This is a genomic window from Enterobacter sp. PTB (genome assembly GCF_051130085.1).
Lineage (GTDB): Bacteria > Pseudomonadota > Gammaproteobacteria > Enterobacterales > Enterobacteriaceae > Enterobacter > Enterobacter ludwigii.
Genome location: NZ_JBDKEE010000005.1, coordinates 171708 through 339359, shown reverse-complemented (window position 1 = coordinate 339359; position 167652 = coordinate 171708). Strand labels below are relative to the sequence as shown.

Annotated in this window: 142 protein-coding genes, 2 tRNA genes, 5 pseudogenes and 1 riboswitch (1 of these 150 cut by a window edge); of the genes and pseudogenes, 53 read left to right on the top strand and 96 right to left on the bottom strand. The window is 54.5% G+C overall.

Going from position 1 to position 167652, the window contains the following annotated elements:
• Positions 1 to 110: 110 nt before the first annotated feature.
• The 4 genes from phoH to efeU all read right to left on the bottom strand — a co-directional run bounded on the left by phoH (position 111) and on the right by efeU (position 4691).
• Positions 111 to 899, bottom strand: coding sequence for a phosphate starvation-inducible protein PhoH (phoH, locus tag AAIR21_RS09275; RefSeq protein ID WP_024908976.1), 789 nt, complete (start codon positions 897 to 899; stop codon positions 111 to 113).
• Between the two features lie 499 nt (positions 900 to 1398).
• Positions 1399 to 2682 carry an iron uptake transporter deferrochelatase/peroxidase subunit gene (efeB, locus tag AAIR21_RS09270; protein ID WP_020884708.1) on the bottom strand — a complete coding sequence of 428 codons (1284 nt, stop codon included), beginning with the start codon at positions 2680 to 2682 and terminating at the stop codon, positions 1399 to 1401.
• 5 nt (positions 2683 to 2687) lie between these two features.
• A complete protein-coding gene (gene efeO, locus AAIR21_RS09265; RefSeq protein ID WP_183516464.1) occupies positions 2688 to 3815 on the bottom strand; it encodes an iron uptake system protein EfeO in 1128 nt (375 codons plus the stop codon).
• Positions 3816 to 3857: 42 nt separating this feature from the next.
• Entirely contained in the window at positions 3858 to 4691 is an 834-nt protein-coding gene (gene efeU / locus AAIR21_RS09260) for an iron uptake transporter permease EfeU (protein WP_020884710.1), read from the bottom strand.
• Between the two features lie 251 nt (positions 4692 to 4942).
• Here efeU and AAIR21_RS09255 point away from each other — a divergent pair, with 251 nt between their 5' ends.
• Positions 4943 to 6127 (top strand): NupC/NupG family nucleoside CNT transporter, encoded by a 1185-nt coding sequence (locus AAIR21_RS09255; protein ID WP_183516465.1) that lies wholly within the window; start codon positions 4943 to 4945, stop codon positions 6125 to 6127.
• A gap of 32 nt (positions 6128 to 6159) precedes the next feature.
• On the opposite strand, the gene AAIR21_RS09250 is transcribed toward AAIR21_RS09255, so the two are convergent.
• Together AAIR21_RS09250 and putP are read right to left on the bottom strand one after the other, a co-directional pair.
• Positions 6160 to 6579, bottom strand: coding sequence for a DUF3574 domain-containing protein (locus AAIR21_RS09250; protein ID WP_014169506.1), 420 nt, complete (start codon positions 6577 to 6579; stop codon positions 6160 to 6162).
• 115 nt (positions 6580 to 6694) lie between these two features.
• The gene (putP, locus tag AAIR21_RS09245) at positions 6695 to 8203 is read right to left on the bottom strand and encodes a sodium/proline symporter PutP (RefSeq protein ID WP_020884712.1); all 1509 of its coding nucleotides are present in this window, start codon (positions 8201 to 8203) and stop codon (positions 6695 to 6697) included.
• 423 nt (positions 8204 to 8626) lie between these two features.
• On the opposite strand from putP, the gene putA reads away from it, so the two are divergent.
• Together putA and AAIR21_RS09235 are read left to right on the top strand one after the other, a co-directional pair.
• Positions 8627 to 12589, top strand: coding sequence for a trifunctional transcriptional regulator/proline dehydrogenase/L-glutamate gamma-semialdehyde dehydrogenase (gene putA, locus AAIR21_RS09240; protein WP_050736621.1), 3963 nt, complete (start codon positions 8627 to 8629; stop codon positions 12587 to 12589).
• Positions 12590 to 12689: 100 nt separating this feature from the next.
• Complete coding sequence (locus tag AAIR21_RS09235; protein WP_020884714.1) at positions 12690 to 13085, top strand: lysozyme inhibitor LprI family protein; 396 nt, start codon at positions 12690 to 12692, stop codon at positions 13083 to 13085.
• Here the strand turns inward: AAIR21_RS09235 and rutR are convergent.
• Positions 13082 to 13720, bottom strand: a complete 639-nt coding sequence (gene rutR, locus AAIR21_RS09230) for an HTH-type transcriptional regulator RutR (protein ID WP_014169502.1) — start codon at positions 13718 to 13720, stop codon at positions 13082 to 13084. The genes AAIR21_RS09235 and rutR overlap by 4 nt on opposite strands.
• A gap of 243 nt (positions 13721 to 13963) precedes the next feature.
• Between rutR and rutA the strand changes: the two genes are divergently transcribed.
• Genes rutA through rutG form a run of 7 tightly spaced genes read left to right on the top strand, consistent with a single transcriptional unit; the run spans position 13964 to position 19404 of the window.
• Positions 13964 to 15055, top strand: a complete 1092-nt coding sequence (gene rutA / locus AAIR21_RS09225) for a pyrimidine utilization protein A (RefSeq protein WP_025204484.1) — start codon at positions 13964 to 13966, stop codon at positions 15053 to 15055.
• Positions 15055 to 15744, top strand: a complete 690-nt coding sequence (rutB, locus tag AAIR21_RS09220; protein ID WP_020884717.1) for a pyrimidine utilization protein B — start codon at positions 15055 to 15057, stop codon at positions 15742 to 15744. Before rutA ends, rutB begins: the two co-directional genes overlap by 1 nt.
• A gap of 11 nt (positions 15745 to 15755) precedes the next feature.
• Complete coding sequence (gene rutC / locus AAIR21_RS09215; protein WP_050736619.1) at positions 15756 to 16142, top strand: pyrimidine utilization protein C; 387 nt, start codon at positions 15756 to 15758, stop codon at positions 16140 to 16142.
• A gap of 7 nt (positions 16143 to 16149) precedes the next feature.
• A complete protein-coding gene (rutD, locus tag AAIR21_RS09210; RefSeq protein ID WP_020884719.1) occupies positions 16150 to 16950 on the top strand; it encodes a pyrimidine utilization protein D in 801 nt (266 codons plus the stop codon).
• A gap of 9 nt (positions 16951 to 16959) precedes the next feature.
• A complete protein-coding gene (locus AAIR21_RS09205; protein ID WP_025204485.1) occupies positions 16960 to 17550 on the top strand; it encodes a malonic semialdehyde reductase in 591 nt (196 codons plus the stop codon).
• Between the two features lie 9 nt (positions 17551 to 17559).
• The gene (gene rutF, locus AAIR21_RS09200; protein ID WP_014169496.1) at positions 17560 to 18054 is read left to right on the top strand and encodes an NADH-dependent FMN reductase RutF; all 495 of its coding nucleotides are present in this window, start codon (positions 17560 to 17562) and stop codon (positions 18052 to 18054) included.
• A 21-nt stretch (positions 18055 to 18075) separates the two neighbouring features.
• On the top strand, positions 18076 to 19404 hold the full coding sequence (rutG, locus tag AAIR21_RS09195; RefSeq protein WP_183516467.1) for a pyrimidine utilization transport protein G: 1329 nt from the start codon (positions 18076 to 18078) through the stop codon (positions 19402 to 19404).
• On the opposite strand, the gene AAIR21_RS09190 is transcribed toward rutG, so the two are convergent.
• Complete coding sequence (locus tag AAIR21_RS09190) at positions 19392 to 20315, bottom strand: DMT family transporter (RefSeq protein WP_183516468.1); 924 nt, start codon at positions 20313 to 20315, stop codon at positions 19392 to 19394. The two genes, rutG and AAIR21_RS09190, sit on opposite strands and share 13 nt — an antisense overlap.
• Before the next feature lie 117 nt (positions 20316 to 20432).
• Positions 20433 to 20603, bottom strand: a complete 171-nt coding sequence (locus tag AAIR21_RS09185; RefSeq protein WP_001273664.1) for a general stress protein — start codon at positions 20601 to 20603, stop codon at positions 20433 to 20435.
• Between the two features lie 391 nt (positions 20604 to 20994).
• On the opposite strand from AAIR21_RS09185, the gene wrbA reads away from it, so the two are divergent.
• Both wrbA and AAIR21_RS09175 read left to right on the top strand, forming a co-directional pair.
• Positions 20995 to 21591 carry an NAD(P)H:quinone oxidoreductase gene (gene wrbA, locus AAIR21_RS09180; protein ID WP_014169491.1) on the top strand — a complete coding sequence of 199 codons (597 nt, stop codon included), beginning with the start codon at positions 20995 to 20997 and terminating at the stop codon, positions 21589 to 21591.
• 18 nt (positions 21592 to 21609) lie between these two features.
• Complete coding sequence (locus AAIR21_RS09175; RefSeq protein ID WP_014169490.1) at positions 21610 to 21837, top strand: YccJ family protein; 228 nt, start codon at positions 21610 to 21612, stop codon at positions 21835 to 21837.
• 32 nt (positions 21838 to 21869) lie between these two features.
• On the opposite strand, the gene agp is transcribed toward AAIR21_RS09175, so the two are convergent.
• Together agp and AAIR21_RS09165 are read right to left on the bottom strand one after the other, a co-directional pair.
• Entirely contained in the window at positions 21870 to 23111 is a 1242-nt protein-coding gene (gene agp, locus AAIR21_RS09170) for a bifunctional glucose-1-phosphatase/inositol phosphatase (RefSeq protein WP_183516469.1), read from the bottom strand.
• Positions 23112 to 23197: 86 nt separating this feature from the next.
• Positions 23198 to 23557 (bottom strand): winged helix-turn-helix transcriptional regulator, encoded by a 360-nt coding sequence (locus AAIR21_RS09165; protein ID WP_014169488.1) that lies wholly within the window; start codon positions 23555 to 23557, stop codon positions 23198 to 23200.
• Positions 23558 to 23657: 100 nt separating this feature from the next.
• Between AAIR21_RS09165 and AAIR21_RS09160 the strand changes: the two genes are divergently transcribed.
• Positions 23658 to 24407, top strand: coding sequence for an SDR family oxidoreductase (locus AAIR21_RS09160; RefSeq protein WP_183516470.1), 750 nt, complete (start codon positions 23658 to 23660; stop codon positions 24405 to 24407).
• Position 24408: 1 nt separating this feature from the next.
• On the opposite strand, the gene AAIR21_RS09155 is transcribed toward AAIR21_RS09160, so the two are convergent.
• Positions 24409 to 24912: a DedA family protein gene (locus AAIR21_RS09155; RefSeq protein ID WP_025204489.1), complete on the bottom strand. Its 504-nt coding sequence runs from the start codon at positions 24910 to 24912 to the stop codon at positions 24409 to 24411.
• A gap of 290 nt (positions 24913 to 25202) precedes the next feature.
• A riboswitch (M-box (ykoK) riboswitch) is annotated at positions 25203 to 25372 on the top strand.
• A gap of 60 nt (positions 25373 to 25432) precedes the next feature.
• Here AAIR21_RS09155 and AAIR21_RS09150 point away from each other — a divergent pair.
• Complete coding sequence (locus AAIR21_RS09150; protein ID WP_020884727.1) at positions 25433 to 26434, top strand: magnesium transporter; 1002 nt, start codon at positions 25433 to 25435, stop codon at positions 26432 to 26434.
• 41 nt (positions 26435 to 26475) lie between these two features.
• Here AAIR21_RS09150 and AAIR21_RS09145 read toward each other — a convergent pair whose 3' ends face one another.
• Entirely contained in the window at positions 26476 to 27552 is a 1077-nt protein-coding gene (locus AAIR21_RS09145) for a LacI family DNA-binding transcriptional regulator (protein ID WP_183516471.1), read from the bottom strand.
• A 269-nt stretch (positions 27553 to 27821) separates the two neighbouring features.
• Between AAIR21_RS09145 and AAIR21_RS09140 the strand changes: the two genes are divergently transcribed.
• Positions 27822 to 29087, top strand: a complete 1266-nt coding sequence (locus AAIR21_RS09140; protein ID WP_025204490.1) for a maltoporin — start codon at positions 27822 to 27824, stop codon at positions 29085 to 29087.
• Positions 29088 to 29191: 104 nt separating this feature from the next.
• On the opposite strand, the gene AAIR21_RS09135 is transcribed toward AAIR21_RS09140, so the two are convergent.
• The 6 genes from AAIR21_RS09135 to AAIR21_RS09110 form a co-directional block, all read right to left on the bottom strand.
• The gene (locus AAIR21_RS09135; protein WP_074164888.1) at positions 29192 to 29434 is read right to left on the bottom strand and encodes a glucose PTS transporter subunit EIIB; all 243 of its coding nucleotides are present in this window, start codon (positions 29432 to 29434) and stop codon (positions 29192 to 29194) included.
• 99 nt (positions 29435 to 29533) lie between these two features.
• Positions 29534 to 31591, bottom strand: a complete 2058-nt coding sequence (locus tag AAIR21_RS09130; protein ID WP_183516472.1) for a beta-galactosidase — start codon at positions 31589 to 31591, stop codon at positions 29534 to 29536.
• 30 nt (positions 31592 to 31621) lie between these two features.
• Entirely contained in the window at positions 31622 to 32824 is a 1203-nt protein-coding gene (locus AAIR21_RS09125; protein WP_434680735.1) for a glycoside hydrolase family 53 protein, read from the bottom strand.
• A gap of 2 nt (positions 32825 to 32826) precedes the next feature.
• Positions 32827 to 33678, bottom strand: a complete 852-nt coding sequence (locus AAIR21_RS09120; protein WP_014169479.1) for a sugar ABC transporter permease — start codon at positions 33676 to 33678, stop codon at positions 32827 to 32829.
• 11 nt (positions 33679 to 33689) lie between these two features.
• Positions 33690 to 34994 carry a carbohydrate ABC transporter permease gene (locus AAIR21_RS09115; RefSeq protein WP_020884733.1) on the bottom strand — a complete coding sequence of 435 codons (1305 nt, stop codon included), beginning with the start codon at positions 34992 to 34994 and terminating at the stop codon, positions 33690 to 33692.
• Between the two features lie 57 nt (positions 34995 to 35051).
• Entirely contained in the window at positions 35052 to 36266 is a 1215-nt protein-coding gene (locus AAIR21_RS09110; RefSeq protein WP_032681287.1) for an extracellular solute-binding protein, read from the bottom strand.
• A gap of 321 nt (positions 36267 to 36587) precedes the next feature.
• Between AAIR21_RS09110 and AAIR21_RS09105 the strand changes: the two genes are divergently transcribed.
• The gene (locus tag AAIR21_RS09105; protein ID WP_106503917.1) at positions 36588 to 37703 is read left to right on the top strand and encodes an ABC transporter ATP-binding protein; all 1116 of its coding nucleotides are present in this window, start codon (positions 36588 to 36590) and stop codon (positions 37701 to 37703) included.
• Here the strand turns inward: AAIR21_RS09105 and hpxK are convergent.
• The 7 genes from hpxK to hpxU all read right to left on the bottom strand — a co-directional run bounded on the left by hpxK (position 37700) and on the right by hpxU (position 44052).
• Entirely contained in the window at positions 37700 to 38941 is a 1242-nt protein-coding gene (hpxK, locus tag AAIR21_RS09100) for an allantoate amidohydrolase (protein ID WP_183516474.1), read from the bottom strand. The genes AAIR21_RS09105 and hpxK overlap by 4 nt on opposite strands.
• Positions 38938 to 40179, bottom strand: a complete 1242-nt coding sequence (locus AAIR21_RS09095; protein ID WP_121340436.1) for a pyridoxal-phosphate-dependent aminotransferase family protein — start codon at positions 40177 to 40179, stop codon at positions 38938 to 38940. Before AAIR21_RS09095 ends, hpxK begins: the two co-directional genes overlap by 4 nt.
• Before the next feature lie 14 nt (positions 40180 to 40193).
• The gene (locus tag AAIR21_RS09090) at positions 40194 to 40931 is read right to left on the bottom strand and encodes an amino acid ABC transporter ATP-binding protein (RefSeq protein ID WP_020884737.1); all 738 of its coding nucleotides are present in this window, start codon (positions 40929 to 40931) and stop codon (positions 40194 to 40196) included.
• A complete protein-coding gene (locus tag AAIR21_RS09085; RefSeq protein WP_025204495.1) occupies positions 40912 to 41568 on the bottom strand; it encodes an amino acid ABC transporter permease in 657 nt (218 codons plus the stop codon). Before AAIR21_RS09085 ends, AAIR21_RS09090 begins: the two co-directional genes overlap by 20 nt.
• Positions 41568 to 42233, bottom strand: a complete 666-nt coding sequence (locus tag AAIR21_RS09080; RefSeq protein ID WP_014169471.1) for an amino acid ABC transporter permease — start codon at positions 42231 to 42233, stop codon at positions 41568 to 41570. The genes AAIR21_RS09085 and AAIR21_RS09080 overlap by 1 nt, the downstream gene beginning before the upstream one ends.
• Before the next feature lie 4 nt (positions 42234 to 42237).
• Positions 42238 to 43020 (bottom strand): transporter substrate-binding domain-containing protein, encoded by a 783-nt coding sequence (locus AAIR21_RS09075; RefSeq protein WP_020884739.1) that lies wholly within the window; start codon positions 43018 to 43020, stop codon positions 42238 to 42240.
• A 192-nt stretch (positions 43021 to 43212) separates the two neighbouring features.
• Entirely contained in the window at positions 43213 to 44052 is an 840-nt protein-coding gene (hpxU, locus tag AAIR21_RS09070; RefSeq protein WP_183516475.1) for a MurR/RpiR family transcriptional regulator HpxU, read from the bottom strand.
• Between the two features lie 153 nt (positions 44053 to 44205).
• Here hpxU and hpxW point away from each other — a divergent pair, with 153 nt between their 5' ends.
• From hpxW to hpxZ, 4 genes are read left to right on the top strand one after another with little or no spacing between them, the layout of a single operon-like run.
• Complete coding sequence (gene hpxW, locus AAIR21_RS09065) at positions 44206 to 45789, top strand: oxamate amidohydrolase (RefSeq protein ID WP_183516476.1); 1584 nt, start codon at positions 44206 to 44208, stop codon at positions 45787 to 45789.
• Positions 45790 to 45799: 10 nt separating this feature from the next.
• On the top strand, positions 45800 to 45988 hold the full coding sequence (hpxX, locus tag AAIR21_RS09060; RefSeq protein WP_104440246.1) for an oxalurate catabolism protein HpxX: 189 nt from the start codon (positions 45800 to 45802) through the stop codon (positions 45986 to 45988).
• Positions 45985 to 47382, top strand: coding sequence for an AtzE family amidohydrolase (locus AAIR21_RS09055; RefSeq protein WP_059305462.1), 1398 nt, complete (start codon positions 45985 to 45987; stop codon positions 47380 to 47382). The genes hpxX and AAIR21_RS09055 overlap by 4 nt, the downstream gene beginning before the upstream one ends.
• Positions 47379 to 47765, top strand: coding sequence for an oxalurate catabolism protein HpxZ (gene hpxZ / locus AAIR21_RS09050; protein ID WP_044859131.1), 387 nt, complete (start codon positions 47379 to 47381; stop codon positions 47763 to 47765). The genes AAIR21_RS09055 and hpxZ overlap by 4 nt, the downstream gene beginning before the upstream one ends.
• 92 nt (positions 47766 to 47857) lie before the next feature.
• On the opposite strand, the pseudogene puuE reads toward hpxZ, so the two are convergent.
• From puuE to AAIR21_RS09035, 3 genes and pseudogenes are all read right to left on the bottom strand, one after another.
• Positions 47858 to 48775: pseudogene (gene puuE, locus AAIR21_RS09045) on the bottom strand (allantoinase PuuE); the annotation flags it as partial.
• Positions 48678 to 49548 (bottom strand): annotated as a pseudogene (locus tag AAIR21_RS09040) (aspartate/glutamate racemase family protein); the annotation flags it as partial. The pseudogenes puuE and AAIR21_RS09040, both read right to left, overlap by 98 nt.
• Complete coding sequence (locus AAIR21_RS09035; RefSeq protein WP_020884746.1) at positions 49548 to 50264, bottom strand: GntR family transcriptional regulator; 717 nt, start codon at positions 50262 to 50264, stop codon at positions 49548 to 49550. The pseudogene AAIR21_RS09040 and the gene AAIR21_RS09035, both read right to left, overlap by 1 nt.
• Before the next feature lie 144 nt (positions 50265 to 50408).
• Here AAIR21_RS09035 and AAIR21_RS09030 point away from each other — a divergent pair, with 144 nt between their 5' ends.
• Both AAIR21_RS09030 and guaD read left to right on the top strand, forming a co-directional pair.
• Entirely contained in the window at positions 50409 to 51905 is a 1497-nt protein-coding gene (locus AAIR21_RS09030) for an NCS1 family nucleobase:cation symporter-1 (protein ID WP_047744277.1), read from the top strand.
• A gap of 99 nt (positions 51906 to 52004) precedes the next feature.
• On the top strand, positions 52005 to 53324 hold the full coding sequence (gene guaD, locus AAIR21_RS09025; protein ID WP_032670561.1) for a guanine deaminase: 1320 nt from the start codon (positions 52005 to 52007) through the stop codon (positions 53322 to 53324).
• On the opposite strand, the gene uraH is transcribed toward guaD, so the two are convergent.
• Together uraH and uraD are read right to left on the bottom strand one after the other, a co-directional pair.
• Positions 53304 to 53627 (bottom strand): hydroxyisourate hydrolase, encoded by a 324-nt coding sequence (uraH, locus tag AAIR21_RS09020; protein ID WP_014169459.1) that lies wholly within the window; start codon positions 53625 to 53627, stop codon positions 53304 to 53306. The genes guaD and uraH overlap by 21 nt on opposite strands.
• Positions 53624 to 54124 (bottom strand): 2-oxo-4-hydroxy-4-carboxy-5-ureidoimidazoline decarboxylase, encoded by a 501-nt coding sequence (gene uraD, locus AAIR21_RS09015; protein ID WP_183516480.1) that lies wholly within the window; start codon positions 54122 to 54124, stop codon positions 53624 to 53626. Before uraD ends, uraH begins: the two co-directional genes overlap by 4 nt.
• Before the next feature lie 242 nt (positions 54125 to 54366).
• On the opposite strand from uraD, the gene hpxO reads away from it, so the two are divergent.
• From hpxO to AAIR21_RS09000, 3 genes are read left to right on the top strand one after another with little or no spacing between them, the layout of a single operon-like run.
• On the top strand, positions 54367 to 55521 hold the full coding sequence (hpxO, locus tag AAIR21_RS09010) for an FAD-dependent urate hydroxylase HpxO (RefSeq protein WP_183516481.1): 1155 nt from the start codon (positions 54367 to 54369) through the stop codon (positions 55519 to 55521).
• 17 nt (positions 55522 to 55538) lie between these two features.
• Positions 55539 to 56573, top strand: coding sequence for a molybdenum cofactor-independent xanthine hydroxylase subunit HpxD (gene hpxD, locus AAIR21_RS09005; protein ID WP_032677828.1), 1035 nt, complete (start codon positions 55539 to 55541; stop codon positions 56571 to 56573).
• Between the two features lie 12 nt (positions 56574 to 56585).
• Positions 56586 to 57536, top strand: a complete 951-nt coding sequence (locus AAIR21_RS09000; protein WP_183516482.1) for a PDR/VanB family oxidoreductase — start codon at positions 56586 to 56588, stop codon at positions 57534 to 57536.
• Positions 57537 to 57798: 262 nt separating this feature from the next.
• Here the strand turns inward: AAIR21_RS09000 and AAIR21_RS08995 are convergent, their stop codons facing one another.
• The 16 genes and pseudogenes from AAIR21_RS08995 to tssB all read right to left on the bottom strand — a co-directional run bounded on the left by AAIR21_RS08995 (position 57799) and on the right by tssB (position 76218).
• Positions 57799 to 59190, bottom strand: coding sequence for a VasL domain-containing protein (locus tag AAIR21_RS08995; RefSeq protein WP_020884754.1), 1392 nt, complete (start codon positions 59188 to 59190; stop codon positions 57799 to 57801).
• 87 nt (positions 59191 to 59277) lie between these two features.
• On the bottom strand, positions 59278 to 59622 hold the full coding sequence (locus AAIR21_RS08990) for a hypothetical protein (RefSeq protein WP_020884755.1): 345 nt from the start codon (positions 59620 to 59622) through the stop codon (positions 59278 to 59280).
• An 89-nt stretch (positions 59623 to 59711) separates the two neighbouring features.
• On the bottom strand, positions 59712 to 60161 hold the full coding sequence (gene tssE / locus AAIR21_RS08985) for a type VI secretion system baseplate subunit TssE (protein ID WP_183516483.1): 450 nt from the start codon (positions 60159 to 60161) through the stop codon (positions 59712 to 59714).
• A gap of 870 nt (positions 60162 to 61031) precedes the next feature.
• The gene (locus AAIR21_RS08980; protein ID WP_047366241.1) at positions 61032 to 61415 is read right to left on the bottom strand and encodes a hypothetical protein; all 384 of its coding nucleotides are present in this window, start codon (positions 61413 to 61415) and stop codon (positions 61032 to 61034) included.
• Complete coding sequence (locus AAIR21_RS08975) at positions 61408 to 62391, bottom strand: DUF6402 family protein (RefSeq protein ID WP_020884757.1); 984 nt, start codon at positions 62389 to 62391, stop codon at positions 61408 to 61410. Before AAIR21_RS08975 ends, AAIR21_RS08980 begins: the two co-directional genes overlap by 8 nt.
• Before the next feature lie 4 nt (positions 62392 to 62395).
• A complete protein-coding gene (locus tag AAIR21_RS08970; protein ID WP_434680759.1) occupies positions 62396 to 64609 on the bottom strand; it encodes a type VI secretion system Vgr family protein in 2214 nt (737 codons plus the stop codon).
• A gap of 374 nt (positions 64610 to 64983) precedes the next feature.
• The gene (locus AAIR21_RS08965; RefSeq protein WP_020884766.1) at positions 64984 to 65247 is read right to left on the bottom strand and encodes a PAAR domain-containing protein; all 264 of its coding nucleotides are present in this window, start codon (positions 65245 to 65247) and stop codon (positions 64984 to 64986) included.
• Positions 65248 to 65249: 2 nt separating this feature from the next.
• Positions 65250 to 65738, bottom strand: coding sequence for a hypothetical protein (locus AAIR21_RS08960; protein WP_183516491.1), 489 nt, complete (start codon positions 65736 to 65738; stop codon positions 65250 to 65252).
• Between the two features lie 136 nt (positions 65739 to 65874).
• Positions 65875 to 66453 carry a hypothetical protein gene (locus AAIR21_RS08955; RefSeq protein WP_020884768.1) on the bottom strand — a complete coding sequence of 193 codons (579 nt, stop codon included), beginning with the start codon at positions 66451 to 66453 and terminating at the stop codon, positions 65875 to 65877.
• The gene (locus AAIR21_RS08950) at positions 66440 to 69253 is read right to left on the bottom strand and encodes a hypothetical protein (protein WP_020884769.1); all 2814 of its coding nucleotides are present in this window, start codon (positions 69251 to 69253) and stop codon (positions 66440 to 66442) included. The genes AAIR21_RS08955 and AAIR21_RS08950 overlap by 14 nt, the downstream gene beginning before the upstream one ends.
• Entirely contained in the window at positions 69254 to 69724 is a 471-nt protein-coding gene (locus tag AAIR21_RS08945) for a DUF3828 domain-containing protein (protein ID WP_020884770.1), read from the bottom strand.
• 82 nt (positions 69725 to 69806) lie between these two features.
• Positions 69807 to 70346, bottom strand: coding sequence for a DUF3828 domain-containing protein (locus AAIR21_RS08940; protein ID WP_020884771.1), 540 nt, complete (start codon positions 70344 to 70346; stop codon positions 69807 to 69809).
• Between the two features lie 9 nt (positions 70347 to 70355).
• Positions 70356 to 72713 (bottom strand): type VI secretion system Vgr family protein, encoded by a 2358-nt coding sequence (locus AAIR21_RS08935; RefSeq protein WP_020884772.1) that lies wholly within the window; start codon positions 72711 to 72713, stop codon positions 70356 to 70358.
• Positions 72710 to 75382, bottom strand: coding sequence for a type VI secretion system ATPase TssH (tssH, locus tag AAIR21_RS08930; RefSeq protein WP_183516492.1), 2673 nt, complete (start codon positions 75380 to 75382; stop codon positions 72710 to 72712). The genes AAIR21_RS08935 and tssH overlap by 4 nt, the downstream gene beginning before the upstream one ends.
• Positions 75383 to 75408: 26 nt before the next feature.
• Positions 75409 to 75684, bottom strand: a pseudogene (locus tag AAIR21_RS08925) (type VI secretion system contractile sheath large subunit); the annotation flags it as partial.
• 33 nt (positions 75685 to 75717) lie between these two features.
• A complete protein-coding gene (tssB, locus tag AAIR21_RS08920; RefSeq protein ID WP_047742515.1) occupies positions 75718 to 76218 on the bottom strand; it encodes a type VI secretion system contractile sheath small subunit in 501 nt (166 codons plus the stop codon).
• A 728-nt stretch (positions 76219 to 76946) separates the two neighbouring features.
• Between tssB and AAIR21_RS08915 the strand changes: the two genes are divergently transcribed.
• Positions 76947 to 77198, top strand: coding sequence for a DUF4942 domain-containing protein (locus tag AAIR21_RS08915; protein WP_305963117.1), 252 nt, complete (start codon positions 76947 to 76949; stop codon positions 77196 to 77198).
• Positions 77199 to 77307: 109 nt separating this feature from the next.
• On the opposite strand, the gene AAIR21_RS08910 is transcribed toward AAIR21_RS08915, so the two are convergent.
• The 3 genes from AAIR21_RS08910 to AAIR21_RS08900 form a co-directional block, all read right to left on the bottom strand.
• Positions 77308 to 77395 (bottom strand) — tRNA-Ser (locus AAIR21_RS08910).
• Positions 77396 to 77528: 133 nt separating this feature from the next.
• Positions 77529 to 77616 (bottom strand) — tRNA-Ser (locus AAIR21_RS08905).
• 144 nt (positions 77617 to 77760) lie between these two features.
• On the bottom strand, positions 77761 to 79389 hold the full coding sequence (locus AAIR21_RS08900) for an ABC transporter substrate-binding protein (RefSeq protein WP_113656740.1): 1629 nt from the start codon (positions 79387 to 79389) through the stop codon (positions 77761 to 77763).
• Between the two features lie 269 nt (positions 79390 to 79658).
• Between AAIR21_RS08900 and yccA the strand changes: the two genes are divergently transcribed.
• A complete protein-coding gene (gene yccA / locus AAIR21_RS08895) occupies positions 79659 to 80318 on the top strand; it encodes an FtsH protease modulator YccA (protein WP_014169445.1) in 660 nt (219 codons plus the stop codon).
• 88 nt (positions 80319 to 80406) lie between these two features.
• Positions 80407 to 80736 (top strand): sulfurtransferase TusE, encoded by a 330-nt coding sequence (gene tusE, locus AAIR21_RS08890; protein ID WP_020884782.1) that lies wholly within the window; start codon positions 80407 to 80409, stop codon positions 80734 to 80736.
• Here the strand turns inward: tusE and yccX are convergent.
• The 3 genes and pseudogenes from yccX to AAIR21_RS08875 form a co-directional block, all read right to left on the bottom strand.
• A complete protein-coding gene (gene yccX / locus AAIR21_RS08885; protein ID WP_020884783.1) occupies positions 80733 to 81014 on the bottom strand; it encodes an acylphosphatase in 282 nt (93 codons plus the stop codon). The two genes, tusE and yccX, sit on opposite strands and share 4 nt — an antisense overlap.
• Before the next feature lie 11 nt (positions 81015 to 81025).
• A pseudogene (locus tag AAIR21_RS08880) lies at positions 81026 to 81806 on the bottom strand (helix-turn-helix transcriptional regulator).
• A 7-nt stretch (positions 81807 to 81813) separates the two neighbouring features.
• Positions 81814 to 82371, bottom strand: a complete 558-nt coding sequence (locus AAIR21_RS08875; RefSeq protein ID WP_032677820.1) for a kinase inhibitor — start codon at positions 82369 to 82371, stop codon at positions 81814 to 81816.
• Positions 82372 to 82546: 175 nt separating this feature from the next.
• Here AAIR21_RS08875 and rlmI point away from each other — a divergent pair, with 175 nt between their 5' ends.
• A complete protein-coding gene (rlmI, locus tag AAIR21_RS08870; protein ID WP_113656739.1) occupies positions 82547 to 83737 on the top strand; it encodes a 23S rRNA (cytosine(1962)-C(5))-methyltransferase RlmI in 1191 nt (396 codons plus the stop codon).
• Positions 83738 to 83797: 60 nt separating this feature from the next.
• Positions 83798 to 84115 (top strand): heat shock protein HspQ, encoded by a 318-nt coding sequence (gene hspQ / locus AAIR21_RS08865; protein ID WP_013097248.1) that lies wholly within the window; start codon positions 83798 to 83800, stop codon positions 84113 to 84115.
• Between the two features lie 35 nt (positions 84116 to 84150).
• On the opposite strand, the gene AAIR21_RS08860 is transcribed toward hspQ, so the two are convergent.
• Positions 84151 to 84567 (bottom strand): CoA-binding protein, encoded by a 417-nt coding sequence (locus AAIR21_RS08860; RefSeq protein ID WP_020884786.1) that lies wholly within the window; start codon positions 84565 to 84567, stop codon positions 84151 to 84153.
• 172 nt (positions 84568 to 84739) lie between these two features.
• On the opposite strand from AAIR21_RS08860, the gene csgI reads away from it, so the two are divergent.
• Both csgI and mgsA read left to right on the top strand, forming a co-directional pair.
• Entirely contained in the window at positions 84740 to 85402 is a 663-nt protein-coding gene (csgI, locus tag AAIR21_RS08855) for a curli synthesis inhibitor (protein ID WP_032670572.1), read from the top strand.
• A gap of 80 nt (positions 85403 to 85482) precedes the next feature.
• Positions 85483 to 85941, top strand: coding sequence for a methylglyoxal synthase (gene mgsA / locus AAIR21_RS08850; protein ID WP_020884788.1), 459 nt, complete (start codon positions 85483 to 85485; stop codon positions 85939 to 85941).
• Between the two features lie 59 nt (positions 85942 to 86000).
• On the opposite strand, the gene helD is transcribed toward mgsA, so the two are convergent.
• On the bottom strand, positions 86001 to 88055 hold the full coding sequence (gene helD, locus AAIR21_RS08845) for a DNA helicase IV (protein WP_020884789.1): 2055 nt from the start codon (positions 88053 to 88055) through the stop codon (positions 86001 to 86003).
• 123 nt (positions 88056 to 88178) lie between these two features.
• On the opposite strand from helD, the gene AAIR21_RS08840 reads away from it, so the two are divergent.
• Positions 88179 to 88625: a YccF domain-containing protein gene (locus AAIR21_RS08840; protein ID WP_020884790.1), complete on the top strand. Its 447-nt coding sequence runs from the start codon at positions 88179 to 88181 to the stop codon at positions 88623 to 88625.
• Between the two features lie 19 nt (positions 88626 to 88644).
• Positions 88645 to 90807, top strand: a complete 2163-nt coding sequence (gene yccS / locus AAIR21_RS08835) for a YccS family putative transporter (RefSeq protein ID WP_020884791.1) — start codon at positions 88645 to 88647, stop codon at positions 90805 to 90807.
• Here the strand turns inward: yccS and AAIR21_RS08830 are convergent.
• Positions 90764 to 91390, bottom strand: a complete 627-nt coding sequence (locus AAIR21_RS08830; RefSeq protein WP_020884792.1) for a TfoX/Sxy family DNA transformation protein — start codon at positions 91388 to 91390, stop codon at positions 90764 to 90766. The two genes, yccS and AAIR21_RS08830, sit on opposite strands and share 44 nt — an antisense overlap.
• A gap of 217 nt (positions 91391 to 91607) precedes the next feature.
• On the opposite strand from AAIR21_RS08830, the gene sulA reads away from it, so the two are divergent.
• Together sulA and ompA are read left to right on the top strand one after the other, a co-directional pair.
• Complete coding sequence (gene sulA / locus AAIR21_RS08825; RefSeq protein WP_025204536.1) at positions 91608 to 92117, top strand: SOS-induced cell division inhibitor SulA; 510 nt, start codon at positions 91608 to 91610, stop codon at positions 92115 to 92117.
• 354 nt (positions 92118 to 92471) lie between these two features.
• The gene (gene ompA / locus AAIR21_RS08820; protein WP_020884794.1) at positions 92472 to 93527 is read left to right on the top strand and encodes a porin OmpA; all 1056 of its coding nucleotides are present in this window, start codon (positions 92472 to 92474) and stop codon (positions 93525 to 93527) included.
• Between the two features lie 69 nt (positions 93528 to 93596).
• On the opposite strand, the gene matP is transcribed toward ompA, so the two are convergent.
• Positions 93597 to 94049 carry a macrodomain Ter protein MatP gene (matP, locus tag AAIR21_RS08815; RefSeq protein WP_014169429.1) on the bottom strand — a complete coding sequence of 151 codons (453 nt, stop codon included), beginning with the start codon at positions 94047 to 94049 and terminating at the stop codon, positions 93597 to 93599.
• Between the two features lie 186 nt (positions 94050 to 94235).
• Here matP and AAIR21_RS08810 point away from each other — a divergent pair, with 186 nt between their 5' ends.
• Both AAIR21_RS08810 and fabA read left to right on the top strand, forming a co-directional pair.
• Positions 94236 to 95996 carry an AAA family ATPase gene (locus AAIR21_RS08810; protein ID WP_020884795.1) on the top strand — a complete coding sequence of 587 codons (1761 nt, stop codon included), beginning with the start codon at positions 94236 to 94238 and terminating at the stop codon, positions 95994 to 95996.
• A gap of 68 nt (positions 95997 to 96064) precedes the next feature.
• Positions 96065 to 96583, top strand: coding sequence for a bifunctional 3-hydroxydecanoyl-ACP dehydratase/trans-2-decenoyl-ACP isomerase (fabA, locus tag AAIR21_RS08805; protein ID WP_014169427.1), 519 nt, complete (start codon positions 96065 to 96067; stop codon positions 96581 to 96583).
• Between the two features lie 72 nt (positions 96584 to 96655).
• On the opposite strand, the gene rmf is transcribed toward fabA, so the two are convergent.
• From rmf to rlmKL, 6 genes are all read right to left on the bottom strand, one after another.
• A complete protein-coding gene (gene rmf, locus AAIR21_RS08800; RefSeq protein WP_013097261.1) occupies positions 96656 to 96823 on the bottom strand; it encodes a ribosome modulation factor in 168 nt (55 codons plus the stop codon).
• 257 nt (positions 96824 to 97080) lie between these two features.
• Complete coding sequence (gene pqiC, locus AAIR21_RS08795; protein WP_014169426.1) at positions 97081 to 97647, bottom strand: membrane integrity-associated transporter subunit PqiC; 567 nt, start codon at positions 97645 to 97647, stop codon at positions 97081 to 97083.
• The gene (gene pqiB, locus AAIR21_RS08790; RefSeq protein WP_020884796.1) at positions 97644 to 99284 is read right to left on the bottom strand and encodes an intermembrane transport protein PqiB; all 1641 of its coding nucleotides are present in this window, start codon (positions 99282 to 99284) and stop codon (positions 97644 to 97646) included. The genes pqiC and pqiB overlap by 4 nt, the downstream gene beginning before the upstream one ends.
• Positions 99285 to 99288: 4 nt before the next feature.
• Positions 99289 to 100542: a membrane integrity-associated transporter subunit PqiA gene (pqiA, locus tag AAIR21_RS08785; RefSeq protein WP_183516495.1), complete on the bottom strand. Its 1254-nt coding sequence runs from the start codon at positions 100540 to 100542 to the stop codon at positions 99289 to 99291.
• Between the two features lie 13 nt (positions 100543 to 100555).
• Positions 100556 to 102463: an ABC transporter ATP-binding protein gene (locus AAIR21_RS08780; RefSeq protein WP_014169423.1), complete on the bottom strand. Its 1908-nt coding sequence runs from the start codon at positions 102461 to 102463 to the stop codon at positions 100556 to 100558.
• A 12-nt stretch (positions 102464 to 102475) separates the two neighbouring features.
• Positions 102476 to 104584 carry a bifunctional 23S rRNA (guanine(2069)-N(7))-methyltransferase RlmK/23S rRNA (guanine(2445)-N(2))-methyltransferase RlmL gene (gene rlmKL, locus AAIR21_RS08775; protein WP_183516496.1) on the bottom strand — a complete coding sequence of 703 codons (2109 nt, stop codon included), beginning with the start codon at positions 104582 to 104584 and terminating at the stop codon, positions 102476 to 102478.
• Between the two features lie 98 nt (positions 104585 to 104682).
• Between rlmKL and AAIR21_RS08770 the strand changes: the two genes are divergently transcribed.
• Positions 104683 to 105792, top strand: coding sequence for a YcbX family protein (locus AAIR21_RS08770; RefSeq protein ID WP_183516497.1), 1110 nt, complete (start codon positions 104683 to 104685; stop codon positions 105790 to 105792).
• Here the strand turns inward: AAIR21_RS08770 and zapC are convergent.
• Both zapC and pyrD read right to left on the bottom strand, forming a co-directional pair.
• On the bottom strand, positions 105789 to 106331 hold the full coding sequence (gene zapC, locus AAIR21_RS08765; RefSeq protein ID WP_014169420.1) for a cell division protein ZapC: 543 nt from the start codon (positions 106329 to 106331) through the stop codon (positions 105789 to 105791). The genes AAIR21_RS08770 and zapC overlap by 4 nt on opposite strands.
• Positions 106332 to 106496: 165 nt before the next feature.
• Complete coding sequence (pyrD, locus tag AAIR21_RS08760) at positions 106497 to 107507, bottom strand: quinone-dependent dihydroorotate dehydrogenase (RefSeq protein WP_020884800.1); 1011 nt, start codon at positions 107505 to 107507, stop codon at positions 106497 to 106499.
• 249 nt (positions 107508 to 107756) lie between these two features.
• Here pyrD and ssuE point away from each other — a divergent pair, with 249 nt between their 5' ends.
• The 5 genes from ssuE to ssuB are packed head-to-tail and all read left to right on the top strand — an operon-like array spanning position 107757 to position 111997.
• On the top strand, positions 107757 to 108332 hold the full coding sequence (gene ssuE / locus AAIR21_RS08755; protein WP_032681324.1) for an NADPH-dependent FMN reductase: 576 nt from the start codon (positions 107757 to 107759) through the stop codon (positions 108330 to 108332).
• On the top strand, positions 108325 to 109287 hold the full coding sequence (locus tag AAIR21_RS08750) for a sulfonate ABC transporter substrate-binding protein (protein WP_020884802.1): 963 nt from the start codon (positions 108325 to 108327) through the stop codon (positions 109285 to 109287). The genes ssuE and AAIR21_RS08750 overlap by 8 nt, the downstream gene beginning before the upstream one ends.
• Positions 109284 to 110429, top strand: coding sequence for an FMNH2-dependent alkanesulfonate monooxygenase (ssuD, locus tag AAIR21_RS08745; protein WP_014169416.1), 1146 nt, complete (start codon positions 109284 to 109286; stop codon positions 110427 to 110429). The genes AAIR21_RS08750 and ssuD overlap by 4 nt, the downstream gene beginning before the upstream one ends.
• Before the next feature lie 9 nt (positions 110430 to 110438).
• Entirely contained in the window at positions 110439 to 111230 is a 792-nt protein-coding gene (gene ssuC, locus AAIR21_RS08740; RefSeq protein ID WP_063156193.1) for an aliphatic sulfonate ABC transporter permease SsuC, read from the top strand.
• Positions 111227 to 111997, top strand: a complete 771-nt coding sequence (ssuB, locus tag AAIR21_RS08735) for an aliphatic sulfonates ABC transporter ATP-binding protein (protein ID WP_032681326.1) — start codon at positions 111227 to 111229, stop codon at positions 111995 to 111997. Before ssuC ends, ssuB begins: the two co-directional genes overlap by 4 nt.
• A 43-nt stretch (positions 111998 to 112040) precedes the next feature.
• On the opposite strand, the gene pepN is transcribed toward ssuB, so the two are convergent.
• Entirely contained in the window at positions 112041 to 114653 is a 2613-nt protein-coding gene (pepN, locus tag AAIR21_RS08730; protein WP_183516498.1) for an aminopeptidase N, read from the bottom strand.
• Between the two features lie 255 nt (positions 114654 to 114908).
• Between pepN and pncB the strand changes: the two genes are divergently transcribed.
• The 4 genes from pncB to aspC all read left to right on the top strand — a co-directional run bounded on the left by pncB (position 114909) and on the right by aspC (position 120751).
• Complete coding sequence (gene pncB, locus AAIR21_RS08725) at positions 114909 to 116111, top strand: nicotinate phosphoribosyltransferase (RefSeq protein ID WP_025204545.1); 1203 nt, start codon at positions 114909 to 114911, stop codon at positions 116109 to 116111.
• Positions 116112 to 116280: 169 nt separating this feature from the next.
• The gene (asnS, locus tag AAIR21_RS08720) at positions 116281 to 117681 is read left to right on the top strand and encodes an asparagine--tRNA ligase (RefSeq protein WP_020884807.1); all 1401 of its coding nucleotides are present in this window, start codon (positions 116281 to 116283) and stop codon (positions 117679 to 117681) included.
• 605 nt (positions 117682 to 118286) lie between these two features.
• Positions 118287 to 119375: a porin gene (locus tag AAIR21_RS08715; RefSeq protein WP_020884808.1), complete on the top strand. Its 1089-nt coding sequence runs from the start codon at positions 118287 to 118289 to the stop codon at positions 119373 to 119375.
• 185 nt (positions 119376 to 119560) lie between these two features.
• Positions 119561 to 120751, top strand: coding sequence for an aspartate transaminase (gene aspC, locus AAIR21_RS08710; protein WP_020884809.1), 1191 nt, complete (start codon positions 119561 to 119563; stop codon positions 120749 to 120751).
• 50 nt (positions 120752 to 120801) lie between these two features.
• On the opposite strand, the gene AAIR21_RS08705 is transcribed toward aspC, so the two are convergent.
• From AAIR21_RS08705 to cmoM, 7 genes are all read right to left on the bottom strand, one after another.
• Entirely contained in the window at positions 120802 to 121449 is a 648-nt protein-coding gene (locus AAIR21_RS08705; RefSeq protein ID WP_020884810.1) for an MBL fold metallo-hydrolase, read from the bottom strand.
• Positions 121450 to 121469: 20 nt separating this feature from the next.
• Positions 121470 to 122021 (bottom strand): YcbK family protein, encoded by a 552-nt coding sequence (locus tag AAIR21_RS08700; protein WP_014169403.1) that lies wholly within the window; start codon positions 122019 to 122021, stop codon positions 121470 to 121472.
• Positions 122022 to 122197: 176 nt separating this feature from the next.
• A complete protein-coding gene (gene ldtD / locus AAIR21_RS08695; protein WP_183516499.1) occupies positions 122198 to 124021 on the bottom strand; it encodes a L,D-transpeptidase in 1824 nt (607 codons plus the stop codon).
• A gap of 177 nt (positions 124022 to 124198) precedes the next feature.
• Positions 124199 to 128650 (bottom strand): chromosome partition protein MukB, encoded by a 4452-nt coding sequence (mukB, locus tag AAIR21_RS08690; protein WP_020884811.1) that lies wholly within the window; start codon positions 128648 to 128650, stop codon positions 124199 to 124201.
• Positions 128650 to 129354: a chromosome partition protein MukE gene (mukE, locus tag AAIR21_RS08685; protein ID WP_014169400.1), complete on the bottom strand. Its 705-nt coding sequence runs from the start codon at positions 129352 to 129354 to the stop codon at positions 128650 to 128652. The genes mukB and mukE overlap by 1 nt, the downstream gene beginning before the upstream one ends.
• Complete coding sequence (gene mukF / locus AAIR21_RS08680) at positions 129335 to 130657, bottom strand: chromosome partition protein MukF (protein WP_014169399.1); 1323 nt, start codon at positions 130655 to 130657, stop codon at positions 129335 to 129337. The genes mukE and mukF overlap by 20 nt, the downstream gene beginning before the upstream one ends.
• A 3-nt stretch (positions 130658 to 130660) precedes the next feature.
• Positions 130661 to 131440 (bottom strand): tRNA uridine 5-oxyacetic acid(34) methyltransferase CmoM, encoded by a 780-nt coding sequence (gene cmoM, locus AAIR21_RS08675; protein ID WP_020884812.1) that lies wholly within the window; start codon positions 131438 to 131440, stop codon positions 130661 to 130663.
• A 124-nt stretch (positions 131441 to 131564) separates the two neighbouring features.
• On the opposite strand from cmoM, the gene elyC reads away from it, so the two are divergent.
• Complete coding sequence (gene elyC, locus AAIR21_RS08670) at positions 131565 to 132344, top strand: envelope biogenesis factor ElyC (RefSeq protein ID WP_020884813.1); 780 nt, start codon at positions 131565 to 131567, stop codon at positions 132342 to 132344.
• Here elyC and AAIR21_RS08665 read toward each other — a convergent pair.
• From AAIR21_RS08665 to AAIR21_RS08605, 13 genes and pseudogenes are all read right to left on the bottom strand, one after another.
• Positions 132321 to 133214, bottom strand: a complete 894-nt coding sequence (locus AAIR21_RS08665; RefSeq protein ID WP_014169395.1) for a YcbJ family phosphotransferase — start codon at positions 133212 to 133214, stop codon at positions 132321 to 132323. The two genes, elyC and AAIR21_RS08665, sit on opposite strands and share 24 nt — an antisense overlap.
• Positions 133215 to 133355: 141 nt before the next feature.
• Positions 133356 to 134102, bottom strand: a complete 747-nt coding sequence (kdsB, locus tag AAIR21_RS08660) for a 3-deoxy-manno-octulosonate cytidylyltransferase (RefSeq protein ID WP_014169394.1) — start codon at positions 134100 to 134102, stop codon at positions 133356 to 133358.
• On the bottom strand, positions 134099 to 134281 hold the full coding sequence (gene ycaR, locus AAIR21_RS08655; RefSeq protein WP_183516500.1) for a protein YcaR: 183 nt from the start codon (positions 134279 to 134281) through the stop codon (positions 134099 to 134101). The genes kdsB and ycaR overlap by 4 nt, the downstream gene beginning before the upstream one ends.
• 45 nt (positions 134282 to 134326) lie before the next feature.
• Entirely contained in the window at positions 134327 to 135556 is a 1230-nt protein-coding gene (locus tag AAIR21_RS08650; RefSeq protein WP_020884814.1) for a winged helix-turn-helix domain-containing protein, read from the bottom strand.
• A 44-nt stretch (positions 135557 to 135600) separates the two neighbouring features.
• The gene (lpxK, locus tag AAIR21_RS08645; protein ID WP_020884815.1) at positions 135601 to 136578 is read right to left on the bottom strand and encodes a tetraacyldisaccharide 4'-kinase; all 978 of its coding nucleotides are present in this window, start codon (positions 136576 to 136578) and stop codon (positions 135601 to 135603) included.
• Complete coding sequence (gene msbA, locus AAIR21_RS08640; protein ID WP_020884816.1) at positions 136575 to 138323, bottom strand: lipid A ABC transporter ATP-binding protein/permease MsbA; 1749 nt, start codon at positions 138321 to 138323, stop codon at positions 136575 to 136577. Before msbA ends, lpxK begins: the two co-directional genes overlap by 4 nt.
• A gap of 36 nt (positions 138324 to 138359) precedes the next feature.
• Positions 138360 to 140613 (bottom strand): annotated as a pseudogene (locus AAIR21_RS08635) (ComEC family protein).
• Between the two features lie 215 nt (positions 140614 to 140828).
• Entirely contained in the window at positions 140829 to 141116 is a 288-nt protein-coding gene (gene ihfB, locus AAIR21_RS08630) for an integration host factor subunit beta (RefSeq protein WP_008499965.1), read from the bottom strand.
• A gap of 171 nt (positions 141117 to 141287) precedes the next feature.
• Positions 141288 to 142961: a 30S ribosomal protein S1 gene (rpsA, locus tag AAIR21_RS08625; RefSeq protein WP_014169387.1), complete on the bottom strand. Its 1674-nt coding sequence runs from the start codon at positions 142959 to 142961 to the stop codon at positions 141288 to 141290.
• Between the two features lie 110 nt (positions 142962 to 143071).
• Complete coding sequence (cmk, locus tag AAIR21_RS08620; protein ID WP_014169386.1) at positions 143072 to 143755, bottom strand: (d)CMP kinase; 684 nt, start codon at positions 143753 to 143755, stop codon at positions 143072 to 143074.
• A 253-nt stretch (positions 143756 to 144008) separates the two neighbouring features.
• The gene (gene aroA, locus AAIR21_RS08615) at positions 144009 to 145292 is read right to left on the bottom strand and encodes a 3-phosphoshikimate 1-carboxyvinyltransferase (protein ID WP_113656730.1); all 1284 of its coding nucleotides are present in this window, start codon (positions 145290 to 145292) and stop codon (positions 144009 to 144011) included.
• A 69-nt stretch (positions 145293 to 145361) separates the two neighbouring features.
• Positions 145362 to 146450, bottom strand: coding sequence for a 3-phosphoserine/phosphohydroxythreonine transaminase (serC, locus tag AAIR21_RS08610; protein WP_434680683.1), 1089 nt, complete (start codon positions 146448 to 146450; stop codon positions 145362 to 145364).
• Positions 146451 to 146612: 162 nt separating this feature from the next.
• Positions 146613 to 147305, bottom strand: coding sequence for a DUF421 domain-containing protein (locus tag AAIR21_RS08605; RefSeq protein ID WP_020884820.1), 693 nt, complete (start codon positions 147303 to 147305; stop codon positions 146613 to 146615).
• 127 nt (positions 147306 to 147432) lie between these two features.
• Here AAIR21_RS08605 and ycaO point away from each other — a divergent pair, with 127 nt between their 5' ends.
• From ycaO to pflA, 4 genes are all read left to right on the top strand, one after another.
• A complete protein-coding gene (gene ycaO, locus AAIR21_RS08600) occupies positions 147433 to 149193 on the top strand; it encodes a 30S ribosomal protein S12 methylthiotransferase accessory factor YcaO (RefSeq protein WP_032677795.1) in 1761 nt (586 codons plus the stop codon).
• Between the two features lie 406 nt (positions 149194 to 149599).
• Positions 149600 to 150457 carry a formate transporter FocA gene (gene focA / locus AAIR21_RS08595; RefSeq protein WP_025204555.1) on the top strand — a complete coding sequence of 286 codons (858 nt, stop codon included), beginning with the start codon at positions 149600 to 149602 and terminating at the stop codon, positions 150455 to 150457.
• A gap of 51 nt (positions 150458 to 150508) precedes the next feature.
• Complete coding sequence (gene pflB, locus AAIR21_RS08590) at positions 150509 to 152791, top strand: formate C-acetyltransferase (protein ID WP_014169380.1); 2283 nt, start codon at positions 150509 to 150511, stop codon at positions 152789 to 152791.
• 204 nt (positions 152792 to 152995) lie between these two features.
• Entirely contained in the window at positions 152996 to 153736 is a 741-nt protein-coding gene (gene pflA / locus AAIR21_RS08585) for a pyruvate formate lyase 1-activating protein (RefSeq protein WP_020884823.1), read from the top strand.
• A 34-nt stretch (positions 153737 to 153770) separates the two neighbouring features.
• Here the strand turns inward: pflA and AAIR21_RS08580 are convergent, their stop codons facing one another.
• From AAIR21_RS08580 to lrp, 10 genes are all read right to left on the bottom strand, one after another.
• Positions 153771 to 154292: an anti-virulence regulator CigR family protein gene (locus AAIR21_RS08580; RefSeq protein ID WP_020884824.1), complete on the bottom strand. Its 522-nt coding sequence runs from the start codon at positions 154290 to 154292 to the stop codon at positions 153771 to 153773.
• A gap of 123 nt (positions 154293 to 154415) precedes the next feature.
• On the bottom strand, positions 154416 to 155564 hold the full coding sequence (locus tag AAIR21_RS08575) for an MFS transporter (RefSeq protein WP_014169376.1): 1149 nt from the start codon (positions 155562 to 155564) through the stop codon (positions 154416 to 154418).
• Positions 155565 to 155838: 274 nt separating this feature from the next.
• On the bottom strand, positions 155839 to 156702 hold the full coding sequence (locus AAIR21_RS08570; RefSeq protein WP_183516501.1) for a dimethyl sulfoxide reductase anchor subunit family protein: 864 nt from the start codon (positions 156700 to 156702) through the stop codon (positions 155839 to 155841).
• Between the two features lies 1 nt (position 156703).
• On the bottom strand, positions 156704 to 157321 hold the full coding sequence (locus AAIR21_RS08565; protein WP_183516502.1) for a DMSO/selenate family reductase complex B subunit: 618 nt from the start codon (positions 157319 to 157321) through the stop codon (positions 156704 to 156706).
• Positions 157322 to 157331: 10 nt separating this feature from the next.
• The gene (dmsA, locus tag AAIR21_RS08560) at positions 157332 to 159773 is read right to left on the bottom strand and encodes a dimethylsulfoxide reductase subunit A (protein ID WP_182268399.1); all 2442 of its coding nucleotides are present in this window, start codon (positions 159771 to 159773) and stop codon (positions 157332 to 157334) included.
• A gap of 211 nt (positions 159774 to 159984) precedes the next feature.
• Positions 159985 to 161277, bottom strand: a complete 1293-nt coding sequence (serS, locus tag AAIR21_RS08555; RefSeq protein WP_008499983.1) for a serine--tRNA ligase — start codon at positions 161275 to 161277, stop codon at positions 159985 to 159987.
• Positions 161278 to 161369: 92 nt separating this feature from the next.
• Positions 161370 to 162713, bottom strand: coding sequence for a replication-associated recombination protein RarA (gene rarA, locus AAIR21_RS08550; RefSeq protein ID WP_183516503.1), 1344 nt, complete (start codon positions 162711 to 162713; stop codon positions 161370 to 161372).
• Between the two features lie 9 nt (positions 162714 to 162722).
• Complete coding sequence (gene lolA / locus AAIR21_RS08545) at positions 162723 to 163337, bottom strand: outer membrane lipoprotein chaperone LolA (protein WP_014169368.1); 615 nt, start codon at positions 163335 to 163337, stop codon at positions 162723 to 162725.
• Between the two features lie 127 nt (positions 163338 to 163464).
• The gene (ftsK, locus tag AAIR21_RS08540) at positions 163465 to 167229 is read right to left on the bottom strand and encodes a DNA translocase FtsK (RefSeq protein WP_422701220.1); all 3765 of its coding nucleotides are present in this window, start codon (positions 167227 to 167229) and stop codon (positions 163465 to 163467) included.
• Between the two features lie 135 nt (positions 167230 to 167364).
• A protein-coding gene (gene lrp, locus AAIR21_RS08535) for a leucine-responsive transcriptional regulator Lrp (protein ID WP_000228469.1) crosses the window boundary here: on the bottom strand, positions 167365 to 167652 show its 3' portion. 207 nt of this gene lie beyond the right edge of the window; 288 of the gene's 495 nt are visible here — the last part of the coding sequence; the start codon falls outside the window, past its right edge — the gene reads right to left on this strand; the stop codon is at positions 167365 to 167367.

Sequence of the window (167652 nt, the reverse complement as noted above, 5' to 3'; positions counted from 1 at the left end):
AGATAAGAGCTCGTACGAAAGTACGGGCTTTTTTCTTTTATATTCCCCGGACAGGACGCCCGCACAAAAAACAAAGCCCGGTTTCCCGGGCCTTGAACACAACGGCTAACTCAATAGTACGCTTGCAACGTACGCTGGCAGAGCGCTGAACGCACGCAGTCTTCTTTCGTGAAGCGTACCACCCCAATCATCTCATCTTCCTCAAAACGTGACATGGCGTCGCTCAGTCCGGACTTCACGCCCGACGGCAGATCGCACTGGGTAATATCACCATTGACGATGACCGTCACGTTTTCCCCGAGGCGCGTTAAAAACATCTTCATTTGCGCTGCGGTCACGTTCTGAGCCTCGTCAAGAATGACGACCGCATTTTCAAATGTACGTCCGCGCATATAAGCGAACGGCGCGATTTCCACCTTGCCAATCTCTGGTCGCAGACAGTACTGCATAAAGGATGCTCCCAGACGTTTCACCAGCACGTCATAGACGGGCCTGAAGTAAGGGGCAAACTTCTCTGAAATATCTCCGGGCAAGAAGCCAAGATCTTCATCAGCCTGCAGTACCGGACGGGTGACAATAATTCTCTCCACGTCTTTATGGATCAGCGCCTCTGCCGCTTTGGCTGCACTGATCCACGTTTTCCCGCATCCGGCTTCGCCGGTTGCAAAGATGAGCTGTTTACTCTCGATAGCATTCAGGTAGTGCGCCTGAGCCTCATTGCGCGCCACAATTGGAGAATTATCACGGCTGTCTCGGGCCATGCCAATTGCTTCTACGCCACTCATCTGCACAAGCGAGGTGACCGATTCTTCTTCACGCTGTTTATGGCTACGTGAATCCCGTCTCAGCACACGTTTTGCTTCGCGACGAGCTTTGATCACTGCTTTTTGTCTTCCCATGGATAGCACCTTGAGTTGTTGGTATTCATCACACGTGCCAGTTTCAGCACGATTATGCGCACGAACATCAGAGGGTTGGCTTCCTTGTAAGCCATTGCTTGCTTTACCGGATGACGCAACAGAACGGCTACGCGCACCATTCTGCACGTCGGTCGAAAGAGATTCTTGAGTCGAGGGGGATAATTTTGTGGTGAGGAAATCGCTGCCGGAGTCTGAGCCTCCGCGCCGGGTGCTGCGGGTGTTGTGTTTACCATGTCCAGTACAGGACGCAACCATTCGCGATCTCCATAGTGATTCAGCATCACTGCCGGGAACTACCGCTGTCTTATCTTAAGTACATCAGGAGTTATCATAAATGCAACATTTATTTTACCTGAACGTAACTTTAAGACTGTCCCTACAGTGGAAATCAGTCTCATACAGGAATATTACAGAAATATAACAGCAGGACAGGCATATGAAAAAATAATGTCCCCGCGAATTATCGCAGGGACAATTATCAGGCTTCAATCAACCCTTGAGCGAGATAGGCGTTGCGATCGCGTGCGCCAGGCAGGGCAAAGAAATAACCGCCGCCGATGGGTTTAATGTACTCTTCCAGCGCTTCCCCGTTTAAGCGTTTCTGTACGGTCAGGAAGCCCTTCTCCAGGTCGTGCTGATAGCAGACAAACAGCAGCCCCATATCGAGCTGGCCGGCGTTGGTTACGCCAAGTGAATAGCTATATCCCCGACGCATCATCAGGCTGGATTGTGTCTCTTTGGTACGCGGATTGGCCAGGCGGATATGGCTGTCCAGCGCGATGACATCGCCATTCGGATCGCTGGCGTAGTCAGGCACATCATGCTCGTTCTTCATCCCGAGCGGAGCGCCACTCTGTTTATCGCGGCCAAAAATCGTCTGCTGCTCTTTGAGCGGCGTACGGTCCCAGAACTCCACGTGGAACTGAATAATCCGCACCGCCTGATAGCTTCCCCCCACAGCCCATGCCGGCTCGCCCTGATCGGCCGTCACCCAGACCACCTCTTTCATGAGCGGGTCATTACGGCTGTCCGGGTTGGCCGTGCCGTCTTTAAAGCCCAGCAGGTTAACCGGCGTCTCTTTCCCTTTGCTGCGGGCGGCATGGTCAGAGATAAACCCTTCCCGCTTCCAGCGAACGCTCAGCAGGTCCGGCGTGTGCTTGATGATGTCGCGCAGCGCGTGGATCACCGTATCCTGGGTGTTGGCGCAAATCTGCAGGAGCAGATCGCCGTGGCAGAGAGCAGCATCCAGAGAATCATTCGGGAAACGCGTCATTTTCTGCAGTGCTTTTGGCTTCTGTTTTGCCAGCCCGTAGCGCGCATCAAACAGCGACTCACCGAGCGAAACGGTTATCGTCAGGTTATCCGGAGCGATGAATGCCCCGAGGATACCGGAGTCCATCGGCGGCAGACGCGGGTTAGGCGTGTCCGGCGCCGGACCACCGGCGGTGAGAAACGCGATGCGCGTCGTCAGCAGGCGGAACAAACGCTCAAGATCGGCTTTATCGCTTGCCAGCGAATCAAAAGCCACCAGCATCATGGAGGCCTGCTGTGGCGTCAGAATGCCCGACTGATGCTCGCCATAAAAAGGCTGCGTCTCCATGCGTGCATTGGGTGACAGCGTGCCGGGAGCACTTTGCGGTTTCGCCGCATGCGCCACCGGGCACCCTCCGGCCAGAGCAAGGGCGCCCCCCAGCGCCCCTACCCCTTTTAACAATCGACGACGTGAAGGTTCCACCACGTCGTGTTCATTCTGCTTGTTCATCGTGCTTAATCCAGACCCAGTACGCCACGCAGCAGGGAGAGATCTTCCGCCAGTGTGGTAATCGGGCCTTTCAGCGCGTTACGGTCGGCATCGGTCAGCTTATCGTAGGTTTCAAACCCGTCTTTGGTACGGTACTTCGCCAGAATGGTGTCGACTTTTTTGAAGTTGGCATCCACTTTCGCCAGCAGTTCGCTGTTATCTTTCTGCAGCTGAGGACGCAGCAGATCGACAATTTTCTGCGCGCCATCGACGTTCGCCTGGAAGTCCCACAGGTCGGTGTGGCTGTAACGGTCTTCTTCACCGCTGATTTTACTTGCCGCCACTTCTTCAATCAGACCCGCGGCACCGCCCACCACTTTTGATGGCGGGAAGGCCAGCTCACTGATGCGTTTTTGCAGCTCAAGCACGTCACTGTTCAGCTGATTGGCATATTTATCCATCCCTTTGAGAGTGTTATCGCCAAACAGGGCTTTCTCCAGACGGTGGAAGCCGGTAAATTTCGGGTCGGCGGCTTTCTGCTCAAAATCATCTTCTCGGGCATCAATGCTGCCATCCAGGTCAGAGAACAACTCGGCAATCGGCTCAATACGCTCGTAATGCTGACGGGTTGGCGCATACAGGGATTTCGCTTTCGCGATATCGCCCGCTTTTACTGCATCGGTGAAGGCTTTGGTACCGGTAGCCAGGTCCGCCGTCTCTTTGATGACATACGCTTTATATGCAGTAATCGCATCACCCAGGCTCAACAGGGCCGTGCCTTTTCCGGCGTCCGCCGTGGCGTTGCCCTTCACGATAAGCTTGCCTTTAGGGTTCGTCAGCAGCCCGCAGGTCATCTCATATTCACCCGGCTGCAGGTTGGCGGTCATCTTCTGACTAAAGCCTGGCGCGATATTTTCACGCTCTTCCACCACCATGACGCCTTTCAGGATTTCCCACTCCAGCGCCTTCTGGCTGTGGTTCTGAATAATAAACTGGGTTTTGCCGCTGTTGACCGTGATGGTCATTGGCTCGCACTGCTTATCATTGACCGAAACCTTGACCTGCGGAACATCCGCGCCCCAGGCGGAAAATGCTGAAGCGAACAGCGCGGCAATGCCTGCGCATAACGCACTACGACGGAACTGAATTGCCATGACTCTTCCCTTTAAAAGTATGTTGTAACTAATGCAGACAGATTACGGCGCAACGCGCGACGTCTGAGTGCCGGTGCGCGGCGGCATGGCAAACAGCACCAGCGCCGGAACCAAATAGATAAAGTACATCGCCACTTCGCTGACGCTCGGCGTTTCCTGGTAACCAAATATACCTTCGAGCAAGGTACCGGTCAGGGAGTGCGTTGAGAGCACGTTACTGAGGTCGAACGCCACTTCCTGGAAGTGATTCCACAGGCCCGCTTCGTGGAAAGCGCGGATCGCCCCCGCCGCCAGCCCAGCGGCCACCAGCAGAATAAACAGGCTGGTCCATTTAAAGAATGCACCCAGGTTAAGGCGAATGCCGCCCCAGTAGAGCAGGAATCCCAGCACCACCGCAGTGGCCAGACCCAGCATCGCACCCAGCGGTGGCCAGATCCCCACATCCTGCTGAAATGCCGCCAGCAGGAAGAAAACCGACTCCAGCCCTTCCCGCGCCACGGCGAAAAAGACCATCATGATCAGCGCCCAGCCGTGGTTATTGCCCTTTTGCAGGGCGTTATCCACCGCCTGCTCCAGCTGCACCTTCACGTTGCGGGACACTTTACGCATCCAGAACACCATCCAGGTAAGGATTACCACGGCAATAACGGCCACGATCCCTTCAAACAACTCTTGCTCTTTCTGGGGAAACTCACCGGTGGTTTCATTGATAAGAATGCCAAGGCCCAGACAGAGTGCTGCGGCGAGGAATACCCCAATCCACATGACACCAATCCAGCGTCCACGCTGGGTTCGCTTCAGATAACTGGCGATGAGGCTGACGATGAGGGCCGCTTCGAGACCTTCACGTAACATAATGAGAAATGGAACAAACATGCCGACACCTTAAATGTTTATCGCGGTCAACTGATGCAAAGAAAGGTAAATTCTTGTGATAGTGATTATCATTACGCCAGCAAGAAAAACAAGCGAAATGTGTGTTGTTTTGATGACGAGTTGTAAACACCCAGCCTGGTAATAATTGCTGGCGTTATCGTTAAGTTTATAAGTTATAGCGAAAATGCCCATTTACGGTTAATCAGGGCTGTGGCTAAATATCTGCCTCAAAAACCAACTGAAAATTAACCATGTTTAACATTATCCATTTCCTGCTGGCGCTGGTGATTATTCTTGCGCTTGCCTGGCTGGTGAGTTTCGACCGCCGAAAAATTCGCATTCGTTTTGTTTTACAGCTGATTATCATTGAAATAGCCCTGGCGTTCTTTTTCCTGCATGCCGAAAGCGGGCTGTTCATTATTAAATATGTCTCGGGATTCTTTGAGTCACTGCTGAAATTCGCGGCTGAAGGCACCAATTTCGTCTTTGGCGGGATGGGTGAAAAAGGACTGGCGTTCATTTTCCTCGGCGTACTTTGCCCGATTATTTTTATCTCCGCACTGATTGGTATTCTTCAGCACTGGCGAATTCTGCCGATTTTTATTCGGGTGATCGGGACACTGCTGTCAAAACTGAATGGCATGGGTAAGCTGGAATCGTTCAACGCGGTGAGCTCGCTGATCCTCGGACAGTCTGAAAACTTTATTGCCTACAAGGGTGTACTGGGCGACCTCTCCTCTCGTCGTCTCTTCACCATGGCGGCCACGGCCATGTCGACAGTATCTCTGTCGATTGTCGGTGCCTATATGACCATGCTCGACGCCAAATTTGTCGTTGCCGCGCTCATCCTGAACATGTTCAGCACCTTTATTATTCTCTCCATTATCAACCCGGCGCGCCCGGAAGCAGAGCCGGACATCAAGCTTGAAAAGCTGCACGAGTCCCAGAGCTTCTTCGAAATGCTTGGCGAGTATATTCTGGCCGGTTTTAAAGTGGCGATGATTATTCTGGCGATGCTGATTGGCTTTATTGCCCTTATTAGCGCCGTTAACGCCCTCTTCTCCAGCGTATTTGGTATGAGCTTCCAGCAGATCCTGGGCTATGTATTTTATCCGCTGGCGTGGCTGGTTGGTATCCCACTGAGCGACGCGTTGAATGCCGGCAGTATTATGGCAACCAAGCTGGTCGCAAATGAATTTGTGGCAATGATTGAGCTGCAAAAAATTGCGCATCAGATGTCACCCCGCGGACTGGGCATTTTGTCCGTTTTCCTGGTGTCGTTCGCTAACTTTGCCTCTATCGGCATTGTGGCCGGGGCGATCAAAGGCCTGAACGAGCAACAGGGGAACGTGGTATCGCGTTTTGGCTTACGTCTGGTGTATGGCGCGACGCTGGTCAGTTTGCTGTCCGCCAGCTTTGCAGGACTGGTGCTGTAAGCGATAACGGCGGGTTCTCCCGCCGTTTTTCATTAAAACTGCACGCACACCGGTTGATCGACCCGCATCACCGACTCCTGCGCGAAGCGTGATTTATAAATACCGCGCAACGCTTCAATATTCTTCTCGCTCTGCGCATCTTTACCGTGGATCAGCATAAGCGCCTTGCTCGGTTCACGCGCCACTTTCCCGTCGTTACCCAGCCACTGCCCGCGCGCATCAAAGACCGTCAGGCCATCGCGAAAACGCGGCGTCACGTCCTGGTCAACGAACTGCTGCCACTCGCCGGTGGTAATTTGCGCCCCTGCAGGACGGTTTAGCCCGAAATAGAGCGTGGTTTGCTGCATCTGGTTATCCGCTTTGCAGGTCTCCATCGCCGCGTGTTGCGACGGCACACTGCAGCCCGCCAGCATCAATAATGCCGCTGCCATTACCCCTGTTTTGATTGTCATGCTTCGCTATCCTCATTGTTATAAGCACAGCGATATCATCGTAAATTGCGGATTTTGGCAAGAAAAAAGCCGGGTAGCGCGCGTGCTTACCCGGCCTGACTATCAGCGAAAAAGATTACTCAGCCTGCAGCTTAGACGGCGGTGCAGTATGATAGTGTGCGTCTGCTTCAGCAAAACGTTTCTGCATTGAGGCAGAAGGCGCTTTACCCAGCAGGCTGAACACCACAATGCCGATACTGCCGAAGATGAAGCCCGGGATAATTTCGTACAGACCGAGCCAGGCGAACTGCTTCCAGACGATAACGGTAAGCGCACCGATAATCATCCCCGCCAGCGCGCCGTTGCGGGTCATGCGCGACCACAGCACCGAGAAGAGCACCACCGGACCAAACGCCGCACCAAAGCCCGCCCACGCGTAGCTTACCAGGCCCAGCACGCGGTTCTCAGGGTTTGCCGCCAGCGCAATGGCAATTAAGGCCACCACCAGCACCATGAAACGCCCCACCCATACCAGCTCTTTCTGGCTCGCATCTTTACGCAGGAACGCTTTGTAGAGGTCTTCGGTGATTGCACTTGAGCAGACCAGCAGCTGGCAGCTCAGGGTGGACATCACGGCCGCCAGGATCGCGGAGAGCAGAATACCGGCAATCCACGGGTTGAACAGAATGCCCGCCAGTTCGATGAACACACGCTCGGCGTTCTGGTTTACTGCACCTGCCTGCGCCGGGTTATTGTTGAAGTAAGCGATGCCGAAGAAACCAACCGCACAGGCACCCGCCAGACAGAGGATCATCCACGTCATACTGATACGACGGGCATGAACAATCGTGTGGTGAGAGTCAGCGGCCATGAAGCGCGCCAGAATGTGCGGCTGACCGAAGTAGCCCAGACCCCAGCCCATCAGAGAAACGATGGCGACAAAGTTCAGCCCTTTCAGCATGTCGACGTTTTCAATGCTCTTCTGCTTAATCACTTCCAGCGAATCAGCAAAGCCGCCGACGGTGAAGATGACAATGACTGGCGTCAGGATTAGAGCGAAGATCATCAGGCTCGCCTGCACGGTGTCAGTCCAGCTTACGGCCAGGAAACCGCCCACGAAGGTATAGAGAATGGTTGCCGCAGCACCGGCCCACAGCGCCGTTTCATAGCTCATGCCGAAGGTGCTTTCGAACAGGCGCGCACCGGCCACAATGCCAGAGGCACAATAGATGGTGAAGAACACGAGGATAACCAGCGCAGAGATAATACGCAGCACGCGGCTGTTATCTTCAAAGCGTCCGGTGAAGTAATCCGGCAGGGTCAACGCATTGTTGTTGGCTTCGGTATGCACGCGCAGACGGCCTGCAACCAGCTTCCAGTTGATCCATGCCCCGACGGTCAGGCCAATGGCGATCCAGCTTTCAGAAATACCGGAGATGAAAATCGCCCCCGGCAGCCCCATCAGCAGCCAGCCGCTCATGTCGGACGCGCCCGCAGAGAGTGCGGTAACCATCGGCCCTAAGCTACGCCCGCCCAGAATGTAGTCGTCAAAGTTCTTTGTTGAACGCCATGCCAAAAACCCTATCAGGATCATGCCAAATATATAAACGAGAAATGTCACCAGCATCGGTGTGCTAATTGCCATTCAAATTCTCCAAAATGTCGAGCGACAACCGTCCGGGTTGCCTTGTTATGTCATCACCGGAACGTAGTGATGTGTGTATGTGTTTCTGTTGGCCGCGCGTATCCTGCCGTAAGCAGTGCTCGCACACAAACGATTTAACACTGCATTTACATCAAATTCATCCCTGGTTTTATACGTCTTTCGTATAGGTTGCACTCGCTCACGCTTTTACGGGTTGCACCTTTTAAAAGTGTTAAGTCCCGCATAAAAACAGGCCTCTCATCCAGAAGCCAACACTTTTTTCCAGCTAACCATCTCTTAACAATCCATTCATTTCCTGGGTTGCAAACCAGGTCACATTTAACACGGTTGCACAAAGTTGCAACATGGTGGATATTTCACGCTATCGATAGCACACGACGACAGAACAACAGGAGCTTTGGCATGGGTATGACCACCATGGGGGTTAAGCTGGATGACGCAACCCGCGAACGGATTAAGACCGCAGCAACCCGCATTGACCGCACGCCGCACTGGCTAATCAAGCAGGCGATTTTTAACTACCTCGAAAGACTCGAAAGCGATGAGGGGCTGCCAGAGCTGCCCGCGCTGCTGGCGGGTGCAGCCAATGAAAGTGATGAGGTTTCCGCCGCTGCTGACGAAAACCATCAGCCGTTCCTTGAATTCGCCGAGCAGATCCTGCCTCAGTCGGTCAGCCGCGCCGCCATTACCGGTGCTTACCGTCGTGCCGAAACCGACGCCGTACCGATGCTGCTGGAGCAGGCCCGTCTGCCAGAAGCCATTGCCTCTCAGGCGCACAGCCTGGCGTATCAGCTTGCCGACAAACTGCGTAACCAGAAAAATGCCACCGGCCGCGCCGGAATGGTACAGGGTCTGCTGCAGGAGTTTTCCCTCTCCTCTCAGGAGGGCGTAGCGCTGATGTGTCTGGCGGAAGCGCTGTTGCGTATTCCTGACAAAGCCACCCGTGACGCACTGATCCGCGACAAAATCAGCAACGGTAACTGGCAGTCACACATTGGCCGCAGCCCGTCGCTGTTCGTCAACGCGGCGACCTGGGGCCTGCTGTTTACCGGCCGACTGGTCTCGACTCATAACGAAGCCAACCTCTCTCGCTCCCTGAACCGCATCATCGGCAAGAGCGGTGAACCGCTGATCCGCAAAGGCGTGGATATGGCGATGCGCCTGATGGGCGAGCAGTTTGTTACCGGCGAAACCATCGCGGAAGCGCTGGCCAACGCCCGTAAGCTCGAAGATAAAGGTTTCCGCTACTCTTACGACATGCTGGGTGAAGCGGCGCTGACCGCCGCCGACGCGCAGGCTTATATGGTCTCTTACCAGCAGGCGATTCACGCCATTGGTAAAGCGTCAAACGGTCGCGGTATTTATGAAGGCCCGGGGATCTCCATCAAGCTCTCGGCCCTGCATCCGCGCTACAGCCGTGCGCAGTACGACCGGGTGATGGAAGAGCTCTATCCGCGCCTGAAATCCCTGACCCTGCTGGCGCGCCAGTACGACATCGGTATCAACATCGATGCCGAAGAGGCCGACCGCCTGGAGATCTCCCTCGATCTGCTGGAAAAACTGTGCTTCGAGCCGGAGCTGGCAGGCTGGAACGGAATTGGTTTCGTTATCCAGGCGTATCAGAAACGTTGTCCGTTCGTGATTGATTACCTGATTGACCTGGCAAGCCGCAGCCGCCGTCGCCTGATGATCCGCCTGGTAAAAGGCGCCTACTGGGACAGCGAAATTAAACGCGCCCAGATGGAAGGTCTGGAAGGCTATCCGGTCTATACCCGCAAGGTTTACACCGATGTCTCATACCTTGCCTGCGCGAAAAAACTGCTCGGCGTGCCGAACCTGATTTACCCGCAGTTTGCCACCCATAACGCCCACACTCTGGCGGCCATCTACAGCCTGGCCGGTCAGAACTACTATCCGGGTCAGTATGAGTTCCAGTGCCTGCACGGCATGGGTGAACCGCTGTACGAGCAGGTCACCGGTAAAGTGGCGGATGGCAAACTGAACCGTCCGTGCCGTATTTATGCCCCGGTGGGCACCCATGAAACCCTGCTGGCGTACCTGGTGCGTCGTCTGCTGGAGAACGGGGCGAACACCTCCTTCGTTAACCGTATCGCCGATACCACCCTGCCGCTTGACGAGCTGGTTGCCGATCCGGTGCAGGCGGTTGAGAAGATGGCGGCCCAGGAAGGTCAGATTGGCCTGCCGCATCCGAAGATCCCGCTGCCGCGTGAACTGTACGGCAAAGGTCGCGTGAACTCCGCGGGCCTGGACCTGGCGAACGAACACCGTCTGGCCTCCCTCTCCTCCGCCCTGCTCAACAGCGCGCTGCAGAAATGGCAGGCCAAACCGATTCTGGAGCAGCCCGTCGCTGATGGCGAAATGCAGCCCGTGATTAACCCGGCGGAGCCAAAAGATATCGTCGGCTACGTGCGTGAAGCAACCGAAGCAGAAGTGGATCAGGCGCTGGACAGTGCGGTGAATAACGCGCCAATCTGGTTCGCGACGCCGCCGCAAGAGCGTGGCGCCATTCTGGAACGTGCTGCGGTGCTGATGGAAGACCAGATGCAGTCGCTCATCGGGATCCTGGTGCGCGAAGCAGGTAAAACCTTCAGCAACGCCATTGCCGAAGTTCGTGAAGCGGTCGACTTCCTGCACTACTACGCAGGCCAGGTTCGTGATGATTTCGATAACGAAACCCACCGTCCTCTCGGTCCGGTGGTGTGTATCAGTCCGTGGAACTTCCCGCTGGCGATCTTCACCGGCCAGATTGCCGCCGCACTTGCCGCAGGCAACAGCGTGCTGGCAAAACCGGCGGAGCAGACCCCGCTGATTGCCGCTCAGGGTATTAACATTCTGCTGGAAGCGGGCGTGCCTGCGGGTGTCATACAGCTGTTGCCGGGCCGCGGTGAAACGGTCGGGGCGAAACTGACCGCCGATAACCGTGTGCGCGGCGTGATGTTTACCGGCTCGACTGAAGTGGCCTCCCTGCTGCAGCGCAACATCGCCACCCGTCTTGATGCGCAGGGGCGTCCAACGCCGCTCATCGCTGAAACCGGCGGCATGAACGCCATGATCGTCGACTCCTCCGCGCTCACCGAGCAGGTGGTGGTCGATGTTCTCGCCTCCGCCTTCGACAGCGCGGGCCAGCGCTGTTCCGCCCTGCGCGTGCTGTGTCTGCAGGATGACGTGGCAGACCACACGCTGAAGATGCTGCGCGGCGCGATGGCCGAATGCCGCATGGGTAACCCGGGCCGTCTCACGACCGATATCGGGCCGGTTATCGACGCGGAAGCCAAAGCAAATATCGAAAACCACATTCAGACCATGCGCGCCAAAGGCCGTCCGGTCTTCCAGGCCGTGCGTGAAAACAGCGAGGATGCCCGCGAGTGGCAGACCGGCACCTTTGTGCCGCCAACGCTGATTGAACTGGCCAGCTTCGACGAGCTGAAAAAAGAGGTCTTTGGCCCGGTATTGCACGTGGTGCGCTACAACCGTAACAACCTCAACGAGCTGATTGAACAGATTAACGCCTCCGGCTATGGCCTGACCCTCGGCGTGCATACCCGCATCGATGAGACCATCGCTCAGGTGACCGGCAGCGCTAAAGTAGGCAACCTGTACGTGAACCGTAACATGGTCGGCGCGGTGGTGGGCGTACAGCCATTCGGCGGTGAAGGTCTGTCAGGTACCGGTCCAAAAGCCGGTGGTCCACTCTACCTGTACCGTCTGCTGGCAAACCGTCCGGACAATGCGCTCGGCGTGACGCTGGCACGTCAGGATGCCGAACGTCCGGTGGACGCGCAGCTGAAGGCCGTGCTGACACAGCCGCTGGAGGCGCTCATCACGTGGGCAGAAACACGCCCGGAACTGCGCGCTGTCGCACAGCAGTATGGCGAACTGGCGCAGGCGGGAACGCAGCGCCTGCTGCCGGGGCCAACCGGTGAGCGCAACACCTGGACGCTGATGCCGCGCGAGCGTGTGCTGTGCGTGGCGGACAACGAGCAGGATGCGCTGGTTCAGCTGGCCGCCGCTGCTGCAACCGGTTGTGAAGTGCTGTGGCCGGAAGATGCACTGCATCGTGACCTCGCGAAACAGCTGCCGAAAACGGTCTCTGCCCGCATTCATTTTGCGAAGCCCGATGCTCTGCTGACTCAGTCGTTTGATGCCGTTATCTATCACGGTGATTCCGACCAGCTGCGCGAACTGTGCGAGCAGGTAGCGGCCCGCAGCGGTGCGATTGTTTCGGTACAGGGCTTTGCCCGCGGCGAAACCAACCTGTTGCTGGAACGTCTGTACGTTGAGCGCTCGCTCAGCGTGAACACCGCGGCGGCGGGCGGTAACGCGAGCCTGATGACAATCGGTTAATCGTGTAAAATATCCCCGGTGGCACTACGCTTATCGGGGTGACAAAATAACCAGGGCCGGATAAGCACAGCGCATCCGGCTTTTTTACATGGAGGGGATGATGAAAAGATATCTGATCGCGGGGGCTGCATTGCTGCTGAGCGCGAACGCGCTGGCAGAAGAGTGCGCAAATGCGACCACCCAGCTTGAAATGAACACCTGTACGGCGCAGCAGTACCAGGCCGCCGATAAAAAACTGAATCAGACGTATCAGGCTGCCATCAAACGCGCAGAAGCCCCACAGCGTGAGCTTCTGAAAAAGGCACAGCAGGCGTGGATTGCCCTGCGCGATGCCGACTGCAACTTTATAGGGTCGGGTACTGAGGGAGGCAGCGTCCAGCCGATGATCATCAGCCAGTGCCTGAACGAAAAAACCGTTGAGCGTGAAGCGTTTCTTGCCTCACTGATGCAGTGTGAAGAGGGCGATTTAAGCTGCCCTCTTCCGCCGGGAAACTAACGCACGCGGATCCCTTCAATGATCATCTGCTGAACGTTTTCCAGCGTGCTGTGGAAAAACGCCTCATCCTGAAGCGTCTTACCGGTTACCGCTTCAACCTGGGCCGCAAAGTCAGCGTAATGCTGAGTGGAGGCCCAAATCATAAAGATCAGATGATGTGGGTCAACTGGAGCCAGCTTCCCGCCCGCCACCCATCCGGCAATAATGGCCGATTTCTCGTCAACCAGCTGTTTTAGATCCCCGGTCAGTTCCGCCTGCAACAGCGGTGCGCCCTGCAGCATCTCCAGGCAGAACAGCCGTGACGCCTGCGGATAATCACGCGACACCTCCAGCTTCAGGCGAATGTACTCCCTGATCGCCACCAGCGGGGCAAGCTCTTCGCGAAACGCCTTAAGCGGCGCCAGCCAGATATCGAGGATCTGCTGCATCACCGCAATATAAAGCGCCTCTTTCGACGGGTAGTAGTAGAGCAGATTCGTTTTCGACACCCCGGCCTGTTCCGCCACCTGCTCCAGGCGCGTGCCATGAATACCAAACTGCGAAAAGGTCTCCAGCGCCGCACTCAGGATGGCCTGCTTCTTCGCACTGACCGCCTGCGAACGTTTACCGGGTGTTTTCACTGCACCTTGTGTCATTCCCGCTCTCCATATTTTGCGTTGCCATCAGCATAGCAAAACCCCTCACCGACCACGACACTCTGCACTCCGATCGCGCATGAATGCCTGTTTTCTGTGCAATGTTTTTGACCATTTAGTCCACATTTGCGTATCTCAATTAACCAACCATTGATTAACACATTAATAACAAAGCCATTTTCAAAACTGGCATTGCCTTTGCAAAACCCTCTTTACCTGCAACGTCGTAAAGAGAGGTTCGTGATGAAAATTGGCGTATTTGTACCTATCGGCAACAACGGCTGGCTAATCTCGACCACCGCCCCGCAATACATGCCTACTTTTGAGCTGAATAAAGCTATCGTGCAGAAGGCGGAGCACTACCATTTCGATTTTGCGCTTTCGATGATCAAACTGCGGGGTTTCGGCGGCAAGACCGAATTCTGGGATCACAACCTGGAGTCCTTCACCCTGATGGCCGGGCTGGCAGCCGTCACCTCGCGCATTCAGATCTACGCGACGGCCGCCACCCTCACCCTGCCGCCGGCGATCGTTGCCAGAATGGCCTCCACCATCGACTCCATCTCCGGTGGTCGCTTTGGCGTTAACCTGGTTACGGGCTGGCAAAAACCTGAATATGAGCAGATGGGGATCTGGCCGGGCGACGAGTATTTCTCCCGCCGCTACGACTACCTGACCGAGTATGTGCAGGTGCTGCGCGATCTCTGGGGCACCGGCAAAAGCGACTTCAAAGGTGATTACTTCACCATGAACGACTGCCGCGTCAGCCCGCAGCCTTCCGCCCCGATGAAAGTGATCTGCGCCGGGCAGAGCGACGCAGGAATGGAATTCTCCGCTAAATACGCCGACTTCAACTTCTGCTTTGGCAAAGGCGTGAATACCCCAGCCGCCTTCGCCCCGACCGCGGCACGCATGAAAGAGGCCGCGGACAAAACCGGTCGCGATGTGGGTTCCTATGTCCTGTTTATGGTCATTGCCGACGAAACCGACGACGCCGCCCGCGCGAAATGGGAACGGTATAAGGCGGGCGCGGACGATGAAGCGCTGAGCTGGCTCACCGAACAGAGCCAGAAAGATACCCGTTCCGGCTCGGACACCAACGTCCGTCAGATGGCCGACCCGACCTCAGCGGTCAACATCAACATGGGCACGCTGGTCGGTTCCTATGCCAGCGTCGCCAGAATGCTCGATGAAGTGGCCGCCGTGCCCGGTGCGGAAGGCGTGCTGCTGACCTTCGATGAGTTCCTGACCGGTGTGGAAACATTCGGCGAGCGCATTCAGCCGCTGATGCAGTGCCGCGCCCACATTCCTGCTATCACAAAGGAGGTCGCGTAATGACCACGCTTGCAGCACGTCCGGAAGCCATCACCTTTGCGCCGCACCAAAGTGCCCTGATTGTGGTGGATATGCAAAACGCCTATGCCAGCCAGGGCGGCTATCTGGATCTGGCGGGATTTGACGTCTCCGCCACCCGACCGGTGATTGAGAACATTAAAACCGCAGTCAACGCAGCCCGCGCGGCTGGCATGCTGATCGTCTGGTTCCAGAACGGCTGGGACGATCAATATGTGGAGGCCGGTGGCCCGGGCTCTCCCAATTTCCATAAATCGAACGCCCTGAAAACCATGCGCAAACGGCCCGAACTGCAGGGCACACTGCTGGCGAAAGGCAGCTGGGATTACCAGCTGGTGGATGAGCTGGTGCCAGAGGCAGGCGATATCGTGCTGCCCAAACCGCGCTACAGCGGCTTTTTCAACACCCCGCTCGACAGCCTGCTGCGCAGCCGGGGGATCCGTCATCTGGTCTTTACCGGCATCGCTACCAACGTCTGCGTGGAATCCACCCTGCGCGACGGCTTCTTCCTGGAATATTTTGGCGTGGTGCTGGAAGACGCCACCCATCAGGCCGGGCCGGCGTTTGCGCAGCAAGCGGCCCTGTTCAACATCGAAACCTTTTTTGGCTGGGTCAGCAACGTCGCGGATTTTTGCGACGCCCTGAATCCACCGCTAGCCCGTATTGCCTGAGGAACAAGACCATGCCGAAATCCGTGATTATTCCGCCAGGAACCAGTACTCCGATTGCCCCGTTCGTGCCCGGCACGCTGGCCGATGGTGTGGTGTATGTATCCGGCACGCTGCCGTTTGATCAGCACAATAACGTGGTCTACCCCAACGACCCAAAGGCGCAAACCCGCCACGTGCTGGAGACGATCAAAAAAGTGATCGAAACAGCGGGTGGCACAATGGAGGATGTGACGTTCAACAGTATCTTTATCACCGACTGGAAAAACTACGCCGCGATTAACGACATTTACGCCGAGTTCTTTCCCGGTGATAAACCGGCCCGGTTCTGCATTCAGTGTGGGCTGGTGAGGCCAGATGCGCTGGTTGAAATCGCGACCGTTGCACACATCGCAAAGTGAGGCGGCCATGAAGCTCTCTGTCTCACCTCCCCCTTACGACGGCGCGCCCACGGTTGTCCTGATTGCCGGGCTTGGCGGGGGCGGCAGCTACTGGCTACCGCAGCTTGCCGTCCTGGAGCAAGAGTACCAGGTGGTGTGCTACGACCAGCGCGGGACGGGCAATAATCCCGACGTGCTGCCGGAAGCCTACAGCCTGGCGATGATGGCCGACGAGCTGGCCCGGGCGCTGAATGCCGCCGGGATCGTTCGTTACTGCGTCGTGGGTCATGCGCTGGGGGCGCTGATCGGCCTGCAGCTGGCGCTCGACCACCCCGATGCCCTCAGCGCGCTGGTGTGCGTGAACGGCTGGCTCACTCTGAATGCTCATACCCGACGCTGTTTCCAGATCCGTGAACGCCTGCTTCATGCAGGCGGCGCACAGGCGTGGGTAGAGGCGCAGCCGCTGTTTCTTTACCCGGCCGACTGGATGGCCGCCCGCGCGCCGCGCCTGGAGGCCGAAGAGGCCCTGGCACTGGCCCACTTCCAGGGCAAAAACAACCTGCTGCACAGGCTGAATGCCCTGAAGAAAGCGGACTTCAGTCGCCATGCCTCACGCATTCACTGCCCGGTACACCTTATCTGCTCCGCCGACGATCTGCTCATCCCTGCGGTCTGTTCCACTGAGCTGCAGGCGGCCATCCCCGGCAGCCACAAGGTGGTAATGCGCCAGGGCGGGCACGCCTGCAACGTCACCGAGCCAGAAACTTTTAATACGCTGCTGCTGAACGGGCTTGCCAGCCTGCTGCACAGCCCTGAACCCGCTTTATAAGGAGCCCTGATGAGCGAAGCGATTACCCCTGGCGCGCTGGCATCACTGTTTACCGGCGCACGCACCCATAACGGCTGGCAGGCGATCCCCGTCAGCGACGAGACGCTGCGCGAGATCTACGACCTGATGAAATGGGGTCCCACGTCCGCCAACTGCTCGCCAGCGCGGATTGTGTTTGTACGAAGCGCAGAGGGAAAAGAAAAACTGCGCCCGGCGCTTTCCAGCGGCAACCTGGAGAAAACCCTCACCGCCCCGGTTACGGCGATTGTCGCCTGGGATAGTGAATTTTATGAACGCCTTCCCGCCCTGTTCCCCCACGGGGATGCGCGGAGCTGGTTTACCTCAAGCCCGGCGCTTGCCGAAGAGACAGCCTTTCGCAACAGCGCGATGCAGGCGGCTTACCTGATTTTCGCCTGTCGGGCGCTGGGGCTCGATACGGGCCCGATGTCAGGCTTTGATCGCCAAAAAGTCGACGACGCGTTTTTCACCGGCACGTCGCTGAAAAGTAATCTGCTTATCAATATTGGCTATGGCGATACCAGCAAACTCTACGGCCGTTTGCCGCGTCTGGCCTTTGAAGACGCATGCGCACTGGCATAAGGAGCCACCATGATGACACCCGATAAACAAACCTTCCGTGATGCCATGGCCTGCGTCGGTGCGGCGGTCAATATCATCACCACCGACGGTCCTGCCGGGATGGCGGGTTTCACCGCCAGCGCGGTGTGCAGCGTAACGGATTCACCGCCCACGCTGCTGGTATGCCTGAACCGTGGCGCATCCGTCTGGCCGACCTTCAGTGAAAACCGCACCCTGTGCGTCAATACCCTGAGCGCCGGACAAGAGCCGCTATCAAACCTGTTTGGGGGGAAAACCCCGATGGACGAGCGCTTCGCCGCCGCGCGCTGGGAGACCGGCGAAACGGGGTGCCCGCGTCTGGAGGAGGCGCTGGCCTCGTTTGACTGCCGTATCAGCCAGGTGGTGAGCGTGGGCACGCACGACATCCTGTTTTGCGACATCGTTTCGATTATTCGCCACCCCGCGCCGCAAGGGCTGGTGTGGTTTGACCGCGGCTATCACGCGCTTATGCGACCCGCCTGTTAACCCTCCTTAAGGAGTCAGCTCATGGCAATGTTCGGTTTTCCCCACTGGCAGTTGAAATCGACCTCTACAGAACCTGGCGTGGTCGCGCCGGATGAAAGGCTCCCGCTCGGGCCAACCTTAGTGATGGGGGTTCAGCACGCGGTCGCGATGTTCGGCGCAACGGTGCTGATGCCCATGCTGATGGGGCTTGATCCCAATCTGTCCATTCTGATGTCGGGTATCGGTACCCTGCTGTTCTTTTTCATCACCGGCGGGCGCGTGCCCAGCTATCTTGGTTCCAGCGCTGCGTTTGTCGGCGTGGTCATCGCCACCACCGACTTTAACGGTCAGGGTATCAACCCGAATCTGAGCGTCGCGCTCGGCGGCATTATCGCCTGCGGGCTGGTCTACACGCTGATTGGCCTGGTGGTCATGAAGGTCGGGACGCGCTGGATAGAGCGGATGATGCCTCCCGTCGTCACCGGGGCTGTGGTAATGGCAATTGGTCTGAACCTTGCGCCAATAGCCGTCAGAAGCGTCTCCGGTTCGCCCTTTGAAAGCTGGATGGCGGTGATCACGGTACTCTGCATTGGCCTGGTGGCGGTGTTTACGCGGGGGATGATCCAGCGACTGTTGATCCTGGTGGGGTTAATCGTTGCCTGTCTGGTGTACGCCCTGCTGGCAAACGTCTTCGGTCTGGGCAAGCCGGTTGATTTTACACTGTTGCATAACGCCGCCTGGTTCGGCCTGCCGCAGGTGACGTCTCCGGTCTTTAACACGCAGGCGATGATGTTAATCGCGCCGGTTGCGGTGATCCTGGTGGCAGAAAACTTAGGCCATCTGAAAGCCGTTGCGGGTATGACCGGGCGCAGCATGGACCCTTACATGGGCCGCGCCTTTGTCGGCGACGGTCTGGCTACCATGCTCTCCGGCTCGGTCGGCGGCAGCGGCGTAACGACCTACGCTGAAAATATTGGTGTGATGGCAGTGACCAAAGTTTACTCCACCCTGGTCTTCGTGGCGGCAGCGGTGATGGCGATGCTCCTCGGCTTCTCACCGAAATTCGGCGCGCTGATCCACACCATTCCCGCGCCGGTGATTGGTGGGGCATCGATTGTGGTATTTGGTCTGATTGCCGTTGCCGGGGCACGCATCTGGGTGCAACATCGTGTCGATCTGAGCCAGAACAGCAACCTGATTATGGTGGCGGTCACGCTGGTGCTGGGGGCGGGAGATTTTGCCCTGACGCTGGGCGGCTTCACCCTTGGTGGGATTGGCACCGCAACCTTTGGCGCAATCCTGCTTAACGCCCTGCTGAGCCGCCGGGAAGCGGCCGCACCGCAGGGCGACGTGGTACATCAGGACTCTTGATTTATCGCAGCGCTGTCACGCTCTGGCAGCGCTTTTTTCTTCCGTTTCAGCTTCAGCTCACTCACCAGCACGCCGGCGACAATAAACGCCGCACCCACCAGCGCCAGCAGCGGTAAACGCTCTCCGGCGATACGCCCGAAAATGCCCGCCCATACCGGTTCACCGGTATAGATAACCGTCGCACGCGTCGGGGAAACGCTGCGCTGCGCCCAGTTCATGGTGACCTGGATAATGGCGCTAAAGATGCCCAGCCCCAGCGCCACTACAACCAGCCCGGTGGACATCGGCGGAACAGACTCCCCTGCCGGCACCATGGTGGCAAAAGCCACCAGCGACGCGGTCGCCAGCTGAACCACGGTGACGCGCTTGACGTCCACTTTGCCAGCCCAGGCGCTGATCAGAATAATTTCCGCGGCAATCGCGATAGCACCCACCAGCGTAATGATTTCGCCCGGCCCCAGCGCCAGCAGGTTATTTTCCGGCCCGGCAAGCAAGATAAGGCCAACAAACGCCAGCACGATCCCCGTGCAGGACATCAGACCCGGTATTCTCCCCAGACAGAGCCATTGCAGTAACGGCACCAGTGGCACATACATGGCGGTGATAAACGCCGATTTGCTGCTGGTGATGGTCTGCAATCCCCACGTCTGCAGGCTGTAGCCCATGGCAATCGCAATCCCAATGGCCACCCCGGCCTTCAGTTCTTTAAGCGTCAGCCCACGCAAGGTTTTAAGCGAGAGTAACCCCACGGCAATCGCCGCCGTCGCAAAGCGCAGGCCGACAAAAAAGAACGGACCGCTCAGCGTGACCGCGTACTGGACGGCGAGAAAGGTTCCGCCCCAGAACATGGTGATCAGAATGAGAAGGGCTTCCTGAGGTTTGACGGAGAATGTGAAACGGGAGAGAGACATGCGGCACCAGCAAATAAGCATCAATCCTCTAGTGTGCGATGCCTTTGGTGACAGTTCAATGTTGCAGAAATAAAAAACCGCCGGGAGATCCCGGCGGCAGGGTATCAGCCCGGCGTATTACTTATTGCTGCCATGACTGTTTTTGCCCCCTTTTTTGCCAGCTTCTGATGCCCGCTGAGGGTCATTTTTGAAATTCCCCCCGCTAGACTGGCCACCTTTACGACCTGCTTCTGATGCTCTTTCACGGTCTTCAGCGAAATTACCTGAACCACCACGATGGTTTGCCATCTCTAACCTCCAGAGTGTGAAACATTAGACATCATATTGCATTCAGTAAAAGAGGATTCTTTCACCGCGCGGCTGAAGGACAGTGCCTTTATCTGTGCCACGTGAAATTAAGCTTAGTGGAATGCGGCTATCCGGCAAGTCAGAGGTAATATTCTGCAACATGATCTCAGCCATTCGGGTGAGATTACGCGACGGCCATTTATAAGCCTTTCTTATCATTTTAAAAATCCGCAGCGGGAAAGTTGTTTCATTTTGCTACAAAGCGCTTTTGTATCCATATTGTTATAAATCAAAGAAATGCCGTTCATTTTTGCAGTCTGGCTGTGATGACTTATCTTTAAATGAACGCAGCGATCCGCTGTCAGAAAACACAAACGAGGAGTGATGCAAAATGGCAAAAGTTCTGGTGCTCTATTATTCCATGTATGGACACATTGAAACCATGGCTCACGCGGTAGCAGAAGGTGCAAACAGAGTGGACGGCGTAGAAGTTGTGGTGAAACGCGTACCGGAAACGATGCAGGCTGAGGCGTTCGCCAAAGCCGGGGGGAAAACACAAAATGCCCCGGTTGCCACCCCGCAGGAACTGGCTGATTACGATGCCATTATTTTCGGCACCCCTACCCGATTTGGCAATATGTCAGGCCAGATGCGGACCTTCCTCGATCAAACCGGAGGACTTTGGGCATCCGGAGCGTTATATGGCAAACTCGCCAGCGTCTTCAGCTCCACCGGGACCGGCGGCGGTCAGGAGCAGACGATTACGTCAACCTGGACTACCCTTGCTCACCATGGGATGGTGATTGTGCCGATTGGCTACGGCGCGCAGGAACTGTTTGATATTTCCCAGGTTCGTGGCGGGACACCGTACGGCGCCACCACCATTGCCGGTGGCGATGGCTCCCGACAGCCGAGCAACGAAGAGCTCACTATCGCCCGCTATCAGGGTGAGTATGTCGCAGGCCTCGCCAAAAAACTGAACGGCTAACTCAACAGGAGGACAAGTATGCCAACTCAAGAATCCAAAGCCCACCGCGTGGGTGAATGGGCAAGTTTACGCAACACCTCTCCGGAGATCGCCGAAGCCATTTTTGAAGTCGCGAACTATGACGAGAAGCTGGCAGAGCAGATTTGGGAAGAAGGCAGCGATGAAGTGCTGGAACGTGCCTTCGGGAAAACGGACAAAGACGCGCTCTTCTGGGGTGAGCAAACCATCGAACGTAAAAACGTCTGAACGTTTCCCCCCGCCTGAGCGGGGGGTTTTACCTATTTCGCCGCGTTATTCATCACCGCATTGAATTTATCGATTGGGCAAAAACCGTTCGCATCAACCGGACACCCCTTCAGCTCCAGCGTCACACGCTGTGCCGGCGCATCCAGTGACAGTACGCTGGCGTTACGCAGTTGGTCGGCGCTCTGATAGACATACTCAATCTTCATGAGCTCCTGGTTGGCGCTTTTATCATGCCAGCGCTGGAAAACAATTTTCCCGCCAATTGGCGTCCGCTCATGCTGGTCATGCAGCTGGTACGGTTTGAAATCCAGCGCCGTAAGCAGCGACGCGATATTGGAATCATGCCCTACCAGCAGGGTGATTTTCGGCGCTTTCGCCTGCCCGGTGACGAGGGCCTGGTCGATATACTTCACCAGCGGTTTGGCCACGTTTTGCGCCACCTCGGTGGAGGTAAACAGCGAGTCCTGATAGCCATTTTTCAGCTGCGACAACACGCGCCACTGTTGATCGGTTTTAATTTCACCCCAGGCAACCTGGTCTGCCGGGAAGCCTTCGTAATACTGCAGCATGAAGGCATCCACCAGCGAGTTACCGACTTTTAACGGCCCCGATACGCCAGGTTCTTTTTCATAGTCGGCACTGAAGGTATCTTTCGCCTCCGCCAGCGAGCACACGTTCTTCTCTTTACAGGACGGTGAATCGGCGTAATTCGTCATCTGCTCCAGCAGCTTGTAGCTCTCGCCTAGCTGCATTTTCTGCCGCTCAGTCTCCATCGCCTTCAGCGCTTTTTCACGGAATTCAGGTGAGTTATCCGTAATCACCGGGTTAAAGGTCGGATCCATGGTGCCCATTTTTTCCTGATGATGCACAGGCACATCGCACCCCGGGAAGGCACCGGTGATAAAGAACTGCGCGGTGGCGACAGTGCGCTGCAGGCTGTTGGCATAGGCATATACGCTATCCGCGGCCGGGCACTCGCCGGTTTTCACCATCCCCTGCTGTGCCAGCCACTCGCGCATATAGTGGCCCATGTAGACTTCAAGCACGCCACCTTTGGTGGTGAGCTGGCCGCCTGGCACCTCCCATTCTGGCCACTGCTTCGGTGTGGATTGCTCGAGCACGCTGCCATTATTGGCGAGCGGCGCGCGCAAATTATGGCGACTCATGATTAAAACTTGTTCCAGCTGATACCCTTCCGGCGTCTCTTGCGCCTGCACGCCAGATGTCACTGCAATGGAACCGGCGATTGCCAGCGCGAGTAGTGCTTTTCTCATCCCTAATTCCTCACTCGTTTTAAAATGTCGCAGTGAGTGTGACAGATTCGTGACAATTTTCCGGGAAGCGTTTCGCAAACTGAGGATTACTTTTCAAGGCGATCGCCGTATTCGCTCATCCAGTCGGCCAGCGGGGAGAGCGCGCTCTGGAGGGTTAACCCCAGCGCGGTTATCTGATACTCCACCCGCGGTGGGATCTCCGGGTAGATAGTGCGCGACACCAGCCCGCGCTGCTCAAACAGGCGCAACTGCTTCGTGAGCTCTTTTTGCGTGATGGGGGCGGCGGCGCGCAGCAGATCGCCAAACCGGACCGGTGCATTGAGCATAATCAGGCGATAGAGCACCGGGATGGCCCACTTACCGGAAATCAGGTTTACAAACTGCGTCATCGGGCAGAGATAAACCTCAGATTTTTTTTCACAGGGTATATTGAGCGATTCCGCCATAGCACACCTCTTGCCTCATTAGTATCCAAATGGTACCTGGTTTCCTTTCGATACTAACGTTTCTATAGTGCTTTCTCCAGAGTCATTTCAGGAGAAGCACATGGGTCGTTTAGCAGGTAAATATACGCTGATTACCGGCGGCACTTCCGGTATTGGTCTCGCTACCGCGCAGGAATTTATTGCCGAAGGGGCGCACATTGCTGTCACCGGACGTAACCCGGATACCCTTGCCGAAGCACAACGCATTCTGGGCGATAATGCCTGGGTTATTCCGACCGATGCGGGTGACATCGCCGCGCAAAAAGCGCTGGCGGACACGCTCGCCTCTCGCTGGTCGCGTCTTGATGCCGTGTTTATTAACGCCGGCGATGTGACGCACGGGCTGCTTGAAGAGTGGCAGGAAGACGCCTGGGATCGCCTGATGGGCATCAACCTTAAAGGACCGTTCTTTTTGATTCAGGCCCTGCTGCCGCTGCTCAATAATCCCTCCTCTGTGATCCTGTGCGGGTCCGTGAGCGCCCGCATCGGGCTGCCTGCCAGCAGCGTTTATGCCGCCAGCAAGGCGGGATTACTGTCGCTGGCACGCACGCTGTCAGGGGAGTTGTTGCCGCGCGGTATTCGCGTCAACGGCCTGAGCCCGGGTCCGGTAGAAACACCGGCATTTAATAAAACGGGGTTAAGCGAGGAAGCGCTCAAGGCGATGCTGGGGGATATCACCAAACTTGTGCCGCTGGGCAGAATGGGCACGCCGACGGAGCTGGCGAAAGCCGCGCTCTATCTTGCCTCTGACGAATCGCGCTATATGGTGGGAACGGAACTGCTGGTCGACGGCGGAATGGGAAACCTGTAGGTCAAAAGGCGCTGATGCCGGTGACGATGCCGACATACAGCGCCGCCCATACGACGGCTGAAATCAGGCTTACCGCGTACACCTTCGCCGCGTTCAGTCTGAGCATGCCCGCTGCCAGCGGGACGATATAACGCAGCACCGCCAGGAAACGCGCGGTAAAGAGCACCAGCACGCCGTTTTTCTGCAGCTGATGTTGTACCCGCAAAAATTTCTCGGCGTGCCGGGAGGTAAAGCGCGTGACCAGCCGCGTGTGGCCCATCAACTGGCCGATATGATAATTCAATACCGACCCTGTTGCGGCACCCGCCGCGACAGCCAGCCACGTCAGTCCCGGATGCAGGCTGGTCTGGCTGACGGTGATCCCTGCCAGCAGCATCACCGAGGCAGGCGGAAGCACGGAGGAAACCAGTACCGTAGACTTGCTCAGCGCGATGACGAAAAGCAGCGCGAACAGATGCGTCGGATAGAGCGCAAAATGATTCAGCAGATTGTCAAACCACGTCATATTCCACCCCGCAGCGTTCGTGATGCTGACCATTAGAAACGAACAACCTTAAATGGGGTATCAACCGCTCAGACCTCCAGCAGGAAGGCATTAACGACACGCGAAAATGTCAGCGCCATTTAGAAACACAGAGGTGTGGAATTATACTCTCTTGAGCAATAACCACCGTCATTGATGAATAATCGATGTCATTAATACGCGGGATTAAATTATTGTTCTAAACGTTTCTTAAACGTCTTTTAAATTCCACAGCGCGATTTTTAAAGTGGCGTATTATCCCTCTCGTTTTACAACGATCTCGTTATGGCGAGGCTCCTGTACAAATACACGTTATCGCTCTGGTGGGTTCGAGAGAACCGGCACAGGGTAAAACAGGCACTGTCGAATCAAGGCTTTGTCAGTATAACTTCCCTTACGGGATACGGTGTACAGTGCTGAACCCAGGACGTGGGGATCTCCTCTTCGACATGCCCTGTCTTGCTCGCCCCTGAGAGATTTTATTATTCAAAGGGAATTCACTATGTCTTACGCTATTCACAATCAAAACCTGGCATTCAATGACAGCGCAATCGCGCAATATATGAATACCGATTTTATCGTCCTCGATATTTCATTATGCGTGGCGCTGGCACGCGAGCAATTTTTCGAAAAATTAAAAGACGATGATATTCCATCGCATATTTTCCTCGAAGATAACGGTCGGCTGGCAGGCATGGTTGCGGTGCGCAAACTGCTGCAGACCGCCGATACGGTACAGCCGGTGAAAACGCTGATGATTTCTCAGTTTCTGCAGGTCAAACCGGAAGACGAGCGTGCCGATGTCGCCGGGCTGCTGGCCCACGGCGAGGCGGATGTCGTGCCGGTGGTCACGCACGGTAAAGTGGTCGGCTGCCTGACCGAACGCGAAATCGCCCATCTGCTGGAAGATGATGTCACCGAAGATGCCCAGCTCCAGGGAGCAACGCTGCCGCTGGAAAAGCCGTATCTGGAAACCAGCCCCTTCAGCCTGTGGAAAAAACGCTCCGTCTGGCTGCTGCTGTTGTTTGTCGCTGAAGCCTATACCAGCTCGGTTATTCAGCACTTCGAAGAGGCGCTGGAATCCGCCATTGCCCTGGCCTTTTTTATTCCGCTGCTGATAGGGACCGGTGGGAACAGCGGGACGCAGATCACCTCCACGCTGGTGCGTGCAATGGCGCTGGGTGAAGTGCGTCTGCGCGACGTTGGCCGCGTGTTACGAAAGGAGATGACCACCTCGCTGATGATTGCCGCCACGCTTGGTCTTGCCGGGTGTGTTCGCGCCTGGATGATGGGTATCGGGCTGGAAATTACCCTTATCGTCAGCCTGACGCTGGTCTGCATTACGCTGTGGAGTGCGATTGTCTCGTCAGTTATTCCGATGGTACTGAAGCGCTGCGGCATTGACCCGGCCGTCGTTTCCGCGCCCTTTATCGCGACGCTTATCGACGGAACCGGTCTGATTATCTACTTCAAGATTGCGCAGTACACGCTGGGGCTGGAATAAGAGTGCAGCACCTCACCCACCGGGTTGAGGTGCTCACCGTTTTACATATCGCCAAGCTGATGTGCGATATCACGAAGCTGTTGCGCCAGCGCCTGCAGGTTTTTGCCCGTCTCACCTTTCGGCCCGGTCGACTGCCGCACCACCAGCCGGGCAGGCAAAATGGATGACATGCGCACGGCATTGTCTTCGCCACTGTCAAGAATGCGGCGCACCGCCTCCTTCCCCTGCAGATCCAGGTCCAGCGATACCGTGGTCAATGCCGGATAGAAGAATGAGCTTTCGTAGGTGTCATCGTAGCCAATCACCGATTTTTCACCCGGAATGGAAATCTGATGCTGATGGAAAGCACTTAATACCCCCAGCGCCATCTGGTCGTTGGCCACCAGCACGGCAGAAAATTGCGGCGTCTCGCGCAGCATCTGCAGCGCACCCGCGTAACCGCTCTGCGCATCCCAGTTCCCGCGGATCACCGAGGCCGGCTCCAGACCGTAACCTTTCAGGGTTTCAATCCAGCTTTTCAGCCTGAGCTGCGCCGAGACAGAAGAGGCTGGCCCCGCCAGCAACGCGATTTCCCGGTGCCCCAGTTCGTAGAGATATTTGACGCTGGCACGGGTGCCATCTGCCGGGTTAAACGAAACGTTAAACACGGAACTGTAAGGGTCAACGTCGAGGAACAGACAGACGATATCGTCGTTGTCCGTCGCGATTTTCTGCGCCTGCTCTGCTTCCAGCGGGACGTTGATGATCACCTTACTGACGAGCTGAGATTTCAGTTCATTGATCGAATCCTGGATGCTGTGGTTGACGTTCTCATCAATCATGGAGATCAACACCTGATACCCTTCCACATTTGCATAGCGTTTTACTGCCGCGGCGACCTGTGACGGCGCATGCAAAGCCAGCGAAATCGTCACCAGTCCGACGGTCTGGGTCTGCTTTCCGACCAGCTGCTGTGCCAGGCGGTTCGGGACATACCGCAATAACTCTATGGATTTCTCCACCTTGTGACGCGTGGCTTCGGATACATTGGCAGATTTATTCAGTACCCTGGACACGGTCTGATAGGAGACGCCCGCATGGCGTGCGACGTCCTCTAACGTTGCGCTTTTCGACTTCATGGTCCGGTTCCTTATGTTGTTATGCGCTGATTGTATCAGGGGCGATATAAAAAAACGCCCACTGGGCACTTTTGGCTGCCATAACACCATCAAAAAGTATTACGTTCACAATACTACATTTCTTGTCACACCTCATGAATCGTAACAAAATTGGCTATTTTATTTGCACTTAATCACAGATTAACGATCACGCAATTGCCAGAAAAAAGGTTTAGGCATTTTATGACAGCGGATTTGTGAACGTATTACAAAACAATAAGAGGGTAACAATGAACACGACGATCCGCTCTGTATCTGTTGCGTTGGCTGCCGCGTTAGCGTCTCCTTCGCTGTTTGCAGCGTCTTCAGTACCAATTGATTTTCATGGATATCTTCGCTCCGGTGTGGGCGTCTCACGGGATGGTGGGATGGAGGAGTGGCAAAAAAATAAAATTGGCCGTCTGGGTAACGAGGCCGATACCTACGGCGAGCTGGAGCTGGGCTCAGAGGTGTACAAAAAGAATGATGTCAGCTTCTACCTCGACAGCATGGTGAGCATGGTCTCTGACGGCTCTAACGACAATGAAACCACCTTCGGCGACGATGCGCAGTTCGGGTTGCGTCAGCTGAATCTGCAGATCAAGGGGCTGATCCCCGGCGATCCGAACGCGGTGATCTGGGGCGGTAAGCGCTACTACCAGCGCCATGACCTGCACATCATTGACACCAAATACTGGAACATCTCAGGCGCGGGTGCCGGTATCGAAAACTACACGCTCGGACCGGGTGCGGTGTCCGTGGCCTGGATCCGTGGCGATGCCAACGACGTGGACTACCGCGTGGACGGCGATAGCGACGTCAATATCAACTACATCGACCTTCGCTATGCGGGCTGGAAGCCGTGGGCGGGCGCATGGACTGAAGTGGGCATTGATTACGCCATGCCAAACCCCACCAATAAGCAGAAAGAGTACGGTGGGCTGTATGAGGCCGACAACGGCGTCATGGTCACCGGTGAGATCAGCCAGGACATGTTAGGCGGCTACAACAAGCTGGTGCTGCAGTATGCGAACAAAGGCCTGGCGCAAAACATGGTGTCCCAGGGCGGCGGCTGGTATGACATGTGGAACTACGTGAACGACGCCAGCGGCTACCGTGTGATTAACACCGGCTTAATTCCGATTACGGACAAGCTCTCCTTCAACCACGTGCTGACCTGGGGCTCGGCGGATGACACCACGCAATTCACCGATAAATCGCGCCTTGTCTCGCTGGTGGGTCGCGCGCAGTACCAGTTCACCGAATACGTGCGTCTGATTGGTGAAGTGGGCGGTTTCTACCAGAAAGATACCTACACCGACGGCTCCAGCTACAAGCAGAGCGGAGAGAAGTACACCCTCGCACTCGGACTGGCGGATGGGCCTGATTTTATGTCGCGTCCGGAACTGCGCGTCTTCGCCTCTTACCTGAATGACTCCGAGAAAGGACAATCCTTCGAAGACGGCACCGCAAATAATACCTGGAACGTTGGCGTGCAGGTGGAAGCCTGGTGGTAATGTTTATTTCCTGATATGCGTTAATCGTTATTGTATCTCCAACAACTGGCAGTCTATTCTCCTCGTTTGGGATAGCCATTATTTTGGCTATCCCTTTTTTATTATTAATGACTAAAATGCGCATCTAATAATTGCCGCAAGGTATCAGACTGCCGGCCAAATATCGCATGCACCTGCTGACCGATAATAATCACGCCCAGCGCCCCCTCCTGTTGTAACGCCTGCGTATCCACCTTATTTAAATCTTTTACCGTGACGCGCAGACGGGTAATGCAGGCTTCAACATGTTCGATATTATCGTCGCCGCCGAATGCAGGAATTAAACGCTGAGTTATTTCACTGTCCATAATACGCCTCTCTGTTATGCAGATAAAAAAATGCCTGCTCATAGAGCAGGCGCCTTCAGATTGATTAGCCAGGGTTGTACGACGCGACGCCCTCAGCGACTACGCTTTACGCCTGAGTACCCGACAATCCCACGGCAGCAGAGCGGTATCACCCGCGGCGGCGGCATCGGTCATGCAGTCGGTATACCCCTGCGGCAGCGTAATGAGCTGCTGCTGGGCGGTGTAGTTCTGCACAAACACCCACGTGGTTTCGCCGTCCGTGCGGGCCGTTGCCACCACACCCGGTGGGAAATCGCATTCCATGGCCCGCGGCAGCGCCAGTTCGTCAATAATCCCGGCGAAGAAATCACGCTGGAACGGCAGATCGTTGCGCGACGCCACATGCCACGCTTTCCCCTTACCGAAACGGTTCACCGTCACGGCAGGCCGACCGGCGTAGAAATCATCCCGGTAGGTCGCCAGCGGCTGAGCGTTTTCGACATGAATCAGCTCGCACAGATGACGAACCTGATACGGCCCCTGCAGGCCAGCCGCATTACCCGCCAGCCCCTGTACCAGATTACGTTCTCCCTCACCGAGACAGTCGATCTCTTCTGCCCAGATGCCGAGCAGTTTACGCAGCGGCCCCGGGAACCCGCCGAGATGACAAAGATCGCTTTCATCCACGATGCCGCTCCAGTAGGTGGTCACCAGATGGCCGCCCCCGGCGACAAACGCTTCTGCGCGTTCGGCGAAGCCTTCCCGCACCATATAAAGCATCGGCGCAATCACCAGCGCGTACTGGCTGAGATCGCCATCGGCATCAATCACATCCACCGCGATGCCTTTTTCCCAGAATGGACGGTAGTGTTCGTTAACGGTTTTTTCGTACTCCATCCCCATGTTGCGCGGCCCTTCGGCATCGTCCAGCGCCCAGCGATTTTGCTGGTCGAAGATAATCGCCACCCGTGCCTGCGTGCGACACCCGACCACTCCCGGCAGGCGCTCAAGCATTTCGCCCAGACGCGTCACTTCACGCCCGACACGCGTATCAAGATGCCCCACGTGGTCGATAACCGCTCCGTGGAATTTCTCCACCGAACCGCGGCTTTTACGCCACTGGAAGTACTGCACCGCATCGGCCCCGTGTGCCACCGCCTGCATTGAGGAGAGAATATGCATCCCCGGCTTTTTCAGCTTGCTGGTCGGCTGCCAGTTGGTGGTGCTCGGCGTGGACTCCATCAGCACAAAAGGTTTGCCGCCTTTCAGGCTGCGCATCATGTCGTGGTACATGGCGGTATAGCAGGCGAGCTGGGTTTCGTCTTTCTCCTTGTGCCACATCGGGTAGCTGTCCCAGGAGATAAAGTCGATCGCTTTCGCAAGCTGCCAGTAGTCGTAATCGTAGAAATACTCCATGAAATTGGTCGTCACCGGCAACGCTGCGTTGACGGCTTTTAGCGGCGCAACCTCATGGCGGCAGAAATCTGTTACCTGCGCCGTATTAAAGCGGCGCCAGTCGAGGTTCAGACCGTGAATGGACACCTCGCCCTGCGGCGCAGGGGACTCAATCTGCGACCAGTCGCTATAGGTGTGGCTCCAGAAGGTGCTCCACCATGCGTGGTTCAGCGCATCCAGGGTTTTGTAGCGCGCTTTCAGCCAGTCACGAAAGCGCTCCTGGCACAGATCGCAGTGGCACTCACCGCCGTACTCATTGGAGATATGCCAGCCCAGCACCGCCGGGTGCTGTGAATAACGCTCAGCCAGTAAGGTATTCATTTTGAATGTCTTCTCACGGTACACCGGGGAAGACATACAATGGTTATGACGCCCACCGTGCAGCGCAGGCACGCGGTTACGCCCTACGCGCAGCACCTGCGGGTATTTTTGCGACATCCATGCCGGGCGCGCACCGCTCGGCGTGGCGAGGAAAATATGGATCCCCGCTGAATATAATTTATCAATGACGTTATCCAGCCAGACAAAATCATATTCCCCTTCACGCGGTTCGAGCTTCGCCCAGCTAAATATGCCCACCGACATGACATTACATTTCGCCTGCTGCATCATGGCAATATCTTTTTCAATAATACCGGGGTAATTCTCCCATTGCTCCGGGTTATAGTCGGCGCCATGCAATAACGCAGCGACCTTCGAACTTAAAGGCGCAAATTTATTCATATTAAAAACGTCCTGAAGTGAAACAGAATACTATTTAAATACCGTTATCGACGGCAGCACTTTGCCATGACAATCAAATAACGCCTGGTTTTCGCGGGTATTTCCCTCTTTCCAGTCATCATGGATATATTTCATGCCGGTTTTGGTGGCCCATGTGGTGCCCGGTACGGCAATCCAGGTCGGCTCCCAGTAGAACAGGCCCTTACCGCGACGATCGGGAACGTTAATCACGGCCTGCATTAAATCGTGGATATAATCGTACTGACCCTGCACGGTGCCGGGATAGCCACCGTCCTTCTCTTCTTTGGCCTGGAAACTGTTTTCTGCGTTATCGCAGTTCTCCAGCGTATAGCCATAGGCCGCTTCCACCACAATGACGTCTTTGTTATAGCGTTTGCTGATGTCATCCATATTGGCTTTCAGCGCGCCGATCGGGCCATTCCAGTAGGTGTACATCGACAGGCCGATAATATCGAACGGCACATCGCGCTTCGTTATCTCATCAAACCACCAGCGGAAGGTGTCATTTTTAGTGCCTTCGGCCAGGTGCAGCATAATTTTCACCTGCTCGCCGTCGGTCAGGTTCTCTTTCATCCCGCTGATTGCGGCGTTGAGTAACCCGGCTACGCGGTCAAACTCGCCGCCACCCTGCCCCCAGCTTTTGCCTTCCGGCCAGAGCAGCCCGCCATTGATTTCATTACCAATCTGGACCATGTCCGGCAGCACGCCCTCTTTTTTAAAGCGGGCAATGGTGTCGCGCGTATAGTCATGGATTGCCGTTTTAAGCTGCGGGTAATCCATCTTCTCCCAGGCTTTTGGTTTGAACTGTTTGCCCGGGTCGGTCCAGAAATCGCTGTAGTGGAAATCGAGCAGGAGTTTTATGCCCTGGGCCTTCACGCGCTTCGCCAGCGCCAGCGTGTTTTCCAGATTGTTACTGCCGCCCCCGTAGGTTTTTCCGTTGGCATCCTGCGGATCCACCCACAAACGCAGGCGCACATAGTTCACGCCGTTGGCTTTCAGAATGGCAATCGCGTCCTGCTGCTGGCCGTTCTGGTTATAAAATGTTGCGCCATGCTGTTCCGCCTCGAGCAGCGTCGAGATGTCCGCCCCCTTAATAAAGTCTGCCGGCATGGCGTTAAAAGGACGCGTTTTTACCCCGTCCGCGGCGAACGCACTCGCGGCAAGACCGCAAGAAAGACAAACAGCAAGCAAAGCGGGTTTGAGTCTTTTCATGGTTATCCCTTAGTACTCCCGGAGGTCAGACCGGAGACGAAGTATTTTTGTAAGGCCAGATAAAGGATCGCGACCGGCACCGCAATCAGCACCGCGCCTGCCGCGTAGGTGGTGTAACTGGCACCCATTTTTTGCGCCACCAGGTTATAAAGCCCGATGGGTAAGGTGTATTTGTCCGGGGTGCGCAAAATGGTGCTGGAGAGAATGAAATCCCCCAGCGGCCCGGTGAAGGAGAACAGCGCCACCACCGCCACAATGGGTTTGGAAAGCGGCATGATGATCTCGATGAAGATGCGGAAGTTACTGGCTCCGTCCATGCGCGCGGACTCGTCCAGATCCTTAGGAATGGCGTCCAGGTAGCCCTTCATCAGATAGGTATTCATTGGGATCATGCCGCCAACGTAAATCAGCACCAGCGCCAGATGGCTGTTGATTAAGCCCAACAGCTGCGAGAGCACGAAGATGGCAATCAGCGCCGAGAACTGCGGGATCATCTGCAGCAGCAGGAAGAGCATCAGTCCGTTCTGCCGCCCCTTAAAGCGAAAACGCGAGAAGGCATAGGCGGTAAAGCTAACGCTGATTAAGGTCAACACCATGGTCAGGAAGCTGATTTTCATCGAGTTCCAGTACCACGTCATATAGTTCACCTGACCATTAAACAGGTCGGCGTAATGCTGGAACGACAGGTTCTGCGGAATAACAGAGGAGCTTAACAGGCTGTTGCCCGCGTTGAGTGAGGCGCCCACCGTCCACACCAGCGGGTAAATGATGATGACCGACACCAGCACAATAACCAGCCAGGAGAGTGAAAGGCGGACCCATTTCTCACGTTTAATACTTTGTGATTTAGCCATTGTTACGTCCCTTACGCCATGTCGTCATTTTTGAAAGATTTGGTGGCGCGGAACTGCCATAGCGCCAGGCCGACGACAAAAACAGACAGCAGGATGGTGATGGTCGCCGCAATGGCATATTGCGAAGATGACATCGTCAGTTTGTAGATCCACGACACCAGAATGTCGGTGCCGCCCGCATTCGACCCCACCACCGCCGGTCCGCCGTTATTGAACAGATAGATGATGTTGAAATTATTGAAATTGAAGGTGTATTGCGTAATCAGGATCGGCGCTATGGCGTAGAGCACCAGCGGCAGCGTAATGGTTCGCAACCGGGTCCAGCTGCTGGCGCCGTCCATGGTAGCCGCTTCATACAGGTCATCAGGAATGGCCTGCAGCACGCCGGTGGTCATGGCGAAAACAAACGGGAAACCAAGCCAGGTTTGCATCATGATCAGCGCCGTTTTGGTCCAGAACGGATCGGTCATCCAGGCTTTAGGCGCAATCCCAAAGAAGGCCAGAATGGCGTTGTTAATCACCCCGAACGAGTCATTAAACATCCCGGCGAAAACCAGGATGGTGACAAAGCCCGGCACCGCCCACGGCAAAATAAAGATGGTGCGGATCAGCGGCTTAAAGCGTAAATCTTTCTGGTTCACCAGAATCGCCAGCAGTACGCCCACCGTACACTGCAGCGTAGTGGCGAGCAGCGTCCAGACCACCGTCCACTGCAGCACGTCGAAGAAGGTGGAACGCCAGATAGAGAGCGTAAAGATATTGATGAAGTTCTTAAACCCGACCCAGTCAACCAGCTTAGCCGGCGGCGTGTGGTAGAGGTTGTAATTGGTAAAGGCGATGGCAAACCCGAACAAAATGGGAAACACCACCACAAACACCAGCAGGATAAAGCCCGGGGTGATCATCAGATACGGGAAGCCGTCGCTCAATAGCATCTGATACTGTTTACGCACGCTGTTAAGCTGCAACCCTTCGTCACGTTTCAGGCCATTGACCCACGCATCACGCATCGACAGGTAATACACCATCACGCCGAACGCAGCGATTAACACGCTGATGATCCCCTCCGCCAGCAGGAAGATGGAGTTGTCGCGCGGCACCTCCTCACCCAGCGTCACCAGTCCCCACAGCCCTTCGCGCAGAAAATCAGCAAATACGCCGATAAAACTGGCAAGCAGCACCAGGAAGATGACCCCTTTCAGCCACTGACGGTGGTAAAACTGACCGAAGCCGGGAATGACCGCCAGCAGCAGGCTGGTCCAGGCGTGACGCCCGGCCACGCGCGGTTTGGCAAAATGTTCCGGGATGATACTCACAAACAACTCCTTTCAAAAAACGGGAGAGACGCCCTCCCGTTCTGCGACGTCAGAAAACTACTGGTTGCTGGCCTGCATGGCTTCGATTTGCATCTGAACCTGTTTTTCTGCGCTGTCGAGCGCGGCTTTCGGATCCTGTTTACCGGTCAGGCTCAGCTCGAGGGCCGCGTTCGCCGGAGCCCAGACTTCACCCATTTCCGGAATGCCCGGCATCGCTGTCGCCCGTGCGGCCTGCACGGCAACCGCGCTGGCTTTCTCGTCGTTCTTAATGAGCGGATCGTCAATCATCGCGGTCAGCGGCGGAATTTCACGCGTCGCGATATAGCGCGTTTTGACGTACTGCGGCTGGTTGATAAATTCGATAAATTTCTGCGCCATGGCTTTGTCTTTGCTCCAGGTAGAGACGACATAGCCCTTCACGCCCAGGAATGAACTCATTGGCTTACCGTCCGGCAGCGTCGGCAGCGGCGCAACGCCGTAGTTAATGCCCGCCGCTTCATACGGCTGGAACGCCCACGGACCGTTGATGACGGCTGCCGCTTTTTTCTCGGTAAACAGAGAATCGATCGCGTTCAGACCGTTATCGCCGATGATCCCCGCCGGGAACACGTCATCGGTATAGAATTTTTTCAGGTAGGTGACCGCGTCTACCGCGCCCGGCTTGTTCAGGCCCACGTCGCTGGCGTTATAACCGCCTTTATCGTTTTTACCGAAGATGTACCCGCCCATCGGGGAGATAGCCCCCCAGCTGTAGTAAATCTGGTCGAACTTGGCGAGCAGGCCGTACTGGTTTTTGGCGCGCTGCTGTTTAGAAAAGTCATACCAGTCCTGAAGTGAGTTGAGCGGCTTCGCGATCAGGTCTTTGTTGTAAATCAGCACCAGCGTCTCAACCGCTTTCGGCACACCGTAAAGGGTGTTATCCATTTTGAAGGCATTTATCGACGCCGGCGTGTACTGTTCGGTCTGCTTCGCCTCCAGATTCAGGGGGGTCAGCAGCCCTTGCACAACCGCGCCGCCCAGTTGATCATTGGGAATGACCAGCACGTCCGGGCCAATTCCTGCCGGGCCGTCGAGGCGCAGTTTTTCCAGCTGCTGCGCGTAAGGCATCTCCTGCAGGTTAACCTTAACGTCGTACTGCTTTTCGAAATCGGCGACCGCGTCTTTAATGCCGGACGACTTTTTGATGTCTTCCCAGACGTTAAGCTGCGTGGTGGCGTGAGCCTGCACCGCGAGCGTAGAGAGGATCAGAGCAGCGAGTATGTTCTTTTTCATTATCAACCTCATGTGAAGGTATAACAATTTTATGGTTGTTATTGCATTTCACCGCCATACACCTTCGCCAGAAAACCGACTAACACTGGCGTACAACGTATAACATCAAATGCCTTTGGTTTGGTATACGCTACCCTTCACATCATGATAACTCTACAAAAAACTGTAAGTTGTGTGATCGTCATAACATTAATGGAATATCAGTATAGGGTGCGTGAATACTGGAAGTTATAGTCAGAGCAGACAAATTGCACCGTCCAGCCATGTAGCAAATAATTGTTATACGTAATACATACGCGGCGGTTTACTCGGGGAATACAGATGTCGAACATACAATTGAGGAATGTCACCAAACGCTTTGGCGACACCGTCACCTTGCACAACGTGAATCTTGAGATTGAAGACGGTGAGTTTGCCGTCTTTGTCGGTCCTTCCGGCTGCGGTAAATCGACAATGCTGCGCATGATTGCCGGACTGGAGGACATTAGCGAAGGGGAAGTGTTAATTGGTGACGAGGTGATGAACGACGTTGCCCCCTCCCACCGCGGCGTGGCGATGGTGTTTCAGTCCTATGCGCTCTACCCACATATGACGGTGGCCGAAAACATGGGCTACGGCCTGAAGGTCAATAAGGTGCCGAAAGATCAGATCCGCCATCAGGTCGAGATGGTGGCCAAAACGCTGCAGCTTTCCCACCTTCTGGATCGCAAACCTAAGCAGCTTTCCGGCGGCCAGCGCCAGCGTGTGGCCATTGGCCGCGCCATCGTACGTAATCCGCGGGTCTTTATGTTCGACGAACCGCTCTCCAACCTGGATGCCGAGCTGCGCGTGGAGATGCGTCTGCATCTTGCCCGTCTGCACCAGGAGCTGAAAACCACCATGGTGTATGTCACCCACGACCAGATAGAAGCGATGACCCTGGCTGATAAAATTGTGGTGATGAACTACGGAAAGGTTGAGCAGATGGGGGCGCCGATGGAACTCTACTACAAACCGGCGAACAAGTTCGTGGCCGGGTTTATCGGCTCGCCGAAGATGAATTTCCTGCCGGCAACGGTAGAGGCCTGGCAACCGGGTGAGCTGACGGTGAGATTATCCCAGCAGAAGACACTCACACTGGCCCTGACCACCACACCGTTGAACGCAGGCAGCCCGGTGACGCTGGGCATCCGTCCGGAACATTTAACCACCGATCTCCGCCACGGCACGCGGCTGACGTTTAACTGTGAAGTGGTTGAGCGTCTGGGCAATAACACCTACCTCTTTGGTCAGTGCTACGGCCACGACAATATGAAGATTTTGCTGCCGGGCGATGTGAAATTCGCACCGTGGCAGCAAATTGATGTGGCTTTTGACGATCGCCACTGCATGGTGTTTGACGAGCAGGATGTGCGGGTGAGTGCCGACATCGATGAAGCGGTACGCTCGGTCGCTTAACCCGCCAGACGCGTTACCGCACGCGTAAAGGCATCAATCGCCAGCGCGACATCCTCAGCCATCACCGATTCCGCCGGATGGTGGCTGACGCCTCCCTTACACCGCACAAACAACATCCCTACCGGCCAGCGCTCCGCCAGGGCGATGGTGTCATGACCGGCACCGCTCGGCAGCGATAATGTCTTCCCCTGCACCGATTCTACAGCCTCCGCCAGCAGTGCCTGCAGACGTGTATCGCATGGCGTGGCGGCGATTCGGTAAAATTCGTCGGCAGCAAAATGTATTCCGCGACGGGCCGCTATCGCCTGCGCCTGCGTCAGCAGTGCAGTAAGCAGAAGGTCAAGCGGCGCATCCTGCGGGCCGCGAATATCTAACGAGAGCGCGACCTCGCCGGGGATGACGTTTACCGCACCAGGCAGACAGCGCAACTCACCCACCGTGGCCACCAGGTTGCCGCCGTGCTGACGGGTGGTGTTTTCAATCAACACCATCCATTCGGCGGCGGCGGCCAGCGCGTCCTTACGATGCGCCATCGGCACGGTCCCGGCGTGGCCGGCCTCACCGGTGAAGCGGCAGTTCAGACGACGCGCACCGTTAATGGCTTCAACCACGCCCAGCGCCAGACCGGCCTGTTCCAGACACGGTCCTTGTTCAATATGCAGTTCCAGACAGGCGCTGAAATCATCCGGGCGTCGGGCGGCCATCGCGACACGGCTGGGATCTAACCCTGCCTGTACCATCGCCTGCGCCACGCTGATACCTCTGGCATCGCACGTGTCGAGCCAGCCCACAGGCCAGGTGCCCGTCAGGGCGCGGCTGCCCAACAGCGTGATACCAAAGCGGGTTCCCTCTTCATCGCAAAAGCCGACAATCTCAACGGCCTGCGCCAGCCGTTTTCCCTGCTGGTGCAGGCTGTCAACGACTTCAATGGCCGTCAGCACTCCCAGCATCCCGTCGTAGCGCCCGGCATTGCGCACGGTATCCAGATGCGAGCCAAGCAACACCGCCGGTGCGCCCTCCTGCTCGCCTTCATAACGTCCGCAGATATTCCCCACGCTGTCCTGCCAGACGGTCATGCCCGCCTGGTTCATCCACTGCCCGACCAGCTGGTTAGCCTGCAGATGCTGGGCAGAGAGATACACGCGGGTAAGGAAATCCTGGTTTTCGCTGATGGCGGCCAGCGCATCGGCGCGAGCCATCACACGTTCTGCCGCCTGCTGGCGTGTCGCGTGATTCATAGCGCCGTCTCAGTGCGGTAATGATCCCACGCAGCCTGCATCGCAGCACCCTGCGTAGTGGAAAACTTCAGGTAGTTCAGTACCGACTCCAGCGCACTCAGGGTGGTCATCACGCAGTCTTTACGCGCGTTATAGCCCATGGTGCCAATACGCCACACTTTGCCGTGCAGCGGACCAAACGAAGTACCGATTTCAATGCCGAAATCCTCCAGCATCAGTTTACGCACCTGGTCACCGTTTACGCCCTGAGGGATAAGCACGCCCAGCACGTTGTTCATCTTGTGCCTGAGGTCGCCGAAGGTCTCGAGCCCCATCGCCTGAATACCTTTCAGCAGCGCATCCCCGTGCAGCTTGTGGCGGGCGATACCGTTATCCAGCCCTTCCTGCAGAATGAGGCGGGCACATTCGCGGGCGCCGAACAGCGCGGTGGTCGCTTCGGTGTGGTGGTTCAGACGCTCGGGTCCCCAGTAATCCATCACCATGCCGAGGTCGAAATAGTTGGAGTAAATCATCTCTTCGTCGCCGTCGCGATGGGCATCGGTACGGATCCCCTCTTCGATGCATTTGCGGCGACGGATTGCCTCTTCCATCCGCGGGCTCAGGGTAACAGGCGAGGTGCCGGACGGACCGCCAAGACATTTCTGCATCCCCGCCGAGACCGCATCCAGCCCCCAGGCATCGGTCTCCAGGGCGTTGCCGCCGAGCGACGCGGTAGCATCGGTATAAAACAGGACATCGTAACGACGGCAGATTGCCCCGAGTTCTGCAAGCGGCTGCAGCATGGTGGTGGACGTATCCCCCTGCACGGTTAACAGCAGGCGCGGACGCACGCGTTTAATGGCATCTTCCACCCGATCCGGTGTGAACACCTCGCCCCATGGTACCTCGATGGTGTGGACCTCTGCGCGGCAGCGGCGGGCAATTTCGCACAGCAGATGGCCGAAGCGACCAAAAACGGGCACCAGCACTTTGTCCCCCGGACGAATGGCCGATACCAGAATCGCTTCAATCCCCGCGCGGGAGGTGCCGTCCACCAGCATCGTCCAGCGGTTTTCCGTGCGGAACACGCCGCGGTAGAGAGCCATGACGTCGTTCATGTAGTGGGTCATCGCCGGATCGTACTGGCCGATAAGCTGGCTCGACATGGCACGCAGCACGCGCGGATCGGCGTTGATCGGCCCCGGCCCCATCAGCAGACGTTGTGGCGGATTGATTTGCGAAAATTGAGCGATATCCATTTTTAAGTCCTTAGTTAATTGAGGCCGCGCACGGAGGAGATAAACTGTTTAAGCTCAGTGGTCTGTGGGTTAGCGAACAGCGTTTTGCTGTCGCCCTGCTCCCAGACGCGCCCCTGATGCATAAACACCACGCGGTCGCCCACTTCGCGGGCAAAATTCATTTCATGGGTCACCAGGATCAGCGTCATCCCCTCAGCGGCCAGTTGTTCCAGCACCTTGAGCACTTCGCCTACCAGTTCCGGATCGAGCGCGGAAGTTATCTCGTCACAGAGTAAAACTTTAGGCGACATCGCCAGAGCACGGGCAATCGCCACGCGCTGCTGCTGGCCCCCGGAGAGGCTTGACGGGTAGTAATCCAGACGGTCACCCAGCCCGACTTTCTCCAGCATGCGCTGCGCCAGCACCTGACATTCTGCTGCGCTTTTCTTCAGCACCCGACGTGGCGCGAGCATCACGTTTTCCATCGCCGTCATGTGCGGGAAAAGGTTGAAGTTCTGAAATACCATGCCGACCGAGCGGCTGATTTCACGCGCCTGGGAATCCCGGTCGGTAATGGTCATGCCGCCGAGCTTGATGCTGCCGTCCTGATACCCTTCGAGGCCGTTAATGCAGCGCAACAGCGTGCTTTTACCCGAACCGCTGCGCCCGATAATTGAAATGACCTGGCCCATGTCGATGTCCAGATCCACGCCCTTGAGCACGTGGTTATCGCCGTAGTACTTCTGCACCTGATTAATGGTGATGAGAGGCATTGAATTTAGTCTCCAGATAACGGCTGTAGCGCGACAGCGGATAACACAGAATGAAGTAGCCGAGCGCCACCAGCGCAAAGACTTTAAACGGCTGATAGGTCACGTTGGTCAGCATCGTCCCGGCCTTGGTCAGCTCGATAAAACCGATAATGGATGCCAGCGCGGTCCCCTTAATCACCTGCACGGCGAACCCCACCGTTGGGGCGATGGCGATGCGTAACGCCTGGGGAGCCACCACGCGAAACAGCGTCTGGCCGAAGGTCAGCCCCAGACAGCGCGACGCCTCCCACTGCCCTTTCGGCAGCGCACGAATACTGCCAAACCAGATATCAAGCAAAAAGGCGCTGGTGTAGAACGTCAGGGCCAGCGACGCGGCGGTCCACGGCGAAACATCGATACCCAACAGCGCCACGCCGAAGAAGGCCAGGAACAGTTGCATCAGCAGCGGCGTGCCCTGAAACAGTTCGATATAGCCGCGGATAAGACGTTTTACCGTACGCCCGCCCGTGAGGCGCAACAGCAACAGCGGCAGCGTTACCGCCGCCCCGCCGACAAACGCCACCAGCGACAGCAGCACCGTCCAGCGTCCGGCGAGCAGCAGATTGCGAATAATGTCCCAGTCGGTAAAGGTGGTCATCATGCCTGTACCCCCAGCCACTTCCGTCCTGCCGCCATCATTAGCTGGCGCAGGGTAATTGACAGCACCAGGTAAATTCCGGTGGTCACCAGATAGACCTCAAAGCTCAGGAACGTTCTTGACTGAATCAGGTTGGCGGCAAAAGTCAGCTCTTCATAGGAGACCTGCGACACCACCGACGAACCGAGCATAACGATAATGCACTGGCTGACCAGCGCCGGATAAATACGCTGCAGGGCCGGTGGCAGCACCACACGTATAAACGTTTGCAGGCGGGTAAGCCCCAGCACGCGGCCGGCCTCCCACTGTCCTTTGGGCGTAACCTGAATACCGGCACGGACAATCTCCGTGCTGTACGCGCCCAGGTTGACGACCATTGCCAGCAGCGCCGCTTCGCCCGCCGTCATCTTCAGCCCCAGATTCGGTAGACCGAACACAATGAAAAACAGCTGCACGACAAAGGGCGTGTTGCGGATAATCTCCACGTAGCCGCCCCAGATCCGGCTGAACCACGTCGTCCGGCCGCTGCGAATCGCCGCCCCGAAAATACCGATCGCCAGCCCGCCGAGGGTTGCCATCACCGTCAGTTGAATGGTGACCCACAGCCCTGCCAGCAGCGCCGGCCAGTACGGCCAGAGCGCAGAGAAATGGAGTTGCTCTGTCATCGCCTTACACGCCCAGGCTTGCCGGCAACGGCGCTTTCAGCCACTGCTCAGAGAGGCTATTCAGGGTGCCGTCTTTAATTCCCTGCTCGATCACCGCATCAACTTTCGCTTTCAGCGCCGGTTCGTTTTTCTTCAGCCCGATAAAGCACGGCGAGTCCTTCAGCATAAAGCTCGGAACCGGGGCTTTGGCGGCGTTCTGGCGGGAAATCGCCGCCACGACCAGATTACCTGTCGCCACGTACTGGACCTGACCGGACAGGTAAGCCGACAGCGTGGTGTTATTGTCTTCGTAGCGTTTGACGTCTGCATCTTTCGGCGCAAGGCTGGTCAGCACCATGTCCTCCACCGCGCCGCGCGTCACGCCAATGGTTTTTCCACTCAGTTGAGCAGCATCTTTCAGCTCAGCCCCTTTCGGGCCGAACACGCCGAGGAAGAACGGCGCATAGGCCCGGCTAAAATCGATCACCTTTTCACGCTCGGCGTTTTTACCGAGGCTTGAGATCACCAGATCCACCTTATCGGTTTGCAGATACGGCACGCGGTTGGCACTGGTCACCGGCACCAGCTGCAGCTTGAGCTTCATCTGTTTTGCCAGATAGCGCGCCATGTCAATGTCGTAGCCCTGCGGCTGGAGATCGGTCCCGACCGAACCAAACGGAGGAAAATCCTGCGGGACGGCGATACGAAGAGTGCCGCGTTTCTCAATATCCTGAAGCTGGTCAGCTTTTGCTGGCAGGTTTGCAAACAGACAGACGGCCCCGGTCAGTGCAATCAATAACTTTTTCATGGTGCTTCCCCGTAACGTTAACATGAAACAAAAGATTCTTTGAATTGGATTTTGCAACTAATGTGCCAGATGAAGCGAAACGGGAAATTTTCTCTGAAGGCCTGATAAAACGAGAGCGGGGCGGAAAAGGCCTCCCTTTTCCGCCCCGCTTTTCTGCACTATTTTAATGCAAAGCACCAGCCTGATGCCCCATTATCGCTGTTCCAGTTCGTCCAGCTGCTGATACAGGGAGGCGATATCGTGGATCCGGGGACGGCCTTTATCGAGGATTTCATGCAGGAAGGCATTAGCCAGCAGGTTGATCAGACTGTTGACCGACGAGTAGCTGTCGTACGCCGAGACGCTGTCCAGCGGGGCGCAGAGCTGCCAGCTGGTCAGCGGAAACAGGCTGTGCGCCTGCGGCTCACACATCAGCAGAACCGGAATACCGCTGTGCTGAAGCTGCTGCAACAGCGGCCGAACGATCCGCGGGCGACGGCGAAATGCCATCATAATCACCAGATCGTCGGGCGTGAGATCGACCAGTTCCTCGCTCAGGCTCTGCCCCGGCTGCGGCAGCAGCAGCACCTGTCCGCGCGCCTGCAACAGCTGCTGGCGCAGGTGCAGCGCCGCCGGATAGGCGTTGCGCATCCCGATAATCACAATCCGCCGTGCCTTCACCATTGAGGCCATGGCCTCGGCAAACTGCTGAGCATCCAGAGCGTTGACCCACTGGGTGAGGTTTGCCATCTCCTGCTTATAATGCCGCGCCAGCAGAGTGTTGCCCTGCACCGCATCGCGGTTATCGGTCAGCGGCATGCCGCTCTGGCGCAGCGTGCGCAGTTCGTCGCGCATCTCTTTATACTTCTCATAGCCCAGACGCTTAAACAGACGGCTCACCGTGGCTTTCGACACCCCGCTCAGCTGCGCCAGCTCGGCGCTGTTATAACTAATGAGGTCGTCGAAATGATCAAAAATAAAATCAGCCACCCGTTGCTCCTGCGGTGACAACGACGCGAATTGCGCTTTCAGACGTTCATCAAGCTGTTCCATAAAGCCTCTGTAACTTTTGTTTCACCTCACTATACCTTTCATTAAGCATGCCAGCTTCTTAAAACGTTATGTTACGACTGACGTGAAACTTTTCATTCATAACTGGAACAGCTTTTGCAGCACCTTGTGACTTTTGGGTTATAAGGACTCTCCATGCAAAGTAATGTCTCCGTACACGGAATGGCCGTGGCGCCCCACCATCTTGCCAGCCAGAGCGCTCTGGCCATTCTGCGCGAAGGCGGTAGCGCGATTGAGGCAATGGTCGCCGCCGCCGCAACCATTGCCGTGGTTTACCCGCACATGAACGGTCTCGGTGGGGACGGTTTCTGGCTTATCGTGCCGCCCGATGGCGAACCGGTCGCCATTGACGCCAGCGGCGCAGCAGGCTCACTGGCGACGCTTGCCGCCTATGACGATGTCTCTCAGATCCCCCATCGCGGGCCTCGCGCGGCGCTGACCGTGGCGGGAACGGTGAGCGGCTGGGACGAAGCGCTGAAGATTTCGCGCACGCTGACGGGCACCGCTCTTCCCCTGAATCGCCTGCTGGCAGACGCCATTGACTATGCCCGAAACGGCACGCCGGTGACCGCGTCTCAGGCCGCCGCCACGGCCAGTAAGCTGGATGAACTGAAGGACCTGCCCGGCTTCGCAGAGACCTGGCTGGCTGACGGCAAACCGCCGCAGGTCGGCAGCCGGTTTTATCAACCGGCGCTGGCTTCCACGCTCTCGCACCTCGCAGAAGACGGTCTGGACAGTTTTTATCGCGGCCCGCTGGCGGAGCGTCTGGCCCGGGGCATGGCAACGCTCGGGCTGCCCATCACCCTGGCTGACCTAAACGCGCATGTCGCCCGGCGCACCACGCCGCTGAAATTACAGCATCAGCAGGGCGAAGTGTGGAACCTCGCGCCGCCAACGCAGGGGCTGGTGTCGCTGGCGATCCTCGGGATAACCGACCGCCTGTCCATGGCCGATGCTGACGAAGCGACCACCGTTCACCGCATAGTAGAGGCCACCAAACTGGCGTTTGGTCTGCGCGATGCCCATATCACCGACCCGCGCGAGCTGAAAACCGATATCCAGGGTCTGCTGGATCCTGCCGCACTGGCCGCCCTCGCCGACCAGGTCGATGATAACCAGGCCGCACCGTGGGGCTGCGGCAAAGGCCCTGGTGATACGGTCTGGATGGGGGTGATGGATAACAGCGGTCTTGCCGTGTCGTTTATTCAGAGCATTTATCACGAGTTCGGCAGCGGCGTGGTCCTGCCTGATACTGGCATCGTCTGGCAAAACCGGGGAGCCTCATTCAGCCTCAATCCCCGTCACCTGCTGGCGCTTGCGCCAGGAAAACAACCGTTCCACACCCTGAACCCGGCAGCCGCGCGTCTGCATGACGGACGCGTCATGGTCTACGGCTCGATGGGCGGTGACGGCCAGCCGCAAACCCAGGCCACCCTGTTTACCCGCTATGTGGTGCAGGGGGTACCGTTGCAGGAGAGCATCGCCCGCCCGCGCTGGTTACTGGGGCGCACCTGGGGACAGACATCCGACACCCTGAAGGTGGAAGGCCGCTTTACGCCGCAGACCGTCGCGCGCCTGCGGGCGCTGGGCCACGACGTGGAGTGCCTCCCGGAATTCAGCGAAGCCATGGGCCACGCGGGTGCGATTGTTCGCCATCCTAACGGGCTGTTTGAAGGGGCATTTGACCCGCGCAGCAACGGCGCCGCCGCCGGATTTTAAGGAGAGACTGATGAATACCACACAACCTGACTGGCATGCCTATCTGGCGCAAATGGAGTCCGTGCTGGGCGTTGAGCTGGATGACGCCCGCCGGGCAGAACTCCATGTGCAGTTCTGCCGTATCGCGGCGATGGCCGGCCCGCTGATGGCACTGCCGCTTGATGACCATCTGGAGATCGCAGGAGTATACAAAGCATGACGCTACACGAGATGAGTATCAGTGAGATCCAGCAGGCGTTGAGTGCAGGCGACCTGAGCGCCCATGACATCGCCCGCCAGACCCTGGAAGCCATTACGCGCATCAATCCCCATATCAACGCCTGGACCACCGTCACGGAAGAACGCATGCTGGCCGAAGCCGAGAATATCGACACCCTGCGTCGGGAGAAACGCCCTCTGCCGCCGCTGGCAGGCATTCCCTACGCGGTGAAAAACCTGTTCGACGTTGCCGGGCATACGACCCTTGCCGGTGCAGAGCTGTTCAGTCAGCGCCCCCCCGCCACCGCTGACAGCTTTGCGGTACGCCAGTTGCGCAGCGCCGGTGGCTTATTGTCGGGAATGGTCAACATGGATGCCTACGCCTACGGCTTTACGACGGAAAACAGTTACTACGGCGCAACTCGTAACCCGCACGATGTGACGCGCATTGCCGGAGGATCGTCCGGCGGCTCTGCCGCGGCGGTCGCTGCCGGACTGGTTCATTTTTCGCTCGGTACCGACACCAACGGGTCTATTCGCGTACCGGCCTCCCTGTGCGGAATATACGGTCTTAAGCCCACTTTTGGTCGTCTGTCACGCGCCGGCAGCCATCCGTTTGTCGCCAGTCTGGATCACATCGGGCCGTTTGCCCGTCGTGTGAGCGATCTGGCGTCGGTGTACGATGCACTGCAGGGTCGGGATACCAGCGACGGATTTCAGGCAGAGAGTTCCCGGGAGCAGACCCGGCCCCTGCTCGACCGCGGTCTGGATGGTTTGCGCTGCGCGGTGCTCGGCGGCTATTTCAGTACCTGGTGCGACAGCGACATGCGGGACGCCGTGGCGCGGGTGGCAAAAGCCCTCGACGTGCAGGAAACGTTGCAATTCCCCGATGCCGAACTGGCCCGCTCCGCGGCGTTTATCATCAGCGCCTCGGAAGGCGGAAATCAGTACCTGCCCGCGCTTCGCCGCGAGCCCGGGCGTTTTGAACCCCATTCGCGCGAGCGACTGCTGGCCGGCGCGATGATCCCTTCTGCCTGGTATATTCAGGCCCAGCGTTTTCGCACGCAGGCCCGACAGGCGTTTAAAGCGCTGTTTGCGCAGGCCGACGTGCTGATCGCCCCGGCCACGCCGCGCAGTGCAACGCGGATTGGCGAAGAGATTATGGAGATCAACGGCCAGCCGTTACCGGTTCGCGCCAGCATGGGCATGCTGACGCAGCCGATTTCGTTTTTAGGTTTACCCGTTACCACCGTCCCGCTGCGCACCGCTCAGGGCGCACCTGTTGGCCTGCAGTTGATCGCCGCACCGTTTAACGAGCAAGCCTGCCTGCGCGTGGCGCGGGTGCTGGAAGCAAGCGGAATAACCGATGCCCGGCCAGCGGAGATGGCACCATGATAAATCACGATGACATTAACCTTCCGTGGGTCGTTGCAGAAGTGACCGCAGCCTTTTACCGCTATGAAGACGCGCTGGTAAGCAACAACATTCCGGTGCTGGATGAGCTGTTCTGGCACGACAAAAACACGGTGCGTCTCGGTGCGGGCGAAAACCTGTACGGCATTGAGGAAATCCGCGCCTTTCGGGCGTCGCGCCCGTCCGCGGGTCTGCAAAGGACGTTGCGCCATACGGTAATCACCACCTTCGGAGAAGATTACGCCGTGTGTAGCACCGAATTCACCCGCGAAGGAACGGAGCGGATTGGCCGCCAGCAGCAGACATGGGTACGCTTCCCGTACGGCTGGCGAATTGTGGCGGCGCAGGTCAGCGTGATGGCGTAATGTTAATAACCCGGCCCAGCCTGCTTCTTTCCCCATCAGATAAGCAGCAGGCCGGGACAGGCGTCACCGCCCCCCGGCGCACTGCTGGACCGTTATTGTTGAAACGGGTGCACTTCACGCCAGTGATCGGCTATCTGCTGGCGGGTACAGACCCATACCCGATCGTGCTGCGCAAGGTAATCGAGGAACCGCTGGAGTGCACGAAAACGCCCAGGACGCCCCAGCAGACGGCAATGCATGCCGATGGACATCATCTTCGGCGCACGTTCCCCTTCTTCGTACAACACGTCAAAGCTGTCTTTCAGGTAGGTATAAAACTGCTCGGCGGTGTTGAACCCCTGCGCGGTCGCGAAGCGCATGTCGTTGGCATCCAGCGTATACGGCACAATCAGGTGGGGTTTGCGCGTGCCGTCGCTGCACGCCACTTGCGTCCAGAACGGTAAATCATCGCCATAGTAGTCGCTGTCATAGTCAAAGCCCCCATGCTCCACTACCAGCTGGCGGGTGTTTGGGCTGTCACGCCCGGTGTACCAGCCGGCAGGCGGTTTGCCAAACAGGTCAGTCAGGACATGCACCGCCTTGTGCAGGTGCTCGCGCTCCTGGTTGATATCCATACTTTGATAGTGGATCCAGCGCCAGCCGTGGCTGACCACGTCATAATCAGCCGCTTTGATGGCGTCGACGATATCGGGATGTCGCGCCAGCGCCATTGCCACGCCAAAGACCGTCAGCGGCAGGCCACGCTTGCAGAATTCGTTATGGATCCGCCAGAACCCGGCACGGCTGCCGTATTCATAGAGGGAGTCCATCGACATGTGTTTGTCCGGATAACTGGCCGCACCGATGATGTCCGAGAGGAATTGTTCTGAGCCGGCATCACCGTGCAGAACGTGGTTTTCCGCTCCTTCTTCGTAATTGAGTACAAACTGCACGGCGATGCGCGCCTGGTTCGGCCACTGCGCGTGCGGCGGCTTGCCTGCATAGCCGCGTAAGTCCCGCGGATAATCCTCGTTAAAAAGCGCCATTATCACCCCCTCAATTAAAATGGATTCAGTGCCTGAAAGTGTCCGCTCAACGCTTTTTTCTCCGGGAAAGCCAGGTCCCCATGCTTGCTGGTTGACAGCCCCAGCGCCACCAGCGACTCGACCATTTTTACCGCCGCACTGACGCCGTCGATCACCGGCACGTGCAGCTCGCGCGTCAGCTCCTGCGCCAGCGTCGCCATTCCACCGCAGCCGAGCACAATCGCGCCGCAGCCATCTTCTTTCAGCGCCTGGATGCAGCGCGCGCGCACCTTCTCCTGAGCCAGGCCGCTACCGTCTTCCAGTGCCAGCACCGGCAGATCGATGGCATGCAGGGCTGCACAGTGGTCCTGGAAACCATACTGGTGCAAAAGATGACGGGCGATAATCCGCGTGCGCGGCAGCGTGGTCACAACGGAAAAGCGCGTTGCCACCAGCGTGGCCATATGCATCGCAGCTTCTGCGATACCGATGACCGGCCCCTGCGCCAGCTCGCGCGCCGCCAGCAGGCCGGGGTCACCAAAGCAGGCAATCACGTGTCCATCCACGCCCTGTTGCCGTCCGCGTTTTATCTGTTCGAGAACGCCCACGGCGGCGATGACTTCATCAAAATGACCTTCTATCGAGGGCACACCTGCGCTCGGGCAGACGGCGAGGATCTCCGTTCCCGGTGCTGCTACCGCGCGGGCTGCGGCGCCGATGGTTTCCGTCATCGCGAGGCTGGTGTTGGGGTTAATCACTTGTATACAAACAGACGACATTACGACTCCTTGTGGCTGGCGAACAGCCGGGCAAAATCAGGCAGGCACTCACCGGCCCGTTCGAAACAGAGGCTGGCAACAATATGTTCAAAATGGTGCATTAAGGCCTCACTCAGGGGCTGGAGCGCCTTCTGGCGCAAGAGTTCGACCAGTTGCTCGTGGTCATTGCAGCGGCAGCCCTGACGCCACGGCGCGCCCCAGGCGGCGATCACCAGCGACGACCGCTGGCTCAGGCCGGTCACCATCTCTGTCAGCACCTGATTGCCTGAAATGGCCTGAAGCTGAATATGGAAATTGGCGGAGTGGCGGATTGCGGCGGGACCGTCATACGCTTCGTGCGCCTGCTGCTCCTGGCGAATAATCCCTTCCAGTGCAGCCAGATGCGGCGGCTGACAGTGGGCCAGCACGTCCGGCAGGTTAGCCACCTCAAGCAGAGCGCGCGTGCGGAAGATCTGCTGCGCCTCTTCTACCGTCGGGCTGGCCACGTGTGCACCACGTTTGGGCGTTAAGGTGACCATTTGCACAGCGGCGAGTCGTTGCAGCACCTTGCGAATACCGGTGCGGCTCACGCCGAAGACCTCAGCCAGCGCCTCTTCAGGCAATTTACTTCCCGGGAGCAACTGATGTTCGACTATCGCGGTCATCAGCGCCTGAAAGATGGATTCATCTTTGTCATGCAGGTCTGGCGCGGTCTGCAGGCTGTTTATGTTGTTCATTAACCACTCCGATTTTTACTTTTCGCTATCGAATCGTATACATAAAAATAAAATATTGCATACAAGATTTATTATTTTGGCCTGGATCCTGCAACACCGTCTGCACTCCCACTTAACGGGTTTTCATTCACAGGAGCAGGTTTCATGCCAAACAGACAAAACGCGCAGCACGGTACGGCCGCTGATTCCGGTGCGGTTTACAGCCCACGGCTTTGCAATGAGGATCTGGCACCGACGCGTGACCAGAACTGGAGCTGGTACAACATCTTTTCTTTCTGGATGTCGGACGTCCACAGCATGGGGGGTTATGTTGTTGCCGCGAGCTTCTTTACGCTCGGGCTGGCAAGCTGGCAGGTTTTGCTCTGCCTGCTGATAGGGATTTGCATTGTGCAGTTGTGCGCCAACCTGGTGGCGAAACCGAGCCAGATGGCAGGCGTACCCTACGCGGTGATTTGCCGTCAGGCATTTGGCGTTTTCGGGGCCAATATTCCGGCGGTGATCCGCGGGCTGATTGCTTTCGCGTGGTACGGTATTCAGACCTACCTGGCCGCCAACGCGCTGATGCTGGTGGCGCTTAAGTTCTGGCCTTCACTCGCGACGCTCACCACCGGTTCGTTCCTGGGCCTGTCGCATCTTGGCTGGATCTGTTTCGCTATCATGTGGGTGCTGCAGGCGATGGTCTTCTGGCACGGCATGAGCGCCATTAAGCGCTTTATTGATATCGCCGGTCCGGCGGTCTACGTAGTGATGCTGGCGCTGGCGGGATGGATTGTATACAAGACCGGTTTTGACGGCATCTCCTTTACCCTTGCCAGCAAATCCCTGAGCGCCGGTGAGCAGACCTGGCAGATGATCACCGCCACGGCGCTGGTGGTCTCTTACTTCTCCGGCCCGCTGCTCAATTTTGGTGACTTCTCCCGCTACGGTAAAAGCATGGGGGAGATCCGCCGCGGTAACCGCTGGGGCCTGCCGTTTAACTTCCTGCTGTTCTCCATCGTTACCGTGGTGATTGTGTCGGGTACGCAATCGCTGTTTGGCCGCATGATCACTGACCCGATTGAAACCGTCAGCCGTGTGGGCAACGATCTGGCCGTGGCCATTGGCTTGCTGACCATGATCACCGCCACCATCGGGATCAACATCGTGGCGAACTTCGTCTCCCCGGCGTTTGATTTCTCTAACTGTTCACCGCAAAAAATCAGCTTCCGTACCGGGGGGATGATCGCCGCCGTCGGCTCTATCCTGTTAACCCCGTGGAACCTGTTTAACTCGCCGGAGCTTATCCACTACACTCTGGACGTGCTCGGGGCGTTTATTGGCCCGCTGTTCGGGATTCTGATTGCCGATTTTTACCTGATTAAGCGCGGCAAGGTCTCCGTAGACGATCTGTTTGATGACACGCCAAAAGGCAAATACTGGTATCGCAACGGTTTCAACCCGAAAGCCATCGGCGCGCTGGTGCCATCCGTTGCCGTTGGACTGGTGATAAGCTTTATTCCCTCCCTGCATGAAGTGGCCAACTTTAGCTGGTTTATCGGCGTCTTCCTGGGCGGGGTCACCTACCGCTGGCTGGCGCGGGAAGAGCGTGAAGCGGCAGGCGCCTCGTCGTTCAGCCCCCACGTGGCAACGCAAAAAGAGTAACCCTTCCTCCGGGCCGCAGTTCCTCTGCGGCCTTTTTCATTCTGGCACCGTTTTTGCTCAGTCTCATCACCCCGCTACGCAAACACTAAGGCAGGAAACATGATGGACTACCAGACTGCGATCCGCGGTGCATTTTTTGATATTGCCCAGGTCTGCGACAGTGCAGACGTTATCGCCCAACAGGCGCGCTACCTTGAAGACGGGCTGCTGTTCATCCATAACGGCAAAATTCTGGCCCAGATGGCCTGGCAGGAGGGCGAGCAGTATCTTGATCCCTATAAAGGGTACACCGACCTGCGCGGCAAACTGCTGCTCCCGGGTTTTGTCGATACCCACGTCCATTACCCGCAGACGGAGATGATTGGCGCTTTTGGTGAGCAGCTGCTGGAGTGGCTGACCACCTACACGTTCCCGGTAGAAAGCCAGTTTGCCGATGAGGCCTATGCGAAAGAGATTGCGGCGTTTTTCATCAACCAACTGGTCAGCCACGGCACCACCACCGCACTGGTGTTTTGTACGTTGCATCCTGAATCGGTCGAGGCGCTGTTCACCGAGGCCCTGCGCCTTAACATGCGCCTTATCGCCGGGAAGGTGATGATGGACCGCCACACGCCTGACTACCTGAGTGAAACCGCGAAAGAGAGCTACCGGCAGACGCGCGAGTTGATCCAGCGCTGGCACCACCGTGGACGGTTGGGCTACGCCATTACGCCACGCTTTGCCCCGACCTCCTCACCGGAACTGCTGGCCGCGGTCAGCCTGCTCAGAGAGGAGTTTCCCGACACGTGGATGCAGACCCATCTGAGCGAAAACCCAAATGAAGTGGCCTGGGTAAGCGATCTGTGGCCGGAACATGAACGTTATCTGGATGTGTATCATCATTACGGGCTGACCGGCGAACGCAGCGTGTTTGCCCATGGGATCCACCTCCATGAGAGCGAGTGGCGCTGTCTGCACGATACCGGCTCGGCGGTGGCGTTTTGCCCCACCTCGAACCTGTTTCTTGGCAGCGGACTGTTCCGCTTACCCGCCTGCTGGCAACACCAGGTGCGTATGGGCATTGGCACCGATGTGGGTGCCGGAACCACCTTCAGCATGCTGCGCACCCTCGGGGAGGCGTACAAGGTGGGTCAGCTGCAGAGCTACCGCCTGCGCGCCAGCGAAGCGTTTTATCACGCCACGCTGGGCGGCGCTCACGCCCTGAGGCTGGACGATAAGATTGGCAATTTCGCCCCCGGCAAAGAGGCCGATTTTATCGTCATCGACCCGGCCGTTACGCCGCTACAGCGCCTGCGTAACCGGCGCTGTCAGGACATTTATGAGCAGCTGTTTGTGCTGATGACCCTGGGCGACGAGCGCAATATTAGCGAGACCTGGGTCAACGGTGTGCAGGTGTGGTCAACTGCCGCGGTAGGTTGACCACCCGCCCGGCGCAATCACAAACGGCAGGTGGAAGTGCTCGTCTGCCGTTTCTCCCGTCACAAAATCGATCTGTGCGCAGGGGTAAAGCGTGTCGCGGCCGGTTTCGGTGAACCAAGCCCCAATCTCAGCCACCAGCCGGTAACGTCCTGCTGGCAGGAAAGGGATAAACGCGGTGATGCGCCCCTGGGCGTTAGTGAAAGCAGTGGCCAATACGACGCCGTCCTGCTCAAGATAAACCCTTACGCCCTGCGCCGGTTTTCCCGTCGAAATATCAAGAATATGCGTGCTTAACGTACTCATTCGTCAATGACTCCTTCCAGCCGAAGCAGCGTAATTTCCCGCAGCTGTTCCAGTGCGGCCTGTACCTCCTGCGCATCGCTGTTTTCCAGCCGGGCGTTGAGGGCGCGTAAAATCTCCTCACCGCTACGGCCTTTCGCGCGGATTAAAAACACGCGTCCAAAACGGGCCTCGTAGCGAGCGTTCCCTTCCTGCAGTGCCTGTGCCAGCTGCCTGTCGCGGTTGTCGACGGCGCCCTGCTCCTGGCGCGAAAGCACCGCCTCCGCCCGGGCTCCCGTCGGTTTCTCACCAATTCGCGGGTGCGCATTCAGGGCCTGCGTAAGCGCCGTTTCATCCCAGGTTTGGGCCAGTGTCCGGGCGGCGTCGAACAGTGCTTTGCGGTGTAAATAGGGCCGCCCCTGCACCAGCGCATCGGCCCAGTCGGGCAACGCCACGCAGGGCTGCAACCGCGCGAGCGCCTCTTCGTGGCTCAGTTGATTAAAAGTTTGCAGTGCAATCATACTCACTCCCGTCATATCGTCGTTTTCTCGCTTTGCACAAACTACGCCACTCTTGCCATCCCCTATGAAACAGTCGATTCCGGATCGCACAACAGGAAATTATTGATTCATAAAAAGGCATTCTCACCGCGTTTGCGCACCTTAGCAGTGCAAAACCACACCATACAACGCGCTTTTCGCCACTCTGCAGCCTGGTACGCAAATTGCTCTTCCCTTTTTACACCCTGCAAAAGGAGAGAAGCATGAGAGCAATCGTTATTGGCGCGGGCATTGGCGGCCTGAGCGCCGCTGTAGCGCTGAAGAAGGCGGGAATCGACTGTACCGTGTTTGAGGCCGTGAAAGAGATGAAGCCCGTCGGTGCGGCCATCTCCATCTGGCCCAATGGGGTGAAATGCATGCAGCACCTCGGGATGGGCGACATCATCGAGACCTACGGCGGCCCTATGCGCTTTATGGCCTATAAGGATCACCGGCGCGGCGATACCCTCACCCGCTTTAGCCTTGCCCCGCTGGTCGAGCGCACGGGCGGTCGCCCCTGCCCCGTGTCGCGTACGGAACTGCAGCGCGAAATGCTGAACTTCTGGGGGCGCGAGAACGTTCAGTTCGGCAAACGCGTTGAAAGCGTCCGTGAGGACGCATCTGGCGTCACCGTCACCTTTACCGACGGTACTACCGCGACGGGGGATTTCCTGATTGCCGCCGATGGCAGTCACTCCGCGGTTCGCCCGTACGTGCTGGGCTATACGCCCGAGCGCCGCTACGCCGGTTACGTCAACTGGAACGGGCTGGTGAAGATTGATGAAGAGATTGCCCCTGCGCACCAGTGGACCACCTTCGTCGGCGAGGGCAAGCGCGTTTCGCTGATGCCCGTCGCCGGCGGACGTTTCTATTTCTTTTTTGATGTTCCGCTCCCCCTCGGGCTGGCGGAAGATCGCACTACCCTTCGCGCCGATCTCACGGGCTACTTCCGCGGCTGGGCGCCACCGGTGCAGAAGCTCATCGCCGTGCTGGATCCCGAGACCACAAACCGTATCGAAATCCACGACATTGAACCGTTCGACACCCTGGTGCGCGGCAACGTGGCGCTTCTTGGCGATGCCGCGCACAGCACCACGCCGGATATCGGCCAGGGCGGATGCGCGGCGATGGAGGACGCCGTGGTGCTGGGTGACTGCCTGCGCGAGAACCACAACATCGCACTGGCGTTGCGGCAGTACGAAGCGCTGCGCTGTGACCGGGTCCGCGACCTGGTGCTTAAGGCCCGTAAACGCTGTGATATCACGCATGGCAAAGACATGGCATTGACCCGGGCCTGGTACCAGGAGCTCAAAGAAGAGACCGGAGAGCGCATCATTAACGGTCTGTGCGACACCATTCAGGCCGGGCCTTTAGGCTGAACGCGAGAGGGACAACCATGAAAATACAACCGACTCCACCCGCCCATTGTACGTTTGAGCCAGAGGACTGGCTGCGTCTGGCAAAATGCTGGCATCCGGTTGCTCGCGCCTGCGACATCGGCGCGGCACCGGTCAAAGCCACCCTGCTCGACGAACAACTGGTTATCTACCGCGTCAAAGACCAGGTTGTGGTAGCCCGGGACGTTTGCCCGCACCGCGGCGTACCGCTGACGCTGGGCTTTCACGATGAACACGGGATAATCTGCCCTTATCATGGCTTACGCTTTGGTGAAGATGGACGCTGCAACCGCATTCCGTCCAGCCCTGACCAGCCGGTTCCCGCGAAGCTTAACCTGATCAACTATGCCGTGGAGGAGCGCTTTGGGTTGATCTGGACCTGCCTGGCGTTTGATCCCGATAACCCAATGCCGCTGCCCACCATGCCGCACTGGGATAACGACGGATTTCAGCAGATCAACTGCCCGGCGTTTGAAGTGAATGGCTTCGCCGGCCGTCAGGTGGAAGGGTTTCTGGACGTGGCGCATTTTGCCTGGATCCACACTGACACCTTTGCTGACCCCAATAATCCGCTGGTTCCCCACTATCAGCCCCAGGAGACGCCGTTTGGCTTTGTTGCCGATTACTGGAGCTCGGTGAGCAACTACCCCGCCAGCTCCGATGTCCAGGCCCCGGAAGGCTTCCAGTGGCTGCGTCATTTTGAAATGCATCTGCCGTTTACCGCCACGCTGACGATCCATTTTCCGGGGGAAGCCAGGCTGGTGATCATGAACGCCGCCTCGCCCGTCTCTTCACGGGTAACCCGCATGTTCGCCCCTATCGCGCGCAACTTTGACCTGCATATTCCGGTAGAGGAAGTGCACGCCTTCAATTTGCGTATTTTTGAAGAAGACCGCCTGATGGTTGAGACGCAGCGCCCGGAAAGCCTGCCGCTGGATCTGACTCTGGAAGCCCACATCCCTGCGGATAAAAGCTCGATTGCCTACCGCCGGGGGCTGAAAAAGATGGGCTTCGGCGAGTTTTTCCTGGTGTGACGGAGGAACGTGATGAGCGAAATGTTGAGCGTTATTGTCGACGGTCTCTGGCGTGAGGGGGATAAGAGTCTCGCCGTCAGGCTTGTGTCAGAATGCGGTGACCCCCTGCCGGGCTGGCAGCCAGGGGCGCACATTGACGTGCATCTGCCCTGCGGGCTGGTTCGCCAGTATTCGCTGACCGGAGCAAGCGACAGCGAGAGCTATCTTATTTGCGTAGGACGTGAAGCCGCCTCGCGCGGCGGGTCACGCTATGTTCACGAGACGCTACGTCCGGGGCAGAAACTGCTTATCTCCTCACCGCGCAATCTGTTTGCGCTGCACGAGGCTGAACGCTTCTTGCTGCTGGCGGCAGGGATAGGCATAACGCCCTTGTATGCGATGGCCCGGCAGCTGGAGGCTTCCGGCGCCCCGTTTACGCTGTACTATTACGTTAAAGAGCATGGCAACGCGGCGTTTGCGCATGAACTCATGCAATTTAAACACGGCGAGTGTGTCATCCATACCATCAGCCCGCGCACTGCGCTGGCAGAGCACATGCCCATGCCAGCGCCCGGTTTCCACGCCTGGGTCTGCGGGCCGGCAGGTTTTATGGAGAAAGTGTATCAGGTCGCCCTCGCGAGAGGCTGGGCGGAGAGCAATCTTCACAGCGAAGCATTCCAGCCCGTTATACCCGCCGACTGTAATGAAACGGGCGAGATTTTTACAGTCAAGCTGGCATCAACCGGCGAGCGCTGGCCGGTGCCGGAGGACAAAACTATCGCGCAGGTGCTGCTGGAAAAAGGCGTGGCGGTACCGCTCTCCTGTGAAATGGGGATTTGCGGCGCCTGTCTGACGCCGGTTATCGACGGCGTAGTGGATCACCGGGATAGCGTGCAGTCGGAGGCGGAGAAAAGCGCGGCAGACCAGCAGGTGGCGCTGTGCTGCTCGCGAAGCCATTCAGGGGAACTGGTGATTGGGTTGTAGAACGAAAAAACCCTGCGATATTGCTATCGCAGGGTTTTCGGATTTGGCGGGATCCACGGATAGTCAAAACAAACGGCATACCGGGCTTCGGAGAAAAAGCATGTCCATAATCACCGATATCACTTCAAAAACAGCAGACCGGACGATAAAACGATCCCTCATGGCAGCATAACTGGCCTGACGCTTCATCATCTTAAAACGGGGAAATATCCGTGAAGCTTCCCGTCATAATGACGAGTTTTAAAGTATCTTAACGATGGATTTACTCTGATGCATTCCATTTTATTTCAGCATATCGGGCTGCCAGTTGTTTCAGATGCATCTCCAGCTGAGATCTCGCAGCTGCAGGTAAAGGTACACCAGGAGGATTTTCTGACAAGATACGCAGTTGCTCTTCAGCCGGTATGGACTGGTTAAAAGACTGCCGGACGGAAAATACAACGGACTTCAGTTCACTGACCGTCATGTATTTGCCTTTCTGCTCATCAAGCCCGTTCAGCCGATCACTCAATTTTTGTAGTGTTGACATCCCCTTATACCAGCCATTGAGCTGTTCTACCGGTAATGCGGCAGCATTAAGGTGTTGCTGCCACTGTTGTGTCAGGGGTTTTGCTTGCTCCGGCCACAGCACCTGAGCCTGTTCTGTAAGTTTTCGGCTGTAAGTAATACTCCAGTCAGGAGGCAATTTATCCAGTCGGGCAAGCTGCTGCTGTGTTTGTTCTATCATTGTTTGTGATGACGGAGATTGCTGACGCAACATATCCAGTTTTTCAGGCGCGAGAGGTGCAGGTAACGGAGCCAGTGAGGCAGCAAGCTGAGTCTGTAGCGGGTCTGGCCGGTGAAGAAATTGCCAGCTCCACACTGCGCCCGTACTCATTATCAGCATGGTACACATTCCGGCAGTGAAGGATTTCCACTTTTTTACCTGAGTGGGCATTGCCGTCAGTACTTCCACATTAGCGTGGTGTTCTGGCTGTGCAACGAATACCCACTTCACTGGGCTGTCTGGCGCAGGGGTCTCTTCAGAGAGACTACCGGTATGAGAGCCTGTTGATATTACTGCACCATTCTTTACGGTGGCAGGCAGGACAATACCAGACTGAATATTCGACCCGGTACTGGTTGTATCGTTGCTGTTTTCCAGCCGGACAGCGCTGTTGTGCATCAGGGAACGCAACGTATCGAGCTGGCTCAGATGCTTAAGCTCCAGACGTTGAAGCACCTCCCCCAGACTGCCAAGCAGTTGCTCAGCCCGATACAGTTGTCTGAGGTCGCTGTAATTGAGCGGGAGCGAGCGCATCCGTTGCTGAAGACGCTGGTTCAGACTGCTGAGGATTTCCATGCGGGCATGTACCGGCTGCGGCCATAGTGTGCCCCACTGATGGCTTATCAGCGCATCCAGTATCGCCAGGCCTTCATTGAGGCCGAATAAGCCGGCCAGTTGCGTCCGTGCCAGCGTGTACCAGGCCGCCGTCTGTAACTCCACACCGTTTTGCTCAAACAGTGAAAGGCAGAGTTTTTCGACATAATGCCAGTTCACATCCGGACGGGCCGGATGTGTCAGTTTACTCAGTTCATCACGCAGGGTGGCATAATCCGCTAGCGTGCGCGGATCGCCACCGGTTTTGATTTTTCGTGGAATGATGTCATTCATGGCTGAATATCCAAATGAAGGTTGCGGTGCTGTACTTCCTGTTTATGCAGCTTCACCACAAGTCTGCTGGTACTGCCAGGTTAACAGCTATGGAAGAAGCGCTAACATCAGACAAAAAGAAGTACTTTGATCAAAAGGTTGTACTGTGCGCAGCAACATCCCCGGGGGATTAAAGGTCCAGTCACTGAAATGACCTGCCCGTATGAACAGGCGCCCCAAAGAGATCACGCAACCTTCTGCCTGAATGGTCACTTCCACGCATCCGGTCACGCCCTGGCCGTACAAAAATACTGGTGTCAATTTCACAGACTGGTCATCTACACACAGAAAGAGATCGGTAATCTCAAGAGACCCGTACTCCACCAGCAGATCCGTAACGGATGTAGTCAGCGTCTCCTCGTTCAATCCAGTACCTTCCAGCCACGCGTCCATTTGCTCCTGAAGCTGCGCATTCTCTGGCAAACTCTTCAATATCGGCCTGACTCTTACTGGATGTTGGAACTGATGAAAGCTGTCTGGCCTTACATACGAATTGCGGTATCGAGATACTGCTGTTGCTTCAGGTGCCTCAGCATCACGCGTCCTTCGGGCATAAACTCGGTGCCGTAACGTACGAGGCCAATGCCCTTAAGCTCAGCATCAATGGCATAACGCAACTCTCCTGGCACGTGCTGTTCGAGTAAAGTTACATTGAGGGACTGCAAACGGGGTTCATACTTGAGCAGGACACCGGCCAGCGTATCGATCAGCTCGTGGGCTGTACCCGGCATGCCTTGCAGAATTTTGGTCATGTCCGGCAAACCATAATCTGGTACATGGGATATGGTCCCGGCTCGGGCGTTCAAAATACGCTGGATGTTATCCAGTACAGATAAAATGACCTGGTCTTCTTCGTTTACAACTTCAAGGGGAAGATCCCCTGTAAAGTTGCCGGTAAGAATTTCATATAAAGATGGCGTTTTTTGATTCATAATATAGCAAATTATTTTAAATGATAGAGATTTAGGTTCTAAGGGATGTGAATTATCTTATGTTTCTTCTAAGGATTTTTTTTGCAAAAATAATTATTGAACAACCGGGTAATGAGGAACAAAACATCAATATTACTCGAAGTGGATTTGTTCCATACCAAGAATAAAGCATAAAGATAATAACCAGGCCAAAGATTACTGAAGAGTGCTTTGGTTTTATAGATGTTGCTAGAAATGTAATGGGTATGATAATGTATCTCATATAGAAGATTACAAATCTGAGTCCTCCCCCCTACTCCTTGGTGTAAAGTAAGTTATGTACCATTCGTAACCCAAATGATGCACTGCTAGAACGATAATACATCCAAGGAAAGCTATTATTAGTTTTACTAATTTTTTTATTTTTTGCATTCAGGTAAAATCCAGCCTGAAAACCCGCTGTCAGATGGGGAAAGAAAATCAATGCCTGACCATTCAGGTGCAACTAAATCAGAGAACTGACACTCCCAAAATGCCAAGCTGAACTTTTTATTTTTTCTCCAGTTTTATCATAGACGACGAAAAATGATTAATTTGAAAAAAGACGTAATACCCGTCCTACGCCGCCAAAAGGCTTGTAGTCAGGAATGTAAGTAATAGCATAGCAAGAGTTGACCTCATTCCATATTTTTTCACTGGATGTAGATTTCTTATAAGTCAGTGTCTTTATTGACAGAAGAATAATAGATAGTGATACAAAAAAACAGAGTATCAATTTCACTATGAGCTTAATTGAGCTAAGCATGTTTTTATTCCATCGACGAATGTTCTTTAATGCCAATATTGTTACATCTGGTCATTTGATTATTTTAAACATGAATTGCTAAGATGTTAATGGCATTCAGGAATATGCCATCCGTCCCATCCATCACTTGTAGGATAAGTTGCGTTCTGTCCATGCCATTCTGGGGCCACCAAATCAGAAAATTGAGACTGCCAAAAATACCATGCAGAGTTTTTTATTTTCTTTCCATTCTGGTCATACACAATAAAGAAGGATTGATTAGAAAACAACCTCAACACCCGTCCAATTCCACCATATGGACGATAATCAGGAATATAAGTGACCAGCTCGCACTTTTTATCTCGACTCCATATTGAATCATTCTTTATTGCGCCTCTATAAGCCAAGATTTTAACAGTCATTAAAATAAAGGAAAAAATGATCGCTGAGATAAAGATCAGGAAAAATATTCTTTTTAAGTAATTATTCATTTATGTTTTTTCTCTTCCAGAAAGAATATTCCTCCATATCTATCTTGCTAAGATGAATGATAATATTTGTAGGGATTTTCTTCACTGTAGAGTATACAAAAAAATCTCCAGTTTTATAGGTGCTCTTGTATTTCCCCCTGTATTTGACAAATGATGAGTTTGTAATCCTAAAGTATCTACAACCGTCCTCATCGATGAATTCTTTTTTCATAAGTTCGCTAATCACCCCGGGTTTGATGACCCCACACTCTCCCCAATATCCCAAAGGTTGATCATCACCATCATTCATAAATTCGTAGGTGTCCCTGACGTACAGTCCCAGTTCTCTAATCTCCAATCTCATAAACCCTCTTTGATCTCTTGTTACATTTAGATTTGTGAATGCAACTTTGATTATGAAAGAGCCCAGAGCACCGTATACATCATCCAGACTATCAGTCGCCTTCTCCCACAATGTACTACCAATTTTTATAAAGTTAAACTGACTTGTCTTATCCAATTCGATTGCTGACATATTGTCATAGTTCACATAACAGCTTTTTAGCTCATTGTTAACCAAAAACCCAGATTTTTCCAACCTATTCAAAATATAGCAAAGTCCATTCGAAAGCTGATTTGTAATTTGCTTTTTTCGCCCCAGAAAATCGTCATACTCAATGACGCTTGAAACTTTCATTACAAAGTTATCATAGATTGGTTTTATTCGTGAGGATGAAGTTAATAACCATTCAAATTCTAAATCGTCGAGAATGTGCTGTTTTTGTATTGTGCTGATGTCGATTTTGTTAAGCTTCTCCTGCTTACTCATTTCATAATACGGGTCATTGAACCACTTTCGCATAAAACTAGCTGCAATTTTCCAACCTTTCTTCTCCATTACATCAGGAATGTCCGTTATTTTGAATATCTTAACGGAGATGATTTCTTTATTTTCATCCTGGTTAGTAAGTTTTGATTTAACTTTCATATCAACCATAGAACTATCCTATATATAATGAATTTTGCTTTAATATGGTTAACTCGATATCAGCTTCTTCTGTATGGCTTATAAAGCCAGTGAGACCTTTCTCGCATGAAAACCCTTTAACTACCTTACCTATAGACGATGTTAATTCATATCCAATATTTGATATTGGTTCTTGTGTTCTATCATCAACAAGAATAAAGCTCCTGCGAAAAGCATCGCCTGGCCCTGGTAAAAATGGAAGTTCTGGAAACTGAGGACTGCTTCCTGCTGCCATAGTCCGCTTCACTTTGCGTATGTACGACGCCGTCGTACCATACTCGACCTTCCCGGCCTCGAGTCGCAGATAGCTTCCGCCGCCGATCAGCGTGATACGTTTTTTCCCGGCGAACAAAATGTCACTCACTGAGCTCAGCGTCAGCTTCTTCTCAGCAAACAACCGCATACTGGCGTTTTGCGCCTGGACATCTATTGGTCCTTCTCCGGATTTGACGCTCAGTTGGCCGGTGCGGGCAAAGAGCCCCAGTTTTTCTCCGGCCAGCGTGGTTAGATTGCCCATAGTTCCGACGCTGATATCGCCCCCGGCGTTGACGACCACGTTTCGTGCTGCGGCCAGTTGCATATCTTCACCACTGGTCAGGGCCATGCCTTCCGGGGCTGAGAACTGCAACGCCTCGTTAAGCGGTTTCAGCCGCTGCTCAAACATTTGTACCTGGCTGTCGACGTCCGCTTTCAGGGCCTGCGCTTTTTCGGCGGCCATTTCCAGCTGTTGCAGTTGCTGATTAAGCCTGTCTATTTCCTTCAGCGCGGCATCCATGTCCAGGGCTTCGCCCTGCGCTTTCGCCTGTGCATCTGCACTGATGAACAGCCCCTTTCCGGCGCGGATAACCCCGTGTTCATCAGTGCGCAGTTCGCTACCGGTGCCGCGGGATTTGCCCTGATTGTCCACCAGGTGCCCGCTGTTGAGCTGCGTCCTGCCGTATTCCGTGGCGAGCTTGATATGCTCCTCGCCACGTTTGTCCTCCATCCGCAATTTTGAGTTAGCGGGTGTTCTGAGGATATTTCGGGTGTGATTATCCCGGTTCACGAGGTCCGGATGTTCGGAGTCGTGCAGTGCGTACGCGATGTACGGCAGGTCAATATCGCCATTGCTATACGCAATGGCCACTTCAGTGCCGTCAATGAGCGGCGTATGCCAGCCCAGCGTGTCACCGGCAGTTGGCTTCGCCATCCGCAGCCACAGATACCCAAAGCCCTGCTCTGTTCCTTCGCGGTCGAAGTCCGGCTTTACCCGGTAGCGACCCTGCTCATCCAGGTGCGCGTAGATATCATTTTTCTCCCGGCTCTCGACGCGGGCCGGAAGTGTGCCGTGGATTTCAGGGCGCGGGATTTCAGTTGGGCGGAAACAGTAGCGTTCGGTATAAGGCATCCCCCAGACCGACACATGCAGACGGGAATCCCTGGCGCCCCGGAAGGTCACCAGGGTGAGGATAACGCCCTCTTTCAGGGCAGTTATGACATCGCCCTGCGGCTCAAGCACCTGTCCCGGCGCAAGGTGGGCAGCGTTGCTGAACAGGTGAATGCGGGCCGTTCTGTTCAGCTCCCGCTCATGATGGAGCCGGGCCCAGAACGCGCCGGATTCGGTCTCCGGCTCCGGGCTGGTGTCATCACCTGCGTCACGATAAGGCGCTGCGTAGCGGTAATGCTCCCCGGTGGTGATCGCGTCGTTACGCACGCTGACCGTCGCATCCATCGGTGTGGAGGCTGTCCGGTAGTTGTAATCCCGCGTGGCGACCGTGCCGGTGGCAAGGGTGTGCCAGGTTCGTACATCCCAGACCGACTCTGCCGCACCGTCAAACAGACCCGACGGCTCGCTGTAGGGCAGGCGCACATCAAACTGGTAGTTGAGCTGGCTGTCGGCCAGTATGTACGTATCCAGACCGCGCACGTCGTCCATCACCGTACGCCAGTAAATCCCCACTTCAGACAGTATGCGCCGGATAAACTCAAGGTCCGTTTCCCGCCACTGGGTGATAATTTCACGCGGCGGGTACGTGCGCTCCAGTCTGAACTCAAAATCGGGTCCCTCCAGCCCGTGTTTACGCAGCACCTGCTCAACCACCTCAGGAACGGACTGGTTCTGATATACCGCACACTGCCGGGTATATCTGATCGGTTTGTCACATCCTCTTGGGCGGGAGAAGTCGATAGCGGGGGCAGCGACTTTCATTGCCTCAAGCAGGTCATCGACTTTGTTTCCGGCGGGGGCCTGAATGTATGTGCCGAGGATCCATGCGCAGCGCTGACCGCGCAGAATTTCACTGTCAATGAGCGCTTCTCGCTCGACATTTCGGGACTCGGCTCCCACCTGTTCGGCTTTATAGGCAAACCGGCGTAAACCGAAAATAAGCCCCCAGGTGCAAAATGGAAGACCCAGTGCAGTGAACCAAAAGACAAATCCTGTTCTTTCTGATGTCCAGCACCATAGCGTGAGTGCTATGCCTCCCAGCATGATAAATGCCAGGAACAGCAGCCAGCGCCAGGTACAAGGACGCGCTACCTTAGGGGCCTGTTCAGGGATGGCATCCAGCCAGACGGGCATAATCAGGCAACCTTTGCTGCGGCAAATGAACTGATCAATGTGCAACCACAGGCACATTTGTGACCGTGAAAGGCTACCGGGATACCATGATCAAGGTAATCAGGGTTTCCTTCTACGATGGTTGTAGGGCCATGCCCCGGAAACGGGCAGGACACTTTGTCGCCTTTACGGGCAACACCGATACCACCGAATTTCATCGTATCGGAAGCGGTCAGGACCGAGCCGCCGTGAGTGGTTTTATCGCCTTTACGGATAATCTGGAGCATTATTAAATTCCTCTTCCTTGTCTCTTAACTAATACATCATTCTTTAATTCCCATGTCTCAGTTGGGATCTTTTTATCCGTGCCGTCAATAGAGATTGAAGGGACTTTTATTATGAATGTTTCTGGGCCATTGGTTATTGATGGGTAATGCCCACCACAGAAGTCAATTGTCTTCAGATGTTTGAATTTCTCATCATCCGTTTTGCTAAACACATGTAATGGGCCTCCATCGCATGCATTCCCCATTGGACTATCAATAAATACTATTATTTGTTTGCTGGCTTCGTACAAATATGAATGCGACCATACTGATGGTGCGCGATAAAACTCACACTTGTAACTATCAACAAGTTCGTCATTAATTTTTATGCTACATGTATTATTTTCTGAAGACGTGTTTATCCTTGGTGTTTCATCTGCAATAGCAAGACTATTAAATGTGAAGAATGCAAATAAAATACAGAGCAATAATTGTGTTGGTCTAAAGTCCATTTGACTAGCCTAAATTAACATTTATTACTGAGTTAGGGTTGAGTTTATTAACTCAACCCTGGTCGTCCTCTGATGCATGCCGTATCCGAATTTTACTACTGTCGCTTTCTCGTTATGCCGGAGCTTTATGAGAGGCTCATTGGCTGTTACACCCTTCCAATGATTCTATTAATTTCACATATCCACCATTATTAAAATTAAATAAGGCCGTTTTGCATACAGGACTATCACTCTTGTTGATTGAGATAGATTGACCGGTTATTGCAATCATAGAACTATTTTTATAAGCATCCATCTCAAATGGAAGGCCAACAGGGGTACCATTATCAGAAATATCTGCATAATTATAACTACCATTATTATCTGATGGTAGTGTTGCTACAACTTCCCCTGATAGTTTATCAATAACCCAGCCACATACCCAATTATCACGAAGGCATTCTTTACCATGACCTCCAAAGGCTGTATAGATTCTAAAGTGCCCTGCAAAGTTAACAGGTTTTTTTAGTTGCTCTTGGACTGTATTTTTCCAGTGTGGCGAGTACTTTTTCTGCTCTTTATTAAAGTGAATATTTTGTTCAAATGGACCGTTGCTTACGGGAACCAGGTAGTCAGTAAACTGAGGATTAGAACTGTCTTGTGAGTACGCTCCAAAAGACAAGAGCATACATGACACAAAAAGCAAAAATTTGTTTGATTTTTTATTGCATCCCATTTTTAGAATCCTCAAGAGCTTTAATCATCGTGTCTGGTAATAGGTGAGCTTTATTCAATCCATCGCCAGCATAGTACGACTCACCCTCTACTTCTGCCACCCTTGGTACTAATTTGTATTTCTTTTTACCATTTTCATACACTGGTAATCCGTTTGCATCCAACACTGGTTCTTTTTTGGGGCTTATACTCTTTCCTTTACGTACACCAGCTGATGCAAATTCTTTCGCCCACGCATAAATCGCATCTTCAGCGCTTCCGTTACCCTCAAGATAATTAATAAATGCTGGCCGCTTCAATTTAATCAAAAACTGCTCAAATATTTGATCCTGCATCGCAGCATCGTATAGTTTCGAAGTATCAAGACTAAGTGCTTTTACTGCACTTTTAAGCGTCTCTGGGATTATCTGGAATCGACCTGTGGCGAACATATTTCGTTCTCTTTGGGCATCAATTACTTCAGATATTGTCATTTTTGTGAGGTTAGAATTATAGTGCGGGACGGATTTACCTGTCTTTGTAACATTGTATGCCGAATAATCATTTTTTGACTCGACACTTCCTAAAAGGTTTGCAAACTTGCTATGTGCCCAGCCAGTATTTTTCTTTATTAATGCACCAAGAAAGGCAATCGGATGCATATGCCATAATGAAGGGCCTAGTTTTTCGGATGTAACATCCTGCATCCAGGCCATTTTATCAAGAAAATCTTCGCTATATTTCTTCCATTCTGGGGCTTCTTTTTTCAGCGCATTGAGGAAAGGTTGCCAGATAGCATCACCTTTTTTGAAGTACCAGTCGCTTGGATGTTTTACGATTGTTTTCTGAATAACGTCACGATAGTCGGGATTGTGAAGTGCTCTCCAGTACTCCATTGGCGAATATCGGTCACTTCCGCTGTCAATTTTATCCAGCAGACGCTGATAATTATGCTTCACAAGAGCATGACTGGTTCGCGTATCATCTATCGCGGCCTGGTAGAGCGAATCGATGAGGTTACGGAAGAATCCAACAGGCTGGTTTTTCCCATCCAGGTAATCAAAACTGGTAGGCTCTGAGGTTTCAGTTCTGAAGCCTAGTTTCGCCAGATCATACTGTGACAGAAGTTGAGGCTCCGCCTGGCCTTTGGGCACATAGGCATTTTCCAGCCGTAGCTGCCAGTATTCTTGCTTTGTTGAGTTATCAGTTTCAGTTGTGACCTTACTCAACGGTAGAATGCCTGTCCGCGTTGTCGACGTCGAGCCCTTTGCGAAGGAGCCCTTCGCAACATCTTTTGTGAAAAGAGCAAGGCCAGGAGAATACTTCAACCAGAGCGGGTTTTTCTCCCCCACTTTTTCCGGGTTGGTCAGGAACTTCTCCAGATTATCATCCATGCTCGTGCATTCAATATGTACCTGGTATCGTGCCTCATAACCACCGTCTTTTGGTGCCTGATAGTAGCCCATGTGGCCAATCGGGTCACCGGCCTTAATAGCAAATGGAGAACTGAGGCTTACTGTCTTATCGAATACCATGACTTCCTTTGCGGGAGGAAGCAAATGCCGCCACCAGCCTGGACCGGCCCCCGGCGCTGGCTTAATATTGTTGTTATCCACAACAACCCAATAGCGCTGACCAGGTGTGAGGGTACTGCTGGTTTCTTCTGGTAATCCTTTCAGTGTTACAAGGCCATATTGTCGCTTGTTATTTCCTGTGGTGTTAAGATTGCTGTCTGCTGGGTCCCACTCCACTCTAGCCCCTTTAGGCATGTGCCCTGCAATTTGTGGAGAAGTTTTATCTGAAGTCAGTTTTGCCGTCAGCCAGTCCATTTCAGAATATGCTCTTAGTGTATCCTGAGTGACCCACTGATTTTCTGCGTTGGCCTCATAAGCTGAGTAAGGCGCAAGGTGCATATACAGGGTGTAGAAATGCAGCCCACTGGTTTCTTTCTCACCCGGCTGAATATAGTGCTTCACCAGAACGAATGAGCCCGAAAAACTCAGTGGACCGGATTCCCACCCCAGCGTCAGGTAATCCTTGCAGACGCGATAGGCAATAACTTCACCATCTGCCATACAGCGTATCGCCTGTTCGCCTTTAAAGGGTACCGGGAAATCCATCGCCTCCAGCGGAGCTTTACCACTCAGAGCACACCATGGCGTTGTGGCTTCGGTGATATGGATCCCGCCATGCCACATTCCGCTGCGACCAATCGTGTACTGCCCGGTAGACTCGCCTGCTAAATGAGAGAGGATACTTTCCTGATTGCTGAACTCGCTTCCCCGGCTGTTTGAGGGGATCGGCCAGACTATTTTTATTTTTCCTTTCGAAAGAGTAGTTGCGTTTTTCTTTTCATTAATTGATGATGCGTAGCGATAAAGCGTATAAGCAATCTTATTATCGCGATATATCTGAGCAGGATAAAATCCTTTTTCCTGAACAAAATCAGATACCCAGTGCTTACCATTAAACATCGCCATATGACCATGTACATGATGTGGTGCCGCCTGAATGACAACTACATCACCCGTTTGCTGACCAGAAATTGTGAATACACCGCCACTACTAACTGTTGTGGTGTTATCTACAACTTTAAAGTTATTTTCAATCAGCCATGGACCATAGTTTTTAGCTGACTCAATCGCAGAGTTTTTTACAGACGCTCCACCAGCAATCAATGCTTTTTTAACATAACGGGCACATTTCGACTCGCCGTATTTAAGCTTTTTATCAATCCCTTTCTTAAAGTTCTCAGCGTTAATTTTAGCTCTCGCGAGCGCCTGTGTGTTCAGAACGCCAACTGCAATATCCTTATTAAGCATTTAGTTATCTCCTTCAGCCTTTTGGGGGCAATAAATACTGCCTTTGAATGTAGGCTTAACAGAATCGAGCATCCATTTTCCCCCGGCTTTTACTAAACTAACAGCATACAGAGACGTACCTTTCCCATAACCTAATTTAAGATTCACCAGTGCAATATGGTCATTGGCTGACACTGTTTTCGTACTAATGTTGTTTTTCCATTCCTCACATATATCTTGAGCATCGACAAAATAATCTGCACCTGAATCATCATTATCTCGTAAATTTCTAAGATGTGCAGTTGTATATTTAGCAATTGCTTTCAGGGAGAGATCATTAGCTGATTCCATGTCAGACATCTCTTCTGCGACCAGGTAATCATGGTAGAACGTACTTACAACTTCGTCAGGTGACAAAGTCCTCTCACCTGAGGCCAAAGCAATATAAGGCACACAAAGTAAATGACAAGAGAGAAACATTACCTTCAACATAAACACCTCTTCAAAAATGCTTAACTCAATGCTCCGGTTAATCTAACCGAATGGTTAAATATCACCTCATACAACCTTAATATCATTCCGTTACGCTGGTAATTTTCCAATTGCCATTATCTTTTTTAAGCGACACTTTAAATCTTGCTTTAGGTTCAGAGCCATTACCCAAAACAACGTCAACCAATGAATCGTTTCCTTTTTGTGCAACATCAAAAGTGTTTATATTTGTTCTCCACGATAAAAACACATCTTGTGATTTTGTGAAATAGTTGACATCAGTCTCACCCCAAATTCCATACCAATCGCAGCTATAATTACCTTTATCCTGTTTACACTCGTGCTTCTGCGCACATTTCTTGGCTAATTCTGATTCGGAAATCGAATCATCAGAATCATAATTACACATGGCGGAGTCATTTATGCTTTTTGCTAAATCATCAGATAAATATATTTTGACTAATGCTTCGTTACCACCTGATTTATCCTGAAGATATGCAGAATAAAAGTCATGCACTATACTCTCGGGGCTTTTTGATTCATCAGCCAGTGAAAAATTTGAAAATGAAAGCGAAAATAGGAAAACAAATGCAATGCGGAGTTTATGAGTCAATGATTTCATTTTCGACTCTCAATCATTAAAAGATTTACTGCTGATTTTGCTTTCCTGAGTGATATCCGTCAGGCTGAAATTAGGTGTTTCGTTGGGAAGATTTGCGCCTGCACCTGGCACCAGATAGTTAGACGTTTTCATAATGAACTCACCAGATGAGCCGTGTTCAATGCCGTTCTTACTCAGCCTCAGGTAAGACCCACCACCGTTAAGCGTCAGTGTTTCAGGCGTGCTGATAATAATTTCGTCTTCACTACTGGTCACCGTCAGCTGCTTTTCAGAAAACAGGGCCATCGTGTTGTGCTGAGCCTGAATCTCGATGTCACCCTGGTTGGCAACCAACTTCGCCCCGTCTTTATGCACAAACAGACCAAGCGCTTTTTCAACGCTCACGGACAAATTTTTCATCGCACCGACATCAAGATGCTGCCCTGCATTGATCATGGTATTGCGGGTACTGCAGAGCTGAAGGTGTTCACCTGAGGTAAATGCCACGCCCTGTGGAGCACTACCCAGCAGGACCGCAGACTGGAGGTCTTTGATTTTGTCGGTTACGAGGCTAATCTGGGTGCTGATGTCGGATACCAGGGCACCGGCTGCTTCAGCGGCGCTGTTCAGGGCCTGCATCTGGCTGTTGGCCTGGTTAATCTGACTTATCGCAGGTGCCATTTCCAGCACCGGCCCCTGGGCTTTGGACTGCGCATCCGCCGTCAGGAACAGCCCTTTTGCCGCACGTACAGCGCCATGTTCATCCGTTCGCAGTTCAAAACCGGCCCCGCGCTTTTCACGCTGGCTGTTGACCAGGTGTCCCATGTTCAGCTGCGTTTTGCCGTATTCCGTCGCGAGCTTGATATGCTCTTCCTGGCGCTTATCCTCCATCCGCAGCTTATTGTTCGCCGGAGTGCGCCAGACGTTCCGCGTATGATTGTCACTGGTGACGTGGTCCGGATGTTCTGAATCATGCAGGGCATAAGCAATGTAGGGACGATCCGGGTCTCCGCCGTCAAATACGATGGCCACTTCCGTTCCGTCGATAAGCGGGGAGTGGAATCCGTAGGTATCACCGGCATAGGGTTTTGCCAGCCGAAGCCACAAATAGGCATAGCCCTGTTCCGGACTGTTGCGGTCGAAGTCCAGTTTCACCCGGTAGCGCCCTTCCGGGTCGAGCCAGGAGTAGGTATCGCCTTTCTGAGTGCTTTCCACTCGGGCCGGAAGCGAGCCGGATATGACCGGGCGATTAAGTAATGCCGGACGCCAGCAGACGGTTTCGCTGTAGGGGATGCCCTCAAACGTCAGCGTAAAGCTACTTTTGCGTGAACCGCTGGTGCGTACCGTGGTGATGACGATACCGCCTTTTACGGCATCGGGTAATGAGCCGTCCGTTTCCAGTACCTGACCCGGTGCCAGATGAGGGCTGGAGGAATGACCTTTGACGTGATACTGCGCGTTCAGAATGCGTTCGTGACGCAGACGGGCGAAGTATGCCCCGGTATCTGTACTTTCAGCGTCACCTGCTGTCAGGAAGGGTTCCGCGTAATGATACGTTTCCCCGGTGGTGATCCCCTCTTTGCTGAAAATACTTTCGGCGCTGTCCTGAGGCGTCAGTGCATCACGGTAGTTGTAGTCACGGGTGGCCACACTTCCGCTTACCACGTTATATGCGGTCTGAATATCCCAGATGCTCTCCTGCCCGCTGTCACTCATCCCGGCCTGGTTGCGTAATGGCAGCGTGACACCAAATTCATATTGCTGCTGGCTGTCCTGAAAAATCACCACGTCCTGCTCAAGACGGCTGTCCATTTCATAGCGCCAGTAAATGCCCACCTCCGCCAGCAGGCGCTGGATAAATGCCAGATCGGTTTCCCGCCACTGGGTAATGAGTTCGCGGGCCGGATAGTCACGAGACAGATGGAACTCAAAATCAGGACCTTCAAGTCCGTGCTTACGCAATACCCGTTCAACCACTTCTGTAACTGACTGATTGAGGTAGATTTCGCTCCCTTTTGTATAGTCCAGAAGGGCGATACGGGGAACGATCGTCAGTGCGTAACGGGTCTCATCATTCGAGGTGGACACGCGCCGAAATGACTTAACCACGCCGAATATCGTCCGGACCGGCAGCGCTGGTGTCCCGTCAAACACGGGTGTCTGGAAAGTAAATGACGCCGGTTTCAGCAGTAACGTGTCGCAGGCGATATCCCCAGAGGTGCAGGTCACCGCCACGTCATACTGCCAGGGCTGGCTGAGTGACTCCACCGCACTGAAGCTCACCACATCCAGAAACTCAGTGCAGCCATGCACGTCAACGCGGTAGCGTGACTGGCCCAGCAGTTGTTGTATCTGGCTGTTTGCCTTGCTTATTAAAGAATCGGTCATGACGCCACCACTTCTGTATTTTCATCGAAGGCCAGCACAATGCCCTCTTCATCATCCCAGGTCAGCTGTAGCGAGGAAGGCTTTTGTTTTGCTGCCATATGGCTTAGTAACTGCTGGCTCAGAACCGGCAGAATCTGCTGATTAAGCAGGCTGTCCACGTTGCGGGCACCGGTATCCGGCAGCAGACAGGCAGTCGTCAGGGTGTCGATGAGGCTTTCGCCAATGTGAGTGGAAATGCCATAGTGACGTTGCAGCCGCGTGCTCACCTGTGCCAGTTTCATGTCGACGATGGTACGCATGGCATCTATTGCCAGCGGGCGGTATATCACCGTCTGGAAGCGAGCCAGCAGCGCTGGCTGGAAGTGATCGCGCAGGATCGGACGTAACAACTCGTGCAGATCGCTCTCAGTGGCTTCTGGTTGTTCTTCCAGCAACTGCATCAGCGGGTCACTGCCCAGATTGGACGTCATCAGGATCACGGTATTGCGGAAATCAATTTCACGCCCTTCCCCGTCGCGCATAAAGCCCCGGTCAAACACCTGATAGAACAGGTTCATCACATCCCGGTGTGCTTTCTCCACTTCATCCAGCAGCACCACGCTGTAGGGCCGCTTACGCACAGCCTCGGTGAGAATGCCGCCCTGGCCGTATCCTACATACCCCGGTGGAGAGCCTTTCAGTTGCGAAACGGTGTGCGACTCCTGGTATTCCGACAGGTTGATAGTAATGAGCGATTTTTCACCGCCATACATAACGTCAGCCAGCGCCAGTGCGGTTTCTGTTTTACCCACTCCGCTTGGACCCACCAGTAAAAACACACCCTGCGGACCGTTTTCCGGCGTCAGTCCGGTTTTTGACGCTCTCAGGCGCTGGGCAATGGCATTCAGTGCAGGACTCTGGCCAACCACACGGGTTGCCAGCTGTTCTTCAAGCGTCAGTAATTCGGTTTGCTCGTCCTTCATCAGCGACGAGAGAGGAACCCCTGTCCAGTCGGCGATCACGGTAGCGACGGTGCGGACATCAACATCCAGACCCAGCAGTGGACTGTTATTCTGAATCTGAGAAAGCTCGTGCTGAAGGGCGGAGAGTTCCTCCTGGCGGCTGATGTCTTCACGGCAGGCTTTCAGCGAGTCGGTGAGCTGCTTCTCGGTCTCATACTGTGACTGAAGGGCCATTTTTTGCTGACTGAGCGCCTGGGTCCGTTGTTCAATCTGCGGCAGACGACTGGCATCAACACTGTTACCCAGCGAAATATCTTCCAGTAACTCCTGCTGCTCCATGCTAAGCGCAGTCAGTTCAGCCTGCAACCGGGTAAGCTGTTCCGGCAGCGTGTCCAGGCTCATCCGCACCCGGGCCGCTGCGGTATCCAGCAGATCCACTGCTTTATCTGGCAACTGGCGTCCGGTCAGATAACGACGGGACAACGTCACCGCTGCGCGGACGGCATCGCCGGTAATATGTACACCGTGGTGTTCGGCATAGCGTGATTTCAGGCCACGCAGCATCAGGCAGGCGGTGTCATCATCGGGCTCATCAACCTTGACCATCTGGAACCGGCGCTCCAGGGCTGCGTCACGTTCGAAGTACTGCTTGTACTCACTCCAGGTGGTGGCCGCAATGGTGCGCAGTTCACCGCGAGCCAGTGCCGGTTTCAGCAGGTTGGCTGCATCTGCCCCGCCCGCCTGATTACCGGCACCAATGATAGTGTGTGCTTCATCGATAAAGAGCAGCACCGGCACCGGGGAGTGCTGGACGGCGTCGATGATATTCTTCAGTCGCTGCTCAAATTCACCCTTTACACCTGCTCCCGCCTGAAGCAAGCCCAGATCCAGGGTCCTGACGATGACAGGCTTAAGACTTTCGGGCACATTACCTTCAGCGATACGCAGCGCCAGTCCTTCAACCAGGGCCGTTTTACCCACGCCGGGTTCACCGACCAGGATCGGGTTGTTCTTACGGCGTCTGGAGAGAATGTCCACCATCTGACGGATTTCGTTATCGCGTCCAAAGACCGGGTCAATCTTTCCTTCCCGGGCACGGGCGGTCACATCGACCGTAAAGCGATTGAGAACGGACTCTTCCTGTGAAACGGCAGGCTGCGCACTTACGCCTTCAGCCTGGTGTTGTGCTTCATGCTGTAACGGTGCGGCCCGCCCAATAATGCTGACATTGCCAGGCTTCTCACTGAGCGCAACGTCATGCCGCTCATCCGACTGGGCTTCCAGTAAGGGACGTAACCTTTCCAGCTGGCTGGTGGTCAGCGTCATCAAAGGCCAGAGGCCATCACAGCGTGTCAGTCCGGACGTCTCAACCATGGCCGCGAGCAAATGTACGCTGCGGATCTGCTCATCTCCGGCAAGCGTGGCGGCAAGCCAGGCCTGTTTCAGCAGGGTCTGGAGAGACGCTGAGAGCTCCGGTCGGGTGCGGACAGAACGTGGCTGTGCATCCAGCCAGCTCAGGAGTGACTGCCAGACGGTATCCATATCCCATTCATAACGGCGGGCGAGAACGGTCAGATCACCTTCGCCCTGCTCCAGTAATTTTAACAACCAGTGCTCAGGTGTGATTTCTGCATGCGCACGGGTCTGGCATAAAGAGGCTGCACCTTCCAGCGCTCTGGCGCAGTAAGGGTTAAGTCGTCGTAACAGGACTGCTGAATGATGTTCCATGTCGTTCCCTCGTGTTCAGGCACGCTATGGTGGTCAATCAGGTTTTTGTCGAGTTTCTCAACTTTTGAGCCCGCTTTTGTCAGACATTCCAGGAACACCTTCATGCCGGCAGTTAAACGTTCGTCTGCTGTTGCATCCGACATCGCCTGTGCATCCTGCCAGATTTCAAGCGCACTTAGCTCAGAGACAGGGTTAAGATTGATTTTTTCAAACAGGGACGCATATACCCCGCCTGCTGCAGGACGTTCAAGCACTACACTCTCGTTACCCGCGGCATTCTCATTTTTTACAGACATCAACATATTCCTTATTAATCCGTTAAAAGCATATGGCCGTTATGGCTGTTTCGGAGCCAGGGCTGAGAGTTCGGCTCTGAGTTCTGCACTTAATGCAGGGTCGAGAAGAATTTTTTCCAGCTCTTTTCGGAAAGCCTGGTTATCAAGCAGGTTTGCTTTTAAATCGCGAAGCAAGTTGCGCATGGAGAGCATGGCCTTCAGCTGAGGTATTTGCCGCGAAACCTGCTCCGGAGAGAAATCATTAATACTCTGGAATGTCAGATTGATGTTGTCTTCACTGCCATCACCAGCAAGCGTGTTTTTAACGGTAATATTTACGATTGGGGAATATTCGGAAAGTACAGAGTCAAAGTTGTTTTTATTCAGATTAACTTTTCTACGCTCCGATAGTGGTGCAGTCTCCTGACCATTACTGAAGTCTCCCGCCACCAGTAATTTCAGGGGGAGCTCAGTTTTCTTGCTCGCTCCGCCCGTATGCAAATCAAGCTTTAAATTAATACGTGCCTTGGGTATTTCGGACTGAAAAGAAGAGTTAGACATGGCTATCCCTGTTTTATGGAGTTATAAAAACGGTCAATGCCAGTGAGAAATTAATAAGAAAGGCAAACCCAGCCAGAACAACTTCCAGGCTCACGTCATCGGACGAAAATCAAAACCCCGGAATTAAAAGCGGGCACATTCCATTCACCAGCATATCGACATTGTGTTTTTGAGTATTTGTCTGAAATGAAAAAATTTCGGATAAGACCCAATGGCCGGAGTGTAGGAACGTTCCCCTCCCGATCGGAAATCAAAAAATGTAACAAAATATTTCCCATAGAAATCCTGACAGCCAAAGATCATCTTTCTGATTTATAAGAATTTTCTTGCATACCCCTTTAACCCTTATGAAATAAGGGTGTACAGTAAGTGATCAATTTAATTTAGGGACAACTTTGTATAAAATCTCATCAATAACATGAAATATCTGATTTTGTACTTTTATCAAAAAATGAAAGGCAGAACGTGCCTGCCTGTGTGAAAAATTGGCGACATTTACTGGCCTTCACCATTTTTATTATTTATTTAAATGGGTCTTATTATTTTCATCAGAAAAACAAATATCGCAGGGGATTTTTGCATGCCTCGCCCCAGTACTCGTGATATGTACATCTCAGGTATCGTTCGAGGAGTGGGTACGACCTTGAACAACAACCTGTTCTGTGTAGTTTGAAAAAATTCGGAAGGGTGTCGATCGTTCCGTAAGTTATATGCATAAGGGCGTACCTGTGAAGCTGATTCCCTTAGATCGTGTGGCTACATCCGATAACCATGAAAATGTAACCAGACGACTGAATGCTCTCATTGATGAAAACAGGCACTGCAATCGTGATGAAGATGAGATGTTTGCTATTAACTATTTTGAGAAGGGAACGACTCACGTCATTAAACGACCAGAACGGGTGGATAACCCCAATGACATCATCGCTGGCATTATCCTGGAACACCAGGAGCAAGATGTAACAGATGCCGGTTACTAATCCGTCCGATGAATTCTTAGCCCCACCGACACAAGCCAGACGGCAATGGCATACTGAAAACCGACAAAAACAAAAAACCCAGGTCGCATAACGACCTGGGTTTCAAATTTGGCGGAAGCGTAGAGATTCGAACTCTAGAACCCTTTCGGGTCGCCGGTTTTCAAGACCGGTGCCTTCAACCGCTCGGCCACGCTTCCAAAGTGAGGCGCACTATAAACATCTATTAGCGCCTTGTAAAGCAGGAATTTTTCTATTTTTTTCTGCGGGTGCTATCCATGCCCCTTAAAAGCAAAAAGCCCCGCGATATGACTATCGCAGGGCTTTTATGTCTGGCGGAAGCGCAGAGATTCGAACTCTGGAACCCTTTCGGGTCGCCGGTTTTCAAGACCGGTGCCTTCAACCGCTCGGCCACACTTCCTAAGTGAGGCGAACTATAAACACCTCTCCGCATGCTGTAAAGAGTGACCGCATTCGTTCGCTTTAAAAATAGCCAAAACGCGTTTAATCGGTTGAATAGACAACGTATCGGCCATTTTATCAGCACAAAATTCAGCGTTCATGCTCAGTGTTTTTTGATATACATGTCCCTGGTGAAATAGTACCCCAGCTTGTCCGGCGTGAATCCTCCCACCCACGGTTTGACCAGGTGCGTGCGGACATAGTGATAAACCGGAATGGCAGGCACATCGCGCGCCAGCAAATCTTCCGCCTGCTGATAGAACTTACCGCGCTCTGCCGGTGTTTTGGCTTTCGCGGCGTTCACCAGCGCCTGGTCATACTCCGGATTGCTGTACTGGCTGGTGTTTTCGCTGTCACCGGTACGGAAGTTGTTCAGGAAAGTGGCAGCATCGTCGTAATCGGCAATCCAGGCGTAGCGCACTGCGTCAAAGTCGTGGGTATGCATCGTATCGAGCATCGTTTTCCATTCCTGATTTTGCAGCTTCGCCTCCACCCCAAGGTTTTTCTTCCACATCGAACTGGCGGCAATCGCGATGCGCTGGTGCGATTCAGAGGTGTTATAGAGCAGGTTAAAACGCAGCGGATGGCTGGCGTTAAAGCCGGCTTCGGCCAGCAGCTTTTTCGCTTCTTCGATACGTTTATCCATCGGCCAGCTGGCATAGTCCGGGTTCTGGAGCGTCACACCGCCAATATCTGGCTGGCTGATAAGCCACGCCGGACGCTGCCCCTGCCCTAAGACCTTCCCGGCAATGATCTCTTTATCCAGCGCCATGTTCAGCGCCTTACGTACACGCGCGTCGTTGAATGGCGGCCGGGTGGTGTTGAATTCATAGTAATAAGTGGCAAGCTGCGGGGAGACATCCAGCTGGCTACCCAGGGTTTTCTTGAGCTGGGCAAACTGGTTGATCGGCACCGTATAAACAATATCGATTTCACCTGCTTTAAAACGGTTTACATCCGAGGCCTCGGAGGTGATCGGCAGATAGATCACCTTATTGATAACGGTATGTGCGTTATCCCAGTAGCGCGCGTTACGCTCCGCCACGATGCGCTCGTTAACCACCCACTGCGACAGTTTATACGCTCCGCTGGTGACGATATGCTCCGGTTTGGTCCACTTATCACCAAACCGACCAATCAGCACCTTATCCACCGGCACCAGCGACGGGTGGGCCAGCATGGCAAGGAATGCGGCATTAGGTTGAGTCAGCGTGACCTCAAGCGTGGTATCGTTAATGGCTTTTACACCCAGCGTATCCGGTGCTTTTTTCCCTTGAGCGATATCAGCGGCGTTAACAATATGCATGTTGCCCGGATAGCTGGCATACGGCGAGGCGGTTTTGGGGTCTGTCAGACGCTGCCAGCTCCAGACCACATCCTGCGCGGTAATCGCGGTGCCGTCACTCCATGTGATGCCTGGACGCAGATGAAAAGTCCAGACGGTGTTGTCTTTGTTCTCCCATTTTTCTGCCAGCCGTGGCTGTATTTCGCCAGTCGGAGAAACGCTAACCAGCCCTTCGAAGATATCGCTGATAATATTGAATTCGACATCGCTTTCGACTTTATGCGGGTCAAGTGAGGCCGGTTCATTACCGTTGTTTCTGACCAGTTCCTGTTTATCGGCCAGCTGTGTTCCTGCTGGCACGTTAGCCGCCCAGGTCGCCGTGCTGGCGCACAGGATCCCTGCCGTTAACAAAGAGAGTGTAAAGCGCGTGCGTGCTTGTGGTTTCATTTCCTTCGCCTTATTGTCTGTTTTTTGACGATCCGGAAATAACACTTAGCGCTCAACGTGTAATAACGCAATATTTTTCAGTAACCTATAAGAGCTTGATCTGAATAAATGAAGCAAACCGTTGTTCATTCTGCTGAAAAGGTTTTCTGAAGAATAAACAACCAGCAGTAACGCTAACGTCCTGAGTAAAGATGGGTAAAACCACTTTGAGACTGGCGCGCCGTTTCCTATTCTTTCCGCTAATTACATCTGTCATAAGAGAGTGACTCATGGATCGTATAATTACTTCTTCACGCGACCGCACATCGCTACTCAGTACCCACAAGGTGCTGCGCAATACCTATTTCATGCTCAGCCTGACGCTGGCATTCTCGGCGATGACCGCAACGGCCAGCACCGTGCTGATGCTGCCGTCACCGGGTCTGATCCTGACGCTGGTGGGGATGTATGGTCTGATGTTCCTGACCTACAAAACTGCTGACAAACCGGTGGGTATTCTGTCCGCGTTCGCCTTTACGGGTTTCCTGGGCTATATCCTGGGGCCCATCCTCAACGCCTATCTGTCCGCCGGTATGGGCGACGTGATTGGCATGGCGCTGGGCGGTACCGCGCTGGTGTTCTTCTGCTGTTCGGCCTACGTGCTGACCACCCGTAAGGACATGTCCTTCCTCGGCGGTATGCTGATGGCAGGTATTGTGGTGGTGCTGGTAGGTATGGTGGCAAACATTTTCCTGCAGCTGCCTGCCCTGCACCTGGCGATCAGCGCCGTGTTTATTCTGATTTCTTCTGGCGCAATCCTGTATGAAACCAGCAACATCATTCACGGTGGTGAGACGAACTACATCCGCGCCACCGTGAGCCTGTATGTATCGTTGTACAACATCTTTGTCAGCCTGTTGAGCATCCTGGGCTTCGCCAGCCGCGATTAATCAACAATGCTGTGAACCAGAGCCCCGCTTATGCGGGGCTTTGTTTTTTGGTACACTGCTGCGGTTTTTGACTGACGCGTGAATGACTATGTTGAGTTTTGAAGGTAAAGAGATTGAAACTGATAACGACGGTTATCTGAAAGAGAGCAGCCAGTGGAGCGAGCCGCTGGCGGAAAAAATCGCCGAAAACGAAGGTATCGCCCTCTCCCCGGAACACTGGGAAGTGGTGCGTTTTGTGCGCGAATTCTATCTCGAATTCAACACCTCCCCGGCGATCCGCATGCTGGTCAAGGCGATGGCCAATAAATTCGGTGAAGAGAAAGGCAACAGCCGTTACCTGTATCGCCTGTTCCCGAAAGGCCCGGCAAAACAGGCCACCAAAATCGCCGGCCTGCCAAAACCGGTGAAATGCATTTAGTAGCGAATACCGAAGTTAACGTATTCCCGGCCGGGTTGATGGGGTTCGGTTAAAACCTTATCAACCCGCGCGCTGCGCGGCCCACCTGCTTTCAGCCACGCCACCAGCTTTTCAACCTGCTCAGCATCACCACAGGCAACCACCTCAACGCTGCCATCATCCCTGTTTCGCGCGTATCCCGTGAGCCCCAACTGCATAGCTTCGCGCTGCGTGCTGTAACGGAATCCAACACCCTGAACCATGCCGTGTACCCAGGCAATTGTGCAGATTTTTGACATTTTTCTACTCCTTAACGTAGCGTTTTCGGCAAACAGCCATAATGTTGCCGGAAACGGGCAGTAAAACGAGAGCTGGAAAGATAACCACATTGTAATGCGATTTCACCAATAGGTAACCGGGTTGACTGTAAGTGTGACAGCGCAACGGCCATCCTCACCTCTTCAACAATCTGGCGAAAACTCTGCGACTCTTCGCGTAACCGTCTGCGTAGTGTCGGCACGCTCAATGCCAGGCGGCTGGCAACGTCCTGTGCAGTCCAGGCCCTGGCGGGCGACAGCATGATGAACTGCCGCACCTGTTCGGACAGGTGGCTATTACGCTCTATAAGCAACGGCCCTGCGACGCCGTCATGAAGCAATGCCAGCAGCCTGATGCTTTTGTAACGCCTCCGGTAAATCCTGACGCACGGCATGCAGCAGGTTACCCCACATAAATGCCAGCCCCTCACTCAGGGGAGCACAGAGGGAATGTAATTCTGTTCGCGGCCAGGATTTCAGGTAATGCGTTTTAAACTCCGCCAGAAGCTCCGATGACAACATCAATAAGTCAGAGCGAAAGAGACCATTCGCGGGTTGATTTATGATCTCCAGCGGCGTATTGGCGGGAATAATGATCAGCGACGCTTTCGTCGCCAGCAGGCGGTTATCGTCCTGAACAATCACTTTACTGCCGTGAGTGATATGGCAAATGGCAGGGAGAAAGAGTTTAACCTGGTGCAGGTGATGCATTTTACTGGCACTCACTTCACCAGCCGTCAAATGTTTATGTTGAAACTGGACTCCCTGCACCATGCCATCCTTATCTGCTGTAGGTAACGGTTAAGCTGGCCTTCGCCAGGACGTGACTGTTAAGCATAAAACCCACCAGCGCGCCGCTGGCATTCCTGTCGACAGGCAATTTATCCACATCCAGCGCCCAGACGGTAAACTGATAACGGTGCGGCTTATCCCCTTTGGGCGGACATGCGCCGCCGAAACCAGAATAACCGAAATCATTACGCCCCTGCACAACCCCGGCCGGTAATGTCTCCCCCTTCGGGTTTCCGGCATCGGCGGGAAGCGTCAGCGTCTGGAGGGGAATATTGACCACCGTCCAGTGCCACCATCCACTTCCGGTAGGGGCATCAGGGTCAAATACCGTGACTGCGAAACTTTTCGTCCCGACAGGCGGATTTTTCCACGCCAGTTGTGGAGAGTGATTCCCACCGTGACACCCAAACCCGTCAAACACCTGCTGTTGCGACAACGGGCGTTCACTGGCCAGATCCTGACTGCTGATGGTGAAAGACGATGCCGCTAAAACATGAAAACTGACCACCACCAGGGTGGTTACTGCTATCGCACGGCGCTTTTTCATTTGTGTTTCCCTTTGCTGTACCGGAAACCCTACTGTAAAGCCCACTGCAGTGCAGCACTGTGCCTAAGCGATTTGATTTTGTGCCGAAACGCTCAAAGGCATCCGCAGATGATTGCGACTTGCTGAATGTGCTACTCTACGCGCCATTTCCCTGGAATCGACAGAATAGCAAATTATGAGTGTACGTTTAGTGTTAGCCAAAGGGCGCGAGAAGTCATTATTGCGCCGCCATCCCTGGGTCTTTTCCGGTGCAGTAGCCCGTATGGAAGGCAAAGCCAGCCTCGGAGAGACCATCGATATCGTTGACCATCAGGGGAAATGGTTAGCGCGAGGCGCATATTCGCCAGCGTCCCAAATCCGCGCTCGCATCTGGACCTTTGATAAAGATGAAACGATCGATATTGATTTCTTCGTTCGTCGTTTACAGCAGGCGCAGCAGTGGCGTGAGTGGCTGGCAAAGCGTGACGGTCTGGACAGCTACCGTGTGATCGCCGGTGAGTCTGACGGTCTGCCTGGCGTGACGATCGACCGCTTCGGTAACTTCCTGGTACTGCAACTGTTAAGCGCAGGGGCTGAATATCAACGTGCTGCGCTGATCAGCGCGTTGCAATCGGTTTTCCCGGAATGCGCCATTTATGACCGCAGCGATGTGGCAGTGCGCAAAAAAGAGGGCATTGAGCTAACGCAAGGTCCGGTCACCGGTGAACTGCCGCCTGCCCTGTTGCCAATCGAAGAGCACGGTATGAAGCTGCTGGTGGATATCCAGGGCGGCCATAAAACGGGTTACTACCTGGACCAGCGTGACAGCCGCCTGGCCACTCGCCAGTATGTTGCCGACAAACGCGTGCTGAACTGCTTTTCCTATACCGGCGGTTTCGCCGTCTCGGCGCTGATGGGCGGCTGTGCCCAGGTTGTCAGCGTTGATACCTCTCAGGAAGCGCTGGACGTGGCGAAACAAAACGTCGAGCTGAACAAGCTGGATCTGAGCAAAGCCGAGTTTGTTCGCGATGACGTCTTCAAGCTGCTGCGTAAGTATCGCGATCAGGGCGAGAAATTCGACGTCATCGTGATGGATCCACCGAAGTTTGTGGAGAACAAAAGTCAGCTGATGGGTGCCTGCCGCGGCTATAAGGATATCAACATGCTGGCCATCCAGCTGCTGAACCCGGGTGGAGTGCTTCTCACCTTCTCCTGCTCCGGCCTGATGACCACAGATTTATTTCAGAAAATCATCGCTGATGCCGCAATAGATGCTGGTCGTGATGTACAATTTATAGAACAGTTCCGTCAGGCAGCCGATCACCCGGTGATCGCTACCTACCCGGAAGGGCTGTATCTGAAAGGGTTTGCCTGTCGCGTCATGTAACTTGAAAAGAGAAATATTGCCCGCACATAACGTGTAAGTAGTGTTTCCCGGGAGGTGACTATGATTGCCAGCAAATTCGGTATCGGCCAGCAGGTCCGCCACACTTTGCTAGGGTATTTGGGTGTGGTCGTGGATATCGACCCGGAGTATTCCCTTGATGAACCGTCAGCGGATGAACTGGCGGTTAACGCAGAGCTTCGCGCCGCGCCCTGGTATCATGTGGTGATGGAGGGGGATGATGGACAACCCGTTCACACCTACCTTGCTGAAGCGCAGCTGAGTAGCGAACTGCAGGATGAGCATCCAGAGCAACCCACGATGGATGAACTTGCTCAGACTATCCGCAAACAGTTACAGGCCCCGCGCCTGCGGAACTAAGCGCGTAAAAAAAAGCCCGATAAACGGGCTTTTTTTTATGACTTCGCCAGCCCCAGACGGGGAATCTCAATCGCCGGACATCGGTCCATTACCACCGTCAGACCGGCTTCTCGCGCCAGCACCGCCGCCTGCTCGTTAATGACACCCAACTGCATCCACAGCGTTTTCGCGCCGATGGCGATGGCCTCTTGTGCCACTCCCCACGCTGCCTCGGAATTGCGGAAAACATCCACCATGTCGACTTTTTCAGGTACCTCGTTCAGCGTGGCGTATCCCTGCTGACCCAGTAAGGTTTTACCGGCCACTTTCGGCGACACAGGGATGACGTGATAGCCCTGATCGAGAAGGTATTTCATCACCCGGTAGCTTGGGCGATCCGGTTTATCACTTGCCCCTACCAGTGCAATCGTGCGCGTCGATGTCAGAATCTCGGTAATTTCGTTCTCTTTCATGGTTTTCCTCCAGGCTTTTTTATGAGTGTACGTCAAAGCGCACATCTCAACCATGCATCCCATGCAGATGCATGAGGGCAAAACGGCAGAATATGTCTATATGTTAGTAAACGTGATTATCGAAATATTTAGATACATTACCGCGGCCGAGTCATTTCAACAGGAGCCCTCTATGAAAACCGGCATTGCCACTGCTGTGATTGCGTTAGTGATGCCAGTTTGCGTCTTTGCGACCACGCTTCGGCTTTCAACGGATATTGATTTACTGGTGCTGGACGGAAAAAAAGTGTCCAGTTCCTTGTTGCGCGGTGCGGACAGCATCGAACTTGATAATGGGCCACACCAGCTGGTATTGCGGGTAGAAAAAACCATCGACCTCGCTAATCATGAACAACGCATGTATATCTCTGCGCCGCTGATTGTCAGTTTTAATACCCAGCGGGTCAGTCAGGTGAACATTACCCTCCCGCGTCTTGAAACCGAAAAAGAGTCGGCGGCCTTTGACGCTTCTCCGCGCCTTGAACTGCTGGACGGGGATTCAATGCCGATTCCGGTAAAACTCGATATTCTGGCGTTAACCTCGTCCCCGAAAGGCACCGATTACGAGGCCGCGACCGAAATCTATAACAAGGCGGGCAAACGCGCTTCCCTTCCACAGTTTGCCACCAGGATGGCCGACGACAGTACGCTGCTGTCCGGTGTCTCAGAGCTGGATGTTATTCCGCCACAGTCCCAGACGTTAACGGAACAGCGTCTTAAATTCTGGTTCCAGCAGGCCGATCCTGAGACCCGGGCCCGTTTTTTACAGTGGGTGAAGCAACAACCTTCATCATAAGCCACATTTTTTTCGCCTTTCTCTTGCAGCGTCAGGCGGTTCCCGTCATCGTGTAGTCAGTTAACCTGATGGATAAGATTATGGAACTGACAACACGCACGCTACCGGAACGCAAACACATTGCTCTGGTTGCGCACGATCACTGTAAACAAATGCTGCTTAACTGGGTTCGCCGCCATCAGCCATTGCTGGAAAAGCATGCTCTCTCAGCGACCGGGACAACCGGTAACCTGATCCACCGCGAAACGGGTCTGGAGGTCAATGCCATGCTGAGCGGCCCGATGGGCGGCGACCAGCAGGTCGGCGCTCAGATTTCTGAAGGGAAAATTGATGTACTGATTTTCTTCTGGGATCCGCTGAATGCGGTTCCGCACGACCCGGATGTCAAAGCCCTGCTGCGTCTGGCAACGGTATGGAATATTCCGGTGGCGACGAACCTGTCGACGGCAGATTTCATCATTGAATCCCCGCACTTCAACTCACCGGTTGAGATCCTGATCCCGGATTATCAGCGCTATCTTTCCGAAAGACTGAAGTAGTTTTTTGCCCGGTGGCGACACGCTTACCGGGCCTGCAATATTACCGCTCCGCTATCCCGTTAAGGCTTCCTCGCCACTGGCACATCAATACTCTTCAGAATATCGACAAACACCGACGGCTCCTCTTTGTTGAACAGCAGCCACACGCGATGACGCGCGCGGGTCATCGCCACGTACAGCAAACGCCGCTCTTCGGCATCCGGAAAATCCTCCGGGACCGGCAGTAACGCCTGTTCCATTACCGACTCTCGTGCCGGAGCCGGGAAACCATCGCTCCCCTCTTTGAGCCCCATCACTATCACATAGTCGGCCTGCTGTCCTTTGCTGGCGTGGATGGTCATAAAATCGAGCTGCAGCTTCGGCCAGCGGGTCGCGGCTTTTTCCAGCGCCGCAGGCTTAAGATGGTGATAGCGTGCCAGCACCAGAATACGTTCATCCGGCTTCGCATAGCCGCTCAGTTTGTCCAGCAGCGGCTCCAGCTGATCGTCCGCCAGCAGGGTAACGGCTTTTTTGTCCCCGGCCCGGAGGCTATTTAGCGGTTTTGCCAGCTGATGCGGGTTCTGCTGGATAAAGCGGTTGGCAACTTCACCAATCCGGGAATTGAAGCGGTAGGTGGTATCCAGATCGCTGCGATCGCCTTCGCCAAAATAGTGATGGAATGCAGTCGTCAGGGAGAGCTGTGCCCCGCTGAAGCGATAGATAGCCTGCCAGTCATCGCCCACCGCAAACAGCGAGGTATGTTTATTTTGCGCCCTTAACGCCGAGAGCAGCGCGGCACGTTGCGGCGAGATATCCTGGAATTCATCCACCAGGATATGCTTCCACGGGCTGACAAAACGGCCCTTCTCAAGAATGATAATGGCCTGATGGATCAAACCGGAGAAATCGACGGCATTTTCCTCTTTCAGCGCGGTTTTCCAGGCTTTCAGCATCGGGGCCATCAGCTTAACCCGCTTCGAAAACAGGGCGCGGATCGTCTCCGGCGCGCTTTCAATCATCTCGGCCTGCGATCCGCCGTGCATCCGCATCAGGCTAACCCAGCGGTCGAGACGAGAGCCCAGGCGACGAGCCAGTTTTTCATCCTGCCAGAAATTGCCTTCCGGTACGTCCCAGTTGAGTTCTTCTTCCAGCCACTGACGCCACCCTTTAGCCTGCGCCTTTTTCTCACTGCACTGCTGACGCCACGTCTTGATGAACAGCGCCTGACGCGCCTGCGTGTCGTTTTCCAGCTTGCTGATGGCAGGCACTTTTTTACTGCCCTGCTGAATAATATGCAACGCCAGGGCATGGAAGGTTCTGGCGGTAATATCCCGGGTATGCAGGCGTTCCTGTATGCGTTCGTCCATCTCCTCGGCCGCCTTACGGCCAAACGCCAGCAACAGTATCTGGTCGGCAACAGCCTCACCCGTTGTCAGTAGCCAACCCGCACGGGCCACCAGCACCGACGTTTTGCCGCTTCCGGCACCCGCCAGCACCAGCAGGGAGTGCTCGCCGTTAACCACGGCGCGCGCCTGCGCCGGGTTAAGCGGTGAAGATTCAACCGTGCTGAAAAAGTCGGCATAACGGGTCAGCATGGCATCTGTCCACGCCTGGTTGTGCGCCAGCCGGCTCTTGTCTGTATCGCCAAGCCAGGCCTGACACTGACGCCAGGCGTCACGGCAATTGTCGAACTCGTCAAGACGCGTCACGGATAACGGCAGTGCCGCCAGCGCCTGCCTGATCTTTTGCTGCAACCCGGCCGTCTGCTGGCGGGTGAGCCACGTTTGTTGCTCGTTACTTTGTGCAATATCGTTCAGTACCTGCTGCAGTACCTGAGCGGCAATCACGCTCATATCCTGGCTCCACTGCTGCCAGAGCATATTCAGGTGATGATGGAAGCGCTGGGTCTCAGCCCACTCGGTGCCGTGAAGGCGCACGACTTTATCGTCAGGCAGGACAAACTCCAGTTCGCCCCAGACCAACCCGCGTTTACAGTGGATAGCCAGCAGTTGATTAAACGGAATGAGGTATTCGTGGCGTTCTCCGGAGACTTTCACTCCGGCATTAAGGAGGACAACCCTGTCGTAGGGGTGTTGCGCCAGGCGTTTGCCTAATGATGTTGCTTTCAGTTCCATGTCCAGCCGAATCCACGAAGAGATAATTTACCTGACAGTTTAACTGCCAGTTTTAAGGTGCTCCAGCCTAAAAAAACGTTACAATCACTGGGCGTTAATCATATCGAAAGGAACTGAGGGTTTATGCGTACTGTTCTGAATGTTTTGAATTTTGTGTTAGGCGGTTTTGCCACCACTCTTGCCTGGCTTTTTGCCACGCTGGTGAGCATCGTCCTTATTTTTACGCTCCCCCTGACCCGCTCCTGCTGGGAAATCACCAAACTCTCTTTCATCCCGTACGGGAATGAAGCCATCCACGTTGACGAACTGAACCCGGAGAGCAAAAACGCACTGCTAAACACGGGAGGCACGGTCCTCAATATTCTGTGGCTGGTTTTCTTCGGCTGGTGGCTGTGTGTGATGCATATCTTTGCCGGTATTGCCCAGTGCATATCCATTATTGGTATTCCGGTGGGGATCGCAAACTTTAAGATTGCCGCCATCGCGCTTTGGCCAGTCGGGCGCAGGGTCGTTCCGGTAGAAGTGGCACAGGCGGCACGTGAAGCAAACGCGCGTCGTCGTTTTCAGTAAATAAGGACTGGCCGTGCTTATGCTAAGCCCACTGCTTCGCCGTTATACCTGGAACAGCATCTGGCTTTATAACGTCAGAATATTTATCGCACTTTGCGGCACGGTTGCCCTGCCGTGGTGGCTGAATGACGTAAAACTCACCATCCCGCTCACGCTGGGAGTGGTTGCGGGGGCGCTGGCGGATCTGGACGATCGCCTTGCCGGGCGCCTGCGTAATCTTGTGATTACGCTGGTCTGTTTTTTTATCGCGTCAGCCTCCGTGGAGCTGCTCTTCCCCTGGCCCTGGCTGTTTGCCATTGGTCTTACGCTCTCTACCAGCGGGTTTATTTTGCTTGGCGGCCTTGGGCAGCGCTATGCCACTATCGCCTTTGGTGCCCTGCTGATCGCCATTTACACCATGCTGGGTGTTTCCCTTTACGATCAATGGTACCAGCAGCCCATACTGCTGTTGCTGGGGGCCATCTGGTATAACCTGCTGACGTTAACCGGGCATCTTATTTTTCCGGTTCGCCCTCTTCAGGACAACCTTGCCCGCAGCTTTGAGCAACTGGCCCACTATCTTGAGCTAAAATCCCGGCTCTTCGATCCGGATATCGAGGAGGAGAGCCAGTCTCCGCTTTACGATTTGGCTCTGGCCAACGGTCAACTGGTCGCCACGCTTAACCAGACGAAAGCCTCACTGCTTACCCGTCTGCGGGGCGATCGCGGTCAGCGCGGAACGCGAAGAACCTTGCACTACTATTTCGCGGCGCAGGATATACATGAGCGTGCCAGCTCCTCGCACGTTCAGTATGCTGCCCTGCGCGAGAAGTTCCGCTACAGCGACGTGATGTTCCGCTTCCAGCGCCTGCTGTCGATGCAGTCTCAGGCGTGCCAGCAGCTGGCACGCTCCATTTTGCTGCGTACGCCCTATCAACATGACCCGCGCTTCGAACGCGTATTTAGCCATCTTGATGCGGCGCTCGATCGCGTTCAGGCCAGTGGAACATCGCCGGAACATATTAAAGCACTGGGATTTTTGCTGAATAACCTGCGGGCGATAGATGCTCAGCTGGCTACTATTGAATCCGAGCAGGCGATGGCGCTCCCCGATAAAGATGTGGAGAATCAGCTTGCTGATGACAGCGTGCATAGCTTCAGCGATATGTGGCTGCGACTGAGCCGCAACTTTACGCCGGAATCGGCACTGTTTCGCCATGCGGTGAGGATGTCACTGGTGCTGTGCGTGGGTTATGCCATCATTCAGATAACCGGGTTACATCACGGTTACTGGATCCTGCTGACCAGCCTGTTTGTTTGCCAGCCAAACTATAACGCCACCCGCCACCGCCTTGCGCTACGTATTATCGGTACGCTGGTGGGCGTCGCTATTGGGCTGCCGGTGCTCTATTTCGTGCCCTCTGTCGAAGGCCAGCTGATCCTGATCGTGATCACCGGTGTGTTGTTCTTCGCCTTCCGTAATGTGCAGTATGCGCATGCCACAATGTTCATCACGCTGCTGGTGCTACTCTGCTTTAACCTGCTGGGTGAAGGATTTGAAGTGGCCCTGCCCCGCGTGATAGATACGCTGATTGGCTGCGCAATCGCCTGGGCGGCGGTCAGTTTTATCTGGCCGGACTGGCGGTTCCGTAATTTACCGCGTGTGGTAGACAGGGCGATGAATGCGAACTGTCGATACCTTGATGCCATCCTTGAGCAGTATCATCAGGGTCGCGATAACCGTCTGGCTTATCGTATCGCGCGTCGCGATGCGCATAACTGTGATGCTGAACTGGCTTCGGTGGTCTCTAACATGTCCACGGAGCCTCGCGCCACGGCAGAAATTCGGGAAACGGCTTTCCGCCTGCTCTGCCTGAACCATACCTTCACCAGCTATATTTCGACGCTGGGTGCGCACCGTGAGAAATTGACTCACCCGGCCATCCTCGCCCTGCTGGATGACGCCGTATGCTATGTCGATGACGCGCTTCATCACCGACCAGCCGATGAGCCTCGCGTTCAACACGCGCTGGATGAACTGGCTCAGCGTATTACGCATATTGACCCGGGAAGCGACAGCAAAGCACCGCTGGTTCTTCAGCAGATTGGCCTCCTTATCGCTCTGCTGCCAGAAATTTGCCGACTGCAATTGCAGATCGCTACCTGGAGGAGTGATTCTCCTGTGGCTCAGGCAGCGCATTAAACCACTCCGTTAACTCCCGGCGAATTCCCGCCGGGAGTGCCGCTTCATGAAGTCCGGCGATGGCCCCTTCCAGTGCGAAGAGCACTTTAATGCTGAGCGCTTTATTCTTCGCCCGCATCTTCAGCCAGCTCGCACGGGCACCCAGCTCCCGCAGCGTCTCTTCATCAGTGATTCCGGCTTCAAAGAGCAGCACTTCAAGCTGAAAGGTGAGATTGGGCAAGTCCTTGAGGCGGTTTCGCCGATCACGCTGCGAACGCTCTTTTCGTGCCGCATTGAGCGCGAACGAGGAGAGCTGAAGCAGCCGTTCTCTGTCCTGCCACAGTCCGTCATCGACACGATAATAATTGAGCAGCACCGGGCGACCCCGTTTCATCAGGGTTAAGAATGATGAGGCATTTTTTACACAGTATTTTGCACTTTCCTCACAGGCCCGGAGATACAGTTCCCCGTCGGAGACCATAGCGAAGACGGCATCATCTACGGCCAGGGTATACCCCCCGAACAGCGCACGATGGTGGATTTCACCTAAGGGTGAAAGGTATTCCTGGGATTTATAAATCCGTTCATAAGATATCTTTTTCATGATATTTCCCTTCAAAATCATAAAGTAACAACGAAATTTCTTACTAGCGGATCCGTTAGCAGGAAAATAGGCAACTTATCGTCGTTGAGCAAGATGATTTTTCCAGGCGCATCAATAATGAATGAATTTTGCGAGTCGCTTTCCGAAAATGAGGTTGATCTTTATGCATACAGGGGTTACTGTATATCCATACAGTAACTACAGGGCTGGAATGAATATGTACACTTCAGGCTATGCAAATCGCTCAACCTCTCTCTCTTCTTCCGCTGGCAATGTCACGCAGAATTCCACCGGGCGTGTTTCGACAGGGCTTATCAGTGAAGTGGTTTATCGTGAAGACCAGCCCCTGCTCACTCAACTTCTGCTATTGCCGTTATTACAACAGCTTGGTCAGCAGTCGCGCTGGCAGCTTTGGCTGACGCCTCAACAAAAACTGAGCCGTGAATGGGTGCAGTCCGCGGGCCTGCCGCTGACAAAGGTCATGCAAATTAACCAACTCTCTCCCTGCGATACTGTGGAATCGATGATCCGGGCGTTACGTACGGGGAATTACAGCGTGGTGATTGGATGGTTATCCGACGAATTGACCGATGAGGATCATTTTCGGCTGACGGAAGCGGCTGAAGAAGGTAGTGCGATCGGGTTGATCATGCGCCCGGTTCGACCAGATTCTTATCGCAGAGGACAACTTTCTGGCCTAAAAATTCACTCAAATTTGTATCATTGAGGAAAATTAAGATTATTCCTGGAATTTTTTTTGACCACAAGATGCGATTTTAGTTCCAGGCGCCAAAACTGCGGCAAGGCTTGTCTGGTGCGGTTCTCCTTAATTTTATTGCACAAAACTCGTTCGAAAAATGTTAAATAATCGGTATACGGAACTTTTTTTTTCATATGCCTGACGGACTTCACACTTGTAAGTTTTCAGCTACGTTGTAGACTTTACATCGCCAGGGGTGCTCGGCCTAAGCCGAAGATATCGGTAGATTTATATTTGACCACGCCCCCCGGTGAAGGATTTAACCGTGAATCTCTATTGAGACCTTCATGGCGAATTTTGGATGATAACGAGGCGCAAAAAATGAAAAAGACAGCTATCGCGATTGCAGTGGCACTGGCTGGCTTCGCTACCGTAGCGCAGGCCGCTCCGAAAGATAATACCTGGTATGCAGGTGGTAAACTGGGCTGGTCTCAGTTCCATGACACCGGCTGGTACAACAGCAGCCTGAACAACGATGGCCCTACTCACGAGAGCCAGCTTGGTGCAGGTGCGTTCGGTGGCTATCAGGTTAACCCGTATGTTGGTTTTGAAATGGGTTACGACTGGTTAGGTCGTATGCCATACAAAGGCGACAACGTAAACGGCGCTTTTAAAGCTCAGGGCGTACAGCTGACCGCTAAACTGGGTTACCCAGTAACTGACGATCTGGACGTGTACACTCGTCTGGGCGGCATGGTATGGCGCGCTGACTCCAGCAACAGCATCGCTGGCGACGACCATGACACCGGTGTTTCCCCAGTATTCGCTGGTGGCGTTGAGTGGGCTATGACCCGTGATATCGCTACCCGTCTGGAATACCAGTGGGTTAACAACATCGGCGACGGCAACACCGTTGGTGTTCGTCCGGACAACGGCATGCTGAGCGTAGGTGTTTCCTACCGTTTCGGCCAGCAGGAAGATGCAGCGCCAATCGTTGCTCCAGCGCCGGCTCCAGCTCCAGAAGTACAGACCAAGCACTTCACTCTGAAGTCTGACGTTCTGTTCAACTTCAACAAAGCTACCCTGAAACCAGAAGGTCAGCAGGCACTGGATCAGCTGTACACCCAGCTGAGCAACCTGGATCCTAAAGACGGTTCTGTAGTGGTTCTGGGCTTCACCGACCGTATCGGTTCTGACGCTTACAACCAGAAACTGTCTGAGAAACGTGCTCAGTCTGTTGTTGATTACCTGATCTCTAAAGGTATCCCAGCTAACAAGATCTCCCCACGTGGTATGGGCGAAGCTAACCCAGTTACTGGCAACACCTGTGACAACGTTAAAGCTCGCGCTGCACTGATCGACTGCCTGGCTCCAGATCGTCGCGTAGAGATCGAAGTTAAAGGCATCAAAGACGTTGTAACTCAGCCAGCGGCATAAGTTATCGTCTTATAAAAAAACCCCGCACTGCGGGGTTTTTTATTATCTGAATCTGAAGAAAACAAAAATCTATTTCTTACCCAACAGAGCCTGAAGATCATTCTTCAGCGTCGACATCTGGTTGGCGTACTTCTCTTTATGCTCGGCATCTTCAATCAACTGCACTATCGTTTCTGACAGCGTTTTTCCACGCCGTTGCGCAAGCCCTGCCAGACGCTGCCAGACCATAAACTCCAGGTCGATGGATTTTTTGCGAGTATGCTGATGCTCCGCATTAAAATGCCGCTTGCGACGCGCACGAATAGTTTGCTTCATCCGGTTTAACAACGCAGGATTAATGTGTTTCTCAATCCAGCCGTTAACCTGTACCGGTTCATTTTCGAGGGTCAGCAAAATATCCACGGCTTCTTGCGCTGCGCTGGCTTCGATGTAGCAGGTGATCAGCTCCCCTTCACGGTGCTTTTTGACCAGGTACTTCCATTTCCAGCCGCTTTCGAGATTTTCCAGTTGTTGATATTTCATTGCGATCTCAGTGTTACCACGTAACTCTGTTCAGAATATCAGTTTTTTGGCAATCTGCTGAAAAGAAATCATATCCTGTGAGTGAATGCAGCCAATCACCCTGCCGAAATGCCCAATCCTGCTTGGGTAGAGCCCCCCGCTTACGGTATACTCCACGCTTTTACATCTAACTAAAAAACATCAACTTTGACCATTACGAAACTTGCATCGCGTGACCTCGTTCCGGATACCGAGAGCTATCAGGAACTGTTTGCACGACCCGATCTCGCAAAAGAACACGAATTCATCCTTAGCGATACGCAACCCCGTTTGCATTATGCGCTGGAGCAGGTGTTAAGCCCCTGGGCAACATCACCCTTCATGATGCTCAAGGCCCCGGAAGAAGCGGAATATCTGACGCTTCTGGGTGATGCCATGCGCCAGTTGCGACCGCAAGCGAACGCCGTCTTTGGCGGCCAATATCGTATCGCGGGACATGATGTCACATTCGAACCGGCAGAGCAGCCCGACGACCGCTTTGCTGCCAGGGGTGAAGTGATTACCGCTAACTGGGTCGAGGCTGAACAACTCTTTGGTTGTCTGCGCCAGTTTAACGGTGAGCTCTCGCTGCAACCTGGGCTGGTGCACCGCGCGAATGGCGGCGTATTGATCATCTCGTTGCGCACCCTTCTCTCACAACCTCTGCTGTGGATGCGCCTGAAAACGGTGGTTAATCAGCAGCGTTTTGACTGGGTTGGCTACGACGAGTCTCGTCCCCTGCCCGTCTCAGTTCCTTCAATGCCGCTGTCGCTGACCGTGGTGCTGACGGGTGATCGTGAATCGTTGGCTGACTTCCAGGAGATGGAGCCCGAACTGGCTGATCAGGCGGTCTACAGCGAATACGAAGATAACATCCAGATTACCGATGCCGATGATATGGCACAGTGGTGCCAGTGGGTGTTGGGCGTTGCGGAACGTTTCGCACTGCCAACGCCGGCCGCCGACGCCTGGCCTGGTTTGATCCGCGAAGCGGTTCGCTATACCGGTGACCAGGAGACGCTGCCGCTCTGCCCGCTCTGGATAGGCAAGCAGTTACGTGAAGTGGGTGTCGTCAGCGGTAACGGCGCATTCACCGGTGAGCAGCTTACCCAGATGCTGGCGCAGCGTGAGTGGCGTGAAGGCTATCTTGCTGACCGTATGCAGGATGAAATTCTGCTGGAACAAATTCTGGTTGAGACCGAAGGCGAACGTATCGGGCAGATCAATGCCCTGTCGGTGATTGAATTCCCCGGCCACCCGCGCGCTTTCGGGGAGCCTTCCCGTATCAGCTGCGTTGTGCATGTCGGTGACGGTGAGTTCACTGATATCGAACGCAAAGCCGAGTTGGGCGGCAACATTCACGCTAAAGGCATGATGATCATGCAGGCGTTCCTGATGTCAGAGCTGCAGCTTGAGCAGCAAATCCCCTTCTCCGCCTCGCTGACGTTTGAGCAATCATACAGTGAAGTCGATGGTGATAGCGCCTCTATGGCGGAGCTGTGCGCCTTAATCAGCGCCCTGGCAGAAGTGCCAGTTAATCAGAACATCGCGATCACCGGCTCGGTCGATCAGTTTGGTCGTGCGCAGCCAGTGGGTGGTCTGAACGAAAAGATTGAAGGCTTCTTCTCGATTTGTCAGCAGCGTGGGTTAAACGGCAAACAGGGGGTGATTATTCCTGCCCCTAACGCCCGCCATTTGAGCCTCAGCCAGGACATTCTTGATGCCGTGGAACAGGAACAATTCACCATCTGGGCCATCGAAGGCATTGATGATGCACTACCCTTACTGACAAACCTGGTATGGGACGGCGAAGGGCAAACAACCCTGATGCAGACTATCCAGGAGCGCATTGCTCAGGCGACGCAGCAGGATGCTCGTCATCGTTATCCCTGGCCGTTACGCTGGTTAGGCTGGTTTAGTTCAAACTGATCGGACTTGTTCAGCGTACACGTGTTAGCTATCCTGCGTCCTTCACTAAAATAAGGCTTACTGAGAACATGGTAGATAAACGCGAATCCTATACAAAAGAAGACCTTCTTGCCTCTGGTCGCGGTGAACTGTTTGGCGCTAACGGCCCACAGTTACCGGCCCCGAACATGCTGATGATGGACCGTGTCGTGAAAATGACCGAAACCGGCGGCAACTTCGATAAGGGTTACGTAGAAGCAGAACTCGATATCAACCCGGACCTGTGGTTCTTCGGTTGCCACTTTATTGGCGATCCGGTAATGCCTGGCTGTCTGGGTCTGGATGCAATGTGGCAGCTGGTTGGCTTCTATCTGGGCTGGCTGGGTGGTGAAGGTAAAGGCCGTGCGCTGGGTGTGGGCGAAGTGAAATTCACCGGACAGGTTCTGCCTACTGCGAAGAAAGTGACCTATCGTATTCACTTCAAACGCATCGTTAACCGCCGCCTGATTATGGGCCTGGCAGATGGCGAAGTGCTGGTAGACGGTCGTCAGATTTATACCGCAAACGACCTGAAAGTGGGTCTGTTCCAGGACACTTCCGCGTTCTGATTTCGCGTTGAGCGACCCCATAAAGGCGAAACCTCCGCAGTGCGGAGGTTTCTTTTTTTGAAAGAGACGTTATCAGGCTATGAGTGCCCTGTCGCCGATGGCTTCTCGCCAGCCTCCAAGCCATTGTGACCTTTGATTTATCGTCTGATAAGGACACATTTCTTTAGATCGTCCAGCGATGCCGGCCTGATAACCACGTTGATGAGCCCGTTCCAGGCGATCTCGTTTCTGTCTCTTCATGCCTCGTTTCCCTCATTCTTTTGTCTGGTGGAAAGAAAACAGTGTCTGCACAAACTTGCGCAGGCACAGATAACGAATACCCCGAATTAGTCGCAGCGTCAATGTTCAAAATTCATACGGGTGTCATATTTGTGAGCTACCTGGAAGATCATTTGTACAAAAATTGTGACCCGGCACAAGTAACGGTCTGAAGTGAAACTGAAAAAAAAACCGCAATCAGCAACAGGCCGACTGCGGTTTTTACCGATGAATTTTACTTATGGCAGCCGGGAAATCTCCCTGGCGATGCTGGCCGACTCTTGAGCCCACCCCTGGGCCAGCACTTTCACCATTTCATCGTAGCCATCTTTCTGCTGTTTCAGCTCAAGATGGAAAGGACGCTTAATCATCTGGCCCTGATGGTTCAGCAACCACTCTCCGCTAATCACCACCGCACCGTCATAACGGCCATGGAAACCCGTAACCGTGACGTTCAGCGTATCCTGGTCGTTACCCAGCGGCTGCGACGCGACAACCCAACCCGGAAGCTGGTTGCCCAGATTGGCCACCAGCGTGTTGCGCAGCTGCTGATCCAGCGGGCTGGCCCACAGGTTGTTTGTCGCAATCACGTATTTTACGTCGCTGGTCTGGTAGACCACGCCGTTGCCTGCCAGATAATCCGGCACGGCAACCTGCTCAACCCACAGCAGACGGTTTCCCTGACTGGCGGTACTTTGTACCCCGTTTTGCGCTGCAAGAGGCAACTGATAGTAGCTCTTGTTCTCCACGCCTGAACTGCACGCCGTTAACAGCAGAGCGCCAACCATTAATAGCCATTTATTCATTCTTTTGCCCTCTTAGGCTCAGGATCCTTTTTATCTTTCGCTTCGAACACCAGCGCGTTGCTCTTCTCATTGAGCGTTTTCAGAACCGGCTGCAGTTCACGCAAGACCTGATCAAGACGTTGCATATCTGCCACCATCTTGTTGTACGCCGCCGAGCCAGGCTGGAAGCCCTGCATACTGCGGTTAAGCTCACGCAGCGTTTTCTGCATATCCTGCGGCAGCTGCTGCATACTCTGGCTTGCGGTGATCTTGTTGATGTTATCCAACGTGGTTTGCAGGCGACGCATCGTTGCCTGACTTTCGCTGAGCGAACTGGTCGCGGCTTCAATCATCGGATTCAGTGGCAGATTGTTAATCTTATCCAGTGTCTCCATCAGACGCTGCTGGATCTGTGCCAGGCCGCTGCTCACCGTCGGGATGATCTTATAACCACCGAACTCCCGGATACCGGTAATCGGCGGGGCTTTTGGATAGAAGTCCATATCCACATACAGCGCACCGGTCACCAGGTTGCCCGTCTTCAGCGACCCACGCAGACCCCGGTTCATCAGTTCGGTAATATGCGTACCAATATCCTGATTCTCGCCAATCTGGTTGAGCAGACGTTCCGGCTCAATGCGAATCAGCACCGGAATGCGGTAATCGTCATCCAGAACCTGCTGCAGACCCGGTACAAAGAACGGAACTTGCCCCACCGTACCCAGGCGAATGCCGCGGAATTCAACAGGCGCGCCCGGCTGAAGGCCACGGACGGAATCTTTAAAGAACATCAGGAAGTCGATGTGATCGGTATAGAGTGCGTCCTGAATGCTGCGTTGATCGTCAAAGAGCCTGAACGCCGTTTTCTCTGCAACCGGCTGTCCCAAATCTTGCCCTTCCGGCACATCAAAGCTTACACCGCCACCAAACAGCGTGGTCAGGGAGCCCATCTCCACGCGCATTCCCGCTGACGTCAGATCAACCGCGATCCCGCTGTCCTTCCAGAAACGGACGTTGCTGGTGACCAGCCGATCGTTTGGCGCATTGATGAACAGCTGATAGCTGATGGTGCGCTTTTGCGGATCAAAGGTACTTGTTTCAACCGATCCCACGCGATAACCGCGGAACAGCACGGGATCGCCCGCCGTTAACTGGCCCGCTTTTTTACTGTCCAGGATCACGCGGATGCCTTTCGCATCTGGCGGCGCAAGCGGTGGTGAGTCAAGCAGCTGGTATTGCGCCGGCTGGCTTCCTTTTTTACCCGGCTGCAGTTCAATGTAGGCACCGGAGAGCAGCGTACCTAAGCCGCTGATCCCTTCACGTCCTACCTGCGGCTTGACCACCCAGAAAGCTGAATCACCGTGCAGCAGTTTTTCCATGCCCGCGTTCAGGCGTGCCTTGATTTCCACATGGGTTAAATCGTCGGTCAGGGTTGCGCTTTCAACCACGCCCACATCGACGCTACGGCTTTTGATGGTCGTTTTACCGCCCTCAATCCCCTCGGCATTGGTGGTGATGAGCGTCACTTCCGGTCCCTGATGGCTGTAATGATAAAACAGGATCCATGCACCGATCAGCGCGGTCACGATGGGGAAAATCCACACCGGCGACCAGTTTTTGACCTTCTGCACTTTCGCCTCTCCACTCTTATTTTCCATGCTCTTACTGTTCCTCATGGCTTGATTCAGGCTCACGATCCCACGATAAACGAGGGTCGAAGGTCATGGCCGCGAACATGGTCATAATAACGACCAGCGCAAACATTAATGCCCCCATCGCGGGATAAATACTCATCAATCCGCCCATCCGCACCAGTGCAGAGAGAACGGCAATAACAAACACATCAATCATTGACCAGCGTCCAACAAACTCGACGACTTCATAAATCAGGTGCATGCGTTCGCTGTCGCGTTTGCCATGGCCTTTCGCATCCCAGCAGAGCCAGGCAATGGCGATCATTTTTAACGTGGGTACCATAATACTGGCAATAAAGATCACCCCCGCAACGGGATAGGAGCCTTCACCCCACAGCAGTATTACCCCGGCAAGGATTGTCGAGGGCATTTTGTCACCGAGCAAATCGGTGATCATAATCGGCAGGATATTGGCCGGCAGGTACAACATGATGGAAGTCACCAGCAGCGCCATTGTCCACTGCAGGCTATTTTTACGTCGCACATATCCTTTTGTTTCGCAACGCGGGCACACATCCAGTTCGGCTGGCAGCACAGCGGTGCAGCATGGGCAAGAACGAAGCCCCTGACGGATGCCTGGCACCCCCACCTTTACCGTCTGCACCAGCGTCGGTGCCGGCGCGATATCGTCCCACGCCCAGCGTCTGTCCACACACTGGAAGGCGCGCAGTTGCAGCACGCAGTACAGACACCAGGGTACAAAGCTGCTGCCGATACCCACATCGCCATACGCCATCAGTTTGACGAAACTGACCAGGATACCTGCCAGAAAGATTTCGGCCATACCCCAGCTTTTTAACTGGAACAGGATACGCGCGAGCCAGATTTTAAGCGCGAGGGGCATCGCGACGCGGTTCACCAGCAACAGAATGACGACCAGACAAAAAGCCGGGACGATCTGTACGAACAGGAGGAAAAAGGTGCCGAGGCTGGCATAGTCTTCCGAGAACATAACCCCCGGAATTTCAAGCAAATCGACCTGGCTGGTCATCCCTCCCACCTTCATATAAATGAAGGGGAAGAGATTGGAAAGCAGCAGCATGAACAACGCCGCCAGCGCATAAGCAGTGGGACGCTGCCTTGGTGCGTCCCACTCGGTTGTCAACGTCGTACCGCAACGGGGACACAGGGCTTTATGTCCGTGACCAAGCTCTGGCAACGCCACGAGCATATCGCATTGAGAGCATAATATATGCCTGTCGGCATGGTGCTGGTCACACATATTGTATCCCTGTTTATGCGCCGTTCTTCAGAGACTCAAGGTACTCCCAGCGCTCAAATGCTTCTTCCAGGGCTTTTTCAGCCGCGGACAGTTCTGCCAGTACTTTTTGAGTATAGTCATGCGATTGGGTAAAGAATGACGCATCAGCGACCTGCGCCTGCAGATCTTCAAGTGCGGCTTCCAGCTCTTCAAGACGCTGAGGGAGTCCTTCCAGTTCGCGCTGCAGGTTATAGCTTAGTTTAACCGAGGTTTTCTTGACAGTTTCTGCTTTTGTTACAGCAGGTTCGGAACTGGTTCTGGATTTAGCCTGTTTTAGCGCCTGAGACTGCGACTGCTGTCCTTTCGCATCGTGATAGCCGCCCACATACTGTCCGATTCGCCCTTCACCTTCGAAGATCCAGCACTCGGTCACGGTGTTATCGACGAACTGACGGTCGTGGCTTACCAGCATCACGGTTCCCTGATAGCCGTCGATCAGCTCTTCCAGCAGTTCGAGCGTTTCCACGTCCAGGTCGTTTGTTGGTTCATCGAGGATCAGCAGGTTACTTGGCTTCAGGAACAGACGTGCCAGCAGCAGACGATTTCGCTCACCGCCTGACAACGCGCGTACCGGCGTCAGCGCACGTTTCGGATGGAACAGGAAGTCCTGCAGGTAGCCCAGCACATGACGCGGCTTACCGTTAACCATCACCTCTTGTTTACCTTCCGCCAGGTTATCCATCACCGTTCTGTCCGGATCCAGCTCCGCACGGTGCTGGTCGAAGTAAGCCACTTCGAGCTTAGTCCCGCAGTGAATGCGGCCGCTGTCAGGCTTCAGCTGATCCAGCATCAGCTTCAACAGCGTGGTTTTACCGCAGCCATTCGGCCCGATCAGCGCGATTTTATCCCCACGCTGAACCTGTGCGGAGAAGTCTTTCACCAGCACTTTGCCATCAACCTGATAGTTGACGTTTTCCATTTCGAAGACAATTTTGCCGGAACGGGAAGCCTCTTCAACCTGCATTCTGGCGCTGCCCATCACTTCGCGGCGCTCGCTGCGTTCACGACGCATCGCTTTCAGCGCGCGAACGCGGCCTTCGTTACGGGTACGACGGGCTTTGATGCCCTGACGGATCCAGACCTCTTCCTGCGCCAGCTTGCGGTCGAATTCAGCGTTCTGCAACTCTTCCACACGCAGGTTTTCTTCTTTCTCCAGCAGATAGGTATCGTAATCGCCAGGGTAGGTCACCAGCTTGCCGCGATCGAGATCGACAATACGCGTGGCCATATTGCGGATAAACGAACGGTCGTGGGAGATAAAGATAATGGTCCCGTTGAAGGTTTTGAGGAACCCTTCCAGCCAGTCTATCGCTTCGATATCCAGGTGGTTCGTCGGTTCATCCAGCAGCAGTACTTTCGGCCCGCTGACCAGCGCGCGGCCAAGCGCAGCCTTACGCAGCCAGCCGCCAGAAAGCGCCGACAGCTCCATGTCCGGTTCCAGTCCGAGCTGTGCCAGCACTTCATTGATGCGGTTTTCGAGCTGCCACAGGCCGTGGTGATCGAGCATCTCCTGCACTTTCGCCAGTTCGTTAAGATTCTTGTCGCTCGGGTCGGTCATCACCAGGTGAGAAATCTCGTGATAACGCTTCAGGTATTCGGCCTGCTCAGAGATACCTTCGGCAACAAAATCGTAAACGCTGCCGGTCACGTGACGCGGCGGATCCTGCTGCAGGCGAGAGACGATAAGATCCTGCTCGTAAACAATACGCCCGTCGTCCAGGCCCTGTTCGCGGTTGAGGATTTTCATCAGCGTGGATTTACCCGCGCCGTTACGGCCGACCAGACAGACGCGCTCGTTGTCCTCGATGTGCAGTTCTGCATTGTCGAGAAGCGGCGAGTCGCTGAAAGAGAGCCACGCGCCGTGCATACTAATTAAAGACATGTATTATTCCTTTCAGACCGCGGAGATCAACCAGCAGTTATGGATCTGACGATTACGGGCAAAGTCCTGGGACAGCGTTTTTTGGCTAATTTCTTGTGCTTTCAGCCCCAGAGCAGCCAGCCCCTCATGATCCATGCGGAAGCCGCGTTTGTTATTCGAGAACATAATGGTACCGCCCTTACGCAGCAGGCGTTTCAGGTCGGTCATCAGGCGCAGGTGATCGCGTTGAACGTCAAAGCTATCTTCCATACGCTTGGAGTTAGAGAACGTTGGGGGATCGATGAAGATCAGATCAAATTGTTCGTCCGTTTCGCGTAGCCAGCCCAGCACGTCAGCCTGCATCAGACGATGCTGACGCCCGGTGAGACCGTTCAGGCGCAGGTTACGTTCTGCCCATTCCAGGTAAGTACGGGACATATCCACCGTGGTGGTACTGCGCGCACCGCCAAGGCCAGCATGCACGCTGGCGCTGCCGGTATAGGAGAACAGGTTCAGGAAGTCTTTACCCTTGCTCATCTGGCCCAGCATGCGGCGGGCGATACGGTGGTCAAGGAACAGACCGGTATCCAGATAATCGGTCAGGTTAACCCACAGGCGCGCGTTGTATTCGCCCACCTCGATAAAGTCACCCTTCTCACCCATTTTCTGATACTGATTTTTCCCTTTCTGACGCTCACGGGTTTTCAGCACCAGTTTGTTAGGCGCAATGCCCAGCACCGAAATCGTTGCCGCAATCACGTCCAGCATACGCTGACGCGCTTTTTGTGCATCAATCGTTTTTGGCGGCGCATATTCCTGCACCACAACCCAGTCAGCGTAACGGTCAACCGCCACGTTGTACTCCGGCAGATCGGCATCATACAGGCGATAACATTCGATACCTTCCTGTTTCGCCCATTTTTCGAATTTCTTCAGATTCTTACGCAGGCGGTTAGCGTAATCTTCCGCCACACCCGATGGTTTACTGTCCGCCGCTTTCTCGGCCAGATGGTAGTTTTTCTGCACGCAGTCCAGCGGGCCGTTTTTCGCCTTAAACTGGCGTTCGGCACGCAGTTGCAGACAGCTCAGCAGTTCTGGCGAGGCGCTAAACAGCGACAGGTTCCAGCCGCCAAAGTCATTTTTCATATTACGGCCCAGCAGGCTGTGCAGGGCAATCAGCGCCGGTTCGCTATCAAGACGCTCGCCGTAAGGCGGGTTGCTGATAACGGTACCGTATGGGCCTTTTGGCAGCGGATTGGTCAGGTTCGCGACGTCTTTCACCTCGAAGGTGACCAGCTCGCCGATACCGGCACGGCGGGCGTTGCTGCGCGCACGCTCAATGACGCGTGAGTCGCTGTCAGAGCCGTAGAAATGGGAGGCGTACTCCGCCAGACCTTTACGTGCACGGGTCTGCGCTTCGTCTTTGACTTCTTTCCACAGCGCCTCATCGTGCTGCGCCCAGCCACTGAAGCCCCAATGGCCGCGGTGCAGGCCCGGTGCGCGGTCGGTGGCCAGCATAGCGGCCTCAATCAGCAGCGTACCGGAGCCGCACATCGGATCGAGCAGCGGTGTGCCTGGCTGCCAGCCGGAACGCATCACGATGGCGGCGGCGAGAGTCTCTTTGATGGGCGCCATACCGGTACGATCGCGATAACCACGCAGGTGCAGACCCGCGCCGCTCAGATCCAGAGAGATACTGGCGGTGTCGCCGTTGAGCCAGACGTTGATCCGCAGATCGGGATTTTCACGATCGACGTTTGGGCGTTCCTTATTTTTACGCGTGAAGCAGTCCACAATGGCGTCTTTAACGCGCAGGGCACCGTACTGGCTGTTGCGGATTTCATCGTTCACGCCATTAAAGTGCACGGCAAAGGTGGCATTTGGGGAGAAGATCTCTGTCCAGTCGATCATCTGTACGCCGGTATAGAGGTCAAGGTCGCTGTAAACCTTGCACTCTTTCATCGGCAGCATGATGCGTGATGCCAGACGGCTCCACATCAGGCTCTGGTAAATAAGCCGTGTGTCGCCCTCAAAATGGACACCACCCTGAACCACCTGGCACTCTTGCGCCCCCAGGGTTTCCAGTTCAGTTTTTAACAGCTCTTCCAGCCCACGGGCCGTACTGGCAAACAGAGAATTCATATCGTCACTTTTACTCTTAGAAAATTGTCGCGCATTATAGCTAATATGGCGTGTATGTCATAAAGTTGAAGGCTTATTTTCATTCGAGGGGCTGTGCAGTGGCGACGTTATCCAGGCTTTTTATTCATCCGGTGAAATCCATGCGCGGGATCGGCGTTTCACACGCGCTGGCCGACATGAGCGGATTTGCCTTCGATCGTATCTTTATGGTCACCGAACCTGACGGTACGTTCATTACCGCACGCCAGTTCCCACAAATGGTTCGCTTTACCCCTTCCCCGCTTTATGACGGTTTGCATCTCACCGCGCCGGATGGCTCCAGCGTGGTGATCCGCTTTGCTGATTTTGCGCCTGTCGAAGCGCCAACGGAAGTGTGGGGCAATCATTTTACCGCGCGCATCGCCCCGGATGACATTAACCGCTGGCTGAGCGGCTTCTTCTCCCGGGATGTGCAGCTGCGCTGGGTCGGCCCGGCGCTGACGCGGCGCGTTAAGCGCCACGAGGCGGTCCCGCTCTCATTCGCGGACGGCTTCCCCTTCCTGCTGACTAACGACGCCTCCCTGCGCGACCTGCAGCGTCGCTGTAAAGCCAGCGTCCAGATGGAGCAGTTTCGTCCCAACCTGGTTGTTACAGGCGCTGACGCCTGGGAAGAGGATACCTGGAAGGTGATCCGTATCGGCAGCGTGATATTTGATATCGTGAAGCCTTGCAGCCGCTGTATCTTTACCACCGTCAGTCCCGAAAAAGGCCAGAAACACCCTTCCGGCGAGCCGTTAAAAACCCTGCAGTCATTCCGCACAGCGCAGGACAATGGCGATGTGGATTTCGGCCAGAACCTCATTCCGCGCTCAAGCGGCGTCATCCGCGTGGGTGACGAAGTCGAAATTCTCGCCCGTGGACCCGCAAGAGTGTATGGCGCAGGTCAGGAAGAAGAGTTCGTCGACGTTGAGACGCCAGCCAGCTCGCCCGTAGACATTCACTGGCAGGGCACCGTTATCCGCGGCAACAATCAGCAGGTTTTACTTGAACAGCTGGAACAAGCGGGGATCCGCGTACCTTACTCCTGCCGGGCAGGCATCTGTGGGTGCTGTCGAATCAAGCTGGTCGAAGGGGAAGTCAGCGCGCTGAAAAAATCCGCGATTGGTGATGATGGTACAATTCTGTGCTGCAGCTGTATTCCGAAAACGTCGGTACAGCTGGAAGCTTAAACGGCCTGCTCGAGGCTGAAAGCGTCTACGCGTTGCTGCGGTTTCAGCCTGTCATTCATTACCTTAATGGCATCCCCCAGTTGCATCGTCCGCCCGGCAATGGTCACACCGGGCTGGGCCAGCAGACAGAGCGCGGCATTTTCGCCAGGCTCAACCACCAGCAGGCTCACCTCTTCAGCGGTATCGCTTAGGTTTACGCTCGCCGCATCGCCGGTGGCGGGGGACCAGTTCATGCTGTGCGGTAAAAAATGCCAGCTTTTCGGCATTTGCGGTTTCAGGAATCGAATAGCCACTAACGCGTTTAATACCAGTTCGGCACGCTGCTCTTTAGAAAGCACCAGGTCGCGGCATTTTTCTTCAAAGGAGAAATAAAGCGCAGCGTCGTCAACACAAAAGCCTGACGGGGAGAAGGCGTCCGGGGTTAACATTCGGCGAGCAAAACGGGAACGAAACAACATACCATTGGCTAAATCGAGCATCATGCGGTCATGCTCGTCACAAAAATACCAGCGCCAGTTATCGTCAGGTTTAATTCGCATGTTTCTCTCCCGTCCCCAAACTTCCTGTACTAAAAATGTCCTGTTTGCCGCTTCGTTTATAACACCATTAATAAAAGACTATAATGACTAAATAAGCAACAATGACGGAATATAAAACAACCAGGGCTGGAAATAAAGCCCTGGTTGTCTGATAAAGAGAAAAGATTAGATATGAGTAACGATTTCTTTAATCAGCTGCGGTCCTTTAAAAATAAAACCGGAATAGATTTGCACCAGTGAGGCACCCGCCGCCATCTTCTCGCGAGCCGCAATCACGGAGTCGATACCACCGACGCCAATAATCGGCAGTCGTCCTTTTAATTCTGCTGACAGGGCACGAATAATTTCTGTGCTTTTTAATTGTACCGGACGTCCACTTAACCCACCCGCTTCGTCACAGTTTTTCATTCCCTGAACGAGCGAGCGATCGAGTGTGGTATTGGTCGCAATCACCCCGTCAATATTATGGCGAACTAAACTGTCGGCAACCTGGATCAATTCTTCAGCAGAAAGATCCGGTGCGATCTTAACCGCGACAGGAACATATTTATGGTGGATCGCCTGGAGCTCATTTTGTTTATTTTTAATGGCACTCAGAAGATCGTCCAGTGCTTCGCCATATTGTAAAGAGCGCAGACCTGGGGTATTTGGTGAGGAAATATTCACCGCAATATACCCCGCGTAAGCGTAGACTTTTTCCATACAAATCAGATAGTCATCTTTACCCTGCTCTACCGGCGTGTCTTTATTTTTGCCAATATTGATGCCTAATACACCATCAAAATGGGCTTTTTTTACGTTCTCAACAAGGTGATCAACGCCGAGGTTATTAAAGCCCATGCGGTTGATCAGCCCTTCGGCTTCGACCAGGCGGAACAGACGCGGCTTATCATTACCTGGCTGCGGACGCGGCGTGACGGTACCGATTTCGATGGAGCCAAAGCCCATCGCGCCCAGGGCATCAATGCACTCACCATTTTTATCCAGACCCGCCGCGAGACCCAGCGGATTTTTAAAGGTCAGACCCATGCATTGCACAGGTTTTTCCGGCACGTTTTGACGCACCAGTGCGGCCAGCGGCGTTCCGGTAATACGACGTAACTGCTGGAATGTAAATTCATGAGCGCGCTCAGGATCGAGCTGGAAAAGGGCTTTACGAACGAAGGGGTAGTACATGAACTCTCCTGGATTCCCGGTGTGCAAACCGGGAGGGGATTATGTGCGATCCGGCCCGGAAAGGGAATTGACCTGTGGCAAAAAAAACACCGTTAGACGCAATCGTTTACCTTGCAGCCCCGTTCTTATGCGCTTTTTCGCATTTTAATTGCAGATAAATCATTTAGTGGAATAACCGGGCAGTGTCACACTCCTGAAAATTGTTATGAATGTTAGATAAAAGCAAACAATTAGTTATAAGGAGCATGCATGCGCGTCATAACCCTGGCCGGAAGTCCACGATTCCCCTCTCGCTCCAGCGCACTGCTGGAATATGCCCGTGAAAAGCTCAATGCTCTGGATGTGGAAGTATGCCACTGGAATCTGCATAACTTCGACCCCGAGGATCTGCTCTACGCCCGTTTTGACAGTCCGGCGCTGCAAACGCTGACTGAACAGCTTAAAGGGGCTGATGGCTTAATCGTGGCGACGCCTATCTATAAAGCTTCGTTTTCCGGGGCCCTGAAAACCCTACTCGATCTGCTGCCTGAACGTGCGCTGGACGGCAAAGTAGTCCTGCCACTGGCAACGGGCGGCACGGTGGCCCATTTACTGGCGGTGGATTATGCCCTCAAGCCGGTACTCAATGCGCTAAAAGCGCAGGAGATCCTCCACGGCGTCTTTGCCGACGACTCGCAGGTTATCGATTATCAACACAAGCCTCACTTCACGCCGAATCTGCAAACCCGTCTCGACAGCGCCCTGGAAACCTTCTGGCATGCCCTGCACCGCAGAGATATCCACGCCCCGGCGTTTAACCCGTCACAGGGAGTCGCCCATGTTTAAAAGATTAACCCGTCTCGGACTGGCCGGGCTGTTAGCGCTCACCTCGCTGGCCCACGCGGCAGAGACGGCGCCTGAACATTTACGCATCGGCTATCAGAAAGGCAGCGTCAGTATGGTGCTGGCTAAAAGCCATCAGCTTCTGGAAAAACGCTTCCCGAAGACCACATTCTCCTGGATTGAGTTCCCTGCTGGCCCGCAAATGCTGGAAGCCCTGAATGTCGGAAGCATCGACCTCGGCAGCACCGGGGATATTCCGCCAATATTCGCGCAGGCGGCGGGGGCCGACCTGGTTTATGTCGGCGTTGAGCCGGCCAAGCCGAAGGCTGAGGTCATTCTGGTCCCTGAAAATAGCACCATTAAGACGGTCGCCGATCTCAAAGGCCACAAGGTTGCATTCCAGAAAGGCTCCAGCTCGCATAACCTGCTGCTGCGGGCCCTGCAGGAGGCCGGGCTTAAATTCACCGACATTCAACCCGTTTATTTGACGCCGGCTGATGCTCGCGCCGCTTTCCAGCAGGGCAATGTCGACGCGTGGGCTATCTGGGATCCCTACTACTCCGCAGCTTTACTGCAGGGTGGCGTGCGGGTATTAAAAGATGGCACCACGCTGAAACAAACCGGCTCGTTTTACCTCGCCGCGCGCCCGTATGCGGAAAAGAATGGCGCTTTTATTCAGGATGTTCTCAACACCTTTACTCAGGCGGATGCGCTAACGCAAAGCCAACGTCAGGAAAGCATTACCCTGCTGGCGAAAACCATGGGCTTACCTGAGCCGGTGATCGCGAGCTATCTCGATCACCGTCCACAGACCACCATTACCCCGGTGGACGCACACGTCGCTGCGCTGCAGCAGCAAACCGCAGATCTCTTCTATCAAAATCGCCTTGTTCCAAAACAGGTGAATATTCGCGAACGCATCTGGCAACCCGCAGGCAAAGAAGGAACCAAATCATGAGTCTGAATCTTTTCTGGTTTTTACCCACCCACGGTGATGGACACTATCTTGGCACAGAAGAGGGTTCACGCCCGGTTGACCACGGCTATCTGCAGCAGATTGCGCAGGCAGCCGACCGAATCGGTTTTACCGGCGTATTGATCCCCACCGGACGCTCGTGCGAGGATGCGTGGCTGGTAGCCGCATCGATGATCCCCGTGACCCAACGCCTGAAGTTCCTCGTGGCACTGCGTCCGAGCGTGGTCTCCCCGACCGTCGCGGCGCGCCAGGCGGCAACGCTCGACCGGCTCTCTAACGGCCGGGCCCTGTTTAACCTGGTCACCGGAAGCGATCCGCAGGAGCTGGCGGGTGACGGCGTGTTCCTCGATCACACCGAACGCTATGAAGCGTCCGCCGAGTTCACCCGCGTCTGGCGACGTCTGCTGGAGGGGGAAACCGTCACCTTCGAAGGTAAACATATTCACGTTCGCGACGCCAGGCTCTACTTCCCGCCGGTGCAGCAGCCGCGCCCTCCTCTTTACTTCGGCGGCTCATCAGATGTGGCGCAGGATCTGGCGGCAGAACAGGTTGATCTCTACCTCACCTGGGGTGAGCCGCCCGAGCTGGTCAAAGAGAAAATTGCCCAGGTGCGCGCCAAAGCGGCAGCGCATGGTCGCAAGGTACGCTTTGGTATTCGCCTGCATGTGATTGTGCGTGAAACCAATGAAGAAGCCTGGCAGGCGGCCGACCGGCTGATCGCGCATCTGGATGATGAGACTATCGCTAAAGCTCAGGCGGCGTTTGCGAAAACCGACTCCGTCGGCCAGCACAGAATGGCGTCATTGCACAACGGTAAGCGCGAGAATCTGGAGATCAGCCCGAACCTGTGGGCGGGCGTTGGCCTGGTGCGCGGCGGTGCGGGTACCGCGCTGGTCGGCGACGGTCCAACGGTGGCTGCGCGGATCAATGAATACGCGGACCTGGGTATCGACAGTTTTATCCTCTCCGGTTATCCGCACCTGGAAGAGGCCTACAAAGTGGGCGAGCTGTTATTCCCGCATCTGGATGTCGCCATCCCGGACGTACCGCAGCCCCGCCAGCTCCAGCTTCAGGGTGAAGCCGTGGCTAACGAGTTTATCCCGCGAAGAGCCGCACAAAGCTAAGGAGTTGCCATGACTGCCCCCTCACAAAAATGGTTGCTACGTGCCGCCCCATGGTTTTTACCCGTTGGCATTGTGCTTGTCTGGCAACTCGCGTCCTCTGCCGGCTGGCTGTCGAGCCGTATTCTGCCCTCTCCGGAGGGCGTAATAGAGGCATTCTGGTCGCTGAGCGTCAGCGGCGAACTCTGGCAGCATCTGGCCATCAGCTCATGGCGTGCGGTAATTGGTTTTTCGATTGGTGGAAGCATCGGCCTGGTACTGGGTCTGATCAGCGGGCTTTCTCGCTGGGGCGAGCGGCTGCTCGATACCTCCATTCAGATGCTGCGTAACGTGCCGCATCTGGCGCTGATCCCGCTGGTCATTTTGTGGTTTGGTATTGATGAGAGCGCCAAAATTTTTCTCGTCGCGCTGGGCACGCTGTTCCCGATTTACATTAATACCTGGCATGGGATCCGCAACATCGATCGCGGACTGGTCGAAATGGCACGCAGTTACGGCCTGTCCGGTTTTGCCCTCTTTATGCATGTGATCCTGCCGGGCGCCCTGCCCTCCATAATGGTCGGCGTGCGCTTTGCGCTCGGCCTGATGTGGCTGACGCTGATTGTGGCAGAGACCATCTCTGCAAACTCAGGGATTGGCTATCTGGCGATGAACGCCCGCGAATTTCTGCAAACGGACGTGGTGGTGGTGGCCATTATCCTCTATGCCCTGCTCGGCAAACTTGCCGACGTCAGCGCCCAGTGGCTGGAACGCAGCTGGCTGCGCTGGAATCCAGCCTATATTTCACAGGAGGCTAAAGCATGAATACTGCCCGACTGACTCAGGGTACACCGCTGCTCCTTAACGGTGTCACGAAGCGCTATGGCGAAAACACGATTCTCAACGCGCTGGATCTGCATATTCCTGCCGGACAATTTGTCGCCATTGTGGGCCGCAGTGGTGGCGGCAAGAGTACGTTGTTACGCCTTTTAGCCGGGCTGGAATCCCCCAACGGCGGCGAAATTCTGGCAGGCGCGACACCGCTGGCCACTATTCAGGACGATACCCGCATGATGTTTCAGGACGCGCGCCTGCTGCCCTGGAAAACGGTGATTGATAATGTCGGACTGGGCCTCAACGGCAACTGGCGGGATGAAGCCCGCCAGGCGCTGGCCGCCGTAGGGCTGGAAAACCGTGCGGATGAATGGCCAGCGGCGCTCTCCGGCGGGCAGAAGCAGCGCGTGGCGCTGGCGCGGGCGCTGATACATCGTCCGGGCTTGCTGCTGCTGGATGAGCCACTCGGCGCGCTCGACGCCCTGACGCGAATCGAAATGCAGGACCTGATTGCCGCACTCTGGCAAAAGCATGGCTTTACGGTACTTCTGGTGACGCATGACGTGAGCGAAGCCGTCGCGATGGCAGACCGCGTGCTGCTAATAGAAGAAGGGAAAATCGGTCTTGATGTCACGGTCGATATTGCGCGTCCGCGCCGCGTAGGGTCGGCAAGACTGGCAGAGCTGGAGGCGGAAGTGCTGAATCGGGTGATGAAGCGCGGGGTCAGCGAGCGAGCGTTAATGACGGCTCACGGCTGACATCCTCCCTCTCCCACCGGGAGAGGGAGGATGGGTCTTTCGATCAGGCCAGTGCCTTAGCGATCTTCTCGTACAGATCGCCAGACAGGTTTTCCAGCCCTTTCAGCTGCTCAAGCGCAGCACGCATTTTCGCCTGGCGCTGTGCATCATAGCGTTTCAGACGGATCAGCGGCTCAATCAGGCGTGACGCCACCTGTGGGTTACGGCTGTTCAGCTCGGTCAACATTTCCACCATAAACTGATAACCGCTGCCATCTTCCGCATGGAACGCCGCCGGGTTGCTGCTGGCAAACGCACCAATCAGGGAACGCACGCGGTTTGGGTTGCTCATGGTGAAGGAGCGATGCTTCAGCAGACTGCGTACATTGCTGAGGGCATCGGCCGCCGGGCTGGTGGCCTGCAGGATAAACCACTTGTCCATCACCAGACCATCCTGATGCCACTTGTCGTCGTACTCCTGCATCAGCGCATCACGGCATGGCAGTTCAGCGGCAACACTTGCAGCCAGGGCGGCCAGCGCGTCGGTCATGTTGTCTGCTTCGTGATACTGCTTGCTCACCAGCGTGTTTGCCAGCTCGCGCTCACCGAAGGCCAGATAACGCAGGCAGGTGTTACGCAGGGAACGTTTACCGATATCAGCATGTTCCACACGATAAGCGTCAAGCTTATTGGCGTTGTAGATTGCGAGGAATTCGTCCGCAAGCTCGTTCGCCAGCGTACGGGTCAGCGCTTCACGCACCGCCACAATGGCAATCGGATCGATGATGTCGAACAGTTCAGCGATTTCGCCTGCGGATGGCAACGTCAGAATTTCAGCCGCCAGCGCCGGGTCAATCTTCTCATCCAGCAGGACTGCGCGGAATGCGTCCGCAACGTGAACCGGCAGCGACAGCGGCTGGCCCTGCTGATGACGATTAACGTTCAGCTTGATGTAGGTCGCCAGCAGGCTTTGCGCCGCATCCCAGCGTGAGAAGTCATTGCGCGCATGGCGCATCAGGAACGTCAGTTGCTGGTCGCTCCACTTATATTCCAGTTTCACGGGCGCAGAGAATTCACACAGCAGCGCGGGAACCGGCTGGAAATAGACGTTATCAAAGATAAAGGTCTGTTCCGCCTGGGTCACGTTCAGGACGTGGTGGACCGGATGACCGCCCTTCTGCAGCGGGATCACGTTACCCTCGTTGTCATACAGTTCAATACTGAACGGAATGTGCAGCGGGTGTTTTTCTTCCTGCTCTGCCGTTGGCGGCGTGCGCTGGCTGATGGTCAGGGTGTACTGCTCGCTTTCCGGGTTGTAGTCGTCTTTGACGGTGACAATCGGCGTGCCGGCCTGGCTGTACCAGCGGCGGAAATGGGAAAGATCGACATTAGACGCATCCTCCATCGCCTGCACAAAATCGTCGCAGGTGGCTGCGCTGCCGTCATGACGCTCGAAGTAGAGCTGCATCCCTTTCTGGAAGTTCTCTTCACCCAGCAGGGTATGGATCATGCGGATAATTTCCGCCCCTTTTTCGTACACCGTCAGGGTGTAGAAGTTATTCATCTCGATGACTTTATCGGGACGGATAGGGTGTGCCATTGGGCTGGCATCTTCCGCAAACTGCAGGCCACGCATGGTGCGCACGTTGTTAATGCGGTTCACCGCACGGGAACCCAGATCCGAACTGAACTCCTGGTCACGGAAGACGGTCAGGCCCTCTTTCAGGCTCAGCTGGAACCAGTCACGGCAGGTGACGCGGTTTCCGGTCCAGTTATGGAAATACTCGTGTCCGATGACGCGTTCAATATCCAGGTAATCTTTATCGGTCGCGGTATCGGTACGTGCCAGGACGTATTTGGAGTTAAAGACGTTAAGACCTTTATTCTCCATCGCGCCCATGTTGAAGAAGTCGACAGCAACGATCATATAGATGTCGAGGTCATACTCGAGGCCAAAGCGCTCTTCATCCCACTTCATGGAGTTGATAAGCGAGGTCATCGCCCATGGCGCGCGGTCCAGGTTGCCGCGGTCGACGAACAACTCCAGCGCGACGTCGCGGCCTGAACGGGTTTTGAACGTATCACGCAGCACGTCGAAATCACCCGCCACCAGCGCAAACAGGTAACACGGTTTCGGGAACGGATCCTGCCACTGTACCCAGTGGCGACCGTTTTCCAGCTCGCCTTCACCTACGCGGTTGCCGTTGGAAAGCAGGAACGGATAGAGGGTTTTATCGGCGATGATTTTCGTTGTAAAGCGTGCCAGCACGTCCGGGCGGTCAAGATACCAGGTAATGTGGCGGAAACCTTCGGCCTCACACTGGGTGCACAGGGCCACGCCAGACTGGTAAAGCCCTTCCAGCGCCGTGTTGGCAGCCGGGCTGATTTCATTCACGATGCGCAGCGTAAAGCGTTCCGGCAGGTTGTCGATAACCAGCTGGTTGCCTTCTATTTTATAGTCAGACCATGCTTGATCATTGATCTGCACGGAGACCAGCGTCAGGTCTTCACCATCCAGACGCAGCGGCACAGCCGTCGCGCTCTGGCGCGTGAGCTGGCTTACCGCCGTGACAACGGTTTTAGTGGCATCCAGGTCAAAAGTCAGATCGATATCGCTAATCAGGTAATCCGGCGCACGGTAGTCGTGGCGGTATTTGGCTTGTGGCTGTTGTGTCATAGAAAACCTTATGCATCGTTTGTCGAATAACGAATCCAGTCTATTCCTGTTGTGTAAAACGCGCTATGCAGAATGTTCATCTTTTCAGGTACAAACACCTTTTTCGCTACATTTGTATAACACGGGGCACAAAATGCCCTCGACCATAAAGAGCGCTTATGTTGTGATCGGGGTTCAATAAATCACTAAACAAGGTATACTCCGGAGTTGTTTATTGTACTAAACGCTCCTGTGAGAGGATGCTACTGCGCACCTATGACTCAATTCGCTTCTCCTGTTCTGCATACATTGCTGGATACCGACGCGTATAAACTGCATATGCAGCAAGCCGTTTTCCACCATTACTATGACGTCCATGTCGCGGCGGAATTCCGCTGCCGTGGTGACGACTTGCTCGGTATCTACGCAGACTCCATTCGTGAACAGGTCGATGCTATGCAGCATCTGACGCTGCAGGACGACGAATATCAGTGGCTCTCTGGCCTGCCCTTCTTTAAAGCTGACTACCTGAACTGGCTGCGCGACTTCCGCTATAAGCCGGAGCAGGTGACCGTGGTCAATGATAACGGCAAGCTGGATATTCGTCTTGAAGGCCCGTGGCGTGAAGTGATCATGTGGGAAGTTCCGCTTCTCGCGGTGATCAGTGAACTGGCCCACCGCTACCGTTCCCCGGAAACCGGCGTTGAGCAGGCAGTCGCGTCGCTGGAAAATAAACTGGCCGCATTCTCAACGCTGACCGAAGGGCTGGATATGTCCCGCTTCCGCCTGATGGATTTTGGCACGCGTCGCCGTTTCTCTCGCGAAGTGCAGCAGGCTATTGTGAAGCGTCTGCAGCAGGAGCCGTGGTTCGTGGGCACCAGCAACTACGATCTGGCACGTCGTCTGGATCTGACCCCAATGGGTACCCAGGCGCATGAGTGGTTCCAGGCGCATCAGCAGATAAGCCCGGACCTGGCAAACAGCCAGCGTGCCGCACTGGCCGCGTGGCTGGAAGAATATCCCAATCAACTGGGCATCGCGCTTACCGACTGTATTACGATGGACGCGTTCCTGCGTGATTTTGGCCCTGAATTTGCCGAACGTTATCAGGGATTACGCCATGATTCCGGGGATCCGGTTGAATGGGGTGAAAAGGCCATTGCCCATTACGAAAAACTGGGCATTGACCCGATGAGCAAGGTGCTGGTCTTCTCCGATAACCTCGATCTGGCGAAAGCGGTCGATCTCTATCGTCATTTCACCTCCAGAATTAACCTGAGCTTTGGGATTGGCACCCGCCTGACCTGCGACATCCCTCAGGTAAAACCTCTGAACATCGTGATAAAACTGGTGGAATGTAACGGTAAGCCGGTAGCTAAGCTCTCCGATAGCCCCGGTAAAACCATCTGCCATGACAAAGCCTTTGTGCGCGCATTACGCAAAGCATTCGATCTGCCGCAGATCAAAAAAGCCAGTTAACTGCTTTCGGGAGCCTTTCAGGCTCCCCTCTCCTCAATTTATTTCTTAATTCTTCTCTTTTGACTGCGAAATCTGCTTGTCTGATGGCGGATGCCAGGTAACATAGATATCCCCCCCAGTAAGGGTGGACAAGTGTTTATTTTTTCCGACTATTAACAGAGAGAATATTATGAGCGTTGTGCCTGTAGCCGACGTACTCCAGGGCCGTGTCGCCGTTGACCAAGAAGTCACCGTGCGCGGATGGGTGCGTACTCGCCGAGATTCTAAAGCTGGCATCTCCTTCCTTGCCGTCTATGACGGTTCCTGCTTTGATCCTGTACAGGCCGTCATTAATAATTCTCTGCCCAATTACAATGATGACGTTCTGCGCCTGACAACGGGTTGTTCCGTTATCGTAACCGGTGTTGTTGTGGCATCACCTGGTCAGGGTCAGAGTTTCGAAATTCAGGCCTCTGCCATTGAAGTCACTGGCTGGGTTGAAGATCCCGACACCTACCCAATGGCGGCAAAACGTCACAGCATCGAATACCTGCGTGAAGTGGCGCACCTGCGTCCACGCACCAACCTGATTGGTGCGGTTGCCCGCGTGCGTCATACGCTGGCGCAGGCGCTGCATCGTTTCTTCGACGAGCAGGGTTATTTCTGGGTGTCTACCCCACTGATCACCGCGTCCGATACGGAAGGCGCGGGTGAAATGTTCCGCGTCTCTACGCTGGACATGGAAAACCTGCCGCGTACGTCAGAAGGTAAAGTGGACTATGACAAAGACTTCTTCGGTAAAGAGGCCTTCCTGACGGTTTCTGGTCAGCTCAACGGTGAAACTTACGCCTGCGCGCTGTCCAAAATCTACACCTTTGGTCCTACCTTCCGTGCAGAAAACTCCAACACCAGCCGTCACCTGGCGGAATTCTGGATGCTGGAGCCTGAAGTGGCGTTCGCAGATCTGGATGATGTCGCGGGTCTGGCAGAAGCGATGCTGAAATATGTCTTCAAAGCGGTGCTGGAAGAGCGTCCTGACGACATGAAATTCTTCGCAGAGCGTGTCGACAGCGATGCAGTCGCACGTCTGGAGCGTTTCGTCTCAGCAGATTTCGCGCAGGTGGACTACACCGACGCGGTGGCCATCCTCGAGAAATGCGGTGAGAAGTTTGAGAACCCGGTTTACTGGGGCGTTGACCTGGCGTCTGAGCACGAGCGTTACCTGGCCGAGAAGCACTTCAAAGCACCGGTTGTGGTGAAAAACTACCCGAAAGACATTAAGGCCTTCTATATGCGCCTTAACGAAGACGGTAAAACCGTTGCGGCGATGGACGTCCTGGCACCGGGCATTGGTGAAATCATCGGTGGTTCTCAGCGTGAAGAGCGTCTTGACGTACTGGACGCACGCATGGAAGAGATGGGCCTTAATCCTGCGGATTACAGCTGGTATCGCGATTTACGCCGTTACGGTACCGTCCCGCATGCCGGTTTTGGTCTGGGCTTTGAGCGTCTGATCGCCTATGTCACCGGTGTTCAGAACGTCCGTGACGTTATTCCATTCCCACGCACACCGCGTAACGCCAGTTTCTAATCGACTGAATAACAAATGGCCAGCAATTGCTGGCCATTATTTTATTCTGCATTGTCAGTTTTCGTCAGCGCAAAGTCAGCATTTTTAAACCACAACCCCGTTACAACCACTACCTGTTACGTTTTGTTTCCACGAAACATCTACGCACAAAAAATAAACCCTATTCTTATTGCGCTTATTGCAATCTGAAGCAATAGCACAAAATTCAACCAGTTTTACAGCCATCCAGAAGTCTTTTTCGGGTCATAAGAAAAAATGAGCCGTTTGGCTTCTGTTTATAGGAATTGCCTTTATCTAAATTAATTATAAGCTTTTCATATAGATATCAAAGTATCTGCCGTTTAATTCGCCAGTGAACGCTGAAATTTGAGGTGGTTCACAAAGTTCCGAAAAATACACATTTGGTTACACATGATTTCTTTTTGTAACTTAATCTTGAAAATTGTAGCACTTTCAGGCTAGCAAAACGGTTCTATGAATGGAAAGATGCCTGTCAGATACATAAAGACACCTAACTCTCATCAATAGTTCCGGAAATATTTATTGACAGAATTTATTGGCGGCAGTGGCGAGTGTCATAAAAAAACCAATGAGGGTAATAAATAATGATGAAGCGCAATATTCTGGCAGTGGTAATCCCTGCCCTGCTGGTAGCCGGTGCAGCTAACGCTGCAGAAATCTATAACAAAAGCGGCAACAAACTGGATCTGTACGGGAAAGTGGTTGGTGAGCACGACTTCGTTACCTCTGGTGACAACACTGACAGCAACGACGCTACCTATGCTCAGATCGGTTTCAAAGGCGAGACTCAAATTAACGACCAACTGACTGGTTTCGGTCAGTGGGAATACCGTGCTCTGGCAAGCCAGGCAGAAAGCAACCAGACTCAGCGTACCCGTCTGGCGTTCGCCGGTCTGAAAGCGGGTGATGCAGGTTCCATCGACTACGGCCGTAACTACGGTATCGTATACGACGTAGAATCTTACACCGATATGGCGCCATCTTTCTCAGGTATGACCTGGGCAAACTACTCTGACAACTTCATGACTGGCCGTAACTCTGGTCTCCTGACTTACCGCAACTCAGACTTCTTCGGTCTGGTTGATGGTCTGAGCTTGGGTCTGCAATATCAGGGCAAAAACGAGCGTACTGACGTGAGAACCGCTAACGGTGACGGTTTCGGTACCTCTGTAGGTTATGAGTTCGGTGAAGGTTTCGGCCTGATCGGCGCATACAGCAACTCTGACCGTACTGACGGGCAATCCGCAGACGGCAAAGGCGAGAAAGCGGAAGCATGGGCTGTTGGTGCTAAATACGATGCGAACAACATCTACCTGGCAACCACCTATGCTGAAACGCGTAACATGACCCGTGAAGACGACGGTTCTTTCGCAAACAAAACGCAGAACTTCGAAGTTATCGCTCAGTACCAGTTCGACTTCGGTCTGCGCCCATCAGTGTCCTACGTGCAGTCTAAAGGTAAAAACCTTGCACAACGTGGCACCTTCGCTGGCGGCGATGCTGACCTGCAGAAATTCGTTGAACTGGGTGCAACTTACTACTTCAACAAAAACTTCAACATCTATGTTGATTACCAGTTGAACCTGATCGACGACACCGACTACTCTCGTAGCGTGGGTATCGTGAACGGTAAAGACGACCAGGTTGCAATGGCTGTGACCTACCAGTTCTAATCAGTACACCACGTTGTTATATGCTTAATGAACAGGGCTTCGGCCCTGTTTTTTTTATGTCTGATAGCAAAAAATGGCGACTTTTGAAAAGCCGCACGCTTTTTGTCGCAAACGGTTGGCATTTTGTAAATCTACCGTTAACCTGATAGCGGATTTCACTTCTGTAATCACAATGGAACTTCGTCATGTTTGAGAACATTACCGCCGCTCCTGCCGACCCTATTCTGGGCCTGGCCGATCTGTTTCGTGCCGACGACCGCCCTGGTAAAATCAACCTGGGTATTGGTGTATATAAAGATGAAACCGGCAAAACCCCGGTGCTGACCAGCGTTAAAAAAGCTGAGCAGTATCTGCTGGAAAATGAAACCACCAAAAATTACCTCGGTATTGATGGTATCCCTGAATTTGGTCGTTGCACTCAGGAACTGCTGTTCGGCAAAGGCAGTGCAATTGTGAGCGACAAGCGTGCGCGTACAGCACAGACTCCTGGCGGTACCGGCGCGCTGCGCGTCGCGGCGGATTTCCTTGCGAAAAACACCTCTGTTAAGCGTGTCTGGGTGAGCAACCCAAGCTGGCCAAACCACAAGAGCGTATTCAACTCTGCAGGCCTGGAAGTACGCGAATATGCTTACTACGACGCGGCTAACCACTCTCTGGACTTCGACGGTCTGCTGGCCAGCCTGAACGAGGCTCAGGCGGGTGATGTGGTGCTGTTCCACGGCTGCTGCCACAACCCAACCGGTATTGATCCAACGCTGGAACAGTGGGAACAGCTGGCGAAGCTCTCCGTAGAAAAAGGCTGGCTGCCGCTGTTTGACTTTGCATACCAGGGCTTCGCCCGTGGTCTGGAAGAAGACGCGGAAGGCCTGCGCGCTTTTGCTGCCGTGCATCAGGAACTGATCGTGGCAAGCTCTTACTCCAAGAACTTCGGTCTGTACAATGAGCGTGTCGGTGCCTGTACACTGGTTGCGGCGAACACTGAAACCGTTGATCGTGCATTCAGCCAGATGAAATCCGTGATCCGCGCTAACTACTCTAACCCGCCTGCACACGGTGCCTCTGTCGTTGCGACTATCCTGAGCAACGATGCACTGCGCGCTATCTGGGAACAAGAGCTGAACGATATGCGTCAGCGTATTCAGCGCATGCGTCTGCTGTTTGTGAACACCCTTGCGGAGAAAGGCGCTGACCGTGACTTCAGCTTTATTATTAAGCAGAACGGTATGTTCTCTTTCAGCGGCCTGACCAAAGAACAGGTTCTGCGTCTGCGTGAAGAGTTTGGCGTCTACGCCGTGGCGTCTGGCCGCGTCAACGTTGCAGGCATGACCCCAGACAATATGGCACCGCTGTGCGAAGCCATCGTCGCCGTGCTGTAAATTGCACCCATAAAAAAAAGCCTGCGTAATGCAGGCTTTTTTTATTCTGGTTACCAGACAGGCATTTCGTCCTGAAGGAACGGGTTATGGAGTCGTTCATAACCCAGCGTCGACATCGGACCGTGTCCAGGGATAAACGTCACATCATCGCCCAGCGGCAACAACTTCTGTTTAATCGACTGAATCAGCTGTCCGTGGTCGCCACGTGGAAAATCGCTGCGTCCTACGCCACCTTTGAAAATCACATCGCCGGAAATCAGCAGACGGGACTGGTCATCAAAGAAGACAATATGGCCTGGCGTATGCCCAGGACAATGCAACACCTGTAAAGTCACATTCCCTACGTTAACGCGCTCTCCTTCATTTAGCCAGCGATCGGGCGTCAGGGGCAGACACTCATCAAGGCCAAACATGCGGCTCTGGGCTGGTAAACCCTGCAGCCAGAACTCATCTTCTTTTTCCGGACCGATCACAGGCACACCGAAGTGCTGTGCCAGCTCCGCCGCCGCACCAACATGATCAAGATGACCATGCGTCAGTAAAATCTGCATCAGCGTGACACCGCTATCAGCGACTTCCTGCTTGATTTTCTCAGCGTCACCGCCGGGATCGACAAGCGCGGCCAGTTTGGTTTGCTCACACCAGATTAATGAACAATTCTGGGAGAATGCAGTAACCGGAATAATACGATAGTTCATACTGCTCCTGTGTTTCGTTATTACCAGTGCCGGACCGGACCGGTATCAATATGCACAAAGTTGCTACTTGGGTAATATCCTACACCACCTGCGCGCATAGATAACGCAGCTTTGCGAATATTGGCTAACGAAACGCCTTCAATATGGAAATCCATTGCCTGTCCCTTCGTGTGATAGCTTTTTTTCGCTACCCCACGGCTGTGGGCGCGCAGTTCATTATTGGTATCAACAGAGCGATAACCAGAAATAAGCTGCACTGGCTTGCTGGTACCCAGCAGGCCCTGAAGGCGGAATAACTGATCAAACAGTCCCGGGTCGATGGCTTTTATTTTATTCGCGCGGAAATCACGGAAAAAATGGTTAAGTCTTGCTAATTCATCCTGAATATAGCCTCTGCCATCGAAGAACTCCGCTTTTAACGACTCACCGGTGTGGAGATTGTTGAGCGTTAAAACTCGCGGACGAGGTGTCGAGAGGGTGGCAAATGCTGGCGTCGGCAAGATGGCCGCTGCGCCGAGCGCAACACCACCTAACGCCAGCAGTTTGCGGCGATTAGCGTCAAATTTGTCCATGATAATCAGGTCTACAGGTCAATGTTTATCGTAAATATGCTTAGCGCACGAAGGGCACCTTAACTGGCAAAGCCGACTACGTCAAGGCACCCAACCCCAGTAAATACGCGGCCTCCAGCCATATAGCCCCGTATTCACCATTACTTACGACAACCTATTTTCCCGAACTGCTTCATTTACCTGATTAATTGTTCAGCTTTTGGCAAAATTTGTGCGCCGGATCGCGCCGTGAGATCATAATTGTAAATATCTGTACGATACTGCGTCTGCCCGTCCTCACCCACAAACGCCGTCAGATAATAAAGATTGACCGGAATATTATGGCGAATATTAACGTAACGCGTATCCCCCTGCTTCAGGGCGTCAGAGATGCGCGTATCGTTCCAGCCTGCATCCTGCAACAGCATATTAGCCAGCTCCGAGGCTTTATTGACACGCACACAGCCTGAACTCAGCGCGCGGGTGTCTTTCTGGAACAGATTGTGGTTCGGCGTATCGTGCAGATAGATAGCATCTGAACTCGGCATATTGAACTTGTAGCGTCCGAGCGAGTTATGCGCACCGGGTGCCTGCTGGAACCGGAATGGCAGATTAGACGCGGTAATGGTTGACCAGTCGACCATATAGGGGTCTATCGCCTCTTTGCTGTTCCAGCCGCGCATCACCGTATAGCCATGGCGTTCAAGGTAACCCGGATCGTTCCAGACCTTGGGCAGAATGTCTTTACGTGCCAGCGTCGGCGGTACGTTCCACGGCGGGTTAACCACCACGTTGTTCAGGGCACTGCTCATCATCGGCGTTTTGCGATCGGGACGTCCCACAATCACGCGTGACGCCAGCACTTCACTGCCGTTCTGGTAATAGACCAGCGAATACGCTGGAATATTCACCATGATGCCGGTAGAGAGGGTCCCTGGCAGCAAGCGTAAACGCTGGATATTGAGCGCCAGCACCCCTGCCCGCTGCGCAGGTGAGACGTTCAGCCAGTCGCGCGTTGACTGGCCAATCACGCCATCAGCACCCAGCCCCTGAGCAGCCTGAAACTGCTTAACCGCTGCAACCAGCTCCCGATCGTAGGCCGCGGGCTTATCACTCAGAACGGCGGCTTTTTTCTCTTTCACCGGGGCTGACGGGCTGACAACGACGCTTTGTGCATCGTCACCCGGCAGGGCAATTTTAGGCCCGCTATCCAGAATACCAGAGCGTTTGAGGATCTCACGCAGGGCAGGCACATCGCTGCTCCACTGTCCAGGACGCAGCGTCGCGGTACCACGCATCTGCGGCCACGGACGTGAATCCCCGACCAGTTCCAGAAGCGACTGATGCATGGTCGCGTATTGCGGATGTGCCGGCGCGAGGCTCGCAATAAAGCGCGGCAGATCGCCACTATCCAGCGCCAGTTGCCACTGGTTAATTACCGACAGTGCCGGAGTCGCCAGCTTGTAAGGCTTATCGCTGTACAACCAACGGTTACCATTGACCGGAATACCGGCCACAAACTGGAGATACCCCATCATGGTATCGGAAAGCACCACGTCCCGCGCCTGCCCGGTGACAGCAGGATCGGTTAAGAGCTCAACCCATTTTGTGAACTGCGGCTGGAACCCTGCAATGGCGACTTCTGCCAGCTGTTGCTGGAAGGCGCGCACGGCATCACGGTTTTCCCACATGGGTTTCATGTCACGCGCCGCATAGAGCAGCGTGAGCTGGCTGGTATAGACAGGCGTGTAGCCTGCTGGCAGCCCAGACAGCAGCTGCTGGCGAAGCGATTCCGCGTCGATGCCTTCTGGCAACGGTTTAATACCGGCCATGATGGCCGTCGCAGGAGACTGCTCCAGCGGTTGAGACAGCGACGTTGGCTGTGTGCCAGTCGTTGCTGTGCTGTCAGTCGGCACAATTTCAGGCTCGTCGGCCTGAGCGGTTAACAGTGGAGCAAACGTCACTGCCAGGCATAAACTTAGCGCAGACAGCTGACGACCACATTTTTTCTTTAGCAACATCCCTTGCCCCCTGTTTTCACGACATGCCCATCACGTTGGGGCTTTCTTTTATTATAGGGTGACGGCAAACCTGTTGCCTTACCTTATGTAAAGAAGTTTAAAGATAACGCAGCCTTAAACACAAGTTAAGCGAAAAAAAAAGCGGCGCTGGTGCGCCGCTCACGGTTAGAAAACGCCTCAGGACGCGTCTGCCGTTGTTTCCGGTAAGGATTCTGGCGGCTGTGGGGCAAAACCGCGTAACCCGACCACGTGAACGTGTTCGGTATTCTGGAATACCTTACGCACCAGTTTATACGTGGTGCCTTTCTCAGGACTGATGTTCTCCGGCGCTGCGATAATGAGCTGCATATCAAGACGCTCACAGAGTTCAAACAGCGTGGCAATTGAGCGGGCGTCAAGACGCGCCGCTTCATCCAGGAACAGCAGTCGACATGGGGAGATATCTTTGCCGCGCAGACGACGTGCTTCATCTTCCCAGCTCTGGACCACCATCACCAGAATCGACATCCCGGTACCGATAGCTTCACCGGTAGAGAGTGCACCGGACTCCGCACGGAGCCAGCCGTCTGAACCACGGTTAACCTCCACTTCCATTTCCAGGTAGTTACGGTAATCCAGGAGCTCTTCACCAATGGTTTGCGGCGTGCGTTGCCCCATGTCAATCTGCGGATTAAGGCGTTGATACAGTTTCGCCAGCGCTTCGGAGAAGGTCAGACGGTTGCTGTTGAACAGATCCTGATGCTGTTCGTGCTGTTCAGACAACACTTCCAGCAGCGTCGAGTGCGCTTCACGCACGTTCACGTTCAGACGCACGCTGTTCACCTGACCAAACGATACGCTCTGCAAGCCCTGGTTCAGCTGGCGAATTCGGTTCTGCTCGCGCTGGATGGTTTTACGGATGATATTCGCCACGCTGCGGGAACTGATAGCCAGCTTCTGCTCGCGGGAGGTCAACTCTTCCGTCAGGCGGCCCAGTTCGATTTCCATCTGCTCAATGGCTTCGACCGGATCGTCGGTACGAATGATGTCCTGACGAATACGCTCACGCAGGTGCTGATAAACGGCCACGAAGAACTGGATCTTACGCTCAGGGCGTTTCGGATCTTCGGACATACGCAGCACATCGCGCAGGTGTTCGTTATCCGCCACCGCCAGACGCAAGGCACCCAGCGCCTTATCGGACATAGAGCGCAGTTCATCCGCAGAGAGATAGGCCAGCTCGCGACGATGCAGACGGCGTTCAACGTTATTGTCTTTCACCATCCGCATGACGGCGCACCAGCCCGCCTTCGCGGTCACGACCTGCTCACGCATTTCGTGATAATCACGCTCCAGCTTGCGCAGGCGACGAGTCAGGTTATCCATTTCCGCTTCACAGAAGGTCAGCGCTTTTTCCAGCTGATTACGACGTGCGCGGTTATTACTGAGCTGCGCATGCAGTTCATCACGACGGATACGCGCCCGCTCTTCTGCTCCGCTGTCAGCACGGACGCCAATGTCCTGTAACTCTTTCTGAAGATCGTTTAACAGCTCTTTCTTGGTGTCGAAGGAGCTTTTCAGCGAGGCCAGGACCTGATTGTACTGGTTCAGCTGTGCCGAGTGGCTACGCATCGCATCACGGGCGCGAGTACGTTCAGCTTCAGCCTGTTCAAGGCGCTGACGCAGCTTCTCATTGAGATCGCTGTTACCGCTCAGCATCTCCGCGGAATCGGAGTAGCCGAAGTGGGCCCGGCGCTGCACCACTTCCGTCAGGGCAAACGCCTGCTGGCGCGCTTCGCGCTGCACCTGCTGCGACCAGGCGTAATCTTCTTTTAACTGCTCGAACTGCTCCGGATCGCTCTGCAACACGGAGACCATTGGTTCGAGCTTCGCCAGCTGATTACCGTACTGCTGAACAAAACGTGCCGCTTCCTGAGCTTCATCCAGACGTTCCTGAATCTCATCCACGCGGTCAGCCAGCGTGTCATCTGCCAGCAGATTCAGGCGAGGCAGGATGCGGTTAAGGGCCGCAACGCCCTCTTTCGCCTGTTCGAACTGAACGCGGCTTTGCTGGTTGTCATTTTCATGGTTTGAGATCGCACGCTCAAGCTCGCCGCGACGAGTGTTGAGCTTGCGAATTTCGGCTTCCGGGTCAGCTTCAAACGCCACGCCCAGATGGCTGCCGATAAAGCGGCTGAACGCCTGATGAAGACGCTGGGTTTTCTGCACGTCAAACGACAGGGTCGCAAAACGTTCAGACAGCGTCTCACGCTCGGCGTGCAGACTTTCAATCCGGTTTTCACGCGCTGCGCGACCAAACAGCGGAAGCTCAGGGAAGCGAGAATAACGCCACTGACGATCGGCGATTTTGACGACAACCGCTTTTTCCAGCTCATCGACGCTGAATACGCTGTCATCGAACGACTGCGGGTCCCCTTCGATTAAATAGAGGTCTTCCGGGCAATCTTCCAGCCCTGCCAGCTGGTCAGCAATCAGCGACAGATCCGGGACCACAATCGCGTTACGTGATGGGCCATACAGGGCTGAGAAGTACGGCGCATCGTCCAGACCGACATCGTCATAGATTTCGGACAACAGCACGCCGCCAAAACGTTCAGCCAGGGCGTTCAGACGTGAATCTTCCGAACCACCAGGCTGGCTTAAGCGCTCAATCTCTTCATCGATCTCACGTTTACGGGCGCCGACTTCATCGCGCTCAACAATCGCCTCGCGCTCGCGCTCCAGCAGCTGTTGCAGATATTCGGTCACGTCCTGGCTGGACTCAAACTGTTCGCCGCACTGTTCACTGAGCTGGTTCAGGCTGCTTTGGGCAGCCAGCCAGACTGGTGCACGCTGCAGCAGCACCTTAGAACGGGACTGCAGCTGCTCCATCTCCTGGCGCAGCGTCATGCGCTGTTCACTGGCGTTGGATACGGAATCGGAAAGCGCAGCAATACGCGCTTCGAGCTCCTGATGCAGAGCTTCAAGATCGTCGAAATCGTAATTTTTGCCCTGGCGCTTACAGAACTCCGCCAGCATACGCTCGGCTTCCTGTTGTTCGCGAAGACGCTGTTCCAGTTCGTTCAGGCGCATACGCAGCGGCTGAACCTGCTCGGCCAGATGGCGCTGGTTCACACCGTCGCGCAGCAGTTCACGGGCAACTTCCCACGCTTCGTTACGCGCAAGCGGTCCGTTAATTGCCACAACCAGCTGGTACGCTTGCTCAAACTGACTGTGCGCCGTTTGCGCGACGCTCATCTTCTGTTCAAGCGAGAGCAGTTTCTCGGTCGCTTCCTGCTCTTTGGCCTGGAAGGTACCCAGCCACTGGTCAGCGCTTTCCGGGGTGAGGTCAGGCAGATGACACAGCTCTTTTGCACGCTGTAACGCCTGAAGTGCCTGGGTATACTGAATTGCACGCGTCTGCTGCACGTCCAGCGCCTGCTGGTAATCGGCCAGCTGATTTTTCAGCTCATCCACTTCCAGCTCGGCGGCCTCGGCACGTGCTTCGTTCTCTTCCTGCATGTCGGCAGCTTCCGCCACCACTTCATTTTGCTCTTCGAGACGAATTTGCAGCTCATCGAGATCCGCTTCGTAGCGCTCGATCTTCTCCTGCTGACGCAGGGCGGTCTGCACCAGGTTCAGGTGATCGCTGGCAGCCTGGTAATCGGCTTCCAGATCGCCTTCGGCGCCGTTGTGCTCGCCCAGTTCACGCGCCATTTCGACGTGCTTATACTGCTCAGCCACCAGCTGTTTACGGGAGGTGAACAGCTCGCGGCGGTACTCTAACGCCTGATCGAGATGGACACGACGTTCATTGGCGTGACGCATATAGTCCGCCGCCACGTAGTTGGTGGCCTCGCTAATCAGGTGCTTAAACAGGTCACGGTCAGACTGCGTCACGCGAATGGCTTCGAGCGTCATGCGGTTTTCACGCAGCGCGGCTTCCATATCCTGGAAGGCCTTACGCACGCCGCTGTTTTCCGGCAACAGGTAGTCGCGCAGGGAGCGGGTAATGGCGCTGGAGATACCACCGTACAGCGATGCTTCGATCAAACGGTAGTATTTGCTACGGTCAGACGCGCTGCGCAGACGACGCGCCACAACGCCCAGATCAAACATCAGGGAGTGGTAATCCGTAATGGAGTTGAACTGCTTGAACTGCACGCCTTCGATGGTTTCGAGCTTATCTTTCAGCTCCTGCAGCGTCAGCACGCGCGCCTGGCGCTCATTCAGGGTTTCCGTCAGCAGCGCTGTGGGCTGCATGGAGGTTGGCAGACCCTGGATGGCAAACGGTTTAATGTCCACTTTACGGTCACGGCCTGCGACCTGCTGCAGACGTACCCCCACCACCACACGCTGATGTCGGGAGTTAATGACGTCCAGTACCGAATAACAGACGCCTGCTTTGAGTTTACCGTGCAGGCCTTTATCGCGAGAGCCGCTGGTCGCCCCCGCTTCGGTGGTGTTACGGAAATGGAGCAGCGTCAGATCGGGGATCAGTGCCGTAACAAACGCCGCCATGGTGGTGGATTTACCCGCACCGTTACCACCGGAGAGCGTCGTAACCAGCTCATCCAGATCGAACGTCCGGGCAAAGAAGCCGTTCCAGTTAATCAGCGTTAGTGAGCGAAATTTACCGCGTTCAATCATTACTCTTCCTCCCCGCTATCCGGCAGATTCTCTTCATGCTCATCATCGAGCTGCAAATGGTTTTCCACCGGCATCGCTTCACCGTCGCGGATCATGCGAAGCTGCGCTTCACGCGCATCGTCGCCCGCACGCACATCGGCGCCGAAGCGGAAGACAGATTCCGTGATGCGGAATTTGCTGCTGTCATGGCCCATAAACCAGACCATGCCCAGACGACGCAGACGGTTAAGGGAAGAGCGAACTTTTTCCTGCAATTTCTGGCGGTCAAGATCCGAACCCGTGGAGCGGTTGTTCACCAGCTTAAGCAGCTTGCTCTCATCCGCCAGCGCCAGCAGCTCGTCGTAAAGCTCCTGCTGGGTGAAGATGCCTTCATTTGCCAGACGCTCCGGGCTGAGATAGAGGTAGCAAAGAATTTTGCCGACCATCATATCCAGCTCGGAGAGCACGGAACGCGGAATCAGGGTTGTGGAACGTGGACGCAGGTAGAAAAACCCTTCCGGTGCGCGGATAAGCTCCACGTTATAGCGGGCGTAAAACTCTTCCAGGTACTCCTGGAAGTCCATCAAAAAGGCGTGATTGTCCAGCTCGTCTAAGCCAATGTGACGACCGGCACGCAGTTGGCTGTCCAGCGCCGGAAACAACGGATTCGCCAGCGCCTGTGCCAGCTTAACTGGCATCACTTGTTCAATATTTGTCAATGACATGCGCCTGTACCTTGGCTCCGTAATCGTTAATCGGCTGCCACTTCGGCGGCAGCCCGGTGAAATCTGCTTGCGCGACGCCCAGACGCACGGCCTGGTCTACCACGATGCGGGCGATGTCGAAGTGGCGCGCACGAGGATATTGCGCCAGATAGTCGCGCACCACGAGCCCAAGATCCAGCGGCACTTGTCTGGTTTTGTAGACAGCGAGCTGTTCTTCGATCATCGCCGCAAGTTGCTCACGAATTTCGTTGAACTCTTCATATTCCAGATCCGGTGGCAGTTCACCGGTCACTTCTTCATCGCGCAGAGCCATCTCTTCGTCGCGCATATCCAGCAGACGATCGGCACTGGCGTAAGTCAGCGCCCATGGCGCATCGAAATAGGTCTGTACCGACTGGCGCAGACGCTGAGCAAAGACGCGGTTTTTATCCATATCGATCGCGGTACGGATAAATTTATGCACGTGACGGTCATAACCGATCCACAGGTCAATCGACTGCTGACCCCAGCTAATAATACGATCGAGTTTGCTCTGCAGGTCGAACACTAGACGGTCAATAAAATGCAGATCGTCATGGGCCATGGTCGCATCCTGGATGCGCAGCAGGTTCGCCTGAAGCTTATCCCCTGCCGCTTCCAGCGTATCCTGCAGTTCACGCAGCGTACCCGAGGTTTCCGACAGCAACATTTCACAGCTGGAGATGGCCGCACGCCAGTCTTTATTCAGCAACTGTGCGATATCGTCTTTTACCTGTTGCTGCTGTTCATCCATCAGACGCTGGGTCAGATCGATGCTGTCGAAAATCTCTGCCACCGAATATTTCAGCGGCGCATAGACGTTACGGTGCCAGTGGAATTCGTCACCGTTTTCATCCGCTGCATCGGCGGCGCGCTTAAGTTCACCCGCCACAATCGAGAGCTGCATGGAAAGACGCAGCGTGGAAAATTCACGCTGGCGGATGTAGTAATCGGTGATGCCGATACCCAGTGGCGTCAGACGATAGATGGCGTTTCCTTCCGCCTGCTCGCTGGTAAAGCGGTTCAGCAGACGTTGACGCACCATATCGTTGATTGCGTTGTTGGCACGCACGCTAATGGTTTCGCTGGTTTGCTCAAACGCATCACTGACATGGCGGAACGCATCCACCAGTTCACCCTCGCTCATTTCGCCATCCAGCCGTTCGCCGTTCAGCGTGGCAACCGCCAGCAGGAAAGAGAGTCTGTCTACCGGCAGCGAGATGGAGAAATCGTTTTTCCTGGCCCAGGCAACCAGTTCGGGGACTGTCTGGGAAAATTCACTCATAGGTTATCCTTGCATCTGCGGCTTGTGCGCGGTGACGTGAATATAGCGGCCAAGACTGACAAAAGGTTCCTGACGACAATACCGCGTTTCTAATTCTGTTAAGGTGTCAAAACAGTCACGCTGTTTGTGTTTTTCACGCAGATAATCATGAAACACCCTGACGCCCGTTTTCCCGGTTATCTCCCAGCCAATCTCTTCCAGCCAGCCATACACCTGCTGCGGATCGCGCGGATAATCCGGGGAAAGCGTGCGTTTTTTCTTTTTTGGCATCCCGACCTGAACATAGTCGAAGTTACCCGCAACCATGTTGTGCATCAGGAAGCCGTTAGCATTGTAGAACATCAGTGACAGCGTACCGCCCGGGCGCAACATCGACCACAGGGTGCGTAACACGCTTTGCGGATCGGCAACCCACTCCAGCACTGCATGAAACAATATCAGATCAACCTGGGTTTCCAAATGCTGTGCGATGTCCTGAGCGGCGCATTGTATAAAATGCATGTTGTCGCTCACACCTTTCTCTTCTGCGGCACGCGTCGCACGCGCGATCATCTCAGCAGAAAGATCGCAAAGCGTTACGTGATGACCGCGCTGGGCCATTTTAATAGCCGTCTGCCCTTCACCGCCGCCAGCGTCCAGCACGCGCAACGTTTGCCCCTCAAACGAGGCCAGGATGTTGTCCAGATCCTGCCAGAGGATCGTCTGACGCAACTGCCCTTTCGTGGTGCCATAAATGTTGCGCGAAAACTTTTCCGCGATGTCATCAAAATTGCGATCCCGCATTGGGAGAGTTCCACTCGCTAACTGCAAAACCGCTATTTTGTCACACCCGCGCGGAGAATGAACCTCTCTGGTGTAATATCACGAGTAATCACCTGCTATATGGTTAAAAAAGGAACCAAAAAGGATGCTTTTTACCCTGAAGAAATACATTGGGGGGATGATGCTTCCCCTTCCACTGCTGCTTATCATCATTGCGCTGGGGCTGGCGCTGGTGTGGTTTAGTCGCTTTCAGAAAAGTGGCAAAACGCTTATTACCGTCGGCTGGCTGGTCCTGCTGCTGCTGAGTCTGCAGCCGGTCGCGGATAGCCTGTTACGTCCTGTCGAAAACAGGTACCCGACATGGCAGGGTCATCAGGAGGTGAAGTATATCGTGGTGCTGGGTGGGGGTTACACCTGGGATCCGAACTGGGCGCCCAGTTCAAACCTGATTAACAACAGCCTGCCTCGACTGAACGAAGGTATTCGCCTGTGGCTGGCGAATCCGGGATCGAAAATGATCTTTACCGGTGCGGCGGCAAAAACAAACCCGGTCAGCACGGCCGAAGCCGGAGCCAGAGTGGCTGAATCGCTGGGTGTACCGCGTTCCGCTATTATCACGCTGGACAGCCCAAAAGACACCGAAGAAGAAGCTGCTGCCGTGAAGCAGGCGATTGGCGATGCCCCGTTCCTGCTGGTTACGTCCGCCTCGCACCTGCCGCGGGCGATGATTTTCTTCGAAAGAGTTGGCCTGCATCCCCTCCCCGCGCCGGCTAACCAGATGGCCATCGACGCGCCGCTTAACCCATGGGAACGGGCGATCCCGTCCCCGGTATGGCTGATGCACAGCGATCGTGTCGGTTACGAAACGCTTGGACGCCTCTGGCAATGGCTAAAAGGCGCGTCAGGCGAGCCAGGGCAGGAGTGATTTCGTGGCGAGATCGAAGTTGGCGCGATTAAAACGGCCAGTATTGACCAGTTGCGCCACTTCATCCCAGAGCAGATAGAGCCAGCGGCGCCAGAGAAACGCTTCTGCAACCGGCGCGCGCTGGAGATAATGCCAGAGTAACCCCTCTGCGGCCCCGCTGTCGCTGAGCCTGAACAACTCGTACTCGCGCGGTGCCCAGAGCATGATTCCCGGCCCTACCATTGCCAGAAGCTGGTCGCTGCGAGGGTCTTTCAGCATGCTGCGCAGGGTAAAATTGCCGTGAACCAGCACGCAGTTGTCGTTAAAGCCGTCAAACAGCGCGGGCAAACACTCCCGGGTGCGGAACAAAATACGTTTGTCCTGCATGGTCAAACCGGTGTTATTAAACTGGTTAAGGGTGCCCCACAACACTTCGACCCGCTGGCGGTACCACAGTGGCCACAGGTTTTCCTGGGTGCTGTCTACCGGCCCGACGAGCCCACCGCTGTCTTGTCTGTGCCAGCCCAGTAGCGCCTCGACAATCTGATCTTTCAGCTGTTCCCAGCGTTCCGGTGAACGAGCAGGCGCTTCCACAGGCACGCCACGTAACCGCTCAATCAGCAGGACATCGGGGCCGGGGTGTTCTTCATGCGTCATCACGCCATACACCGTCGGCATGCGGACGGTCCCTTGTCGCGCAAGCATCGACATTTTCCAGGCCAACTGCCTGGCAACGCCCGGCGAGGTAAAACTTCGGGCCATCAGCGGCATTGGGTTTCCCTGGCTGTCATATAACGACCAGAGTGCGGTATCTGCTTTTTCGTTCACACACTCAACCCTGCTTAACTTCTCACCCAGCAGATGGCTCAGTTCAGCACGCAGCTGTTCCATATGAGATTACCCCCATTAAGACTACTGCTTTTATAATGAGCGCGCGGACAGAAGATGTCACCCGACAGAGATCAATTATGGAAAAGAAAGGGAAAATAACCGGGAGAGAACATCCCCCCGTAAGGAGGGATGCGGGCGCTATTAACGCAATTCGGCGCGGACGCGCTCAAGATCTTCCGGGGTGTCAACACCCGTACCTGGCACTTCCTGCGCAACGGCAACGTGGATTTTTTCCCCGTACCAGAGCACGCGGAGCTGCTCCAGCATTTCGATATGCTCCAGCGGGCTGGGTGCCCAGGTGACATAACGACGAATAAAGCCAGCGCGGTAGCCGTAGATCCCCAGATGACGCAGGAATGAATCACCAATGGTCTCTTTTGAAACCGCAAAACGATCACGATCCCAGGGAATAGTGGCGCGAGAGAAGTAGAGCGCATAGCCCTCGGCATCCATCACCACTTTCACCGCGTTCGGATTAAACGCCTCTTCAGCGTGGAGCACAGGTACCGCGAGCGTAGCCATACCGACCTGGCGCTGCGCCAGGTTTTCCGCCACCTGGCGAATAATGACCGCCGGGATCATCGGCTCGTCGCCCTGCACGTTAACGATGACCGTATCATCACTAAAACCGCATTTCTCAACCACTTCTGCCAGCCGCTCTGTGCCGGACTGGTGATCGGCGCGGGTCATGCACACTTCTCCGCCAGCCGCCTCAACCGCACGGGCAACGTCCGGATGATCGGTTGCCACGATAACGCGCTCAGCACCGGACTCACGCGCACGTTCAAGGACATGCACAATCATCGGTTTGCCGTTGATATCCACCAGCGGTTTACCCGGCAGACGGGTTGATGCATAACGCGCAGGAATAATGACAACAAAACTCATGGTTTGCTCTCTTCTGCCACCAGGGAGCGGGCTTCGTTTTCCAGCAATACCGGAATACTGTCGCGCAGCGGGAATGCCAGACTGTCCAGCTTGCAAATCAGCTCTTGTTTGTCCTGGCTGTAATAAAGTTTGCCGTTGCACACCGGGCAGGCAATAATTTCAAGTAAACGGTGATCCATAGTTCCTCCGTATGGGTAATCGCTAAAGCTTAACACATTCCTTTTTCAGGGAGTGTCTGTTTCCCAGCCACGTCGACAGGTGCTAAACAACCCGTCAGGCACCCGACCCAGCGCCACGTCGTGGGCCCCCTGCCAGCATGCGAATTCGCTAATGGCGGAGGTTAATCCTTTTTCCAGCGCCGCTGTGGTCTGGATCCCCTCTTCAAGATAGAGCGCGATAATCTCCAGCGTGCCGGTTTTGCGGTGCATTTTAGCGTCCATTCGACCGACCAGTTGCCCTTTGTGCAGCAGAGGCAACACAAAGTAGCCGTACTGACGCTTTGGCGCGGGGGTGTAACACTCAAGCCGATAGCTGAAATTAAACAGCTGTTCGGCCCGTTTTCTGTCCCACACGACCGGATCGAAAGGCGATAACACCGCGCTGTGGGTTGCCTGAAGCTTACTGTCCAGAGCCTGGGGTAAGAGCGGGAGGAGATCCGAATGCAGCCACATGTCCCCGAGGGTTTCTACCGTGACGGGGATAACACGATGTTCACGCTGCCACATTTCCAGCAGCGGTTTCAGGGCCGGCTGGCGAAGGCGATAGTAATCCGCCAGCCACTGCGGCCGGAAAATGCCCAGACTGCGGGCGCTGTTTTCCAGCATGATGGCTTCCGCTGCCTCCTGGGTGAGTAAGTCACGCTCATCGTCCCAGTGGGGCATCACGCGGTGCGTCAGGTCATACACGCGCTGAAAATTACGCCGTTCAATCACCATGACTTTGCCGGACGTAAACAGTCCTTCAAGGTGGCGTTTGTGCGGCTTCCACTCCCACCAGCCGCTGGTCCCTTTTCTCGGATGTTCAAAATCGGCGGAACGTACAGGACCGTTTTGCTGAATATGCTCGATAAGCTGTGCAATTTCAGTCGCGTGCTCCTGCATCCATTCCTGGCGGTATTTCCAGCCCATCTTTTCGGGGGCCAGCATGCGATGGCGAACCAGGGCAAAATCGCTGCGCGGCAGGAAACAGGCCTCGTGCGCCCAGTACTCCATTAAGTCCCCCTTACTGAGCGCGTCATCCAGCCACTGAGGCGGATAATTCCCCAGTCGACTAAACAGCACAAGGTAAGGGCTACGGGCCACGATATTAATGGTGTCAATTTGAAGGAGCGACATGCGCTGAACGGTAGAGAGAATATCGGCGGGCTGCGCGCGGCGGCGGGGCTTTTTGAGCAGCCCCTGTGCGGCAAGGTGCAAATGACGTGCGGCTGAAAGCGAGAGTTGCGGTAAAGACATGCGTTTTCCTGTCAGTCAAAGCGCCACCAGAACCGCGTAAGCCATTACTGCACTAACGCAATCAGTTCCTTGAGCAATTGTTCCGGTTGCTCACCGCTGAGTTCAGCGTCAACCGGCAGATACCACCAGTTATCCTTCGCAAAGGCACGGCATTTCACCGCATCTTTTTCAGTCATGATTAGCGTCTGCCCCGGAGCAGTCAGAGCCGCGACCTGATCTGGCACCAGCGCCTGATGATCGGCCAGCGGAACGCGTTTTTCAAGCCGGGCACCACACTGTTCCAGCGTCGCGAAGAAACGCGGAGGATGACCGATACCCGCCATGGCCACCAGCGCGGGTAACAACGAGACAGTACGGCGCTCTCCGGTCAATAGATTCACCGCCATTCCCGGCCTGAGATGCATAGGGATCTCACCCGGTTTGGCCTCTCCACCGTTAACAATCACCGCATCAACGGACCTGAGACGCGAAGCACGTTCGCGCATTGGTCCGGCGGGTAGCCACCAGCCGTTACCGAACCGGCGAACCCCGTCAATGACCACAATCTCTTTATCACGCGCCAGCGCGTAATGCTGCAGACCATCGTCAGTAATAATAATGTCTACCGTGTGTTCGGCAAGAAGTGCCTGAACGGCATCACTGCGTACCGGGGAAACCGCAACAGGTGCACCTGTACGCTGGTATATCAATACTGGCTCATCACCCGCTTCAGCGGTCGTAGTTTCCGCGGTCAACAACAGGGGATACTGCGCCGCTTTTCCGCCATATCCACGCGATACCACGCCTGGGCGTATACCGCGTTTTTGCAGTTGCTCCACCAGCCAGATCACCACCGGTGTTTTACCGTTGCCGCCAGCCGTCAGGTTACCCACCACGACAACCGGCACCGGCGCGCGCCATGCTTGCTTCAACCCCAGACGGTAAAGCAGACGAATGACGCCGCTCACCAGGCCATAAAGCCAGGAAAGCGGCAGAAGCAGCAGCCACAGCGGTGATTCACCGGACCAGATGCGTGCAATCATTCGCCGAATTGCATCTTATGCAGTTGGGCGTAAACGCCGCGGTGCGCCAGCAAATCAGAGTGGCTTCCGCGTTCGACAATCACGCCATCTTCAACAACAACGATTTCGTCAGCCTGCTCGATAGTCGACAGACGGTGCGCAATCACCAGCGACGTACGGTTCTTTTGCAGCTCATCCAGCGCAGACTGAATGGCACGTTCAGATTCCGTATCCAGCGCAGAGGTTGCTTCATCCAGAATCAGAATCGGGCTATCACGCAACAGCGCACGAGCAATGGCGATACGCTGGCGCTGGCCACCGGAGAGCAGTACACCGTTCTCACCGATAATGGTATCCAGACCGTTATCCATCTTGTTGATAAAGTCCATCGCATAGGCCATACGAGCGGCCTTTTCAATCTCCGCACGGCTGTACTCTTCTGTACGCGCATAGGCAATGTTATTTGCCACAGTATCGTTGAAGAGATGCACATTCTGGGAGACCAGCGCCACCTGGTTACGCAGCGACTGCAGGGTATACTCCCGCAGGTCATGGCCATCCAACAGGATTTCACCCTCGTCGATATCATAGAAACGGGTGATCAGGCTGGCGATGGTGGATTTACCTGAGCCGGAGCGGCCTACCAGCGCAACGGTTTTACCCGCGGGAATGGACAGGTTGATATTACGCAAAGCCGGCGTTTCGCGGCCAGGATAGGTGAAAGTCACATTGCGGAATTCAACATCGCCGTGGGCGCGTTCAATCTCGCGTTTACCTTCATCTTTCTCCTGTTCGGTATCCAGAATGCTGAACAGGGTCTGGCAGGCAGCCATCCCGCGCTGGAACTGAGCGTTGACGTTCGTCAGTGATTTCAGCGGACGCATCAGGGCAATCATCGATGAGAAGACCACGGTGATGGTACCTGCCGTCAGCGTCTCCATCACGCTCGGGAAGCTGGCCGCATACAGAACAAAGGCCAGCGCCAGAGAAGCGATCAGCTGGATGATAGGGTCAGAAATTGAAGAGGCCGAAACCATTTTCATCCCCTGCAGACGCATTTTGTTGCTGACTTTATCAAAGCGTTTGGTTTCGACTTCCTGCCCGCCGAAAATCAACACCTCTTTATGCCCTTTCAGCATCTGCTCAGCGCTGGTCGTAACCTGGCCCATCGTGTTCTGCATATTCTTACTGATGTTGCGAAAACGCTTTGAAACGACGCGAATAGCAATAGAGACAACCGGTGCCAGCACGATAAGGATCAGTGACAGCTGCCAGCTGTAATAGAACATCATGATGAACAGACCGATAATCGATGCACCTTCACGCACCACGGTAATCAGCGCGTTGGACGACGATGATGCCACCTGCTCGGAGTCGTAGGTAATACGTGACAGCAAGGTACCGGTAGACTGCTTATCAAAGAACGCTACTGGCATGCCCATCATGTGGCCAAACAGCCGACGGCGCATGGTCATAACGACTTTCCCGGAAACCCAGGAGATACAGTAGCTCGAAATGTAGCTGGTGATACCGCGTAAGATCATCAGTCCAATAACCACCAGTGGCATCCATATCAGCACTGAGCGATCTGTTTTACCAAAACCGTCATCCAGTAACGGTTTGAGAAGCGATAACATAAACGTATCGCTGGCTGCGTTGAGAACTAACGCTACACCCGCCACGATCAAGCCTGCTTTAAAAGGTGCAATCATCGGCCAGAGTCGGCGGAAGGTTTGCCACGTGGAGAGATCTTTGTCGTTATGCATTCAAAAAACCAGCATCTGTTGAAATAGCCGCATATTCTACCCGTTATCTCCGGGCGCGCCAAACCACTGATGATACCAACGCGGTAAATATTCATCACGTACGCGCTGTATTTGCCATCGATGTTGCGAGAATGTCACCGATATTTGTCCAGAATGGGGGGTATCGTGCCAGATATAGCCCTCTTTTCGATAACGTCTGATAACTTTTGCCGACGGAAAATGCCATGCGTTATAGCGGGCCGCAGAATCTCCCCTCTACCCGCTGTACCAGTGGCAATGATGAAGACGTATTGCTGCCATGATGGGGTACCTGTATTACAGTGGACGTCAGATGACGCCAGTAATGGCTAAGCATAGTCTGTTCCGCTGGCGCTTCAATATCCCCCGTAAGCAACGCACTCTGCTCACCATCGTCGATTTTTACCACGCAGGAGCGATTGTTCCCCCTTTCGGAATAGCCCTCAGGTGGCCAGTGGACGGTGAAGGTTAACCCTTCCCACATCCATCTCTGCCCGCGAAAACAAGGCCGATGTTCCGCCCGGCCTAACGGGCTTCTTATCCATAACGTGGGCCATGTTTTTTGCAGCGTCGCCAGGCCGCCCGCATGGTCGAGATGCTCATGACTGAGGATGACGCCTTCTGGTTGCAAATGGTGCCAGCGTAGCCACGGAATGATTAACTGCCGGGCGCTATCACCACCCGGCCAGGCGAGCCCGGTATCATAAAGAAGGGCTTTACCGTGGCGTTCAATGACCATTGCCAGTCCCTGCCCAACATCCAGCATATGCAGTGTCCAGCCCTCACTTCTCACCGTTCGCCAGAGTGGAAATGCCAGTAAGACACTCCCTGCCAGACAAACGGCAGGAACGGATTTCCAGGCATGAAAGCGCCAGCCAATAATGGCAAGCCAGGGCAATAACGTCAGGTATTGCCACCGTTCATCTACATTCTGCCAGCCATCCGGCAAGCGCATCAGCATCCAGAACAACCCCCCCAGGGATTTATCGGCTGCAAACCAGAGGGCACTTTCCAGCGCCGTCAGCGGCAACAGATGAAGCAACATTCCGGAAAGGATCAGCGGTACGCAGACAAAAGTGACCAGGGGGACGGCAAAGAGATTAGCCACCAGGGAAGAGAGGCTGAATCCATGAAAAATCAGCACCTGTAATGGCATGAGCAGAAGCAACATGCCAGTTTGCAGATAGAGCAGATTCACCAGAGGCTGTAACCAGCGAACCCGGTGCCCGCGGGGAAGAGGCAGCCACTGAAACCAGAAAATCAGCGCGGCGACGGCAAACGCTGAAAGGGCCAGACTTTGAGAAAGCACGGCTAAGGGATCGCTTATCAGGATTGCCGCGATACAGCAACACCACACCTGCCAGGGAGACCACTGACGGGCGCCAATGCGCAATGCCGCCAGCACGGCAAGTGCGATAACCGTTCGCAATGCGGGCGGTTGCAGCCCGGTAAGCCAGGCGTAGAAAGCGGCAAAGAGCAACCCGGCCAGGAGAGGAATCTGCCAGTGGATCCAGTGGCCCGGCATCAAGAACTGAAGCCCACGCGCAAGTAACCAGATGATGGATGCGGCCAGCGCAATATGCAGACCCGAAATTGCCATCAGGTGCAGCGTGCCGGTGTCGCGCATCAGATCTTTAATTTCCCGGGGCACCTCCAGACGTTCTCCCATCCCCAGCCCAAGCATAACCGCGCCCCAGTGAAAAGCAGAAAGCCGGTGTTGCAGTGACATCAGGTACTGAGCACGCAAGCTGCAGTTTTCATCGACGATTTTCGCCTGCGTAAAACGTCCGCTGAGCGTCTGGTGCCGGGCAAAGGCGCTTCGCTGGGGATCATATCCCCCGTCGTTTAGCTCGCCATGCACAGGCCGGAGCCTGAGCGACATAGCCCAGCGCTGACCGGCACATACCTTTTGCGGCAGGTAATTGCCATACAGCGTCACGCCCGTGGATGCCCACCAGCGCTGACCATCGATACGCAGAATGTTGCCCTGATGCATTGTTGCACCATCAGTGGCCGTGATTTCTATCTCTGCCTGCACTGCTCCCGTCGTTAAATGTTGCATCGGCCAGACGCTTTCCTGCGCAGCAAGAAGACCCCAGACACAAAATAACACCATGATCCCCATATACTTCAGGACGTTGTGTCGCTGGGCGGCCAGCGCTATCCCACCGGCTATCATTACCCACACGGTATGACGTTCAGGCAGGACGGGTAACCAGAGTAACGGCATGATCGCCAGAATGGCGCAAAGACTTATCGCGGGAATGCCCATTACTACCTCCCTGTTTGAGGGTGACAGTATGGAAGCATGCAGGGTGAGTCGTCAGCCAGAAGAAACGCGGTTTACAGCGGGCGCTGAAGCATTTTTATCCGTTTGCAGAAAACAAAAGGAAAATTGCGCGGCATCTTCAGAATAAAAGCGACAGGCACAAAAAAAGCACCCGCAGGTGCTTTCTTTCGAACCCAGTTTAGCGCTGATGGCTAAACTCAGTTGCCGTAAATGTTGGCGCGATCGCGCAGTTCTTTACCCGGCTTAAAGTGTGGAACGTACTTACCTTCCAGTTCGACTTTATCGCCAGTTTTCGGGTTACGCCCGGTACGTGGAGCACGATAGTGCAGAGAAAAACTACCGAAACCGCGGATTTCAATGCGCTCGCCCTGGGCAAGAGTGGAGGCCATATGCTCCAGCATCTCTTTTACGGCATCCTCCACTGCTTTCGCAGGGATATGCGGTTGCTGACTGGCAAGTCTTTCAATCAATTCTGACTTGGTCATGATTCCTCCGGTTCCTTTCAAACCAATTAGCTGAACAGCTCATTAAACAAGGGCGGCCGTAGCCGCCCTTTGTTATTGATTACAGGACGAATCCTCTAATCTGTCAAGTTTGCTCCTCATCCTTCTCGCTGTAAATGCGTTATAGCTCAAAATGATGCGGACAACCTGATATTACTCGCCTTTAGCTGCTTTGAAAGCTTCAGCCATTGCGTTGTTAGAGAAGTTTGCATCTTCCTGTTTGTTAACAGTGGCGATTGCATCTTTCTCATCAGCTTCGTCTTTAGCACGAACAGACAGGCTGATTGCACGGTTCTTACGGTCAACACCGGTGAACTTAGCTTCAACGTCGTCACCAACGTTCAGAACCAGAGTCGCATCTTCAACGCGGTCACGTGAAGCTTCAGAAGCGCGCAGGTAACCTTCAACGCCGTCAGCCAGTTCTACGGTTGCGCCTTTAGCGTCAACTGCAGTGACTTTACCGTTTACGATTGCGCCTTTCTTGTTCAGTGCAACCCAGTTGTTGAACGGATCTTCTGCGAGCTGTTTAACGCCCAGGGAGATACGTTCACGCTCTGCGTCAACCTGCAGAACAACTGCAGCGATTTCGTCGCCTTTTTTGTATTCACGAACTGCTTCTTCGCCTGCAACGTTCCAGGAGATGTCAGACAGGTGAACCAGGCCATCGATGCCGCCGTCCAGGCCGATGAAGATACCGAAGTCAGTGATAGACTTGATTTTACCTTCAACACGGTCACCCTTGTTGTGGGTTTCCGCGAACTGCTGCCATGGGTTGTTTTTGCACTGTTTCAGGCCCAGGGAGATACGACGACGTTCTTCGTCGATATCCAGAACCATAACTTCCACTACATCACCAACGTTAACAACTTTGGATGGGTGGATGTTTTTGTTGGTCCAGTCCATTTCGGAAACGTGCACCAGGCCTTCAACGCCTTCTTCGATTTCAACGAAGCAGCCGTAGTCAGTCAGGTTGGTAACGCGACCAGTCAGTTTAGTACCTTCTGGGTAACGCTTAGCGATAGCTACCCATGGATCTTCGCCCAGCTGTTTCAGGCCGAGGGATACACGAGTACGCTCGCGGTCGAACTTCAGCACTTTAACAGTGATTTCGTCGCCCACGTTCACGATTTCGCTTGGGTGCTTAACGCGTTTCCACGCCATGTCGGTGATGTGCAGCAGGCCATCAACGCCGCCCAGGTCAACGAATGCGCCGTAGTCAGTGAGGTTCTTAACGATACCTTTGACTTCCATGCCTTCCTGCAGGTTTTCCAGCAGCTGATCGCGTTCTGCGCTGTTTTCGGATTCGATAACGGCACGACGGGATACAACAACGTTGTTACGCTTCTGGTCCAGCTTGATTACTTTGAACTCAAGCTCTTTGCCTTCGAGGTGCAGGGTGTCACGGACTGGACGAACGTCTACCAGAGAACCTGGCAGGAACGCACGAATACCATTCAGCTCAACAGTGAAGCCACCTTTAACTTTGCCGTTGATAACACCGACCACAGTTTCAGCTTCTTCGTAAGCTTTTTCCAGCGTGATCCAAGCTTCGTGACGTTTAGCTTTTTCACGGGAAAGCAGGGTTTCGCCGAAGCCGTCTTCTACTGCATCCAGAGCAACGTCAACTTCGTCACCAACCTGGATTTCCAGCTCGCCCTGGGCGTTTTTGAACTGCTCTGCCGGAATGGCGGACTCAGATTTCAGACCGGCGTCAACCAGTACTACGTCTTTGTCGATAGCAACAACAACACCACGAACGATGGAACCCGGACGGGTTTCGATTGTTTTTAAGGATTCTTCAAATAGTTGAGCAAAAGATTCAGTCATGTTTAATCTTCAGGTTAATATAACGTCCACCTGGCTCCGTGCCGGATGGGGTTGTTTCACATACCCGCCGTCAATCCATTGCAGCGGGGGTACTGCTAAATCGGTCGCAATTACGCGAGTGCCAGTTTTTGGCGCGCATATTGTAGCGCTTTTTCAATCACTTGCTCAATAGTTAAACTGGTTGAATCCAGAACTAATGCATCTTCTGCAGGAACAAGTGGGGCGACGGCGCGGTTACGATCGCGGTCATCGCGCTCTTTTATCTCGGACAAAAGGCGATCAAAGTTAACACTAAACCCCTTTTCCTGCAACTGAAGCATGCGGCGTTGAGCCCGTTCTTCCGAGGAGGCGTCGAGGAAAATTTTCACCGGCGCATCAGGGAAGACAACGGTTCCCATGTCACGCCCGTCAGCGATCAGGCCAGGCAGTTCGCGGAAGGCGCGTTGACGGCGCAGCAGTGCTTCACGCACGCGCGGGAAAGCGGCAACCTGTGACGCGGCATTCGCCACGTCCTGAGTCCGAATTTCACCGCTGACATCTTCACCTTCGAGAATCACTTCCAGATTTCCGTTGGTAGAGATAAAGCGAACATCAAGATGGGTAGCCAGCGGAACCAGCGCGTCTTCGGAGGCCACATCAACATGGTGATGCAGCGCCGCAAGCGCTAACACGCGGTAAATAGCACCAGAGTCCAGCAGATGCCATTGCAATGCTTCCGCCATTGCCTTGCACAAGGTGCCCTTTCCTGCACCGCTTGGGCCATCAATGGTTATGACCGGGGCAATTGCCGTCATCTTTATCTCCTTAAACAGGCATACCGTTAACGTAAACGCCGCGCATTATACGCGCCAATGCCCACAATCGTTAACGTTGTGTGCAAAAACGCGAATTACAGGTATTTAGATGAAGAATTATTGCGCAATGATACTTCTACATCGTTCGCGTTGCTTGCCGGCGGCAGGCGCACATCTTCAGAAGTGTAGATCATCACGTCAATGAGTGGGAACGGTGTAAGCGCGCCAGCACAGAGGCTGGCGCGAAGGCAAATCAGGCAGGGGTACTGATACGCGCCAATTGCTCGAAGTAGTCCGGGAAGGTTTTCGCCGTACATTTCGGGTCGAGAATGGTCACCGGCGTATCGGAGAGCGCCACCAGCGAGAAGCACATTGCCATGCGGTGATCGTTATAGGTGCCGATTTCCGCAAACTGCAGTTTTGCCGGAGGCGTGACGCGGATGTAGTCTTCGCCCTCCTCCACTTCGGCGCCCACTTTACGCAGTTCGGTCGCCATCGCGAACAGACGGTCAGTCTCTTTTACGCGCCAGTTGTAAATGTTACGCAGCGTCGTGGTGCCTTTTGCGAAGAGCGCCGCCGTGGCAATGGTCATCGCCGCATCCGGGATATGGTTCATGTCCATATCGATAGCGTTCAGCTCACCATGGGTGCAGGAGATGAAATCATCGCCCCAGGTAATCGTGGCGCCCATTTTTTCCAGCACGTCAGCAAAATGGATATCGCCCTGAACGCTGTTACGGCCAATGCCGGTCACTTTCACCGTACCGCCCTTAATCGCCCCTGCCGCCAGGAAATAGGAGGCAGACGAAGCATCGCCTTCCACAAGGTAATGACCCGGAGACTGGTACTGCTGCGCACCGCGAACCACGAATTGCTGATAAGCGCGGTTCTCCACCTCAACACCGAAGGTTTTCATCAGGTGCAGCGTAATATCAATGTACGGTTTAGAGACCAGGTCGCCTTTGATGGTGATGACCGTATCCTGTGGTGCCAGCGGCGCAGTCATCAGCAGAGCCGTCAGGAACTGGCTGGAGACGCTGCCATCCACGTCGACGTTACCGCCATTGAAACCACCGCGCAGACGCAGAGGCGGGTAATTTTCCTGCTCCAGATACTCAATTTGCGCGCCGCCCTGACGAAGGGCATCCACCAGATGACCAATGGGACGCTCTTTCATGCGTGGCTCACCGGTCAGCACAATATTGTTGCTGCCCAGGCACAGGGCCGCCGCCAGCGGGCGCATCGCCGTCCCCGCATTACCCAGAAACAGTTCACGCTCTTCAGCCGAGCGTAACGCGCCGCCGTTGCCGGTCACTTCACAGCGGGTGCGGTCGTCAGACAGCGTGTAATGAACTCCCAACGCTTTCAGCGCATTGAGCATATGGCGCACATCATCGCTGTCCAGCAGGTTTGTGAGGACGGTGGTGCCGTTTGCCAGAGCTGCCAGCAGCAGAGCGCGGTTCGAGACACTTTTTGAACCAGGCAGATTAATGGTGCCATCTACCCGCGCGATAGGTTGTAACGTCAGGGATTCCATGAAACTTAACTCTCAACTCAACATAATAAAAACCCCGCAGCAGGGCTACGGGGGTGAAAAACAGCGTAATTAACCGTGGCGACGTTCGAAGTCGATCATGAAATCGGTCAGGGTTTTAACCCCTTCCAGCGGCATCGCGTTATAGATAGAGGCACGCATACCGCCTACAACACGGTGGCCTTTCAGCGCATGCAGGCCTGCAGCGAAGGACTCTTCAAGGAAGACTTTATCCAGGTTGCTGTCCGCCAGCTGGAACGGCACATTCATACGAGAACGATTAGCTTTCGAGACATCGTTACGGTAGAAATCGCTCTTATCGATCACGCCATACAGCAGGTCGGCTTTCTGCTGATTGATTTTGTCCATCTGCGCCACGCCGCCGTTTTGCTTGAGCCATTTAAAGACCAGGCCAGAGAGGTACCAGGCAAACGTAGGGGGGGTGTTGAACATGGAGTCGTTATCGTTGAGGACCGTATAATCCAGAATAGACGGGCAAGACTGATGGGCTTTACCCAGCAAATCTTCGCGCACGATGACGATCGTCAAACCCGCCGGGCCGATATTTTTCTGCGCACCCGCATAGATAACACCGTAACGGCTGACGTCAATTGGCGCGGACAAAATGGTAGAGGAGAAATCGGCTGCAACCACGACGTCTTTACCGAAGTTCGGGGTCTCGTCGATGGCAATCCCGTCGATGGTTTCATTTGGGCAATAGTGCAGGTACGCAGCGTTATCAGAGAGCTGCCATTCGCTCATCGGCTTCACGGCACGCAGGCCATCAACGGTAATTTTGGCGTCGATAACATTTGGCGAGCAGTACTTTCTGGCTTCTTTAACCGCACTTGCCGCCCAGTAACCCGCATCAACGTAGTCTGCCGTGGTTTTGTCGCCGAGGATATTCAGCGGGACGCCAGCAAACTGACCGCGGCCACCGCCGTGGCAGAACAAAACTTTGTAGTTTGAGGGAATGTTCAGCAGATCGCGAAAATCCTTTTCTGCCTCTTCCGCCACCTGAATAAACTCTTTACCACGGTGGCTGATTTCCATCACCGACGTACCCAGACCGTTCCAGTCACAAAGTTCCTGTTGAGCCTGTTTAAGCACGTCTGCCGGCAACATCGCCGGACCTGAACTGAAATTAAAGACTTGAGCCATTTCCCCTCACCACGCTAAAAGCAATAAGTTATAACTGTGGATATCGGTTTTATCATTCAGTGACACGCGCCGCAATGTCTAAAACTTATGACCGGTGAAATGTGTCCCGCGTCACACAATACAATCTGCCACCTCTCTGCGGCAAAACCGACAATATGGCTGTCAGGTAAGGCGTTTGGCCCGGCTAACCTTCGTCCATTCCGGATTTGTACAGCGGGGACATAATTGATGATCGCCCGGCTGCATCGCCACAACATGGCTACATCTTATACAGGCATATTCGCCTGACTCAGGCACGGTCGTGAAACGCTCAATAAGCATATCCGGCAGAATACAGAGCCCCGGCTTCACCTCGTCGTCAGCATAGTAATAGACGCTGATTTGCCCGTTCGTTTCCATGATTGCCAGCCGCACCTGCCCGAGTTGTTCAACGCTATTCAGACGCAGTTCCATAAAAAACTCGAACTCGGTCATGTTGGCACTCTGTACATTTTCCCAGGCCAGCCGCCCGTTCTCGACGATAACCACCGGCTTCCCTTCGAGAAGATCTTCCAGCTTTTCACTTTTCGACATCAGCCACATGACAAGCCGGTAAAGTAGCGCCAGTGAGACAAAAACGATAAAGACCGGCACCATCGGCACATCGTCGTAAAAGGCAACATCCCCCGCCGCTGAACCCAGCGTCAGAATAATCAGCACCTCAAAGAGGGACATCTGCCGGACGCCACGCCGCCCGGTGATTTTGAGAAACAGAAAGACCAATACAAAGGTATACAGGCTGCGCAGGGCCACTTCGCCCAAAAATTCGGGAGGAACTTTATCAAACGCCATCCGCTGGAGATCAAATGCTTTCATTTTTCTATGCCTTAACAGTAAGTTACTGTCTGTAAGCATAGTCGAGTCTTTTATTTTCGCCGAAGATAGCACCTGTCACGCAAAACCCGTATCATTGCGCGCTTTACGTACGATAAAAGTGAACGCCATGACTCAAACGTTTATCCCCGGCAAAGACGCCGCTCTGGAAGATTCCATCGCTCGCTTCCAGCAGAAACTGACCGACCTGGGCTTTAATATCGAAGAAGCCTCCTGGCTCAACCCGGTGCCTCATGTCTGGTCCGTGCATATTCGCGATAAAGAGTGTGCCCTGTGCTTTACCAATGGTAAAGGCGCGACAAAAAAAGCGGCACTGGCCTCTGCGCTGGGTGAGTATTTTGAACGTCTGTCGACCAACTATTTCTTCGCCGATTTCTGGCTGGGTGAAACCATCGCCAACGGCCCGTTTGTGCACTATCCGAACGAAAAATGGTTCCCGCTGCCTGAAGACGACGCGCTGCCGGAAGGCATTCTCGACGCGCGTCTGCGTGCGTTCTACGATCCGGAAAACGAACTGACCGCCAGCATGCTGATCGATCTGCAGTCCGGCAATGAGGATCGTGGTATCTGCGCCCTGCCGTTCACGCGTCAGTCTGATGAGCAGACCGTCTATATCCCGATGAACATCGTTGGCAACCTGTATGTGTCCAACGGTATGTCTGCCGGTAATACCCGTAATGAAGCGCGCGTACAGGGGCTGTCTGAAGTCTTCGAACGCCACATTAAAAACCGCATCATTGCCGAATCCATCAGCCTGCCTGAAATTCCGGCTGACGTGCTGGCGCGCTACCCGGGCGTGGTGGAATCCATCGCCAGGCTGGAAGCGGAAGGTTTCCCAATCTTTGCCTATGACGGCTCACTGGGCGGTAAATACCCGGTTATCTGTGTGGTGCTGTTTAACCCTGAAAACGGAACCTGCTTCGCCTCCTTCGGCGCGCACCCTGACTTTGGCGTGGCGCTGGAGCGTACCGTCACCGAATTACTGCAGGGCCGTGGCCTGAAAGATCTGGACGTGTTTACGCCACCGACCTTTGACGATGAAGAAGTGGCCGAGCACACCAACCTTGAAACCCACTTCATCGACTCCAGCGGTTTGATCTCCTGGGATCTGTTTAAGCAGGACGCGGACTATCCGTTCGTCGACTGGAGCTTTGCAGGTACCACCGAAGAAGAGTTCGCCACGCTGATGGCTATCTTTAAGGCGGAAGATAAAGAAGTCTACATCGCTGACTACGAACACCTTGGCGTGTACGCCTGCCGCATTCTGGTGCCGGGCATGTCCGACATCTATCCGGCAGAAGACCTGTGGCTGGCGAACAACAGCATGGGCGCGCACCTGCGTGAAACCCTGCTGGCCTTGCCGGGCAGCGAATGGGAAAAAGAAGATTACCTGAACCTGATCGCGCAACTGGACGAAGAAGGCCATGATGACTTCACCCGCGTACGCGAGCTGCTGGGTCTGGCGACCGGTAAAGATAACGGCTGGTATACCCTGCGTATTGGTGAGCTGAAAGCAATGCTGGCACTGGCTGGTGGCGATCTGGATCAGGCTCTGGCCTGGACCGAGTGGACTATGGAGTTTAACCAGTCTGTCTTCTCTGCCGAGCGCACTAACTACTATCGCTGCCTGCAAACCCTGCTGCTTCTCGCGCAGGAAGAAGATCGTCAGCCGCTGCAATACCTGAATGCGTTTGTTCGCATGTACGGTGCTGACGCCGTTGAAGCCGCCAGCGCAGCACTGAGCGGTGAAGCGCCGTTCTATGGTCTTCAGGCTGTGGATAGCGACCTGAAAGCCTTCCCGGCACATCAGTCTCTGCTGAAAGCGTATGAAAAATTGCAGAAGGCGAAATCCGCTTACTGGTCAAAATAAGCGCATATAACATTATCAGCTGTAGGCGTATTCAATCGTCTGGGCTATATTACGGGGCAATTTCATTGCCCCGTTTTTTATTTTTTTCGGCAATGACTGTTGATTGTAATAATAAAGTTAAATATGGGTAAATATAATAATATTTACCTGGACTTTACTGTTACTTTTTATGGTAATTACTCCATATTAATTAACTGTTGCAGAGGTGGCCGAAAGAAATAATTCAACTCTTTTCATAACTTTTAAAATTTATTTTTATACGGATAATCAAATACTTACTCCGCTTTTGCTGTAAATCCATACACATTGCGGGCCTATAAGCCAGGCGAGATATGATCTATATCAATTTCTCTTCTATAATGCTTTGTTAGTATCTCGTCGCCGACTTAATAAAGAGAGAGTTAGTGTGAAAGCTGACAACCCTTTTGATCTTTTACTCCCAGCTGCTATGGCCAAAGTTGCCGAAGAAGCGGGTGTCTATAAAGCAACGAAACACCCGATGAAGACGTTCTATCTGGCGATCACGGCTGGTGTGTTCATCTCTATCGCGTTTGTCTTCTACATCACTGCCACCACCGGTACTGCCGCGATGCCTTTCGGCATGGCGAAACTGATTGGCGGTATTTGCTTCTCACTGGGACTGATTCTTTGCGTCATCTGCGGCGCCGACCTCTTCACTTCTACAGTGTTGATTGTCGTGGCAAAAGCCAGCGGAAGAATTACCTGGGGTCAACTGGCGCGCAACTGGCTTAATGTCTATGTTGGCAACCTGATTGGCTGTCTGCTCTTTGTTCTGTTGATGTGGCTCTCTGGCGAGTATATGACCGCCAACGGTGGCTGGGGACTCAACGTCCTGCAGACCGCAGACCACAAAATGCACCACACATTTATCGAAGCCGTTGCTCTCGGCATCCTCGCTAACCTGATGGTATGCCTGGCTGTCTGGATGAGCTACTCGGGTCGTAGCCTGATGGATAAAGCCATGATTATGGTTCTGCCGGTTGCGATGTTTGTTGCCAGCGGCTTCGAGCACAGTATTGCGAACATGTTTATGATCCCAATGGGAATTGTAATCCGCAACTTTGCAAGCCCGGAGTTCTGGACTGCTGTTGGTTCAACCCCGGAAAGTTTCTCTCACCTGACTATTATGAATTTCATTACTGATAACCTGATCCCTGTCACTATCGGGAACATTATCGGTGGGGGTCTGTTAGTTGGGTTGACATACTGGGTCATTTACCTGCGTGGCGACGACCATCATTGATGGTTATCTCAGGCAGTAAATAAAAAATCCACTTAAGAAGGTAGGTGTTACATGTCCGAGCTTAATGAAAAGTTAGCCACAGCCTGGGAAGGTTTTGCGAAAGGTGACTGGCAGAATGAAGTAAACGTACGTGACTTCATTCAGAAAAACTATACCCCGTATGAAGGTGACGAATCCTTCCTGGCTGGTGCAACTGACGCGACCACCAAGCTGTGGGACAGCGTAATGGAAGGCGTAAAACTGGAAAACCGCACTCACGCGCCAGTTGATTTTGACACCTCCGTTGCTTCTACCATCACTTCTCACGATGCTGGCTACATTAACAAAGCCCTTGAGAAAATCGTTGGTCTGCAGACTGAAGCACCACTGAAACGTGCGATCATCCCGTTCGGTGGTATCAAAATGGTTGAAGGTTCCTGCAAAGCGTATAACCGCGAGCTGGACCCAATGCTGAAAAAAATCTTCACCGAATACCGCAAAACCCACAACCAGGGTGTATTCGATGTTTACACCAAAGACATTCTGAACTGCCGTAAATCTGGCGTTCTGACTGGTCTGCCAGATGCCTATGGCCGTGGCCGTATCATCGGTGACTACCGTCGCGTTGCGCTGTACGGTATCGACTTCCTGATGAAAGACAAATACGCGCAGTTTGTTTCCCTGCAGTCTGATCTGGAAAACGGTGTAAACCTGGAAGCGACTATTCGTCTGCGTGAAGAAATCGCTGAACAGCATCGCGCGCTGGGTCAGATCAAAGAAATGGCGGCTAAATATGGCTGCGATATCTCTGGTCCTGCAACCAACGCTCAGGAAGCTATCCAGTGGACCTACTTCGGCTACCTGGCCGCTGTTAAGTCTCAGAACGGTGCAGCAATGTCCTTCGGTCGTGTATCCACCTTCCTGGATGCTTACATCGAACGTGATATGAAAGCGGGCAAAATCACCGAGCAAGACGCTCAGGAAATGATTGACCACCTGGTCATGAAACTGCGTATGGTTCGCTTCCTGCGTACCCCTGAATACGATGAGCTGTTCTCTGGTGACCCAATCTGGGCAACGGAATCTATCGGTGGTATGGGTGTTGATGGCCGTACTCTGGTTACCAAAAACAGCTTCCGCTTCCTGAACACCCTGTACACCATGGGTCCTTCTCCGGAGCCGAACATCACCGTTCTGTGGTCTGAAAAACTGCCTCTGAACTTCAAGAAATTCGCCGCTAAAGTGTCCATCGACACCTCTTCTCTGCAGTACGAGAACGATGACCTGATGCGTCCGGACTTCAACAACGATGACTATGCTATCGCATGCTGCGTAAGCCCAATGGTTGTTGGTAAACAAATGCAGTTCTTCGGTGCGCGTGCAAACCTGGCGAAAACCATGCTGTACGCAATCAACGGCGGCGTTGATGAAAAACTGAAAATGCAGGTTGGTCCTAAGTCTGAACCAATCAAAGGCGACGTTCTGAACTTCGATGAAGTCATGGAGCGTATGGATCACTTCATGGACTGGCTGGCTAAACAGTACGTCACTGCCCTGAACGTTATCCACTACATGCACGACAAGTACAGCTACGAAGCCTCTCTGATGGCGCTGCACGACCGTGACGTTATCCGCACCATGGCGTGTGGTATCGCAGGTCTGTCCGTTGCGGCTGACTCCCTGTCTGCAATCAAATATGCGAAAGTTAAACCAATTCGTGACGAAGACGGTCTGGCTGTTGACTTCGAAATCGAAGGCGAATATCCGCAGTTTGGTAACAACGACTCTCGCGTTGATGACATGGCGGTTGACCTGGTTGAACGTTTCATGAAGAAAATTCAGAAACTGACCACTTACCGTAACGCTATCCCGACTCAGTCTGTTCTGACCATCACGTCTAACGTTGTGTATGGTAAGAAAACCGGTAACACTCCGGACGGTCGTCGCGCGGGTGCGCCATTCGGTCCTGGTGCTAACCCAATGCACGGTCGTGACCAGAAAGGTGCTGTTGCCTCTCTGACCTCCGTCGCTAAACTGCCGTTTGCTTACGCGAAAGATGGTATCTCTTACACCTTCTCTATCGTGCCAAATGCGCTGGGTAAAGACGACGAAGTACGTAAAACTAACCTCGCGGGTCTGATGGATGGTTACTTCCACCACGAAGCGTCCATTGAAGGTGGTCAGCACCTGAACGTGAACGTAATGAACCGTGAAATGCTGCTTGATGCGATGGAACACCCTGAGAAATATCCTCAGCTGACCATCCGTGTATCCGGCTACGCAGTACGTTTTAACTCCCTGACGAAAGAACAGCAGCAGGACGTTATCACCCGTACTTTCACTCAGTCCATGTAAGTGGAATTGACTGAAATCACGCGTTAAAAGGCGTACAATAAAGGCTCCACATACGTGGGGCCTTTTTAACACTCTCTCCATCACAGTCTCTTTTGTCCGCTATCTATACTCTATGGATAACAGCCAAAACAGACTTAAACACAGCCGGTTTTGAGCTGTGCATACACAGGCCCCGGACGGGCCGATGCTGGAGATATCACCGCAATGTCAATTATTGGTCGCATTCACTCCTTTGAATCCTGTGGCACTGTCGATGGCCCGGGTATCCGCTTTATCACCTTTTTCCAGGGCTGCCTGATGCGCTGCCTGTACTGCCATAACCGTGACACCTGGGATACGCACGGCGGCAAAGAAGTGACCGTCGAAGAACTGATGAAAGAGGTGGTGACCTATCGTCACTTTATGAACGCATCCGGCGGCGGCGTAACCGCTTCCGGCGGTGAAGCCATTCTGCAGGCCGAATTCGTGCGCGACTGGTTCCGCGCCTGCCGCAAAGAAGGCATTCATACCTGTCTCGATACAAACGGTTTTGTCCGCCGCTACGATCCGGTCATTGATGAACTGCTCGACGTCACCGACCTGGTGATGCTCGATCTCAAACAGATGAACGATGAGATCCACCAGAATCTGGTGGGGGTTTCCAACCACCGTACGCTGGAGTTTGCCAAATACATCTCCGGGAAAGGCATCAAAACCTGGATCCGCTATGTTGTTGTACCTGGCTGGTCAGATGATGACGATTCCGCGCATCGGCTGGGAGAATTTACCCGCGATATGGGCAACGTTGAGAAAATTGAGCTTCTGCCCTACCACGAACTGGGTAAACACAAGTGGGTCGCCATGGGTGAAGAATATAAACTCGATGGCGTTAAGCCGCCGAAGAAAGAGACGATGGAACGCGTGAAAGGTATTCTTGAACAGTACGGCCACAAGGTAATGTATTAAGAAAAGGCCCGGTGAGAACCGGGCCTTTTTTATATTATCTGAAGACGCCATTAATAATGGTGGTCACAACCGCAGTACTCAGCGCAATTAAGACCAGATCGTCACCGACGACACGCCATTCATAGCCAGGATAGGAAGGAAGCTGGCCCAGCATAGAAGCCGGCACGGTTTTCTTCGCAATGCCCGGAGGGAGCGGTTTACCGCGTGCGAGGTTTTTCGCAATACCCGGAGGCAGTGACTCATAACCTGTTAAGCCGTAATTGAGTGCCAGGTGACGGGCATGATCGAAGCTCACACGGGCGTCGACATCGTCACTGACGCTTTTATTCGATTTACCTGGATTTTCCTGACCGTTATTTTGTTTATTACCGTGGGTACCGGAATTTCCGTTGCCATGACTACCGGAATTGCCGTGACTGCCGCCATTACCTTGTCCGCCACTGTTCCCGTGACCACTGCCATTCCCGTTACCCGGGTTAGCCATGACCGGAGCTGCAGCAAATGTTAAAGACAACACTACTGCCAGAGCGGTAGTGGTAAAACGACGAGTAGACATGATTGTTGCCTTTTAGTGATAGAACTCACCTGAATTATCGCCTGGTGCAATAAACAAACAATACGTAAAAGTCTTATATGTGATGGGGACAAAAAAGCCAGTCATCGACTGGCTTTTTATTAATCAGGCATGCGCCACAGGCGTCGGGTGTTCTCCCACTTTGCGCAGCAGCATTAAGAGGTAAATAAACGATACGCTGGCAATCATAATAAACAGCAAATTGTCGGAGTAATTCTGCATCAGCATCGCGGTAAAGGTCGGTCCCAGCAGGCTGCCGATGGTATAGCTCAGTAACAACGCCTGATTCATTGCCACTAACTGGTGATGTTCAACTTTCTCACAGGCCCAGGCCATCGCGACCGGATAGAGCGTAAAACCTGCGGCACCCAGAATAAACAGCGCAGGCGCCATCGCCGCATTGCTGAGCATGGCGAGACAACCCATGATCACCACGAAAACCTGAACACGCAGCACCAACAGGCGACCAAAGCGATCGGCCAGGCGTCCAATCGGCCACTGACCGACGATCCCCGCACTCACCATCACCGCCATCCAGAAACCGATCCCGGAATCGCTGACGCCCTGATGGTTCAGATAAAGCGGCATCAGGCCATACAGTGAACCAAGCACAATTCCGGAGATAATACAGCCATTAACGCCAAGGCGCGCCTGACGCAGTCTCAGCATTGGCCAGACGTGGGTTGCTTCCTGGTGTTCGCTATTCTGGTTCACAATGCGCGTAAAGAGCAGCGGCAGGATTGCCGCCAGCACCATTCCCGTCACCCACGGCAGAACGCTCATCAGGTCGGTTGGCAGTTTGCTCACCATCAGTTGACCAAGCACGGTACCGATGTAATAAACCATCATATAGGCTGCCAGCAGGCGTCCGCGGTTACGTGACGTGCCGCTGCACATCAGCGCGCTTTCAACCACCACCCAAATCATCGCGCAACCCACTCCGGCGATAAAGCGCCATACCATCCAACTCCAGAAGCCGACCATCAGGCCCAGCCCGGCACATCCGACCGCGAAGAGCAGCGAGGCCAGATAATAGCTGCGGTTAAAACCAAAGCGTTTAATCAGGCTTCCTGTAACCAGCGTACCCAGCAGGTTGCCGGTAAAAAAGGACGAGCTGACCATACCCACCTGCCAGGTCGGTAAGTTTTCATGGGCGAGCCACAGCGGGACGAGCGTATTTAACACTGCGATCGCCAGGGTCAGCAGAAGCAGGCCACAGAGCAATAAAAGCACTGGCCGGGTATAGATGGTCATGGATTAAAAACCGTGAGGAAGTTCAGATTTCGTGCGCATCATGCCACTGGCAAAAACAAAGTCAATCCACTGATTTCACCGCCACGCACGATATGTTCCCTGTCGATTTAAAAAACTTATCCTGCTAATGCAACGCCTGCTATAGATATGAATTATGTATCTGTTTTTATTTATTAATGCCCGAAGTGAAAACAAAACGTCAGTCGAAAAATTTCATGATTAAAATAAAAAAAGCCGGGCGCTCCGTCCCGGCTTTATCTCACCCACTGCAACGTTAACTGGCGACGGCCATACCTACGGTCATATGCAAACCATAGAACACACCGCGGCCGATCAGTTCACCTGCGAGGACCAGCACAAAAGCCAGTGACAGGAGCGGCAGCGCGGGTTGATACCCCTTAAGCTGAGGCACAATCCAGCACACCAGTGCCGCCGCCAGCAGGACCACGCGCCAGGCCATCAGCGAGCCGTATGCCGGCACCAGGGCAGATGCCTGCTGAACAGAGCTGTGAATGGTTGCCAGCTCCGCGCCCTGCATCAGGGTGACGACTGCGCTCACCACCAGCGCCAGCAGTGAAACGACAGGCAGCAAACGCATCGCCCAACCGTCAACACCCGCGACGCGCAGCAGCATGAAGCCAAGAAGCGGCCCACCAATAAACAGCGTCAGGAAGAAGCTCATCGGCGTCCAGATGCTGTACCAGGTCGGCACGGTGTCGATGGTGTTATAGACCCGCACCATCATCCACACAAACACCACGCCCAGCACCATCGTGACAATCAGCCACACGCTGCGCAGCCCTGCCGGCAATTTCTTCAGTGCTGCCAGCAGCCAACCCAGCCCACCCACAGCAAAGAAGATCGCCCCGCTGGCGATTTCATTACTGAGTGACGACGCGCCCACCCGGTTCAGGGAGTTGAACGCGCGCATTGGTGAGCCGAGGTGCAGCGTAGAGGCAATAAAGCCAATTCCCATCAGCACCCACAGGCCAAACATACTCAACACTAAACGTTGTTGTTGCTCAGCAGTGAGATTCCCTTTCAGCAGCGCCAGCGCGAGGACAATAAAACCGCCCGCCACACACTGCCCAAAGACCGTGAAGATCATCAGCGGCCATTCATGCCATCCACTTCCCATCTCACACCTCCTTCGGGTTTGCCAGGTAGCCGGTGGTATCCCCTGTCGGGCGGCTGTTGGCGTTAGGTTTAATCACGATGCTTGGCTTCGTGAAGTGCGCGGACGGCAGCGGCGCGACGGCCGCCAGCTGGCCATGTTTTTTACGCAGTTCGTCAATGGGACCGAAATCCAGCGCACGCAGCGGGCAGGACTCCACGCAGATCGGCTTTTTGCCGTCTGCCACGCGGGTGTGGCAGCCGTCGCACTTGGTCATATGCCCTTTGGCGGCGCTGTACTGCGGGGCACCGTACGGACAGGCCATGTGGCAGTAGCGACAGCCGATGCAGACATCTTCATCCACCACCACGAACCCGTCGTCACGCTTGTGCATCGCCCCGCTCGGGCAGACCTTGGTGCAGGCCGGGTCTTCGCAGTGGTTGCAGGCAATCGACAGGTAGTAGGCAAACACGTTCTGGTGCCAGACACCGCTGTCTTCCTGCCAGTCACCGCCCGCGTATTCGTAAATACGGCGGAAGCTGACGTCCGGGGTTAAATCTTTGTAATCCTTGCAGGCGAGCTCGCAGGTTTTGCACCCGGTGCAGCGGCTGGAATCAATAAAAAATCCATACTGGGTTGTCATCGGTTACTCCTTACACCTTTTCAACCTGAACAAGGTTCGTGTGGGACGGGTTGCCCTTCGCCAGTGGCGACGGACGCTGCGTGGTCAGTACGTTAATACTGCCTGCCTGGTCGATGCGATTCGCATCCGGGCTATACCAGGCCCCTTCCCCCAGCGCGACAACGCCAGGCATCATGCGCGGAGACACCTTGGCTTCAATGTGTACCTCACCGCGACCGTTAAAGATGCGCACGCGGTCGCCATTGCTGATCCCACGGGCTTTGGCATCCATCGGGTTAATCCACATCTCCTGACGGCAGGCAGCTTTCAGTACGTCGACGTTGCCATATGTAGAGTGAACACGTGCTTTGTAGTGGAAGCCGGTCAACTGCAGCGGGAATTTCGCGGTCAGCGGATCGTTGTAGTTTTCAAAGCCCGGCGTGTAGATCGGCAGCGGATCGATAACATCCCCTTCCGGCAACTCCCAGGTAGAGGCAATTTTTGCCAGCTCTTCTGAATAAATTTCAATTTTGCCCGATGGCGTGGTCAGCGGATTGGCCTGCGGATCGTCACGGAAAGCTTTGTACGCCACGTGGTGGCCTTCCGGATCACGCTGTTTGTACATCCCCTGCTCACGGAAGGTATCGAAATCCGGGAGGTCAGGGATCGCTTTGCGGGAGAGTTCATGCAGATGGCGCATCCACCCTTCCTGCGTGCGCCCCTCGGTAAATTGCTGCTCAACGCCAAGACGTTTCGCCAGCTCAGAGGTCATCTCATAGATGGTTTTGCACTCAAAGCGAGGTTTAATGGCCTGATCGGTAAAGATGACGTAGGACATGTTGCCGCAGGAGGCATCCAGCGCGAAATCCATCTGCTCAGAGGCCGTGCAGTCCGGGAGAATAATATCGGCATATTTTGCTGAAGAAGTCATGTGGCAGTCGATCACCACAATCATCTCGCACTTCTTGTCATCCTGCAGGATTTCATGGGTGCGGTTAATTTCAGAGTGCTGGTTGATGAGACAGTTTCCGGCGTAGTTCCAGATCATCTTGATCGGGACATCCAGTTTGTCCTTACCCCGCACGCCGTCACGCAGCGCAGTCATTTCCGGGCCGCGTTCAATGGCATCAGTCCACATAAACATGGAGATACTGGTCTGAACCGGGTTTTCCAGCGTCGGCATACGTTCAAACGGCACTTCATAGGAGCCTTCACGCGCACCGGTGTTACCGCCATGAATGCCCACGTTACCCGTCAGAATGGCGAGCATCGAAATGGCACGGGTGGCAATTTCACCGTTCGCATGACGCTGTGGACCCCAGCCCTGACTAATATAGGCCGGTTTAGCCGAGCCAATCTCGCGTGCCAGTTGAACAATACGGTCTACCGGAATTCCCGTGATGGTGGACGCCCATTCCGGCGTTTTGGCAATACCGTCGCTGCCCTGACCGAGAATATAGGCCTTATAGTGGCCATTAGCCGGCGCGCTGGCTGGCAATGTTTTCTCGTCATAACCGACGCAGTATTTATCGAGGAACGGCTGATCGACCAGATTTTCAGTGATCATCACCCATGCCAGCGCGGAGACCAGCGCAGCATCGGTGCCAGGACGAATCGGGATCCACTCATCTTCACGCCCTGCACCGGTGTCGGTATAGCGCGGGTCGATAATAATCATGCGGGCATTCGATTTGGCGCGCGCCTGTTCGAGGTAGTACGTTACCCCGCCACCGCTCATGCGCGTTTCACCCGGGTTGTTGCCGAACAGCACCACCAGCTTACTGTTTTCGATATCAGACGGGCTGTTGCCGTCTGCCCAGCCACCGTAGGTGTAGTTCAGACCAGCGGCAATCTGCGCCGAAGAGTAGTCGCCATAATGGTTCAGATAACCGCCGCAGCAGTTCATCAGACGGGCCACCAGCGTTTTCCCCGGTGGCCAGGAGCGGGTCAGCGTGCCGCCGAGCGTCCCGGTGCCATAGTTCAGATAGATGGATTCGTTGCCGTAGTCTTTGATCAGACGCTGCATGTTCGTCGCGATAATGTCGTAGGCTTCATCCCAGCTAATGCGCTCGAACTTCCCTTCTCCACGCTTGCCAACGCGTTTCATCGGGTACTTCAGGCGGTCCGGGTTATAAACGCGACGACGCATTGAACGGCCGCGTAAGCAGGCGCGGACCTGATGTAACCCCTCGTAGTTATCGTCCCCGGTATTATCGGTTTCGACATATTTAATCTCACCATCCACCACATGCATACGCAGTGGACAACGGCTACCGCAGTTTACGGTACAGGCACTCCACACCACTTTTTCCGGGGTGGCCGGGGACAGTGCATCCGCCGCCGACACCAGACGAGAAAAAGGGAGCGTAAAGGCGCTGCTGGCAACGGCCAGACCACCAATTGCCGTGGTTTTCATCAACCCACGGCGAGTGACCTCGGCAGCCATTAACGCTTCAGGCGCTTTGATTTTCATAGAGACTCACTTTGGTTGCTCACAAAGAAAAGAGAGGCGGCATATGCCGCTATATAGTTTTATATATAACAAATGACTTCGTTATTGGTTTTTTATGCTGACTTTCATTCGGAGGAGTATTACTACTTTGGAGGGAGGGGTTATTGCGTCGTATCAATTCTAAGGTATAAAAAAAGCGCCCTGAGGCGCTTTTTTGTTTCACGTCAAATCATTAACCGATGTACTGCTGGCCTTTCATGTACGGGCGCAGCACTTCAGGGATCTCAATACGACCGTCCGCCTGCTGATAGTTTTCCAGCACGGCAACCAGTGTACGACCGACAGCCAGACCAGAACCGTTCAGGGTATGCACCAGACGGGTTTTCTTGTCAGACTTGCTGCGGCAACGTGCCTGCATACGACGCGCCTGGAAATCCCAGACGTTAGAGCAGGAGGAGATTTCACGGTAGGTATTCTGCGCAGGAACCCAGACTTCCAGGTCGAAGGTTTTGCAGGCACCAAAGCCCATATCACCGGTGCACAGCGCCATACGACGGTACGGCAGCCCCAGCAGCTCCAGCACTTTCTCAGCGTGGCCGGTCATCTCTTCCAGCGCGTCCATCGACTCTTCCGGGCGGACAATCTGCACCATCTCTACTTTGTCGAACTGGTGCATACGGATCAGACCACGGGTGTCGCGACCGTAAGAACCCGCTTCAGAACGGAAGCACGGAGAGTGTGCTGTCAGTTTGATTGGCAGGTCGTCTTCGTCGATGATCTCATCACGCACGAGGTTAGTCAGCGGCACTTCCGCAGTTGGGATCAGCGCGTAGTTGCTGCTGTCAGCTTCCTCGTCCAGCGGACGGGTGTGGAACAGATCGCCGGCAAATTTTGGCAGCTGGCCAGTACCGTACAGCGTATCGTGGTTAACCAGATACGGGACGTAGGTTTCGCTGTAACCGTGCTGCTCGGTGTGCAGATCCAGCATAAACTGCGCCAGAGCGCGATGCAGATGAGCAATCTGGCCTTTCATCACAACGAAGCGAGAACCGGTCAGCTTAACTGCGGCCGCAAAGTCCAGGCCGGCATGCATTTCGCCCAGGGTAACATGATCGCGAACCTCGAAGTCGAACTCGCGAGGCGTACCCCAGCGTTTCACTTCAACGTTGTCGTTTTCATCTTTACCGACAGGTACGCTATCGTCAGGAATGTTCGGGATCGCCAGCGCGATATCACGGATCTCGGCCTGAAGCACGTCCAGCTCCGCTTTCGCCTGATCCAGCTCTTCACCCAGTTTGTTCACTTCCAGGCGTAATGGCTCAATGTCTTCCCCGCGCGCTTTCGCCTGGCCGATGGATTTCGATCGAGAATTACGCTCTGCCTGCAGATTTTCAGTTTGTACCTGCAGAACTTTACGACGCTCTTCAAGAGCGCGCAGCTTATCTACATCCAGCTTAAAGCCCCGGCGTGCCAGTTTTTCAGCGACTGCGTCTGGCTCATTACGCAGCAGATTGGGATCGAGCATGCTTATCCTGTGCTTATCGAATTAAAATAGGAAAATGTGACCACAGCCTGCGGCCACAGGGATACATTGCCAACATTACCGCAACGATCGCACTAACGGTAGCGTTTTATAGGGCTATTTTGATCCTGTCCGGCGAGCCAGGCGAGCTTTTCGCCAATCTTGCCTTCAAGACCTCTGTTTGTGGGGTGATAATAGCGGGTTTGTGCCATCTCCTGCGGGAAATATTCCTCCCCGGCGGCGTAGGCATTGGGTTCGTCGTGGGCGTAGCGGTATTCCTGCCCATACCCCATCTCTTTCATCAGTTTGGTCGGCGCATTGCGCAGATGAACCGGCACGTCATAATCCGGGCGTTCACGAGCGTCGGACATGGCCGCTTTAAAGGCGGTATAGAGAGCGTTACTTTTCGGTGCGCAGGCCAGATAAACAACCGCCTGAGCGATAGCACGCTCGCCTTCAGCAGGCCCGACGCGGGTAAAGCAGTCCCAGGCCGAAATAGCCACCTGCATGGCGCGTGGGTCGGCATTCCCGACATCTTCAGAGGCAATCGCCAGGCAGCGACGGGCCACATACAGCGGATCGCCACCGGCGGTGATAATGCGGGCATACCAGTAAAGCGCCGCATCGGGCGCGCTGCCGCGCACGGACTTATGCAGTGCCGAAATCAGATCGTAAAACCGATCGCCTTTATTGTCGAAACGCGCGCTGCGCTCCCCGGCGATCTCGGTGAGCAACGCCGGTTTCAGTACCCGCTTGCCGGACGCATCCACTTCGGCCATATCGGCCATCATTTCCAGCGTATTGAGTGCCCGGCGGGCGTCGCCGTTAACCAGCTCAGCGATCGCCCGGCGCGTGTCGTCAGGCAGAACGATATCCTGCCCGCCGTAGCCGCGCGCGTTATCGTTCATCGCCTGCGTGAGAACCTGTTCAATATCCTCCACGGTCAGGGATTTGAGCAGGTACACACGTGCACGGGAAAGCAGTGCGGAATTGAGTTCAAACGACGGGTTTTCGGTGGTGGCACCGATGAAGAAAATGGTGCCGTCTTCAATGTGCGGCAGGAAAGCATCCTGCTGGCTTTTATTGAAACGGTGAACTTCGTCAACAAAGAGAATGGTACGTCGCCCGGCATTGCGGTTTTGCCGCGCACGTTCAATCGCCTCGCGGATCTCCTTCACGCCGGACGTGACCGCCGAGATGCGCTCGACATCCGCGTTAGCATAGCGGGCGATAACTTCCGCGAGCGTGGTTTTGCCTGTACCGGGTGGACCCCAAAGGATCATGGAGTGCAGATGCCCGGCCTCAATGGCACGCGGCAAGGGTTTCCCCACAGCCAGCAGGTGTTGCTGGCCGATGTACTGCGCTAAATTTTCTGGCCGCATACGAGCGGCCAGAGGTTGAAACGCATTCTCAGAAAAATCGAGCGACAGATTGCTCACTCATGCCTCTTACTTGTTGCGCTGATCGTCCACCGTTACGCCCTGCGGCGGGGTAAAGGTGAATTTAGACGCGTCAACCGCGCCGTTTTGCTGGGTCTTGAGCTGGTAGCTGCTACGCTGGTCGTCCTGCTCAACCGCACCAAACTGATTAATGGTTCCGTTGGTGCTCACGTTGATGGTGAACTGTTTCAGGTTGCCATTGCTGCCTTTCGGCGTCAGAACAAACTCATCACCATTCTGTTTGATATTGTACTGCTGCCAGTCGCTGGACTGGTTACGCGCAATCAGCATGAAAGGCGTATTGCTGGTCGCGTCTTTCAGCCAGGTCGCAGTAGCCTGCTCGACAAACGGGTTGTAGAACCACAGGGTCTTACCGTCAGAAACCAGGATGCTCTCATCCGGCTGAGTCATATGCCAGTTAAACAGATTCGGGCGTTTTACCCACAAATCCCCCTGACCTTCCTGCACCGCATTGCCACTGCCGTCAGTCACTTTTTGCGTGAAGCTGGCGTGGAAACTGCTCACTTTATCCAGTCGGCTTTTAAGGTCGCTGGCTGCATCAGCCCAGACGCTGCTGGCGACAAAACTGGTGAGTAATGCACAGGCGATTGCGATTTTTTTCATTGTTATTCCTTAAAATACGTCATCCCAATATGGGGTTCTGCCCTCTATTGTGTACCTGCCCGAAGGCAGGCGACAGAAGAAAATGCTTAATTTTGGCTGATTTACCCTTCTTTGCAATCACTGAAGGTTAATCAAACGGCGGCGGCGCCAGCACCTCACGGTTACCGTTGTGCCCCTGCTCGCTCACAATGCCCTGCGCTTCCATCTGCTCGATGATGCGCGCTGCGCGGTTGTAGCCGATGCGGAACTGACGCTGCACACCCGAGATAGAGGCTTTACGTTTTTCGGTGACGAAGTTAACCGCCTGGTCGAATAACGGATCCAGCTCCTCGCCGCCGTCCAGGCCACCACCGCCGCCTTCGCTTTCGCTGTCGGAGGTAATGCCATCAACATATTGCGGACGACCGCGCGCTTTCCAGTCCTGCACCACGGCGTGAACTTCCTGGTCGCGAACAAATGCGCCGTGAACACGCACCGGAGAGGTAGAGTTCGGGCCAGAGTAAAGCATGTCCCCCATACCCAGCAGCGACTCCGCGCCACCCTGGTCGAGAATAGTACGCGAGTCAATTTTGCTCGATACGGTAAACGCGATACGGGTTGGAATGTTCGCTTTGATCAGACCCGTAATGACGTCCACAGACGGACGCTGCGTCGCCAGAACCAGGTGGATGCCGGCCGCACGCGCTTTCTGCGCGAGACGTGCAATCAGCTCTTCCACTTTTTTACCGACGGTCATCATCAGGTCAGCGAACTCATCCACCAGCACGACGATGTAAGGCAGTTTTTCCAGCACCGGATGTTGTGCATCCATGCTGTCGCCCGGTTTCCAGTAAGGGTCCGGAATCGGACGGCCCATCCGTGCCGCCTCGGCGATTTTCTCGTTATAACCGGCAAGGTTACGCACGCCCAGCGCAGACATCAGCTTGTAGCGACGCTCCATCTCATTAACGCTCCAGCGCAGAGCATTGGCCGCGTCTTTCATGTCGGTAACCACTTCTGTCAGCAGATGCGGGATACCTTCATAGACCGACAGTTCCAGCATTTTCGGGTCGATCATGATGAAACGGACATCTTCCGGCTGCGCTTTATAGAGCATGCTGAGGATCATGGCGTTCACACCGACGGATTTACCGGAGCCGGTGGTACCTGCCACCAGCAGGTGAGGCATTTTTGCCAGATCGGCCACCACCGGCTCGCCCGCAATATCTTTACCCAGAACCACGCTCAGCGGTGACGGGTTATCGCGGAACTTCGCGTTATCCAGGACTTCGCGCAGGTAAACGGTCTGACGTTTCTTATTCGGCAGTTCAAGACCGACGTAAGGTTTACCCGGAATAACCTCTACAACACGCACCGCCACGGTCGACAGAGAACGCGCCAGGTCACGGGAAAGGTTAGAAATACGCGCGGCTTTTACGCCTGGTGCCAGATTAAGTTCGAAGCGAGTGATCACCGGCCCTGGGGAGTAGTTGACCACATCAGCCTTGATACGGAAGTCCGCCAGACGCGCTTCCACCAGACGAGCCATCTGCTCAAGAGCAAAGGTATCGACCGGCTCGACTTCAGCCGGCGGTGGGGTTAACAGATCCAGCGACGGCAGAGGCGTGCTTGGACGCTGCAACGGACGGCTGTCGCCATTACGCATCAGCAGCGGGTGAATGAGACTCTCCTGCGGCTGTGCCTGAGGCTGCTGGAACTGCGGCGGCTGTGGTGGCTGCTGCGGTTGCGCGTAAGCCTGCGGCGCCGGTTGCTGCTGCTGAGCATACGCCTGCGGCGCTGGTTGTTGCGGCTGTGCATACGCCTGCGGTGCCGGTTGTTGCGGCTGTGCATACGCCTGCGGCGCTGTCGCAGTCTGCGGACGCGTCGGTTCAGCGTCCGGCATCACGCTCGGCGTGAACAGCGGCTCGCTCGGGCCATCATCAACCAGATCTTTCATTGGCGAGAATTCAAAATCCGACAGCGAGAACGGATTCGCTCCGGCAGGCTGCTCACCGGCATAACGCTGCTGCTGCGTGGCCGCGAACTGGCGCGCTAATTCCGCCTCAGCCGCGTCATCTTCGTCTTGTGGATGATGCACTTCATGCTGGTATTCTTCGCCATAGCGCTGATGCTGCTGGGCGGCGAACTGGCGCGCCAGTTCATCCTGATGCATTTCATCAACGTCATCTTCATACTCATTCTCGCGCGCTTTTTCCTCAGCCATACGCTGAGAAGGGAGCTTGATACCGTAGGAGGCCAGCTCACGCCGCGTTGGCACGCGGACACGGTTTGGGCGAGGTAACTGCGGGCCAATGCCCTCTTTCACCTGTGGACGTGGCGCACCGCCTGTGGCGAGGCTAAAGACCGGGGCAGCCGCGGCGGCTGCCGCTGTAGCCTGCTTCACGCTTTCAGCAACAGGTGCAACGGCAGGCGTTGGATCAACCGGAGGAACCGAAACAGAAGGTGCTTTGGTTACAGGCTCCTGCACCGGTTCAGGCACAGGCTGATACCAGGCCGCCAGCTGTTCACGCTCGCGGGCACGACGCTCTTCGACCTCTTCAAAATAGTATAATGGCGGACGAGACGGTTTCGCCTCTTCCACCACGTCAGGCTCTGGCTGAGGCGCTACGTATGGCTGTTCAGGTTCAACCGGCTCCGGCACGTACTCCTGATGAGGCTGTGCGGCAGGCTGCGCGTACTGCGGATATCCCTGAGGCTCATATGCCGGCTCCGGCTGATAAGGCTGCTGCCAGGCTTCCTGCTGGACAGGAATATAGCTCTCTGGCTCTGGCGCAATAACCGGCTCAGGCGTATGAACGCCAGGGGCGGTTTGCCATTCCACCTGAGGTTGCTGAATGGCGGATTCAGGTGGTGAAACCGGTGCTGAAGGCATCACCGCATCGGCTGGAGCGGCATACGCCTGTGAAGCCGTAGTAGCGGCGGCCGCTGCAGCGACCGGCTCGGTCACGGAGTGACCATTTAACAGCGGGTCATATTCATCAAACGCTCCCGGCGTGGCACGGTTGCCGGAGAAGAGCACATCGTTTGGATCGACAGCCGCACCGGCTGCACGATATTCAACCTGATCGTCTTCATCCATGCGTTTGCCGGAGAAGAGCGCCGCATCGGTTTTACGGCCTAGCGGGTTTGCAAATTTCTCGGCAACACGCTGACGACGCGCCAGCGCGCCTCGCATAATGCGGGCACGACGAGATTCGCGACGCTGAACGGGAGCATCGTCTTCCTCTTCGTACTCATCTTCATATTCATCTTCGTCAACCCACGTATCGTCGCGACGGGTACGGTTGCTGGCGAAGGTCAGGAGGGTAAGGATAAAGCTGCCAATCTTCTCGGCGATGCTCACCCACGACCAGCCGGTGAACAGCGTCAGTCCTGCCGCCCAGATACAGAGCAACGCAAGCGTGCCACCACTGCTGTGAAGCATGGGCTGTAGCGCAGAGCTCAACAGGCTGCCGATCACCCCGCCAGAGGCGAAATACCAGATATCATCGGCGTTGATAGCCGCCAGCCCACACGAGGTGAGGATCAGCGCCAGTGCGCCAATCAGGCGCAGCGACACCGCGAAATAGTCGATATAGTCATCGTTTTGACGATGGCGCCAGGCAAACCAGCATCCGCCAATGATAATGACGGGAAGGGTGTAGGCCATCACCCCGAAAATGAAGAAGAGCGTATCTGCAAGCCAGGCGCCGGGAACACCGCCTAAGTTATGGATAGGCTCATGCCAGGCGGTTTGTGACCAGCTGGGATCTGAGGGGTTGAAACTGAGTAGGGCTGCCATCAGCCAGACGGCAAAAAGGGCAATAACAATCAGCAAAGCCTCGAGGAGACGACGTCCGCTGCTTAGCTTCGATAATGTGACTTCTTTGTCTTCAGTGTATTCCTGGCTCAAGAAAGGCTCTCCAGGTATCAGGCATATCCTGCCTGTTTGCTAAAACGGACAACAGCGCCGGGTATCCCCGGCACTGTTGCTGTATGGATTAACAGGAGTGTAATCAAACTACACTGATTTTGCACCTGTTCCGTGTTAGCGCGTCTTAATAACCAGACGATTGCTCTGTTTGACTTCTTCCATCACCACATAGGTACGGGTGTCATTCACGCCCGGCAGACGCAGCAGGGTTTCACCCAGCAGCTTACGGTAGGCGGACATATCAGGCACACGGGTTTTCAACAGGTAGTCGAAATCACCGGATACCAGATGACACTCTTGAATTTCTTCAAGTTTTTGTACAGCGGCGTTAAATTGCTCAAACACATCCGGCGCACCACGATTCAGAGTAATCTCAACAAATACCAGAAGTGAGGCATCCAG

Bases quoted from the DNA above. Each gene is read 5' to 3' on its own strand.
- phoH (WP_024908976.1), bottom strand. From the start codon at position 899: ATGGGAAGACAAAAAGCAGTGATCAAAGCTCGTCGCGAAGCAAAACGT.
- efeB (WP_020884708.1), bottom strand. From the start codon at position 2,682: ATGAACAAGCAGAATGAACACGACGTGGTGGAACCTTCACGTCGTCGA.
- efeO (WP_183516464.1), bottom strand. From the start codon at position 3,815: ATGGCAATTCAGTTCCGTCGTAGTGCGTTATGCGCAGGCATTGCCGCG.
- efeU (WP_020884710.1), bottom strand. From the start codon at position 4,691: ATGTTTGTTCCATTTCTCATTATGTTACGTGAAGGTCTCGAAGCGGCC.
- AAIR21_RS09255 (WP_183516465.1), top strand. From the start codon at position 4,943: ATGTTTAACATTATCCATTTCCTGCTGGCGCTGGTGATTATTCTTGCG.
- AAIR21_RS09250 (WP_014169506.1), bottom strand. From the start codon at position 6,579: ATGACAATCAAAACAGGGGTAATGGCAGCGGCATTATTGATGCTGGCG.
- putP (WP_020884712.1), bottom strand. From the start codon at position 8,203: ATGGCAATTAGCACACCGATGCTGGTGACATTTCTCGTTTATATATTT.
- putA (WP_050736621.1), top strand. From the start codon at position 8,627: ATGGGTATGACCACCATGGGGGTTAAGCTGGATGACGCAACCCGCGAA.
- AAIR21_RS09235 (WP_020884714.1), top strand. From the start codon at position 12,690: ATGAAAAGATATCTGATCGCGGGGGCTGCATTGCTGCTGAGCGCGAAC.
- rutR (WP_014169502.1), bottom strand. From the start codon at position 13,720: ATGACACAAGGTGCAGTGAAAACACCCGGTAAACGTTCGCAGGCGGTC.
- rutA (WP_025204484.1), top strand. From the start codon at position 13,964: ATGAAAATTGGCGTATTTGTACCTATCGGCAACAACGGCTGGCTAATC.
- rutB (WP_020884717.1), top strand. From the start codon at position 15,055: ATGACCACGCTTGCAGCACGTCCGGAAGCCATCACCTTTGCGCCGCAC.
- rutC (WP_050736619.1), top strand. From the start codon at position 15,756: ATGCCGAAATCCGTGATTATTCCGCCAGGAACCAGTACTCCGATTGCC.
- rutD (WP_020884719.1), top strand. From the start codon at position 16,150: ATGAAGCTCTCTGTCTCACCTCCCCCTTACGACGGCGCGCCCACGGTT.
- AAIR21_RS09205 (WP_025204485.1), top strand. From the start codon at position 16,960: ATGAGCGAAGCGATTACCCCTGGCGCGCTGGCATCACTGTTTACCGGC.
- rutF (WP_014169496.1), top strand. From the start codon at position 17,560: ATGATGACACCCGATAAACAAACCTTCCGTGATGCCATGGCCTGCGTC.
- rutG (WP_183516467.1), top strand. From the start codon at position 18,076: ATGGCAATGTTCGGTTTTCCCCACTGGCAGTTGAAATCGACCTCTACA.
- AAIR21_RS09190 (WP_183516468.1), bottom strand. From the start codon at position 20,315: ATGTCTCTCTCCCGTTTCACATTCTCCGTCAAACCTCAGGAAGCCCTT.
- AAIR21_RS09185 (WP_001273664.1), bottom strand. From the start codon at position 20,603: ATGGCAAACCATCGTGGTGGTTCAGGTAATTTCGCTGAAGACCGTGAA.
- wrbA (WP_014169491.1), top strand. From the start codon at position 20,995: ATGGCAAAAGTTCTGGTGCTCTATTATTCCATGTATGGACACATTGAA.
- AAIR21_RS09175 (WP_014169490.1), top strand. From the start codon at position 21,610: ATGCCAACTCAAGAATCCAAAGCCCACCGCGTGGGTGAATGGGCAAGT.
- agp (WP_183516469.1), bottom strand. From the start codon at position 23,111: ATGAGAAAAGCACTACTCGCGCTGGCAATCGCCGGTTCCATTGCAGTG.
- AAIR21_RS09165 (WP_014169488.1), bottom strand. From the start codon at position 23,557: ATGGCGGAATCGCTCAATATACCCTGTGAAAAAAAATCTGAGGTTTAT.
- AAIR21_RS09160 (WP_183516470.1), top strand. From the start codon at position 23,658: ATGGGTCGTTTAGCAGGTAAATATACGCTGATTACCGGCGGCACTTCC.
- AAIR21_RS09155 (WP_025204489.1), bottom strand. From the start codon at position 24,912: ATGACGTGGTTTGACAATCTGCTGAATCATTTTGCGCTCTATCCGACG.
- AAIR21_RS09150 (WP_020884727.1), top strand. From the start codon at position 25,433: ATGTCTTACGCTATTCACAATCAAAACCTGGCATTCAATGACAGCGCA.
- AAIR21_RS09145 (WP_183516471.1), bottom strand. From the start codon at position 27,552: ATGAAGTCGAAAAGCGCAACGTTAGAGGACGTCGCACGCCATGCGGGC.
- AAIR21_RS09140 (WP_025204490.1), top strand. From the start codon at position 27,822: ATGAACACGACGATCCGCTCTGTATCTGTTGCGTTGGCTGCCGCGTTA.
- AAIR21_RS09135 (WP_074164888.1), bottom strand. From the start codon at position 29,434: ATGGACAGTGAAATAACTCAGCGTTTAATTCCTGCATTCGGCGGCGAC.
- AAIR21_RS09130 (WP_183516472.1), bottom strand. From the start codon at position 31,591: ATGAATAAATTTGCGCCTTTAAGTTCGAAGGTCGCTGCGTTATTGCAT.
- AAIR21_RS09125 (WP_434680735.1), bottom strand. From the start codon at position 32,824: ATGAAAAGACTCAAACCCGCTTTGCTTGCTGTTTGTCTTTCTTGCGGT.
- AAIR21_RS09120 (WP_014169479.1), bottom strand. From the start codon at position 33,678: ATGGCTAAATCACAAAGTATTAAACGTGAGAAATGGGTCCGCCTTTCA.
- AAIR21_RS09110 (WP_032681287.1), bottom strand. From the start codon at position 36,266: ATGAAAAAGAACATACTCGCTGCTCTGATCCTCTCTACGCTCGCGGTG.
- AAIR21_RS09105 (WP_106503917.1), top strand. From the start codon at position 36,588: ATGTCGAACATACAATTGAGGAATGTCACCAAACGCTTTGGCGACACC.
- hpxK (WP_183516474.1), bottom strand. From the start codon at position 38,941: ATGAATCACGCGACACGCCAGCAGGCGGCAGAACGTGTGATGGCTCGC.
- AAIR21_RS09095 (WP_121340436.1), bottom strand. From the start codon at position 40,179: ATGGATATCGCTCAATTTTCGCAAATCAATCCGCCACAACGTCTGCTG.
- AAIR21_RS09090 (WP_020884737.1), bottom strand. From the start codon at position 40,931: ATGCCTCTCATCACCATTAATCAGGTGCAGAAGTACTACGGCGATAAC.
- AAIR21_RS09085 (WP_025204495.1), bottom strand. From the start codon at position 41,568: ATGACCACCTTTACCGACTGGGACATTATTCGCAATCTGCTGCTCGCC.
- AAIR21_RS09080 (WP_014169471.1), bottom strand. From the start codon at position 42,233: ATGACAGAGCAACTCCATTTCTCTGCGCTCTGGCCGTACTGGCCGGCG.
- AAIR21_RS09075 (WP_020884739.1), bottom strand. From the start codon at position 43,020: ATGAAAAAGTTATTGATTGCACTGACCGGGGCCGTCTGTCTGTTTGCA.
- hpxU (WP_183516475.1), bottom strand. From the start codon at position 44,052: ATGGAACAGCTTGATGAACGTCTGAAAGCGCAATTCGCGTCGTTGTCA.
- hpxW (WP_183516476.1), top strand. From the start codon at position 44,206: ATGCAAAGTAATGTCTCCGTACACGGAATGGCCGTGGCGCCCCACCAT.
- hpxX (WP_104440246.1), top strand. From the start codon at position 45,800: ATGAATACCACACAACCTGACTGGCATGCCTATCTGGCGCAAATGGAG.
- AAIR21_RS09055 (WP_059305462.1), top strand. From the start codon at position 45,985: ATGACGCTACACGAGATGAGTATCAGTGAGATCCAGCAGGCGTTGAGT.
- hpxZ (WP_044859131.1), top strand. From the start codon at position 47,379: ATGATAAATCACGATGACATTAACCTTCCGTGGGTCGTTGCAGAAGTG.
- AAIR21_RS09035 (WP_020884746.1), bottom strand. From the start codon at position 50,264: ATGAACAACATAAACAGCCTGCAGACCGCGCCAGACCTGCATGACAAA.
- AAIR21_RS09030 (WP_047744277.1), top strand. From the start codon at position 50,409: ATGCCAAACAGACAAAACGCGCAGCACGGTACGGCCGCTGATTCCGGT.
- guaD (WP_032670561.1), top strand. From the start codon at position 52,005: ATGATGGACTACCAGACTGCGATCCGCGGTGCATTTTTTGATATTGCC.
- uraH (WP_014169459.1), bottom strand. From the start codon at position 53,627: ATGAGTACGTTAAGCACGCATATTCTTGATATTTCGACGGGAAAACCG.
- uraD (WP_183516480.1), bottom strand. From the start codon at position 54,124: ATGATTGCACTGCAAACTTTTAATCAACTGAGCCACGAAGAGGCGCTC.
- hpxO (WP_183516481.1), top strand. From the start codon at position 54,367: ATGAGAGCAATCGTTATTGGCGCGGGCATTGGCGGCCTGAGCGCCGCT.
- hpxD (WP_032677828.1), top strand. From the start codon at position 55,539: ATGAAAATACAACCGACTCCACCCGCCCATTGTACGTTTGAGCCAGAG.
- AAIR21_RS09000 (WP_183516482.1), top strand. From the start codon at position 56,586: ATGAGCGAAATGTTGAGCGTTATTGTCGACGGTCTCTGGCGTGAGGGG.
- AAIR21_RS08995 (WP_020884754.1), bottom strand. From the start codon at position 59,190: ATGAATGACATCATTCCACGAAAAATCAAAACCGGTGGCGATCCGCGC.
- AAIR21_RS08990 (WP_020884755.1), bottom strand. From the start codon at position 59,622: ATGGACGCGTGGCTGGAAGGTACTGGATTGAACGAGGAGACGCTGACT.
- tssE (WP_183516483.1), bottom strand. From the start codon at position 60,161: ATGAATCAAAAAACGCCATCTTTATATGAAATTCTTACCGGCAACTTT.
- AAIR21_RS08980 (WP_047366241.1), bottom strand. From the start codon at position 61,415: ATGAATAATTACTTAAAAAGAATATTTTTCCTGATCTTTATCTCAGCG.
- AAIR21_RS08975 (WP_020884757.1), bottom strand. From the start codon at position 62,391: ATGGTTGATATGAAAGTTAAATCAAAACTTACTAACCAGGATGAAAAT.
- AAIR21_RS08970 (WP_434680759.1), bottom strand. From the start codon at position 64,609: ATGAAAGTCGCTGCCCCCGCTATCGACTTCTCCCGCCCAAGAGGATGT.
- AAIR21_RS08965 (WP_020884766.1), bottom strand. From the start codon at position 65,247: ATGCTCCAGATTATCCGTAAAGGCGATAAAACCACTCACGGCGGCTCG.
- AAIR21_RS08960 (WP_183516491.1), bottom strand. From the start codon at position 65,738: ATGGACTTTAGACCAACACAATTATTGCTCTGTATTTTATTTGCATTC.
- AAIR21_RS08955 (WP_020884768.1), bottom strand. From the start codon at position 66,453: ATGGGATGCAATAAAAAATCAAACAAATTTTTGCTTTTTGTGTCATGT.
- AAIR21_RS08950 (WP_020884769.1), bottom strand. From the start codon at position 69,253: ATGCTTAATAAGGATATTGCAGTTGGCGTTCTGAACACACAGGCGCTC.
- AAIR21_RS08945 (WP_020884770.1), bottom strand. From the start codon at position 69,724: ATGTTGAAGGTAATGTTTCTCTCTTGTCATTTACTTTGTGTGCCTTAT.
- AAIR21_RS08940 (WP_020884771.1), bottom strand. From the start codon at position 70,346: ATGAAATCATTGACTCATAAACTCCGCATTGCATTTGTTTTCCTATTT.
- AAIR21_RS08935 (WP_020884772.1), bottom strand. From the start codon at position 72,713: ATGACCGATTCTTTAATAAGCAAGGCAAACAGCCAGATACAACAACTG.
- tssH (WP_183516492.1), bottom strand. From the start codon at position 75,382: ATGGAACATCATTCAGCAGTCCTGTTACGACGACTTAACCCTTACTGC.
- tssB (WP_047742515.1), bottom strand. From the start codon at position 76,218: ATGTCTAACTCTTCTTTTCAGTCCGAAATACCCAAGGCACGTATTAAT.
- AAIR21_RS08900 (WP_113656740.1), bottom strand. From the start codon at position 79,389: ATGAAACCACAAGCACGCACGCGCTTTACACTCTCTTTGTTAACGGCA.
- yccA (WP_014169445.1), top strand. From the start codon at position 79,659: ATGGATCGTATAATTACTTCTTCACGCGACCGCACATCGCTACTCAGT.
- tusE (WP_020884782.1), top strand. From the start codon at position 80,407: ATGTTGAGTTTTGAAGGTAAAGAGATTGAAACTGATAACGACGGTTAT.
- yccX (WP_020884783.1), bottom strand. From the start codon at position 81,014: ATGTCAAAAATCTGCACAATTGCCTGGGTACACGGCATGGTTCAGGGT.
- AAIR21_RS08875 (WP_032677820.1), bottom strand. From the start codon at position 82,371: ATGAAAAAGCGCCGTGCGATAGCAGTAACCACCCTGGTGGTGGTCAGT.
- rlmI (WP_113656739.1), top strand. From the start codon at position 82,547: ATGAGTGTACGTTTAGTGTTAGCCAAAGGGCGCGAGAAGTCATTATTG.
- hspQ (WP_013097248.1), top strand. From the start codon at position 83,798: ATGATTGCCAGCAAATTCGGTATCGGCCAGCAGGTCCGCCACACTTTG.
- AAIR21_RS08860 (WP_020884786.1), bottom strand. From the start codon at position 84,567: ATGAAAGAGAACGAAATTACCGAGATTCTGACATCGACGCGCACGATT.
- csgI (WP_032670572.1), top strand. From the start codon at position 84,740: ATGAAAACCGGCATTGCCACTGCTGTGATTGCGTTAGTGATGCCAGTT.
- mgsA (WP_020884788.1), top strand. From the start codon at position 85,483: ATGGAACTGACAACACGCACGCTACCGGAACGCAAACACATTGCTCTG.
- helD (WP_020884789.1), bottom strand. From the start codon at position 88,055: ATGGAACTGAAAGCAACATCATTAGGCAAACGCCTGGCGCAACACCCC.
- AAIR21_RS08840 (WP_020884790.1), top strand. From the start codon at position 88,179: ATGCGTACTGTTCTGAATGTTTTGAATTTTGTGTTAGGCGGTTTTGCC.
- yccS (WP_020884791.1), top strand. From the start codon at position 88,645: ATGCTAAGCCCACTGCTTCGCCGTTATACCTGGAACAGCATCTGGCTT.
- AAIR21_RS08830 (WP_020884792.1), bottom strand. From the start codon at position 91,390: ATGAAAAAGATATCTTATGAACGGATTTATAAATCCCAGGAATACCTT.
- sulA (WP_025204536.1), top strand. From the start codon at position 91,608: ATGTACACTTCAGGCTATGCAAATCGCTCAACCTCTCTCTCTTCTTCC.
- ompA (WP_020884794.1), top strand. From the start codon at position 92,472: ATGAAAAAGACAGCTATCGCGATTGCAGTGGCACTGGCTGGCTTCGCT.
- matP (WP_014169429.1), bottom strand. From the start codon at position 94,049: ATGAAATATCAACAACTGGAAAATCTCGAAAGCGGCTGGAAATGGAAG.
- fabA (WP_014169427.1), top strand. From the start codon at position 96,065: ATGGTAGATAAACGCGAATCCTATACAAAAGAAGACCTTCTTGCCTCT.
- rmf (WP_013097261.1), bottom strand. From the start codon at position 96,823: ATGAAGAGACAGAAACGAGATCGCCTGGAACGGGCTCATCAACGTGGT.
- pqiC (WP_014169426.1), bottom strand. From the start codon at position 97,647: ATGAATAAATGGCTATTAATGGTTGGCGCTCTGCTGTTAACGGCGTGC.
- pqiB (WP_020884796.1), bottom strand. From the start codon at position 99,284: ATGGAAAATAAGAGTGGAGAGGCGAAAGTGCAGAAGGTCAAAAACTGG.
- pqiA (WP_183516495.1), bottom strand. From the start codon at position 100,542: ATGTGTGACCAGCACCATGCCGACAGGCATATATTATGCTCTCAATGC.
- AAIR21_RS08780 (WP_014169423.1), bottom strand. From the start codon at position 102,463: ATGTCTTTAATTAGTATGCACGGCGCGTGGCTCTCTTTCAGCGACTCG.
- rlmKL (WP_183516496.1), bottom strand. From the start codon at position 104,584: ATGAATTCTCTGTTTGCCAGTACGGCCCGTGGGCTGGAAGAGCTGTTA.
- zapC (WP_014169420.1), bottom strand. From the start codon at position 106,331: ATGCGAATTAAACCTGACGATAACTGGCGCTGGTATTTTTGTGACGAG.
- pyrD (WP_020884800.1), bottom strand. From the start codon at position 107,507: ATGTACTACCCCTTCGTTCGTAAAGCCCTTTTCCAGCTCGATCCTGAG.
- ssuE (WP_032681324.1), top strand. From the start codon at position 107,757: ATGCGCGTCATAACCCTGGCCGGAAGTCCACGATTCCCCTCTCGCTCC.
- AAIR21_RS08750 (WP_020884802.1), top strand. From the start codon at position 108,325: ATGTTTAAAAGATTAACCCGTCTCGGACTGGCCGGGCTGTTAGCGCTC.
- ssuD (WP_014169416.1), top strand. From the start codon at position 109,284: ATGAGTCTGAATCTTTTCTGGTTTTTACCCACCCACGGTGATGGACAC.
- ssuC (WP_063156193.1), top strand. From the start codon at position 110,439: ATGACTGCCCCCTCACAAAAATGGTTGCTACGTGCCGCCCCATGGTTT.
- ssuB (WP_032681326.1), top strand. From the start codon at position 111,227: ATGAATACTGCCCGACTGACTCAGGGTACACCGCTGCTCCTTAACGGT.
- pepN (WP_183516498.1), bottom strand. From the start codon at position 114,653: ATGACACAACAGCCACAAGCCAAATACCGCCACGACTACCGTGCGCCG.
- pncB (WP_025204545.1), top strand. From the start codon at position 114,909: ATGACTCAATTCGCTTCTCCTGTTCTGCATACATTGCTGGATACCGAC.
- asnS (WP_020884807.1), top strand. From the start codon at position 116,281: ATGAGCGTTGTGCCTGTAGCCGACGTACTCCAGGGCCGTGTCGCCGTT.
- AAIR21_RS08715 (WP_020884808.1), top strand. From the start codon at position 118,287: ATGATGAAGCGCAATATTCTGGCAGTGGTAATCCCTGCCCTGCTGGTA.
- aspC (WP_020884809.1), top strand. From the start codon at position 119,561: ATGTTTGAGAACATTACCGCCGCTCCTGCCGACCCTATTCTGGGCCTG.
- AAIR21_RS08705 (WP_020884810.1), bottom strand. From the start codon at position 121,449: ATGAACTATCGTATTATTCCGGTTACTGCATTCTCCCAGAATTGTTCA.
- AAIR21_RS08700 (WP_014169403.1), bottom strand. From the start codon at position 122,021: ATGGACAAATTTGACGCTAATCGCCGCAAACTGCTGGCGTTAGGTGGT.
- ldtD (WP_183516499.1), bottom strand. From the start codon at position 124,021: ATGTTGCTAAAGAAAAAATGTGGTCGTCAGCTGTCTGCGCTAAGTTTA.
- mukB (WP_020884811.1), bottom strand. From the start codon at position 128,650: ATGATTGAACGCGGTAAATTTCGCTCACTAACGCTGATTAACTGGAAC.
- mukE (WP_014169400.1), bottom strand. From the start codon at position 129,354: ATGTCATTGACAAATATTGAACAAGTGATGCCAGTTAAGCTGGCACAG.
- mukF (WP_014169399.1), bottom strand. From the start codon at position 130,657: ATGAGTGAATTTTCCCAGACAGTCCCCGAACTGGTTGCCTGGGCCAGG.
- cmoM (WP_020884812.1), bottom strand. From the start codon at position 131,440: ATGCGGGATCGCAATTTTGATGACATCGCGGAAAAGTTTTCGCGCAAC.
- elyC (WP_020884813.1), top strand. From the start codon at position 131,565: ATGCTTTTTACCCTGAAGAAATACATTGGGGGGATGATGCTTCCCCTT.
- AAIR21_RS08665 (WP_014169395.1), bottom strand. From the start codon at position 133,214: ATGGAACAGCTGCGTGCTGAACTGAGCCATCTGCTGGGTGAGAAGTTA.
- kdsB (WP_014169394.1), bottom strand. From the start codon at position 134,102: ATGAGTTTTGTTGTCATTATTCCTGCGCGTTATGCATCAACCCGTCTG.
- ycaR (WP_183516500.1), bottom strand. From the start codon at position 134,281: ATGGATCACCGTTTACTTGAAATTATTGCCTGCCCGGTGTGCAACGGC.
- AAIR21_RS08650 (WP_020884814.1), bottom strand. From the start codon at position 135,556: ATGTCTTTACCGCAACTCTCGCTTTCAGCCGCACGTCATTTGCACCTT.
- lpxK (WP_020884815.1), bottom strand. From the start codon at position 136,578: ATGATTGCACGCATCTGGTCCGGTGAATCACCGCTGTGGCTGCTGCTT.
- msbA (WP_020884816.1), bottom strand. From the start codon at position 138,323: ATGCATAACGACAAAGATCTCTCCACGTGGCAAACCTTCCGCCGACTC.
- ihfB (WP_008499965.1), bottom strand. From the start codon at position 141,116: ATGACCAAGTCAGAATTGATTGAAAGACTTGCCAGTCAGCAACCGCAT.
- rpsA (WP_014169387.1), bottom strand. From the start codon at position 142,961: ATGACTGAATCTTTTGCTCAACTATTTGAAGAATCCTTAAAAACAATC.
- cmk (WP_014169386.1), bottom strand. From the start codon at position 143,755: ATGACGGCAATTGCCCCGGTCATAACCATTGATGGCCCAAGCGGTGCA.
- aroA (WP_113656730.1), bottom strand. From the start codon at position 145,292: ATGGAATCCCTGACGTTACAACCTATCGCGCGGGTAGATGGCACCATT.
- serC (WP_434680683.1), bottom strand. From the start codon at position 146,450: ATGGCTCAAGTCTTTAATTTCAGTTCAGGTCCGGCGATGTTGCCGGCA.
- AAIR21_RS08605 (WP_020884820.1), bottom strand. From the start codon at position 147,305: ATGAAAGCATTTGATCTCCAGCGGATGGCGTTTGATAAAGTTCCTCCC.
- ycaO (WP_032677795.1), top strand. From the start codon at position 147,433: ATGACTCAAACGTTTATCCCCGGCAAAGACGCCGCTCTGGAAGATTCC.
- pflB (WP_014169380.1), top strand. From the start codon at position 150,509: ATGTCCGAGCTTAATGAAAAGTTAGCCACAGCCTGGGAAGGTTTTGCG.
- pflA (WP_020884823.1), top strand. From the start codon at position 152,996: ATGTCAATTATTGGTCGCATTCACTCCTTTGAATCCTGTGGCACTGTC.
- AAIR21_RS08580 (WP_020884824.1), bottom strand. From the start codon at position 154,292: ATGTCTACTCGTCGTTTTACCACTACCGCTCTGGCAGTAGTGTTGTCT.
- AAIR21_RS08575 (WP_014169376.1), bottom strand. From the start codon at position 155,564: ATGACCATCTATACCCGGCCAGTGCTTTTATTGCTCTGTGGCCTGCTT.
- AAIR21_RS08570 (WP_183516501.1), bottom strand. From the start codon at position 156,702: ATGGGAAGTGGATGGCATGAATGGCCGCTGATGATCTTCACGGTCTTT.
- AAIR21_RS08565 (WP_183516502.1), bottom strand. From the start codon at position 157,321: ATGACAACCCAGTATGGATTTTTTATTGATTCCAGCCGCTGCACCGGG.
- dmsA (WP_182268399.1), bottom strand. From the start codon at position 159,773: ATGAAAATCAAAGCGCCTGAAGCGTTAATGGCTGCCGAGGTCACTCGC.
- serS (WP_008499983.1), bottom strand. From the start codon at position 161,277: ATGCTCGATCCCAATCTGCTGCGTAATGAGCCAGACGCAGTCGCTGAA.
- lolA (WP_014169368.1), bottom strand. From the start codon at position 163,337: ATGAAAAAAATCGCAATCGCCTGTGCATTACTCACCAGTTTTGTCGCC.